Here is a 171,860-nt window from a genome sequence, read left to right on the forward strand (position 1 = left end):
TTAAGTCTACTAGCTCAATACTAATAAAAGAAATGAAAGAAGGTGTACTCTATTCGGAAAATCAATATTTAGGACGTGACCGTGTTTGGATAAGCGTGCGTTTGGTACTTGTGCTATTCTGCTTTACGGCATTTTATCTAAACTTGGATCATTTGATCTCCAGTCAATTGTTTTTCATTGTCGGAGTTGGGATTATTATTACATCTATTGTGATGATGTATATGGTCTTGTTTCGCATTGAGGTATTTCAGGATCATATCTTGATCAGCGGTCTTTGGTCGACGCGAGTTGTGAAAATTGATCTGGCCTCCATTTCGAAGGTTGAAAAGGCTCCTTATAGTACATTCTTTTTTAATAATCCTGTTTATAATCTACATACCAAAGGAAAGATTAAGTTTTTTGCGGGTGGAAAAAATGCTGTATATCTAACAGATAAAGATGGATTAACTTATGTGTTGGGAACCCAACGGCATGAAGAGCTGTTCCGCACGATCATGGAGACAAAAGGGAAATTGGGAAAGTCTTAAAATTTGTTAATATTTCTTATCTGACAATTTAAAGACAACAGTTTATGGAGTTATTGGTTAAATTTGAGAAAATAGCAACGAATTAACTATGGCATTTTTAAAATTTATACTTATTACAGTCGCTGTTTACTTTGTAGTAAGATTCTTATTCAAATTATTTTTACCGTTTGCGATGCGTAAAGCAGCTGAAAAGTTGATGAAAAAAGCGCAGGAACAGGGGGGAGCATATAGCGGTCAGGGACAAGGTGGTACTTTCTATTACGAATTTACTGGTCAAGGGCAGCAAGAAAATAAAAGATCTCAACCTGAGGGTAAAATTCAGGTTGACTATATTCCACCGAAGGAAACTCCAGAGCGTAAGGGGACACAAACAGCTGGTGAGTTTGTCGATTTTGAGGAAATAAAATAATTTTTAGCGATCCAAATAGCGTATATTTGTTGCTATGTGGCTCAAGCAACTTTCTGTTCTAAATTTCAAGAATTACTCAGAATCTTCTTTGGAATTTCTCCCTGAAGTAAATGCTTTTACAGGGAATAATGGTGTTGGTAAAACCAATCTATTGGATGCGATCCACTACTTATCACTTTGTAAGAGCTATTTTAATCCTATTGATTCGCAACATATCAAATCCGGTAATGATTGGTTTATGGTGCAGGGAGAATTTGATAAGGAATCGAATAGTGATGTTATTTCCTGCAGCCTAAAAAAGAATCAAAAAAAGCAGTTTAAAAAAAATAAAAAAGATTATCCGCGATTGGCTGATCATATCGGGCTTTTCCCTTTGGTCATGATATCGCCCAATGATAGTGTAATCGTTACAGATGGCAGCGAAGAACGCCGAAAGTTTGTGGATAATGTGATTTCACAAACTGACAATAAATACCTCGATACCTTAATTATCTACAATAAGTTTCTGACCCAAAGAAATAGCGTGCTGAAGCAAGCCCGTCAGACCAATATCTTGGATCTAGGCTTAATCGAAATTCTTAACTTTCAACTGGAGGAAGTCGGCAATATTATCTTTGAAAAGAGAAGATCATTTATGGCAGAGTTCCAACCAGAATTTGATCGACACTATCAATTCCTGACCGAAGATGCCGAATCTGTCCAACTACAGTATGAATCTCCTTTAATGTTAGATTCTTTCTTAAATATTTTGGAGAAGAACCTTGAGCGTGATCGTATTCTAGAACGCACTAGTCAGGGAATTCATAAGGATGATCTGATATTTACTATTCATGGTGGAATGCCGCTGAAAAAGTTTGGTTCACAGGGCCAACAAAAATCATTTCTCATTGCTTTAAAACTTGCTCAATATTCTTATCTACAAGATAAAAAGGGATTCAAACCTTTACTGCTCCTGGATGATATTTTTGATAAGCTCGACGATCGTCGTACCCATAAATTAATGCAGATGGTCTCAGAGGATGATTTTGGGCAAATTTTTCTAACGGATACAGATTCGAAAAGAATTCAACGAATCTTTGACGAAATCAACCGCCCTGTTCGTATATTTGGTATCGAAGGAGGACAAGTGAATGTATAAGAAGCAACCAACGAAAAAGAGCCTAGAATTTATTCGGTCAAGTGATGATATGACCATTAAGCAGGGGGTAGAACGCCTCCTTGAAGCTTACAAGCTGCGTCGAAAATTTGATGAGACTTCAATCGCCTCGGTATGGCCTCAGTTGATTGGTAAAGCAATTGCCAACCGTACGCAACAGCTTTATGTGCGAGACAAAAAGTTATTTGTGCGTGTGGAGTCTGCTGTCATTAAAAACGAACTGGCATTAATGCGTCGGCAAATCCTCGGAAGGGTAAACGAGTATGTAGGACACGTCATAATAGAAGAAGTCGTGATCTTATAGTTTGCTTTCGTAGGTATGTTTAATCAATTGTTTGAAAACCTATTTCCTCTTTCCAAAGCCGCTCAGGAAAAATTGTTCGCAAGTTTTGAACAAATTGAACTCAAAAGAGGAGATTATCTGATCAAAGAAGGGGACTATTCTTCCAATTTATTTGTTATCGAATCCGGATTGATTCGACAATTCGCATGGAGTAAAAAAGGAGAATTTACACAGTGGATCGGTACTGCCAATCATTTCGTTACAGATCTCTCTTCTTTTATTTTTGATACCCCTTCTAAATGGAATTTTCAATGCATCACTGACTGTCATTTGTACCGTTTGTCAAAATCAGATTACCAAAGGATGGAATCTGAGGTTATTGAATGGAATAAATTTGAAAAGGCATTTTTAGCAAAATGTTTCGGTGCGATGGAGCAACGAATTTCTGATTTTATTTGTTTGACGGCAGAAGAGCGTTATCAACAGTATTTTGGGCAACATAAATCCCTATTCCATCAAGTACCACTTCAATATATTGCCTCAGTCTTGGGTATGAGCCCCGAAACACTTAGTCGTATCCGCGCAAAAATGAGTTCTTGACAAAAGTCAAGCGCTGTCTCCATTTCTTATCCTAGTTTTGTTTTATCTCCAATAGTAAATGAGGGGTCGATACTTTGAATTGGGCTAAGGCTTCTGTGTAATAAGGTATTCAATCTGAAAATGCTTTGTGCAAACTTGTTTTCTGGAGCAATCGTCGGCCCAATGAATCCATCATGGGGTATAGCAACCGATAAGGGCTATTTGGGTAAGCATGTGGGCTTCACTTTGCAGGGATATAAATAATATTGAAACAATGAAAAAAATTGAGACAAGTATCATAATTAAAGCGACAATTGAGCAAGTATGGCAAGTATTGACAGATTTCAAAACTTATCCAGAGTGGAGTCCAACGATTAAAAGCTTTGAAAAGGAACCTGTATTGGGACAACGCTGTTCAGTCATGTTGGTACAACCTGATGGTTTTAAAATAAAGATGAACCCACGCTTTTTACGTATTGACTCTAACCGCGAGCTACGTTGGAAAGGTAAACTATTTGTTCCGGGAATCTTTGATGGTGAGCATTATTTTATATTGAAACAGATGGAGGAGGGGCAGATTCGACTCATTCAGGGTGAGCTGTTTTCTGGTTTATTAATCCCATTCTGCGGAAAGTTATTGTTGACAACGAGGCAAGGATTTGAACTTTTTAACGCGGCATTGAAGCTACGTGTGGAGTCTAGTTGTTAACTTTCAACATTATTATGTGAATTTGGATCTGTTATACACATCGTATTTCGATGCCGAAGAGTGTTTAAGCTTGTTATAAACATTTTTGTGTTGATAACCCCTTAGTTTTACACATTTTTCGGTATTTTCTAGATTTGCTTATTTAGCTTATTCACATTTAGTTGTTGATAAGTGCATGGTTATACACATTTTGGATCAATAGCTATAGGTGCGTGTTCCACTTATTAACATTTTGAGTGTTAATAAGTGGTTGTTTTTGTGGATAAGTGGGTATTGAAGTATCGGAAGTAGATCTTATGCACAAAATACCAACAATCTAATCTAGGCTGATCTTTGTTGGTTTGTTAAGATGTTTGTTGAAATGTTAAATAGTCCTGCGCTATTTGGAGAATACTAAATACTATAAGTATTGTTCCAAATCACCTTTTCCTTCACGAATGACATCAAAAGTTCCCTCCGTCAGGTCTACTACTGTTGAAGCGACATTGTCCCCATAACCTCCGTCAATAACGGCATCCACGAGATCTTGGTATTTCTCATAGATCAATTCGGGATCCGTAGAGTATTCGATAATTTCGTCTTCATCGTGGATGGAAGTAGTCACAATCGGATTGCCTAATTGTTTAACAATTTCCCGAACGATGTTATTGTCTGGTACACGAATACCCACAGTCTTCTTCTTCGAGCTTAATAATTTGGGAACTTTGGTGGTAGCGTTAAAGATAAATGTAAAAGGGCCGGGTAATGCCTTCTTAAGGACACGGAAGACGGCGGTGTCGAAAGATTTGGTATATTGTGAAATATCAGTTAGGTCGTAACAGATAAAAGAGAGATTGGCTTTATCAGGTTTTAAGCCTCTGATCTCACAAACACGTTCAATTGCCTTTTGTTGTGTAATATCACAGCCTATACCGTAAACGGTATCTGTAGGGTAAATGATTACACCGCCACGTCTAAGGATGTCAACGGCCTGCGCGATGGCTTTTGGATTGGGATTGTCGTTATATATTTTGATGAGCATATCTAGTCTGGTAAATATTTATAATGGCGTAGGGTGATTTTAGTTTTTAATCTGCTCCCTTTCCGAACAAGAAGCGGATGATGTCAACGCTTCAAAACTATTCTTCCGATACGTATATATTAAAAGAACAACAGCCAAAATATTTTGTTTTGGCTGTTGTTCTTTATATTAAAATTCTGCGTTTTTCGGTGTGCGAGGGAATGGTATTACGTCGCGGATATTTGTCATTCCGGTTGTGAATAATACCAAGCGCTCAAAGCCTACACCAAATCCTGAATGTGGCACTGAACCAAAGCGGCGTGTATCCAAGAACCATTCCATTTCTTCTGCTGGTATACCTACCTCGGCCATACGCGCTAATAGACGGTCAAGATTTTCCTCACGTTGCGAACCGCCGACCATTTCACCTATACCTGGGAAAAGAATATCCATGGCACGAACAGTATTGCGACCCTGAGCATCAGGCTCATTCTGCTTCATGTAGAAAGATTTGATCTCTCTCGGGTAATCAGTTAGGATAACAGGTTTCTTGAAGTGTTTTTCCACTAAATAGCGTTCATGTTCAGATTGAAGGTCAGCTCCCCAGTCATCAATTAGATACTTGAATTGTTTCTTTTGGTTTGGCTTACTACGTTTTAGTATTTCAACAGCGTCAGTATAAGTTACACGTTCGAAATCATTTTCTAAGACAAAGTTCAGTTTTTCAACCAAATTTAATTCAGATCGTTCTGTTGCTGGTTTTGATTTCTCTTCTTCTAACAAACGGCTTTTCAAAAATTCGATTTCCTCAGGACAAGTTTCCAGAGCGTATTTAATCACGTATTTCAGCAAAGCTTCGGCTAAATCCATATTGTCTTCCAATTCATAGAAAGCCATTTCTGGTTCAATCATCCAGAATTCAGCCAAGTGACGCGTTGTATTCGAATTTTCAGCTCTAAAGGTTGGCCCAAAAGTATAGATGTTCCCAAAAGCCATTGCTCCGAGTTCACCTTCCAATTGACCAGATACGGTAAGATTTGTCGATTTTCCGAAGAAATCTTCCTTGAAATCAATTTCGCCATTTTCTTTACGCGGCGGGTTGTTCAAATCTAAGGTAGTCACCTGAAACATTTCACCGGCACCTTCTGCATCAGAGCCTGTGATAATCGGTGTGTGCATGTACACAAAATCATTTTCTTGGAAAAATTTATGTACCGCGAAAGCTAAGGCATTACGAACTTTGAATACCGCATTGAATGTGCCTGTACGAAAACGTAAGTGAGCAATTTCACGTAGAAATTCTAAGCTGTGTTTTTTCGGTTGTAAAGGGTATTTTTCAGGATCTGAATCTCCTATAATGCTTACTTCAGTAGCTTTAACTTCTACTTTTTGTCCTTTACCCAGCGATTCTATCAATAGACCTTTTACACGAACTGCAGCTCCGGTAGTGATACGCTTTAGGATATCTTCAGGTGTATTTTCAAAATCGACTACTGCTTGAATATTATTGATTGACGAACCGTCATTAATTGCTATAAATTGATTGTTACGGAAAGTTCTTACCCAACCTTTAACAACGACCTCTTTGCCGAATTCTGTGGCATTCAATAGTTCCTTTATTCTTGTGTGTTCCATCTTAATTTTTGGAGAATGACTTGTAAAAGATGCTTTGTTAAAAAAGCAATACAAAAATAAGCTATTCTGTTGGTTTATTGGGTATAAATGTTGATTTAATTCGCTGAATGAAGGATCAATAAGCTTCTAAACCTAATTCTTTCCGACCACTATTTGCGTCAAACTCAGCAAAAAATAGCTGCCTTGGGGGCAAAAAAAAGCGGAACAACTCAGTTGTTCCGCTTTTAAGCTTTATGATGATTGAAGGAATTAACCTTTCAATACTTTAGTTACTAGTTCAGCAGCTTCTTTCAATAAGATTGCAGAATAAACTTGTAAGCCTGATTCATCGATTAATTTTTTCGCTTCTTCGGCATTTGTACCTTGAAGACGTACGATGATAGGAACAGGAATATTACCAATTTCACTGTAAGCATCAATGACACCTTGCGCTACACGGTCACAACGAACGATACCACCGAAGATGTTGATCAAGATTGCTTTTACATTAGGGTCTTTCAAAATGATATTGAAACCAGCTTTTACAGTTTCAGCATTTGCAGTACCACCAACATCTAAGAAGTTTGCAGGTTCACCACCAGCTAATTTGATGATATCCATTGTTGCCATTGCAAGACCAGCACCATTTACCATACAACCTACGTTACCGTCAAGTTTAACATAGTTAAGGTTTGATTCACCAGCTTCAACTTCCGTTGGATCTTCTTCTGTTACATCGCGCATAGCTGCGTAATCAGGGTGACGGTACAATGCGTTCTCGTCAAGATTTACTTTGGCATCAACTGCTAAGATCTTGTCATCAGAAGTTTTTAATACCGGATTGATCTCGAACATAGAAGAGTCAGTAGAATCGTATGCTTTATAAAGTGCAGCAACGAATTTTACCATTTCTTTGTGTGCAGCACCAGAAAGACCTAGATTAAAAGCAATTTTACGCGCTTGGAATCCTTGTAAGCCTACTTTTGGATCGATTTCTTCTTTGAAAATCAAGTGCGGTGTTTTTTCTGCAACTTCTTCGATGTCCATACCACCTTCTGTAGAGTACATAACAATGTTACGTCCTGTAGCGCGGTCTAATAATACAGACATGTAGAATTCTTTTGTTTCGCTTTCACCTGGATAGTAAACGTCTTGAGCGACCAAAACTTTGTTTACTTTTTTACCTTCAGGTCCAGTTTGAGGCGTTACTAATTGCATACCAATGATGTCAGTTGCTTTTTGTTTGACTTCATCTAAGTTCTTAGCTAACTTGACACCACCACCTTTACCACGGCCACCAGCGTGAATTTGAGCTTTGACAACAACCCAGTCGGAATTGTAGTCTTCTTTCATCTTTTTAGCCGCTTCCACAGCTTGCTCTGGAGTATCTGCTACGATACCTTCCTGTACGCGCACACCAAAGCTCTTTAGTATTTGTTTTCCTTGATATTCGTGAATGTTCATTTGCAAAAATATTTGGCGTAAAAATATGTTTTTTTGAGGGATAAGACAAGGGATAAATTGCTCTTTTATCTATTTTTTGACATTTGTGAAAAATAAAATGGCTGAAATAGAGAAATAACTGCTTATTTATTCAAAGGTGTGATATCGTAAATTTATTTATCTTTGCCCTATGATGTTACAAGCCAAAGGAATTCACAAAGCTTATGGGGCATTGCCCATCTTGAAAGGCGTCGATATAGCCGTGGAAAAAGGTGAAATTGTAAGTATTGTCGGGGCCTCAGGGGCAGGTAAAAGTACACTTTTGCATATCATCGGAACGTTGGACAAACCTGACCAAGGTTCAATTTTTATTGATGGTGTCGATATCCATAAGCTGAGTGCCAAAAAGCTGAGTGCATTTCGTAATGAGCATATTGGTTTCGTTTTTCAGTTTCATCACTTATTGCCTGAATTTACTGCATTGGAGAATGTGTGTATTCCTGCATTTATCCGCGGACAGGGACGATCCGAAGCCGAAGCGAAAGCGAAAGAACTATTGGAGCTACTTGGGGTTTCACATCGTATTGATCATAAGCCTGCTGAGATGTCTGGAGGTGAACAACAACGTGTGTCTGTGGCTAGGGCTCTGATGAATGATCCTTCAATCATTTTAGCTGACGAACCTTCTGGGAACTTGGATTCCGAAAATGCAGCAGCCTTACATCAGTTGTTTTTTGATCTTAGAAATAAATTCCAGCAAACATTTATCATCGTAACCCATAATGAAGAATTGGCCCGTATATCGGATCGAACAATTCATATGCGTGACGGATTGGTTGTATAACCTATTTCATAGGAAAGCCATTGTGCTTATAGATCAGGGTATAGGAAAGATTTATTGGACGAATCTTTGAGGGCTTAATTGCCGATGAATAACATTTTATTTGATGAAGAAAATATTGATAACTTTCGGAACTAGACCTCTGGCAATGCGTATTGCTAGAAAACTTTCGGCTAGTTTTGAAGTTTTGTATGCAAGTTCGGAAGAGATTCCGGAATTACTTTTAAAATCTGGGAATTATGCAGCCATTCCAAAGGGTTTGCTACCAACTTTTGCGCATGAGGTGCTAAAACTAAGTTTAGATCAACAGGTTGATTATGTGTTACCTTTAGGTGGTTTCGAACTGGAACCATTGGCCGAAGCCAAAGTTTTATTTGATGAATATCAGATTTCAGTTCTTGTTCCAGATAAGGATATCCTTGAAACATTTTCCATCATTGAGAACCCACCGGCTGATCTTCCTTATGTTTTGCTTTCAAAGGGCAATAATTTATTGGGCGAGGAGATATACGAAAATACATTGGATGGACTTTTGGTCACTTCGGATTCTGCTGAAGAGTTCGCATTAGTCTGTGTGTCGAGGTAATATGATCCGATTCTCTATTCGTTATCTGTTGGGCATAATCTGTTTAACTTTTTTAATTTAAAGATCTATTAGTGATGATGTTTCCAGAAGAAAAAAAAGTATATGTCTTTGAATTGGATGATGTTCTTTTTCCTAAAAAAGACTACTTACTCCAAGTTTATTATCTCTTTGCCAACTTTATAGAATTCACAGAGACCTTTCCTCCGCAGGGTGATTTGGTCAACTTTATGAAAAACCATTTGGAAAATCAAGGGGAGGAATTCCTATTTGAACATGCACAAGCGACATTTGGATTTGATATGAAGTATAAGGAGCACTTTGAACGATTACATGTAAATGCTGTATTACCACTTAAATTGCACCTTTTTGACCATATTGCTGCGTTATTTTCGCAATTGAGTGCGGAAGGTAAGAAAATATGTGTTTTGACAAAAGGGAACCCACTGGAGCAATTGAACAAGGTGAAATTTGTAGACTGGGGTGAGTTTAGCAATCGGATAAAAATTTATTTTCAGGACGAGCTTGCTTTCCGGCAGATAGACCCTGCTCAATTTTTAGCAGAGGAGTTTGCGGTGGATATCACTGCGATTCAATTTGTGGACTAAGTTTGCATTGATTATCTTTGTACTATCTACCAACAATGTTTTGACTATAGAATATACCGAATAAACATTGTTGAAAAAAAATTATGATTAGGGATATAAAAGCCCTATTTTTATATAAAGCCCTTGGATTTATGAATAAAGTGAACAAGCCTGCCACGATTAAGGAAATTGCCAAGAAGCTGAAAATCAGTCCTTCCACGGTGTCAAGAGCATTGAATGATCATCCAAGTATTGGATTGGTAACGACAATGCGTGTAAAAAAAATGGCCGAAGAATTGAACTACGAACCCAATCAGACTGCTATTTTTTTTAAACAGCGTAAAACATTTACCATAGCTGTGATTTTACCCAGTCTTTCAGAACCATTTTTTTCGTTTGCAATAAGCGAAATTGAAAATGTTGCTTCGGCACAACGGTACACTGTTTTAATGGGACAGTCGTTGGATGATCCTGATCGGGAAGAACAGATTCTAAAAACATTTAAAAACCATCGGGTAGATGGTATCTTGATGTCTATCGGGAAGAAGACGACCAATTTGGAGTTTATAGAAAAATTGGAGTCATCTGGAATCCCTGTTGTCTTTTTTGATTGTGTCCCTAGTTTGCCAAATATCAATAAAGTTCAAAGCGATCTATCCACAGGAATGAATGAGGCTGTTGATGCTTTTGTTGCCCGTGGTCATAAAGTCATTGCTTTGGTCAATGGACCAAAGACTTTGCCTGCAAGTGAGGATAGAAAAGTAGCCTATTTATCTGCAATGAAGCGAAATGGGATGGATATCTTGGAAAAAAATATTATTGAAACGGACCTGAGTACGGAAGGAAATGAAAAAGCAATGGATAGTATATTTGCGATGTCCGAAAGACCTTCAGCGATTATTTCTTTCAATGACTTTGTTACACTGGATTTGATGAAGGCAGCGCGCAACAAAGGACTGGTTTTAAATCAAGATATATTCTTTATTAGCTATGCTAATTATCCTCTTTGGCAATACATGGAAAACCCACCAATGGGCCGTATTGAACAGTTTCCAGGTATGCAAGCGCGTAAGGCAGCCGAAATTCTATTTGAACGAATCGAGAATTCAGATGTAGCAGACCAACAAATTGTATTTAAGTCGAGGTTGGTAATGTAATTTTCAACCAAAAGAGTAACATAAAAAAAAGGGGAAGATCGTTCGATCTTCCCCTTTTTTTTATGTTTATATGTGACTATAAATGGATCACTTCACCATACGCATCGGCGCATGCTTCCATGATAGCTTCACTCATTGTTGGGTGCGGATGGATTGTTTTGATCATTTCATGTCCTGTTGTTTCCAATTTACGGGCAACAACAACCTCAGCGATCATTTCAGTAACATTAGCTCCAATAAGGTGTGCACCTAGGAATTCACCATATTTTGCATCGAAGATAACTTTTACGAAACCGTCTTTTGCTCCAGCTGCTGAAGCTTTTCCTGAAGCAGAGAATGGGAATTTACCTACTTTAACTTCATATCCAGCTTCTTTAGCTGCTTTTTCAGTATAACCAACAGAAGCTATCTCTGGAGAACAATAAGTACATCCAGGGATGTTGTTGTAATCAATAGGTTCTACATGAAGACCTTTGATTTTTTCAACACAAGTAATACCTTCTGCCGAAGCAACGTGCGCTAAAGCTTGACCCTTAACGATATCACCGATAGCGTATACACCTTCAATATTTGTTTTGTAGAAATCGTCTACGACAACACGGCCACGATCAGTTTTTACACCAACCTCTTCCAAGCCTATGTTTTCGATATTAGGAGCAATACCTACCGCAGATAATACAACTTCTGCTTCGATTACTTCAATACCTTTTTCAGTTTTAATAGAAACCTTGCTCAATTCTCCAGATGTGTCAACAGATTGAACTTCTGATTTAGTAAGGATATTAATACCTTGTTTCTTTAAGCTTTTTTCTAGTTGTTTTGAGATTTCTTCATCTTCAACTGGAACGATTCTATCCATAAACTCAACGATAGTCACTTTTGTTCCAATTGCATTATAGAAGTAAGCAAATTCAACACCGATAGCACCAGAACCGACAACAACTAAAGATTTTGGTTGTTTAGGTAATGTCATTGCTTGGCGGTAGCCAACAATCTTTTTGCCATCTTGTGGTAAGTTAGGTAATTCACGTGAACGTGCACCTGTCGCCAAAATGGTGTGTTTTGCTGCATATTCTTTGGTAGAACCGTCTGCACCTTTCACATCGATCTTACCACCTTTTTTAATTTTTGCAGTTCCATTGATGACATCAATTTTATTCTTTTTCATCAAGAACTGAATACCTTTACTCATTCCTTCAGCTACGCCGCGGCTTCTTTTGACGATAGCTTCGAAATCAGCCTCACCACCTTGAACATTGATGCCGTATTCTGCGGCATGGTTTAAATATTCAAATACTTGAGCACTTTTCAATAATGCTTTTGTAGGGATACAGCCCCAGTTTAGACAAATTCCGCCTAATGATTCGCGTTCAATTATCGCTGTTTTGAACCCTAACTGAGCGGCTCTAATGGCAGCAACATACCCGCCTGGACCACTACCGATTACAATGATGTCGTAATTCATATAAATAAATATTCTGTAGTTGAGTGTTATAGCTTCAAATACCAAGGTATTGAACCTTATATTCATTCAAAAGTACGTATTTTTTCTGATGAATATGAACTATTTATTGTAAAATTGGCGGTTTTTGATAAAACAATGTCATTGTATAATGGATAATGTCACGTCTTGGTAAAAGGGCAAAAAATAATGGGTCAACTGTATTTAGAGTCTTATTTTTGAAGTTCACAATACACAGTTTATCATTATGTTAAGAATATTTAGACAGATTGCGTTGTGGGAGGCTATTTCCACGATTTGCTTGTTTTTCATTGCAATGCCACTGAAATATTTTGCTGGAATACCAGAGGCTGTTAAGATCGCAGGATCCATTCATGGCTTTTTTGTCGTTATATTCGTTGTGATGCTCATCATGTCTACTGTCGAATATAAATGGCCTATTTTAAAAGCTATAAAGTACTTTTTGGCTTCTTTGGTTCCAATCCTTGGATTTTGGGTGGAGTTGGATCTAAAGAAGGAAATCGATGGTAAAAGACAGAAATCCTAATACTGAGATATTCGCATAGAGATCCCAATAGTGTAAGCCCAAGGCTTACAAAGTTAAGAATGCCACATCGTACCTGATAATTTGCTATCGCAAATTTCCAAATAGAGCTTTATAAAAAATACATAGTTATACCATAGGAGCAGGGGAGATGTTTAGTCATCTCGCCCTGTTTTCTCGATCCCCATATAAGCATAGGTTATACTATCTTTTCCATGTGGGGTGGGATTTCCATCCTCGTCCAAATTAACGAACACCAATTTGTCGATTGATAGGATTGTTTTCTTTGAGATTTTATTTCTGACTTCGCAGCGCATTGTCAATGATGTCGTTCCGAAATTGATCGCTTCAATACCTAATTCTAAAATATCCCCCTGCTTGGCGGAATTTACAAAGTTTATTTCGGATATAAACTTTGTAACCACTTTTGGATTCCCTAATTGTACTATGGCGTAAATAACCGCCTCTTCATCGATCCAACGTAAAAGTGTCCCGCCGAACAATGTTCCATTGGGGTTAAGGTCTTCGGGTTTGACCCATTTTCTTGTATAAAAATTCATCTGATATAGGTATTTATGACAAAGGGGAAAAGTTTCCTTTTCCCCTTAGGTTTATTCTGTTTAACGCTTACGCGTGAATAGCTCTATTTGCAGTTGCAGCTAATGCAGCTTCTTTAATAGCTTCAGTATAGGTTGGGTGAGCATGACAGATACGCGCGATATCTTCTGCAGAAGCACGATATTCCATCGCTACTGTAGCCTCGCCGATCATGTCAGCTGCGCGCGGTCCAATCATATGTACGCCTAATACCTCGTCTGTTGTTGCGTCAGCCAGGACTTTTACGAAACCATCTGTATCACCGGATGCTTTTGCACGGCCGGAAGCTTTGAAAGAGAAAGATCCAGCTTTATATTTCACGCCAGCCTCTTTAAGTTGCTCTTCAGTTTTTCCAACTGAAGCTACTTCCGGCCATGTGTACACTACACCTGGGATCAAGTTGTAGTCGATGTGTGGTTTTTGTCCAGCAATATATTCCGCGACATATACACCCTCATCTTCCGCTTTGTGCGCCAACATCGCACCAGTGATAACATCGCCAATTGCGAATACACCCTGAACAGAAGTTTCTAAGTGTGCGTTTACAGGGATCTTCTTGCCTCTTTCTTCTAATGTAATGCCAATATTCTCTAAGCCTAAACCTTCAGAATAAGCTGTACGTCCAACTGCAACGATACAGTAGTCACCATCCAATGTGATTTCTTGTCCCTTTGGATCCTCAGCTGTTACTTTTACAGTTTTACCTTTTGCTGCAGCACCTGTTACTTTATGACCTAGGTAGAACTCCATACCCAATGATTTTTTCAAAACACGTTGTAATTCTTTTCCTAAACCACCATCCATTGTGCCTATGATAGATTTCGCAAATTCAACTACAGAGACTTTTGAGCCTAAACGAGCATATACTGAGCCTAATTCTAGGCCGATTACACCACCGCCAATGACAATAAGGTGTTTTGGGATCTCTTTTAAGTTAAGGGCTTCAGTAGAAGTGATAATTCTTTTTTTGTCAACTGGCAAGAATGGTAACGAGGTTGGTTTTGATCCTGTTGCTATGATGACATTTTTGGCAGTAATTTGTTCTGTAGAACCATCTGCTTTTGTTATTTTAATGGTGTTTTTATCCACAAACGAACCTACACCTTGGAAACTGTCAATCTTGTTTTTCTTAAATAAGAAAGTGATACCGGCAGTATTTTGCGCAATGACATCGTCTTTACGAGCAATCATCTTTGCCATATCTACCTTAAGATCTTTTAAACTGATGCCGAATGCATCAAAATTATGGGCAGCATTGTGGTAATGCTCCGAAGAATCTAAAAGCGCTTTAGAAGGAATACATCCAACGTTAAGACAAGTACCACCAAATGTGCTATATTTTTCAATAACAGCTGTTTTTAATCCTAATTGGGCACAACGGATAGCTCCTACATATCCGCCTGGACCACTTCCGATTACAATTACGTCGTATTGCATTGATTACGTTTTAATTTTTAGTAGTACAAATTTAATGATTATTAATGGGATAGGAAATCAAAACTTACGATTTGTAAGTGAATAGACTTACTTTACATTTTTTTGATAAAAGAAGTGTGGCTTATACCCTTTAAAATAATCTAAGTTTGAAAATTTGCAAGGAGGAAAAATGTATATAGAGACGAAGCTTCCAGAAGTAAAGTAGGCTGATGTATCAATATTGAAGGGGGCGTATGAAGAGCAACGGAGGAATATAGGCAATAATGGATATAGAAAGAGTACTTTAGAGGTTTTTTTCTGTCTTAGAGCACAGGATAGTTTACAAAAAGGATATCCAAATTTGAATATCCTTTTTTGCTTTTATTTTATTATTCTGCAACGATTTTTCCTTGCATTACACCGTAATGACCGGGGAAACTACAGATGAAAGAATATACCCCTTTTTCAAGTGTAAATGTAATTTTATCTGTTTCACCAGGACCCAATAATTTTGTATGGGAAACGATAGAGGATAATGCTGATTTTGGAATATATTCATCAGCAACCGCTGCTGCAGCTTCAGCACCGAAAGTTGGAAGATCTACACCTGGTTTAAGGATGACAACATTATGTCCCATAGATTCTTTAGGCATGGTACCCGCATTTTTGAAGGATAATTCTACTGGCTCACCAGCTTTAACACGGAATAAGTCCTTGTCAAATTTCATCTGATCGTTACCTTCTAAAGATAGGCTGTTGGAAATAGCCACGTTTTCAATTCCAGGTACTGTTTCTGTCGCTTGGTTTTCTGTTGAAGTTGTCGATTCGGTACTAGCTGATTTGCCAGACTTCTCACTGTTTCCGCCACAAGATGCAATTGACAAAGCAACTGCAACTGCTGGTATCATAAAAAGTTTTTTCATTATTACGTTTTGTTAATTCTTTAAAATTAATGATTTCATTGGTAAATAGAAACAATCATTTCAATTTTGACAATAAAGCATCAATTGTTTTATATAATTTAATAGGATCAAATGGTTTCCCAACGACCTCATTTGCACCTGCATCCATAGCTTCTTGTTGTTCGGCCTTTAAAACCGAAGCCGAAATGGATATGATGGGCATATTCGCAATTGTTGGATTAGGATGGCGACGTATTTCTTTAATTGCTTCGAAACCACTCATAAGGGGCATATGTGCGTCCATAAATACCAAATCTATTTTTTTTCTGTTTATTTCCTCTAATGCAAGCTGTCCATTTGTTGCCAGTGTAATCTCGCAGTTCCAACTTTTTAGAATATTCGCTAACATAAAGCTGTTTAATTCGTTGTCTTCAGCAATAAGGATCATCGGTGAATTGAACTTCGGTAACTCTGTATAAAGCACTTGTGTTTCTTTTTCTAGGGGTTTATCTTCTATTTTGTCAAAGGCACATTCAAAAGAAAATATGCTTCCTTTACCATATTCACTCGATGCGAATACTTTTCCATTGAGAAGGGCAGCTATACGTTTTACAATTGCCAAGCCCAAGCCAGTACCGCCAAATTTTTTGGTGATACTGGCTTCCCCTTGCTCAAAAGCAATGAATATTTTTTCCAAAGCTTCTTCGGCGATGCCAATCCCTGTGTCGATGACTTGAAACTGTAAACCAATTTGCTGATCACTTTCCGTTAGAAGTTGAATTTTTAAAATGACCGAGCCCGTGGAGGTAAATTTGAAACTATTGGAGATAAAGTTTGTTAGAATCTGTTTTAAACGAAGTGGATCAGTTAAAAAATAACTATTTATCCGGTCGTCCACATCTATATAAAAATTTAACCCCTTGTAATTTGCCTTATCAATAAATAGATTATTCAAATCATCCGTAATATCATGTACCGAAGTGGATTCCATGTTAAGTTTCATCATACCAGAATCGACCTTGGACAAGTCTAATATGTCATTGATAATTGTTAGCAGGTTCTGAGATGCTGAATCGAGTTTATTGATCCAGTTTTCTTGTTCGAGACTAAGCTGTGAGTTTTTTAACATTTGGGTAATCCCCATAATACCATTGATAGGTGTACGGATTTCATGGCTCATATTAGCCAAGAAAGTTTCCTTTGATTTTCTTGCTAATTCAGCTTCTTCTTTCGCTTTAAGAATCGCTTGTTTCGATTCTTCTAAAGCAATATTTTTCTCTTTAATTTCCTGTTGTATCAACAGTTGCTGAACAAAGGATTTGACTTTTGCTATGGTAGCTTCAGGATTAAGAGGTTTATATAGGTAGTCTACAGCTCCACTGTTAAGTCCTTGAATTAGGTACTTATCCTCTTTCGAAATAGCCGTTACCATGATCGGAATAATGTGATTCGTTTTTGGGTTTTTCTTCAAAAAAGTAACAAATTCGAACCCATTGATTTCGGGCATCTGTACATCAACTAAGGCAAGATCTATTTCCTCTTTCCAACAGATTTTTAAGGCTTCGTTGGGATCCGTACTACTAATTATATTTACATATTCGATATCCTCCAACAACGCTGTGAGACTGATAATATTTTCAATTTTATCATCGACGATCAATATATTAATCTTCTTCATTATATCAAATCTAAATACAACTTAGGTTAATTGCATGATGTAATCTTTTATTTCGGCTATTGTTAAGATCTTATCTTGCGCATTTAATTCTATGGCCGCCTGTGGCATAATTGGAACCTCAGCATCCAGAGGATCTTGTACAAAAGTGCAGCCACCATATTTTTTAATCATCAACAACCCTTCCGCACCGTCCTGATTAGCTCCAGAAAATAAAATAGCGGTACAGTTTTCTTTATAGACTTCGGCTGCAGATTCGAAGGTCACATCAATTGATGGCCTTGAATATTGAACGGGTTCAGAGATATCTAAAGAAAAGCTATAATCAGGCTCGATGAGCAAATGATAACCCGCCGGAGCAAAATAGATTGTTCCATCAGCTATGGTTTCTTTATCATCTGCTGTTTTTATTTTCTGCAATAACGCTTTTGATAATGTATCTTCAATGCTCGATGCATATTTAGGGTTTCTGTGCACAATAACGATGACCGGAATTTGAATAGGGCGTTCCAATGCTTTTAAGATGTTTAAAATAACGCTAAACCCGCCTGCGGATCCCGCTAATAAAAGAATTTTCCGTTCCATCTTGATCTAACCTATTTTTTGATAAATGTTGTGCTTTTTGTTTACAACCTTAAATTTTGCCGCATTTTTGTAGTTAATCAGAGATTCTTTTGAACCCAGACATAAAAAACCAAGGTGACAGAGTGAATTATAAAATAAATCCAACACCTTTTCCTGGAGGTTTGTGTCGAAATAAATCAACACATTGCGGCATGTGATCAACTGAAATTCATTAAATACCCGATCGGAAACCAAACTGTGTTGGGAAAAAAGAACATTCTTCTTGAGGCTATTATTTATCGTGGCGGCATTGTACATCGCAGTATAATACTCGGATAAAGAACTTTTGGGATCCGTTTTAATGAAATTCTCAGAGTAGTCTTTCACCTTTGCTAAAGAATAAATGCCTCTTTTGGCCTTTTCCAATACTTTTGTGTTGATATCCGTTCCATAGATAAACGAACGCTGATAGAGCCCGGCTTCTTTTAGTAGAATTGCCAATGAGTAAACTTCTTCCCCTGTGGAACAACCTGCGCTCCACAACTTGATATGAGGATAAGTGGCCAGATAAGGGAATACATCATTTTTTAACGCTTTGTAAAATTCCGGATCTCTAAACATTTCAGTCACATTGACCGTAATTTCCTGTAAAAGATAAGTACTGAAGCCTGGTTGGTTAATTAATTTGGATTTTAATTCGACCAGATCTAGTTTATTGAGCTCCATAATTCTGGTGACACGACGCTTTAAGGATGACCTTGTATATCCAGAAACATCGTAGCCGTGAAGGTTTTTGACAACGTCAATAATTTCCTCCAACTCTTCAAAAGTGATCATTGCTGCTATTTTATTGCTTAACTCAACCATACACGCATTAAGGATATCAATTTATCCACATCAACTGGTTTGCTAATATAATCGTTTGCTCCTACTGCGATTGTCTTTTCCCGGTCACCTTTCATAGCTTTTGCTGTAACAGCGATAATGGGAAGATTCGAGAACTTCTTATTCTCCCTTATTTTTTCGATAGCTTCATAGCCGTCCATAACGGGCATCATAATGTCCATTAAAACAAGATCGATATGCTCATTGCGTGCTAAGATATCCAATGCTTCTTGACCATTATTTGCGATCTCTATGTTCATGTCATAGCTCTCGAACGCGGTACTTAAAGCAAATATATTTCGCATATCATCATCTGCCAGCAATACTGTCTTGGAAGCTAAATTGTTCTCCACAAGTACAGATGAACTATTGTTAAATGAATGATATTCCGTTTTGCTACTTCGGATTTTATTTAAGAATAAATTGACCTCGTCAATTAATCTATTGTTGGATTTGGCTGATTTTAATACCATGGCCTGACTATGGTGCAAAATTTCTGATGTTTGTTCAGGACTTAACTCCATTGCGGTGTTAATAATAATCGGCAGATCCTTAAATTCACTATTCGACTTGATCTCATTGAGCAGTTCAATACCAGATTTATCGGGTAAATTTAGATCCATAATGATGCAATCGAAGATTTTTTCCTGAATCAATAGATCGAGCGCCTGTTGTGCATCGAATGCCTGAAATATTTGAATATTTTGTTCTTCAAGAGATTGTTTAATAAAATCACTTTGAATTTCTTGATCCTCTACCAATAGAATTTTCTTAATAGGATGGCTTGTTGAAGCTTTGATCTTCAGGAAAGTTTCGGCGAGAGATTCTTCAGATACAGGTTTGGACATAAACCCGATAGCGCCAGCAGATATAGGTTCATCATGGAGAAATGTTCCTGCGGACATCATGTGTACAGGGATATCTTTGGTCGAAGTCGCTTTTTTAAGATTACGTAGCACCTCCCAACCATCCATTTTTGGCAACATAATATCTAATATGATTGCTGCGGGCATTAAGTTTCGTGCTTTATTGAGCCCATCCTGTCCATCGTAGCTAATATAGACATCGTAACCATTTTGCACTGCATAATCTTTGAGGATATCTGCAAAGATGAAATCGTCTTCGATAATTAACAGTTTATTGTTTTTACTACTACTGTCAATTGGTTGGTCTTTTCCGATCGTTATATCTTCTAATTGAGGATATGCAATTGTCGTATTTGTTTCAATGACGGGTAATTCGGAGATTTTTCCATCTTGAGCGTCTGCTTCCAATGGCAAACTAAAAATAAATACACTTCCTTCGTCAACTTTACTGTTTAGTGTGATTCTTCCCTTTAATAGACTCGCTATTTCACGGCATATGGACAAGCCAAGTCCTGTACCACCATATTTGCGGCTTGTGGAACCGTCTTCCTGCTTAAAGGCGTCGAATATAAGTTCTTGTTTTTCTGGAGCGATCCCAATGCCATTATCTTGGACTGTAAAATATATGTTTCCATCCTCGACATTTATCTTGAGTGATACGGTACCATTTTCACCAGTAAATTTAAATGCATTGGACAATAAATTTTTTAAAACCTGTTGTATGCGATGCTCGTCACCAATAAATTCCTGCGGTGTATCTCCATCAATTTCGATATTGAATTTGATGATCTTTGATTCAGCGGTATCATGAAAAAAGTCTTTAATATAATTGACCAGATAATTCGTGTTGATATGCTCTTTTTGAACTTCGACTTTTCCAGATTCTATTTTTGCTAAATCCAACAACTCGTTGATCAAGTGAAGGAGGTCCGAACCTGCACTATGAATGACGGAGGCATATTTTATCTGATCGTCATTCAGGTTTTCCTTTTTGTTATCCTGCAACAATTTGGCAAGTATAAGAATACTGTTAAGTGGAGTCCTTAATTCATGACTCATATTTGCCATGAACTCAGACTTATACTTGCTTGATAATTCAACTTCTTCTATTTTCTGGGCGATTGCCTGTCTTGCTTTCTCCAGATCTTCATTTTGAGCAAAGAGTAATTTTGCCTTCTCATCTAATTCATTGTTCGTCTGGATGAGCTCTTCCTGCTGTACCCTTAGCTCTTCTTCGGAGGCTTCTAGTAAATGGGTTTTATGGATTAATTCTTCGTTAGTCGTCCTTAATTCTTCTTGTTGTGCCTCCAGTTCCTCGGTTTGCTGTTGAAGTTCTTCATAGAGATCGGCGAGTTTGCCATGCGTCTGCGCAACTTTAAGAATAATAGCGATGTTACCTTTTACTTTATCCAAGAAATTGAATCGCAATTGTTCCTCTTTTTCATTTACCAGTGGGCAACAGATTTCCATCAACCCAACACAATGATTTTCATAAGTAAATGGAATAATGTAAATTTCAGTCTCGATCCTATTGGATAAAGAAGTCTCTAAAACGAGATGAGCGTGATCAATATCCTTGATTTTGACAACAACATGTTTGTTAGCTACTTCGCCTAAAATACCATCATTTTCCTTAATGCTCTTTTTTACCTGCTGTGTGGAAGCAATCCCTATTTTATGGCATAATTGATACTCCTGATAAGTATCATCAAAAACATAAACCGTACCTCCCAATGCTTTCGTCATATCCGTAATAGCATTTAGGCTGATCTCTGCTATTTTTTTATCACTATAATCACCACGCAGCTGTTCATCAATATGATTGATCGCATTTAAAATCCAGTTATCATTATTGGTCTGATCTTGCAGGAGTTGAAGACGCTTATTTGATTCTTGTTGACTGTTGACTGTTGACCTTAACACTTTTGAAATCGAGAAAATTTTGGCCAGAATATAGAAAAATCCGCTTAAACCGATCGCAATGAAGAGATAAGTAATGTTTTGTGCGAGCTGAAGATCGTTCCTGGACTTTTCCAGTCGATTTGCTCTTTGATCGAGCAGGTCCCTGGATAATATATCGATCTGATTGAAAATAGTTGTTTTCTGCTCGTGAATGTATGGTGCTGAAGTGTCATTGTTAGTTTTGGCATAGGCGATATCTTTATCAAAATCGTAGAAAAGTACAATTTCATTGCGCAAAGTTTCGATCACATGTGGTGAAACCTCATACAGTTCGTCCACTTTACTAATAGCTCTCAATAACTCATCTGTTTGTTTTCGTTCGACTTGGTAAGGAACAAACAGCGCAGGATCTCTTTTTGCGAAATAATGGTGTTTAATGTCATTGACATCATCTATGTTTGATCTAATTTCATTAATTATATTAAATCTATTTTCGGCTATTCGAACAATATCGCGTTCATTATCAAGGATGTGATGCAAAGAAATAAAAAAATATAGGGCGGAAATAAAAATAAGCGAAAAAGAAATTATCACTCCTATGGTAATTTGCTTTCTATAATTTTTTTGATCCATGTGAGAATGAGTTTAATGAATTTTTGGTCGCCCAACTATCGTTCATTTTTCTGTAGGTAGTTTTCCTGATATTACCTGGGGAAAAAAAGATATATGTAAAATAACAAAAAAACTTGCTATTCCTAAAATAGTCACAAATACGAATAGATACAATATTGTAAATAATGGAAGAAAAAGTCCTAATAAAACAAAACCCTGATGATGGGCACCAGGGTTTGTTACTAACCAATTATAAACCTAAATTATGAAAAGACTTTTTAAGGGCGACCAAACTAAATTAGTTGCCGTGTTTTTTGCTTTGAAAAACTAAGTTGATTGTTTTTTTAATCTTATGCAGCTTTTAACAGAATTATCCATTTCAATAGCGCTGTTAGTGTTTTCATAGCGAGATAACCTTTAATTATCTTCTACAAAGATACGGCAAATATCAGGTTCAATCCAAATGTTTTTTATAATAAGTTGCTAATACAACTATGTTGTGACAAATAAATGATATTTTGGCTTATTTGAATAATTTGCTGACAGAAATCCAATAAATAAGACCATATAAGTGTAATCGTATATTTAATTGAAATGCCTTATTTTTACAAAAATATATTTCGATGGTACTGACTGAATTTAAAACGATAAAAGGATTTGTATTGGATGTGGATGGCGTATTGACAGATGGAACTGTACAAGTCAACGAGAGGGGAGTGCAGCTGCGAACTTTTAATATCAAAGATGGATATGCGATGCAATTGGCTATAAAAAAAGGCTATCCGATCTTTGTCATTACTGGTGGGGCTTCAAAAGGGGTGGAACTGCGTCTTCAAGGGTTGGGAGTTAAAGAAATTCACTCCCGTGTCGCAGATAAACTTTCGCTATTGAAAGCATTGGCTAATGCGTATAATCTTGGACTTGATCAATTGATGTATATCGGGGATGATATTCCTGATTTTAGTTGCATGCGATCTGTTGGTTTGGCTGTGTCGCCGGCAGATGCTGTGGAGGAAATTAAGAAGATATCGCATTACATTTCTGGTTTTAATGGTGGAAAAGGAGTCGTAAGGGAACTGATCGAAAAAGTACTTAAAGTACAAGGGAATTGGTGGGAGGATGAAACGATAAAAAGCATTTAATGATGTTGGAAAATTTAAAGAATAAAACGGTTATCTTGGGTTCTCAATCGCCTAGACGGAAACAGTTATTATCAGGATTAGGAATCGAGTTTGAGGTAGAGGTTCGGGAGACTGAAGAGTATGTTGATCCGAGTCTTTCTGCTATTGAGGCAGTTCGACAGATCGCAATGCAAAAAGTGAAAGCTTTTGCGGATAAATCGGACTGTTTGGTTATCTGTGCCGATACCGTTGTTGTTTCGACAGCTGGTGAGATTTTGGGAAAACCAAAGACTGAGACTGAAGCCATGCAGACTTTAGAAAATTTATCCGGAAAGAAGCATTTGGTCATCACTGCTGTCGCTACACAGTGGCAAGGTATAGTACATTCCTTTGTGGAAACGACAACAGTCTATTTCCATGTCTTGGATCGGGATGAGATAGATTATTATGTTACTAATTTTTCGCCACTTGATAAAGCGGGGTCTTATGGTATTCAGGAATGGATTGGTTTAATTGGCATAGAGAAGATAGAAGGTGAGTATAATAATGTGGTGGGGCTACCAACAGCACGGTTATACCAGGAACTGAAAAAGTTAATATAAAAAAGCGGCAAAGCCGCTTTTTTATATTAAATCAGTATTATTTTATGAAATAACGTATCCCTGTATAAAACATCCGTCCTGTTAAAGGGCCCCATAACATGGAGGTATCGAAGTAATTTCCGAAGGGTTGATCCGCTGCAAGGATCGGTGTTTTCTGGAAATAGTTTGAAAGATTTTCCCCGCCTAAATAAACAGTGAAGTTTTTATCCTTTCCAAATGTTTTGCTGATCTGCGCATTCATCGTAGCATATGTTTTTGATTCGGTTGGCATCTGGTATTCAACTGGGTTGTCTATGGTTGAAGGTATACGTTTTGGTCCAACAACATTCAACGTATAATCTAAGCTCCATCCGGAATGATGATTATAGGCTAAATTGACAAAACCACGGTGTTTAGCTAACAAGGGTTTAGTTTTTCTTCCACTCTGAAAGTCGGTTTGTACATCCAATAGACGGTAAGCCAATCTCGTTTCAAAATGTGGGGCAGGCATAAACCGAAATTCTGTCTGCAAACTGTTTGAAAATGATTTTCCTGTTAAGTTGTAAAAACTGATTTCTCTCGGATTCTCGTAGTCGACCACGACCTGATTGGAAAAGCTGTTATGGAAAAATTCAACCGAGGCAGAAGCTTCTCTTCCAAATATGCGCATGTTTTGATCCACCGCAATTCCTGTGTTCCAGGAAACTTCTGGTTGTAAGCCATAGGCTTTATTATAAATATCCTGGGACTGAATGATCAGTCTTCTACTACTAGCCAAAACGGCTGTATTCTCCGCAAAGATATTTGCTGTACGCTGACCTCTTCCTGAGCTTGCACGGAATGTAGTTCCAGTAATAGGAGCATAGCGTAAATTTAAACGTGGTGTGGTAAACCATCCATACAATGAGTTGTAATCTTGACGTAGACCCACTACTGCATCAAATTTTTCGGATGGACTAAAGGTGTATTCTGCAAATGCACCTGAAACGACTTCTTTACGTTTGAAATTTTGATCTGTTAAATACCATTCATCGTAGTTATCGTAATTGATAGAGGCACCAACACGATATTTATGGGCTACAGTACCTATGATATCCTGGAACAATAGGTTTGCGTAACCATTCTGTTGCTCAGAATTATAGTTTTTTAACCCGAAATAGCTTTTTTGATTGTAGTTGGAGCCGGCTAATTGTAAACCAATACTGCGGTGTTTGTTTTCTGGAAATACATAACCGATTTTAGCAAAACCTTCAACACGTTCGATGTCAAAACCAAGACCATAACGATTGGTCGTTCCTTTATCTGTTTTTTTGTTAAAATCTATCTGTCCCCCAGTACGATCATCATTTAAATACTTCACGCCAAATTGTACCATTAAACCTTTGCCATTCTCATAGAGCCATCTGTTTACACCAGAGAAGAGATTACCAACGGGCACATCCCTAAATCCATTGTGGCTAAAATTCATGGATTTATTGTACATAAAGTTGTCGTGCAATAACACTGATGTTGACCAATGTTGACCTAATTTTTGCGAAAGATTCAAATTCACATCGGTACGTCCCATGTTATTGGCGTAAGCATTAAAAAACAGCCTTTCGGAGTTTTGAGGTTTTTTCAGTTCAACGTTGATCTGACCAGCCATACTTTCGTATCCATTAGCTACCGAACCAACTCCTTTGGCAATTTGAATGGATTCGATCCAAGTACCAGCAATGGAATTTAGTCCTAGCGGTGACGCCAGACCGCGCGGTCCCGGTAAGTTCTCTACCGTCAATTGGGTATATATACCACTTAGACCCAGCATCTGAATTTGTTTACTACCAGTTACAGCATCAGCGCTGATCACATCCACTGAGGCGTTGGTCTCAAAGCTTTCACTTAAATCACAGCAGGCCGCTTTAAATAGTTCTTTCCCGGTTAGGACCTCCAATCTTGCAGGTGTCATACGATCAATATAAGTGGATTTACGCGTTCCTTTGACTTCGACCTCCATTAGCACATTACCTTTGGCTGTAATCATGACAACCTCATGTAAGTCTTTAATTGTAATCGTATCGGATTTCATGCCAACGTAACTAACAACAAGTTTGTCAAAACCTTCTTTGTGTTCTAACTTAAATACACCATTCTCATTACTTCGGGTATTTCTGCTTGGCAAATTTGCCCAATGTAAATTAGCTCCAACAATTGGTTTTAGATCTCCTTTTTCATTTTCTTCGACAACAACACCTGTCACGGTATGTGGATGATCATGATGTCCAGCTTCGGTAGGTACTACCTTTTTTTCAGGAACCTGTCCATTTTCCAATCTGGGATACATACAACATTCATGAAGCTTTGCATAGGATTCGTTACTTGCAACTAGATTGTCTACATCGTGTCCGACTTGGGCAATATTCTTTTTGATTGTTTCCAGTTCAACTTTTTGTGCATTGTATTTAAGATGTAGCAAATTATCACTCGCGTTCCATACAGCGCTTTCGACACCTTGTAATTTTGCGGCAGTCTCGATCCTTTTTTTACACATCGCACAGTTACCGGCTACTGTAAGTGTTCTTGTGCTGTCGCTTTGTGCTTGTACAATTGCGAAGGAAAATAACAATAATAGGGTTGTAGTATATATTTGTTTTAAAATTTGATTCATAGTTTTTTGATAATGTACGGCCTAAAAAAACGTGCATAGCATGTAAGGTCGAAGGTAATATCTTCGACGTTTATTTTGATTAAAAATCAAAAAAATTAGGAAATCAAATTCTGAAACTCTGATTTAGAATAAATACAGAAGGACTGTATCTCTTTAGGAAGGTGTTCTGATTTGTACTTAATTTGGATGAACTATCCTCATCTGTGGAAAATTGGTAATAATTATGTATCCAGTGAAGCGTGATAATCGCCGGATAGAAATTATTGAAATTGAGTGTCTGAGATAATCTGTTGAAATCATCTACTTTTTGGGCAGCGATGGTTACGTCTTTACAACTACCCTCCTGATGACAGTGGTTTTGATGTTTTTTTTCTGACTTGGCACACATCGGACAATGAGCCGTTTGATTTTGGCTTAATGATACACTTTGTGCTTCTCCTTGACAAAAATGGAAATGTAGAGTTGCACCACTTGCGGCGAGCAAATAAAAAAATAAGCCGATAAACAATGCAATTTTCCTCATTTCAACAAAAGTAGAGAAAATTTGTATTTTTTTTTTGTAATATTTTGGATAAATGTTATAACTTGTAGATGAGAAATGAAAAACCAAAAATTACCGTTATGATGTGTCTATTATTTATTAACTCCATCAGTTTATATTTATTAGCTGTTTTTTTGATCGTTGGTGCAGTTTTACTTTATAAAGGATTTTACCACGTTATTCGTCGCATACAGGAATAATATTGAAAGAAGGGGCATAGCCCCATCTTAATTTTTTGTTATCGGCTTAATAGTGGATCACTTTTTCCGCTTTTGCCAGTTTCTATACGGCCCGCATATTGCTCTTGGAATGTATTGCAATCGTTGCAGCTGATACGGAAATCATACCAAAAACTTTGTTTGGAAAGATCAAACTTAATAGTCGTTGACTCACCGCTTTTAAGCTGGACTTCTTTTTTGCCCTGTCCATAACTGATGTCTTCAAGTAAAAGCTGATGATTTTTACTGTCTTGATTTATACAAGTGAACAACAGACGACCCGTAAATGATTTTTCATCTCTGCTCTTTTCATAAGTACAACGGATTTTGATATTTGGATGTTTAGCGTCGCCTTTAAACATACGATAAAATCCATTTGGTCCATATACATCAAGTTGAAATAATCCATTTTCAAACGCATGGATGGCCCAATTGTCTGACAAACTGCCTCCTGGGGATACGGCATAGTTACGGGAAGTTCCAATCTCACCCTTATAAGGAGTACTATGATATACTGTAAACGGTGAACCCGCAGCGCGGTCTCCAAATATCTTGTTTGAAGCTTCAAATGTCAGTTGATACCTTCCATCAGATAGATATTCTCCATGTGTATAAAGCTCATAGGGGAGAGTGCATGAGTCGCGAAGCCCTTCTTCTTGTTTTGGAAAATAAGGTGAGTGGGTAGTATCCTGCTCAATCTGCTTAATCTCATTTGCAGTTAATGCCTTGAATCCCATCGGAAGACCTTTAAATTTTGCCTGGTGAATCTCTTTGATAAATGGCTGACGTTCTAATACCAATGGCTTTTTGATTACCTCTCCATTATAAGGTCTAAAAGCAGAACTGAGATCTCCGCAGACCGCACGTCGCCAGCTGCTCACATTGGTTTCCTTTGCTTCTTTGTTTACTTTGTGGCTAATGAATTTCTCTAAAAATTGCAAGCTTGAGGTATGGTCGAATACCTGTGAGTTTACCCATCCACCCCTTGTCCAAGGGGAAGCAATGATTAGAGGGACACGATAGCCCAAGCCGATGTTGCTTTCTCTTCCACTTTCGGGGTAATACTGTTCGTCGCGACATACAAATTCCAATTTTGGGTCAATATCTGAGGATACTTTACCACTATCTGCTTCATAAGGATTAGGAGCTGTAAAAGGAGCAAAGTGATCAAAATAACCGTCATTTTCATCATAAGTAAGGATAAAGATTGTCTTTTTCCAGACTTCCGGATTTTGTGTTAGGATATCCATAATTTCACTCACATACCAGGCCCCAAACCAAGGAGAGTCTGGATGATCCGAGAAAAGTTGAGGTGGAGCAAGCCAGGAAACCGTTGGTAGTTTACCTGCTTCGACATCTTTTCTAAATTGGTATAATACATCACCTTTTGGGATTTGCAGTTCCCGTTGACGCTCGCCTTCCTGATAATGCATCGTTTCGAGCTCCATGTAATCGGGCTGTGCACTGTTATTCACAAATGCACGACGATGAATATCTTTCGTTCGTTCATCAAGTTTTTCAAAGTTTTCCGCCGTGTATTGTTGTAGCTCTTCCAAGACATGTTGATGTTCCTTATGTAACTTTTCAAGCGCATCTTTGGTCGTTGTGGTGGCTATTTTTTGTTCAAGTTCTTCTTTTTTGCGTGCAAGCAGCTCTCTATAGCGAGGACTATATTTGACTTGATATTGTGGGAAATATTCCATGGGGTTACATCCAAAATTCGCTAACCAGCTATTGGCTTCTCCACTGTATCCAGCACTGCTTGACGAGATTTCATTTTGGTATATTTTCCAGTCTACACCAAGTGCTGAAAGACGTTCTGGGAAAGTCTTCCAGTTTGCTTTACCACTAAATTCTGAATCACCATTCCATACCAATGCCTTTCCGTTTAAGTTTTCCCGAATATTAGCTGTCCAAAAATAAAGTCTATTGGGATTCGTACCTGTTATACTCGAACAGAAATGTTGATCGCAGATCGTGAAAGAATCTGCCAGCGAATAGTAGAATGGAATGTCTTCTCGTGTATAATGTCCCATGGTCAGTGGAAGGTCTGCGAACTCTTTAAAACCAGAGTGTTTAACATCCAGCCATTTGTCCATCTTTCCCTTGTTTCGGGCATCGGTTTGATCCGTCCAATTATGAGGTAAACATCCCATCCACGTAATTTTTGAATCTTTAATATCCAATCGGAAAGGAGCGTATGTCTCACCTGTCTTCTGCGTCTGTAACCACACTTTGTTTCTGTTTGGCTGGCGGATCGCCCTTGGATCATTGAAACCCCGTACTCCTCGTAGTGTACCAAACGCATGATCAAAGGATCTATTTTCCTGCATCAGTAGAACCACATGTTCAGCATCATAAAAGGTGCTCCCCAAAGCGGGGTTGATGGCCATTGCTTTTGCAATAGCAGAAGGAATAACCTGTGAAAGTGAGGCTCCTCCGGCAAGCATTGCTGCTTTTTTTAGAAAATCTCTTCTTGTGTCCATGTTTTTATTTTATTAACCACATTGTGTGGTTAGTATTCACACCATAACAATCAATCTTTATCCTTATATTTTGTAATTCCATATATTGAAATTAAAACCCATAATGCATTTGAGGCTATATTTGGATAATCTACATAGTAAAGAGAACTGATGATTAATCCGCTGCCACCAAACAAATTTAATCCTTGATATAAAAATGAATCGAATTTCAAATGCTTTAAATTTAATAATAGGAAACTCAATGAACAAGATAAAAAGCCGATCCACCCAATTATTGAAATAATAATCTCCATAAGTTCTTTTTTTTAATAAAAATATTCTTGTAGTTTCATTAGATCATATTTGTTATCTATTTCAAACCAGTCATTTTCAGCGATCGTAGAAATCTGTATTTGAAACTTATTTAAAAAGTGAACAATGAGATAGTCCCAATACATTTGTTTAACAGAATTGTATTTAATAAATTGATGAATATACTCGTAAATTTTGATGCTATCATCTTTTTTCCAAAATGATACACCACTCATAATATATCTTTTTTTATCATCGAGCTTATCGTTATGCTCTCTTGGTAATATAATTTTTCGTAAGTATAAATTTCTGTCAAAGTCCAGAACCCATTCGTTTCTCCAGTTCTCCTTCAAGCCTGAAAAATACGTAGAATAAAAAGGTGTATCTTTTGGAATAAAATTTCTGTTCATAAAAACGTCGCCTTCTAATATATAGGTATCTTCCAAGAATCCACTTGCGGATGCTAATGAATACAAATTATTAGTTAAAGCGTAATCTGGATTATAGATAAGTTTCACAGCATGCTTTTCATGTAAATATTGAAATTTGTGACTTTGATAGCCCGTTACGATATAAATATCATCGATACCTCTTTCTTTAAGATATCGAATTTGTGTTTCAATAATAGTTGTATCTTTAATCCTTAATAAGGGCTTCGGTGTGATGACGGTTAGTTCTTCTAATCGGGAACCTAATCCAGCGGCCAATATAATCGCGTTCATAAGATAGAGGAAATTTTTTTTATGTTATTAATAGCTCTATTGTAGCGTTTAAGTGCGTATTTGTTGAGATTTTGTTTTGCATTTATCTTAATAATTGACCAAGTATACCATAATAAATCCTGTTGAATTTTATATGCTAATGTTTTCAATGCTAGATTATCTATTGCCATATCAGTGTAATATAAATTGAAAAAGAACTCTTCTTCATAAGGGGATAATTCATATTCAAGAGAAAATGCAGATAAGTCCCAGTGTGAATAATTAGTTCCAGCATATTCCCAGTCAATTAGGTAAGCTTTCTTATATTGTGGTTGAAATATAAAGTTTTCTGGTGTGGGATCATTGTGACAAGGTAATAAAGCATCTTCAAAACAGCCAACATCTTGAGATATGTCAAGTGCCCATTTAATAATTCCTTTGAAATTATCAGCAAGTTTTATATTTGATCCTTTGCAGATATCTATGTATTGTGTTATTTTTTCAGAAAATAAAAAATTTTTCGAAAAGGTGATTTTTGCGTTGTGAAGTCGCTTTAAAGTCCTTGCTACTTCATTTAGAATAGTTAGTCTATTTGAGGTGTATAATGAACAGGACTGTTCAATGAATTTTGTGACTTGGATGCCTGTTTTTTCATCAAAATACAGGACATCTGCATTTATGTCTAAATTTGCTATTGTCTCTATGATCACCTTTTCTTCTATTCTATCAATCATAAAAGCTGTTCCATCTCCAGGAATCCGGACAACAATATCATACTCTCCATTCGTCTTACAATAAAAGTTTTTATTTGTCATTCCCGATTCTATTTTTGTAATTTGAAGGAACTTAGTTTTTGAGAAAATATTTTTGGCTAGAATTTCTCTTAAAGTTTCGTTCGTATTTGAATCTGTGTTTGAAATATATTTCATAAAACGTATAAATACATAACTCTAGTTTGCCTGAAGAAGTCTTCCATTGTTATTGGTGTTGATGTCTGCTGTTATTGGGAATAAATTGTTTTGTTCTGTTTTATGGCACCACCTATAGACTTCAATTCTCGATCTCCAATTTTTGTATTGATGATCGAGATATGTTAAGGTATCATTAGGTATATAAACTTTTTCGTTAACAAACATCATTGGTTTTAGTGGAAAAACTACTTTTATTTGTTCTGTTTTATAGATGAAATCTAGATCATTTCCGTTAGTTTTATACAGCCATAAATCCACGAAGGGAAATGAGTAGTTGTAGCCAGGTATTAGAGGGAAATTTCGATTCCAGATTTTATAACATTCGATCTCTCCACACCAAAAATGCTGGGATACTTCATATATGCCATCGTTTCTAATCTTGTTTAGTAAACTTGGTAAGTCTTCAACATCAATTGAAATATCGATGTCATCATCCCATCCCATAAATCCGCCATGTCTGATACAGCCAAGCAGGGAACCATCTGATAAAAATAGATCTAGATTTAATTCTTCCTTAAGCTTAAATAGATATTTAATTATCTTAAGAGCCTCTTCTTTTTCATGATTTTCCCACAAATTGATAGATAGGATATAATTAAGTTTTCTGTAATTTATGTCTTCTAAATATTTATGATAGGAGTCTGTAAGAAAAAGAGACTTATGTTCTTCGTATACTACATCTAATTCTTCCTTATCTATTAAGGTCATTAGTAGATTATCTACAGGATAAATCATAGGGTTTGAACATTCTAATAATTTAATAACCCCTTTTTTTGTCAAAAAATATGCACTTATATCGAGTTTGATTCCGTTAAAATAGGTGTCATCTAATACGTCAGGTCTGATTACAGCATCATAAGGTATAAAAACATCCCATTGTGGAGATGAGTTATCGAACATTTCAAGAAGATTTTCATAGGAGCCAACATATTCAATAATATTTTCAACAATCAAACATATTTCGTTTTCGCTTTTCACGAAATTTACCCAAGCAGTATAGTGAAATCGATACTGACTCATTTCTAATTCACTAATTGGAATTTTGAATTGCTCCTGAAAGGTACCTTGATCGCATAAAATTTCTATTAAATCGGTATCAGTTATTTCGATGATTGATATATCAATAAAATCTTTAAAAAATTTGCACGTGTTTTTACTTTTTATATATATGTTGCCGTTTGTCATAATTTGAATAATTTTTATAAATACTGTATTTAAAAGTGCTGTTAATTGATTATAGTGAACACCTTTTAATATCAATTCTGAAAAATCTGATTATTATTCAACTATCCGCCATGTACAACGTATTACTAGAAAATCAGGATTTTTACATTGATCCGATTTGAGAAATATCTTTAAAAGATATTAAATCTCTATTAGAAACTAATAGAGAATCAAAGGCACTCTATCGATTTTTTATATTACGCATAATAATTTTGATTTTATATTCGCTTAAGTAATTGATTAAGGAAAATCTATGTACATCTTAATTGTTTTTCTGGAGTTGGCTTGGTAATATAAGCGTTTGAGGGTGCATTTTCAACAGAACGGATTTTTTCTATCTTAGGAGCTTTTAAAGTCTTCTTACTTAAATAGACAGCATTTTAATTTTTGTATTACGATTTCTCTTACCCATGAGTAAGAGAGGAATTATCCAAAATTCTTTACATTCTTTTTATTTGTGGATGTAGATTTTGAATCAAAAAATATAATTTCTATTCGGTATGCTTATATATCAATATCATTTAAAGAAGCACCTACTTCCCTTTATTAATGTGAAGCAGGTGCTTAAAATTTTTTGCTATATCACATAAAAAAATTGAAACAATGGTTCTTTTTAAGAACATCCATAAAATGGCCATCCATTATAACCGCAGGTTCCTGGTTTACAGTCTGTTGTTACGCAGGCGTCTCCCGGTCCTCTTCCGTCTACACCGCATGCCCGAACGCAGCCACTTCCACTTGCTCCGCCAATAATTTGTTTCAATTCCTCTTGAGAAAGAACTTCCTCGGGCTTAATTGATTTAAAACTGATTTTTTTCATGATTTTATATTTAAGTTTACAATGATCACATACTCCAGATCATTTTTGGAGGATCTTTTTCAGGTAGTCTTCTGCTTGGGGCTCTACCTAGTTTCTTTTAAAATATGTTTCAGTTCACCAATTTGATAAGAATCCGGAAGTTCATAACCATCGATAAAAAAGGTAGGGGTAGCTCTTATCTTCATTTGGTTGCACCAATTTTTCATTGCTTCTATTTTTTCTCCCTGTTGTGTTAATTCTTCTTTTATAGGATATTCATTAGCGAAGACAGTGTAATCTTTTGTTTCAGCTCTATACCAATAGTCCAAGGCTTTTTTTACAACCTCCATCCCATCTCTTTCCTGTATCGCTAATAGATGTTGTACAGGGGGGGTCTTTATGTCTGTCTTTTCTCCTGAGGCTGTGAAGATGACACGTACCTTTAGATTTGAATTAAGATGGATGAGTTCCTCTAGTTCTGGATGTGCATTCGCGCAAGGGCCGCAATATGGGTTGCATACTTTTATAATTTCATGTTTGGCATTCGAATTCCCTATTAGAATGCCCATACCATCGGTTGAATATATAACTTTCGTTTCTTTCTTAAGCAATGTATTAAAAATATAGGGGTTATAACGTAGACGCTTCCATTTTTTTTCATAGTTCTTGGCCTCTTTGGCAGATTTCAATAGTGGGATTAAGTGAAATGTCGAAATAAGAACTGATACTCCAATAAATAGTAAATTGATCAACGGAGATAACGAGACGATATTAAAGCCATATTGATAAAAATATGTTACTGCAAGTGTTCCTGATAGGAATAATACAACCTGAACAGCTAAGCATAATGGACACCACTGCTTTACAATTTTCCATTGGTAATAAATAGAATAAAAGGAGTATGGAAAAGCTAAAATTGCTGATAGAAACCAATAGGGCATAAACAAGATGTTGGATGGACCAAACAGCAGTTGTGATAATATAATGGTGGTAAAATAGCTAAATCCTAAAATAGACCAACTTAATCCGAGAACAGATGCACCTTTTGAATTGAGAACCGCAATACAATTGCGTTTTCCTCCACCTCCGCAAACTTCCTTTAGGAATGGATTATGAGCATCTACTTCATGCCATACAAGTAATACGCCTAGTAGCCATCCAGTGGTAATAATTGCCATAAAAATAGTACCTAGTCCATTGAGAGGATAAGATGTGTTTATTAAACCATATGTAATAGTAAAGATCCAAAAAATTGTAAAAAGCAATATAGGTAAATATTGTGATAGTTTCTTTTTGTGTGATTTTTGTTTATTTTCGAAATAATTTATTTCGTTTTTTGCACATTCTCCATTCAATAATAATATAACGCCTTTATCCATTTCCTCAAAATCACTTTTAGAGATCACATTTTCAATATTTTTAATCGGATCAAGGTAACGAATTCCTCTTTCGTCTACAGCAGTTACAACAGTAAAACACCAATGCGACCATTCCGCTTGCTGGATAGGGCAAATGAAAGGCACCTCTAAATCTTTATAATCATATTCTCCCTTTCGTATAGCGGCGCTGTCAATACCATATTCTTTTAAACAATCCATCACAGTAAGTATTGAAGGGAATTCTATATGCTCAAAAATGAGTTGATTTAGATTGGTAGGCGTATTTTTAACATTATAAAGATTTAATACATATTGGCATATTTCAACAAGACTATCTTTTGGATATCCGGTATTTAGAAGTTTTCGTAGCATTTATCTTTCAAATTTTAAGTTTATATCATTTTTTATCTTGGTTTTTTTATAAACTTTCTATCTCTAGAAGAAAGCGAAATATTTATATTATTTGATTAGTTTCTACTAATATACAATAGAAAAATGAAAATTCTTTAAAATTTAAAATATTTTTTTTTCGGACTATTAGATATATAATCCCACCCTAACTAGCTATATTCAAAACTAAATAATTCTAATAGGTTAAGCTTTTGTAGATAAGGCCTAAATTCGTTATATTCACAATATGGGGTGTGGGATAGTCTTTTGTGTTAATCTTCTTATCATAGTTTGTTTCGCATTTTGCTGATTCCCATAGCTACAGCATATTTAATATGCCACGAAGTTGGTCAATCTGAAAATTGGATCGGACAACCTTGTTTTCCTTTGTATTAACGATAACATAGCGTGGAAATGAATATATACCCAATTCCTTTCGAAGGTTAGGGTAATCCCTGTCCTCAAAGATGTAATTTTCATATGTATATATATGTTTTTCCAAATATTGCTTCCATGTTGCAAATTTGTCATTAACAGCTATGCCTACAAATTTAAATTTTCCATTATTCTTATACTCATTAACGATTCGCTGTAGCTCAGGGTGCTGAGCTATACAGGGGCCACACCATGTACCCCAAAAATCAATAACTAGGTAGTCGGTACTGTTGTAAAGCTCCCTGATATATTTTTTTTCTCCACGCGAATTTGTTACGGTAAAATTGGAGACAGGTACATTTTCTTTTGGTTTATATAATGTAACCATACTCTGATATTTTTTTAAGACTCGTTCGCTGTCAAAATATGGTGAGTTTTCTTTCCTCAGTAGCTGAATAAGCTGATAAATCGAATCTTTATTTTGGAATACAGTACTAGAATTATAAAAAGAAAAACTAGGGTTTTCTAAGAGATGTGTTAGATACTCTTCACTGAGCTTATTTGCCGAATATTTTGTAAGAATTTTTAGGAATTCGCTCATTCTATTGTTATCGCCCTTAATCTGTTCCTCCATAGCTGGAATATGGGTTAAATCGAGAGTTTTTGCTATGGTTTCCAATTCAGTAAATTGTTTGTTCAAATCGCTTCCATATACTTTTAATTGATGTGTATTTATATTTATATCCATAGTTAGATCACTAGAATCAATAATAAAAGAATAAAAAAAGTTTGGTGGGAAAATCTGGTGTCTACGGAAAAAACTAGAGAAGTCCTCTCGGTTTGTGAACGCGCTGTCTGACAGGGCTAGTTGTGCAAAATTGAAACGACCTTTTTCAAGAATTTTATTTATTACAAACTCGCCAGTTCCATTTTTAACTTCCGCTTTGAAGATATCATCATTAATCAATACATAACTATATGCTGGTAAGGTATCAGCATGGGCTTTAAATCTTAACCGAATGTTTTGGCCATAATTATTGCAGATTGCCAAAAAGGTGAAAATGAAAACGAATAAGAGCTTGTTCATAATTGCTTGTTTAAATTGAAGTTAAAGAGAAAATATGAAAAATAGTGAGAATAAATATTATTTTTTGTTTAAATGTAACTATTCAAGTTCTTTTTAAGAATTTGCAATAGTAAGGAAAGCATTAAGTATACCTTGTTGATTTTTATCCGCTTTATAAGCTACATGTCTATTGATTTTGTGAATAAAGATCCTTTAGTTTTTTATGGTTTATGTAAGTTATATTTTGCAGGACGTATTTTAGCCGATGAAATGGATTTATCTTGTGTTTTTTACAGATAGCGAAGAATGAATATATCATTGCTACTCGCTGTGCTGCCTCATGGCTACCCGCAAAAAGATAGTTTTTATGATCCAGCGTGAGAGGACGAATGGCAATTTCCCATAAATATTTGTCAATAAGCAGATTACCATCATATGAATGGATCTGTATGTTTTCTCTGGCGAAGATCTGCTTCAGGCGATATAACGGAAGATAATCCATATACTTACCTGTCAGGATCATGGCCAGCAACCCTGCCGAAATACGAAAATCTCACCACTGGTAGCCCGACGTTTCATCCCCAAACCTATCAGTCCTCAGAGCCCGTCAAATGATTTCTTCATGTCGCAGAGCTGTCATAAAGATAAAAACAGTGCGATGAACCAAGTGCAAACATCGTTACAGACGCATAAGAGGCGATAGAAGCGCAAGATCTTTTTGATTTTTATACACACGCCGTTGGGATAAATAATCTGAACATCGTTCCTTCTTGACTGAAGGAAATAAAGCTACCACACGCAATGTCATTTTCTTTACTTCGCGAAAACCAATAATAAAACTTGCTTCGTTGATCCCATTTTCCGCGCTGCTGACAGTCAGCTCTCATAGACAGAATACAAGTTGTTCATAACAATAAAGCTAAACACTAATGGAATATAAATCAATATGTACTTGGTAGGTTGGAAACATGCAATATTATGTTGGGAATTTTAGATAGAAGAGCACTTTTTCTGTAATATCCAAATATTGGGAAACTGTTTTGAGCGGTAAATTTGGGAACTAATGAAAAAATAATATAATTTCTTGTAATAATATTTAATGATTTTCACTACTTTAGAATGATGATGAAGATTAATTGATAATTATGTTAAGTTTATCTAGCATTTCAGTGAAATTTTTATAAGTAGTAAAAAAGTTGCGACTGATGGGGATTAGCTAGTTATAATAATTTTGAAAATATTTGATGCAATAATTAATTGATTTCTGTTTGGATAGGATCTAATAAATTCATAGATGGTTCTGTTTGATGATAATTTTTGAGAATATGCAGATGATATTTATAAGTAAATAGTTAGCCTTAGTGTAAATTATTGAAAAAAAAACAATTTAAAATCTAATAAAACAGAAGAACTTCTCTTTAAACAAGAGCTCATACAGACTATTTTGAGGGCTCGAGGAGAGCAAGGCTGGAGTAATATGTACGGATCTATATAGTGTGAACACGGATTGGGTATCAACTTATCTTTTTGCCGAATTGCGATTACAATTAAAATGGAGGCGTATTATCGCTAGATTTGAACTTCTTATTTTGGAGGTTTACCGATTGGGAATTAATAGATCTCAGTAAGCGAGATTTTTCCTTAGAAAGCTCTAGCTTATTGAGGGGATTGGAATAAAATTTATATCTTATTCTAAGATTGTGTTATACCAAATGAAACTTCTGTAGGGAATTGGTTGAAGAAATATATTCCGTTAAAAATAAAATTTTTATTAAGCATTAGTGAAATGAAAGATATTCCGGTATTTGCTATTAATCTAAATAAACGGTTGGATAGAAAAAATCATATAATAAATCAGTTCGATAGTAGAGAGGAGTTTGAATTAAAGATAATAACTGCTATCGAACATGATATTGGCGCTATTGGGCTTTGGAAGACTATGCGAAAGATTGTTCTACAAGCAAAAATAAGTCAACAAAAATATATAATAATATGCGAGGACGATCATACTTTTACTGTTAGTTATGTTAAAAATGTGTTGTTTGAGGCAATTAAAAAGGGAGAAGGTTTATGTGCAGATCTTTTGCTGGGTGGAATTAGTCATTTTGATGATGCTGTTGAATTTGATAAGGGGATTTTCTGGATTAATGGGTTTACGGGCACCCAATTTTTTGTTATGTTTCAGCGATTTTACGATATATTTCTCAATTTGAGGTTAAACTCTCATGATAATATAGACTTATCAATGAGTTCTGTTAGTACCAATATATATTGCATGTATCCGTTTATTTCTGTGCAAAGAGAATTTGGATATTCTGATATCACAAAAAAAAATGAGAAATTAGGAGTTGTAGATGAATACTTTATTAAATCAGAGAGACGCCTAAAGACCTTATCATTTTTGAAGGAACTTTTTAAATGAATTTATACGATGAAAGATAATGGAAATGAAATCATTGTGCCAACTTATATTATCAATTTGAAAAAAAGGAAAGATCGTTTGGCCCACATAAAATCTCAATTTAAACATAGAGAGGAATTTGAAATTAATATTGTTGAAGCTTCGGAGCATACGATTGGCGCCCTCGGTTTATGGCAAAGTATATGTAAAGTAATAAGACTAGCCATTGAAAAAGATGAAGATGTTATTATATTGTGTGAAGATGACCATGAGTTTACTGAAGATTATAACAGAGAAAACTTCATTGAATCTATTTACGAAGCGTATCGTTTGAAAGCAAATCTACTTTTGGGTGGTATTAATGGTGGATTTACTAACATATTACCACTACCTTCGGGATTGTTTTGGTTGGACAATTTTTGGGGTACTCATTTTGTAGTTGTATTTAAGACGTTTTTTGAAACTATATTAAATGAACCATTTTTAGATACTGATGTTGCCGATATAAAGCTTGCTGAGATGACCAGTAATAAATTTGTTATGTATCCAATGATTTCAATACAAAAAGGTTTCGGTTATTCAGATATATCGAAATCAAACCATACAAACGAACATCTTCAATACCTTAACTCTACTAATGCATTGCGATTGAAAAAGATTTATACCGCTTATAAAAATTCATTGTTGTTACAGATGTAAAATAAGTATTGATAGTTAAACAAAAAATGAATATGTTAGTGGGGTAGTTCTAATATCCCCTACTTCTTTTAGCAGTTAGCGAATTATTCTAAGCTTAGAATAAACTCCGTGGGCTTTTGATTGTTTTTTACCAAGGAAATGTACCTGTTATAAGTTTAATCCATACTAAAGAATATCATTGGAAAAGAAATCACCGGAAAATAAATAAATCTATAATCTCTGCGTTAATAGAGGTGTTTTTTTTAATGTGATTCTATTATAAATTTTAAATATTAGAAGATAACTTATAAAAGCTATACTAAAAAAGCTGTTGCATATGCTGCTCCAAAAAACTAGACATAAATTTAAGGTATGAAATAAATAGATGAGCTTTCCCCATTTTTGGAACTATTCGAAAGTAGAAAAATCGACTTTTTTGAGCTGTTTTTCGATAAATATTTCAGGTATTAGATCTTCTAAATAGCTATGGGGCCTAAAGTGGTTATATTCTACCCGCTAGTTCTCTATTTTTTGTTTGGCATCCTTCAACGAGAGGAACCAATTTGTATTTAAGCATTCACGGCGAAAACTTCCATTGAACGATTCAATATACGCATTATCAGTTGGTTTTCCCGGTCTCGAGAAAGTAAGTTCCACTTTTTGCTCATAAGCCCACCGATCCATTTCCTTAGATATAAACTCTGAACCATTATCAACCTGAATCTTCTTGGCCTTAACACCGCTGAATAACCTTAACTGTTCTAAAGCGTCGATAACCTGATATCCGTTGATACCTTTTCCCACATACATTGCCATACATTGACGACTATAATTATCCACTATAGTTAAGCATCGGATTTTTTTGTCAAAAAGGGAATCCGAAACGAGGTCCATACTCCAGCAATCGTGTAATTTAGAAAATGTAGGTCTTTCGGACAGATGTGAGGCAGCTCTGGAACGATTGGGAGGTTTACTACTTAAGTTTAATCCTTCTTCTTTATAAATGCGATAAACCCTTTTATGATTATCCAACCATCCTTCACGTCGTAAATGCACATAAAAGGTTTTTATTTTTTGAAATAATTAAAAACCTAGTAGCGAAGAAACTTATGATAGATAAAACAATCGCTTCAAAATAGTTCGAGTCACTTGGTGATAGATCAGGATATACTATTTCTCCTTTCTGAGTTATGTCAAAAGAAATTCTTATGAATAGTTTATTAAAAGAGAGAAAGTATCTTTTCTTATAACAATATTTTTATGATTACTGTTATTGCATGATCCATGCAGAGTGGCAAAAAAGCAAGTTTTATGGAGATTCTAGGATAATAAGCTCATTCATATCGTACATAATCCAATAACGTTCTAGTAAACACTTATTGAAGGTCTATTTTTAAGGGACTGGTGAGTTGGTCTATTGAATGGTTTTTATAATCAAAAATATTATCGTCAATAGCCAATATAACGGCTATTGACGATAATATTTTTGATTACGTTTTGACACAAAACAGAAGCGTCGGATGACTATGAGTACTTAAATCATATGCGCATTTACCTATATTGCCGTCGCTTTGTTTACAAGGGGCTGATTCTTGCTTTCCTGTGCAAGCAAATTGATCACCACTGCCATAATCCCCACCAGTAATTTTTTTCAGATCCTCTCTTGAGAGAATCTCTTCTGCTTTAATAGATTTTAAATTTATTTTTTTCATTTTTAAATTTATAATGTTTAATTGCTCTTGAACATTGTTTGATAATCAAATATAATAATAAATCGATAGAGACGGAAATAGATAAACGTGAGTTCATCACTTGTGTAGAACCCACATTAGCACTTTGTTGTATTACCCTTTTATTGATTTTATAAAATCAGGAATTTTATCCATATAATCTTTTTCTCCAAGCCTTTTTACAAACGCGCTACCAATAATTGCTCCTGCAGTATATTGACTTGCTTTTTGAAAAGCGTCTTTGTTTGAAATTCCGAATCCAACGATCAGTGGGTTTTGCAGCTGAAGATCATGTATCCGTTTGAAATAAGCATTGGTATCTTCGCCCACATCTAGCGTTTTGCCAGTTGTGGCATTGGAGGATAATAAATAGATAAAACTATTGGATAGACTATCTATTTTTCGGATTCTTTCAGTTGAAGTCTGTGGTGTTACTATAAAGATATTCGCAATGCCGTTTTTCTCAAAAGTTTCCCTATAGAGATCCTCGTATTCATACATCGGTAGGTCGGGAATAATGACGCCATTCACACCGACATTTTTGCATTCTTCACAGAATTTCTCTACGCCAAATTGGATTACGGGATTAACATAGCCCATTAGAAAGACCGGGATCTGTACATGTTGGCGTAGTTCACGTAACTGTTCAAATAATTTTTTGACAGTCATTCCATTGGCTAGGGCAACTTCCGAACTGTGTTGGATAACAGGTCCGTCTGCAACAGGATCAGAGTAAGGAAAACCTATTTCCAAAAAGTCGGCACCCGCTTCTTCCAATTTCTTGGCTATACGGACTGTACTGTCCAGTTCGGGATATCCTGCTGTAAAATATATAGATAGAAGGGGATTACCTTCCTTTTTTTCGATCGTATTCATGCTTTAAAAATCAAAGTATTTCATATAGTTATCAAGATCCTTATCGCCGCGCCCTGATAAACAAACAACAACGGTTTCATCACCCTTGAAGGGGATTTTTTCCAAATAGGCGAGTGCATGTGAGCTTTCGATTGCGGGGATAATACCCTCCAGTCGAGTGAGCTCCAGTCCCGCACGCATTGCCTCATCATCTGTGATACTAACATATTTTCCTCTTCCGGATTTAAATAGCCAAGCATGTTGCGGTCCGATGCCAGGGTAATCAAGTCCTGCAGAGATAGAGTAAGGTTCTATTACCTGACCGTCTTCAGTTTGCATTAATATGGATCGACTTCCGTGCAGAACACCTTCTTTCCCCAAAGCTGTTGTAGCTGCTGATTCACCTGAATCAACACCATGTCCCGCAGCTTCTACAGCATATAACTGTACAGATTCATCATCCAGAAAATGGTAGAACATACCAGCGGCATTGGAGCCGCCACCTACGCAGGCTAAAACGATGTCTGGATTCTCTTTACCGGTTTTTGTTAATAACTGCTTTTTGGTCTCTTCGGAGATAATGGATTGGAAGCGGGCGACCATGTCGGGGTACGGGTGTGGGCCCACAACAGATCCAATAATGTAATGTGTATCGACCGGATTATTGATCCAATCACGCAAAGCTTCATTGGTCGCATCTTTAAGCGTTTTTGAACCAGATGTTGCAGGAATAACTTCCGCACCCATCATTTTCATTCGCGCAACATTAGGTGCCTGTCTTTGGATGTCAATTTCTCCCATATAAACGGCACATTGTATCCCTTTTAATGCACACACGGTAGCTGTAGCTACACCATGTTGTCCAGCACCCGTTTCTGCGATGATCCTTTTCTTTCCTAGACGCTCAGCTAAAAGGATCTGACCGATGGTGTTATTGATTTTATGTGCGCCGGTATGGTTAAGATCCTCACGTTTGAGATAGATCGTTGTACCATATTTTTCAGACAGTCGCTTCGCATGATACAAAGGGGAGGGACGCCCTACGTAGTCACTGAGTAGTTGATTGAATTCCTCCTGAAAACTTTTCTCTTCGATTATCTTGAGATATTCTTCACGTAGCTCTTTTACATTGGGATAGAGCATTTCGGGAATATAGGCACCACCAAATGGACCGTAATACCCTTTTTCATTGACTTGATATATACTCATTTTTTAATACTATTTATGCAATGGGCCAAAAGATCGATATCTTTTAACCCTGGTTCTACTTCAAATTTTGAATTGAGATCCAAGGCATATAACCTGGGATCATTTGCTTTTAAAGCGTCTTTGACATTGTCCGCATCTAATCCGCCACTGAGGAAATATGGGCATTCGAGCTTGTATTGATGCAATAAAGACCAGTCGAATTGTATACCTGTACCACCATAGGAGTTACTTTTGGTGTCAAATAAAAAATAATCAATTGCCCCAATATAAGCGTCCAATACTGTCCAATCGAAATGTTGGTCTATACCAAAAGCTTTGATCACAGTTACAGCCGTATATTGCTTAAGTTCCTCACAAAATTGAGGGCTTTCATCTCCATGTAATTGAACTGCATTTAAATTGAATTCCTCTATTTTATCATTAATTTCCGTTAGGCTTGCGTTCACAAAAACACCAACTTTTGTGATACATTTAAGCCCTTTTATATATTCCTGGTTGGCATTGCCAACAAATCGTTTGGATTTTTCATAAAATATAAAACCGATATAATCAATAGCAAGAGCAGTCACTGCAACGATATTGTCGGGGTATTTCATGCCACAAACTTTTATCTTGACTGACATTTTACTGGTTTGTTATTTTTTTGAAACTTTTGACCGCTTTTCCCGCCATGAGTGACTCTTCTGCTTCATAGAAACAGTCACCAAAAGATTTTTCGGGATGAAATGTTTTTATGGCAAATGCCGCATTTGTCAACACTACATTGTTCTGTACATCTGTGCCCTCATTATTCAAGATAGATAAAAACGTCTGTGCTGCTTCAGCAACGCTTTCTCCACCAGCAAGTTCCTGGGGAAGAACAGGGCTAAAGCCTAGTTCCTCCATATTATAATAATTTTCACCCTGATTATTGATGACCTTGAAATCTCCTGTCATCGATATTTCATCATAGCCATCCAAAGCATGGATGATGGAGTACTGTTTGTTTGTATTTTGATATAGATAACCATACAGACGTGCGAGCTCTAAGCTAAATACACCTACAGATTGAAATTTCGGGTTGGCCGGATTTGTTAATGGCCCCAACATGTTAAAGAATGTCTTTACACCTAGGGCACGACGTATTGGCGCAACTGTTTTCATAGCCGGGTGAAACAAGGGTGCGTGTAGGAAGCATATGTTGGCTTCGTCAAGCTGACGTTGTAATTCACCTTTGTCATTTGTAAATTGATAACCCAAATACTCCATTACATTCGAGGACCCGCAGCTCGATGATACACCTATATTGCCATGTTTGGCAACTTGATAGCCCGCACCGGCTGTAACAAAAGAAGCAATTGTAGAGATATTGAACGTGTTTTTGCCATCACCGCCCGTACCGCATAGATCGATCAGATCGTAGTCATCAAAATCCAATTTGAGACATAGGTCGTACATCGCATCTCGAAATCCACCAAGTTCTTCCACCCGAATACTACGCATGCCGTAAGCTGTCATAAAAGCAGCGATTTGATGACTGTCATATTTACCTTTGGCAATGTTGGTCAAAATCTCATAAGCTTCTTGCCGCGAAAAAGACTTGTATTCAAATAAATGGGCTAAAATTTCTTTCATAATTATTTTTAAATAAAAAAGGGCTTACCTTATTCAGGCAAGCCCATCATATCTTGATGTATATCAAATAATGCAATAGGAGTTTGCCACAACGTTATTCGTCATGCCACCACCAAGCTTTATTTAATACAGTTATTATCATTTCTGTTTTTGTTAATACAAATATGGTTGATAGAATTTTAAAATGCAAGTGTTTTTATTGAAAAATTTTTAAGAAAGCTCCTTACGCTTAAAATTGCTTTCAAACCGACCATCGTAGAAGCCGAGAATAAGATGGTTGGATTGTACTCATTTATTCCGAGAATGGAAGATTGCCCATCAGATTTGCTTGAATCCCATAGAAGGTATAAGTAATTGTACCGACAAACAATAAAGCTGATAAAAGACTAATAGAATACAAAATGTGCTTTATTGTTCCCTTTAGAAACCAAAGTAAAGGAGGCAATTTTTTTGTCCCGAATAACGGTAGCAAAAACAAAACGATTGAGATGCCTAACGAAATAGACCTGTTTTGGATCTATTCCTTCAAGGTCAATATCGAAGGTCTCTTTCCGACCGGCCTGTATAAAGTTAATATACTCTAATTTGCTGATGTCCTTGCTCTGCACATTGATTCGCATCTCATCTATGCTAGCTAGAAGATATTCCTGTTGGTCTTCATCTAGATTTTTCCCAGTTAATATATCCTGGCTTAAAATGACGTCTGTTGCGAGATTGGTATCATTGAGACGATGTACAAATTGCTTTAAAACAGTAACATTTTCGGAAGTAACCGGTTTTTCCTGTGCGAATGCGGAAATATATAGTATACAGCTTACAAACGTTAGCAACAATACTTTTACTTTTATCTTCATAAGCTTAAGACTGAACTTCATAGCAATGGATTAATTTACCGAAATAAAAAACGCCTTTAACTAAAGGCGTTTTTTATTTTCTAGTATTCATCTTCATTGAAGAAGAAATCATCTTTTGTTGGATAATCGGGCCAAATTTCTTCAATATTTTCATATGGCTCACCGTCATCCTCAAGAGATTGTAAGTTTTCAATCACCTCAACTGGTGCACCCGAACGAATAGCGTAATCGATTAATTCATCTTTTGTTGCTGGCCATGGTGCATCTTCTAGATGCGAAGCTAATTCTAATGTCCAATACATATAAAAACAATTTAAGTTCTCTATTTTCGCAAAACTATCATTTAATTTAACTTAAACAAGTAAATCAACTGTTATTTTTGTGTCAATAATATAAGTGTTTGATTTATAATGAAATAATATTTTTAAATATTCTCAAAGTCACTCCCTTTTTCATTCAATGCACTTAGTCGTGGTGATACGGATTTGATATCAGCATTGGGATAATCGTTTTCAATTAGTCCATCGCGCATGCGTACAATGCGATGAGCATGTAACGCAATATCCTCTTCGTGTGTGACCAAGATAATGGTGTTTCCCCTGGAGTGGATCTCTTCGAGCAAGCCCATGATTTCAATGGATGTCTTTGTGTCAAGATTCCCCGTAGGCTCATCGGCTAATATGATGGAAGGATCATTGATCAGTGCTCTTGCAACAGCCACCCGCTGACGTTGTCCACCTGAGAGCTCATTGGGCCTGTGATCCATACGATGTCCCAGTCCAACACTTTCCAGTGCGCCAGTAGCTTTCTCTTCACGTGTAGCCTTATTGTATCCAGCATAGATCAAAGGAAGTGCTACATTCTCCAGTGCGGTGCTTTTAGGGAGCAGATTGAACGTTTGAAAAACAAACCCTATCTCCTTGTTTCTTACTTCAGCGAGCTCATCTTCGGACATGTCACTTACATTGATACCATTGAGGATGTATTCACCTCTACTGGGGGTGTCCAAGCAACCTAGAATATTCATCAATGTAGATTTCCCTGACCCTGAGGGGCCCATAAGTGCTACAAATTCACCTTTATTAATATTGAGGGTAACCGAACTGAGCGCATGAATTGTTTCTGAGCCTATTTGGTATTCCCGCGCAATATCTTTGATTTCGATTAATATCTTTCCTGACATATTTTTTGGACGTTCTCTGGTTGATGAAAATACGATTTATTCTTCATAATCCAATAGGAATGCATTTTGTCATATACAATTTTCTCTAAGTCGGTTGCATTGTTATCGTCAAAGTCTTTTGTCTCAATAGGTGAAAAAACATGTACTTTAACAATTCCTGGATGAGACCCTCTTTTTGCGCCGTCATCAAAGAAAATGTCCCATGCATTCTCAATGATAATAGGCACTACAGGCACATCATTTTGGACAGCAATACGAAAAGCACCAGACTTAAATGCATGTATTTGAGGTGGAAATCCATCATCGATCTTTCCTTCCGGAAAAATAACGACACTTCGGCCATTCTGAACAAGCTCGTTAGCCCGTTGAAATGCTTTAAATGATGATACTTTGCTCCTTCGTGTGACAGGAATATCTATGGTTTTGAAAAATATACGGGTAACGGGATTTTTAAGAAGAGAAGCCTTCCCAATAAATGAAAACGGGACAGGACATAGATAGGTCAGTGCTGTGATATCGAGCACTGAAGTATGATTGGGGCATAGCACCATCGGTCTGTTCCAGTCTATTTTTGATTCGTAAGTTACTTTAAAGAATACACCCGCCAATGCCGATCCTCCAATTGACACCCAACGCCTCATACGTGCAATCCGCGCATAGTTCTTTTCTGGATGCTGGGCCAAAAAATAGATATAGGGGAATAATACGATGAAAACAAGTAGTACGCTAATAAAATACCAATAACGATGGATTTTTTTGAGCAATAGAACCATACAATTCAACTAATTTTGACCTAAAGTAAAAAAAGAAAATGGATAATTAATTATCCATTTTCTTTTTTTAGTCTATTGTAAAGCCATACTTCTTGTAAATCTGCTTGGCTGTAGGGGAGTCCATAAATTTCAGAAAATCATCTGCCGCCTGTGCGTGTGGTGCATTTTTTAGTTTTGTCGCCACATAGGTTGCTGTGGTATTTTGACTGTCCGGAATTGTGATACCTTCCACCGGATGGCCAATAAGTTTTTGATAAACAACCTCAGATGTCCAGACCGGTGCCACATCTGCTTGGCTATAAAGGATACGCATCGGGCTTTCACGATGATGTATTTTTGTTAAATACGTGCTTCCATCCTTTACTTTATCTTCCATAATCTTCTTGACAAGTTGTTCACCCCCTGCTTTTTTATACGATGCTTTGATTTGTTCTCCTATGCCTTCCCATTGTGGATTGGGCATGCTAATACGCACATTGGAGTTACCCAGATCATTTAAAGTTTTGATATTAGCAGGGTTTCCCTGCGGGATCATCAAACATATATTGTTGTAACAATAGGTCTGGGTATGACTGAAATAGTCGGCCATTTCATTAATTGCGCGTTTACTTGCCGTGTAAATATCCGGTTTGTGCGTAATGCGTAGGTTACCGATGGTGATGGAGCCCCCTTTTATCTGCTTTGCCAGAATTCCGGGAGGCAATGTTTCTACAAAAATACGTTCGTACTGAGGATATTCCTTTTTGAAAGATGTTAATAGATCATCGACGACCATAAATTGATTGCCAGCAAAGAAAACTGTTAGCTGCGGATTTTCAATATCGCCATATAGATCGGGGATATTATCGATCCCAGGAACCGTGAAATTAAGTGCTGATTCCGGGGGATTATTCCATGGAGGATCAAAGCGATGTTCTTGCGCCTTAGTTTTTGTCGATACGAGCAAGGCCATAGCGAGGGTGAAGGGGATTAGCTTTTTCATCATACTATGGTTTAACAATAACCCAGCCTTCATTAGCCCGCAAGATTAACTCACCATTCCCACTAGGAACGTACCCGATAAAATCGAATAATTCTTCCTTTGCAATATGTTTTTCTTCCAATGTGTTTAAACACTGGGCGACAATAACTCCTTTTTCTACGAGGTTCTGCAGTGGTTTTTCATACTGACTATTCTTTTTTAAATAAGCTTCTGTTCCGCCTGAAAAAGCAACCAGTTCAATTTGAAGATGCCCCTTTAATCGAGGATCTTTCAAAACGTTATTGATATTTCGGATGGCTTTCTCAATTGTTTTTGGATCATTGCTATCCAATTGATAGATCGCCTTATACATTTTTTTCTTTGCAACAGCACCCGTATATTGATGGTTGTTGAGTAATAATTTATTGCTTTGTGCTTTAGCTTGAATCGTTGTCATCGCTAAGAGGATGCAAGCAATTGTCAGTTGTTTTTTCATCATATTAAAAATTATAGGGTCCGTGTTTATGTTGTTCTAAACTAATATTATCTGCGTATGGGGGATAGGGACTATCCTTTGGTTTTTTTGCCAAATTTGGATAATCGAGCTCCTTGTTTGCTTTTTTAGGTCGGTCAAAAGAATTGATATAGGCAGCGACATCATAAGCTTCATCGTCGCTAAGTTGAGGTGCGTCGTAACTTGCTCCTAGGGGCATATTTGCTTTGATAAAGCGTGTTGCGGTAAGCAATCGTGCCATACCAGCTCCATCGTTATAGCTGTCTTTTCCCCAAAGTGGCGGATATAAATATCCCTTGCCAGTAGGTTGTGCGATGCCTTGTCCATCTTTTCCATGACAGCTCATGCATTTGCCCTCAAATACCAGCTGACCGTGTTTTAAATCTGCGGCACGGTTTGGAATGTCCATTTTGACAAAACCCTGTCCAGCTAATCTTCCTTTATTGACAGTATTGATACTGATATTTTTTATATAGGTAACAATAGCACGCATTTCTTTACTGTTTTCTGGAATAGCACGACCGTTCATACTTCTTTCAAAACAGCCATTAATGCGTTCCTCCAGAGATTCTACTTTGTTTTCCCGTCCAATGTAAACTGGGAAAACATTTGTGAGACCAATATAAGGAGCCGCGAATGCCTTGGTCCCACCGTTGAGATGACAACTACTGCAAGCCAATTTATTTCCGATTTTTATGTCACCGTCGTAAAAGTAGTCGTAAGTGTTTTTGATCAGTTTCTCACCATAACTAGCCATTTCCCCTTCCGGATTGTCTTTGAAAGAAACAGCTTTGAATTGTGATACATGTGTGATCAATGAATCATTAGCGAGAGCAAGTGAATCCATTGACCTGTCATTATATGCATGTTTAAGCGGAAACACACACAACGTTGTACAGGTAATAAACAGTGCGACAATGATCCAACTGAGCGCTTTTAGGTAATTTGTTAGTTTTTTGTGTTCCATGCCTCTAATTCGTTTGTACAAATCTACCAGCCTATCGACAAGGATTAAAACGATGTTTCTTTATGAGACATAACCAAATGTTATATCTTGAAATTTTGTCTCAGACAGAACTGCAGGAATTGGTTGGGAGTACCGGCAAGGCCACCATATAGATGTGTGAAATAGAAATAACGTTCGATAGACAAATGAGGAATATCGACGATGGTCAATTGGTTATTTAATACCTCCCGCTGAACGGTATGAATAGAAAGAAAGGCAAAACTATGACGGCGGGCCAGATATCCTTTGATACTTTCTGTTGATGGGAGTATCATTTCGATCTGGATTTCAGCAAGACTGATCCGTTGTTCTTTTAATGCATTCTCAATAATGGTACGGGTACCCGAACCCTGTTCGCGAAGAACAAGGGGTAAACGTGTTATATCTGAGAGAATGGGATTTTTTAATTGTTTTAATAGCGGGTTTTCGCTATTGGTGACTAATACGAGCTCATCTTTCATGAAAGGGATATACTTTAATGCCCTATTGTCGGTTGATCCCTCTGTGATTCCGAGGTCTAACGTTTTGTCAATAAGCTGTTCTTCGATGCTTCGACTATTGGATTGAAAAGATTGGATACGGTTGTTTGGATATTGGGAGAGAAAATCTGCCAGTAACGTTGGAAGTACATATTGAGAGATTGTCGTACTGGCCCCTAATACAAGATTCCCTTTACGTCCTGTTTGTAGTTCTTGTATCTCCTGTCCTGCCTGATTGTAGAGATTGATAATCTGTTGGGCATATTTATAGAGAATTTGCCCCGATTCAGTCAGGTCAAGGTTATTCCCTTTCCGCTCAAAAAGAGGGACGCCGAGTTTTTTTTCCAGTTCCTGAATGTTTTTGCTGACTGCAGGTTGTGAGATGAAAAGTGCCGAAGCTGTCTTGGTGAAATTAAGATGCTGAGCTGCAGTATAAAAAACGATGAGACGAAAATCAAAATCCATAAAACGATAAAGGGTTATTTCTAAAATTTAAAAATAACCCTTTATCTAATGAAAAACTAAATTATTTGCTTAGTTCTGCGTAATATTTATGAAATAAAGGAATTGTAGAGATACCCATTAGATAATTCTCGATTCCATATTTCTCATTTGGTGAATGCAGGTTATCACTGTCAAGACCAAATCCAAGAAGCACCGTTTTTAGCCCTAGGACGTCTTCAAATAAAGCAACAATTGGAATAGATCCACCACCACGGGTAGGGATTGGTTTTACGCCAAATGTTTCATGCAATGCTTTTTCAGCAGCTTTATAGGCAACACTGTCTGTTGGAGTGACCACTGGTTCACCACCGTGATGCGGTTTTACCTCTACTTTAACGTAATCTGGTGCAATACCCTCAAAATGTTTTTTGAATAGTTCCGTAATGCGTTCAGAATTTTGGTTTGGAACAAGGCGCATCGAGATTTTTGCATTTGCTTTGGAAGGTAACACAGTTTTTGCACCTTCACCGATATATCCACCCCAGATACCATTGACCTCCAAAGTAGGACGGATTCCTGTGCGCTCTAAAGTTGTATACCCCTTCTCTCCCCAGATATTCTGAATACCCAAATCTGATTTGTATTCTTCGATATCAAATGGAGCTTCATTCAATGCTTTGCGTTCTTCAGCCGTTAATTCAACGACATCGTCGTAAAATCCAGGGATTGCAATATGGTTGTTTTCATCATGCAGAGAAGCAATGAGTTTTGCGAGAATTGTAGCTGGGTTCGCAACGGCACCACCATATACACCAGAATGTAAATCACGATTTGGTCCAGTGACTTCAACTTCGACATAAGAAAGTCCACGGAGACCTGTCTCCAAAGAAGGTTGCGCCATGCTGATCATAGACGTATCCGAAATCACGATTACATCCGCTTTAAGTCTTTCGGTATTTTCTTTTACAAATGTACCTAGGTTAACAGAACCAACTTCCTCTTCACCTTCGATCATAAATTTGATGTTACATGCCAAAGCATTGTTTTGCATCATATATTCGAAAGCTTTCACATGCATATAAAACTGTCCCTTGTCATCTGCCGAACCACGAGCATATATTTTGCCATCGCGGATAGTCGGTTCAAAAGGAGGGGTATCCCACAACTCATATGGATCTGCTGGCTGTACATCGTAGTGACCGTAAGTCAGTACAGTTGGCAATGAAGGATCAATAATTTTTTCGCCATAAACGATTGGATTACCAGCAGTGGCACAGACTTCTACGTTGTCGGCACCTGCTTCACGCAACTTTTGAGCAACAAATTCAGCAGTCTTCTGTACGTCGTCCTTAAATTTAGGATCGGCACTGACGGAAGGTAAACGCAATAAATCAAACAACTCATCTAAAAAACGTTGCTTGTTTGCTTCTACATATTCTTTAATGTTTTGCATATTGTTTGTATTTGAAACAAATCTACACAAATAGACACATTTAACTCAATTTGTTGTAACCTTTTCGGAAGAGATAGTGACTAATGTTAAAACTGAATCAAATCATTATGGAAAAACAGACAATGGCAGCAGTTATGGCTGTAGGATTATTCACCTGTATCACACTTTGTGTTTATTTTGTCATGCGTTATCGCAGTACCGCAATCAATATCCCGGGAGAGGAAAGAAGAAGACAGCCTGCTGACTGGCAAAAACCGGGAATTCTGGTATTAGGAATAGGTATTGGGTTGTTTATCGTGGGCGTAATACAAAACTATGTGAGTGCCGGTTTGCCTGATTCACTCGCAGTCGCAATCTTAATTATAGCCGCCGGTGTTGCAATGATTGTAGCGAATAAACTGGATAAAAAACGCGATATTTAGCCATTCAATGGATGAAATCTATATTAGAAAAGTACTGTCCGGTGATGTAGAATCATACCGGTATTTTATAAAAACGTATCAGGATATGGCTTTTTCTGTTGCACTTTCCATTGTCAAGCAGGAACATCTGGCTGAGGATGTTGTTCAAGATGCTTTTATTAAATGCTATCAGTCCTTATCCTCATTTAAAGGTAAATCAAAATTTAGCACCTGGTTTTATCGTATTGTTGTTCATATTGCTTTTAATAGCATACGGTATAAGAAATTGACGCTGATTGACTTTGATCTTACAGACCATGACCAGGCTTATGATGAGTCTATACTTGATGAAATTATCGGCAATGAGCGAAGAGAAATGATTAATGATGCCCTTGCTATTTTGTCTCCCAAAGAATCTGTCGCCTTACGTCTATTCTACCTGGAGGAACAATCAATGGAAGAAATCCAGGAAATAATGGGCTGGACACTCGCTAATACGAAAGTCATTCTGCATCGGGCACGAAAAAATATGCAACAGGTATTGAATCAATTGATTAAAAAATCTGAATATCATGGATAACGAACACAAGAAAATAAAACAGGTCATGCAAATGAGTAAAGTAAGCATGCCCTTTGATGACTTCGAACAACGTATTATGGGCCAGATTGCAGATTTAGAAAATGCAAAATCTAAAGCTCTTTCAGATAGAAAATATGCCATTATATTTTTTCTTTTGGGATCAATCTGTGGTATTTTACTGAATAACTATTGGATGAATCGACTAGAGGCGATGGAAATGATGGCCACATACCGGAATTATATAATGATACTCTCCCAAATTGTTTTTGTGGTATTAATCTGCTCTTTCTGTCATCAATTATGGAAATTGATCAAGATACAACGCGATAAGAGCTATCAATAATTCCGAATCTTTTATGGAATTTATCTGATCGCTATATCCTGATTATATAGCCTTTTTATTTCGTCTCAATTAGCCGTAGACCGTTTAAATACTTTTTGAGAAATAAAATTAAATTTACTGTAACAAAACATTGGTTTTATATACTAATGTTATATTGATATACTATCCAACAATTTTATGAAAAGAGTTTTGCAAATTCTCTTATTTTTCGTTTTCGGTGTTCATGGAATAGCGCTAGGGCAGTCCAAAATTGCCGGAAAAATAAGTGATGTAAAAGAACAGATTAAACTATCTGATGCAACAGTCATGTTGCTAACCGCTAAAGATTCCATATTGACAGGTTTTACGAGATCGGATGAAAATGGACTTTTTTCTTTATCAAAGCCAGATACAGGATCCTATCTATTAATCGTAAGTTATCCCAAATACGGCGATTATTATACAGAGATTTCTAAAGACAGGGATTATTCCAAGTTAGCTGTTGGACTGACCAAAACGGCCACTTTATTGGAGGAAGTTATTGTTACTGGTCGAATTCCCATTACTATAAAAGGGGATACCACAGAGTATGACGCTGGTAGTTTTAAAGTAGAGAAAAATGCGAAGGTTGAAGATTTGTTGAAAGTCTTGCCGGGTATTACTGTCGATGCATCCGGAAAAATTACCGCACAAGGTAAAACTGTCAAGAAGGTACTTGTGGATGGCGAGGAGTTTTTTGGTGATGATCCGACATTGGTGACCCGCAATATTCGATCGGATATGGTTGATAAGGTACAGGTGTATGAAAAAAAATCCGAGCAGGCAGAACGAACAGGTGTAGATGACGGTCAACGCGAACAGACTATTAATGTCAAACTTAAAGATGGTTCCAAAAATGGCATGTTCGGAAAAGCCTTGCTGGGTGGCGGTACCAGTGACTATTATATGGGGCAGTTGATGTTAAACAAATTCAAAGGATCTCAAAAGATCTCCGTTTATGGTCTTTTTGGAAATAATGGGACAACTAGTATGAATTGGCAGGATGCACAGAAATATGGTGGTGATTCGGGTGTTTCATATGGGGATGACGGATCCATGTCCTGGACCAATTTTACGGATCCTTTTTCCGGACAAGGTGTTATCGGAATACCACGTGCGATCAATTCGGGTGTCAATTTTTCGGATAAATTCAATAAGGATAAACATAATGTCAATATCAACTATAAATACGGAAGATTAAGCAGTGATGGAGATGATGAGACAATCAGTACTGGCCTGATCAATAATAAATCGACTAAATCTGTAGATACAGAGAATGATCAGCATCGCGCCAATTTAAAATATGATCTGAATTTTGATTCATTAAATACGTTGACCATCCGGGGCGGAGCTTCCCGCAAAAATCTTTGGTCGGATAACAAACGTGAAGGCTATCAGTTTACACAGAATATGGATACAACTGTAGCTGAAAAAACTCATGAGACCATCAAGAACACTATCAACGAGTTGAATTTTAGTACTTATTTTACACATAAATTTAAGAAAAAGGGACGTTCATTTACATTTGATGGTCAATTCAGACGAAGTGAGATGATAGGAGATGGTTATCTATTCTCAACTGTTGAAAATAGTTTGACTAAGAAGGATACCGAAGGTTATACACCAGTAGACTCTACAGATCAACGCAAAGAACGCAATAATGAAAATGACGTGTTAGGCGCTTCGCTGTCGTATACAGAGCCGTTGTCAAAAGTTTGGAATCTTGTTGTCGGAACGGGCATAGAAAGTAGTAACAACTCCTCCCGTGTTGAGTCATTCAATAAAGATGCTGAAGGGAAATATAATGACCTGGACACTCGTTTCAGTAACAATTACGATTTTGATAGACGGAGCAGCAGGTATAAATTAGCCATCGTGCATACGACGGACAAGTTTAAGTTTACCGTTGCCAATAATTTTAATAACGATAAACTGGAGCAATATAACAACAATAGTAAGCAAGGCTTGTCCAGAAGTTATTTTACGTATAATCCCAATGTAAGTGCGGGATATTCTTTTACAAAAACCAAGGGGTTATGGTTGAATTACACAGGAAAGAATCAGCTGCCTTCCATGACTCAGATTCAGCCTATTCTGGATAACTCGGATCAGATCAACCGTTACTTGGGAAATGAAAATTTAAAACCTTCTTTTAGAAACTCTTTAAATATCAATTATAACTCCTTTCGTATTCTGACTGGAAGCTATGTCTATGCGGGCGGGAATATCACTTTGGATAAAAATCCAATCACGCAAAATATAGATACTGTAAAAGGACTCAATATATATACCTGGAATAATGTAAAGGGTAAAACAAATACCTCTGTGAACATTTGGTCTGGCTATCATTTTAAATTGAGCAAAAAATTAGGCTTGTCCAATTCGCCACAGTTCTATCTGAATATGAGCGACAATTATAATCTATTCAATCAGCAATTAAACAAAGTCAATACAACGAATTTTAATTTTACATACAATTTTAAAAGAGATACAAAGACTGGATTGAATTTCGATTTGAACTTTAGTCCGCAATATCGGTTAATGAAATCCAGCTTGGAACGTAACACAAATAGTAACGGCTTTGTATTTGGATCGAATGGTAGTGTAGAATATTTTATTGGCAAAACCTTTAAAGTATATACAAACTATAGCTATACCTACGAAGCAGCGACCAAGGCTTTTGATCAAAAATTTGAACAATTTTTGTTACACCCTGGGGTAAGTAAAAAATTCTTGAAGAATGAATCGCTCATGTTGGATTTTATGATCAATGATGTGCTTGACCAAAATAAAGGTTTCAGTCGTTCGGCATCAACATCAATTTTTACACAACGTCGATATGATACGATCCGTAGATACTATATACTCAAGCTATCCTGGGACTTCACAAAAATGTTTCTATAAATTTAAGTTAATAACCATGTTAAAATATATCTTTTTTCTCTTTTTGTGTTGTACAATGTTAAGCGTTAAGGCACAATACACGCTATTCGGAAGGTCTGGGAGTATTTCCTATGATAAAACCATGTACATGAAGAATATTGTGGGTAAGAAATTCTTGGCCAAGGCTGATGATAAGTCAAAAATATTTTTTGAACAGGTATTGCCCAAGTTACCCGAAAATGTAGTGTTGAAAAAGACATTAAAATTTAATGCCAATGAAACCCTGTTTGAACCTGTCAAAGATGATAATCTGGATCAGATGGTCAAGCAATACATTATGATGTTTGCATTGGACTTTGAAGCGATTACCCAGTCCAATTTGACGACCCGCTCTTTTCTAAGGTATAATGATATCGTTGGTGAAAAGATTATTGTGGAGGATACCATGAAACGTATCAAATGGAAAGTTACTGATGAATATCGTGAAATTGCAGGTTACAGTTGCCGGAGAGCCAATGGTCTTACAGCTGATTCGATTTATGTGATCGGGTATTATTGTAATGAGATTCCGATCAGTGGTGGACCTGAGTCTATCAACGGGCTTCCCGGGATGATCCTTGGATTGGTGGTGCCCAGCCAGCATGTTTCCTATTTTGCCACTAAAGTCGAATTAAGCAATGATGTGATCATGGATAAAAAGAGATTCGAAAAAAGCAAAGTGAAACGGATGACCAGAAAGACAATGACGGAGCAGATTTCGGGCGTATTGTCACAGCACATGAATAAGGAAACGGTTCAATTTATTATGGAGCTAGGCAATTTGTAGGAAGATCAGCTTATTCAATAAACGATGTGATTTGATGACACTAGTTGTTCTGATCAACAAAGGGCTATCCATGGATAGCCCTTTGTTGATCGTGGCAAAAGAAAACCAATGTTAATAATGATGATCTTATGTAAAATTTTGTTGATATCATCTGACTTATATTGACTTGCCTATAGTTTGTTGGTGATTTTTTCATTACATGGTTATTTTTTTTTATGATGGAGTAAAAAATATCCAGTAAAATAGTAGTTTTGCCTGTTATTGCAATTTGTCACTAAATACCATTTAATAAATTTTATGAAAAGAGTGTGTTTATCACTTTTACTTTTTCTACTTTGCTTATGCGGAATAGTTCAGGCGCAATCCAAAATCGAGGGAAAAATTAACGACGCAAAAGACAAGCTTAAACTTCATAATGCGACGATTATGTTGTTAACTGCCAAAGATTCGATTCTGACAGACTTCACCCGATCCGATGAAGATGGAAGGTTCTCTTTACTACAACCGGATACTGGCCAATATGTGCTTATCGTAACCTATCCAAAATATGGCGAATATTATGCCGATATCTTACCAAAGAGAGATTATACAAACTTGTCGATCGGGCTTACAAATAGCGCTACTTTATTGCAGGAGGTAATCGTAACGGGCCGGATTCCGATAACAATAAAGGGAGACACAACAGAATACGATGCCCGGAGTTTCAAGGTAGAAAAGAATGCGAAGGTTGAGGATCTTTTGAAAGTTTTGCCGGGGATCACTGTAGATGCCTCTGGAAAGATTACCGCACAGGGGAAAACAGTTGAAAAGATGCTTGTTGATGGGGAGGAGTTTTTTGGTGACGATCCAAAATTGGTGAGCCGAAATATCCGGTCTGATATGGTGGATAAGATTCAGGTTTATGAGAAAAAATCCGATAAAGCAGAAAAAACAGGTATTGATGATGGCGTACGTACGCAGACAATCAATGTTAAGTTAAAAGAGGAAGCCAAGCGTGGTATTTTTGGTAAGGTAGATGCTGGAGGAGGAAACAATAAATTTTACCTTGGTCAGGGGTTTTTGAATTATTTCAATCAATCTTTTCGGGTTTCAACTTATTTGATCGCAAGTAATACAGGCAAAACAGGATTGAATGGTCAGGAAGCTTCAAGTATAGGCGGTGATGGTGACGGTTCTGGAAATTTTGAGGGCGAAGGAATTCCAAAGTCTCTCAATATGGGTTTCTTATACTCCGATAAAACCGCAAATAAGAAACATTCCTGGCGGATTGACTATAAATATAGCCAGTCAAATGTAGATCTGGATAGAAGTATATTTACCAGAAATGCAGCAAGAGATACCATTCTGATTAGCAATAACAATACCGCTGCTTCCAGTGATAATAAAAGACATAATGTTGGACTGAAATATGAATTTAAAATAGATTCTTTATCCGATTTGACTGTATGGGCAGGCGCCAATAGGAGACGGGATATCAGCTCTTCAAGGACTATTTCAAATACAGTTAACCAATTTGATCAGATGGTTAATGGAAATACCCGAGATCTTCACAATGATACCAAGTCAGAGGAGTATAATGCTTCAGCACTTTATGTGAAACGATTTAAGAAAAAGGGTCGTTCATTAACAATCAATTATTTCACCTCAGGAAGTAAGCAGGATGGTGAGCAAAAACTATATTCAAGCTTAGTTTATTATAGAAATGGAGATTCTGTGGGAAATACAACCTTGGATCAGAAAAAGGTCATTAATAACAATACATTTACAACTGGTGGTGAGCTGTCTTATTCTGAACCGTTATCAAAAAAGGTCATACTAGCTTTTGAATACGGTATTAATTTTAACCGTAATAGTAATTCGGTAGAATCCCTGAACAAAAATCTGAACACAGGAGAGTATGACGATAAGGATGATGTGTATAGTAATGACTTTTTGTACAAAACAACGAAGAACACCTATAATCTTTCGATCAACTATAAGCCGATGGAAAAATTCGTTGTTAACATTGCCAACAGGTTTGAAAATAGTGACTTGTCACAATTGAACAGAGCGGACGACGCACATTTGTCCAGATCTTTCTTTGTTTATAATCCCATTTTGGATTTAAATTATGAGATTAAAAAAAATAGATCTATTTCCGTGATCTATAGAGGAACAAATGGATTACCTTCGCTCAATCAGATTCAGCCACTACGGTCAAATCTTGATCCATTGAACGAATATTTAGGAAACGAAAATTTAAAGCCATCTTATACGAATGAATTGAATTTAAACTTTAGATCTTTCTCAATTCTTACAGGTGAGTTTTACGGTATCTACATCAATGCTTCCCGAACGAATAATGCTTTGGTACAAAACACCACAATAGACTCTGTCGGCAAAACCACCTTTATCTGGGATAACTTGAATAATAATGCCAACAATCAGATTAGCATAAGACCAATGTATTATGGGATTTTATGGAAAAAGTACCAATTGAGACACGGTGGGGGGCCTACTATTTCTATCGGTAATAATTATAATTACGTGAATAATGTTTTAGCCAATGCAAAGTTTCAGACCTATTCATTGAGTTATGGACTTCAAAAGTCCTCCACAAAAGGTTTGGATTTTGGAATTGAGGTTTCACCGGGATATGTCATCCAGGATAATTCGATTGGTATGATGGAAGATAGTAAAGGTTTTACATTTTCTTCTAATGGAGAATTTAAATACTTCCTGCCAGCCAAATTTGTATTAAGAACAGATTTTAATTACAGATATCAGGCACCAACAGCAGTATATAGCAAGAAATTCGAGCGTTTGGTGTTGAGCCCTGGCTTGTCAAAAAAGTTTATGAAAGACGAGAAGTTGGAGCTGACATTCATGATCAATGACGTATTGAACCAAAATGTTGGCTTTGAGCGAAATCAAAATGGATCACTTCTGACTGAGCGTCGATTTAATACGATTGGTAGGTATTATATGGTAAAACTGAGCTGGGAAATCAACAAGATGCTAGTCAAATCAAAATAAAATGAGAACGATCAGAAATATAATAACCCTATTTTTAATACTATGTTTGGGAAAGGCGGCTGAGGGTCAATATGCTTATTTTCCAGATCAGGGAACGATTACTTTTGAGAAAACCGTATTTCTTAAAAATTTGATCAAGCGTTATGGAGCTTATGCTAAGGACGAAGAGAGTCGAAATGCATTTAAGGGAATGGCTGAACATGCGCCAGAAAATCAAGTCCTCAAGAAGACGTTGAAGTTTTCTACAAATGAGGTGCTTTATGAACATGTGCCTGAGGACTATCCTGAGGCCGCTCAGCAGCTGATGCGGATGGGAATTTTCGAGTCGGGAATTAGCAGTTATCAGCATTTGAAAACAAAGACGTTCAAATCTACTTTTGAATTGGGAGGAGAACGGATTGTAATAGCCGATTCTACTCTGAAGATTAAATGGAAAATTACAAACGAGTACAGGGAGATCGCAGGATATCAATGCCGCAGAGCTAATGGGCTTGTACTTGACTCAATCTATGCTGTCGCATTTTATACAGATCAGATTCCCGTATCTGGCGGGCCGTCTGCATTCAATGGTCTACCTGGGATGATTTTGGGGTTGGCTGTCCCAGAGCTTCACTATAATATGTTTGCCACCAAAGTAGAGCTGAGTCCTGTGGCGATTTCTTCTAACGAGTTTCTTAAGAAAAAAGACAAACCTTTGAATAGAAAGCAAGTTTACGACAAACTAAATGCAGTAGTAGGGGGATATCTTGGTGTGAAGGTCTATAACCTTGTGATGGGCTGTTACTACTTGTAACAAGTACAGGGTCGCATTAACGCATAAAAAAGGCCCTTCATTTGAAAGGCCTTTTTTATGTGAACTCAGGAAAGATTATTTTCCGTCGTTTTTCTTAGCAGTAACTTCGTTACGAATTTCTTGTGCTAAGGTTTTGATGTCTTGTAATCCTTTACGTACACGTGTACCAGCAGCAGAATTACCATTGTTGAAGAACTTGTCTGCATCAGCTTCGATAGAAGCTACTAACTCTTTTAATTTTACGTAGTTTTCCATTTTTTTATAATTATAATTTTAGTTTTTATGGTTTTTCCTAAACACTCCCTAAATATACAAAAACGAATCAAATTGAAAATAAATTTCGTTTTTTTTTATCGAAAAAGCTTAAAAAAAACTATTCAACAATCTTAAGTTCGTCAATAATGTTAGTTGCGCCAGCAAATTTATCGATGATAAATAATACATAACGGATGTCAACTGAAATTGTACGTTGTAGCTTATGGTCGAAGATCACATCACCAGCCATCGCCTCGATATTACCATCAAAAGCTAGGCCAATTAATTCGCCATTGCCATTTATCACCGGAGAACCAGAGTTTCCACCGGTTATATCGTTGTCACTTAGGAAGTTTACTGGTAAATATCCTTTTTTGTCAGCGTAACGACCATAGTCCTTATTTTTGTACAAATCCATCAAACGTTGTGGCAAATCGAACTCTTCATCACCTTTTTTGTATTTCGCAACAGTACCTTTTAGGGTTGTATAGAAGTTCTTATCAGCGTCGTTACGTGGGTCTTTTGGTAAGCCTTTGATAGCGCCATAAGAAAGACGCAATGTGCTGTTTGCATCTGGATAGAATTTACCTTTTGGATTGGAAGCCAATACACCAGCAACATATTTGCGGTAAGCTGCGTCGAACTTGTCATGCTCAGCTTTTGCGCTAGGATCTTCCTGACGGTATTTGCTGATCAATGCCGAAGATAACTTATACAATGGATCATTTGCCAAAATCTCAGCATTTGGGTTTTCTAAGTAATTGTTCAGGCGCTCAGCGGAAGCAAAAATGCTGTTTTTTACAGATTCTTTGATATAGGCTGTAAAATCATTATTGTTTTTAGTTGCCAATTCAGCAACGTAAGGAGCAATATTTCCGGCCTTTTTTGCATATAGATTCAGCTCGTCGATCAATACCTGTTCTTCTAGCGGCATATACATTTTTTCGTAGCCAGCATCAATCGCTGATTTCAAACGTGGAAGGATATCTTTTCTGCGTGCTTCATCAGCCGTAGCATAAACTTCTAAACCAGAGCCGATGGAGTAGGGTAACGTTGCGATCGCACTGGAACGGATCATACCCATCAGGTAATTATCGTGTTTCGCTTTCTCATTTGTTGCACTATAGAATGCATTGATTGTTTTGATCACATCACCGTATTCCGCTTTATTGGCCGCCCTATTAGCCCATTTGTCAAATTTAACCTCATCTTTTGCTTTAGATGCCGCCGTTTGATGTAAGGTCAATGCATCGATCATACCCTGACGATTTTTCCAGTAATTGGCTACTTGAGAATATTTCGAAGCATAGTTTAGTTTGACCGCTTGATCTTGATCCATGAATTTTTTCATGGCATCCATACCTGTTTTGGAAGCTTCAACCCAAGCAGGGTACGCAAATTTCACGTTTTGATTGATTCCTCCTGAAGGCATCCAACGATTGGTACGACCAGGATAACCAAGGATCATGGCAAAATCACCTTCCTGAACACCTTTTAAGCTAACAGGTAAGAAATGTTTTGGTTTCAAAGGAACATTATCCTGGGCATATTCCGCTGGATTTCCGTTTTTGTCTGCATAGACGCGGAAAATTGAAAAGTCACCAGTGTGACGAGGCCATTCCCAGTTGTCCGTGTCGCCACCGAATTTACCAATGCTATTTGGAGGAGTGCCCACTAGACGTACGTCATTATAATCTTGGTATACAAAATAATAATACTCATTTCCTTGGTAGAAAGATTTTACTTCAACAACATACTTGCCATTTTCGCTGTTTTCTTTTTGGATTTTTGCAATCTCAGCCGCTATGATTTTGTTGCGTTCATCTTCAGTCATTTTATTGGTAACCAAACCTAAGATACGTTTTGAAACATCATCCATACGTACAAAAAAGCGTACAGATAGCGATTTGGGTTTCAATTCCTCACTTTTCGATTTTGCCCAGAAACCATTTGTTAAGTGGTCGTTTTCTGGTGTGGACAATTCGGCAATTGCTCCGTATCCACAGTGGTGATTGGTGAATACCAAGCCCTGATCTGAGACAATTTCTGCTGTACAGCCACCAGCGAATTGCACGATAGCGTCTTTTAAGCTAGAGTTGTTAATGCTGTAGATCTCTTCGGCACTTAAACGAAGTCCTTTTTTTTGCATATCTGCCTCATTTAGACGCTTCAGATACATTAAAAACCACATTCCCTCATCGGCAAATGCAGCAAAGCTTGTTGTTATCAACAACAAACACATCCATAATTTTTTCATATCAACCTGATAAAAAGTTTGTTTATACCCTACAAAAATGCTTTAATTCTATTAAAAACCAAAATATTAGACTTTATATTGTGCTTTTTCCCAATTTTTATGTCAATTAAAAGTAAATGTGTGCCGGAATGTTTATTGAAGAAAGTCAAATGGACTCTTTTCCTTATCTTTGTCGGATGCAGCAATCATTTGAAAATTTTAAATTCAATAAACAGATCTTAAATGCGATCACAGAAGCGGGGTATGAACAACCGACTGAGATCCAAGAAAAGGCAATTACACCGATATTGGCGGGACAGGATGTGATGGGAATAGCCCAGACCGGAACCGGAAAGACAGCTGCATTTGTATTGCCTATGTTGATGAAATTGAAGTATGCACAGGGAAATGATGCGCGTGCCCTGATCTTGACACCAACCCGGGAGTTGGCGATGCAGATCGAGGAGAACATCAAATTATTTTCTACTTACCTCGATTTACGTTCTGTTGTATTGTATGGAGGATTGGGCCCAAAAACTCAAATAGAAACACTTGAAAAAGGAGTTGATATTATCGTTGCTACACCGGGTCGATTCCTTGATTTGTACTTAGAAGGACATATCGTTGTTAAATCACTCAAATTTTTAGTTTTGGACGAAGCGGACAAGATGATGGATATGGGATTTATCAGCAAAATCCACCGTGTATTGGAAATCGTTCCACGTAAACGCCAAAATTTATTGTTTTCAGCAACAATGAGTGAGCTTGTTCGTAAGATCGCTGGAGATTTTCTTGCTTTTCCTACTATTATAGAGGTGTCCGAACAAGCGACCCCAGCTAAAACGGTCAGTCAGGCATTATATCTTGTTCCTAATCAAAAAACGAAGCTGAATTTATTGCAGCATCTATTAAAAGATGATGAAGCTTTTAGCAGACTGATTGTTTTTTGTAAGACAAAACAAGTTGCAGATAACGTTTTTCATTTTCTGGAACGTAAATATGGCAAAGATGAAGTTCGTGTCATTCATGCCAATAAAGGACAGAATACCCGTATAAACTCGATCAACGCATTTAAGGAGGGAAATATCCGTATCCTTGTTGCAACGGATGTTGCAGCGCGGGGACTCGATGTTTCCAACGTGAGCCACGTAATCAATTTTGAAGTTCCTATTGTTATAGAAGACTATGTGCATCGTATTGGACGTACTGGTAGAGCCTTCAATGAAGGGGATGCAATCACTTTTTGCAATGAGGCCGAAAAATATTATGTTCGAAAAATTGAGAAACTGATTAAGCAGAGTATTCCGGTGCATCCAATTCCAGAGGAGGTATTTATTGAGAAAACACCTTTTCAGGAGAAACAGGATATAGCACGCGATATTGATAATCAAAAGAAAAAAGACAATCCAGATTATCAGGGAGCCTTCCATGAAAAGAAATATGTGATCAAACAAAAGGAAGTACGTGAAGCACAACGTGCCTCCGGCTTTAAGCCGAAAGCCAAGAGCAAAGGGAAGTCTGGTGGTAAGGCAACAGGGTCAAATCGTAATTTCAAGAAGCGATAGCCAAAAATGCGGTTTACTCCTTTAAATATTGCTAGTGCATGCTTGGTCGCTTGGTTTGTTATGGAAAATCCCAATGACGAAAAGGCACTATTTACATGGGGAGCATTTATAGCCGTGATGGTACTACTGACGGTAGTCGATATTTTGTTTCGAGTACTTATCAAAGAGAATAAAAAGATGTGGATGTTACAGTTGGCGTTTTTGGTGCTGGTATGCGTTGCCAGCCTGATCGTTAAAGTAACATTCAGTTGATATATTAAAAAGTGAAAATTAAAAAATGGAGATGGTGGATAAGCCGTAGGCTTGTTGAGGTAAAATCTCAATACTAAATACTCATATCTCAATACTCAATACTAAAATGAAAAAAGCGGAAATAAAATTACAAGTAGAGCTTGACGAAAACAATGTTCCTGAAAACATCATGTGGTCGTCCACAGATGGGAATAATGCAGAAGAATTACCTGCTAAAGCAATGTTTTTAGCACTATGGGATTCACATTATAAAAATTCAATGCGCATTGACCTTTGGACAAAAGACATGCCTTATGATGAAATGAAGCGTTTTTTTTACGAAACTTTACAAACCCTAGGGGATTCATTTATCCGTTCTTCAGGTGGAGATCCCATGGCTGAGAAGGTTATTGGTGACTTGCGTGATTACTGTGCGCATTTTGCGGATAAAATGGAAGTATTAATGCCGCAACAATAGTTTTTAACGCTTAACAAATATTTGAATATGCAATATTTCTTAGTAAAATCTGAACCATTTAAATATAGTTGGGAACAATTCAATAAAGATGGGCGGACGTTTTGGGATGGTGTACGCAATTACCAGGCTAGGAATAATATGAAAGCGATGAAAGAAGGGGACTTGGTTCTGTTCTATCATAGCAACGAAGGAAAGGATGTGGTTGGTGTCGCGAAAGTGGTGAAAGAGTTTTATCAGGACCCAACGACAGATGATGAACGTTGGGTTGTCGTAGATCTGGCTCCTGTTGAAACATTGAAGAAATCTGTCTCCCTGGAGACGATCAAAGCAGATGAACAGTTACAGGATATCGCTTTGGTAAGACAGGGCCGCCTATCGGTGATGCCACTTAAACCTGAGGAATTTGATCGAATCCTGGCCTTAGGTAACGAGGATTAGTTGATTTAGAAGAATGATAGACCAAGGTACTGTAGTGTTTGGCTAGTACAATAAATAAAAAGAGAGGACATGTTCATGTCCTCTCTTTTTATTTATTGTACTTACAGCCTATCTTATCAGTTCTTTTGGCTAAATAAACTGACCAATGCTTTTAGTTTTTTTGCATTTTCGGGTTTTAATTTCCCTGCCAGAATAAGACGAAGTTCTCGCCGTTGTAATGCATCCTCGTAAGCTTTGTGTTCTGACTCTGTCTCAGGGATCAATACGGGGACAGCTTTAGGGTTGTTGTCGGCGTCTACAGCAACAAAGGTATAATAAGCCTCATTGGTTTTTACACGTGTGCCCTCGGGCAGATTTGACGCGAAAATTTCCATGCGTACCTCTAGGGAGCTATTAAAGGCACGTGTCACTTGTGCTTGTATGGTGACCACTTCACCCAATTTGATCGAACGCTTAAAAGATACATTATCCACAGATACTGTAACGACCACATTGCTACAATGTTTTTGTGCGGCAATAGCTGAACAGATATCCATCCAGTATAATAAACGGCCGCCCATTAGATTTCCAAATGTGTTGGTATCGTTAGGCAGGACCAATTCGTTCATCTCCGTGTATGACTCTCTAGCAAATTTCTCTATCATATCATTTTTTGTCATTATCGTCCAAATTCTTTGAATTGGCTATCAATTATTTCCAAAGATTTCAAAAATGTTGTTGGTACATAGCCCAGTTCATTTTCGGATTTACTAAGATCAAAACCTGTCTGGCGCGGCCTGTTATCCGCTTGTCCAATACTCGCTGCGCTAATTTCTGAAATCAATGTTTTGTCCAGTTTCCAATAATCTGCGATTTTATAAACCGCCTCATTGATGGACATCAGCTCTGCTCCAGAGATATGAAATATTCCCTGAGCTTGTCGTTCAATAGCCAATTGACAAGCATGCGCTAAATCATCTACAAAGGTAGGCATTCTCCATTGGTCATTAACCACTTTTATAGCTTCTTTTTGGGAGAGCTTTGCCTTTGCCCAAAGGACTAGATTGGAACGATTCGGATCTCCGTTGATACCGTAGACCAAAATTGTACGTAAGATCGCATAATGACAGGAAGACTGTGCCAGTACTCGCTCAGAGGCATATTTGCTTTTACCATACTCACTTTGTGGGTTGGGTGCGTCCAGTTCATTATAGGCCGTGCCTTTTTTGCCATCAAAGACAAAATCAGTCGAGAGATGGATTAACTGTGTCTTATTTTTTTCGCAGTAACTTGCTAGTGTTTGTACCAGATCTACATTGATCAGCTGGCAGGCCGCTTTATCAGCCTCACATGCTTCCACACTGGTCATTGCAGCGGTGTGTATAATCGCATCAAAAATATGGTTGGATAAAAAATCCGCTAATAGGATCTGATCCAACAAGTCAACTTGATAGAAAATATATCCCGCTTGATTCGGGTTTCTATTCGGGCCTTTTGAAATGGCTGTAACCTCATAAAGATTATTTCCAGCAAGTAGGTCGACGACCTTCTGACCCAAAAAGCCATTGGATCCTGTGACAAGAATTTTTTTCATCCGTATACTTATTTTTTTATCTGTGTTTTAATCTCGTGGGTATCTAAAGTACCTTAATAAATCCGCTCTCGTTTGCCCTCGAGCCTAGGCCATATTTTGAAAAATCATCTACGGTTTATTTTATCCGTTTTAGTTGGTCCAGATAAAGTCCATTTTATTCGACTGTTTCATGATATTCTCGATCACCGATTTCTCTAAATCCAAAATAGATTTTAATGAATTGTAGTCGATCTTGTCTGCATCATCCGTGGGCATATGATAGTCGGGGTGTCCGCCAGTATGGAAGAATAATACTGGAATATTCTTTTTGTAGAATGAAGTCTGATCCGACCCGCCGTTACCATCTTTGCTTAAATTGAACTTGATAGGTGCTTGGACGTCTTTGAAAACAGTCGGCCATTGACTGCTTGTTCCATATCCAATGACGGCAAGACCATTGTCCGGATTGTAGCGGCCGATCATATCCATGTTAAGCATTGCCGTAATTTTTTCCAGCGGTAGAGTAGGGTGCTCGGTAAAATATTTGGAGCCAACCAATCCCAGTTCCTCGGCACCAAAGGCTATAAATAATAGATTGTAAGGTTCTTTTTCTTTATTGGTGCTAAAATAACGGGCGAGTTCCAATAAACCTGCAGTACCCGAAGCATTGTCGTCAGCACCATTGTGGATTTTACCAACACCTAGCGAGTCTTTTGAGCTACCTTGGCGACCTGTTCCCAAGTGATCGTAATGCGCACCTATCACAACTGTCAGCACTGCTCCATTATCGATAAAACCAATAATATTGTCAGCATTGCGAATACTGTCAGCTACCTTTACCTTCCATACCTTTGCTTTGAAAGATTGGCGATAGCCTTTTTCGCCCTTGGGTTGTAATTTATATTTTTTAAACTCCTTTTCGATATAGTCAGCTACTTTGAACGCTTCTTTACTACCTGTTCCGCGACCTTGCATTTTGTCATCCGCCAGGTAGTAGATATGTTTTTTTAGATTCGGGATTTCAATTTGTTGTGCTTGTGCCATTTTTGTCACAAAAAGTGCGCAGACGATTAGGAATAAGTTTATGTTTTTCATTTTTTGGTATTTAGTATGGAGACCGTCATAACCTATATGACCAGATTGCTTGATAATCGGATTACAATCCCCGTTTTTAACGTTTTAAAAGAAAAGCCTTGTGATTAACAAGGCTTTGTAAGATATTTCGTTAATCTTCAACGATTTCACTATGGATACTCGATTTCTCTTCTTTTTCCGTTTTGAAATACCGTTTTTGGAATAATAGTATCAGCACGACACCCACTGAAATAGCTGAGTCCGCAATGTTGAATACAGGTCGGAAGAATAGAAACTCTTCACCACCCCAAAAAGGTACCCAAGTAGGGAAAGTACCTTCAATTAAAGGAAAATAAAGCATGTCAACGACCTTTCCATGCAGGAAGGATGAATATCCTCCACCCGCCGGAAATAAAGATGCTTTTTCGTAAAAGGTACTGTCACTGAAGATTACACCATAGAATGCTGAATCAATGATATTTCCCAAAGCACCGGCAAGAATCAGGGCTACATTTAATATAAAGCCACGGTTGTATTTATTCTTGATCATGTAATGTAGACCATACCCGATACCGGCTACGGCCAGTATCCGAAACACGGTCAGGAACAATTTCCCGTAATCACCACCAAATTCCATTCCGTAGGCCATCCCATTGTTTTCAATAAAATGGATTTGGAAGAATTTACCTAATATGTGGTGACTTTGTCCAATTGTCATAGAGAGCTTGACCCATATTTTTGACAATTGGTCTATTAAAAGAATCGCGACAATTAGTGCGACTGGTTTCGTATACCCCTTCATTGTGCTATAAAAATGGTCTTTGCCCACGCAAAGACCATATATTTTTGCCTAAAATTAATATTGTTTGTTTTTCGCTTCGATGCTCAACGTCGTGTGCGGAACAGCTTTCAAGCGCTCTTTTTGGATCAGTTTTCCGGTTTCTCTACAGATACCATATGTTTTGTTCTCGATGCGCACCAACGCTGCTTCCAGGTTGTCGATAAACTTCTTTTGACGTGCAGCCAATTGGTTGGTTTGTTCCTTCTCCAAAGTTGCAGAGCCATCTTCTAAGGTCTTGTATGTACCCGCAGTATCGTCTGTACCATTCGCATTGCTGTTATTGAGCGTTGCGGTCAACGAGGAAAGCTCTTCTTTTGCTATTCTAAGCTTGTCCAAGATAATATCTTTGAATTCTTGTAATTCTGAATCGCTATAGCGTGTTTTCTCGTTGTTGTTTGCCATAATTTAATTTTTTTGGATTAATGCCTTAAGTTCTTTGCCATCGATCTCGATGGTCTCTCCTTCAGTTAATGAATCTTCAAATACCAATGAATCGGCTAGAATTTCGGTGCAAATATAAGATAAATTTTCTTTCGCTGCATTGACTACTTCTGAGGCTGCTGTTAACTTTACGTTAATTCTGTCAGTCACTTCAAGTCCTTTTTCCTTCCGTAAATTTTGTAGACGGTTGATCAATTCTCTTGATAAACCTTCCTTCTTCAATTCTTCGGTAATATGAACATCCAATGCTACGGTCAATTTGCCCAAATTTGCAACTTGCCATCCCTCCACATCCTCTGCTATTATCTCTACATCGCTCAATAGAATAGTATATGGTGTACCCGTTAAGGCCAATTCACCTGCTGATTCCAATGTACTGATTTGATCTATAGTCAACGATTGGATAGATGAAGAAACTAACTTCATATCCTTACCAACTTTCGCGCCAAGAGCTTTGAAGTTTGGTTTTATTTTTTTCTTGATTATACCAGTTGTATCCGTAATAAACTCAATATCTTTGATATTGGTTTCCGAAAGTATCAAATCTTTTACTTTTTCTACCTTCTCCTGAAAAGCACTGTCCAATACAGGAACGAGGATTTTGTTTAATGGCTGACGCACATTGATCGACGTTTTCTTACGTAGTGAAAGTGTCAACGACGAAATATCCTGCGCCAGGGCCATACGTTCTTCCAGATCTTTATCCACTAGTTTTTCGTCGTATACCGGAAAGTTGGCTAAGTGAACTGACTCCACTTGTTCCTTATTGGTCGCAGTATTCAAATCCAGGAATAGTCTATCCGAGAAGAATGGCGATATTGGTGACATTAATTTCGCAATGGTATCCAGACAAGTGTATAATGTCTGATATGCAGAAATCTTATCTTCGGTATATTCTCCTTTCCAGAAACGACGACGGCACAAACGAACGTACCAGTTACTCAAGTGTTCGTCCACAAAGTTTTGGATTGCACGTGCGGCTTTCGTCGGTTCGTAATCCGCCAGATATTCATCCACTTCTTTCGTTAGTGAATTTAGTAACGAGATAATCCAGCGGTCAATTTCAGGACGGTTTTCCAATGCAATATCTGGTTCCGCATAGGAGAACTTATCAATGTTGGCATAAAGTGCAAAAAATGCATAGGTATTGTATAGCGTACCGAAGAACTTACGGCGTACCTCATCCAATCCTTCCATGTTGAACTTTAAGTTGTCCCAAGGAGCAGCATTGCTGATCATATACCAACGAGTAGCATCAGCACTATATTGATCGATCGTCGAGAAAGGATCAACGCCATTGCCTAAGCGTTTGGACATCTTATTTCCGTTTTTATCCAATACCAATCCATTGGAAACAACGTTTTTGAAAGAGACCGATTTATACATCATCGTGGAGATCGCATGTAGCGTAAAGAACCATCCACGAGTCTGATCAACTCCTTCCGCAATGAAGTCTGCAGGGTATGCATGATTGAATCCCTCTTTAAATGGAAACTCTTCACCTTTTGCTAGTTTCTCATGATCCAATCCCCATTGTGCATAAGGCATTGCTCCCGAATCGAACCATACGTCAATTAAATCAGGCTCACGGAATAATTTTTGACCAGCGTCAGAAACAAGAACGATGTCGTCAACATATGGACGGTGTAAATCCAGTTTTTCTGTGTCAAATTTGTCTAGATAGGCTTGGTTTTTCGCTTTTTCATCTGCCGATAAAACATCTGAAGTCAGGGAAGCCTCTAACAAAGACTTTAATTCAGGTAGCGAACCGATACAAACCTCTTCATTCTCATCTTCTGAACGCCAGATCGGAAGTGGTGTTCCCCAGTAACGAGAACGGGAAAGGTTCCAATCAACGAGGTTTTCCAACCAGTTTCCAAAGCGTCCTGTTCCAGTTGCTTCAGGTTTCCAGTTGATTGTTTTGTTTAACGCTACCAAATCCTCCTTTACCGCAGTAGTACGGATAAACCAGCTATCCAATGGATAGTATAAAACCGGCTTGTCTGTACGCCAACAGTGTGGGTAGGTGTGCTCGTATTTTTTTACATCAAATGCTTTATTGTCCTCTTTTAGTTTGATCGAGATCAAGACGTCAGTAGGTTTGAAATCTTCTTTCGCACGCTCTTCTGCACTGTAGTATTCCTCTTTTACAAATCGTCCTGCAAAATCGGTGATTTCATTCACGAAACGACCTGTACGGTCTACCGTAGGAACATCTTTCCCATTTTCGTCTTTGACCAAAATACCCGGTACACCGTGTTCTTTTGCTACACGAAAGTCATCTGCACCATAGGTCGGCGCAGCATGCACGATACCTGTACCATCTTCAGTGGTCACAAAGTCACCAGGGATTACACGGAAAGCATTCTCTTGTAAATCTTCATTGGTGATATAAGGCAACAATTGTTCATAACGCAAGCCTACAAGCTCTTCGCCTACAAATTCTGTTGCAAGTTCCCAAGGGATAACTTTATCACCCAACTTGTAGTCTTGGAAAGAGGCATCTTGCCCCTCTGCTTTAAAATGCTTGCTGATCAGATCTTTTGCCAATACAACAGATACCGGTGCACCTGTATATTTATTGAAAGTTCTGATTTTGACATAGTTTATTTTTTTGCCAACAACCAGAGCTGTATTGGACGGTAAGGTCCAGGGCGTAGTTGTCCAGGCGATAAATGCAACATCTTCGGCTTCATCGTCCACTAATTTTTCAATCGCTGGATGGAGCTGGCTTTTGATCAATCTAAATTCAGCAACAATTGTTGTATCCTTCACATCTTTATACGTGCCTGGTTGATTAAGCTCATGTGAACTCAAACCTGTACCTGCAGCAGGTGAATAAGGTTGAATGGTGTAACCTTTATACAATAAGCCCTTTTTATAGAGCTCTTTTAACAAATACCATAACGTTTCGATGTATTCGTTTTTATACGTGATGTAAGGATGCTCAAGATCGACCCAATAACCCATCTTGTTGGTTAAGTCATTCCATACATCGGTATATTTCATTACTTCCTTGCGGCAAGCGTCATTATATTCTTCTACGGTAATCTTTTTGCCGATATCCTCTTTAGTTATACCAAGAGCTTTCTCGACAGCAAGTTCAATTGGAAGACCATGGGTATCCCAGCCTCCTTTTCGTTTTACCTGGTAGCCTTTCAATGTCTTGTAGCGACAGAAAATATCCTTAATCGTACGGGCCATCACGTGATGGATTCCAGGCATTCCATTTGCAGAAGGTGGCCCCTCAAAAAATGTATATGACTTGCTCTCAGGGCGATTATTGATACTTTTTTCGAATATTTTTTCCTGTTCCCAACGGGTCAAAATCTCTTTACCAATCTCCGGTAAATTTAACTGCTTATATTCTTTGTACATCAGACTGTTGTATGCTTCTTTTCTAAAGGTCGCTAATTTAGTGAATTATGATGGAAAAAGAAAGAGGGCTTTGTTGCTGTAGTATCATTATATGATGGGCAAAATATTTTTGAAAATCCCCGTCACTTTCAATGATCAACGATTACACGATCATGGTGGCGGATGAAGTCGATCTGAAAGTTAGGAGTTAGGGCGATCGTAGCAGGAATAAGTGGAATAAAGGGCGGTTGAATTTTCCGAAACAGCTGATCAGGTTTGCTGTTACGAAGGGCTAATACAAAAAAGGGATTGCTATCCGCAATCCCTTATTCATTCGAATATGTGTAAATTTCAACTTATGCTGAAAAACTACTTCCACAACCACAAGTACTGCTTGCATTTGGATTATTGAAAGTAAAACCTCTTGCGTCAAGTCCTGATTTGAAGTCAATTTCCATGCCTGCAAGGTATAAGCCATGTGCTTTGTTCATAAAAATGCGGATTCCTTCAATTTCGTACTCGCTGTCTCCATCTTTTTTCTGGTCAAAACCAAGGATATAACTCATACCTGAACAACCACCACCTTCTACACCGACACGTAAACCAAAATCTTCAGAAATTTCTTGCTGATCTTTTAATTTATTGAGTTCCTTGATTGCCCCTTGCGTTAAGGTAACAGGAGCAATTGCTGTATGTTCTGTGCTCATTTTAATAATGTTTTAGCCTATTCTTTAGCAAAAATACATATTTTTAATCGCAAATCGCCCGCCATAGATTTTTTGACATTTACAAAACATTCGATTTCTATTGGATTGGGTGACTCCAATTAGGAGTTAAACGGAGGCTCCGTTAATTAGCTAATTCGCATAAATAAGCCCATTTTTCTAAGAACATTTAATAAAATATGGCTTTTTGTCGATATTCTTTATGGAATATGCTATCTTTGAGGCATTAAAATAAAAACAAAATTTACTTTACAACATTTAAAAACAATGGAAAGAGATCAAGCCATTTTTAATTTAATAGCTGATGAGCTGAAACGCCAAGAAGAAGGTATTGAATTAATTGCTTCGGAAAACTTTGTTTCAAAACAAGTGATGGAAGCTGCTGGTTCAGTGTTGACAAATAAATATGCAGAAGGCCTCCCAGGAAAACGTTACTATGGAGGTTGTGAAGTTGTGGATGAAATTGAAACCATCGCAATTGATCGCGCAAAGCAATTATTTGGCGCAGAATGGGTAAATGTTCAACCTCACTCTGGAGCACAGGCAAATGCGGCTGTTTTTTTGGCGACAATCAAACCTGGAGACAAAATTTTAGGTCTTGATTTATCTCATGGTGGACACTTGACTCACGGATCACCGGCAAACCTTTCTGGTAAGATCTATCAACCATTATTTTACGGTGTAAAAGAAGATACAGGTCTGATTGACTACGAACAGTTGGAAGAAACGGCACTTCGTGAAAAACCAAAAATGATTATCTGCGGTGCGTCAGCTTATTCCCGTGACTGGGACTATGCCCGTATCCGTAAAGTTGCTGATGAAATCGGTGCGATTGTTTTGGCTGATATTTCTCATCCTGCAGGTTTGATCGCTCGTGGTTTATTGAATGATCCACTTCCTCATTGTCATATCGTTACAACTACAACACACAAGACCCTACGCGGTCCACGTGGTGGTATGATTATGGTTGGTAAGGATTTTGAAAACCCTTGGGGTATCAAAACGCCTAAAGGTGAAATTCGTACGATAACTCAGTTGTTGGATCTAGCTGTTTTCCCAGGCACGCAAGGTGGTCCTTTGGAACATACAATTGCTGCAAAAGCAATTGCTTACGGAGAGGCTTTATCAGACGAGTATATGGAGTATATCGTTCAGGTGAAGAAAAATGCAGCTGCATTGGCACAGTTCTTCGTTGAGCGAGATTATAAGATTATCTCTGGTGGTACAGATAACCATTTGATGTTGGTTGATCTACGTAACAAGGATATTTCTGGTAAAGAAGCTGAGGCCGTATTAGGTAAAGCAGGTATCACAACCAATAAAAATATGGTTCCTTTTGATACACGTTCTCCTTTTGTAACTTCAGGTGTACGTTTCGGTACTGCCGCAATCACTACTCGTGGTATCAAAGAAAATGATATTATTCAAATCGGAGAGTTAATTGATGAGGCATTGAAAAATGCATCCAATGATGCTGAATTGGATAAGATCCATGGTAAAGTGAAAGCCATGATGGCCGAATTCCCGTTGTATAAATAAGACAAGTCTTTATCATATAGAAAAGCAGAATCATCTTAGGGTGATTCCGCTTTTTTCGTTTTTGATCTTATACGACACCCACCGTGTACTTGCTCTGCCACATGCGAGCTAATGCATTTGTTTTTTAAGTTTTATGCTCCGTATCTGCTATGAAGTAAGGCCGTACTATCTTGCGGGCAACTGTATACCAACCTTTTAATTAAAAGGTATTTTATCCTAATATAATAGGGGATTAATAGGTACTTTATACGCTTTTATCCGAATGAAGTCCGGGCAAGGTCCGAATGAGGTCCCTATAAAGTCCCTGTTAGTTACGAATTTGGATCACAGTTAATCAACGCGCAAATTGAGTCAGGCTTGAGTATTTTGTCAGGAGCTTTTTTTGTTAAGGGGCGGAGTTTTTACCTTTCTAAATGTTAAAAAGTCTTAAATTGAAATGTAATAATTTGATTACTCAATAATTTTACGGTACTTTGAAATACTATTAATTGATTGTTTTACAATAAGAAAGGAACACTATACGCTAAACATTTACATTTTACAACAGAACTGATAATTTATTTGCGAACTGCTAAAAAAGTAAGTGACGTATGAGACTTTTGAAAAGTAAGAGTGATCAAGAATTGATCCAAATGTATGTCGGGGGCCAAGAGTCCGGCCTAGAGGCATTGTTGAATCGATATAAATCGAAAATTTATACCTCTATATATATGAAAGTAAAAGACGAATATCTTGCTGAAGATATTTTCCAGGAGACTTTCATTAAAATCATCAACACATTAAAATCAGGCAAGTACAATGAAGAGGGTAAATTCTTGCCTTGGGCTATCCGTATTGCCCACAATATGATCGTTGACTTTTTTAGAAAAGCCAAACGGGCTCCAAATATTGTTAATGCGGATGGTTTCGACATTTTTGAAGTATTGGAATTCAGTGATGAAAGCGCTGAATCTAAAATGCTGAAACAACAGGTCGATGTCGACTTAAAGAAAATGATCCAGAAACTGCCCGATGATCAGAAAGAGGTTTTAATTATGCGCCACTTCTGTGATATGAGTTTTAAGGATATTGCTGAGATAACAGAGGTGAGTATCAATACCGCCTTAGGAAGAATGCGCTATGCATTGAGTAATTTACGTAAAATGATAGAAGGCTCTGATTTGGTTTTTCAGATGGGATAATCGAATAAGTAGTATAATTAAGAAAATAACAAGCAAAGGGAGTGAGTTTTTCACTCCCTTTTTTATGCTACAATGTCATGTCGGCATCAGAAGAAATTGTTCTTTTTGTCAGTTATAAGCTTTTTATTATCTTAGAAGTTCATGCCTTTATCAATTTATAGGAATTGGAATGAGGTTTGATGATTATATAGAAACTATTAAAAAGAGAATAACGATAAAAATATAAAAAAGCTATGTACTTGATTTTATTTATTGGAATAATGGTGGTAAGCCTAATTGTCCAGACAAGATTTAAAAACAAATTTAAGAAGTATTCAGAGATGCCATTGGGGAATGGACTTTCTGGTGCTGAAATTGCGCAGAAAATGCTCAATGATAACGGTATATATGATGTGAAGGTATTGTCGATTCCTGATCGCCTGGGCGATCATTACAATCCATCGGATAAAACGGTCAACTTGAGTCCTGAAGTATATAGTGGTCGCAGTGTAGCGGCAGCAGCGGTAGCGGCCCATGAATGTGGTCACGCTGTCCAGCACGCGAAAGCATATAAATGGTTGGGTTTTCGTTCAGCGATGGTACCAATGGTCAATGCGGCCTCCAAACTGACTTCATGGGTATTAATGCTCGGGGTGATGTTATTTGCATTTTCCAAAGGTGGTAATCCATGGTTGTTAGCGGTAGGTGTAGGTGCCTTGGCGATCACAACAATATTCTCGTTCATCACGCTTCCGGTGGAATTTGATGCGTCAAACCGAGCCTTAGAATGGTTGAACCATGCCGGCGTTACTTATAATGGTGAGGAACATGAGGGTGCTAAAGATGCATTAAAATGGGCTGCTATGACTTATGTCGTTGCTGCTTTGAGTGCCTTGGTGACACTTTTATACTATGCTTCCATCTTATTTGGTGGGCGTAGGAGTGACTAATGAGTGGCTAGGTAACTCGAGTATACAAAGAAATGCGATTATTTTTAATAGTCGCATTTTTTATGGGGTGTTAATGAGGTTACTACAGACAATTTTTTTAACTTTGCTGTTTATATAGAATAAGATTCAGATTTTATGTTTTCAAATCTTCAAGATAAGCTAGATAGGGCCTTTAAGGTATTAAAAGGACAAGGCAGTATTACCGAAATCAACGTTGCTGAAACGATGAAAGAAATTCGCAAAGCATTGTTGGATGCCGACGTGAATTACAAGACTGCTAAAACTTTTACAGATGATGTTAGACAAAAAGCTTTAGGGCAGAATGTATTGACAAGTATTTCTCCGGGTCAGTTGTTGACTAAAATCATGAATGATGAGTTGACAGAATTGATGGGTGGGTCTGTCACAGAGTTGGAGATTGGTAAAAATCCTACGGTTATTTTGATCGCAGGTCTGAATGGTGCCGGTAAAACAACTTTTTCTGGTAAGCTGGCATTATTCCTGAAAGATAAAAAGAATAAAAAACCATTGTTGGTTGCAGGTGACGTTTATCGTCCAGCAGCGATTGATCAATTGGAAGTGCTGGCTGAACAAGTTGGTGTTCCTGTTTATGTTGATAGAGCGTCAACGGATCCGATTGCTATTGCGAAAGCAGGTGTTGAAGAGGCAAAACGCAATGGTCATAATGTTGTTATCATCGATACTGCTGGTCGTCTGGCCATAGATGAGCCTTTGATGGTGGAGATCACTGCTGTTAAGGAAGCGACAAAACCAGATGAGATCTTATTTGTTGTTGACTCGATGACTGGTCAGGATGCAGTCAATACAGCGAAGACATTCAACGATCGTCTTGATTTTACAGGTGTCGTATTGACCAAATTAGATGGTGATACACGCGGTGGTGCTGCTTTATCAATTAAATCTGTTGTCAATAAACCAATTAAGTTTATTGGTACCGGAGAGAAGATGGATGCATTGGATGTTTTCTATCCAGATCGTATGGCCTCCCGTATTTTGGGTATGGGTGACGTCGTATCTTTGGTGGAGCGTGCGCAACAACAGTTTGACGAAAAGCAAGCTGCGGAGCTTCAAAAGAAAATCCGTAAGAATAAATTTGATTTCAATGATTTCAAATCCCAGATCCAACAGATCAAAAAAATGGGTAATATGAAAGATTTGATGGGCATGATTCCTGGAGTAGGAAAAGCAATGAAGGATATTGAAGTCGATGATAATGCATTCAAACCTATTGAAGCAATCATTGATTCTATGACACCTTTTGAACGCGAAAACCCAGATGTAATAGATCAAAAACGTCGTTTGCGTATTGCGAAAGGTTCAGGAACGGATATCAACGAAGTAAACAAATTGTTGAAGCAATTTGGTGACATGCGTAAAGTAATGAAACAAATGTCTAATCCCGCAATGGCCGCTAAGCTGATGCGCAATATGCCTAAAATGCCTGGGAAAATGTAATTTTAATGTATTGTTATATTCGATGGGGCATTGTACGCATACAATGCCCCATTTTTTTAATAAATAATTTGTAATTTCAAGTTCCTAGCTAGAGTAAACGAAATAATTGTTAAATTTGTAATTATTATGGATGACCCCGCGCAATTATCGGAATACGGCAAAATCCTTATCATTCTTCTGATAGGGGCATTGTTAGTCTGTGCGACCATTTTTCTAGCACGTTTAATTTCTCCCAAAAAGAATAATCCCATTAAATCTGGTACTTACGAATGTGGCGAAGATCCTATCGGGTCCTCTTGGGTACAATTCAATCCTCGATTTTATGTCATCGCTTTAGTGTTTCTGCTTTTTGATGTTGAGCTCATCTTTATTTTTCCTTGGGCTACAGTATTTGGACAATCGGAATACATTGCCGCCGATGGTAGATGGGGATGGTTTACGATGATTGAGATGGCCATGTTTATCGGTATATTGATCTTGGGATTGGTTTTCGTCTGGAAAAAAGGTGATTTAGAATGGGTGAAACCCAATGTGTCTCTACCTAAGGTTCCTGTAAATATTCCTCAAAGTGCTTATTCAACATTGAACAATAGCAGCTATCAAGTGCGGAATTACAGGGAGCCGGCGGATGTGGTCGTGGCGAATACTGTTGCGCAAGAAGTGACAGCAGCTCCAAAGATTGCTTTTAAACCTCGATTTAAAAAAACCTGAGTAAGCATGAGTTTAGATAGTCAACTACAAAATAATGGTGTCGTTGTTGCCAAATTAGATGATCTGCTAAACTGGGCAAGACTTTCCTCGATGTGGCCAATGAGTTTTGGTATTGCCTGCTGTGCGATCGAAATGATGGGAGCTATGGCTTCAACTTACGACCTGGATCGGATGGGTGTTTTTCCTAGACCCTCACCGAGACAATCAGACGTTATTATTATTGCTGGTACAGTCACATTTAAAATGGCAGATCGTATAAAAAAACTATACGAACAGATGCCTGATCCTAAATATGTAATCTCAATGGGATCCTGTTCTAATTGTGGTGGACCTTATTGGCAGCATGGTTATCACGTAGTGAAGGGGGTGGATCGGATTATCCCGGTGGATGTGTATGTTCAGGGATGCCCACCACGTCCGGAAGCACTGATAGGTGCTTTTATTGAACTGCAAAAAAAGATAGATAAAGAAAGCTTATTGGGCGAACTGTTGTTCAAGGAAAAAGCTTAAAAGATAAATTTTATAAGATTTTAGAATCAATTATGGCAAAAGATTTTTATGGCGAACTGCAATTAGGCATTCTTGGTGGTGGTCAACTCGGAAGAATGTTAATCCAGGAAGCCATTAATTACAATGTAAACGTTCATGTACTGGATCCCGATAAGAATGCTCCTTGTCGTAAACTGTGCAATAAATTTGAATGTGGTTCATTGAGTGATTTTGAGACAGTATATAATTTTGGTAAAGACCTGGATTTAATTACTATCGAGATCGAAAAAGTAAATGTAGATGCATTGGAGAAACTGGAAGAGGAGGGGGTAATTGTTTATCCACAGTCGCGTATTATTCGCCTGATCCAGGACAAGGGATTACAGAAACAGTTTTTTAAACAAAATGATATCCCGACTTCTGCATTTCAATTGATATCAACTAAAGATAATTTAACAAATGCTTCGTTAAGTTTACCCTACATTCAAAAACTACGTAGGGATGGATATGATGGAAAAGGTGTCAAGAAGATCGTTACTGAAGCGGATATTCAGGATGCCTTTGAAGAGCCGAGTTTGATTGAAGAGTGGGTAGATTTTGAAAAGGAAATCGCTGTTATTGTTGCACGTAACGATAGAGGTGATATCTCCACTTTTCCAATGGTGGAAATGGAATTCAATCCTCAAGCTAATTTAGTGGAGTTTCTTATCGCACCATCATTATATGGGGTAGAGATCCAGCAACGTGCAGAAGCAATTGCGAAGAAAATCGCGGATGATCTGCAGATCGTCGGTTTACTTGCTGTGGAAATGTTCCTAACGAAAAATGGTGATATTCTGGTGAATGAACTGGCACCGCGCCCACATAATAGCGGTCATCAAACGATTGAGGGAAATTATGTTTCTCAATTTGCACAGCATCTAAGAGCGATATTCAATTTACCTTTGGGTGATACAAGATGCCGGACAAACGCTGTCATGATCAATCTACTGGGCGAGGATGGTTATGAGGGCTTAGCAAAATATGATGGAGTAGAAGAGGTGTTGGCGATGGAAGGAGTCTATTTACATCTGTATGGCAAGAAATATACAAAACCATTCCGCAAGATGGGGCATATCTGCATCATCAATGATGACCGTGATAAAGCCATCTCCAACGCAAGAAAAGTACAAGAAATATTAAAAGTTAAAGCTTAATAATACTATGTCAGTCAATAATAAGGCCCAGGTAGGCATTATCATGGGAAGTAAATCCGATCTTCCTGTTATGCAGGATGCCATCGATGTCCTGAAAGTCCTTGGAGTAGAATTTGAAGTAACAATCGTATCGGCACACCGTACGCCGCAACGTATGTTTGATTATGCTAAAAATGCCGCATTCCGTGGTTTGAAAGTAATTATTGCCGGAGCTGGTGGTGCTGCGCATTTACCTGGAATGGTGGCTTCAATCACGCATTTGCCTGTAATCGGTGTGCCTGTAAAATCATCTAATTCTATTGATGGGTGGGATTCGGTACTATCCATCTTGCAGATGCCGAATGGCATCCCTGTAGCAACAGTTGCGCTAAATGCTGCAAAAAATGCGGGTATATTGGCTGCTCAGATCCTAGGTACGCATGATGAGACAATAAGCAAAAATATTATTGATTTTAAAGAAGAATTAGCACGTAAAGTGATTGAAACTGCGGTCGAAGTAGAGGATACACAATTCTAATAAAATCTTATCAAATAAAAAAGGGGAGCAATGCTCCCCTTTTTTATTTGATAAGATTTGCCTGAACGTAATCGTAGCTTTTCTTAAGACTTTCCATCTTGTTAGGCATGTAGATGTCGTCTTGCTCTACGAAAGCGTATTTCAGACCCGATTTAACCTTTTCTTTGACAATTTCGGGGAACGGGATACTTCCGGTACCAACTTCGGTATATCTGATATCTTTAAAGATCTGTTCAACAGGTAATTTACCATCCTTAGGCCATTCGATTGGATTAGATTTTGTACGGTCCATATCCTTGACATGCCATAGTTTAAATCTATTGGGGAATTTTTCAAATATGGATATAGGGTTTTTCCCAGCTTTCTCGGCCCAGAAAAGATCAAGCTCAAAATCGACAAGATCAGGTTCCGTAAAAGCCAACATGACATCTTCACCTGTAGCATTGTTTCCTAAATCCCTAAATTCCCAAAAATGGTTGTGGTAAGCAACCTTTAGCCCCATCTTTTTTGCTTGTTCACCAGCCTTATTGAGCTGTTCAGCAGCATAGAGATAATCATCTTTTTTAAGTGCATTAATGTCGAACATCGGTGTCACTGGCGCAATCACATATTCCTGTCCGAGTTCTTTTGCCGCATCAAAGTACACCGCTAAATCTTCTTTATCGGTATGTGATTTACTGAGATATTTAGACATATCATAGTGACCTGAGTGCGTTTTTAGGCCATTGTCATCCAGAATCTTTTTTAGCTCTTTATAGGATAATTTCCAGAACTGCTTGGCCGTAGGATCTATGCCATAAAGCTCAACATGTTTGTAACCAATTTTTGCGACCTGCTCCAAAGAACCTTTCGGATCTTTATCCATCAAATCACGTATGGAATACAGCTGTACCCCTATATTCTGCAATGGATTGTCACTGACAGCACCCATTTTATTTTGACAAGATATCAAGTTGGGCATCAGATAAGCTGCCGAAAGACCTATTCCAGCTTGCTTTAAAAATTGACGGCGAGAATTGTTCATCATATAACTGATTATGTGTTAGTGTACAATGTACAATTATTTTGTTCAAAAATCAATAAAACATACCGGAATATTTTTGTGAAAGGATAATATTGAACTACCAGAAAATAGGAAAGAGCTTGCGTAAAAGTGAAAATAAACCCGCTGAAAATTGCATATTTGCCACGTGGAGGGGGGAAGGATACAAACAGCAATAAAAAAACGAGGATATCCAAGCTTTGAACATCCTCGTTTTGTGTGTTTAAGAATAAGAACTTAAACAGTCATGATATCTTTTTCTTTCAGTTCAGACAGATTATCAACTTTTACAATGTATGCATCAGTCAATTTTTGGACTTCCCCTTCAGCGGTTTTGATTTCGTCTTCTGAGGCACCATCATTTTTTAATTTTTTGATGGACTCATTGGTATCTTTGCGGATGTTACGGATACCTATACGGCCTCTTTCGGTCTCTTCTTTTACTTTTTTCACCAAGTCACGTCTTCTTTCTTCTGTCAAAGGCGGGATATTCAAACGGATCACAATACCATCATTCTGTGGGTTGACACCAAGATTAGCATCCGTAATTGCTTTTTCAATTGCGTTGATGAGCGATTTTTCCCAAGGTTGGATGACAATAGTCCGAGCATCAGTTGTATTGATGTTAGCTACTTGTGAAAGCGGAGTAGCACTACCATAATAATCGACTGAAATACCATCTAACATAGATGGAGAAGCTTTACCGGCGCGAATTTTTGTTAATTCTGACTCCGTGTGAGCAACTGCTTTGGACATCTTGTCTTTACAATCGTCCAATTCAATTGAAATTAGTTCGTTCATATAAGATTACGTTTTTTACAGATATTAATTATTTTACCACAGTTCCGACATGTTCACCATTGGCAAGTTTCAATAAATTGCCGGGTTTGTTCATGTCAAATACAATGATGGGTAATTTGTTTTCTTGACAAAGGGTAAAGGCAGTCATATCCATTACATTTAATCCTTTTTCATATACCTCCGTGAATGAGATTTCTTCGAATTTTGTTGCACTAGGATCTTTCTCCGGATCAGCAGTATAGATACCATCTACACGTGTTCCTTTTAGTACAGCATCGGCATTGATTTCAATCGCGCGCAAAGAAGCTGCTGTATCCGTCGTGAAATATGGGTTTCCGGTACCAGCTCCGAAAATAACAATACGACCTTTTTCCAAGTGGCGTACAGCTCTTCTGCGAATAAATGGTTCACAGATCTGTTCCATCTTGATAGCCGTTAGCAAACGTGTCTTTTTCCCTACTTTTTCAAGAGCATCTTGTAGTGCCATACTGTTGATTACAGTGGCAAGCATTCCCATATAGTCTGCTTGAACACGGTCCATCCCTGATTTTTCAGCACTCAAACCGCGGTAAATGTTACCACCACCGATAACAATTGCTATTTCTAAACCTTGATCGTGAATTTCTTTGATATCATTAGCGTATTGTGATACACGGTTAATATCGATACCATAGCTTTGGTCACCCATTAAGGATTCACCGCTAAGTTTTAATAAGATACGTTTGTATTTCATAATTGTTTTTTTGGAAATTTTCCAAAGGTCAAAGATAAAATTTTTTTTTCAACCCTTAAGGTCAAAAATGATATTTATTGCGCTTTTGTTGTTTGATCAATCACTTCGCGGTAATATTGTTCGTATAAAGGCATGATATTGGACAATTGGAATTTTTTTGCATGATTTAATGCTGCTTCTTTAAATTTCTCCAACCTGTCAGCATCTTCCAAAATATAGATTGCATTCTTGGCCATATCGTCCACATCGCCCACATTGCTCAGAAATCCCGTTACACCGTTTTCATTCAGTTCGGGCAATCCGCCTGTATTGGATGAAACAACCGGAACCTGGCAAGCCATTGCCTCTAAGGCCGCCAAACCAAAGCTCTCGGAGCTCGAAGGCATCAAGAAAAGGTCGGAAACGGACAAGATTTCTTCAACAGCATCCTGTTTACCCAAAAAACGAACATCCATACATACATCCAATTCTCTGGACAGTTCCTCCGCATTGCGTCGTTCAGGACCATCACCAACCATTAATAGTTTGGAAGGGATGACATCATGTACTTTCTTAAATATACGGATGACATCTTCCGTATTTTTTACTTTTCTAAAATTGGAGGTATGGACCAAGATCCGTTCATTGCCCGGAGCAATCGCTTTTTTGAAATGGGAGCGGTCCCTGTTGCTGAATCGATCGAGATCGATGAAGTTGGTAATCACTTTAATATCTCTGGAGATATCAAAATACCGGAGTGTTTCATCTTTTAGATTTTGTGAAACTGCGGTTACACCGTCTGACTGATTGATCGAGAAGGTGACGACAGGACTAAAGCTTTTATCTTTTCCAACCAGTGTAATATCTGTACCATGAAGTGTGGTCACTACAGGGATATTAATACCATAGGTCGTCAGTAATATTTGTTTTGCCATGAATGCAGCCGAAGCATGGGGAATGGCATAATGCACATGGATCAGATCCAGCTTCTCAAAACGTACGACATCAACCAGTTTACTGGCCAGCGCTGATTCGTAAGGTAAAAAGTCAAAAAGTGGATATTGAGATACTGCAACTTCGTGGTAATATAGGTTTTCCGAAAAGAAATCTAGGCGTGCAGGTTGTCGGTAGGTTATAAAATGGATCTCATGTCCATTGGCTGCTAAAGCCTTTCCTAATTCCGTTGCCACAACACCACTGCCACCAAACGTGGGATAACAAACAATGCCTATTTTCATCTTTATGAATTGATTTTTAAAGCAGATGAAGCAACCAGATTTAATCAGCCTTTATTGGATGGAATAAATCAAGATGGTTTCATCTCTAATTTTTGTGTTGCAAATTTCGACTATTTATGCCTAAAATAACAAAAACCAATTGCCATAGTTTTGTGAATTTTTTGATTACTTAAAAAGCATTATCTTTAAGTAGACATTTAAGCGGTATATGGACAATTTTACCAGTGATATCTCAGGGCAGCAATTCCCTTTGGAACAACGTATTTTGGGCGCCTCTATTCGACAACCCATTTTTAAATTAATACGGAAGGAATATCCAAATTTTGGGAAAGATAAATATATTTCCGCGACAGAGCTGACACGGTTTAAGGAAGCTTATATTACTGAATTTTTAAAAGACGAGTCGGGTCAACTCAGCCAGCTGGATCAACAAGTTATACAGAGCTTTAAGGACAACAAGGTCATTAGCGCTAACATGGATAACGATGGAGTAACAGCAGCCTCGGTAGGTGAACGTGTCGCAGACAAAGTAGCTGAATTTGGAGGAAGTTGGACGTTCATTATTTCTTTCGTTGTATTTTTGCTGATCTGGATCGCGGTCAACATGTATTGGTTAAATAATAAAGGTTTTGACCCTTATCCATTTATTTTGCTCAATCTTATTTTGTCCTGTGTGGCTGCACTGCAGGCCCCGGTGATTATGATGAGCCAAAATAGACAAGAGGCCAAGGATCGCGAGCGGGCGCGGAATGATTATATGGTTAATCTGAAGGCCGAGCTTGAAATCAGGGAACTGCATGAGAAAATTGATCACCTTATTATTAGAAAAGAGCAGGAACTCGTTGACGTGCAGCGTGACCAAGTAGAAAAATTGGGCTTCCTGTTGCAGAAAATGGAAAAAATAGAAGAAGCGTTTAAAAATAAATGAATATAACAGGATTAATAGGGGAGCTGACCTTTAAATTTTCAAGATCGGGAGGAGCAGGGGGACAACACGTCAATAAGGTATCCTCCAAAGTTACCCTACAATGGAATGTGGAGCAGTCTGCAATTTTTTCGGCAGAAGAAAAGGCTGTGGTGGCTGAGAAGCTTTCGAATCGTATTAATAAAGAGGGAATATTGCAATTGGAATCGGATACGGACCGCTCACAGGTACGAAACAAAGAAATAGCCATTGATCGTTTTCTTAACCTATTGAAAGATGCGCTAGTGCCCACCAAACCAAGAAAGAAAACCAAAATGCCTTATTCCAGTGTGCTGAAAAGATTAGATCGGAAGAAACAACAATCCCAATTGAAAGCTTCACGTAGACGAAGTTTTGAGGATTAATTTGTTATAAAAAAGTATTTGGTTAAATTTTATTTATCTGATATTCAATATATTAATTATATAACTAAAGAAATAGTTGTAAAACTATTTCTTTAGTTATATAATTGTATTGTAATCGATTACAACAGTACTGTTAATATTAAGGAGTTATGGAAGATTTTAAAGAATTGACTAAAGCAGAAGAACAGATCATGCAGGAGCTTTGGGAAATGGGACGTGGTTTTGTCAAAGATATCATTGACCGACTGCCTGAACCGAAGCCTGCTTATAATACAGTTTCAACGATAGTGCGTATTCTCGAAACCAAGGGTTTTGTGTCGCATGAATCTTTTGGTAAAAGCCATCAGTATTTACCGAAGATTTCAAAAGAGGAGTATAAAAAAGGAATCACTGGTAAGTTGTTGAATAATTATTTTGATAATTCTCCCAAAAGTATGCTTTCTTATTTTCTGGAAGAGAATAAATTGGATGTTAAAGAATTAAACGATATTCTTTCGATCATCCAACGGAATAAATAACAACAACCACCTCTTATAAACTTTTGATTATGATTTACTTATTGATTGTCAATGTTTCATTGATTATCAGCTTTGCGCTCTATAGGCTGATTTTTCGAAAACTTACCTTCTTTCAATGGAATCGCGTCTATTTGATCGGGATGATATTTTTCTCGCTCTTGGCACCAATCGGGATTTTTATTGAATTACCGAAAGCCGAGTTAATAGCGTATTCCATACCTATGGTGGATTTGAATGGATATATGGATATCGCCATCAGCAGCCCCAAGGAGCAGCCCATTTATTTGATAGACATCCTGGCCTATATGTATTGGCTAGGAGTTGCAATAGCTTGTATATTTCTGCTGTTTCGGGTGATACAGTTGGTTCGCGCATTACGTCATGAACATGATTATCTAAGTTTTTCATTTTTCAATAAAATCATCATTGGGGAGTCCATTAAAGACAGTAGTAGTATCGAGTCACATGAGCGTGTTCATGTCGGTCAGGGGCACTCTTATGATTTGCTTTTGATGGAGCTGTTGAAAATTTTCAACTGGTTTAATCCGATTTTATATTTCTTTCAAAAGGAGTTAAAGTTCCAGCATGAATGTATTGCCGACGAAATCTGTTCGACAGACAAGGTGGCCTATGCCGAAATGCTGGTCGCTCATGCCCTAAAGGTAGATCATCTGCCACTGGCGCACGAGTTTTCTAATCATTCGTTTTTAAAGAAAAGAATTATGATGTTATTTAAGAATAAGTCAGCGCGGAAAAAGCGTTTGTTATATGCCGCAGTATTACCGATGCTACTGGTTGTAGCAGGGTCTACACTGGTATTCAATACCACGCGTGCAAAGGATATCGTCTCCGATGTAGAAAGTTCGATCAATCAGGTGGAGGTCACAGGAGTAAAAGATCTGGCCACAGACAGTGAAAGGCTAATTGTGGGGAATCAAGTGTCTGAATCGAAAGGGACCGCTTCAACTATACCTGCGCAACTTGAATTCGGGGGCAAGGCTACATTAGGCAGTAGCAGTGGTGATTTGATCCAATTTGATAGAATAAACTTTGGTACTGACACAATCTATTCAAAGCCAGAAGTTATTCCCGAACCAGTTGGTGGAATGCGTAAATTTATGACTTGGGTTTCCAACAACTATGATTATCCGAAAGCCGCATTGGAAAATGCAGTGAATGGTATTATTGAAATTTCATTTGTCGTGGAGCGGGATGGAAGCTTAACGGATCTCAAAATCAAAAAAGAGTTGGGCTACGGTACCGGCGAAGCTGCATTGAAGTTAATGAGAAGTGCAGAGAAATGGAGTTCCGGAGTGCAAAATGGTAGAAAAGTTCGTGTTGCTTATACATTACCTATCCGTTTAAACTTGAGTCAGGGAGAAGATAAGCCAAACAAATCTGGTAAGGTATGGGCTGAACCAAAACTTGGTTATGAAGGGTTGAGAACTTGGTTTGCCAAAAATTTTAAAATGCCAAGAGCAATATCCAATAAAGATGCTGATCCAGTGATTGAGAGTTTTTTCATCATTAATTCCGACGGCAGCATAAAGTCTCTAATAGTTGGTTCTGATCTCGGTCAAGAATTTCGTGACCGGGCAAGTAAATTGCTGTCACAGACTAAGTGGGAACCCGGTTTAGAGAATGGTCGCCCCGTGGAATCAAAGGCAGCTTTTTATTTCAAATTTAAGTCAGACGGCGGCTATGTAAAAAATTATACCCGGGTGGATGTGACTTCTGCACCTGTGGGGGGAATGCTGGCCCTGCGAGATTATGTCATAAAGAATTATAATCCAAATTCGACAGGTGAAGACGGGAACGTCGTTGTGCAGTTTGTCGTCCAAAAAAATGGACAACTGAATAATTTTAAAGTAATTAGTACTCCTAGTACGAAGGCGGGTGATGAGCTTGTTCGATTGTTGCAATTTGGAACAAAGTGGAAACCTGGTATTCTTGACGGTAGTCCAATTAAAAATCAATATGAACTGACGTTAAGGGTAATGAAGAGGAATGCAGATCTTTATAATGTTTATCGTTGGGAGGGTGTAAAGGTGCAAAAGATTAAATCATAGGAGATCGATCGGATGTTTAGAAAGAAGAGAACGTTACTTGTGTTGATTGTCCTGTCTCTGTGTTTTGTGCTATTGTCCTGCAAATCTTATCAGGTCGTACCTAATGGTTATACAGTGGAAGGGGATGAATATTTCATCAATATTGATAAGGAACTCGCTGTTTTTCTAGGAGATGATATTTTAAATGAAGAAAACTGGAATACTAATACCGGACCGATCAATGTAAGCAAGGTCAAGGCTGAATACACAAAAGTACTCAAGCATCTAAATTACCTGGATACAGCTTATAAGGCCTTATTTACTGGAAGCCTGAAAGGGAGGTATAACTATGATATGCTTGCTGTGATGAACAATTATCCGAATGTTAAAGGTCAGAAAAGTCATTTACTAGACTTGACCACTTTCCAACGAGAGGAAAACAAGGAGGGACGTTATTTCTACAGCATAGGTGAATTTAAAGGGAAGAAGTTATTGCACTTTGTCATTCCGTTCAATGATCGGCTTTGGCAGGAAAAGATGGTCAGTATGATCTTTTTACTTCCGGTTGATTTCAATGATATAGCCTGGGCGAAGGATATTGTGCAATCCAATGTCGCAATGTACCGGGACCGCTATGTTTTTACGCCGAGTCGGACTGAGATACAATGCCCTGATGATGGAAGTCGTTCACATCTGGACTATAAGATTCCTGAAGAGAAGATTAATAAAACCGGATATATGCTGATGAAAGCATACGGAAAGGTTAAAGGGAAGCGCACATTGGTAGTCTATCGGCTAATGAAACCAAATGATTTTTTTGGATCCTTCGTCGTTTGTAAAGGAGACTATGAAATTCTTTATACAACGCTGCAAGATAAAATCGTCTGGCAGACCAAAATCAATACAGAGAAGGATGTGGTATTCTAATTATTCTATTTTATGAAGAAGTATTAAAGCCTTGGACTAATAATCCAGGGCTTTTAATTTATTTTTTAGCTGTAGAATTTCATGCTGAAGTTGCTCGACCTTATCCAATAGGTGATGGGCGACTTGAATTCCCTGTGGATTTACTTCCAGGTCATAATATAGATTTGAGAAACGCTCAAGTTTCTTGAGTTCATCTTCGTCGATGTATTGTTCTTCCTGCTGGATGACAATATGTATGAGTCCATATTCCTCCATGGTCTGTAGAAAAGTTGTTTCAACCTTTCTGGACTGGCAGAAGTCTATCACCTTTATGAGTGTCGTTTCCATAATATTATTGCTTTAAATCCTTCAATTGTTGAAACAGCGCTTTTTCCTCGTCAGAAAGATTGCTGGGCATTTTGATATTTAGGCTAACGTAGAGATCTCCAAATTCACCTTCTTTCCGATAAATAGGAAAACCTTTGCCCTTGAGCCGCATTTTTGCTCCATTTTGACTTTCAGGTTTTATCTTTAATTTGATCTTACCCCCAAAGGTATCAAGGGTAGCCTCTCCGCCTAGAATCGCTGTATAGAGATCTACATCCAGTGAAGTATACAAATCATTTCCTTGACGCTTGAAATTTGCATCTGGCGTAATATTGATTGTAATGTATAAATCTCCTTTTGGACCTCCATTGATCCCCTCACTACCGTATCCTTTTAATTTGATTTTCTGTCCATCCTCTACACCCGCATGGATTGTAATACGAATGCTTTTACCATTGATATTAAAGGTTTGTTGATGGGTTGTATAGGCCTGTTGGAGGCTTAAACTCAATTCGGCATTAAAGTCCTGCCCGCGAAAAGTACTTTGTCTACCACCGCCACGTCGGCTTCCAAACATCTGTTCGAAAAAATCCGAGAATTGGCCATCATCGAAATTTCCGGTATATTCCTGAGAACCGCCACTACCAGCAAATGGATTTCCTCCGGCACCAAAGGGATTGCCACCACCAGATTGGGATTGCCGGTATTGTTGCTGCGCTTTTTCATACTCCTCTCCATGCTGCCAATGTTCGCCATATTGGTCGTATTTTTTGCGTTTCTCGGGATCGGACAATACCTCATTTGCTTCATTAATCTCCTGGAATCGCTGTTTAGCCTCATTATCATTCGGGTTTACATCAGGATGGTATTTACGCGCTAATTTTCGATATGCTTTTTTGATATCATCGGCCGAAGCTGTTTTATCAATGCCAAGCACTTTATAGTAATCTACAAAAGCCATATGTATTTTGCTGTCTTGTAATAAATATAACAAATTTTTAAGCGCTTTGTTCTGCTTGTCAACCAAAAAAAAGAAGTCCCAGAGTTTGACATCTGGGACTTCTTTTTTGCGATAAAGCTGATCTGTTATTCTTTATTACTATCAATAATTAATCGTCCATCTCTATTGGCAATCTGCCAGGCCGTGAAAAAGACCAACTTCTCCCGTTTGACCATTAATGGGAAATCAATTCTGTCATAGGTGTCCGCCGGTGTATGATAGTCCGGATGGAGGCCCGAAAAATAGAAGATGGATGGTATGCCTTTCTTTGCAAAGTTATAATGGTCTGACCGGTAATACAGACGCATTGGATCCTTTGGATTATCATACATATAATCTATTTCCAGTTTGGTGTTTTTTTCATTTTCATCTTTATTGATCTGATAAAGTTCAGAACTCAGTTTGTCTGAACCGATCGCATGGATATAGTCATGATTCCCTTTTAGATGCTTATCATCTACACGGCCAATCATATCGATGTTGATACAGGCAACAGTATTTGCCAGTGGGAAAACTGGGTTTTCGGTATAGAATTTAGAACCTAGTAAGCCTTTTTCTTCAGCCGCATAGGTTATAAAAAGGATACTGCGTCTTGGGCCATTACCAGCGGCTTTTGCACGGGAAAAACTGCGGGCAAGTTCCAGCACGGCGGTTGTTCCGGAGGCGTTGTCATCAGCACCAAAGAAGATATTTCCTTTGGAATCTTTGCCATCGTGATCGTAATGTCCACCAATGACAACAATTTCATCTTTTTTGTCAGTTCCCTCCAGGTATCCCAGGATATTTGGGTCAGCTAAAGGTTTTGCATTTGTACCGAAGTCGGCCTTAAGATTGGTGTTAATCACAAAAGAATTAGCTTGTCCAGAACGGTTGATTTTGCCGACAACAGCGGCCAGATTTGTACGTGCAAGATTAAAGATATAATTCGCCGCATGATCCGTTATGTTGACGACTGGGATCATGGGTGACTTTTCGGGTGCAGGCTGATCTATAGCCAGGTTATAACGACCTTCTGTCGCGCGGTCTCCTGCCTCTTCAAGCAATTGGGATAGCTGGCTGTTGACAGCCAACACCAACTTTGGTTTCTTCTTGAGAATTTCCTTAATTTTCTTATTCCTGCTTGTCGACCAGTCAGATGGAGTCTTTTTCCCGGTGATCCATGAATTTCCCTTATCATCCGTAGGTTCACTTTCGTTCAATAACAGGACAACTTTATTGGTCAGGTCTAAGCCCGTGATATCGGAATACTTTGGATCATCAATTCCATAGCCAATGAATATTATTTCATTGCTTTCAAAGAGTTTCTCCTCGTTGTTTCCAATGACAAAAATATCCTTCCCATTTTGGAAAGGTCGGTCATTGATCGTAAATTGCTTGACCTTAAAACTATTATGAATAAGCTGTAGGGGCTGGAAATATGATCCATTGACGGGTGCTGAAAGTCCGTATTTTTTGAACTCATTTGCGATATAGTCCGCTGCCAACTGACCACCTTTCTGTCCTGTTCCTCTTCCTTCAAAGTCCACCGAAGCAAGCGTTCGTAGATGTTTTTGTGTCGATTCTACAGTGATTTCATTCGCATATTTGGTGCTGACATCCTGTGCCTGAGCACAACTCACCACAGAAAACGCTACCCAAATCAGGTTATGTATTTTCTTCATTTCGTATTTAGTATGTAGTATTGCGTATCGAGATCCTAATGCTGTAAGCTTGGTCGCTGCACTAAACGCAATACTTTGTTATCGTTTAAAATATTATGTATATCAGATAATCACAGGATAACAATTAACAACAGCCTATTATTATGTTCATAAAAATATGAAGTGATAACAATGCTAGCCTTGACCACCTTAGATCAGTACACAATATAACTAAAAAAGCGGATGAAAAGTATATATTACCCTTCATCCGCTTCTTAAAATATGTTAATTTATTAACAGCTGCAAGCTATTTTATTGACACGATTGGCATGACGTCCACCTTCAAATTCGGTTGTCATAAAAGTTGATACGATCTTTTTAGCGAGATCAAGATCGATAAAACGGGCTGGGACGCATACCACATTGGCATCATTATGTTGACGTGCCAATGCCGAAATTTCTTCCAACCAACAGATTGCGGCACGGATATTTTGATGTTTATTGGCTGTGATCGCAACACCGTTGGCACTGCCACAGATCAATACACCGGCATCAGCATCTTTGTTCTCTACCGCCGATGCGACCGGATGTGCGAAATCTGGGTAATCGACTGAATCTGGGGAGTTTGTTCCAAAGTCGGTTACTTCATAACCCAATTCATTTAAAAAGCTAACCAATGCTGTTTTGTATTCAAAACCTGCATGGTCACTTCCAATCGCAATTTTCTTTACGCTGCTCATTTCTATTGTTATTTTATTTTTCTTGTGCTAATTTTTTTCTTTTGACATCCGCGGAGACCATGATACTTATTTCATACAATAAGAACATCGGCGCAGCAACGGTCAACATGGTGATAATATCTGCAGAAGGTGTAATTACGGCTGCAATAAGCAAAATAATTACTGTTGCATAACGACGGCTGGCACGCATAAATTCAGGTGTCATAATACCTATTTTAGACAGAATAAATACCATGATCGGCAGCAGGAATACAATCCCACAGCCTAATGTCAATGTCGCAATAGTAGATAGGTAGTTGTCTATCGTAATCTGGTTGACGATTTCATCACTTAAGGATACATTCGCTAGAAAGTTGATGGATAATGGTACAACAATATAGTATCCGAAAAGGGCGCCTAAAACAAATAATACTGTAGCGTAAAATACAAACCCACGGGCAGAGCGTCTTTCTACATCTGTCAATGCCGGTTTTACAAACAACCAAATTTCGAATAGAAGATAAGGGAAACCCATCATTAAAGCCATTAACAAGCAGGAGTTGATCTGGAGCATAAATTGCCCCGCCAATTCCGTATTGATAATATTAAAAGGTATCTTCTTGACACAGAAATCAGCTAAATTGAATACCTCAGCGGCTTTACACATCATACGATAGGTCCAAAAATCCAGATTTTTTGGGCCCATGATAATATCTTTAAAGACAAAATCGTAGAATGTGAACGCGATACCTGCAAAGATACAGATTGCAATAGCTGAACGAACCAAATGCCATCTTAAGACCTCAAGATGGTCAAAGAAAGACATCTCGGCTTCTATATTCTTCCCCTTATTTTTGATAGCTTGTATTAGATCTTTCGAATTTGGTGTACTCATAAAAATTGTTTGGAAACAAAAATACCATTCTTATTGTAAAGAATGGTATTTTTTATGTATGTAAAGATAATTTTATTTAATCTTCTACAGGATATTCAGTTAGGTCAAATGTTTCCATGAACTTTGTTGTGAAATTGCCTGCCCTAAAGTTAGGGTCACGCATTAATCTCAGGTGCAAAGGAATGGTAGTTTTGATACCTTCAATTACAAATTCGCTCAATGCACGCTCCATGGTAGAGATCGCTTCTTCACGTGTTTGTGCTACAGTGATCAACTTAGCGATCATAGAGTCATAGTTTGGTGGAATGGTATAGCCTGAATATACATGTGTATCTACGCGCACACCATGACCTCCCGGAGAGTGAAAGTTAGTGATTTTTCCCGGTGAAGGGCGGAAATTGTTGAACGGATCTTCTGCGTTGATACGACATTCGATCGCGTGCATTTCCGGTTCATAATTTTTTCCGGAGATCGGAATACCAGCAGCAACCTTGATCTGTTCTTTGATCAGATCGAAGTTGATCACTTCTTCTGTTACAGGGTGCTCTACCTGAATACGTGTATTCATCTCCATAAAATAGAAGTTGCGGTGTTTGTCAACCAAAAACTCGATTGTACCAGCACCTTCATAGTTTACAGCTTTTGCACCTTTCACAGCAGCTTCACCCATTTCAGCTCTTAATTCAGGCGTCATAAATGGAGAAGGAGATTCTTCGATCAATTTTTGGTGACGACGTTGGATCGAGCAGTCACGTTCTGACAAGTGACATACTGTACCAAACTGATCACCTACAATCTGGAATTCAATGTGACGGGGTTCCTCAACATATTTTTCAAGGTAGATACCATCATTACCAAATGCTGCAGCAGATTCAACACGAGCAGAATCCCAAGCTGGTTCAAACTCTTCGTCTTTCCAGATGATGCGCATACCACGACCGCCACCACCGGCAGTAGCTTTGATAATAACAGGGTAACCTATTTCATTAGCTAATACGATACCTTCTTTTACGTTTGAGATCAAACCATCTGATCCCGGTACAGTAGGTACACCAGCCTTTTTCATGGTATCCTTTGCACGGGACTTATCGCCCATTTTTTCGATCTGCTCAGCGGTAGCACCAATAAATTTGATGCCATACTCTGCACAAATTGCCGAAAAACGTGCGTTCTCAGACAAGAATCCATATCCTGGGTGAATAGCATCTGCATTTGTCAATTCAGCCGCAGAAATAATATTCGGAATGTTTAAGTAAGAATCTTTACTCGGCGGAGGGCCAATACAAACCGCTTCATCAGCAAATCTTACGTGTAAGCTGTCTCGATCTGCGGTTGAATACACTGCAACACTTTTGATACCCATCTCACGGCAGGTACGGATGATGCGCAGGGCAATTTCTCCTCTATTTGCAATTAATATTTTTTTAAACATTGTCTTGAATTATGAAGTTTACAAAAATGTAGCCCTTTGGAGGCTACATAGTATTCATTTACGGTTGTAAATTACTTAGGCTCAACTAAGAATAATGGTTGGTCATACTCAACAGGTTGAGCATCCTCTACCAAAATCTTAACGATTTTACCAGAAACTTCAGATTCGATTTCGTTGAACAATTTCATCGCTTCAACAATACACAATACATTACCTGTATTGATATCATCACCAATATTAACGAAAGATGGTTTACCAGGCCCCGCTGAACGATAGAATGTACCGATCATTGGTGATTTGATTGTAATCAAGTTTGCGTCAGCGTTAGCAGCCGGTGCAGCAGGGTTAGCTACCGGAGCTGGAGCTGCTGCTTGAGCAACAGGAGCAGCGGCAACTGGTGCTATAGCTGGAACAGAGGCTGTTACGTACGTAGGCTCTTGATTTGTCTTTATTGTAATTTTAAAATCTTGCTCTTCAATCGAGACTTCATTCACACCTGATTTTGAAACGAATTTAATCAAGTCCTGAATTTGTTTGATATCCATACCCATAGTATTCTAGGTTTTGTTTGTTTCTTAAAAAATTCTAACTGTCAAAAGTAATAAATTATACCATAAAATGGACAATTAATACGCCCATTTTAAATAGATGGATCCCCAAGTGAAGCCTCCACCGAAAGCGGCAAGAATCAGGTTATCTCCTTTTTTCAATTGGGATTCCCATTCCCACAAGCATAGAGGGATTGTTCCACTGGTTGTATTTCCATATTTTTGGATGTTCACCATCACTTTTTCTTCCGGAAGACCTACACGTTCTGCTGTTGCATCGATGATACGTTTGTTGGCCTGATGTGGTACCAGCCAAGCAATGTCTTCTGAGGTCAAATTGTTTTTCACCATGACATCATGGGCAACATCAGCCATATTTGTCACTGCAAATTTGAATACTGTACGGCCTTCTTGGTAGGCATAATGTAATCCTGCGTCAACAGTAGCATGTGAAGCAGGGTTTAATGAACCACCACCTTTAATATTGAGGAATTGGCCACCAGAACCGTCTGTTTTCAAAATCGCATCCTGTATACCCAATCCTTCTTCATTTGGCTCCAATAACACACAACCACAACCATCTCCAAAAAGGATGCAGGTATTGCGGTCTTGATAATTGATTACCGATGACATTTTATCCGCACCGATGACAAGCACTTTTTTGTGTGTACCCGCTTTGATAAACTGTGTTCCGGTATTCAGTCCGAACAAGAAGCCCGAACAAGCAGCCTGTAGATCGAAGCCCCATGCATTTGTCGCACCGATTTTATCGGCCAAAATATTTGCTGTAGCGGGAAACAACATATCAGGTGTACTGGTACAAAAGATAATTAAATCGATATCTGTCGCCTCTATTCCTCTCTTTTTCAATAAACCCTGAACGGCAGGTACAGCAAGATCTGATGTAGCAAGCCCTTCACCCTTTAAGATGCGTCTTTCTTTGATTCCTGTTCGTGATACAATCCACTCGTCGTTGGTATCGACCATTGTTTCCAACTCTTTGTTGGTGAGGATGTAATCCGGAACGTAACCATTTACAGCCGTAATCGCGGCATGAATCTTTGACATAAATACTTAATTGAAAATAGATCTGATGCTGTCAATGAATTTAGACTCGATCATATCTCTTGAAAATAAAACCATATTTTTAATGGCCTCAGGTGTTGAAATACCATGACCAATAATGACAGGAGCGTTAACTCCTAAGATTGGACTACCGCCGTACTGCTCGTAGTTGAATCGGTCGAAGAAATCATCTTTAAAACCTTTTTTCAGGGTCACTACATAAAATGATTCTGCAAGTTTCAAGACCACATTGCCCGTAAATCCATCGCAGACGTATACGTCGGCATGGTCACTGAACAGGTCGCGGCCTTCAGCATTTCCGATAAAATTAATCTTGTCGTTGGCTTTAAGTAGGGGGTAGGTAGAGGTTGTCAGGATGTTTCCTTTTTCTTCTTCTTCTCCGATGTTCAATAATCCCACTTTAGGGTTGGATACATTGAATACATGCTCGGCAAAGAGGCTGCCCAACATTGCAAATTGGTTCAGCATCTCTGGTTTACAGTCTGCGTTTGCACCGACATCCAGTAAGATTCCGAATCCTGATTTCAATTTTGGAACAATTGATGCTATGGCTGGGCGTAATACGCCTGGGATAGCTTTCACGCTGAACATCGATCCCACGAGCATTGCTCCGGTGTTACCGGCGGATGCGAATGAGTCGATTTCCTTGTTTTTTAAATATTCAAATCCCTTCGCAATACTTGAGTTGGGTTTTTGAGTTATTGCTTTGGTTGGATGTTCACCCATCGCAATGACTTCTGGAGCTTCCACATATTCAAAGTCAGATGAATTTCCTCCGGCTTGATCGATTAATTGTTTAGTCTCTTCAGTTTTACCAAAAAGGACTATCTTTTGGTCTCCAGTAAGCTGTTTTTGTGCTTCAATCGCACCTGTTATCGTTGCTTTAGGAGCATAATCTCCTCCTAAAATATCTAAACCAATCTTCATCCGTTATTATTTAGTAAATCAATAATACGCAAAAAACATCCCAAAATAAAGCAAATTTCTAAAATATTGCTTGTTTGGGATGTTTTGGTGTTATGAAAGGTTTACCTTAGACAACAGCTGTATTTTCAATGATCAATTTACCGTTGTAGTACAAGTTTCCGTCTACTTTGTAAGCACGGTGAGGTAAATGAACTGCGCCAGTTTCTTTACATACTGTCAAGCTAGGAGCTTCAGCTTTATAATGTGTTCTTCTTTTGTCTCTTCTTGATTTAGAAGTTTTACGTTTTGGATGTGCCATCTCGTATTTTTGTTTTAGTTATTTTTAATATTTCTCAATGCTTCCCAACGTGGGTCGATAATTTCTTCTTCTTTTTGCTCCTCTGTATCCGGCTCGCTTGTAAATAAAGCTAACATCTCAGGATCGCATTGTATGCCTTCTCCCTGCTCTTCACATTTCACGATATAAGGAACAGCCAAATTGATGTATTCATACAATAATTCAGCTATATCCAACTCATGGTCGCTTTTTGATAAGATCAATACCTCTTCGGTATTGTCTGTCCAATCTTCATCTGTGAATTTGACCAATATCCGTTCTTGAATTGAAATTGGTGACATAAACTCTTTTAAGCAGGTATCACAAGTCAATTGAATCTCGCCTTGGATATCAAAATGCAAAATCAATAGGTTCTCCTGTTTTTGCAACTCAACTTCTGCTTTCAGATTGCCATCTTTTACAATCGAATGTTCGTAGCAGTCAAAGAACTTTTTATTAACGTCAAATTCAAAATTGTGCTTTCCAGCGTTGAGTCCCGAAAAGGGAATTCTGTATTGTTTTAGATGTTTCACAATCTTGCATTTGAGCCTGCAAAGGTATGTATAAAATCATTAGGATCGAAATATTTTTTTAAATATTCCAGTCGAATGCTTTATCTATACACAGAGCACGACTTATTCATAATAATTTTTACCTAACTCTATCTTTTCGCGTCCATTTGCCATGCGCCATTTATTGGTATCACGTAGCGAATAAGCACAGCCGCAATATTCCTGCATGTAGAATTTCTCTTTTTTGGAGACTTCTAACATCCTTGCCGAACCGCCTTTCTTGCGCCAGTTGAACGTCCAGTACTCTATACCTTCATGGCGGGAAGCTGCACGTAGCCCACAGTCGTTGATCTGCTCCATGTTTTTCCAACGGGAAATACCCAATGAACTAGAGATCACATCAAAGCCATTAGCTGCCGCATATTCCGCTGTTTTCTCAAAGCGCATATCAAAACACATGGTACAGCGGATTCCTCGCTCAGGCTCCTGTTCCATGCCTTTAGCCAGATCAAACCAATGGTCTACATCATAGTCTGCATCAATAAAAGGGATATTATGCTTCTCCGCAAATCGAATATTCTCGTCTTTGCGCAGATCATACTCTTTGCGTGGATGGATATTGGGATTGTAGAAATAAATCGTAAAATCGATATCCGAAGCAATTAATGCTTCCATGACCTCTCCGGCACAAGGTGCACAGCAGGAATGTAAAAGCAATTTCTTGCCCTCTCCTGGTAATGCCAACTTCTCCCGTACAAATTCCTTCTTTTCCATAATCGTATGTGATATCAAAAACAAAGGCAATTTTAATCAAAAAGTAGCGAAATGGCAAATATTTCCGTTTTAGAAATCATGATATCTGTCTAAAAGAATGAGATAAATTCATTGATATTCTGCATATATTAGTAGATTTGTATGTTTGACGCAATAAGCTATTTATAATAAAAAAATATGAAATTTTCATTTCAAACCTGTGTTATTGTATTATTTGCCAGTTTAATAGGTGTTGCTTCCTGTAAAAAACTGGATGATGAACCAGAAAATGGTCTGCCGACACTTATTTCAAGATTGTATATTTCTTTCTCTGACTATCGAACAAATAATTCGATCAAGAATCTATTTATTGTTGATCCTTCCGATACCAATACGCTGGACAATACCTTTCAATATCTTTCCCCAGCGAGAGGTGGTGGACCAGTGCTTTTTGATCCCAATGCAACATCAATTTTTCAAGCCGGTGAAGGGGGCGTTGCTCAGGATACCTTTATTCAACGGATTACTTTGGACGACGTTTATGGGAAACCCGGTGATGCAAGTGCACTTGGATTTACAGGCTTTAGGAATGTAAGAGGGTTAGCTTATTATACCTATGCCCAACAAAATGGTACTGGGGGATCGGCAGTGACCAACTTTCTACTTGCGGCGACAGGTGGGAATATGTTATATGCGATAAGCCGTCCGGAGGGAAAAGGCGGAGCAGGTGGTTCTAAGATTATCGACAAGCAGATCAGCTTAGGGGATATTGAACCAGTCTCATTGACGTTATTACAGGGAAATCCAGCTGATAAAAATGAAAAATGGGTACTCATTGGATTTAATGATGAAGCCAAGAATAGGATTGGTTTTGCTGTCTATAAAGGACTTAGACAGGAATTGATAGACCGAGCGCGCGATACGATCATCAATAAAGATAGATTTGAGCCCGCATTGACCGTCTATGTGGAGGGGAAAACAGACTTACGAGCAGTGTCTTATGCACCGAATAGAAAACTATTTGCGGTCACAGCAGGCAAGGAGGTATTGTTCTTTAGAAATCCTGATGTGTTGTTTAGCGAATCCGGGAATAAACCGATTGTTCCTGACTATGTGATTGCTGGTTCAAAGACCGGATTTGACAGACCACAGGGAATTGCGATCGACGACCGTGTAAAAAATGGTAAGTTCTTTTATGTCTCCGATTATAATTCGAAAAAAATCTTGCGTTTTAATTTGACGGATCAGGGAGGAGATATCGCGCCCGAGCTAACAAAAGCATATGGAACACTGACGCCAAATTATATCTTTTTGGACGCCCGAGAGGAAACCAACTTCTAAGCGATCGACTTTCTCAAGCAAGCAATTCGAACAGTTCTCTGATTTCCTGTTGCTTGCCTGAACTTTCATGTGCTTCATAAGCAGACAGGAGATTCCGCAAAGCGCGCTTCATGATAGTCACATTGTCGCAGGGAAATGTAAATTCCCGATCTGGACCTAGGTTTAACTGCTTCAGGAACGAATTAACATCACTTTTTTGCATGATCTGCCCCCGGTTAAATGCATTGATGTAAAACAAAACATGTTCATTTCCTTCTTCATCCGAATCCATATAAGCCAAGATAAAATGTTTGGGTAAGTTGATTCCATAGATCGGGATATCCAGCTTTTGCGCAATAATGCTATAGATACAGGATAAGGTCAACGGATTCCCCTGCTTCGTGTCCAGAACCTGACCGATATAGGAGTTTTGCGGATGGTGATAATCCTTTGTATTGCCTGATAGTCCAAAAGAACCAAATAGCACATGGTTCAGCAGGTTCACCTTCTCCAATGGACTCATATCGTATTGTAGTCCACGCCAGACCTCTGTTTTTAGATCTTCGATCTTCAACACGATTTTATGGTCTTCGTAGGAAGGATACTGATAGTTATTGAGAATGATAAGTCCTTCCAGCAGATTGAAGGAATTGCTCAGATTCCAGATCTGTAGCTCATTTTTGGTCTGGTCGAATTGAATTTCATGAATAATGTTTTCCAGCCGTCCCTGGACTCTTGGGTCAAAGCTCGACTCCCAGAATTTTTCCAAATAAGGAACAATTTCAGGACCTTGGCTTTTTAACTGATGCTCCACTTCCTGAATAATCTGTTGATCGGTATCGTCCAACAGGAATATTAACGATTTCAGCTCTCTCTCATTCATCATAACGAAGTTAAAAAAATGAATTGAGAAATGATACAAAAAAATCCCTACAGTATTCATGTACCAGGTAGGGATTATTCAGGTTAAATTGGTATACAATTATTTGAGCTGGCCATCCAGCATATTGACAATTCTTTTGCCATACTCCGCATTTTTTTCGGAGTGGGTAACTTGTATGATCGTGACACCGTCATCATTCAATTGTTTGAACAGTTCCATGATCTCTTCGCCTTGTTTGGAATTGAGGTTACCCGTAGGTTCATCTGCCAATAAGAGTTTCGGAGATCCCGCCAATGCGCGAGCGATACCAACGATCTGTTGTTGCCCTCCGGACAACTGAGCCGGAAATAGATCTTTCTTTCCCACAATACCAAAACGGTCAAGCATATCAGCGACAATGGCTTTACGCTCTTTGCTGGAAATGTCTTTATAGATCAGTGGTGTTTCTATATTTTCATATACCGTCAATTCATCCAGTAAATGGTAAGCCTGAAATACATATCCAATATGAGATTGGTAGAGTTGCGAACGTTTTTTTGCTTTCATCTCCAATACATTTTCATCCATAAAGATATATTCTCCTTCATCCGGTTCGTCCAGCATACCTATAATATTCAAAAGGGTGGATTTACCTGAGCCCGAAGGACCCATAATGGATATGAAATCACCTTCTGCTATATCTAAACTGACATCTTTGAGCACAAATGAACGTGTACCACCTACGTTATACCACTTGAATAAATGTTTTAATTGTATCATTTTCTAGTATTGAGATTTTAGTATTGAGATTTTGGTTGTACAAGCCTGTGCTTACCTGGTATCTCTTTTTTATTTGTCTTTTAATTTTTACTTATTCATCCCGCAGGCTATCTACCGGATTTGTTCTTGCAACTTTCAACGATTGGAAGCTAATGGAAATCAATATTAAGATAAATATGCAAAATATCGGGATCAAAAACGACCACCATTGTATATTGACATGGTATGCAAAATTGGAAAGCCATTTGTCCATGAGCAAATAAGCTAAAGGAAGGGCTATGCCGATACCGATCAGAAATAGCCTGAAAAACGGTTTATTTAATTGGACAAAGAGCAGCTGTGCCGAGGCACCAAGTACTTTCCGGATACTCATTTCTTTTTTGCGTAATGCGGCCTGATAAGCGGCCATACTGAATAGTCCCAACGCGGCGATAATAACCGAAAGGCTGGCGAAACTATTGAAGGCGATCCGTAGTTCCTGTTGTTTCTTGTGCTGTAAAGCATATTGCTGATCCATAAAAGAATAGTCTAAAGGGAGATCTTTTGCAGATGTATTTTTTGTCCATTCTTTCCTGACAGCATCAATTGCCTGATCGACCATTCCAGATCTTGTTTTCACCATAAGCGTCGTCTGAATACGCATGCTCCCACACTCGTTTTTAAATGAATAGAGGGTAGGTTGAACGGCATTTTCAAAGCCATAGGCCTTGCTGTCTTTGACAAGGCCGACGATTTCGAAATTTGCGTCACAGCCACTGATTTTCGCGCCAATGGGATTTGAAAGTCCCAAACTTTTAGCAGCTGATTCATTGATGACCGCATAGTTGGAAAGGGAGTCATGGAGCAACTGATCCATTGACAGATTGATATTCCCCTGTAGATTAGGGATATTTAATGTTTTGAAATAGCCCGGATCGATACCGACATGAGCAAAGGAAATATTCTTTTGTGCATAGGAGAACTCCATTTTGGGAGGTTGTTCCCCTTCTCCCGGGATATTTGTTGCGGAAGCCACCGCCTCAATGCTTGGATCATTTTCTAATCGCCGTTTCAATTGATCGTAAGTGTTTTTGTTATAATACATGCCCACTCCTTTGAAATTGACCACTTGCGCTGGCTCAAACCCTTTATCTGTATGCTGCATGTATTGAAGCTGGGCCCTAATGACCAGCATACCTGAAATAAACAGAATCGCCATGCTGATCTGAAAGGTTAGTAAAGCATTTCGGAATGTTCCTTTTTTAAGTATTGAGGATAATCCTCCTTTGAGAAGATTGACGGATTTGAAACCTGAAAGAACTATGGCAGGGTATATTGCCGAAAGGATTGTTGTTAATAGTACAGCGACACAGAGCTGGATAATAGTTTCAGAACTTAAAATATAACTTCTCAGATCATCATTGAACCATCTTTGTAATATGTTCCCGGTAAGTGCCAAGGTAATGAAACTCAATACTGCAGCACTGCTGGTCAGTATAAACACTTCCAATAACAATTGCCTTACGATAGCCCAACGCGAACTTCCCAATATCTTTTTGAGGGCAAGCTCTTTAAGACGTTGATCGGCTTGCGCCATAATCATATTGGCAAAATTGGCGGAGGCGAGCAGGAGGATCAACAGGGAAAGAATACCGATAATCCATGTCATGATATAGGGGGTGTTACTTCCGGTTTTTGGTCGCAGATGCAGGTTGGCCAATGGATCTAAGTAAATCTTGCCTTTGGCATAAGCAGAAGAACGTATTTTATCTTTTGGGGCGATTTCCTTGTGATAAATTGTGTTGATCTGATCGGTTAACTTAGCGATATCTGTACCCGGTCTGACCTGAATAAAAGTCTGGTATAAAAAAGGATTATTGTCAGCAAAGAGATCCTGTGGTTCACGGATAAAAAGAAGGTCGTAATCAATCATCGAGAGATCTTGCTTTTTGATGGTACCGTAAATCATCTCACGCATTCCCAGATCAAGGCTCATAGACGGAATGGAATGGGGGCTGTCAAATGTTAAATCCTCCTTTTTGAAAAGCTGTTGGGCAATAGGACTTTTGACCATGGTCGCATCCTTTTGATCTTTGTTTTTGTAGAGCGGTCCGTTGGCATTTTCTACCTGAAAGATCCGCGCGGCCGAAGAATCAATTAATGCTGCATTTTTGATAAGCACTGTCTTCTCCCCAAAGAGTGGGTAGCTACCATAGTTGTAGACTATTTTTCTACCAGCATATACAATATTCGGTAAATTCTGTTTTAGCAACGGAGCCAGGGAAGGCGAGGTTTCATCCGTAAAAGCACCTTCGGTTTCCAGACCAACCTGATAGATTTCCTTATAGTTTGGATTCCATTTATCAAAGCTTGTTTCCCGATTGATGTATTGATAGGAAAGGATAAAACCGGCAAAACCAAGTGTCAGTCCGATAATGTTCAAGAACGTGAAACCCTTATTTTTTAAGAGCTTACGCCAAGCCAGTTTGAAATCATTTTGTGCCATGCTATAAAAAATACAATCCCCTTGCCAGTGTTTTAATGCTTTTATTATGAGTTTGTTAGGTGGTTTTGCTACGTTTTTGATGTTCGATTTCGGACAGTTTTCGTTCGCAATCGAACATTCAAACCATTATTTCAGGGACTTGTGCGTAGTACAAGCTACTTGAATGATTTGGACTGATTACTTCTGCTTAGCCATTGGTTCATTGCCCTCCACGCAACAGGCAAGGCAATGACCAAGGCAACAAACACCAATTTTTAAGATCTTCTGACTTTATTCATCCCTTAGACTATCGACCGGATTGGTTCGAATAGCTTTCCATGTTTGATAACTAATGGTACCTAAGGCGATGAGGATAGCCCCCATACCCGCCAGAATAAAGTACATCCAGTTGATATCTATTTTATAGTTGAAGTCTCTGAGCCATTGGTTCATTGCCCACCACGCAACAGGTGAGGCAATGACCATGGCAACAAACACCAATTTTATAAAGTCTCCAGACAGCAGTTTCAGCAATCTGAGGGTACTGGCACCAAGCACCTTCCGTACACCGATTTCTTTTGTCCGCTGTTGTGTCACATAGGTGGCCAGTCCAAAGAGACCAAGGGCAGCCACAAAAATGGCGACGATTGCAAAACAGCTGAATATATTTTTCGTCCGTTCAACGTCTTGGTAAAGGGAAGCAAAGCCCTCATCCAAAAAGCTATAATTGATTTTTTGATTGGGTGAAAATTTATTCCATACCCTGTTAATTCCGTTCAGGGTCTCCTGTAAGTTTTCGGGCTTAACTTTAATAGAAAGGAGTGATGGATAACCCCGCAATACCATACATAAGCCAGCGAATCCTTTACCTTTCAGCGACTCAAAGATAAAATTGTCCACAACACCAACTACTGTCCAGGTATTGCCATTGGTTATTTTTGCCCCGAGGGGATTTTTTAATCCCAGATCATCCGCCAATTTTTGATTGATGATCGCAGCGGTACTGTCAGTAGCCATTGTGGGATCGAAATTTCTACCTTTCGTCAATTGCAATCCGAAGGTAGCAAGATAATCTTGGTCAATCTCCCAAAATTGCCCCTGTGTCGCCATATCGATCTCTCGTCTTCCCTCATTCCAAAAAGGATTGCCATTTCTTTTGGCACCATCAATGGGGACAGGGAGAAAATCACCTAGGGAAACTGAGCTGACATTTGGAATGGACTTTAATTCATCTTTAAGACTAGGGATCTGATTTCCCAATGTACCAACGCCACGCAGGACGATCACCTGTTCCTTTTTGAAGCCGAGGTCTTTTTCCAGGATATAGCGTATCTGTTGATTGGTCACCAGAGCGCTTACAATAAGGATGATGGAAGTTGCAAACTGAAAGATGACAAGACCATTTCTGAATAATGATGATTTGGCTCCGGTGGTCTTATTTTTCAATGCAGCGATCGGTTTAAATCGGGATAGATACAAGGCTGGGTAGATTCCGGCCAAGCTGCCGATGAACATTATCGCTACCAATAAAGATGGGAAAAAGTATAGGGATGTCCAGGGAATCGTTAAGGACTTATTGGCGAGATTGTTGAATATTGGCAACAAAAAACAACTCAGCAATAGACCAACGAACAAAGATAGTACGCTATAGCAAATCGCTTCGAGCAAGAATTGTCTGATCAATAATGCCCTTGTCGAACCGATTGTTTTCCGGATACCAATTTCTTTGGCCCGTGTAGCGGCATTGGCCGTGGACAGGTTGATAAAGTTGATACAGGCAATCAGAAGAATAAATAGTGCTACAGTGGCAAATGTCCAAACCATACGGATGTCACCTCTATTGAGTGTGCTGACTTTATCGTCATCAATATCGGCAGACATTAAATGGATGTCCAGTGCATTTTGTAAGTTGATTTTTACTTGCTCGAATACAGGATTGAGCTTACGGCCCGATTTTTTGTATTCGGGCAAATAGTGCTCTTTATAGTTTCTTAAGATCTCTTTTTCTGTTTGTTCAATGTTGACCTGGGGTTTTAATTTAATGTAGACCGTGTAATTATTGCTGAGCCATTGGTTTTGCTCGCCTGGGTAAAAAGGTTCACCAGCAAGCGAGATAAAGAAGCTATAACCGGCCAGCGTAGAATTTTGTGGGATGTCTTCGATGACACCAGTAATGGTATATAGTTTGGATCTGTTATTGTTCAGATAGATGGTCTGTCCGATAGGATCGGTTTTAAAATATTTTTCGGCTTTACTTTTCGTAATGACCAATGTGTTGGGTTGATCCAATGCGTGGGCAAGTCTTCCTGAAACCATAGGTGTCGGAAACATGTCAAGAATAGATTGATCAACATACACAAAGCCATCATCGTAAAAGCTTTGTGGATTGTCGTTCAGAGAGAGTTGGTTGCTGCCTGCGCCAAATAAAGGATTGGGAAGTATCCGGCCTGTTTGTTCTATGGAAGGAATTTCAGCTTTAAGCGTTGGAGCAACGGGTGCTGAAAGTGACACCCAGCGCTCTATTTTACCTTCGATCGGAAGTTGAACGACCAGACGATAAATTCGATCCATCGCTGGATAAAATTTGTTGTAACTCGTCTCTTGTTTGATGTAAAGTACGATGAGAATACAGATTGCGATACCAAAAGCAAATCCTCCGATCTTTATAAAAGAATAGAGTTTATTTTTTGCCATATTTCGCCAAGCGATTTTAAGACTATTTCCGATCATAACAATACTTTTTTAAGGTCTTATTGATGAGTAATCGACCGATCAATCTAGACATTATACTGAAATCAATTGTATTGCCATTTTGTTAAGTTGTTGGTTTGTAGGTTTTTGATTTTTTTATTGGATTTTATGTCTGTACGATATCGAACAGTTTCGCGTCCAAAACCGCACAGATTATTCCTGCGATGTGATATCCTTTCTTTTTTCAATATCCATCAACATCAGAAGATTGGTGCTAAGCAATAATCAAGGTTCCCAATATATTGCCCTTGGCTTTATCTTTTCGAATGGCTCAGTTTTTTAGATTTTTAAGGATGAAATTTATAAGAGGTACTGGTGAATTTGTATGAAATAAGACGAAGCAATAACACCTCGTAGTCTTATGCTCATAAGTGCATAAAACTACGAGATGCAGAACTTAATCCTCAATCTCTTTCAGTTGAAGATGTTCACATAACTCAGACATCATTTTAGCAGGATCGGTATCGATGGCCAAAGCGATTAAGTACATTTCATCCAAACGTAATTTGGATGTTTCGGTCATCGTTAATTCGTTAATCCTGGCTTTACTCAGTCCTGTTTTGCGCGCAATCTGAGACTTATTTACAGACTTCTTCGCTAAAAATTCGCCTAGTTTGGTCATTGTGTTATCTTAATATTTTATCGTTTTGTATAGATAAATATATATAATGTTATTTTTATTTATACAAATGTTTTTATTTTTGAAATATTTTCTATTCCTTTGTATTGAAAATCTATACTATTTAAGTGTGCCAATTATGAAAAAGGTGAAAAATCAATCAATAAAGATCTATAAGAGAAAATGCGAGGAAATAGAGATATTAATATATTATCGTATGCTGCTACAGCGTATCTCGCGGCACCTATCACCCAAAGAGGTTTCCTTTTTAATGGGTAAACCGTTGGATTTTATGACTAGCATTGAAACGTTTAAGATTAAATCAATTCTAGCTTATGATTCATTAGTTATGCATCGTGTATTGGAGATAAATAATTTAAGTGCTATGGTGCATTTGGGGCATAAGATATCATTTCAGGAAAATGCGTACGAATTGCATGTAACTACATTGGCGGATCGGGTTATTTATGAGCTATATAAGATTGATGTAGAACAGGATCAAAAAGTAATGGAATTTAAGTTAATAGACATCCGTCACGATATTGATCCTCATACAAATTCGACAATGAATGAGGTGAAAAAGATAAGGATTCTTTTAGATGAGCAAATTGATGCAGGATATTTTAAAGAGGAAAGACAACCGTCTGAAATCCACGCACTGTGTTGTGTTGAACTCAAACAATACATACAGCCTAAAAATCTGATGCTAGTTGTAGATGAATTGCTTCAAGGTAGCGAGGAGAGAAGGATTGTTCGTCATCAAACTGAATACGGATTCGGCTATGTTTTAGCTGCTCACGCAAAATCGACTGAAAATTGCTTCAAAGATCCTAAGCCGTAGGTACACCAATTATAAACTTTCATTCCCAATCGGTTAATAATAAATTGCACTTTTGACTTCTAACAACCTACGGCTTATTTTTTCTTATTCATCCCGTAAACTATTGACGGGATTGATACGGGCTGTCTGGAATATCCGGACAGCGATAATTGCTAAGGTCATCAAACCGATAAACATTCCGGTGAAAACAAATAGCGCGATCGGAACATCAATATGATAGTAGAAGTTTTCCAGCCATTTGTGTGTAAACCACCATGCTATTGGGAATGCTATTAGAATAGCGATCAGCAGAAGTATGATAAAGGATCTGGAAATCATATAGGTGATCGTATTTACCGAAGCACCAAGCACTTTACGGATACCAATTTCTTTTACTCTTCGTTCTAATGTATAGATGGCAATAGCCACAATCCCTAAGATTGCAATCAGCATACTGGAACCCGTAAAAAGTGCCAATTGCTGGTACTGTTTTTTCTCTTTGTTATATTGATGCTGTACCTGATCTTCCTGCCAGTTGATCTGCGCGATCCGGTTAGGGAAAAACTTGTTCCAGGTATTGTTTACCAAGGCTAAAGCTTCCTTTTTCTTCCCTTCTTCTACGCGGATAAGCATACAGCCGCCTTCCCATTCCTTTTGTGCTTTAATCGCAAAAGGACCGATCGGAAACTTTAAACTTGCTCCGTTAAACTCTTTAAATACGCCTACTGGCGTATTGTTTAGAGGCTCGTTGCTCTTATTGAGTTTTAAAGATAGCCGCTGGGCGGTCCCCTCGGAGACGAGCATATTTGTAAATACCCGCTGTCCGACCTGTACCGAATCCGTAAAGGGTCTATCCAGCGCATAGTCCGCGCTTAAAGGCCGACCATCAAGGAGCTTTATACCCATGGTTTTGATGTAATCATAATCCGCATAAACAAATACAACCGGGAGTTCTTTGTTCGGATTGCTGGGGTCTTTTACTGTTTTAAAATCCACACTACCACTAAAGGGAGTCCAGCCTGTGAGACTGACCGAGGAGATGTACGAATTTTTTAATAACTCCTGTTTGAAGGCCTGATCCTTTCCTTCCCAAGAGGTATAATTGATGGCCAAAAGATTTTTGGGCTCGTAACCAAGATCTTTGTTGTATAGATAATGCAATTGCGCCCGCATGGACATCATACAGATCGCTACGATAATGGCAATGGCAAACTGGACAACCACCAGTACTTTGGTAAATGCCATATTGAGCGGTAGTCTAAAGAAAGAAAGCTGCTTCCGAAGTTCCAGTGATGGCTGTGTTTTTGATAGTGATAGGGCCGTAGGTAAACTACAAAGCCAGCCCAGAACGATCCAAATGGATAGTAGTCCAACAAACATAAATAAGGAATGCTGGTAGCTCATGGTCAATGGATGTTCTAAATAGTGTTCAAATGCAGGACTGATAAGCACATAAACAAAAAATGCAATCAGAAAAGAGCCGACAAAGAGTATGGTACTCTCTAGGCCCATTTGCATGATCAGATTTTTTCGGCTTGCCCCCAACACTTTGCGGATACCGATCTGCTGTGTGCGTTTGAGTGCATGGGCAAAACTCAGGTTGATGTAGTTGATACTGACTAATACAAGGATCAAGATCGCTATTCCTGCCAACAGATAAATATCTTGCATGGGATTCTCCCATCCTGTAATACTTAGTAAGTGTATATCTTTGATAGGTTCAATAAAAAGATTGTGTCCTTTTAGCCAATCATCCAGTTTTTGTGCGTTGTACCACTTGTTTATTTTGGTTGAGAGGCTGTTAATATCAGATGTGCTTTTGAGCAATAGAATTTGGTTTTGTAGCGAACCGCTTTTTTCGGGATTGAATTCATTCACCTTAGGCATCAGCACGAGGGCTTCTGCCTGAAAGGAAGAATTATGGGGCATATCCTCGATAATGGCATTGACATAATAAGCTTCGGGTTCACCTTCTTGTGGTTTATTGTAGAATGTGCTACCGAGCACGTCTTTGCCGCCGAAGTATTTTTGTACCGCAGAGGCTGTCAATGTAATGTTTTTTGCTCCGGCAATGACTTGTTTCGGATTGCCTGCGATGATTTTTGTATCAAAAAGATTGAAAAAACCGCTGTCGATTTCCAGGGTACTGATTTCAGCTAGCTGCTTTGACAGCTTGTTGACTGTTAATTTTCGCGAGTCACTGTTGACCGTAGTATAACCAAGTACTTCTGGGAAATTAGCTTTTAATGTTGCCGAGATACCTTCAGGAGCTCCAGAAATATTGTTTGTGACACCTTCCTTCGTTTCTTTGGGCACTATTCGCATTCGATAGAGCGCATTGGAGTTGCTCCATTGTCTGTCGTAGGAAAGCTCATCAACGACAAGCGAACTGATTAACATAAATACCAGCAACGCAATGGTTAAACCAATGAGGTTTGATAGCGAATAGATACGATTGTGCATCAATGTCCGCCAGGCGGTTTTAAGATGGTTCTTTATCATACTGTTTAAATGGATTGGTTTCTTACATTATTCATCCCTTAATTTTTCAACCGGATTAAATCGGGTCGTCCGAAATACGATGAAGCCTACCAATAGACCAAGTACGCTCAGCAGTATGCCTAGTGGCAACAGGTAGGTAAATGCATTGATTTCTATCCGGATGATATAGTTCTGTAGCCAATGTTGCATCAGCATATAGCTAGATGGTACTGTAACCAAAACCGCTAACAAAAATATGCCATAGTATTCCTTCGAAAATAACAGCATCAAATGTGCTAATGAGGCACCTAGTACTTTGCGGATACCTACTTCCTTGTTACGGAGATGGATCGATAGGGAGATCAGACCGGTCAGCCCCAATACAACGATCAAAAGTGAAACAGCACTTGCAATCTGTGCTGCCCGGTGCAGTTGCAGTTCCGTCTCATATAAACCTTTGATGCGGTCATCCATAAATTGATACTTAAATGGTGCATCGGGCATTAATTCTTTCCATTTCTTTTCCAGCCCTTGTACCGCGCTGGACAGTTGGCCCGGTTTTAAACGGATACTCAGGTATCGGTATTGGAAATTTTCATGGATATCTGTCCAGACAATAGCTGGAGATGCCCGGTGAAGAGAATTTGCGACAAAGTTGTCGGTGACGCCCACAATGGTCATCTTAACATTTGGGTCGTTCAGCGCGATCTGTTGACCGATCGCATTTTCGCCATTACTGAAGCCAAAATCTTCCATGGCTTTCTTGTTGATCACAACGGATCTATTTGTGGTATTTGTCACCGCATTTTTGGGTAAAAAGCTACCCGCCAATAGGGGGATTTCATAGGTTTCCAGAAAATAACTGTCACTGTTAATTCGTTGGACCTGTACGTCCGTATCGTTGTTATTGCCAAAAGCCGGTTGCATATTGAAGCCTAATAACCCCGGTGTTTCATAGGAAAGGCTCACGGACTGAACCGCTGATTCCTGCAGCAGCTCATGCCGAATGGCCTCCATTTTCCGGATACCATTTTCGGACCAGTCCCTTGGTGCCTGTACCGTCAACAGATAATCTTTGTTGTATCCTAAATTGCTATTTATAAATAGATTGACCTGTTTGGAGATAATCAAGGTACAGACCAAGAGGAGCAGCGCAACAGCGAACTGAAAGAACAATAGCGCTTTTCGAACCAATTGCTTGTTACCCAATGCGGAGAACTGATTTTTGACCGAAGGAAGTATCTTGATATTGGACAACTTAATTGCCGGGTATAGTCCCGCAAGCATACCGATCACTACAGTCAATAAGGCCAATAAACCGAAAAAATAGCCCGGTAAATTGATTAGAGACGGTAGCTCGCGCATCAGTACATGTGCAAACAAAGAGCGTACTATGCTATAGATGGGTAGACTGATCAATGCTGCAATAGCTACGATAAGGATATATTCTGTCAGCAACTGCCTTACCAATTGTGGTCTGGAAGAACCCATAATCTTGCGCACACCGATTTCTTTCAACCGCGTAATATGCTGTGCAATACTAAAATTGATAAAGTTGATGATCGCCATGACCAGGATAAAAATGGCAATCCAGATTAGGGTCTGCATCATCTTGCGAACAGCACCTTGATTATCGTCTAGATAATAACTTTTCAAGGGTTTTAGGCTCGGGCTGTACTGGTTGGCGAATTCCTTATCGGTATTTTTGTGAACCAGCGTTTGAATTGCCGCATCCAGTTGTTGCGTCGTCACCCCAGTTTTCAATTCGAGATAACCTGCGATGTAAGGATTATTCCAGTTATCCACAGATCTGCCGAAATATTCTTCGTTGGCAATGGGCAGAAAAATATCGGAATGCATATCCTTTGTCAGATCCATGACCGCATTTTGTACAGCAGTTTTTATCACGGCAGTAATTTCAAAATCATATTTTTCGCCTTTGAAATTTTTAATCTGCAAGGTTTTTCCCAGCACATTTATGTTTCCAAAATATTTTAACGCTGCTTGGTCAGTGATCACCACAGAAAAGGGATTATTCAGCGCGGTCTTGGGATTGCCTGCTAAAAGTTCAAAACCAAACATGGTTAAAAGGCTTGGATCACCGAGGGCCATTCCTTCTTCGTGGATCGTAGCTCCATTTGCGATAATACCTGTCAGTCCATCGATACGATAATAGTTGGCCACCAAATTGGGGTATTCTTCATACAGGGCTTTGGGTAGCGCCCCGATTGTGGTCAAATTGATCCCAAATCCTTCTTTCTTATACTTGCTCTGTAATAGAAATTGCTGATCTATATTTTTGATTTTGCTATTTACCTGTAGAACATCCCATACATAGGCCCCGACCAGTAGTAAAAAAGTAATCCCAAGGGTCAATCCAACTAGGTTGATCAGGTTTTGAATTTTTTTCTTTCGAATATTCCGCCAGGCAATCTTGAAGTTTGTAAAAGTCATTGTCACTCGTATAAGGTTTATTCCCATCACCACAAACGGATCGCATGCAGGCTTTGGTTTTTGCCAATTTGTGTACGATAATACAAATCCTTAGCCAAGCCTGTAGTTTGTTGATTGTTAGTTTGTTAAAATGGCTTTCGTCGAGGGAACTGTCCGATTTCGGACAGTCATTGTACACCCGCGAACACCTCGGTCTGGTCGATTCCTCGAACGGATAGCAAATAACCAGACAGGTAAATCTGACCTAGCTTAAGCTATCCATAGGATTGCTTATCTCGTGTTTGATAGTTTCCTTTCTATTCGTCCCTTAAACTATCAACAGGATTGGCTGTAGCGGCTTTTAAAGTTTGTAGGGATACCACGGCAATCGTTAAAATAAGCCCAACGCAAAAAGCCAATACAAAGATCCACCAGTCCATACTGATCCGAAATGGGAAATTGTCCAGCCAGCGGTTCATAAGATAATAGGCCAGCGGTGTCGCAACTACAAAGGCGATGGTGATCCATTTGAAGAAATCTTGTGACAACAATACAATAATACCTGTTATCGAAGAACCTAACACTTTCCGGATTCCGATTTCTTTTGTTCGTTTCAGGATGCTGATGGAGAGCAATCCTAGAAAACCGAGCATACTGATGCTTATCGCGACGATAGCAGCGATCCAGATCAGTTTTTCCAGTAATGCTTCTTTCTTGTAGAGCTGAGCAATCTGCTGATCATAGAATTTGTATTGGAACACTTCATCGGGATACCAGTTTTTCCATTGTTGTTCCAGATCTTTCACGAGCAGCTGATGATCGGTGCCTTTTAGTTTAATCGCCACATTTTTTAACCGTGTTTCGTTATACCCAATTACTGTAGGGGAGATGGGTTCGTTCAGCGAATTGGTGCTAAAGTCTGCAACAACACCTACTATTGTTCCCGCTTGTTCTTCGTTCAACCCGCCGGCGTTTAAAGACTTGCCGATAATATCATTGGGATCTTTAAAGCCCAATGCGGCAGCCATATTCTTGTTGACCAGAAATTCTGGCTTCTGCGGATTGTCATTGAAATTTTTTCCTGCCAATAATTTGATGTTAAATGTGCTGATATAGGCAGAATCCCCGATAGCATATCGGGCAGGCCATTTCTCCCATTCCGTTCTGTTGTCAAACTGGATGGTTCCGCCCCAGACCTTTTCAGATGAAGGTGGATTATCGCTAAAAGTATAGGATTGAATATCGGTTCTATTGTTGATGAAATGAGCGATTTTCGCTTTTGATTGGATCATTTTTTTTGTGAACGGAAGCAGGATAACTTGCTCTCTGCTGAATCCAATATCTGTGTTTTTGAGGTGATTTACCTGTAAGACAATAACGAAAGTGGCAATCAGCAGCGTCATGGCGATCACATTCTGAAACACAATAAGCGTTTTGCGGCTAAAACTCCAGGGGCCTAGGGTCAGCTTTTTCAGTGCCTGCTGGATGTTCATCCGGTTGACGAAAATCAGTGGATAGATGGAAGTTAATAGACTGGTTAAAATCCAGATAACACCAATGATCGCTATAAATGACAGGGGATGGATAATCTGTATGGGTTCATTCGGAAAAAGAGCCTGATTTGCCCAATTTGAAAAGATCAGCAATAAAACTAAGGCAAAGATAACAGCAGCAGCGGTCAGGATCAGGGTTTCGATCAGAAACTGAATATATAGCTGTCTTTTGGAACTACCCAATACCTTTCTCACGCCCATTTCTACACTGTGGTTCATTTGTCTGGCAAAGGTGATGTTGCTGTAATTGACCAAAGCCATGATACTGACCCCGATTGCAATTGCGACTAGGATATTAAGAAGTGTACGTTGTGTTCCCTTTCCGTAATTTGTGTCAAAATGGTAACTTGTCAATGGCAGGAGTTTATAATTGAATGTCTGTAGTACATCTTTGTGCCAATACTTGGCAACAAGCGTACGAATGGCCTGTTCAACGGTACTTTTATCGGCTGCATTTTTTAAGGTGACAAGAATATTATTACTAGAGTTGATAAAGCCCCAATTGTTAAAGAATCCATCATCTTGAGGGATCTGCCATAAAGTAGCGACAGAACTTTGTGAAAAATAGACTTCTGAGCGGAAGTCTGAATTTTTGTTGCTGTCATCGATGATACCCACAACTTTTACGGGGAATTTACTGTCGACCAAGATCGTTTTGCCTAAGGGGTTATCGTTATTAAAATAAGTTTTGGCAATTGTTTTGGTCAACGCGACAGTGTTAGGCTGATCCAGATCTTTTGGGGATCCCTCCAGCCAGGGGAAATTTAAGGTGTTGAAATATTCTGATGAAACAAAAGCGGCTTTGCCCTCTGTTTTATACAGTTGATCCGCAATCCGTAGCATCAAGTCTTTATTATCCATATACAATGCTGTTCGCTCCACTTGTGGAATTTCACGTGAAATAGCGTTGTACATGGCATAGGATCCGCCTTTGCTATGCTCTACCTGCTCTAGTTTGAGATCCTGTACGACTAGAAAGGTGCGATCTTTATCGGTATGAAACTGATCAAAACTATATTGGAAGCTGTTATAGCTATAGATAAATAAGCTACATGCAATTGCCAAGCCTAAACCAGCAATTGTTAAAAAGGTATAATAGCTATGTTTCAATAGTTGCCGTAGCGCTGATCTGAAATATGTTTTAATCATAATTTTATTGTGTTGCGTTTACAATATCATTTTTTTTGTCGTCTTGGCGGTTATTCCTCCCGCAGGCTATTGACGGGATTTGCTACAGCTGCCTTGATGGCTTGTGAACTCACTGTCAGCAGTGCGATCAGTACAGCAAGTAGCCCTGCAAGGGCAAACATCCACCATTGTATTTCAATGCGGTAAGCAAAATTTTCCAGCCATTTGTGCATCGCCCACCAGGCTATCGGTGAAGAAATTACAATAGCGATTAGGACAAGTTTGATAAATTCTGCCGAAAGCATCCCTGTAATACCCGGAACAGAAGCGCCGATGACCTTACGGATACCGATTTCTTTCCGGCGCTGGTTTGCCGTAAAAATAGCTAATCCAAATAAACCTAGACAAGCGACAAAAATCGTCAGTCCGGCGAATATGCTCAACAATTTTCCGGTTTTGACTTCGGCCTGATAGGTTTGGGCATAGCGCTCATCGAGGAAAGAATAATTGAATGGAATATCGGAAGGGAAGGCGTCGTATTCTGCTTTCAACTTTTGAATCAGTGCTTCAGTATCTTTTGTCTCTGTTTTGACAATCAGACTCCCAGCCTGATCGCCCAATACCATGACCAGGGGCGAGATGGGTTCGTGTAGTGATTTAAAATGAAAATCTTTGACAACACCTACGACACGATAGGTTTTATTATCCTTATTGGTCAATGTACGGCCAAGGCTTTTTCCTTTCCAACCTAGATCTTTTGCTGCGGTTTCATTCACGATAATGGATAAGGTATCGTTACCAAAAGCCTTTGAAAAATTTCGGCCCTCATGAAGCTGCATACCCATTGCAGCAATATATTCCTCGTCTACATCATAACGTAGTGTTTTGACCCATTTTTCGGTGTTTCCGTCCGGATAGACAAAAAAGTTATTGTTGTTGGTTTCTCCAGCGGGTAGGTAAGATGAGCGGGAAATATGCTTGATGCGACTGTCTTCAGATAATAGCTTGACGTACGTTTTTTCGTTTTCGCCCAAGGGCCAGCTCTGGAGCACAATGACATTCTCTTTTTCATAGCCTAATTTGATGTTCCGCATATAATCGAGCTGCCGGACAACAACTACAGTACAGAAAATGAGCCCCACGGAAATAATAAACTGAAAGACCACAAGGCTGCTCCTGAGATTGAACCGTTTTGTAGATCGCAACAAACGTCCTTTTAATACAACCAAAGGGTTGAATGCTGATAGATATAAGGCAGAATACGTGCTCGAAAATAGGCCTACCAGTAAGCCGAATGCGAGTAGGAGCGGGATTATTTTGGCAAAATCGAGCTGATGGATTGCAATAGATTTACCCGATAATTGATTAAATAGGGGAAGAGCCAGTAAAACAATCCCGACGGCCAGAAACAAAGCCAGATAGGTCAGCAGAATGCCTTCAGATAGGAACTGACGGATCAGACTTTGCTTGTCGGCGCCGAGTACTTTCCGTACACCCACTTCCCTACTTCTCCGGAAACCACTTGCCGTTGATAGGTTCATAAAATTGATCGTCGCGATCAATAACATAAACAGCGCTATAGCACTAAAAATATAGATATACCGGATATCACCGGATGGACTTAGATCGTAGCTAAAATTGGAATGCAGATGGATATCGGTTAGGGGCTGTAAATAGAGACCTATTGTATTGCCTGATTTTTTATAATCCTCATAGCTCATTCCGAATCCAGCCATAAACTGAGCGCCAACATGTTTGTCAAATAAGGTCGTTAGGTTTTTCTCTAGACTTTTTAATGAGGTATTTTCTGCGAGCAGCGCATAAGTATAATACTCGGATGTCATCCAGGAGTTTGAACGGGAGTCTTCCAGTGCCGCCATTGAGGTGAAAATATCAAAATGGAAGTGGGAGTTTCTGGGAATATCCTTCATTACCCCAGTAATTTTTAGGATATTTTGATCACCTTTTATGGTGAGATCCCGACCTACAACATCTGTTGTTCCAAAATATTTACGTGCCATGGATTCAGATATTACCGCGGTATAGGGCATCTTCACGGCGGTATTCGCATCACCTTTGATAAGAGGCAAGGTGAATATTTTAAAGAAGGAGGCATCCACATAGGCCATCTGTTCATCACGAAAAACCTTATCGCCAACCGTAAATAAGGGTGCTCCACCTTGTCGCAAACGTGCTGTTTCCTGTACTTCGGCTAATTCAGCCTTCATTGTGGCTGCCACAGGTGGCATGACATGCGCCTCATTCATCGTTCCCCCTTGTACCGTACCCCGAAAGACGACACGTACAATACGATTTGCATTTGTATTGAATCGATCAAAACTGAACTCATCCGCGACATATAGGCTTATCAGTAAGCAGATCGCAATCCCCAAGGCTAACCCAGTGATATTGATGATCGAGGTGGAAGAATTTCTTCTTAGATTCCGCCACGCTATTTTTAGATTGTTCTTTATCATAATGGGATCGTATTGGTTGGTAGTATTTATGTTATTCGTCCCGTAAACTATCAACAGGATTGACTAACGCTGCCCGGATTGTTTGAATATTTACAGTAATCATACTGACAAATAAAAGTGAGAGTCCGGCGGTAATAAAGAACCACCATTGCACTTCTATTTTATAGGCATAGTCTTCGAGCCATTTATGAGAAAAATACCAAGCTATTGGGCTGGCAACTAAAACGGAAAGAACGATCAAGGTCAAATAATCTTTCGAAAAAAGATGTGAAATATCCGTCACCGAAGCTCCCAGAACTTTGCGGATACCTATTTCTTTGGTGCGTTGTTCTAGGCTTTGCATGATTAAGCCAGTGATACCAAGTGTGGAAATCAATAATGTCAATGCGCTGAATAGGACAAATAATTGTACTTGCTTGTTTTCCTTCTCATACTGTTTAGCTATTAAATCGTCCACCCAGTTAAATGAAATTAGTTTATCTGGATAGGTTTTTTGGAGAATTTTCAAGGCCGATTGGATGGTTTGCTGTTCCTGTCCTTCCTTGACTTTCATCAGGATATTGCCGCGGTCAAATTCTTTGGCCAGGATGACTGTTGGTACCCTGTTTTTGTGAAAGGACTCGCTGTGGAAGTCTTTGACAATTCCCACAGGAATAATTTGCAGATCTTTATACAATACATTGAGTTTGTCTATCCCGAGTTGCTCTGCTGTACTTTCGGTAATAAGGGCATTGTTGATATTGTCTTCATCTTTGGATTCGTCAGTTTCGACATGCGCATAGTCTTCGGGAGTCAGCAGTCTTCCCTTGATCAATTGTATTCCCAATGTCTTGGGCAAATTTGAATCCCCACCGATAAAACTCACTTGGATATTTTTTTCTGGGTTATTTTTGTCGGCAATCGTTTTTGCCATATAACCAGATCCTTGACTTGGAGTCCAGGCGGCGATGCTGACAGCTTCAATTCCTGAAAGTTGACTGATCTCCTCTCTCACAGCGGTACTATGTATTCCCATATTAAAATAAGTCGCATTGAGGATATTCTTTACTTGTATTCCCAAAGGCGAAGACTGAATATAGGTTAGCTGTGATTTAATGGTGATCAGTCCGATGAGAACGACAATGGAAATGCTAAATTGGATTGAAATAAGTATCTTTTTGATCAATATTTCTCCTTTAGGAACCTTTGACAGTTTGTTTTTGAGGGCATCTGAACTTTTGATCCGAGAGATTAACCATGCGGGATATAACCCAACCAAAAGTCCCAGCAGGACAGCTATTAGCAAAAAGCATGGGAGTAACATTGATTGGATGGATCTCGCATGAGCGAGATCATATCCTAGAAAATTTTCAAGTTGAGGTAGACAGGCTTTAAAGAGTATCACACTAATTAAAGCTGAGGTAAAAAAGATCAATACCGTTTCCAATAATAAGCGCCAGATTATTTGGTTCCTGCTGGCTCCAAGTACTTTATGTATATTCAGGTTTTTTAATTTCTTAATTGTTCTTACGGCATAAATATTTATGAAATTGATACAGGAGATGATCAATACCAAAATAGCAACACCGACAAATATTTTAGTTGTTTTTGAGTTGCCACTGATTTTGTTATTTCTCAACGGTTCCATGTAGATGTCGTGAATGGGCTGTAGACGAAAAGATGTCGTGTTTTTGACCCCTGGGTTGAGAAAACCCTTATACCAGCTGTTTATTTTTTTCTCGAAGTCTGGTATTGATGTTCCGGATTTCAACTGCAAAAACTGTTGTCTGTAATAACCTGAACCATCCCTTTGCAGTTCCATTGCCAGTTTAGGTAATAGCACAATGGCGGAAGTCCGTAGGGTGGAATTGTAGGGGAACTTTTCCATAACCCCTGTGATTACATAATCGTATGTTTTATTGGAATATGGGTCGGCACTTTGGATCACTTTTCCAATCACATTTTCACCTTTAAAGTATTTTTCTTTGAATTCGCTGTCAACGAGCAGGTTTGTTTTTCCTTGAATGAGCTGACTAGGGCTTCCTTCAAGGATCTTGATGTTAAGCAGGTTCAGTATGTTTGGTTCTGCTTCCAATGCAGGTATAGCAATGGATTGTGTTGACTCTTTAGCCGTTTTTAGATAGATGTCTGTCGATTCTATATAGCTCTCATTCTGAACCTCCGGAAATAGTCGCCTTAGTTCAGAACTTAGATTCACAAAAGTTTGAGACATCTGCTGCTCTAGTCCTGCAGTTGAATCAAGGGTTACGATCCGAAAGAGACGATCTGCATTTTTCCAACTTTTGTCATAAGAATTTTCTTCAACAACGAGTGCAGACACTAGAAGACAAAGTGTTAAGCCGACGCTCAAACCGAATACATTTATCCAGACATATTGCTTATTTTTAATAATGCTTCGTAATGTAAGTTTAAATGTATTCATTGTTGCTTTATTGGTTTAAAATTTGAAAACTATTTATTACAGTTTACAACTTACTCATTCCTCAGACTATTCACCGGATTGCTAAGTGCGGCCTTAATGGCTTGATAACTTATGGTTGCCATACTGATTAATATTGCCATCAGTCCGGCAAAAGCAAAATAATACCATTGTATCTGGATGCGGTAGCTATAATCCTGCAACCATTTATCCATTACCCACCAAGCGATCGGTGAGGCTATCAGAATAGCAATAAGCACTAATTTAATAAAGTCTACGGACAGCAATGAAGTTACTTGTGTTACACTTGCTCCGAGAACTTTGCGGACCGCAATTTCTTTCATACGTGTCTCAGCCATGTATGCAATCAAAGCGAGCAGACCAAGACAGGAAATAAAGATGGTCAAACCAGCAAAGACCATGGCCAGTGTGCCTATGGCTTTTGTTTCTTTGAATTTTTCTTCGTAAGTCTTATCAATAAATTGGTACTCAAAGGGATAATCAGGATTGAACTTTTTAAAGATTGATTCAATTGTTTTCAGGTTGTCCGAGATGTTATTGTTCGTATTCAATCGGTAATGAATCGTTGTAAACCAGGCCTGCGGTCCTAATATTACCATTGGCTTATTATCGCCAAAAGGTGATCCAATGATAAAATCTTTGATTACTCCAACCACAGTCCATTTAGTACCATCACCATCGACAATGCTGTTTATGGGGTTTTTGAGATGCAGGCTTTTTACTGCAGATTCATTTAAAATCAAAGCGGTACTGTCCGTGGCAAATTTATAGATATCGATATCGCGACCTTGGATGAGCGTAAGACCAAGGTTTTTTACAGCATCAGCATCGGTACTAAAACGGTTGTAAGAAATTCGTTTGTCTTCTTCGGTCGGTGTGCCAGATGTGAATCCCCAACCATTGCTGTAAAAATCTGTTACCGGCGACATGTTCTTTGATACAGAAACAACCGCGTTGCTGGCCAATAATTCGTCTCGCAGAATTTTATAATTCTTTTCCAGATCGCCTTTTATGCTGCTGTAAAGCAGGCCATTTTCATTATAGCCACGGTCACGTTGTTTGGTATATTGGATCTGTTTTGCCACAATGACTGTGGCGATAATCAGTATTATAGCTAGGCTAAACTGGATAACCACTAAGATTGAGCGAATGCTGAGTCCCCTTGTCTTGAATACAAATTTTCCTTTCAAGGTTTTGATAGGCTGAAAAGAGGAAAGGAAAAAGGCTGGATAGGTACCTGCTAAAATCCCAGTAAATAACGCAAAGACGATTAAAAACAACCAAGTCTGTACATTTAATAAAGAAAGACTGAGCTGTTTTCCGACGAGCTCATTAAAGAATGGCAGCACAATGACAACGAGTATAGTTGCCAGAACTATCCCAATCATGCTGATGAGGATGCTTTCAATAAGGAACTGCGCCATTAGGCTTGTTTTATTTGCACCGATTACCTTGCGTACACCAACCTCTTTTGCCCGCCGTTCAGAACGTGCTGTACTCAGATTCATAAAATTGATGCTAGCAACCAATAGAATAAAAATGCCGATCCAGGCAAACAGCTTGGCGATGTCAATACGTCCTGATGTATAATTTCCTCCCTTACCACTATTGTAAAGGAAAGAATCTGGATAAGGAAAGGCAAAAATCTCACCTGTATTCCTAGGAGAGAGACGGCCCTCGGCCTTATTGCTTGTATTGATATGATCTCTCAGGTAAGTCCTGATTTTGTCGTTAAATGCTGTTAAAGAGGTGCTTTCTTTTAATAAAACATACGTGCTTATTGAGTTATTGCTCCAGTTGTCGTCTACGTAACCAATTGTTTTAGCATATTCAAAGGGAAGGAGGATGTCAAATTTGAAACTCGAATTGCTGGGAAGATCTTTGAGGACAGCCTGTACAGCGACTTGATTAACCGAATCTATTCTAACTGATTTTCCAATGGGATCCAGATCGCCAAACAGCGCCTTCGCATAACTTTCAGTGAGGACAAGTCCTTTTGGATTATCAAATCTAACATTCTGATCGCCTTTGATAAAAGGGAAGGAGAACATCTTGAAGAAGCCGGGATCTACAAAAACAGTATTTGCAATCAATTTTTTTTCTTTAAATGTCGTTAAAAATTGATACCCCTCATTGTACCTTGTAAACTCTTCAATATCCGGAAAATCGGCAGCCAAGGAAGGAGCTAATATTTTTGGAGTATAAGACCAAGCTGATTTATCTCCCCGAAATTCATCGCGATTGTTTAAGGAGTAAATACGGTTGCCCTTTTCATGGAAACGGTCCATGGTCAACATATTTTGCAACCAAAGCGCAATAAGTAATGCTCCTGCCATTCCGATTGCCAACCCTATGATATTGATCAAAGAGAAGGATTTACTTTTCATCAGGTTGCGCCATGCAATTTTGATATAGTTCCTTATCATGGTTTTCGTTTTGCGTCGTTCGTTTTGAAGCTTTGGTATCCCCAGATTTTATCTATTGGTTGTGCCGTTGCCTCTTTATAATCGTTAATTATTCGTCCCTTAATGTTTTTACCGGATTGTGATTTGCCGCTCTGATTGCTTGCGAACTTACCGTCACGAAGGCGACAACCAAGGCTGCTAAGCCTGCTAATGCAAAAATCCACCACTGTATTTCGATTCGATAAGAGAAATCCTGCAGCCATTTGTTCATTGCCCACCAAGCAATCGGTGAGGCCAGCAAAATGGAAATAATCACCAATTTGATAAAATCTTTGGAGAGCATGGCTGTAATGCCACTAACCGAAGCACCGAGTACCTTGCGGATGCCAATTTCTTTGGTTCTTAGTTCTGCAATATAGGACGCTAATCCAAATAAGCCTAAGCAAGATATAAAAATCGCCAACCCCGAAAAGATGAATGCCAGTCGAGCTGTCTGTTGCTGATCCTTAAATTTACCCGCAAATTTTTGGTCGACAAATTGATATTCGAAGGGATATGCCGGATTGAATTTTTTAATGATCTGTTCGATTTGTTTTAGCTGATTGCTCATTGAAGTTGTCGGGCTGGTACGGATCACCAGATTGAACAAGGACTTCTTGTTGGCATAAATAAACATAGGCTTTACGGGATTATAAGGAGAACCGCTGATGTAGTCGTTGATTACTCCAACGATGGTATAGGTATTGTCTCCCCATTTTAGAAAGCTTCCAATAGGATTTTCCAGTTTCATTTCTTTGATAGCGGCTTCGTTCAGCAATGCAGCAGCGCTATCGGTAGCTAATCTTGGATAATCGATATCACGACCGGCGGTGAGTTTTAATCCGAGAGTTTTGACAAGATCATTTTCTGCTCTTCCTAGATCAAAGCCCATTTTTTTCTCCTGTTCGGGTGTTGATCCAGTCCAGGAGAAACCCCCAAAAGCACTTCCAGCAAAGCTAGTGATTGATGATCCGGTACGTGTGACAGCAGTAGCTACTCTATTATTGAGCAGTTCGGATTTGATCGCTTCGTAATTTTTACCCATATCACCTTCCATCCCTATCTCTATCAATTGGGAAATGTTATAGCCAACATCACGCTGCCCCGCATATTCAATTTGCCTGCGGACGATAATCGTGGCAATAATAAGTATGATGGCAACACCGAATTGAAAAATGACCAATACTTCACGGAAATTCAAGGGGATCTTTTTTGATTGTCCGAATATCTTTAACGATTTTATTGGTTTGAAAGCCGATAGTACAAATGCAGGATATAGTCCCGCCAGAATGCCTGTTAGAAAAATAAACCCGATCAACGAAAACCAGATTGTTGGATCTGACAAAGCAAGTACCAACGGTTTATCAAATATCTTTTTGAATAGGGGAAGCGTCAGTACTGTCCATGTGATCGCAAGTGTCCCTGAGATTATCGCTAATAATAGGGATTCTGTCAGAAATTGTGCAATGAGGTTGAAACGCTGTGCCCCGACAACTTTTCGTATAGCGACCTCTTTTGCCCTTTTTTGGCTGCGCGCCGTACTGAGATTGATAAAATTGATACAGGCTATCAATAAAATTAATAAACCAATACCCGCAACAAGTTTAACCTGATCAATTTTTCCACCAACTGGAATACCCTGTTCAAATTTTGAATACAGGTGCATTTTGGATATTGGATATAAGAACAGAGACCCTTTTAACTCGTTGTTGGATTTTTTCTCAATTATGTTGACAAGCTTTTTATTAAAAGCGTCAATATTAGTTCCCGCCTTTAATTGTACGTAACTTGAGAATGTGATTGTATTCCAATTTGGTGAATATTTGCTAGCATCGGCTAAAGGGATCAGGTAGGTGAAATCAAAACTTGTATTATTTGGAAGATCCTGCATAACAGCAGAAACCTGATAAGGCTCCTTATTATCAAGTATGATGGTTTTATTCAATGGATCTATGTCACCAAATATGCTTTTAGCCAAGCTTTCTGTAAGAATAATATTTTTTGTTTCCTGTAAAGCTTGCTCACCATTTCCTTTAAGGAGTTTAAAATCAAACATCCGGATAAAATCTGGATCGACTTCATTTCCTTTGGATTTGATTTTTTTGTCATCAAAAGATATCAGTCTAGTGGTACTCCAATACATACGCGCAGCATGTTCGACTTCTGGATAGTCTTCCACAAGAGCACGTGCTGCTCGTCCAGAAGTAATCTCATTCATACCTACTTTTCCCTCATCATTCTGGCTTTTAATCCAGATCTTATATAAGTTCTCTTTATCGCTGTAAAAATTGTCAAACTGTAATTGATTTTGCACCCATATGCCGATAATCAATACAGCAGTCATGCCGATGGAAAGTCCAATGATATTAATAATAGAATAGCTCTTACTTTTCCAAAGATTCCGCCAGGCAATTTTTAGGTAGTTCTTAATCATCGTATTGAGTTTTGTAGCTTTTTCATAATTTTCTGTCTTGCAAAGTCGTTTATCCAAATAGATAGCTTTTTGCTGATCATGCACAATAGAAATAGCTAATTCAATTCGTTTGCCATAAGTGTAACTTGTTGATTATTAATTGATATTTTATTTTTGTAGCCCTGTTATATGTTCGGAAACGGACAGTCTGTTGTCCGTCGCCGAACATGTGGCTCTACTCGTTCCGTAATGTGATGACGGGGTTAGCCAATGCTGCTTTAATGGCTTGATAACTTACCGTTATTAGGGTGATGCCCAGTGCAGTTAATCCCGTAAAGACAAATACTGTCCAACTAATTGAAATACGATAAACATAATCGTCGAGCCATGTTTCCATTAACAGATAGGCCAGAGGAGCTGCTACGAGGAAACCGATCAATGTCAACCAGAGGTATTCGGTGCATAATAATTTCCATAAACCAACTTCTGATGCGCCAAGAACCTTACGAATACCAATTTCTTTTTCACGTTGCTCGGTTAGAAATGCAACCAATGCATATAGCCCAAGACAAGAAATCAGTATGGCAAGCCCCGTAAAAATACTGGTCAGGCTTTTGATCATTTCCATTTGTTCAAATTGCTTGGCATATTCTTTATCTGTGAAAGCATAATCAAAGATGAGATCTGGATCAAAACGATTGAATTGTTGAGCGATTGCTTTCATCGTCTGACTGATATCTTGCTGCTCATTCAGTCTGAGTGTTATTTTATTTTTTGGTAGAAAATCAAGAAAATAGGCAGTAGGTGTAATCGACTTGAATGGGGATTCGGATAAGGTGTTCTGTATAATACCAATAATCGTATAGTTGATTCCACTCCTAGAAAGCTGTTTGCTTGTCAGATCGGTAACTCCCATAAATTTGGCCGCTGCCTCATTGATGATTACTCCTGTGGAATCTGTCTTGAAATCTTTGGAGAAATTTCTTCCCTTCAAAAAATCCCATTGTACCGTTTTGGCAAAGTTTTCGTCGATGGTGAAAATTCCCATAATGGATCCTTCCTTTGTTTCATTTCCTTGCCAGTTAAAACCACCGCCAGTTAAAGTGAGCTTGTTTACAAAATTCGAAGTAAGTGATGCCTCCTGAATCAAACGTTGACTGATCAGTTCTTTTTTCAGGATCTCAAAGTTTTTGGAAATTAATTGACTACTACTAGTGATGTTGACTAAGTTTGAGCTTTTATAACCAATCGGACGATCCTTTGTATAGTGCAATTGTTTGATGACCAAATAGGTTGCGATCATCAGAAAGATAGAAATCGCAAATTGTACAATAACCATTCCCTTTCTGACATTGAATCCCTGTTTGCCGATGTTCATCTTTCCTTTTAGCGCAATAATTGGGTTAAAAGAAGATAGGAACAGCGCAGGATATAGCCCGGCTAGAATCCCGATAGAGAAAACACCCAAAAAGGAATATAAGTAGAATTGAATACGCGTAAATGGAACCTGCAATACGGTATTGGTGATGGTATTTATCCAAGGGAGAAGCAATGTGGCCAATAATATGGCGATCAAAAAGGCGAAACATACCGCTAGCGTCGATTCAACTAGAAAGCCAGCGATAAGTTGTCGGCGATTGACTCCAACAGATTTTAGAATACCAATTTCCTTTCCCCTTTTTAAGCTTCGGGCTGTACTGAGATTAATAAAATTTATACTGGCCAATAAGAGAATAAATATACTTATCCAGGCAAACATCCATACATACTGAATCTGCCCACCCACGTTCTTTCCATTTTTAAAAGAATCGTATAAATGCCATTTGGACATGGGGTGTAACAGGATCTCAGGTTTTATATCCGTCAGTTTTTTGTTGATGATATTCGTTAGTCTGTTTTCCAAAGCGGGAACAAAGGCAGCATTGTCGATCTTGGCGAAGGTGCTAAAATAGCAACTAGACCAGCTCTCCTCTATCCCTTGGTTTTTAGCGAGATAATCGACGAATGGCAACACATAATCCAAACCATAAAAGGTATTGTTCTCAGGAATATCTTTATACACACCCTGAATTGTATATTGTTCCCTCCCATTCAGCCGAAGAATTTTCCCGATGACATCGGTTTTATCGAACAGTCGTTTGGCGAGAGATTCGGACACAATGATGGTGGATGGACTGCTCGGTGTACTACTATTGCCTTGTACGGATTCGAGGGCAAATAGTTCGGCAAATTTTCCCATCGCATAAAACCCAGGTGCATTTAACTTTTTTTCGCCTACTTTGATGTTATTGCTTTCCATATTGGTGACCAAAGCTGCATCTGGCATCTCATTTTTGAAATCCGATGTTATCGTTTTGACCAGGGGAATGGGAGTGGAGCGATCAGTAGATTTCTCATCATTGAAAGTTCCCGTCATCATGACCTGATAAATATGTTGATAATTGCTGTAATGCTTATCAAATGAAAATTGTTTCAGTACCCATAAAGTACTTATCAGGGCGACAGTAAACCCAAGTGCTAAACCCAAAATATTGATTGCCGTATTTAAGGGGTTGCGTTTAAGATTGCGTAAAGCGGTTTTCAAAAATAATTTAATCATGGCGGTGTTTGATGGTTATGTTATTGTTTTTGGTGTACTGATTAATTGTCCAGTATATAAAGAGTTGATTTTTATGAGTACAAGCTATTCGTCTTTTAAACTCTTGATGGGGTTGGCAATAGCTGCTTTGATCGATTGGAAACTAACAGTAAGCAGGGCAATCATAATCGTTAGGAAGCCTGCACCTAAAAATATGGTTATGGGCACTGTTGTTCTAAAGGCAAATCCATCTAGCCAGTTCGAAGTGAAATATAACGCGACAGGAAGTGCGATAATATTAGCAATAATGATCAAAAGCAAAAATTCTTTATTCAGCATTTGCATAATATTGAAGACCGTTGCTCCGAGGACTTTTCTGATGCCAATTTCCTTGGTTTTCAGTTGTGCGGTATACGTGCATAGTCCAAGAAGTCCCAGACAGGAAATCAGTATCGCTATGATGGCAAAGAAATTAAACAATGTTCCTTGTTTTTGCTCGCTCATATATTGCTGTTGGTAGCTTTCGTTTAGGAAACTATAACTGATTGGCATATCGTCATAGTAGCTTTTCCAGATTTGTTGCAGCGCATGCAATGCCGATTCGGTTCCGGCAGGGTTTGTTTTTATATAAAGCTGCTGGCAATCTTTTGGACTAAATTGAAAGACCATGGGTTCGATCTTTTGACGTACACTTGCGTAATTAAAATCTTTGACCACACCAATAATGGTTCCCGGAACAGTTCGGATTCGTAAACGGGCACCAATTGGATTTTTCAATCCCATCTCACGGACGGCAGTTTCATTGATAAGAAAATGTGTAGAATCCGCAATCGAGCCAGTGAAATTTTTCCCCTGAGTCAGTTTTATTTTGAAAAAATCAAGTGCATATTGATCCGAATGCGTAATGCTGAACCAAAGATTTGAATTGCTGGGTTTTCCGTCCCAATCGTTATCTCCTGTCGATCCACCACCATATACCATATCCCTTCCAAGTCGAATGACATCACTTACACCTTTATTTTTCAGGAGATCACTTTTGACGGCATCAAAATGTTGCGCCATTTTTGGAGCCATGGAGACAGCTATAATGTTGTTCTTTTCGTAACCCAGGTTCTTGTTGCGTATATATTCCAATTGTCGACCGATGACGATCGTCATTATGATGAGCACAATCGATACCGTAAACTGTAATACGACTAATATCTTTCTAAAATTTGATTTCTTCATTCCGAATCTGCCCTTTAATACTTTGATTGGGTCAAAGTTTGAAAGTAATAATGCAGGATAAATGCTGGTCAATAGTAATGTGCCTATGAACATGATTAAAATATAGCTCCAGAGATCAATACTAGATAGCTGCAAAGAAATATGTTTGCCCGAGAAATTGTTAAAAAAGGGAAGAAAGATAAAAACAATACTGACTGCTAAAGTCGCAGCGATCGTGAAGAGCAGTGTTGTCTCCAGAATAAATTGGAAAAATAATTCCTTTCTTCCGGCTCCGATAATTTTACGGATACCGACTTCTTTGGATCTGGATAAGGAGCGCGCTGTGGAGAGGTTGATGTAATTGATACTAGCAATAACAAGAATCATCAATGCAACACCGATAAAGATATGGACTGTACCAATTCCTGCATCGCTACCATCCATCTGGTAAAGGTGCATTTTTGCCAATTCTTGCGTGACATAGGGAACGGGAGTATCTTCGGGTTTATTGCGTTCATGTATCTTTTGTAATTTCTGAGCCACCACAGCGGGGTTTGCATCAGGTCTCAACTGCAGGTAGGTTCCAAAGGAGAAGCTCGACCAATCTTCATCCATCGATGACAGATAGGTTTTATTGTCATAGGTGGTTTTGTTTTTGATGTAAGCCTGTTCATTAAACCGTGAAAGGGGGAGTAGCACCTTAAATTGAAAGGAGGAATTTTCGGGATAGTCAGCGATAACTCCGCTAACTATACATAGGTCTTCTATTCCTAATACCACAGTTTTACCGATTGGATTTTCATCACCAAAATACCGACGGGCGGTAGTCTCAGTAAGAACGACAGAATTGTTGTCGGGGAAAGGCTGCTTTTGGTTGCCCTGAATGAGCGGAAAATCAAAAACACTAAAATAACTGGGATCTACAAAAGCGAAATTCTTTTCTCTAAATCGTTTGTCTTTATACTTGATGGCGGCATCACCGATACTAAGGATACGTACAGCGTCCTGAACCTCGGGAATTTCTCTCTTGGCAAAACTCCCAACTGGGGCAATGATAGATCCAAATATTCGTTTTGAGATCCCTGTTCCACCCTCAATTCCAATTTTGTAGATCGAGCTTTGATTCTTATGAAAACGATCAAAGGACAATTCATCCTTTATCCATAGTAATAGGAAGATTCCCACAACTAATCCTGCGGTCAGCCCGAGGATATTGATAGCGCTATAGAATTTGTTGGAAAAAATACTGCGCCATGCGGTTTTGATGAAATTCTTTATCATTGTGATCTGTTTTAGATTCAAAATTAACTGTATGCCATTCTCGCCGCCATCAGTTGATCTATTCGTCCCTTAGACTATTTACCGGATTCAATAGCGCGGCTTTAAATGTTTGGAATCCTATGGTGATAAATGCCACCAGTGTGACCGAGACGATCGCAATCAGGTAAGCCCACCATGGCATCTCAATATGATACACAAAATCATTTAACCAATGGCTGAAGAGATAATAAGCGATCGGTCCGGCAATAAGAAAAGCAAGAAGGATCAGTTTGATATAATTTGATGATAATAAATGAATAATACCCGGAACGCTAGCTCCCAAAACTTTGCGGATACCGATTTCTTTGCTTCGGGCTTCGGTGGTATAGGCTGCTAATCCCAACAGACCTAGACAGGCAATAAAAAGAGTAAGAAATGAAAACATACTCATGACATTGGATGACCGAATTTCATTTTCATATTGGTCTTGCACGTGTTGATCTAAAAAGGAAATATCGAATGCAGCTTCCGGAGCAACAGTAGTATATATCTTTTTTATTTGTTCGATATATCCTTGAACATCTGTTGTTTTATAACGGATCAATAGGTTGCGTGGTGATTCCGAGGGATCATTCATGGTGTAATAGCTGTAACCCCCGATTTCAGATTTAAGGTTTGCATAATTAAAATCCTGGACCACACCGGTGATGATCGAGTTGTTCGGGCTCATTTCGGTGACGATATGTTTTCCAATCGCTTCCTGTGGGGATTTATACCCTAAGTATTTCAGTACTTTCTCGTTAATCAACATATAACAGGTGGAATCTGGACGTCCCCAAATGTCGGGTAAATCTGTTCCGGCAAGCAGTTTTAATCCAAGTGTATTTACTGTCTTTCCATAAGTGACACAACTTAGTGTTGGTAATCCCTGTTTATCTGTGCTGAATTTATAGATTGTTTTTCCGCTTTCATTGCTTCCAGGTACAGACTGTGCGAATGTGGTGGACAGCGTATGTGATAAGCTCTGGACCTGTTGATTGAGCGTGTTGAGTTTTTCCTGACTCCGGAAAGAACGGATAGGGATAGAGACCACATGTTCAGGTTGATAGCCGAGGTCTTTATTTCGGATATAATTCATCTGGGTGAGCATCACAGAGATGCCGATGATCAATATAATCGAAATGGTAAATTGGCATATCACCAATATTTGTCTGATCATAACTGTTTTCCCTTGTTTGTTATAACCTTTATTCATCAATGCGATCGATTTGATCTTTGATAAGAATAAGGCTGGGTAGCTACCTGCAATAAACGTAATCATAAACCAGGATAGCGCCAATATCCCCAGCATATCCCAGTTCAGAAGTTGCCTGATGGTAATATTTGTACTGCCGATGTAATTAAACATTGGGATCAAAATAATGGCCAGAACCACACCGATTGTCATCGCAAATAGGCTAATCGTTGCGGTTTCGACAAAAAAGCGGACAATGAGCTGGGCTCGAGTAGCTCCAAGTACCTTATTTACACCCACCTCTTTAGCATTCTTTTGTGACTTTGCCGTGGCCAGGTTCATGTAATTGATACAGGCAATGGCGATGACGAGAAAAGCAAGAACGGATAGTGTTCGGATGGTGTCAATGTTTCCTATGCGTTTGGTAACTCCCTCTCCAAGACTTGATGAGTAGAGATGCACCTTTAACAGTGGTTGCAGGAAAAATTGGGTATAATATCGGTGGTCTTTTTCAACATACTTGTCAATCAATTTTGTCGCTTCTTGAGCAACTATAACCGGATCGGTTCCTTTTTTTAGTAATATGTACGTTTCATAGCTGGCATTACTCCAATGGACATTTTGCCCCATCCAGGAATCCATAATATTCATGACCATATTACAGTCCAGGGTACTATTTGCAGGAAGATCCTTGAATACACCGGTGACCTGTACGGTATCTCTTTGGTTAATGGAAATGAGTTTTCCCAGTGCTTCACGCTTACCAAACAATTTCTCTCTTGTTGATTGGGAAAGTACAATACTTTTTTTGTTTAAAAACGCAGTATGAACATTCCCTTCTATAAACTGGAAATCAAATATGGAAAACAGGGTTGAATCGGCTAGATACAATTGCTTCTCATTGAAATTTTCAGCTCCGGAGCGGATAGAAGCTGTTGCACCATAACCATCTTTTACAAGTCGTACCATATTATCAACTTGCGCAATATCGGATTTCATTGCAGGACCCACAGCATTTGGCAGGTCAATCATTTTCTCCCGATTGTATTCTGCCGACAGCTGCATGTGCAAACGATAGATATTATCAGCTTTCGAATACATGGTATCAAAACTCAGTTCCTGACGGATAAAAGCAAATAGCAGCAGGGACACACAGATGCCAATAGCCAATCCGCTAATATTAAGGATGCTGAAAAATCGGTTGGCCCGAATACTCCGCCAGGCTGTTTTTATGTAGTTCTTGATCATGATTGTATCTATTTGTTTCGTGCTGATATATTAGGTTTGTTCTTGATTGTATACTATTTATTCATCTCTCAGGCTATCTACAGGATTGGATTTAGCGGCTTTAAACGTTTGGAAGCTAACAGTGACCAGGGCAATGAGAACAGCTGAAAATCCGGCAAAAGCAAACATCCACCATTTTGGTTCAATATGGTAGGCGAAATTATCCAACCATTTGTTCATTGCTATCCATGATAATGGTGTAGCGATACAGAGCGCGATGACTAATAATCTGATAAAGTCGGAAGAAAGCAACAGTACTAGATTGTATATGGAAGCGCCAAGAACTTTACGCACCCCGATTTCTTTGGTACGCTGTTGCGCCGTATAGGTCACCAATCCCAGCAAACCCAAACAAGCAATAAAAAGAGCGAGGCTTGAAAAGGCTGTAAAGAGTCTTCTGAAGTTATAATCGGCTTCGTATTGACGGTTAAAATTATCATCTAAGAAACTATATAGAAAGGGACGGTGAGGGGCGAGTTCGGCCCATAATTTGCCAATTCGTGCGATTGTTTGCTGATTGACATTTTGTAGATTCACGGTCAGATAACGGCTGCTACTTGGCTCAAGTCGTAGCGCTAATGGCTCAATTTTGCGATGCAGGGACAGGTAATTGAAATCTTTTACAACTCCGATGACTGTACCTTCTTTGCCCCACTGTCTAAATTGCTTTCCGATGATATCCTGTGGGTTTGAATAGCCCCATAATTTGGCTGCCGATTCATTAATCACGAGTGAATGGGCGCTATCTGCAGGGAAATCGCGTGAGTAAGCTCTTCCCGCCACCATCTTGATGGCCATATTGGGGATAAAGTCTATATCTACTTCATATAGTGATGGAGAGAAAATGGTCATTTTGCCATCGGTAGAGATAATCTCTGTTCCGGCATTTGGAAAAAATGCTCCGGGAACGGTGCGTGAAGCCGTTACCGACTGTACATCTTTATCTTTTGCGAGTGTATTTTTGATTGCCTCTAAGTTATTGTTGACTTTTTCATCGAAATTATAGTCGATAATTAGACGTTGTGCTTTTTGAAATCCAAGGTCTTGCTGCTGCAGTTGATTCAATTGTGAGAATACAATCACAGTACCTGCGATGAGTGCAATGGAAAGACAGAATTGGAAAACGACGAGAGCCCGACGTAACAATGTCCCACCTTTACTGCTGCTAAACGTTCCCTTCAGAACTTTAATCGGTTTAAAATTTGCCAGGATCAATGCGGGGTAGCTGGCGGCTAATATCCCGGTTATAAGTGTTACCAAAAAGAAAATCGTCCATGTCGTGCTGTTAAGGAGGGTTGAATAACCAAACTGTTTACCGGAAAAAGCTTCCATAAAAGGGAGAAAGGCAATGACCAGAGCGATAGCCAATATACCACCGGTAAATACGAGTACCAGCGACTCGGACATAAACTGTAGAATCAGATTGCTTTTATTGGCGCCAATGGCTTTTCGGACACCGACTTCCTTGGCACGCTCCATGGATCTGGACGTAGCAAGATTCATAAAGTTAACACAGGCAATCAGTAGAATAAAACCGCCGATAATAGCGAAAATGTACAAATTTTGAAAGCTACCCGTTGTTCCCGGTTGGCGATCCGCAGTGGAGTGCATATATGCCTGAAGCATGGGCTCGAGATGGAAACTGTATTTTGAATTGGCATTTTCATGTACTGGGATGTGCCGTTTGAGAAAGTCAGGTATCTTCTGATCGAATTTTGTGGGATCAAAGTCTTTTGATGTCAAAAAGTAGGTGTAAAAATCGACATAGTCCCAACCTTCTTTTTCAAATACATCTGGTCGTCCTTTCCGAAAGGTACTCATGGATAGTAAAGCATCGAAGGTAAAATGTGAGTTGGCCGGTATATCTGCCATCACGGCTGTTACGGTATACAGGCCGGCATCTGCACGGCCAGCAGCTAATCCTCCTTCAATGGTTTTGCCGATAGGGTTCTGGTCACCGAAATACTTTTTAGCTGTGCTTTCTGTCAATACTACAGAATATGCATTTTTTAATGCTGTATGTGGATTACCGGCCAAAATTTTCCAGCTGAATACATCGAATGCTGTAGAATCCATGAAAAATACATTTTCTTCCTGAAATCTATTTTCTCCTTGTTTGAATAGGATGGACGTTTGCCCGGAGAACTGAACGATCTTCTCAATTTCTGGGAAGTCGGCTTTCAGGGCTTCTCCGATCGGGGCATTTCCCCAGATCTGATGTTGTTCTGTACTACCGACTTCTTTATAATCATGTACAACGCGGAAAATACGGTCTTTGTTGACATGATATTTATCATAGGAAAGTTCATTCTGTACATAAATAACAATTAATAAACAGCAAGCCAAGCCAATGGCGAGGCCTACAATATTTATGGTGGCATAACCTCTATTCTTTAGAATATTACGCCAGGCTATTTTAATATAATTTTGTATCATGGTTGCTGTTTTTTATGAAAGTTTATCGGGGTTATCCTTTCTATCTTTTTCCGAGATATTATAACCTCCCGACATATCATTATTTCATTTATTCGTCTTTTAATCATTTATCGTGATAAATAATGCTCTCAGTTCTAATTGAGATGATGTATGTAGAGAGCGCAATGGGCTCACTATTGAGACCCATTACTTTCTCTGATCACTATTGAGCTTCTTTTATTCATCTCTTAAACTATCTACTGGATTTGCACGTGCGGCCCGCAATGATTGAAAACTTAATGTCAAAAATGCTATCCCTATCGTGAGTACCGCGGGTATAAAAAATAACCACCATTGTATCTCAATTTTAAATGTAATATCCTGCAACCATTCGTGTATGGCCCACCAGGCAATTGGTGTTGATACCAAAATTGAAACAATGATCAGTTTGATGTAATCTTTAGAAAGTAGACCAATGATACCCGTAACGGTACTTCCCAATACTTTGCGGATTCCAATTTCTTTAGTGCGTTGTACAGTTGTTATCGTGACTAAGCCAACGAGACCAAGGCAGCTTAGCAATAAGGTGATTGCTGTTGCCAGATTAATAATCTTGGACAATCGCATATCCGTTTCGTAAAGAGATTTGATCTCTTGGTCATAAAAGCGATAGCTGAATTTGGCATGTGGATAAATGCTTTTCCATTCCTTTTCGAGGTTTGCCAAGGCAGTCGACCATTTTTTTGGATCATTGTCTAAACGGACATTGATGTGTCCAAGTGGGCCTCTATTGGTTGAAACCTCCATCACAATAGGATTAAACTGTTGGTGAAGATCTTTGCTGTGGAAATTGGCTATAACACCTACAATTTTTACATTTTTGTCTCTGGAGATAACAGATTGTCCGATTGCTTCGTCAACATTTTTATATCCCAGTTCGGTCATTGCTTTTTCGTTGATTATAATCCCCGAACTCGTATCGGACATCATTAATTTGCGGCCAGCAAGAAGTTTTATATCATATAGATCAATGTAATCCTGATCAACATACTTGTATTGCATGATTCTATTTTTGATTTCCTCTTCGCCATATTTACGGATTCTATTTCCCCAATAACTATCATCCATAGGGAAATGTCCCAAGGAGACACGGGCGATTTCCGGATATTTGGATAAGGCCTGCTTAAATACAAATGGGTCTGTTGTCGCTTTATCAGCAGCCCGATTGGGAATTGATACTGTCACAATAGCTTCTTTAGTAAATCCCAGATCGCTCTTGAGCATATGTTTGATCTGAATGGTGATCACGAAAGTGCCAATAAGGAAAACTTGAGCGATAATAAACTGAAAAATAATCAATCCTTTGCGTAGGTATACGCCTTTGTTTGAGTTATTGGATAAACTCTTTATTTTTATGACTTCGATCAATTTTACTTTGTTGATCAATATCGATGGATATATTCCAGCGAAGCATGTGATTAAGACAAGTAACCCAATGATGAATAACAACAAATTGAACTGATCGTTGTACATGTTGATGTCCGAAGGGGTAAAATCGCTGAACAGTATTTCCATCATTTTTGTAAAAGGCCAGGAAAGCAAGAGGGCGAATAGTGCGACCAAAAAAGTCTCTGTTAAAAAGCTTCGGGTCAAATAGACTTCCCGTTCCCCCAGTGTTTTCCGTATACCGATGGATCGTGCGCGCATAGGCACCATCGCTGTACTTAGATTAATATAATTGATCGCAGCTAATACAAGTAGAAAGACAGCTATTCCGATAAGTCCATAAAGTACTTTGATGTTGCTGTGATTTTGTATAGTTGGGTTAAAATGTAGCTCAGATAATGGTGAAAAACGGGCAGTTTGCTTATAGTTCTCCTTTTTATATTCTTCGCCATTCATCTGCACTAATTTTTGATCGATGGTATTCGCGAGATTTTTAAGATGATCGGCAGATTTGACTTTGACGAATAGCTGATAATAGTTCATCAGCATCATCCAATTGTTTAGGTTCGGATCCTGATCGGGTATTTTGATAAATTCCTTACCAATAAAAGTACTTGGATAACTTAAGTCTTCTACAATGCCAGATACAGTAAACTGTGTCGTATCATAAGAAATGGTCTTGCCTATAATATCCTGACTTTGCAGTTTTGGGAAATAGGCTTTCGCACGCGATTCGGTAAGAACGACTTCATTTTGGAGTTTGAAAAGCTGATGCGGACTTCCAGCAAGCCATTTGTAGGGGACCATTTTAAAATAGTCGGCAGTCGTTGCAAAAATCTTTTCCTGTCCGGCAAACTCTGTGGGCGTTTCACTTTTGGAAGCTGGTGTTACGATTTCAAAATAACGATTATAATAAGGTACAACCAATTCGACATCTTGCGAGTTCTCTTTCAGGTAATAAGGAAGGGGAAATGGTACTGCATCAAAATCTCCGTTTTCTTTTTCACTTTGTGTATGCGAGAATACTTTGTATATCTGCTCTTTGTCTGGATGTTGTCGGTCAAAACTAAATTCATAATTGACAATACGAAAGATAAACCAACAAGCGCTTATACCTATGGCAAGTCCCAATACATTCAGAAAAGTAAAAAGACGATGTCGCCAGAGTTGTCTAAAAATCAATTTCATATTACTCATTACAATTCAGTTTTATTGGGTTTATTTTTTTTAATGTCTCTTTATTCATCTCTTAAACTATCTACTGGATTTGCACGGGCAGCACTGACGGATTGATAGCTCATGGCTAAAAATGCTACGCCAATAGTTACTATCGCTGGAATAATAAACATCCACCAGCTGAGCTCTATTTTAAAAGCAAAGTCGGTTAGCCATTTATCAATCGCCAACCAGGCAATCGGTGTAGCAATTAGGATCGAGATAACAATTAGTTTGATATAATCTTTTGAGAGCAGTAGCACAATTCCACTGACCGTGCTTCCCAATATTTTTCGGATACCGATCTCTTTTGTCCGCTGATGCGTGGTTAATGTCACTAAACCGATCAATCCCAAGCAGCTTAATAAAATGGTAATTGACGTTGACAAATTGATTATTTTATAAAAGCGATAGTCTTTCTCATAGAGTTCTTTGATTCGCTCATCATAAAATTGGTAGGTAAATGGTGCATTTGGATATACGTTTTCCCATTCAGTCTTTATGGATGCAATCGCCTGTTGCCATTTTTTAGGATCTCCATTTAATTTGATATTAATATTCTGCAGCGTGCCCTTGTTGGTTGATATTTGCATCGCAATGGGCTCTAATGGGGCGTGGAGATTAAAGTTGTGGAAATCCGCCAGTACGCCAACAATTGTCGTTGGATGATCGTTTACAGATACGGTTTTTCCAACGGCTTCAGTAGGTGATTTAAATCCAAACTTACTAATGGCCTTTTGATTGACCAGTATTCCTGAAGTTGTATCCGAAAGCTTGAGTGCCCGGCCGGCCAGTAGTTTCATTCTAAATACATCCAGGTAATTTTCTTCGATATATTTAAAAGGCATATTGACCAAGATCTGACCGGTATCGCTCTGCATCATGATATTATTTCCCCATTGGTCGTTATTCATTGGGAGGTGACCTAGTGAAACCTGCTCTATTTCAGTATATTTTTGGAGAAGTTCTTTCAACAGAAATGGACTTTTACCTGAATCTTCTGCTTTTCTATAGGGCAGTTTGAGTGTAATAACAGCATCATCCTGAAAACCAACATCGCTGTTTAAAGCATGTTGTAGCTGTAAACCCATGATCACTGTCAGGACGACAAAAGCCTGAGCGATGACAAATTGAAAGATAATGAGAATTTTTCTGAGCGAAATACCACCAAACGAAATTTTGTCTGTTGCATGGATTTTGATGGCCTCTACGACATGTATTTTATTGATGAGATAAGCTGGATATAGGCTGGAAATTAACGTCAATAGGATAATAAGTCCCAATAGAAAGATAAAGACGGGTAGACTATCTGAATAGGTGTTTATATTTTCCGGAAGATATGTACTAAATGTAAGTTCAAATATCTTGACCAATGGCCAAGAGAATAACAGCCCAAATAGACAGGTAAAAAAGGTTTCTTTGATAAAAGACAGTGTCAGGTGTCGGGGTTGTTCTCCCAATGTTTTCCGAATACCAATTTCTCGGGATCGGGCAGGAACACGGGCAGTAGTTAGGTTGATATAATTGATACTTGCCAGTATAAGGAGAAATACGGCTATACCTATGAGTCCGAACAACATCTGCTTGTCACTTCCGTTCAAGACGAATTTATTGAAATGCAAGTCCATAAGCGGTGCTAATTCATAACCAGGAGTTATATTGTACTGTTTAAATTCTTCGCCAGCCATCTCCTGAAACTTTTTGGTTGCTAGCGCAATTACTTGCGAAGGCTGTCCATTTTCAGTTAATTTAACATACACATGGAAATTTGAACTTGAATTCTCCCAATTGTCTGCTTCCTGAGGATTGGGAGTTACACGGATAAATTCTTTGTCGACAAAACTGCTCGGATAGTCTAAGTCTGCAACAACCCCGGTTACCGTAAGAAGCTGATCATCGTATTGTATTGTTTTGCCAAGAAGGGATTTTAAATCTGCATCGGGGAAGTATTGTTTTGCGCGGGAGGCCGTCAGGATAACTTCATTGTTGTTTTTGAGTGCGATATTCGGATTACCAACGATCCATTTGTAGGGAACAAGCTTAAAATAGTCCGTAGTGGCTGCAACAATTTTGTCCTGCGCATTGAATTCCAATGTTTCATTGTTGGAACGCTTTACCTTAATGCTTTCAAATGATCGGTTAGCGATAGGTGCAACCAATTCCAATCCGGTCAGATCTTTCTTTAAATTGGTACCGAGATAAGTACCAAGAGGGTAGGGAGTCCCATCAAAGCGATGGATATTTTCACCTTCCTTAAATGCCGAGTAAAGTTTATAAATCCGTTCCTTGTCGGTATGATTCTGGTTAAAACTGAATTCGTAATTGACAATTCGAAATACAATCCAGCTTGCGCTGATCCCGATCGCTAGACCTATGATATTAAGGAAGGTAAACAGACGGTTACGTCCCCATTGTCTCAAAATTAATTTTAAACCTTTCATCGTTTTATACTTTAAGCTCGTTTAACAGCTCTTGGTCCTTTATAGGTAAGCGCTTTAGATTTTTAAGAATATTTCTTGTTCTTAATAAGGTCTGCTAGCTTTGCTAGGATCCTAATGATGTCGTTTCCATAATGACCTGACCATCCAGCATACGGATGACACGATCCGAAAATTTGGCGTCATGTTCACTGTGGGTTACCATGACGATGGTTGTGCCAGCTTCGTTCAGTTCGGTTAAGAGCTGCATCACTTCGTTACCATTGTTTGAGTCCAGATTACCGGTAGGCTCATCGGCAAGAATTAATTTGGGATTATTGACGACTGCACGGGCAACGGCTACACGTTGTTGCTGTCCTCCGGAAAGCTGTTGCGGAAAGTGATTGCGGCGGTGCATGATCTGTACCTTCTCCAGTACTTCTTCGACACGTTTCTTACGTTCGGCTGCAGGAACATTGGTATAGACAAGAGGAAGTTCCACGTTTTCAAATACCGTCAGTTCATCAATCAGATTAAAACTCTGGAATACGAAACCGATATTGTGCTTACGCAGATCTGAACGGCCGCGTTCCTTAAATTTGGCCACTTCGATCTCGTTGAATAAATAGCTCCCTTCATCCAGATCATCCAATAGTCCGATTATATTCAGTAAAGTTGATTTGCCACAACCAGAAGGACCCATCACGGCAACAAATTCACCTTCTTTTACGTGAATATTCAAATTGTTCAGTGCGACAGTCTCTACTTCTTCCGTGCGGTAATACTTTTGAAGATTGGTTATTTTAATCATATTTTTTGCGCTCATGGTTTTATGTTTTGGGCCCTCGGCAATCGCTATAGGCGGTTATTATTCTGTTTAATTATATTCTTGTAAATTGTTTATTTTTCTGTTTATTCGTCTCTGAGTGTCTTGGTCGGATTGGCTATCGCTGCTTTAAAAGCTTGTGAGCTAATCGTTAATAAGGCTATTATTATTGCAGATAGACCACTCAATACAAAGACTGTCCAAGAAATAGCAATATGATGTGCATAATCTGCGAGCCATTTGTTCATGAAAATCCAGGCAATCGGGAATGCAATGATACAGGAGATACCAATAAGGATAATAAATTCGCGATTGAGCATCTGAATAAGACCAGAAACGGAGGCACCGAGGACTTTACGTATACTGATCTCTTTGGCACGTTGTTCTGTCGCAAAGGCGGCTAAACCAAATAGGCCTAAGCATGAAATAATAATGGATATAATCGCAAATACGCTGGATAGCTGTTGTATAAAAAGTTCAGCCTGAAATTTGCTATTGAAGGTTTCATCCAAAAATTTGTAATCGAATGGAAATCCGGGATTATTTTTTACAATAATCTTTTCAATTTGCTGAATAGCTTGTGGGAGGTCAATCCCTGCTTTTGTCCGGATATTCAATAGGCCGTTCTCTCTGACCAGGGGAATAAATAACATCGGATCTGGATCGGCATATACGTTGTTATAAACAAAGTTTTTGACGACTCCGGCAATCGTGTAATTTTCTTCGCCGTAATTAAGGATACTACCCACTACATGACCATCTTTGCGGATTAATTTAGCAAGGGTTTCATTAATAAGAACCGAAGTGCTATCACCTAGTAAGTTGGAGTGGAAGTTTCTTCCATCAAACATTTTAAGATCTAATGCTGGTACTAAGCCTTCATCTGCACGCAACATTCCGATCAGAATACTCGTGTTGGGATCTTTTCCTTCCCAATTGAAACCAGAGGTATTATTGTAAATGTTGAGAATACTCACATCACTGACGCCAACCTGCTCCACCAGCCCGGTTGCGATGAGCTGGTTTTTGATCAGGGGAAGATGTTTGGCCATGTCCCCTTGTAATGCAGTGGTCAATACTTGGCTCTTGTCAAAACCCAGGTCTTTATTTTTGTTATGTTGTATTTGCTGATAAATGATAATCGTACAAATGATCAGTACAACTGATGTGGTATACTGTAGCACAACCAATCCCTTGCGGATAAGACTTCCGGTGCCAGCTTTCTGCTTTGCTCCTTTGATCGTCGATAGTGGTTTAAAAGCAGAAAGAAAGAATGCGGGATAGCTTCCTGCAAATAGTCCGCATATTAAAGTAATTGTGATAACAAAAGCAAGATGCATCGGTTTTAATAAATCGACCTGAAGGTCTTGGCCAATCATGGTATTAAATGGACGAATACAAATATAGACCAATAAAATAGCAACTAATGAGGAAATAGAGGCTAGGACCAATGATTCTGCAAGAAATTGTCCGATCAACGATTGACGACTTGCACCAACAACTTTGCGCATACCGACTTCTTTTGATCTTTTTTCGGATCTGGCGGTAGCGAGATTCATAAAATTGATACAGGCAATCAGCAAAACGATCCAAGCAATAATGGTGAACAGACGAATATTTTTTAAGCTTCCTTCTTTCTCATTTCCACTGTTATCAAAACGGTTATGCGTAATCCATCTTTCCATTGGATAGAGGAAGTTTTGTGAAAAAGTAACCTCACCATTGGTTCTGTTTTTGACGTAGTTCATTAGCTGTTTGTTGATTTGATCAACATTTGAATTGCCTTCAACCTGAATCAAAGTCTGGATACCATTATTGTCCCATCTGGTCAGCCAGTCTTGGGTAGCCTCAAATTTTTTGAAGGGAATTAACCATTGAAATTCATAACTACTATTTTTAGGGAGGTCTTTTGTAATGGCTGAAACGATGTAAAGGTCCTTGTTATTGGTTTTCACTGTTTTGCCTAGAGCTGGTTGGTTACCAAATAATTTTTTCGCACCAGATTCTGATAAAATGATGTTATCTACTTTGTCAAACGCAGTCTTAGGATCTCCCTCCATAAATTCAAGGGAAAGCACATCCGCAACGGTCGCATCAGCATATAGCCCATTTTGAAATAAATTGTTATCACCAACAGAGAATAACATTGGGCTATTCCATGTCATACGTACTGCATGTTTAATGCCCGGAATCTCTTTCGCTATATTTTGTGCCAGGGGACCGGGGGTTGATTCGAACACAAAGGTTGCGCCATCATAGGTCTGTTTTGACTTGACGATGTAGATATCCTTTTTGTTGGGGAAGTTATCGTTATAACTTAACTGATTTTCTACCCATAAAAAGATCAACGATGCCGCTGCAATGCCAATCGCTAACCCAAAAATATTGAGAAAGCTATAACCTTTGGTTTTCCAAAGGTTTCGAAAGGCTGTTTTTATAAAGTTCTTTATCATCGTGGTATTGTGTAATTGGTTTTGCTTATTCGGATTTTGCTTAAATAAGCCAGAGGTACCCCGCTGGCTTTATTTTGTCAATTTAAACTTACCTTTTAATACTTAATTCCTGTACTTTATCATATGTTTCGTAGCTTGATACGACTACCTTGTCTCCTGGTTGTAACCCTTTGATTACTTCATAGTATTCTGGATTCTGTCTGCCCAGTTGGATGTCAACACGATAGGCTGTATTTCCGTTTTTATCGAGTTTGAAGATCCAGTTGCCACCGGTCTGTTGATAGAAACCGCCTTTAGCTAATAACAATGCTTTTGTTTCATCACTTAGGGCGAGACGTATCTGCAAAGTCTGTCCACGGCGGATTCCTTTGGGTACTTCATTGATAAATTCCATATCGACTTGAAAGCGGCCATTGGTTACCTGTGTGTATACCTTTTTAATGCGAAGCTTGTAGGTTTTGTCACCAATGGAAAATTCGCCCTGAAGATCTGGGAAAATACGGTTGATATAATGCTCGTCAATATCAGCACGTATTTTAAATCCAGTCAATACATCGATCTGTCCCAAGCGTTCGCCCGCATTTTTGTTCTGTCCAATTTCGGCATCAAAAGCGGTTAACTGACCATCTACAGGTGACCGCACAATGAGGTCACCGATTTTCCGTTTCATTAATTCCAATGCACTTTGTGTACGTTGGTAAGTCTGTTTGTCCTGATTGGTTTTCTGAGCGTTGGATATTTCGTCTTGTTTTAGGATCTGTTTCGTTAGATTGACCCGTTCCTTTTGGTAATTATATTCATTTTTTGATTTTTCAAATTCCTGTGATCCAATGGCCTTTTCGTTAAGCAATTTCTGATTTAAACGATAGATCCGCTCCGCCTCTCTAAAAGCCTGTTCGACATCTGCCATCTGGTTACGGTTGTTAATAGATGCTTGTTGTGCATTGGTCTGTGCGATTTGCGACTGTGTCAAAAGGTTCAGTACCTGAGTTTCCTGTTGAACTAATGTGAGCTCCTGATCTGTATTGGATAGACGCATAATCGGATCACCTTTTTTTAAGACAGTACCATCTTCAACAAATTTTTCCTCCACACGACCACCTACAGATGCATCGAGATAGATGCTGCTGATCGGAAGCACTGTACCATTGATTGGAATGAATTCCTGAAAGCTACCATTTTTTATTTCGACAATAGAGATACGGTCAGCTTCTACGTTTAACTTGCTTTTTCCTGAGGTAAAGTAAAAGCTCGCCCCGATTAAACCAACTATGCCCGCAATCCCCGCAATGGTCATGATACGTTTGCTATTCCACTTCTTCTTTTCTAAAGGTCTGTCCATAATTTAATATCAATTTGCTATGTAACTATGAAAGCTGTGCCAATAATTTAACGTATTGATTTTTAGTTGTTTATTTTACGTATACCACTGTTCGGTGTTCGATAGCGGACACTTCATGTACGATGGCGTACAGCCTTGGTCTAATCTATGTTTTTTGCCGTTTATTTTTATTGTGTTTTAATAGGATTGTGTGGGTGTTCAATATCGGACAGTTAATTGTACGAACTTGGACATTGATCGTTCGTGGTTTTGTGTATATTGTTGATAATCAGAAATTTTATTGTTTGGCATGGGGATGGTCTGCTTGGAAAACAAAAAGTGGATATGAAGAGAATCTATATATATAGTACATTGTGTTTTTTGCTGACTTATATGAAAGTTGACGCACAGCAGACTGAACAAGGAACAGGTGAGAAGGATGTTGTAAAAGTAGAAACCGCCGTTAACGGAGATAAGCAGGAATCAAAACGCAGCTTGGCCGAATGTATCCAATTGGCGATAAAAGCCAATCCTACATTATTACAAAATGAATTAGCTGTTAGGCGTGCGGAGGTGAATCTTTCGCAAGCCAAATCGAATCGATTGCCTGATTTAAATGGACGTTTAGGCCATAGCCTTACTTCAGGACGTTCGGTTGATAATGCGACAAATCAGTATATTACTAGAAATAACTCATCTGGAAATTTTGGGTTGGATGCTAGTGTACCCGTTTTTAATGGATTTCGCATATTGAATGATATTCGGATGCGGGCGGATGCGAAAACGGCTGGAAAGCTTGAATTTGATTCGCAGGTCAACGCGTTGAAACTGGATGTTATTACGGCTTATATTCAAGTGTTAACAGCACAAGATGTGTTGAAGCAATCGGAGATGCAGACAGAGGTCACACGTGAACAGGTACGTCGTGCAGAATCTATGCAAAAGGAAGGAGCAATTAATCCCGGTGATTATTTTGATCTGAAAGGACAACTTGCTAACGATATCAATATGATCGAAAGCAATAAACAGAGACATTATACGAACCGTGTAAAGTTGGCCGGGTTTTTAAATGTAGACGAGGCACAATTGGGCGATTTACAAGCATTGGAATTAAAAGCTGATGCACAAGAATTGGAGGCTACAGCACTTTATAAATTGGCAACGGAGAGCCTACCAGATATTCCTGCACTGGAATGGAGGATTAAGGCTGCCGAAAAGAATATCAAAATAGCACAATCATCTTATTGGCCTTCTTTATCTTTAAACGGTGGGTTGAGCTCGAATTATTCCAAAAATGTAACGACAGGAGGTTATTGGTATCAGATGAAAAATAATCTTGGAAAGGCTGTATCATTAAATCTTTCAATCCCTGTTTTTAACAGATTTAAGGTTAAGAATGATGTTAAACTGGCTAAATTGGATTTGGAATCGAGTAAACTTCAACGCGAGATTGCGCTGAATAATTTAAGGGCCGAAACTGCGAATGCGGTTTTTAACCTGCAAAATGCCAGCAATACGATCACGCAATTGCAGGAGCAAAATACAAATTATGCTGAATCATTTCGTATCGCTAAGGTTGTCTTTGAATTGGGAAATAGTAATTCAGTCATATTTTTAACTGCAAAGACAAAATATGATAATAGCCAGATCCAATTGGTTGTCAAGCAGTATGAGTGGTTGCTACAAAAATATATCAATGATTATTACGCAGGCTCGTTAAATTTATAGTTATCTTAGTGTCTGAATGAAGCCAGGGAATATGAAAAAAGCATCTATTTTAGTAGTCGACGATGACCAAGATTTACTTACAGCAGCAAGGATCTTGCTAAAACCTAAAGTCAGCCATGTTCAGGTCGAATCTAATCCAGAGAACCTGATTGTGCATTTGGAGAAAATGCCTTATGACCTTGTGCTTCTGGATATGAATTTCAAAAGCACAATTAATACCGGAAATGAGGGGTTATATTGGTTGTCGCGGATTAAGGAAAAATTTCCGCAGGTTCATGTGATTATGATCACTGCCTATGGTGCGGTGGATCTGGCTGTAAAATCGCTGAAACAGGGTGCCGCTGATTTCGTGGTCAAGCCTTGGGAAAACGAGCATCTGTTGGCAACAATTGAAAGTACACTTGCTGAATCAAAAAATAAAGAGAAGAAAAATAAGAGTTCGCTGTTACGCTCCAGTAATAGCCCGGATCTGATCGGTAGCTCGGTGGTCATGGACGAACTGCAATATAAGCTTGAGAAAATAGCACCAACGGATGCCAATATCTTGATCTTGGGTGAAAATGGTACCGGTAAGGATTTGATTGCACAGGCTATTCAACGGCGCTCGTTGCGATCGGATCAGGTCTATGTGAAAGTAGACGTAGGTGCATTGACGGAGACTTTGTTTGAAAGTGAACTTTTCGGCTATAAAAAAGGGGCATTCACAGATGCACGGGAAGACCGTCAGGGACGTTTTGAAGCGGCAAACGGAGGAACGTTGTTTCTGGACGAAATCGGAAATATCTCCTTACAGCAACAGGCCAAACTATTGACTGTACTGCAAAATCGACAAGTTACACCGCTGGGCTCTTACCAACCGATACCTGTGGATATACGCCTAATCTCCGCAACAAATGTATCCCTTAAACACTTGGCTGACGAAAGCCGTTTTCGGAAGGATCTGATTTATCGGATCAATACCGTGGAAATTCAGGTTCCTCCTTTACGGGATAGGGGAGAAGATATTAGACTATTGGCGGCACATTTTCTGGATATCTATGCGAAGAAGTACAATAAACGGATAGAAGGATTTGAACCGGATGCCATAAAAAAGCTCTTTGCTTACCACTTTCCCGGAAATGTGCGTGAGTTGCAATACAGTATCGAACGGGCTGTTATCATGGCCGATCAAGTAAGTATTGCTGGAAATGATCTGTTTTTCTCTCCTATTGAGCAGCAAGCAGAACAGGTCGTTGTTGAATCCGTTCCTAGCAGTCAAAATCTGGAAGAGTTGGAGCGAAAAGCCATTAAGTCGGCCATCGAACGTTATAATGGAAATATAAGTAAGGCAGCAAAGGAACTGGGGCTTACCCGTGCGGCACTCTATAGGCGTTTGGAGAAATACGATATCTAGTCTATGAGACATGGAAAGATTTTAAATGTAATTAAGATTATTTTGCTGTTGGTAGCTGCGGTTGTGGGTGCCTACCTCTTAATGAAGCGTGAGTATGTACAAGCGTCTTTGATCTTTTGTATTATGCTCTATCTTGGCTTTAATCTATATGCCCAGTATAATTTTTTGGAGAGACAACTTGTGGAATTTGCTGAGGCAGTTAAATATCGCGATTTCACACGACGTTTTTTGGTGAAAAACCCAAAATCGGTTGAGGGACAGCTTTTTCTCGCTTTTAATCAAATTAACGAAACGTATAAGGAAATTAACATTAAACAGGAGATACAGCATCAGTACCTTGATCGTGTTATCAATATGCTTAACTCGGCTATTATCTTTTATGAAATGGATACGGGAAAAGTAATGTGGGTGAATGATGCCTTCAAACAGCTTTTTCATCTACCACACCTGGGGAATATTGCCGGCTTAAAAAAGAAAAATCCTGACCTTTATGAAAAGACCATGTTACTCGATAATGGGCGGCAACAAATGGAGTCTATTCAATCAAGTAAAGGAAAAATAAAATTGTTAATTCAGAGTTCTAGTTTTGAAACACAAGATGCTATATTTCGCATTGTCGTTTATCAAAATATCAACGAGGCTATTGACGAGACGGAGACAAAGGCCTGGCATAAATTATTGCGTGTACTGACACATGAGATCATGAATTCTATCGCGCCGATCAGTTCGTTGGCTGAAACACTCAACGGCCGTTTGGATCATTTCAGGGGACATGAGGACATTGATGATTTAAAAACTGGTATATCTACCATCAAACGTCGAAGCGAGGGGCTTTTACATTTTGCAAAAAGCTACCGCATGATCAACAAAGTGGATCAACCACGGGTGGCTCCGATTCAGGTTTCCCAATTATTTGAACATATCTATCAGTTGCTCGAGCCAACGTTAATTCAGAAAAATATTGATGTTGATATCATCTTAAAGAATACCCGGTTGGTACTGTATGCTGATGTCAACTTGATTGAGCAAGTTATTATCAATCTGATGCTAAATGCCATTGATGCAGTAAAGACCAGGGAGGAAGCTTATATCAGCTTGTCTGCACTGGAAATTGACGGAAGTGTGCAGATTCGTATCGAAGATAATGGTTCGGGGATTCCCGCTGATCTCCAGGAACAGATATTTACACCTTTTTTTACAACAAAGAAAACGGGAACAGGGGTTGGTCTGACCCTGAGCAAGCAAATTATGTTGCTGCATAAGGGTACGATCTTTCTCAATAGTATTGAGGGGGAGGGGAGTGCTTTTATACTCCAATTTTAGCGTATCATCTCAGTTACACTATATTTTTTACAGCCTTTCTCTGTATCCCGAATAGGGTTAAAATGACTTGTTCATGTCTTTGCGCTTGAATGTTCCATGTGAAATAATTAGTAAAAGCGGTATTGTGGTGTGTAAAACTAAGGTCAACTATTCTGGATTCTGAGTGAAATGATTTTATAGGATTGTAGTTGATGAAATACTACTACAGAGTGAGAATTTAATTGTATATCAGGGTAAATTTTTCGATGTTTGCAGCAAAATGAATTACCACCTGAAGTATTGGCGCCATTATTTCATCTCCCATAGCCGGCATGGGACACATTCTCCCTTTGTTTATAAATTGGTCGATGAAGTAATTTATCAGAAAGATGATCCTGATACGATCTTAAACTTGCCCCACGACATCAGGGCCGGGGGAAAGGCGGAGGAAAAAAAATATATACTAGTCGATCGTCTACTAAAGGCTTTTGCTTATGACCAGTTTGTGATTTTGACGGAAAAGCCCCTGGCAAGTTATGAGACACTATTTAAAGATAGGGTCGGGAGTTATTCTTTTCGGAAGATCTATTATGTAGATCAGATGAATCTTGACCTGAATTTGCTTACTTCTATCAATGAAAGGGATATGCTGATAGTGAACGAACCGCATTTGTCAACAGAACGTGAAGACTATTGGAATAAGCTAAAGGATGACGGTCGCGCAGTTGTCACCATAGATTTGTATCGAATTGGTTTGGTCTTTTTTAGAGCCGGACAACGTAAAGAAAATTTTCTGATCAGGTTTTAGCATTTTCGCTGTCCTTCATAAAGTCTTTAATGAATGTTTAATTAGGATATTGAAAGCCATCAACTTCGTGTTAATACTGGAGCGTGAGCAGGCTTTCAGTATGATGAATCCACTCGAAAAGGTGGACTTGACATGGATTCAAGGCGGGCAGTAAGAACCTTCATGCGTTCATAGCTATCGCTGCCCGTGAACGCATGAAGTCTTTATTTAAAAAGCCTCACTTAAGGATAGATAGAATCCTGACTGACGTTTCTCTCCAGCTCTTTGTTCACCATAAGAATAATCAAATCGAATACTACTATTATGCTCTAAACTAAAGAAGTAGCGCAATCCGCCGCCATAACTTGGCACATACCTACTGCTATTTTCTTTTGAAAAGGTTGATCCAATTCCCGAAAAACCGACAATGCCAAAACGAGGATGAAAACGATAACGTAATTCGGCTTGCGAAGCGAGGTAGTTTTTGTCACGATAACGGCCGAGGTAATATCCGCGCATCATCATATCACCACCAAGTTCACGGTAATTATAGAAAGGAATTGTTTTTCCGAATGTCGAACGAAAGATCCCCTGAAGGGCCAATGTGACTTTTTGATGTAATGGAATAAATCCGCGAAAGTCTAAATCTAGATTTGTTCCATTAAAGTCTTCTCTGGTCCATAATTTAGGTGCATAGGCCAGTCGTAATTTGGCATAATAACCACGTGTACTATAAGAAACATTGTCTCGGTTGTCAAATAACTGAGATACGCCGAGTAGCAATTGTTGCCCACCCTCTTTTCCAATGAGATTAGATTGGTTAAATATATGGTCGCTACTATCGCTACGGATCGAAAAATTATCGTACTGTATATTGATTCCGGAATACAGATTGTGGCCGATTTTTTTCTCCGCTTCCAATTTTACGCGAAATAACTTTTGGTCGACGCGTTCTTCATCGGCCTTCCATGTATCCATACCAATGCCATAATAATTAAATGGCCAGTTGCGGTAACGGATTTCACTGACAAAATGGTAGTCGTTATTTTTAGTCCAAAGATCAGTTTGAAATTTAAAATTTGACTGATGTTTGGATGTAAAGGTTCCCATCAATGTCATCGTGGAGGTGCGGATATAGGGGTCTGACCTGTCCAGGTAAAAATTATACGAGCTGGCTAATCCATATTCTACTCCTGTTTCTTGTGCATAGCCAACAGCGGGTAAAACCATAAAACTGCCTGAACGGGTCGAGTCCTTTTCGGCAGAAAGGAATTTTTTACTCAATTTTTGAATAATATTTTGAGCTTTCAAATCGCCTGTTCCGGCTATAAACAAGGCACAGAGCGCTGTATACCGGGTAAGTTTTGAAAGTGATTGCGGTAAAATTTGCATGCCCAAAGATAGTACATTAGGCAAATAACCAAAATAGGTAAATAAACAATTAAAAATTATTGTGCTGCATATCAGTATAATTGACAAAAAGTGTTGTTTTTTTTTGATAAATATTTTTGTAAAGTGAGTTTTGTGTCTATCTTTGCATCAGCAAACAAGGGAACAACGGTTCTTAACAACGAAGTTTGCTTAGTTCTTTAAATGAAAAAAAAGTAAAAAATAAACTTGCAATAATCAAAAGTAAATTCGATATTTGCACTCGCTGAAAAGATAAATATATCTGATTAGCGTTGATAGAACGTAAGTTATTTAAAAAATATTAGAAGCCTCTTTAGCTCAGCTGGTAGAGCAACTGACTTGTAATCAGTAGGTCATTGGTTCGATTCCGATAAGAGGCTCTAAATGTAACGAAAGTTACAGGTCTGGAGGGGTTCCAGAGCGGTCAAATGGGACGGACTGTAAATCCGTTGCTTCGGCTTCGAAGGTTCGAATCCTTCTCCCTCCACACTTTTTTTTAATTGGAGTTTAGATTTACTCTAGTTTCTAATTATTAAGCGGAAGTAGCTCAGTTGGTAGAGCGATAGCCTTCCAAGCTATAGGTCGCGAGTTCGAACCTCGTCTTCCGCTCAAATTTTTCAAGTATTAAATTTAGTCTCTATCTTCTTTGATAATAATGTATCTAAAGGTGGGGGCATTAATACGTAAATAAGGTTTTTTAGTAAGCCGAAGTAGCTCAGGGGTAGAGCACTTCCTTGGTAAGGAAGAGGTCGTGGGTTCAAATCCCATCTTTGGCTCGTACTTGTGTAAAAGTTAAGCAAGAGTATATAACAAATAGAAATAATTTATAATTACTAATTCGCATAAACATGGCAAAAGAGAAATTTGACCGTAGTAAACCACACTTAAACATTGGTACTATCGGTCACGTTGACCACGGTAAAACTACAACTACAGCTGCTATCACTAAAGTGTTGGCTGATAAAGGTTTGTCAGAAGCTCGTTCATTTGATTCAATTGACTCTGCTCCTGAAGAAAAAGAGCGTGGTATCACAATCAATACTGCACACGTAGAATATTCTACAGCTAACCGTCACTATGCACACGTTGACTGTCCAGGTCACGCTGACTACGTTAAGAACATGGTAACTGGTGCTGCTCAAATGGACGGTGCTATCATCGTAGTTGCTGCGACTGATGGTCCTATGCCTCAAACTCGTGAGCACATCTTGTTGGCTCGTCAGGTAGGTGTTCCTGCGTTAGTAGTATTCATGAACAAAACTGACTTAGTTGATGACTCTGAGTTGTTAGACTTAGTAGAAATGGAAGTTCGTGAGTTATTGTCATTCTACGAATTCCCAGGTGATGATATCCCTGTAATCAAAGGATCTGCTTTAGGTGCATTGAACGGTGAGCCTGAGTGGGTTGAGAAAATCATGGAATTAATGGATGCTGTTGATAACTACATTCCAATTCCTCCACGTTTAACTGAGTTACCTTTCTTGATGCCAGTAGAAGACGTATTCTCGATCACAGGTCGTGGTACAGTTGCTACAGGTCGTATCGAAAGAGGTGTAATCAACTCTGGTGATCCAGTTGAGATCTTAGGTATGGGTGCTGAGAACTTGAAATCTACAGTAACAGGTGTTGAGATGTTCCGTAAAATCTTAGATTACGGCGAGGCTGGTGATAACGTAGGTTTATTGTTACGTGGTATTGAGAAAACTGATATCAAACGTGGTATGGTTATTTGTAAACCAGGTTCAGTAACTCCTCACGATCATTTCAAAGCTGAGGTTTACGTATTGTCAAAAGCTGAAGGTGGTCGTCACACTCCATTCTTCAACAAATACCGTCCTCAATTCTATTTCCGTACAACTGACGTAACTGGAGAGATCTCTTTACCAGAAGGTACTGAAATGGTTATGCCAGGTGATAACGTTACAATCAGCGTGAAATTAATTTCTGCTATTGCAATGGAAAAAGGTCTACGTTTCGCTATCCGTGAGGGTGGTCGTACAGTAGGTGCTGGTCAGGTAACTGAAATCATCTAGTCTGTAAAGATCTAGAAAAATATAAAATAAGCTAATCGACTGAGGTTGATTAGCTTATTTTTTCGATAAACGATTTATCGGATTAGAATAAAAAAAAGTTAAAAAAGATTTGCAGAAAGTGGTTTAAAACACTATATTTGCATCACAAAATAAGAAATACACGGGCATAGTTTAAAGGTAGAACGAAGGTCTCCAAAACCTTTGGTCTGGGTTCGAGTCCTGGTGCCCGTGCTTATAAAAACAGATAAACTAAAATGGCAAAAGTACTTGATTTTTTTAAAGACTCTTATGTAGAGATCACTGAGAAAGTGACTTGGCCTACATGGTCTCAGTTGCAAAGTTCAGCTGTTATTGTGCTTGTTGCATCTCTTCTTATTGCATTGGTAGTCTTTGTAATGGATAAGGCTTCAAGTGTAGGGTTAGAGTTCTTGTACGGTATTGCTTCTTAATTTTCAATAGTATTTATTTATGGCAGATCAAGGTTTAAAATGGTACGTAGTTCGTGCTGTAAGTGGGAAAGAGAAGAAAGTAAAGCAATATATTGATGCCGAGGTTAGTCGTTTAGGTATTGAACACTTGATTCCTCAAGTGTTGATTCCAATGGAAAAATATTACTTGATGCGCGATGGTAAGAAGGTCGCTAAAGAACGTAACTACTACCCTGGATACGTTTTGTTAGAAGCGGCATTGGATGGAGAGTTGGAGCATATCATTAAGAATATCAATAGCGTAATTGGTTTCTTGGGAGATAAAGCTGGTAACGCTGTCCCTTTACGCCAAGCAGAAGTTAACCGTATCTTAGGTAAGGTTGATGAAATGGCTGAACAAGGTGAAACCATTAATGTTCCTTACTACGTTGGTGAAACTGTAAAAGTAAACGATGGTCCTTTTAACGGTTTTACAGGTGAAATTGAAGAGGTTCATGAAGACAAGAAGAAACTGATCGTCATGGTGAAGGTCTTCGGTCGTAAGACGCCACTTGAATTGAACTACATGCAAGTAGAAAAAGAGTAAGATTAGTAATTAACGATAGAGAAAAGCTTTCCATGAAAATTGGGAGGCTTTTTTTGCTTTTAGCCAAGAAGTGGGGCAGCGATTCTTTTTAAAGGCATCTTATTTGACTTTAAATAGTCCTACTGTCTTTTTTAAGCCAGCGATTGATATAAGATATAATAAGCTTAATAGGTTTTCTCCGGTAATGTCACTGGCTAATGAAGGTGGTAATAATTCGTAAACACTAATTCCAAAAGTAATCTGCTATTTTGTATAACTGATCTACTTTTATTTTAGTCTCATTCCGTTCTATTTTTGAATAAGCTGCCTGTGACATATCCAACACATAGGCAACTGCCTCTTGAGATATCCTTAGGCTCTCCCTCTTTTGTCAGATACGATCTTACCATGTCAAGCATGTTCTATAGTTTAGGGTTTGTGTTAATATCATATTGTAATTTTTGTTTTTGATGAGACGCGGACGAATAGGTTGTTCATATAAAATAAAAAGCCTTTGAGAGGTTTTGTAATTTTGGCTGGCTTTAGAAAAAAAACATAAATTCCTGAAAAATTAAAAGTTAGATACTTGCAGGATTCAAATCTTCTTATTAACTTTGCACCTCGGTTGGGGTGTTACGTCCTGATCGATGAATGTTACGTTATTTGCTTCCAACTTACTAACAGACATTTAACAAAATTAAATTCAAAACAAAATGGCAAAAGAAGTCAGTGCGTTAGTAAAATTACAAGTTAAGGGCGGAGCTGCGAATCCTTCACCTCCAGTAGGACCTGCATTAGGTGCTAAAGGTGTGAATATCATGGATTTCTGTAAGCAGTTTAACGCTCGTACGCAAGACAAACCAGGTCAAGTATTACCTGTTGTCATTACAGTTTACGCGGATAAGTCATTTGATTTTATCATCAAGACTCCACCGGTAGCAGTTCAGTTGAAAGACGCTGCTAAATTAAAAAGTGGATCTGGCGAGCCTAACCGTAAGAAGGTTGCGGCTATCACTTGGGAACAAGTTGAGACAATCGCTAAAGATAAAATGCCTGATTTAAATGCATTTACTGTAGAGGCTGCTATGAGAATGGTAGCTGGTACAGCACGTAGTATGGGTATTACTGTATCCGGTAATGCTCCTTGGAACAATTAATTAAGAAATCAATTTAAGAAAAGTGGCTAGATTAACAAAAAATCAAAAAGCGGCACTATCCAAAATTGAAGCTGGTAAAGCATACTCTTTAAAAGAAGCTTCGGCTTTAGTTAAAGAAATCTCATTGACCAAATTTGATGCTTCTGTGGATATCGACGTTCGTTTGGGCGTAGATCCTCGTAAAGCAAATCAAATGGTGCGTGGTATTGCAACATTACCTCACGGTACTGGTAAAACTGTTCGCGTTTTAGTTTTGTGTACTCCTGATAAGGAAGAAGAAGCTAAAGCAGCAGGTGCAGATTACGTAGGTTTAGATGATTACATCAGCAAAATTGAAGGTGGTTGGACTGACGTTGATATCATTATTACTATGCCTAGTGTTATGGCTAAAGTTGGTAAATTGGGTCGTATTTTAGGTCCAAGAAACTTGATGCCTAACCCTAAAACTGGTACAGTTACAACAGAAGTTGGTAAAGCTGTAACAGATGTAAAAGGTGGTAAGATCGATTTCAAAGTTGACAAAACCGGTATCATCCATACTTCTATTGGTAAAGCGTCGTTCGATGCAGATAAAATATATGATAACGCATTAGAGGTATTACAAACTCTAGCACGTTTGAAACCATCTGCAGCTAAAGGAACTTACTTTAAAAGTATTCACATTTCCTCAACTATGAGTCCTGGTATTCATATTGAGACTAAATCAGTAGCAGGTATTTAATCATGAGAAAAGAAGAAAAACAAGAAATTGTTCAAGCTTTGGCCGAACAGATTAAATCTTACGGTAACTTCTATATTGCCGATACTGCTGAGTTGTCAGTTGAAAAAGTGAATAACATTCGTCGTAAATGTTTTGAGCAAGGTATCGAAATTAAAGCTGTTAAAAACACTTTAATTAAGAAAGCATTGATCGAAGCTGGTGTTGAAGAAGAAGATATTTTTGGAACGCTTAAAGGTGCGTCTACAATGATGTTTTCTGAAGTCGCTAATGCACCTGCAAAATTGATCAAAGAATTGCGCAAAACAGGTGAGAAACCGTTGTTAAAGGCGGCTTTCATTGAGGCAACAGCATTCGTAGGAGATAATCAATTAACTGCATTAGTTAATCTTAAATCTAAAAACGAACTTATTGCTGACGTTATCGCGGCATTGCAGTCACCTGCGAAAAATGTTATTTCGGCTCTTCAATCAGGAGGAAATACTGTTGCAGGTTTAGTAAAAGCTTTAGAAGAAAGAGGTTAACGAATCCTCTAGAACAGAATTATTCGTTACAATTTAATTAACAATTTTTACAAAGTACATTCAAAAATTCAAAATAAAATGGCAGATTTAAAACAACTTGCTGAACAGTTAGTTAACTTAACAGTAAAAGAAGTTAAAGAATTAGCTGATATCTTAAAAGACGAGTATGGCATCGAGCCTGCTGCTGCTGCTGTTGCTGTAGCTGCTGCTCCAGCTGAAGGTGGTGCTGCTGCTGCAGAAGAGAAAACTTCATTTGACGTTATCTTGAAAGAAGCTGGTGGTCAAAAATTAGCTGTAGTTAAATTGGTTAAAGATTTAGCTGGATTAGGCTTGAAAGAAGCTAAAGATTTAGTTGACGGAGCACCTAAAGAATTGAAAGCTGGTGTATCTAAAGACGAAGCAGAAGCTTTGAAAAAACAATTAGAAGAAGCTGGTGCTGTTGTTGAGATTAAATAATCTCAACTAATTAGCCCGAAAAGGTTTAGACTCTGACGATTTTTCGTCAGAGTCTATTCCTATTTATATCAATACGCCACTATGCTGTGTATATGCTGGGCACAGTGGACATGTGGTTTACAGCATGCATGTAAGCGCAGTTTTTTTAAAACTAAAATTCATATTCCCTTGGCAAACAATAATATTCAACAAGAAAGAATAAACTTTGCAACAAGTAAGAAAGTATTGGAATATCCAGATTTCTTAGATGTGCAATTGGAATCTTTCAAGGAGTTTTTTCAATTAGAAACTACTTCTGACAACCGCCATCAGGAAGGGCTGTTCAAGGTATTCTCGGAAAACTTCCCTATTTCTGATTCAAGAAACATTTTTGTGCTAGAGTTTTTGGATTATTTCATTGATCCACCACGTTATGATATCCAAGAGTGTATCGAACGCGGCTTGACTTATAGCGTTCCTTTAAAGGCTAAGTTAAAGTTATCTTGTAATGATGAAGAACACGAAGATTTCGAAACTATTGTTCAGGATGTATATTTAGGGACTATCCCTTATATGACTCCTAAAGGTACTTTCGTGGTAAATGGTGCAGAGCGTGTCATCGTATCGCAATTACACCGTTCACCGGGCGTTTTCTTTGGTCAAAGTAGACACACAAATGGTACTAAACTTTATTCTGCAAGGGTAATTCCTTTCAAAGGGTCTTGGATCGAATTCGCTACAGACGTAAACAACGTCATGTACGCTTATATCGACCGTAAAAAGAAATTCCCAGTAACTACCTTATTGCGTGCGATCGGTTACGATTCAGATAAAGATATCCTAGAATTGTTTGACCTAGCTGATGAAGTAAAAGTTAGTAAATCTGGTCTTAAGAAATATGTTGGCCGTCGTCTTGCGGCTAGGGTATTAAAAAAATGGGTAGAAGATTTCGTGGATGAGGATACTGGTGAAGTAGTATCTATCGACCGTAACGAAATTATCCTTGAACGTGAAACTGTTCTAGAAGAAGATCACATTGATTTGATTATCGAAGCTGGCGTTAAGTCTATTATCTTAGCGAAAGACGATGAGTCAAATAATGCAGATTATTCTATTATATATAATACTTTACAAAAAGATACTTCCAATTCAGAAAAAGAGGCGGTAGAGCATATCTATCGTCAATTGCGTAACGCTGAACCACCAGATGAGGAAACTGCTCGTGGTATCATCGATCGTTTGTTCTTCTCTGATAAACGTTATGACTTAGGTGATGTAGGTCGTTACCGTATCAACCGTAAGTTGAAATTGGGTACACCGGATGAGACCAAGGTCTTGACGCGTGAAGATATCATTGCAATCGTGAAGTATTTGATCAACTTGATCAACTCCAAAGCTGAGGTGGATGATATTGACCACTTGTCAAATCGTCGTGTACGTACAGTTGGTGAGCAATTATATGCTCAATTTGGTGTAGGTCTATCTCGTATGGCGCGTACAATCCGTGAGCGTATGAACATCAGAGATAACGAGGTGTTTACACCAACGGATTTGATTAATGCACGTACTTTATCGTCAGTAATCAATTCGTTCTTCGGTACCAACCAGTTATCTCAGTTCATGGACCAAACTAACCCTCTTGCTGAAATTACGCACAAACGTCGTTTGTCAGCCTTAGGTCCAGGTGGTCTTTCTCGTGAGCGCGCAGGTTTCGAGGTTCGTGACGTTCACTATACACACTACGGTCGTCTTTGTACAATCGAAACACCAGAGGGACCAAACATCGGTTTGATTTCTTCTTTGGCTGTACATGCAAAAATCAACCATTTAGGTTTTATTGAAACTCCTTACCGTAAGGTAAAAGATGGTGTTGTTGTTGTAGACCAACCTGTGGTATACTTGTCAGCTGAGGATGAAGATGGTAAAACAATTGCGCAAGCAAATGCTTTGTATGATGACAAAGGTAATTTTGAAGATGCAAAAGTAAAAGCCAGATACGAAGGTGACTTTCCAATTATCGAGCCCGAAATGCTTGACTATATGGACGTTGCTCCAAACCAAATTACATCTATTGCGGCTTCATTGATTCCTTTCTTGGAGCACGATGATGCCAACCGTGCATTGATGGGATCCAACATGCAACGTCAGGCTGTGCCTGTATTGCGTCCGCAGGCTCCTATCGTAGGTACTGGTCTTGAAGGTCGTGTAGCGAAAGATTCACGTACATTGATCAATGCCGAAGGTCATGGTGTGGTTGAATATGTAGATGCTGATGAAATTAAAATCCGTTACGACAGAAACGATGATGATCGTTTAGTATCATTTGATGATGATGTCAGAACATATAAATTGATCAAATTCAAGAAAACTAACCAGAATACTTGTATGAACTTGAAGCCTATCATTAAGAAAGGTCAACGAGTTGAACCAGGACAGGTATTGTGTGAAGGTTATGCTACTGAAAATGGTGAATTAGCATTAGGTCGTAACTTAAAAGTAGCGTTCATGCCTTGGCAAGGATATAACTTTGAGGATGCGATCGTAATTTCTGAGCGTGTAGCAAAAGAAGACTGGTTTACTTCTCTTCACATTGAAGAATTCGAACTTGAAGTTCGTGATACAAAACGTGGTGAAGAAGAGTTAACAGCTGATATTCCTAACGTATCTGAAGAAGCGACAAAAGACTTAGATGAAAACGGTATTATCCGTATTGGTGCTGAAGTTGGTGGTGGTGATATCTTGATTGGTAAAATCACGCCTAAAGGTGAGTCTGACCCTTCTCCAGAGGAGAAATTATTACGGGCAATCTTTGGTGACAAAGCTGGTGACGTGAAAGATGCTTCATTGAAAACTCCACCTTCATTAAAAGGTGTTGTTATCGATACGAAGTTATTCTCTCGTGCGAAGAAAATGTCTAAAGAAGTTGAACGTAAAACTTTAGAGAAATTAGAGGTTGCTCACGATAGAGCTGTTAAATCATTGAAAGACCGTTTGGTAGAGAAATTATTCATTGTAGTGAATGGTAAAACAAGCCAAGGTGTATACAATGTATATAAAGAGTTGTTAGTTGCTAAAGGTGCTAAGTTTACCCAAAAAATCTTAGCTGAATTAGAATACAACAACATCAACCCAATGGGATGGACAACTGACGAAGATAAAAACGAGTTGATCAAAATGGCCCTTCATAATTACAATATTAAAATTAATGAAGAATTAGGTTCATTCAAACGTGATAAATTCGCAGTATCTGTTGGGGATGAGCTTCCATCTGGAATCGTGCAGATGGCGAAAGTTTACGTAGCTAAGAAACGTAAATTGAAAGTAGGGGATAAGATGGCAGGTCGTCACGGTAATAAAGGTATTGTTGCACGTATTGTACGTGATGAGGATATGCCATTCTTGGAAGATGGTACTCCGGTTGATATCGTGTTGAACCCATTAGGGGTACCTTCACGGATGAACTTGGGTCAGATCTATGAAACCGTATTAGGTTGGGCTGGTCAAAAATTGGGTATTAAATTTGCTACACCAATCTTTGACGGTGCTGAGATGGATCAAGTACAAGACTGGGTTGCGAAAGCTGGTTTGCCAAAATCCGGTCGTACATATTTGTACAATGGATTGACAGGTGACCGTTTCGATCAACCAACAACAGTAGGTGTAATCTACATGTTGAAATTAGGTCACATGGTTGATGATAAAATGCACGCACGTTCAATCGGTCCTTACTCATTGATCACACAACAACCTCTGGGTGGTAAAGCACAATTCGGTGGTCAGCGTTTTGGTGAGATGGAGGTTTGGGCACTGGAAGCATTCGGTGCATCTAACATCCTTCAAGAGATCTTGACCGTGAAATCGGATGACGTAGTGGGTCGTGCCAAAACTTACGAAGCAATCGTTAAGGGCAACAACCTTCCGACACCATCGGTGCCAGAATCGTTCAACGTATTGGTACACGAGTTGCGCGGATTGGGTCTAGATATCACATTGGATTAATTAAGCAATTAGGGCTTTGAAGGACCGCGGTTCTTCAAAGCTTCTCTATAAAGCTTTAACTTTTGAATAAGTATGTCTTACAAAAAAGATAATAAAATTAAAAGCAACTTCACTTCGATTACGATCAGCTTGGCTTCTCCAGAAACTATTTTGGAGCGTTCAAGTGGTGAAGTTACAAAACCAGAAACGATTAACTATCGTACCTACAAACCAGAACGTGATGGTTTATTCTGTGAGCGTATTTTTGGTCCTGTAAAGGATTACGAATGTCACTGTGGTAAATACAAACGTATCCGTTATAAAGGTATCGTGTGTGACCGTTGTGGTGTTGAGGTAACAGAGAAAAAAGTACGTCGTGAGCGTATGGGACACATCAACTTGGTGGTTCCTGTAGCACACATCTGGTACTTCCGTTCTCTTCCTAATAAAATCGGTTATTTGTTAGGACTTCCTACCAAGAAACTGGATATGATCATTTACTATGAACGTTATGTCGTTATCCAAGCTGGTATCAAGGAAGAAGATGGTATCAACTTTATGGACTTCTTGACTGAAGAAGAATATTTAGATATTTTAGATACCTTACCAAAAGAAAATCAATATTTAGACGACAACGATCCTCAGAAATTCGTTGCTAAGATGGGTGCTGAGGCTTTGGAAGATTTGTTGAAACGTATTGATTTGGATCAATTGTCTTACGATTTACGTCACCAAGCTGCTAACGAGACTTCTCAACAACGTAAAAATGAAGCGTTAAAACGTCTTCATGTTGTTGAAGCTTTCCGTAGCTCACGTGAAAACATCGAGAATCGTCCTGAATGGATGATCGTGAAGATTGTTCCTATCATTCCACCAGAATTACGCCCATTGGTGCCTTTGGATGGTGGTCGTTTTGCGACTTCGGATTTGAACGATTTATACCGTCGTGTTATTATCCGTAACAACCGTCTAAAACGTTTGATCGAGATCAAAGCACCAGAGGTAATCTTACGTAACGAAAAACGTATGCTTCAAGAGGCGGTGGACTCTTTGTTTGACAACTCACGTAAAGTGAATGCTGTTAAGACAGAAGGTAACCGTGCATTGAAGTCATTATCTGATATTTTAAAAGGTAAACAAGGTCGTTTCCGTCAAAACTTATTAGGTAAACGTGTGGATTATTCAGCTCGTTCGGTAATTGTTGTAGGCCCTCACTTGAAATTACACGAGTGTGGTCTTCCTAAAGATATGGCGGCTGAGCTTTACAAACCATTCATCATTCGTAAAATGATCGAGCGTGGTATTGTAAAAACAGTAAAATCCGCTAAGAAAATCGTAGATCGTAAAGATCCTGTTGTATGGGATATCCTTGAAAACGTATTGAAAGGTCACCCTGTATTACTTAACCGTGCGCCTACGCTTCACCGTTTGGGTATTCAAGCTTTCCAACCTACTTTGGTTGAGGGTAAAGCGATTCAGTTACACCCATTGGTTTGTACAGCGTTCAACGCCGATTTTGACGGTGACCAGATGGCAGTTCACTTACCTTTAGGTAATGCTGCAGTTTTGGAAGCCCAAATCTTGATGTTGGCAGCACATAATATCTTAAACCCTGCGAACGGTTCACCGATCACCGTGCCATCTCAAGACATGGTATTGGGTCTTTACTATATTACTAAAGGCCGTAAAACTGCTGGTGACCATATCGTAAGAGGTCAAGATATGACTTTCTATTCAGCTGAAGAGGTTATCATTGCTTTAAATGAGAAGCAAATTGACCTTCACGCTTGGATTAAAGTAAAAACAAAAATTAGACAAAAAGATGGTAGCATCGTTGATACCTTATTAGAGACAACTGTAGGTCGTGTGATCTTCAACCAAGTTGTTCCTGAGGAAATGGGATTTGTCAATGAATTGCTGACTAAAAAATCTTTGCGTAATATCATCGGTGAGATTGTGAAGACTACGGGTATGGCTCGTGCAGCACAATTCTTGGATGATATGAAAGAGTTAGGATATCAAACAGCCTTCAAAGGTGGTCTTTCTTTCAACTTGGAAGATTTGAACATTCCTGCTGCGAAAGCTGAGTTGATCCAACAAGCAACAAACGAAGTTGAGGAAGTAATGAGCAACTATAACATGGGTTTCATTACGAACAACGAACGTTATAACCAAATCATCGATATCTGGACACGTATCAACAACAGATTGACTGCGCACGTAATGGATATTCTTTCCAACGATAACCAAGGTTTCAACTCAGTTTATATGATGTTGGATTCTGGAGCCCGTGGTTCGAAAGAGCAGATTCGTCAGTTGTGTGGTATGCGTGGTTTGATGGCGAAACCTCAAAAATCCGGTACTTCAGGTGGTGAGATTATTGAGAACCCGATCTTGTCGAACTTTAAAGAAGGTTTGTCCGTATTAGAGTATTTTATCTCTACCCACGGTGCGCGTAAAGGTCTTGCCGATACAGCCTTGAAAACGGCTGATGCGGGTTACTTGACCCGTCGTTTACATGACGTCGCTCAGGATATGATCGTTGTTGAACAAGATTGTGGTGGTTTACGTGGTATTTACACAACAGCATTGAAAGATAATGATGATGTTGTTGAACCATTATTCGATCGTATCTTAGGTCGTACTCCATTACATGATGTATTCCATCCGGAGACAGAGGAGTTGATCGTTTCTGCAAATGAAGATATCACTGAGGAAATTGCTGAGGTTATCGAAAAAGCAGGTATTGAGGGTATCGAAATTCGTACTGTATTAACTTGTGAATCGAAACGTGGTGTGTGTGCTTGTTGTTATGGTCGTAACTTGGCATCTGGTAAACGTGTTCAATTGGGTGAAGCTGTCGGTGTTATCGCAGCACAATCAATCGGTGAGCCAGGTACACAGTTGACACTTCGTACGTTCCACGTGGGTGGTACGGCATCAAATATCGCCGCTGACTCAAGCATCATTTCTAAATACGATGGTAAAATCGAATTTGAAAATGTGCGTACCGTTTCGCAAACAAATGACAATGGTACACATCAGGTAGTCTTAGGACGTTCTGGTGAGGTTAAGATCATTGATGCACATAATAAGATTGTATTCCAACAAAATATCCCTTATGGTTCACAGTTGTTCGTTGAGGATGGCGGTACAGTAGCTAAAGGTGATAAATTGGTAGAGTGGGATCCATATAACGCAGTAATTATCTCTGAATTTGCTGGTAAAGTTGAGTTTGATGCAATCATCGAAGGTGTTACCTTCCGTGAGGAATCAGATGAACAAACTGGTCACAAAGAGAAAGTAATTATTGAAACTCGTGATAAAACGAAAAACCCATCCATCAAGATTCTTGATAAATCCGGAGAGGTTATCCGTACGTACAATATCCCAGTAGGTGCCCACGTTGCTGTTGCTAACGGTGTGACTGTTAAAGAAGGTGGTATCTTAGTTAAGATTCCTCGTTCTACTGGTAAAACACGAGATATCACAGGTGGTCTTCCACGTGTAACCGAGTTGTTCGAAGCACGTAACCCTTCTAACCCAGCTGTTGTAACAGAAATCGACGGTGTGGTAACATTAGGTGGTGTGAAACGTGGTAACCGTGAGATGTCGATTGAATCACGTGATGGTCAAATCAAGAAATACTTGGTACCACTTTCTAAACATATCCTTGTTCAGGATAATGACTTTGTGAAAGCAGGTATGCCATTATCGGATGGTTCGATCTCTCCAGCGGATATCTTATCTATTAAAGGACCTTCAGCGGTACAACATTACATCGTGAATGGTATCCAAGAGGTATACCGTCTCCAAGGTGTGAAGATCAACGATAAACACTTTGAAACGATTGTTCACCAGATGATGCAAAAAGTTAACATTGAGGATCCAGGAGATACACGTTTCTTAGAGAAAGAAGCAGTAAACAAATGGGACTTCATGGAAGAGAATGATTCCTTGTTCGACAAGAAAGTCGTTGTTGATGCCGGAGATTCCAATAGCTTACGTCCAGGACAGATCGTTTCTTTACGTAAGTTGAGAGAGGAAAACTCAAGCTTGAAACGTCGTGACTTAAAACTTGTAGAGGTGCGTGAAGCAATTCCAGCGACTTCAAGTCCATTGTTGCAAGGTATCACTAGAGCATCATTAGGTACCAAATCGTTTATCTCTGCTGCCTCTTTCCAAGAGACAACAAAAGTATTGAATGAAGCTGCTATCGCAGGTAAACGTGACAACTTGTTAGGTTTGAAAGAAAACGTAATCGTTGGTCACTTGATTCCTTCAGGTACAGGTATCCGTCAGTACAGCAACCTAATTGTCGGTTCTCGCGAAGAGTACGATCAATTGTTGGCTTCGAAAGAAGAAGATTAATCTATCATAGATTATTTTATATAGAGAGGTCCAGGCGTATGTCTGGACCTTTTTTGTTTCTATAGCGACTTTATATGGTATAAAAGAACGTAGTCAATAGTATTTAGTTGTCCTTTTAGCTGTGAAATTGTTTGTTAAGGGAGGGGGGCGAACTGAAATCTATAGCAAGCAGCTTGGCCGTTTAATTGGTTAATTTAACCTGATTGGACGGTTTACAGCATATCTGTCTTAAATGAATCGTTCAATGTTACAGTTAGTTAACCTTAATATTAAAAAATAATAAACAAAAGGCTTGGAAGTTTGTTAGTAATCTCCCTATCTTTGCACCACTCCGCAAGGGAGGGACGGTTACTTCGGAAGAGGTGATCATGAAAAAAAGAAGGGTTTAACGGAAGTTAGGCGCGGAAATCGGGAAAGAGAAAAAGAAAAAAAACTTCAAAAGTTTTTTGGAATTTCAAAAAAGATTTCTACCTTTGCAGTCCCAACGGAAACGGAGGGAAACAAAAAAAGATAAAGAGGAGCGCAATGCTCATCAGAATATAGCGGATACGGAAGTTGAAGCGAGATAAGTTCTTTAAGAAAACACAATCATGTAAGCGTGACGAGTAGATAAAACGAAAGTCATGAACAAATTCAAGAATTAGTTCAATTCGATCCAAGATCAGAGATATAAAAAAGAATTCTGATTATGTAAATAGTTGGAATCAAAAACTTCATTTTACAATGGAGAGTTTGATCCTGGCTCAGGATGAACGCTAGCGGCAGGCCTAATACATGCAAGTCGGACGGGATCCATTGGTAGCTTGCTATCAATGGTGAGAGTGGCGCACGGGTGCGTAACGCGTGAGCAACCTACCTCTATCAGGGGGATAGCCTCTCGAAAGAGAGATTAACACCGCATAATATAATGTACCGGCATCGGGATATTATTAAATATTTATAGGATAGAGATGGGCTCGCGTGACATTAGCTAGTTGGTAGGGTAACGGCTTACCAAGGCGACGATGTCTAGGGGCTCTGAGAGGAGAATCCCCCACACTGGTACTGAGACACGGACCAGACTCCTACGGGAGGCAGCAGTAAGGAATATTGGTCAATGGGCGGAAGCCTGAACCAGCCATGCCGCGTGCAGGATGACTGCCCTATGGGTTGTAAACTGCTTTTGTCCAGGAATAAACCTAGATACGTGTATCTAGCTGAATGTACTGGAAGAATAAGGATCGGCTAACTCCGTGCCAGCAGCCGCGGTAATACGGAGGATCCGAGCGTTATCCGGATTTATTGGGTTTAAAGGGTGCGTAGGCGGCCTATTAAGTCAGGGGTGAAATACGGTGGCTCAACCATCGCAGTGCCTTTGATACTGATGGGCTTGAATCCATTTGAAGTGGGCGGAATAAGACAAGTAGCGGTGAAATGCATAGATATGTCTTAGAACTCCGATTGCGAAGGCAGCTCACTAAGCTGGTATTGACGCTGATGCACGAAAGCGTGGGGATCGAACAGGATTAGATACCCTGGTAGTCCACGCCCTAAACGATGATAACTCGATGTTGGCGATAGACAGCCAGCGTCTTAGCGAAAGCGTTAAGTTATCCACCTGGGGAGTACGCCCGCAAGGGTGAAACTCAAAGGAATTGACGGGGGCCCGCACAAGCGGAGGAGCATGTGGTTTAATTCGATGATACGCGAGGAACCTTACCCGGGCTTGAAAGTTAGTGAAGAGACCAGAGACGGTCTCGTCCTTCGGGACACGAAACTAGGTGCTGCATGGCTGTCGTCAGCTCGTGCCGTGAGGTGTTGGGTTAAGTCCCGCAACGAGCGCAACCCCTATGTTTAGTTGCCAGCATGTAATGGTGGGGACTCTAAACAGACTGCCTGTGCAAACAGTGAGGAAGGTGGGGACGACGTCAAGTCATCATGGCCCTTACGTCCGGGGCTACACACGTGCTACAATGGATGGTACAGCGGGCAGCTACATAGCAATATGATGCTAATCTCTAAAAGCCATTCACAGTTCGGATTGGGGTCTGCAACTCGACCCCATGAAGTTGGATTCGCTAGTAATCGCGTATCAGCAATGACGCGGTGAATACGTTCCCGGGCCTTGTACACACCGCCCGTCAAGCCATGAAAGTTGGGGGTACCTAAAGCATGTGACCGCAAGGAGCGTGTTAGGGTAAAACCGATAATTGGGGCTAAGTCGTAACAAGGTAGCCGTACCGGAAGGTGCGGCTGGAATACCTCCTTTCTAGAGTATCGCGGATCGATGCTCGTCACGTACATATGATTGAA

The 171,860-nt window shown here is 38.8% G+C and carries 139 protein-coding genes, 5 tRNA genes and 1 rRNA gene; 60 read left to right on the forward strand and 85 right to left on the reverse strand.

Annotated features, from left to right (window positions below; all coding sequences use genetic code 11):
* Positions 1-32: 32 nt before the first annotated feature.
* From LC454_RS18160 to LC454_RS18185, 6 genes are all read left to right on the forward strand, one after another.
* Positions 33-527, forward strand: coding sequence for a hypothetical protein (locus LC454_RS18160; RefSeq protein WP_223583868.1), 495 nt, complete (start codon positions 33-35; stop codon positions 525-527).
* Positions 528-615: 88 nt separating this feature from the next.
* Positions 616-936 carry a DUF4834 family protein gene (locus LC454_RS18165; RefSeq protein WP_223583869.1) on the forward strand — a complete coding sequence of 107 codons (321 nt, stop codon included), beginning with the start codon at positions 616-618 and terminating at the stop codon, positions 934-936.
* Between the two features lie 34 nt (positions 937-970).
* Positions 971-2,074, forward strand: coding sequence for a DNA replication/repair protein RecF (gene recF / locus LC454_RS18170; RefSeq protein ID WP_223583870.1), 1,104 nt, complete (start codon positions 971-973; stop codon positions 2,072-2,074).
* Positions 2,067-2,396: a DUF721 domain-containing protein gene (locus LC454_RS18175; RefSeq protein ID WP_077437878.1), complete on the forward strand. Its 330-nt coding sequence runs from the start codon at positions 2,067-2,069 to the stop codon at positions 2,394-2,396. The genes recF and LC454_RS18175 overlap by 8 nt, the downstream gene beginning before the upstream one ends.
* Before the next feature lie 15 nt (positions 2,397-2,411).
* The gene (locus LC454_RS18180; protein WP_223583871.1) at positions 2,412-2,975 is read left to right on the forward strand and encodes a Crp/Fnr family transcriptional regulator; all 564 of its coding nucleotides are present in this window, start codon (positions 2,412-2,414) and stop codon (positions 2,973-2,975) included.
* A gap of 253 nt (positions 2,976-3,228) precedes the next feature.
* Positions 3,229-3,663, forward strand: a complete 435-nt coding sequence (locus tag LC454_RS18185) for an SRPBCC domain-containing protein (RefSeq protein WP_223583872.1) — start codon at positions 3,229-3,231, stop codon at positions 3,661-3,663.
* Positions 3,664-4,063: 400 nt separating this feature from the next.
* Here LC454_RS18185 and LC454_RS18190 read toward each other — a convergent pair whose 3' ends face one another.
* The 3 genes from LC454_RS18190 to sucC form a co-directional block, all read right to left on the reverse strand.
* Positions 4,064-4,684, reverse strand: coding sequence for an L-threonylcarbamoyladenylate synthase (locus LC454_RS18190; protein ID WP_223583873.1), 621 nt, complete (start codon positions 4,682-4,684; stop codon positions 4,064-4,066).
* A 168-nt stretch (positions 4,685-4,852) separates the two neighbouring features.
* Positions 4,853-6,298: an asparagine--tRNA ligase gene (gene asnS / locus LC454_RS18195; protein WP_223583874.1), complete on the reverse strand. Its 1,446-nt coding sequence runs from the start codon at positions 6,296-6,298 to the stop codon at positions 4,853-4,855.
* 249 nt (positions 6,299-6,547) lie between these two features.
* The gene (gene sucC, locus LC454_RS18200; RefSeq protein ID WP_120261531.1) at positions 6,548-7,741 is read right to left on the reverse strand and encodes an ADP-forming succinate--CoA ligase subunit beta; all 1,194 of its coding nucleotides are present in this window, start codon (positions 7,739-7,741) and stop codon (positions 6,548-6,550) included.
* 172 nt (positions 7,742-7,913) lie between these two features.
* On the opposite strand from sucC, the gene LC454_RS18205 reads away from it, so the two are divergent.
* The 4 genes from LC454_RS18205 (at position 7,914) to LC454_RS18220 (ending at position 10,888) form a co-directional block, all read left to right on the forward strand.
* Positions 7,914-8,564 (forward strand): ABC transporter ATP-binding protein, encoded by a 651-nt coding sequence (locus LC454_RS18205; RefSeq protein WP_223583980.1) that lies wholly within the window; start codon positions 7,914-7,916, stop codon positions 8,562-8,564.
* A gap of 103 nt (positions 8,565-8,667) precedes the next feature.
* Positions 8,668-9,147 carry a hypothetical protein gene (locus tag LC454_RS18210; RefSeq protein ID WP_223583875.1) on the forward strand — a complete coding sequence of 160 codons (480 nt, stop codon included), beginning with the start codon at positions 8,668-8,670 and terminating at the stop codon, positions 9,145-9,147.
* Between the two features lie 74 nt (positions 9,148-9,221).
* Entirely contained in the window at positions 9,222-9,752 is a 531-nt protein-coding gene (locus LC454_RS18215; protein WP_223583876.1) for an HAD family hydrolase, read from the forward strand.
* Between the two features lie 131 nt (positions 9,753-9,883).
* A complete protein-coding gene (locus LC454_RS18220) occupies positions 9,884-10,888 on the forward strand; it encodes a LacI family DNA-binding transcriptional regulator (RefSeq protein WP_120261646.1) in 1,005 nt (334 codons plus the stop codon).
* Between the two features lie 76 nt (positions 10,889-10,964).
* On the opposite strand, the gene lpdA (LC454_RS18225) is transcribed toward LC454_RS18220, so the two are convergent.
* Positions 10,965-12,353, reverse strand: coding sequence for a dihydrolipoyl dehydrogenase (lpdA, locus tag LC454_RS18225; RefSeq protein WP_223583877.1), 1,389 nt, complete (start codon positions 12,351-12,353; stop codon positions 10,965-10,967).
* A 244-nt stretch (positions 12,354-12,597) separates the two neighbouring features.
* Here lpdA (LC454_RS18225) and LC454_RS18230 point away from each other — a divergent pair, with 244 nt between their 5' ends.
* A complete protein-coding gene (locus LC454_RS18230; RefSeq protein WP_120261536.1) occupies positions 12,598-12,897 on the forward strand; it encodes a DUF3817 domain-containing protein in 300 nt (99 codons plus the stop codon).
* A 152-nt stretch (positions 12,898-13,049) separates the two neighbouring features.
* Here LC454_RS18230 and LC454_RS18235 read toward each other — a convergent pair whose 3' ends face one another.
* The 7 genes from LC454_RS18235 to LC454_RS18265 all read right to left on the reverse strand — a co-directional run bounded on the left by LC454_RS18235 (position 13,050) and on the right by LC454_RS18265 (position 22,334).
* Positions 13,050-13,454 (reverse strand): acyl-CoA thioesterase, encoded by a 405-nt coding sequence (locus tag LC454_RS18235; RefSeq protein WP_223583878.1) that lies wholly within the window; start codon positions 13,452-13,454, stop codon positions 13,050-13,052.
* Positions 13,455-13,521: 67 nt separating this feature from the next.
* A complete protein-coding gene (lpdA, locus tag LC454_RS18240) occupies positions 13,522-14,928 on the reverse strand; it encodes a dihydrolipoyl dehydrogenase (protein WP_223583879.1) in 1,407 nt (468 codons plus the stop codon).
* A gap of 368 nt (positions 14,929-15,296) precedes the next feature.
* Entirely contained in the window at positions 15,297-15,815 is a 519-nt protein-coding gene (locus LC454_RS18245; RefSeq protein ID WP_223583880.1) for a plastocyanin/azurin family copper-binding protein, read from the reverse strand.
* 70 nt (positions 15,816-15,885) lie between these two features.
* Positions 15,886-17,487, reverse strand: coding sequence for a response regulator (locus LC454_RS18250; RefSeq protein WP_223583881.1), 1,602 nt, complete (start codon positions 17,485-17,487; stop codon positions 15,886-15,888).
* A gap of 21 nt (positions 17,488-17,508) precedes the next feature.
* Positions 17,509-18,069, reverse strand: a complete 561-nt coding sequence (locus LC454_RS18255) for a chemotaxis protein CheB (RefSeq protein ID WP_223583882.1) — start codon at positions 18,067-18,069, stop codon at positions 17,509-17,511.
* 6 nt (positions 18,070-18,075) lie between these two features.
* On the reverse strand, positions 18,076-18,885 hold the full coding sequence (locus LC454_RS18260) for a CheR family methyltransferase (RefSeq protein WP_223583883.1): 810 nt from the start codon (positions 18,883-18,885) through the stop codon (positions 18,076-18,078).
* Between the two features lie 17 nt (positions 18,886-18,902).
* Complete coding sequence (locus tag LC454_RS18265; protein WP_223583884.1) at positions 18,903-22,334, reverse strand: response regulator; 3,432 nt, start codon at positions 22,332-22,334, stop codon at positions 18,903-18,905.
* A 602-nt stretch (positions 22,335-22,936) separates the two neighbouring features.
* Between LC454_RS18265 and LC454_RS18270 the strand changes: the two genes are divergently transcribed.
* Positions 22,937-23,455, forward strand: a complete 519-nt coding sequence (locus tag LC454_RS18270) for a KdsC family phosphatase (protein WP_223583885.1) — start codon at positions 22,937-22,939, stop codon at positions 23,453-23,455.
* Complete coding sequence (locus LC454_RS18275) at positions 23,455-24,036, forward strand: Maf family protein (RefSeq protein WP_223583886.1); 582 nt, start codon at positions 23,455-23,457, stop codon at positions 24,034-24,036. The genes LC454_RS18270 and LC454_RS18275 overlap by 1 nt, the downstream gene beginning before the upstream one ends.
* A gap of 37 nt (positions 24,037-24,073) precedes the next feature.
* Here LC454_RS18275 and LC454_RS18280 read toward each other — a convergent pair whose 3' ends face one another.
* From LC454_RS18280 to LC454_RS18330, 11 genes are all read right to left on the reverse strand, one after another.
* The gene (locus LC454_RS18280; RefSeq protein WP_223583887.1) at positions 24,074-26,662 is read right to left on the reverse strand and encodes a TonB-dependent receptor domain-containing protein; all 2,589 of its coding nucleotides are present in this window, start codon (positions 26,660-26,662) and stop codon (positions 24,074-24,076) included.
* 103 nt (positions 26,663-26,765) lie between these two features.
* Entirely contained in the window at positions 26,766-27,185 is a 420-nt protein-coding gene (locus LC454_RS18285) for an HYC_CC_PP family protein (protein ID WP_223583888.1), read from the reverse strand.
* 256 nt (positions 27,186-27,441) lie between these two features.
* Positions 27,442-29,907, reverse strand: coding sequence for a phosphocholine-specific phospholipase C (locus LC454_RS18290; RefSeq protein WP_223583889.1), 2,466 nt, complete (start codon positions 29,905-29,907; stop codon positions 27,442-27,444).
* 50 nt (positions 29,908-29,957) lie between these two features.
* Positions 29,958-30,200, reverse strand: coding sequence for a CBU_0592 family membrane protein (locus tag LC454_RS18295; RefSeq protein ID WP_223583890.1), 243 nt, complete (start codon positions 30,198-30,200; stop codon positions 29,958-29,960).
* A 12-nt stretch (positions 30,201-30,212) separates the two neighbouring features.
* Entirely contained in the window at positions 30,213-30,920 is a 708-nt protein-coding gene (locus LC454_RS18300) for a phosphocholine cytidylyltransferase family protein (protein ID WP_223583891.1), read from the reverse strand.
* A complete protein-coding gene (locus tag LC454_RS18305; protein WP_223583892.1) occupies positions 30,917-31,828 on the reverse strand; it encodes a choline kinase family protein in 912 nt (303 codons plus the stop codon). The genes LC454_RS18300 and LC454_RS18305 overlap by 4 nt, the downstream gene beginning before the upstream one ends.
* Before the next feature lie 21 nt (positions 31,829-31,849).
* A complete protein-coding gene (locus tag LC454_RS18310) occupies positions 31,850-33,055 on the reverse strand; it encodes a LicD family protein (protein WP_223583893.1) in 1,206 nt (401 codons plus the stop codon).
* A 652-nt stretch (positions 33,056-33,707) separates the two neighbouring features.
* Positions 33,708-33,914 carry a TIGR04149 family rSAM-modified RiPP gene (locus tag LC454_RS18315; protein ID WP_223583894.1) on the reverse strand — a complete coding sequence of 69 codons (207 nt, stop codon included), beginning with the start codon at positions 33,912-33,914 and terminating at the stop codon, positions 33,708-33,710.
* A gap of 83 nt (positions 33,915-33,997) precedes the next feature.
* A complete protein-coding gene (locus LC454_RS18320) occupies positions 33,998-35,644 on the reverse strand; it encodes a vitamin K epoxide reductase family protein (protein WP_223583895.1) in 1,647 nt (548 codons plus the stop codon).
* Positions 35,645-35,981: 337 nt separating this feature from the next.
* Positions 35,982-37,004 carry a TlpA family protein disulfide reductase gene (locus LC454_RS18325; RefSeq protein ID WP_223583896.1) on the reverse strand — a complete coding sequence of 341 codons (1,023 nt, stop codon included), beginning with the start codon at positions 37,002-37,004 and terminating at the stop codon, positions 35,982-35,984.
* A gap of 286 nt (positions 37,005-37,290) precedes the next feature.
* Positions 37,291-37,647, reverse strand: a complete 357-nt coding sequence (locus LC454_RS18330; RefSeq protein WP_410528665.1) for an IS66 family transposase — start codon at positions 37,645-37,647, stop codon at positions 37,291-37,293.
* Between the two features lie 1,242 nt (positions 37,648-38,889).
* Between LC454_RS18330 and LC454_RS18335 the strand changes: the two genes are divergently transcribed.
* Both LC454_RS18335 and LC454_RS18340 read left to right on the forward strand, forming a co-directional pair.
* Positions 38,890-39,525, forward strand: a complete 636-nt coding sequence (locus tag LC454_RS18335) for a hypothetical protein (RefSeq protein WP_223583898.1) — start codon at positions 38,890-38,892, stop codon at positions 39,523-39,525.
* A 9-nt stretch (positions 39,526-39,534) separates the two neighbouring features.
* Positions 39,535-40,203, forward strand: coding sequence for a glycosyl transferase (locus LC454_RS18340; protein WP_223583899.1), 669 nt, complete (start codon positions 39,535-39,537; stop codon positions 40,201-40,203).
* 495 nt (positions 40,204-40,698) lie between these two features.
* Here the strand turns inward: LC454_RS18340 and LC454_RS18345 are convergent, their stop codons facing one another.
* From LC454_RS18345 to LC454_RS18415, 15 genes are all read right to left on the reverse strand, one after another.
* Positions 40,699-41,238, reverse strand: a complete 540-nt coding sequence (locus LC454_RS18345) for a DDE-type integrase/transposase/recombinase (protein WP_223583900.1) — start codon at positions 41,236-41,238, stop codon at positions 40,699-40,701.
* A 434-nt stretch (positions 41,239-41,672) separates the two neighbouring features.
* Positions 41,673-41,894, reverse strand: coding sequence for a hypothetical protein (locus LC454_RS18350; RefSeq protein WP_223583901.1), 222 nt, complete (start codon positions 41,892-41,894; stop codon positions 41,673-41,675).
* A 132-nt stretch (positions 41,895-42,026) separates the two neighbouring features.
* The gene (gene trpA, locus LC454_RS18355) at positions 42,027-42,788 is read right to left on the reverse strand and encodes a tryptophan synthase subunit alpha (protein ID WP_223583902.1); all 762 of its coding nucleotides are present in this window, start codon (positions 42,786-42,788) and stop codon (positions 42,027-42,029) included.
* A gap of 3 nt (positions 42,789-42,791) precedes the next feature.
* On the reverse strand, positions 42,792-43,976 hold the full coding sequence (gene trpB / locus LC454_RS18360; RefSeq protein ID WP_223583903.1) for a tryptophan synthase subunit beta: 1,185 nt from the start codon (positions 43,974-43,976) through the stop codon (positions 42,792-42,794).
* Entirely contained in the window at positions 43,973-44,572 is a 600-nt protein-coding gene (locus LC454_RS18365; protein WP_262903101.1) for a phosphoribosylanthranilate isomerase, read from the reverse strand. Before LC454_RS18365 ends, trpB begins: the two co-directional genes overlap by 4 nt.
* Before the next feature lie 28 nt (positions 44,573-44,600).
* Positions 44,601-45,590, reverse strand: coding sequence for an anthranilate phosphoribosyltransferase (trpD, locus tag LC454_RS18370; protein WP_223583905.1), 990 nt, complete (start codon positions 45,588-45,590; stop codon positions 44,601-44,603).
* A gap of 386 nt (positions 45,591-45,976) precedes the next feature.
* The gene (locus LC454_RS18375; protein WP_223583906.1) at positions 45,977-46,444 is read right to left on the reverse strand and encodes a hypothetical protein; all 468 of its coding nucleotides are present in this window, start codon (positions 46,442-46,444) and stop codon (positions 45,977-45,979) included.
* A gap of 80 nt (positions 46,445-46,524) precedes the next feature.
* Complete coding sequence (locus tag LC454_RS18380) at positions 46,525-46,746, reverse strand: DUF2795 domain-containing protein (RefSeq protein ID WP_028072584.1); 222 nt, start codon at positions 46,744-46,746, stop codon at positions 46,525-46,527.
* 122 nt (positions 46,747-46,868) lie between these two features.
* A complete protein-coding gene (locus tag LC454_RS18385) occupies positions 46,869-47,627 on the reverse strand; it encodes an ABC transporter ATP-binding protein (RefSeq protein ID WP_223583907.1) in 759 nt (252 codons plus the stop codon).
* Positions 47,609-48,400 (reverse strand): lysophospholipid acyltransferase family protein, encoded by a 792-nt coding sequence (locus LC454_RS18390; RefSeq protein ID WP_223583908.1) that lies wholly within the window; start codon positions 48,398-48,400, stop codon positions 47,609-47,611. Before LC454_RS18390 ends, LC454_RS18385 begins: the two co-directional genes overlap by 19 nt.
* A 67-nt stretch (positions 48,401-48,467) precedes the next feature.
* Positions 48,468-49,385: a substrate-binding domain-containing protein gene (locus tag LC454_RS18395; protein ID WP_223583909.1), complete on the reverse strand. Its 918-nt coding sequence runs from the start codon at positions 49,383-49,385 to the stop codon at positions 48,468-48,470.
* Between the two features lies 1 nt (position 49,386).
* Positions 49,387-49,860: a DsrE family protein gene (locus tag LC454_RS18400; RefSeq protein ID WP_223583910.1), complete on the reverse strand. Its 474-nt coding sequence runs from the start codon at positions 49,858-49,860 to the stop codon at positions 49,387-49,389.
* Position 49,861: 1 nt separating this feature from the next.
* Complete coding sequence (locus tag LC454_RS18405) at positions 49,862-50,842, reverse strand: c-type cytochrome (RefSeq protein WP_223583911.1); 981 nt, start codon at positions 50,840-50,842, stop codon at positions 49,862-49,864.
* 80 nt (positions 50,843-50,922) lie between these two features.
* Entirely contained in the window at positions 50,923-51,825 is a 903-nt protein-coding gene (locus LC454_RS18410; protein WP_120261560.1) for a LysR family transcriptional regulator, read from the reverse strand.
* A 61-nt stretch (positions 51,826-51,886) separates the two neighbouring features.
* Positions 51,887-53,257: a dipeptidase gene (locus LC454_RS18415; protein ID WP_223583912.1), complete on the reverse strand. Its 1,371-nt coding sequence runs from the start codon at positions 53,255-53,257 to the stop codon at positions 51,887-51,889.
* A gap of 107 nt (positions 53,258-53,364) precedes the next feature.
* Here LC454_RS18415 and LC454_RS18420 point away from each other — a divergent pair, with 107 nt between their 5' ends.
* The 7 genes from LC454_RS18420 to LC454_RS18450 all read left to right on the forward strand — a co-directional run bounded on the left by LC454_RS18420 (position 53,365) and on the right by LC454_RS18450 (position 62,116).
* Positions 53,365-53,679: a hypothetical protein gene (locus LC454_RS18420; protein WP_223583913.1), complete on the forward strand. Its 315-nt coding sequence runs from the start codon at positions 53,365-53,367 to the stop codon at positions 53,677-53,679.
* 7 nt (positions 53,680-53,686) lie between these two features.
* Complete coding sequence (locus tag LC454_RS18425) at positions 53,687-54,238, forward strand: RNA polymerase sigma factor (protein ID WP_223583914.1); 552 nt, start codon at positions 53,687-53,689, stop codon at positions 54,236-54,238.
* Positions 54,231-54,581 carry a hypothetical protein gene (locus LC454_RS18430; protein ID WP_223583915.1) on the forward strand — a complete coding sequence of 117 codons (351 nt, stop codon included), beginning with the start codon at positions 54,231-54,233 and terminating at the stop codon, positions 54,579-54,581. The genes LC454_RS18425 and LC454_RS18430 overlap by 8 nt, the downstream gene beginning before the upstream one ends.
* A gap of 177 nt (positions 54,582-54,758) precedes the next feature.
* Positions 54,759-57,503 carry an outer membrane beta-barrel protein gene (locus tag LC454_RS18435; RefSeq protein ID WP_223583916.1) on the forward strand — a complete coding sequence of 915 codons (2,745 nt, stop codon included), beginning with the start codon at positions 54,759-54,761 and terminating at the stop codon, positions 57,501-57,503.
* Between the two features lie 16 nt (positions 57,504-57,519).
* Positions 57,520-58,308: a GLPGLI family protein gene (locus LC454_RS18440; RefSeq protein ID WP_223583917.1), complete on the forward strand. Its 789-nt coding sequence runs from the start codon at positions 57,520-57,522 to the stop codon at positions 58,306-58,308.
* Between the two features lie 297 nt (positions 58,309-58,605).
* Entirely contained in the window at positions 58,606-61,323 is a 2,718-nt protein-coding gene (locus LC454_RS18445) for an outer membrane beta-barrel protein (RefSeq protein ID WP_223583918.1), read from the forward strand.
* Between the two features lies 1 nt (position 61,324).
* Entirely contained in the window at positions 61,325-62,116 is a 792-nt protein-coding gene (locus LC454_RS18450) for a GLPGLI family protein (RefSeq protein WP_223583919.1), read from the forward strand.
* A 75-nt stretch (positions 62,117-62,191) separates the two neighbouring features.
* Here the strand turns inward: LC454_RS18450 and LC454_RS18455 are convergent, their stop codons facing one another.
* Together LC454_RS18455 and LC454_RS18460 are read right to left on the reverse strand one after the other, a co-directional pair.
* Positions 62,192-62,371, reverse strand: a complete 180-nt coding sequence (locus LC454_RS18455) for a hypothetical protein (RefSeq protein ID WP_045753606.1) — start codon at positions 62,369-62,371, stop codon at positions 62,192-62,194.
* 118 nt (positions 62,372-62,489) lie between these two features.
* Positions 62,490-64,628, reverse strand: coding sequence for a S46 family peptidase (locus tag LC454_RS18460; protein WP_223583920.1), 2,139 nt, complete (start codon positions 64,626-64,628; stop codon positions 62,490-62,492).
* A 176-nt stretch (positions 64,629-64,804) separates the two neighbouring features.
* Between LC454_RS18460 and LC454_RS18465 the strand changes: the two genes are divergently transcribed.
* From LC454_RS18465 to LC454_RS18480, 4 genes are all read left to right on the forward strand, one after another.
* Positions 64,805-66,172 carry a DEAD/DEAH box helicase gene (locus LC454_RS18465; RefSeq protein WP_223583981.1) on the forward strand — a complete coding sequence of 456 codons (1,368 nt, stop codon included), beginning with the start codon at positions 64,805-64,807 and terminating at the stop codon, positions 66,170-66,172.
* Between the two features lie 6 nt (positions 66,173-66,178).
* On the forward strand, positions 66,179-66,424 hold the full coding sequence (locus tag LC454_RS18470; RefSeq protein WP_223583921.1) for a hypothetical protein: 246 nt from the start codon (positions 66,179-66,181) through the stop codon (positions 66,422-66,424).
* 106 nt (positions 66,425-66,530) lie between these two features.
* On the forward strand, positions 66,531-66,881 hold the full coding sequence (gene gldC, locus LC454_RS18475) for a gliding motility protein GldC (protein WP_088160288.1): 351 nt from the start codon (positions 66,531-66,533) through the stop codon (positions 66,879-66,881).
* Positions 66,882-66,908: 27 nt separating this feature from the next.
* On the forward strand, positions 66,909-67,319 hold the full coding sequence (locus LC454_RS18480) for an EVE domain-containing protein (RefSeq protein WP_120261571.1): 411 nt from the start codon (positions 66,909-66,911) through the stop codon (positions 67,317-67,319).
* Positions 67,320-67,435: 116 nt separating this feature from the next.
* Here LC454_RS18480 and LC454_RS18485 read toward each other — a convergent pair whose 3' ends face one another.
* The 7 genes from LC454_RS18485 to LC454_RS18515 all read right to left on the reverse strand — a co-directional run bounded on the left by LC454_RS18485 (position 67,436) and on the right by LC454_RS18515 (position 75,291).
* The gene (locus tag LC454_RS18485; protein WP_120261652.1) at positions 67,436-67,963 is read right to left on the reverse strand and encodes an acyl-CoA thioesterase; all 528 of its coding nucleotides are present in this window, start codon (positions 67,961-67,963) and stop codon (positions 67,436-67,438) included.
* A 14-nt stretch (positions 67,964-67,977) separates the two neighbouring features.
* Complete coding sequence (locus LC454_RS18490; RefSeq protein ID WP_223583922.1) at positions 67,978-68,892, reverse strand: SDR family oxidoreductase; 915 nt, start codon at positions 68,890-68,892, stop codon at positions 67,978-67,980.
* A gap of 129 nt (positions 68,893-69,021) precedes the next feature.
* Complete coding sequence (locus tag LC454_RS18495; protein WP_223583923.1) at positions 69,022-69,966, reverse strand: M20/M25/M40 family metallo-hydrolase; 945 nt, start codon at positions 69,964-69,966, stop codon at positions 69,022-69,024.
* 130 nt (positions 69,967-70,096) lie between these two features.
* Complete coding sequence (locus LC454_RS18500) at positions 70,097-70,747, reverse strand: lipoprotein signal peptidase (RefSeq protein ID WP_223583924.1); 651 nt, start codon at positions 70,745-70,747, stop codon at positions 70,097-70,099.
* Between the two features lie 54 nt (positions 70,748-70,801).
* Positions 70,802-71,188 (reverse strand): TraR/DksA family transcriptional regulator, encoded by a 387-nt coding sequence (locus LC454_RS18505; RefSeq protein ID WP_046674049.1) that lies wholly within the window; start codon positions 71,186-71,188, stop codon positions 70,802-70,804.
* Between the two features lie 3 nt (positions 71,189-71,191).
* Positions 71,192-74,605 carry an isoleucine--tRNA ligase gene (gene ileS / locus LC454_RS18510; RefSeq protein ID WP_223583925.1) on the reverse strand — a complete coding sequence of 1,138 codons (3,414 nt, stop codon included), beginning with the start codon at positions 74,603-74,605 and terminating at the stop codon, positions 71,192-71,194.
* A gap of 335 nt (positions 74,606-74,940) precedes the next feature.
* Positions 74,941-75,291: a HesB/IscA family protein gene (locus tag LC454_RS18515; protein WP_223583926.1), complete on the reverse strand. Its 351-nt coding sequence runs from the start codon at positions 75,289-75,291 to the stop codon at positions 74,941-74,943.
* 285 nt (positions 75,292-75,576) lie between these two features.
* On the opposite strand from LC454_RS18515, the gene glyA reads away from it, so the two are divergent.
* The 8 genes from glyA (at position 75,577) to purE (ending at position 83,347) form a co-directional block, all read left to right on the forward strand.
* Complete coding sequence (gene glyA, locus LC454_RS18520) at positions 75,577-76,848, forward strand: serine hydroxymethyltransferase (protein WP_223583927.1); 1,272 nt, start codon at positions 75,577-75,579, stop codon at positions 76,846-76,848.
* A 632-nt stretch (positions 76,849-77,480) separates the two neighbouring features.
* Positions 77,481-78,029 (forward strand): RNA polymerase sigma factor, encoded by a 549-nt coding sequence (locus LC454_RS18525; RefSeq protein ID WP_408022393.1) that lies wholly within the window; start codon positions 77,481-77,483, stop codon positions 78,027-78,029.
* Between the two features lie 233 nt (positions 78,030-78,262).
* The gene (locus tag LC454_RS18530) at positions 78,263-78,958 is read left to right on the forward strand and encodes a zinc metallopeptidase (protein ID WP_223583928.1); all 696 of its coding nucleotides are present in this window, start codon (positions 78,263-78,265) and stop codon (positions 78,956-78,958) included.
* 135 nt (positions 78,959-79,093) lie between these two features.
* Positions 79,094-80,434: a signal recognition particle protein gene (gene ffh, locus LC454_RS18535; protein WP_120261578.1), complete on the forward strand. Its 1,341-nt coding sequence runs from the start codon at positions 79,094-79,096 to the stop codon at positions 80,432-80,434.
* 126 nt (positions 80,435-80,560) lie between these two features.
* On the forward strand, positions 80,561-81,145 hold the full coding sequence (locus LC454_RS18540; RefSeq protein WP_223583929.1) for an NADH-quinone oxidoreductase subunit A: 585 nt from the start codon (positions 80,561-80,563) through the stop codon (positions 81,143-81,145).
* Positions 81,146-81,151: 6 nt separating this feature from the next.
* Positions 81,152-81,655 (forward strand): NADH-quinone oxidoreductase subunit B, encoded by a 504-nt coding sequence (locus LC454_RS18545; protein WP_223583930.1) that lies wholly within the window; start codon positions 81,152-81,154, stop codon positions 81,653-81,655.
* A 32-nt stretch (positions 81,656-81,687) separates the two neighbouring features.
* The gene (locus LC454_RS18550; protein ID WP_223583931.1) at positions 81,688-82,830 is read left to right on the forward strand and encodes a 5-(carboxyamino)imidazole ribonucleotide synthase; all 1,143 of its coding nucleotides are present in this window, start codon (positions 81,688-81,690) and stop codon (positions 82,828-82,830) included.
* Between the two features lie 7 nt (positions 82,831-82,837).
* A complete protein-coding gene (gene purE, locus LC454_RS18555; RefSeq protein WP_223583932.1) occupies positions 82,838-83,347 on the forward strand; it encodes a 5-(carboxyamino)imidazole ribonucleotide mutase in 510 nt (169 codons plus the stop codon).
* A gap of 43 nt (positions 83,348-83,390) precedes the next feature.
* On the opposite strand, the gene LC454_RS18560 is transcribed toward purE, so the two are convergent.
* The 4 genes from LC454_RS18560 to bshA form a co-directional block, all read right to left on the reverse strand.
* Complete coding sequence (locus tag LC454_RS18560; protein WP_223583933.1) at positions 83,391-84,374, reverse strand: sugar phosphate isomerase/epimerase family protein; 984 nt, start codon at positions 84,372-84,374, stop codon at positions 83,391-83,393.
* A gap of 252 nt (positions 84,375-84,626) precedes the next feature.
* On the reverse strand, positions 84,627-85,190 hold the full coding sequence (gene frr, locus LC454_RS18565; protein ID WP_223583934.1) for a ribosome recycling factor: 564 nt from the start codon (positions 85,188-85,190) through the stop codon (positions 84,627-84,629).
* 28 nt (positions 85,191-85,218) lie between these two features.
* Positions 85,219-85,923 carry a UMP kinase gene (pyrH, locus tag LC454_RS18570; protein WP_075991132.1) on the reverse strand — a complete coding sequence of 235 codons (705 nt, stop codon included), beginning with the start codon at positions 85,921-85,923 and terminating at the stop codon, positions 85,219-85,221.
* 74 nt (positions 85,924-85,997) lie between these two features.
* Complete coding sequence (gene bshA, locus LC454_RS18575; RefSeq protein ID WP_223583935.1) at positions 85,998-87,140, reverse strand: N-acetyl-alpha-D-glucosaminyl L-malate synthase BshA; 1,143 nt, start codon at positions 87,138-87,140, stop codon at positions 85,998-86,000.
* 208 nt (positions 87,141-87,348) lie between these two features.
* Here bshA and LC454_RS18580 point away from each other — a divergent pair, with 208 nt between their 5' ends.
* From LC454_RS18580 to LC454_RS18600, 5 genes are all read left to right on the forward strand, one after another.
* Complete coding sequence (locus LC454_RS18580) at positions 87,349-88,068, forward strand: DUF1003 domain-containing protein (protein ID WP_223583936.1); 720 nt, start codon at positions 87,349-87,351, stop codon at positions 88,066-88,068.
* Positions 88,065-88,469: an alternative ribosome rescue aminoacyl-tRNA hydrolase ArfB gene (gene arfB / locus LC454_RS18585; RefSeq protein WP_223583937.1), complete on the forward strand. Its 405-nt coding sequence runs from the start codon at positions 88,065-88,067 to the stop codon at positions 88,467-88,469. The genes LC454_RS18580 and arfB overlap by 4 nt, the downstream gene beginning before the upstream one ends.
* 149 nt (positions 88,470-88,618) lie before the next feature.
* Complete coding sequence (locus LC454_RS18590; RefSeq protein ID WP_223583938.1) at positions 88,619-88,987, forward strand: BlaI/MecI/CopY family transcriptional regulator; 369 nt, start codon at positions 88,619-88,621, stop codon at positions 88,985-88,987.
* A 29-nt stretch (positions 88,988-89,016) separates the two neighbouring features.
* Complete coding sequence (locus LC454_RS18595; RefSeq protein ID WP_223583939.1) at positions 89,017-91,056, forward strand: energy transducer TonB; 2,040 nt, start codon at positions 89,017-89,019, stop codon at positions 91,054-91,056.
* A 12-nt stretch (positions 91,057-91,068) separates the two neighbouring features.
* Positions 91,069-91,962, forward strand: coding sequence for a hypothetical protein (locus LC454_RS18600; RefSeq protein ID WP_223583940.1), 894 nt, complete (start codon positions 91,069-91,071; stop codon positions 91,960-91,962).
* 36 nt (positions 91,963-91,998) lie between these two features.
* Here the strand turns inward: LC454_RS18600 and LC454_RS18605 are convergent, their stop codons facing one another.
* From LC454_RS18605 to LC454_RS18660, 12 genes are all read right to left on the reverse strand, one after another.
* The gene (locus LC454_RS18605; RefSeq protein ID WP_223583941.1) at positions 91,999-92,289 is read right to left on the reverse strand and encodes a chaperone modulator CbpM; all 291 of its coding nucleotides are present in this window, start codon (positions 92,287-92,289) and stop codon (positions 91,999-92,001) included.
* A 4-nt stretch (positions 92,290-92,293) separates the two neighbouring features.
* Positions 92,294-93,229 (reverse strand): DnaJ C-terminal domain-containing protein, encoded by a 936-nt coding sequence (locus tag LC454_RS18610; protein ID WP_223583942.1) that lies wholly within the window; start codon positions 93,227-93,229, stop codon positions 92,294-92,296.
* Positions 93,230-93,354: 125 nt separating this feature from the next.
* Positions 93,355-94,929, reverse strand: a complete 1,575-nt coding sequence (locus tag LC454_RS18615; protein ID WP_223583943.1) for a M28 family peptidase — start codon at positions 94,927-94,929, stop codon at positions 93,355-93,357.
* Between the two features lie 272 nt (positions 94,930-95,201).
* Positions 95,202-95,648, reverse strand: coding sequence for a ribose 5-phosphate isomerase B (gene rpiB, locus LC454_RS18620; RefSeq protein ID WP_223583944.1), 447 nt, complete (start codon positions 95,646-95,648; stop codon positions 95,202-95,204).
* A gap of 13 nt (positions 95,649-95,661) precedes the next feature.
* Positions 95,662-96,522, reverse strand: coding sequence for a twin-arginine translocase subunit TatC (gene tatC / locus LC454_RS18625; protein ID WP_223583945.1), 861 nt, complete (start codon positions 96,520-96,522; stop codon positions 95,662-95,664).
* 76 nt (positions 96,523-96,598) lie between these two features.
* Positions 96,599-97,954 (reverse strand): acetyl-CoA carboxylase biotin carboxylase subunit, encoded by a 1,356-nt coding sequence (accC, locus tag LC454_RS18630; RefSeq protein ID WP_223583946.1) that lies wholly within the window; start codon positions 97,952-97,954, stop codon positions 96,599-96,601.
* 71 nt (positions 97,955-98,025) lie between these two features.
* Positions 98,026-98,505 (reverse strand): acetyl-CoA carboxylase biotin carboxyl carrier protein, encoded by a 480-nt coding sequence (gene accB / locus LC454_RS18635; RefSeq protein ID WP_223583947.1) that lies wholly within the window; start codon positions 98,503-98,505, stop codon positions 98,026-98,028.
* Positions 98,506-98,580: 75 nt separating this feature from the next.
* On the reverse strand, positions 98,581-99,570 hold the full coding sequence (locus LC454_RS18640; protein ID WP_223583948.1) for a beta-ketoacyl-ACP synthase III: 990 nt from the start codon (positions 99,568-99,570) through the stop codon (positions 98,581-98,583).
* Between the two features lie 6 nt (positions 99,571-99,576).
* A complete protein-coding gene (gene plsX, locus LC454_RS18645) occupies positions 99,577-100,515 on the reverse strand; it encodes a phosphate acyltransferase PlsX (RefSeq protein WP_077437805.1) in 939 nt (312 codons plus the stop codon).
* Between the two features lie 106 nt (positions 100,516-100,621).
* Positions 100,622-100,813 (reverse strand): 50S ribosomal protein L32, encoded by a 192-nt coding sequence (gene rpmF / locus LC454_RS18650; RefSeq protein ID WP_077437804.1) that lies wholly within the window; start codon positions 100,811-100,813, stop codon positions 100,622-100,624.
* A gap of 14 nt (positions 100,814-100,827) precedes the next feature.
* Positions 100,828-101,364 (reverse strand): YceD family protein, encoded by a 537-nt coding sequence (locus LC454_RS18655; RefSeq protein ID WP_223583949.1) that lies wholly within the window; start codon positions 101,362-101,364, stop codon positions 100,828-100,830.
* Positions 101,365-101,466: 102 nt separating this feature from the next.
* Complete coding sequence (locus LC454_RS18660; RefSeq protein WP_223583950.1) at positions 101,467-102,117, reverse strand: epoxyqueuosine reductase QueH; 651 nt, start codon at positions 102,115-102,117, stop codon at positions 101,467-101,469.
* 177 nt (positions 102,118-102,294) lie between these two features.
* Between LC454_RS18660 and LC454_RS18665 the strand changes: the two genes are divergently transcribed.
* The gene (locus tag LC454_RS18665) at positions 102,295-103,437 is read left to right on the forward strand and encodes a hypothetical protein (RefSeq protein ID WP_223583951.1); all 1,143 of its coding nucleotides are present in this window, start codon (positions 102,295-102,297) and stop codon (positions 103,435-103,437) included.
* Between the two features lie 13 nt (positions 103,438-103,450).
* On the opposite strand, the gene LC454_RS18670 is transcribed toward LC454_RS18665, so the two are convergent.
* From LC454_RS18670 to LC454_RS18690, 5 genes are all read right to left on the reverse strand, one after another.
* A complete protein-coding gene (locus LC454_RS18670; protein ID WP_317196271.1) occupies positions 103,451-104,302 on the reverse strand; it encodes a transglutaminase-like domain-containing protein in 852 nt (283 codons plus the stop codon).
* Positions 104,303-104,398: 96 nt separating this feature from the next.
* A complete protein-coding gene (locus LC454_RS18675; protein WP_120261602.1) occupies positions 104,399-105,058 on the reverse strand; it encodes an ABC transporter ATP-binding protein in 660 nt (219 codons plus the stop codon).
* Between the two features lie 91 nt (positions 105,059-105,149).
* On the reverse strand, positions 105,150-107,543 hold the full coding sequence (locus LC454_RS18680) for an ABC transporter permease (protein WP_223583952.1): 2,394 nt from the start codon (positions 107,541-107,543) through the stop codon (positions 105,150-105,152).
* A 270-nt stretch (positions 107,544-107,813) separates the two neighbouring features.
* Positions 107,814-110,252, reverse strand: a complete 2,439-nt coding sequence (locus LC454_RS18685) for an ABC transporter permease (protein WP_223583953.1) — start codon at positions 110,250-110,252, stop codon at positions 107,814-107,816.
* A gap of 418 nt (positions 110,253-110,670) precedes the next feature.
* Positions 110,671-110,895, reverse strand: a complete 225-nt coding sequence (locus LC454_RS18690; RefSeq protein WP_223583954.1) for a helix-turn-helix domain-containing protein — start codon at positions 110,893-110,895, stop codon at positions 110,671-110,673.
* Positions 110,896-111,031: 136 nt separating this feature from the next.
* Here LC454_RS18690 and LC454_RS18695 point away from each other — a divergent pair, with 136 nt between their 5' ends.
* Positions 111,032-111,733, forward strand: coding sequence for a hypothetical protein (locus LC454_RS18695; protein WP_223583955.1), 702 nt, complete (start codon positions 111,032-111,034; stop codon positions 111,731-111,733).
* A gap of 84 nt (positions 111,734-111,817) precedes the next feature.
* Here LC454_RS18695 and LC454_RS18700 read toward each other — a convergent pair whose 3' ends face one another.
* The 16 genes from LC454_RS18700 to LC454_RS18775 all read right to left on the reverse strand — a co-directional run bounded on the left by LC454_RS18700 (position 111,818) and on the right by LC454_RS18775 (position 148,760).
* Entirely contained in the window at positions 111,818-114,214 is a 2,397-nt protein-coding gene (locus LC454_RS18700) for an ABC transporter permease (protein ID WP_223583956.1), read from the reverse strand.
* 27 nt (positions 114,215-114,241) lie between these two features.
* Complete coding sequence (locus tag LC454_RS18705) at positions 114,242-116,647, reverse strand: ABC transporter permease (RefSeq protein ID WP_223583957.1); 2,406 nt, start codon at positions 116,645-116,647, stop codon at positions 114,242-114,244.
* 296 nt (positions 116,648-116,943) lie between these two features.
* A complete protein-coding gene (locus LC454_RS18710) occupies positions 116,944-119,328 on the reverse strand; it encodes an ABC transporter permease (RefSeq protein ID WP_223583958.1) in 2,385 nt (794 codons plus the stop codon).
* Positions 119,329-119,378: 50 nt separating this feature from the next.
* Complete coding sequence (locus LC454_RS18715) at positions 119,379-121,784, reverse strand: ABC transporter permease (protein ID WP_223583959.1); 2,406 nt, start codon at positions 121,782-121,784, stop codon at positions 119,379-119,381.
* A gap of 31 nt (positions 121,785-121,815) precedes the next feature.
* Positions 121,816-124,206 carry an ABC transporter permease gene (locus LC454_RS18720; RefSeq protein WP_223583960.1) on the reverse strand — a complete coding sequence of 797 codons (2,391 nt, stop codon included), beginning with the start codon at positions 124,204-124,206 and terminating at the stop codon, positions 121,816-121,818.
* Between the two features lie 50 nt (positions 124,207-124,256).
* Positions 124,257-126,650 carry an ABC transporter permease gene (locus LC454_RS18725; RefSeq protein WP_223583961.1) on the reverse strand — a complete coding sequence of 798 codons (2,394 nt, stop codon included), beginning with the start codon at positions 126,648-126,650 and terminating at the stop codon, positions 124,257-124,259.
* Positions 126,651-126,738: 88 nt separating this feature from the next.
* Positions 126,739-129,102 (reverse strand): ABC transporter permease, encoded by a 2,364-nt coding sequence (locus LC454_RS18730; RefSeq protein ID WP_223583962.1) that lies wholly within the window; start codon positions 129,100-129,102, stop codon positions 126,739-126,741.
* Positions 129,103-129,316: 214 nt separating this feature from the next.
* Complete coding sequence (locus tag LC454_RS18735) at positions 129,317-131,680, reverse strand: ABC transporter permease (protein WP_223583963.1); 2,364 nt, start codon at positions 131,678-131,680, stop codon at positions 129,317-129,319.
* An 84-nt stretch (positions 131,681-131,764) separates the two neighbouring features.
* On the reverse strand, positions 131,765-134,146 hold the full coding sequence (locus tag LC454_RS18740; RefSeq protein ID WP_223583964.1) for an ABC transporter permease: 2,382 nt from the start codon (positions 134,144-134,146) through the stop codon (positions 131,765-131,767).
* Between the two features lie 58 nt (positions 134,147-134,204).
* Positions 134,205-136,607 carry an ABC transporter permease gene (locus LC454_RS18745; RefSeq protein WP_223583965.1) on the reverse strand — a complete coding sequence of 801 codons (2,403 nt, stop codon included), beginning with the start codon at positions 136,605-136,607 and terminating at the stop codon, positions 134,205-134,207.
* 57 nt (positions 136,608-136,664) lie between these two features.
* Positions 136,665-139,082: an ABC transporter permease gene (locus LC454_RS18750; RefSeq protein WP_223583966.1), complete on the reverse strand. Its 2,418-nt coding sequence runs from the start codon at positions 139,080-139,082 to the stop codon at positions 136,665-136,667.
* A 216-nt stretch (positions 139,083-139,298) separates the two neighbouring features.
* Entirely contained in the window at positions 139,299-141,704 is a 2,406-nt protein-coding gene (locus LC454_RS18755; RefSeq protein ID WP_223583967.1) for an ABC transporter permease, read from the reverse strand.
* Between the two features lie 41 nt (positions 141,705-141,745).
* Positions 141,746-144,163: an ABC transporter permease gene (locus LC454_RS18760; RefSeq protein WP_223583968.1), complete on the reverse strand. Its 2,418-nt coding sequence runs from the start codon at positions 144,161-144,163 to the stop codon at positions 141,746-141,748.
* A 103-nt stretch (positions 144,164-144,266) separates the two neighbouring features.
* Positions 144,267-144,950 carry an ABC transporter ATP-binding protein gene (locus tag LC454_RS18765; protein ID WP_104385115.1) on the reverse strand — a complete coding sequence of 228 codons (684 nt, stop codon included), beginning with the start codon at positions 144,948-144,950 and terminating at the stop codon, positions 144,267-144,269.
* A 101-nt stretch (positions 144,951-145,051) separates the two neighbouring features.
* Positions 145,052-147,418 carry an ABC transporter permease gene (locus tag LC454_RS18770; RefSeq protein ID WP_223583969.1) on the reverse strand — a complete coding sequence of 789 codons (2,367 nt, stop codon included), beginning with the start codon at positions 147,416-147,418 and terminating at the stop codon, positions 145,052-145,054.
* An 88-nt stretch (positions 147,419-147,506) separates the two neighbouring features.
* Complete coding sequence (locus LC454_RS18775) at positions 147,507-148,760, reverse strand: efflux RND transporter periplasmic adaptor subunit (RefSeq protein ID WP_223583970.1); 1,254 nt, start codon at positions 148,758-148,760, stop codon at positions 147,507-147,509.
* 324 nt (positions 148,761-149,084) lie between these two features.
* Here LC454_RS18775 and LC454_RS18780 point away from each other — a divergent pair, with 324 nt between their 5' ends.
* The 4 genes from LC454_RS18780 to LC454_RS18795 all read left to right on the forward strand — a co-directional run bounded on the left by LC454_RS18780 (position 149,085) and on the right by LC454_RS18795 (position 153,970).
* On the forward strand, positions 149,085-150,467 hold the full coding sequence (locus tag LC454_RS18780) for a TolC family protein (protein ID WP_223583971.1): 1,383 nt from the start codon (positions 149,085-149,087) through the stop codon (positions 150,465-150,467).
* Between the two features lie 31 nt (positions 150,468-150,498).
* Positions 150,499-151,860, forward strand: a complete 1,362-nt coding sequence (locus LC454_RS18785; protein WP_223583972.1) for a sigma-54-dependent transcriptional regulator — start codon at positions 150,499-150,501, stop codon at positions 151,858-151,860.
* Positions 151,861-151,863: 3 nt separating this feature from the next.
* A complete protein-coding gene (locus LC454_RS18790; protein ID WP_223583973.1) occupies positions 151,864-153,183 on the forward strand; it encodes a sensor histidine kinase in 1,320 nt (439 codons plus the stop codon).
* Positions 153,184-153,442: 259 nt separating this feature from the next.
* Positions 153,443-153,970: a hypothetical protein gene (locus LC454_RS18795; RefSeq protein ID WP_223583974.1), complete on the forward strand. Its 528-nt coding sequence runs from the start codon at positions 153,443-153,445 to the stop codon at positions 153,968-153,970.
* A gap of 207 nt (positions 153,971-154,177) precedes the next feature.
* Here LC454_RS18795 and LC454_RS18800 read toward each other — a convergent pair whose 3' ends face one another.
* Complete coding sequence (locus LC454_RS18800; protein WP_223583975.1) at positions 154,178-155,341, reverse strand: outer membrane protein assembly factor; 1,164 nt, start codon at positions 155,339-155,341, stop codon at positions 154,178-154,180.
* Positions 155,342-155,666: 325 nt separating this feature from the next.
* On the opposite strand from LC454_RS18800, the gene LC454_RS18805 reads away from it, so the two are divergent.
* The 8 genes from LC454_RS18805 (at position 155,667) to nusG (ending at position 158,406) form a co-directional block, all read left to right on the forward strand.
* Positions 155,667-155,739 (forward strand) — tRNA-Thr (locus tag LC454_RS18805).
* Positions 155,740-155,765: 26 nt separating this feature from the next.
* Positions 155,766-155,846, forward strand: a tRNA-Tyr gene (locus LC454_RS18810).
* 49 nt (positions 155,847-155,895) lie between these two features.
* Positions 155,896-155,968, forward strand: a tRNA-Gly gene (locus LC454_RS18815).
* A gap of 95 nt (positions 155,969-156,063) precedes the next feature.
* Positions 156,064-156,135 (forward strand) — tRNA-Thr (locus LC454_RS18820).
* Positions 156,136-156,207: 72 nt separating this feature from the next.
* Complete coding sequence (tuf, locus tag LC454_RS18825) at positions 156,208-157,392, forward strand: elongation factor Tu (RefSeq protein ID WP_120261630.1); 1,185 nt, start codon at positions 156,208-156,210, stop codon at positions 157,390-157,392.
* Between the two features lie 160 nt (positions 157,393-157,552).
* Positions 157,553-157,623: transfer RNA gene (locus LC454_RS18830), tRNA-Trp, on the forward strand.
* A gap of 23 nt (positions 157,624-157,646) precedes the next feature.
* Positions 157,647-157,841: a preprotein translocase subunit SecE gene (gene secE, locus LC454_RS18835; RefSeq protein WP_028072657.1), complete on the forward strand. Its 195-nt coding sequence runs from the start codon at positions 157,647-157,649 to the stop codon at positions 157,839-157,841.
* Between the two features lie 19 nt (positions 157,842-157,860).
* A complete protein-coding gene (gene nusG, locus LC454_RS18840; protein ID WP_046672242.1) occupies positions 157,861-158,406 on the forward strand; it encodes a transcription termination/antitermination protein NusG in 546 nt (181 codons plus the stop codon).
* A gap of 223 nt (positions 158,407-158,629) precedes the next feature.
* On the opposite strand, the gene LC454_RS18845 is transcribed toward nusG, so the two are convergent.
* Positions 158,630-158,722: a helix-turn-helix domain-containing protein gene (locus LC454_RS18845; protein ID WP_262903102.1), complete on the reverse strand. Its 93-nt coding sequence runs from the start codon at positions 158,720-158,722 to the stop codon at positions 158,630-158,632.
* A 376-nt stretch (positions 158,723-159,098) separates the two neighbouring features.
* Here LC454_RS18845 and rplK point away from each other — a divergent pair, with 376 nt between their 5' ends.
* From rplK to LC454_RS18880, 7 genes are all read left to right on the forward strand, one after another.
* Complete coding sequence (gene rplK, locus LC454_RS18850; protein WP_028072660.1) at positions 159,099-159,542, forward strand: 50S ribosomal protein L11; 444 nt, start codon at positions 159,099-159,101, stop codon at positions 159,540-159,542.
* 22 nt (positions 159,543-159,564) lie between these two features.
* The gene (gene rplA, locus LC454_RS18855; protein ID WP_046672240.1) at positions 159,565-160,263 is read left to right on the forward strand and encodes a 50S ribosomal protein L1; all 699 of its coding nucleotides are present in this window, start codon (positions 159,565-159,567) and stop codon (positions 160,261-160,263) included.
* Between the two features lie 2 nt (positions 160,264-160,265).
* Entirely contained in the window at positions 160,266-160,784 is a 519-nt protein-coding gene (gene rplJ / locus LC454_RS18860; RefSeq protein ID WP_223583976.1) for a 50S ribosomal protein L10, read from the forward strand.
* Between the two features lie 78 nt (positions 160,785-160,862).
* Positions 160,863-161,240 (forward strand): 50S ribosomal protein L7/L12, encoded by a 378-nt coding sequence (rplL, locus tag LC454_RS18865; protein ID WP_002992785.1) that lies wholly within the window; start codon positions 160,863-160,865, stop codon positions 161,238-161,240.
* Positions 161,241-161,408: 168 nt separating this feature from the next.
* Positions 161,409-165,218: a DNA-directed RNA polymerase subunit beta gene (rpoB, locus tag LC454_RS18870; RefSeq protein WP_223583977.1), complete on the forward strand. Its 3,810-nt coding sequence runs from the start codon at positions 161,409-161,411 to the stop codon at positions 165,216-165,218.
* A 72-nt stretch (positions 165,219-165,290) separates the two neighbouring features.
* A complete protein-coding gene (gene rpoC, locus LC454_RS18875; protein ID WP_223583978.1) occupies positions 165,291-169,568 on the forward strand; it encodes a DNA-directed RNA polymerase subunit beta' in 4,278 nt (1,425 codons plus the stop codon).
* A gap of 720 nt (positions 169,569-170,288) precedes the next feature.
* Positions 170,289-171,816, forward strand: a 16S ribosomal RNA gene (locus tag LC454_RS18880).
* Positions 171,817-171,860: the final 44 nt, after the last annotated feature.

Source organism: Sphingobacterium sp. GVS05A (genome assembly GCF_019969845.1).
GTDB lineage: Bacteria > Bacteroidota > Bacteroidia > Sphingobacteriales > Sphingobacteriaceae > Sphingobacterium.

What these genes read in the sequence shown, in the direction of transcription:
- LC454_RS18160 (WP_223583868.1), top strand. Translation starts at nt 33, where the DNA reads ATGAAAGAAGGTGTACTCTATTCGGAAAATCAATATTTAGGACGTGAC.
- LC454_RS18165 (WP_223583869.1), top strand. Translation starts at nt 616, where the DNA reads ATGGCATTTTTAAAATTTATACTTATTACAGTCGCTGTTTACTTTGTA.
- recF (WP_223583870.1), top strand. Translation starts at nt 971, where the DNA reads ATGTGGCTCAAGCAACTTTCTGTTCTAAATTTCAAGAATTACTCAGAA.
- LC454_RS18175 (WP_077437878.1), top strand. Translation starts at nt 2,067, where the DNA reads ATGTATAAGAAGCAACCAACGAAAAAGAGCCTAGAATTTATTCGGTCA.
- LC454_RS18180 (WP_223583871.1), top strand. Translation starts at nt 2,412, where the DNA reads ATGTTTAATCAATTGTTTGAAAACCTATTTCCTCTTTCCAAAGCCGCT.
- LC454_RS18185 (WP_223583872.1), top strand. Translation starts at nt 3,229, where the DNA reads ATGAAAAAAATTGAGACAAGTATCATAATTAAAGCGACAATTGAGCAA.
- LC454_RS18190 (WP_223583873.1), bottom strand. Translation starts at nt 4,684, where the DNA reads ATGCTCATCAAAATATATAACGACAATCCCAATCCAAAAGCCATCGCG.
- asnS (WP_223583874.1), bottom strand. Translation starts at nt 6,298, where the DNA reads ATGGAACACACAAGAATAAAGGAACTATTGAATGCCACAGAATTCGGC.
- sucC (WP_120261531.1), bottom strand. Translation starts at nt 7,741, where the DNA reads ATGAACATTCACGAATATCAAGGAAAACAAATACTAAAGAGCTTTGGT.
- LC454_RS18205 (WP_223583980.1), top strand. Translation starts at nt 7,914, where the DNA reads ATGTTACAAGCCAAAGGAATTCACAAAGCTTATGGGGCATTGCCCATC.
- LC454_RS18210 (WP_223583875.1), top strand. Translation starts at nt 8,668, where the DNA reads ATGAAGAAAATATTGATAACTTTCGGAACTAGACCTCTGGCAATGCGT.
- LC454_RS18215 (WP_223583876.1), top strand. Translation starts at nt 9,222, where the DNA reads ATGATGTTTCCAGAAGAAAAAAAAGTATATGTCTTTGAATTGGATGAT.
- LC454_RS18220 (WP_120261646.1), top strand. Translation starts at nt 9,884, where the DNA reads ATGAATAAAGTGAACAAGCCTGCCACGATTAAGGAAATTGCCAAGAAG.
- lpdA (WP_223583877.1), bottom strand. Translation starts at nt 12,353, where the DNA reads ATGAATTACGACATCATTGTAATCGGTAGTGGTCCAGGCGGGTATGTT.
- LC454_RS18230 (WP_120261536.1), top strand. Translation starts at nt 12,598, where the DNA reads ATGTTAAGAATATTTAGACAGATTGCGTTGTGGGAGGCTATTTCCACG.
- LC454_RS18235 (WP_223583878.1), bottom strand. Translation starts at nt 13,454, where the DNA reads ATGAATTTTTATACAAGAAAATGGGTCAAACCCGAAGACCTTAACCCC.
- lpdA (WP_223583879.1), bottom strand. Translation starts at nt 14,928, where the DNA reads ATGCAATACGACGTAATTGTAATCGGAAGTGGTCCAGGCGGATATGTA.
- LC454_RS18245 (WP_223583880.1), bottom strand. Translation starts at nt 15,815, where the DNA reads ATGATACCAGCAGTTGCAGTTGCTTTGTCAATTGCATCTTGTGGCGGA.
- LC454_RS18250 (WP_223583881.1), bottom strand. Translation starts at nt 17,487, where the DNA reads ATGAAGAAGATTAATATATTGATCGTCGATGATAAAATTGAAAATATT.
- LC454_RS18255 (WP_223583882.1), bottom strand. Translation starts at nt 18,069, where the DNA reads ATGGAACGGAAAATTCTTTTATTAGCGGGATCCGCAGGCGGGTTTAGC.
- LC454_RS18260 (WP_223583883.1), bottom strand. Translation starts at nt 18,885, where the DNA reads ATGATCACTTTTGAAGAGTTGGAGGAAATTATTGACGTTGTCAAAAAC.
- LC454_RS18265 (WP_223583884.1), bottom strand. Translation starts at nt 22,334, where the DNA reads ATGGATCAAAAAAATTATAGAAAGCAAATTACCATAGGAGTGATAATT.
- LC454_RS18270 (WP_223583885.1), top strand. Translation starts at nt 22,937, where the DNA reads ATGGTACTGACTGAATTTAAAACGATAAAAGGATTTGTATTGGATGTG.
- LC454_RS18275 (WP_223583886.1), top strand. Translation starts at nt 23,455, where the DNA reads ATGATGTTGGAAAATTTAAAGAATAAAACGGTTATCTTGGGTTCTCAA.
- LC454_RS18280 (WP_223583887.1), bottom strand. Translation starts at nt 26,662, where the DNA reads ATGAATCAAATTTTAAAACAAATATATACTACAACCCTATTATTGTTA.
- LC454_RS18285 (WP_223583888.1), bottom strand. Translation starts at nt 27,185, where the DNA reads ATGAGGAAAATTGCATTGTTTATCGGCTTATTTTTTTATTTGCTCGCC.
- LC454_RS18290 (WP_223583889.1), bottom strand. Translation starts at nt 29,907, where the DNA reads ATGGACACAAGAAGAGATTTTCTAAAAAAAGCAGCAATGCTTGCCGGA.
- LC454_RS18295 (WP_223583890.1), bottom strand. Translation starts at nt 30,200, where the DNA reads ATGGAGATTATTATTTCAATAATTGGGTGGATCGGCTTTTTATCTTGT.
- LC454_RS18300 (WP_223583891.1), bottom strand. Translation starts at nt 30,920, where the DNA reads ATGAACGCGATTATATTGGCCGCTGGATTAGGTTCCCGATTAGAAGAA.
- LC454_RS18305 (WP_223583892.1), bottom strand. Translation starts at nt 31,828, where the DNA reads ATGAAATATATTTCAAACACAGATTCAAATACGAACGAAACTTTAAGA.
- LC454_RS18310 (WP_223583893.1), bottom strand. Translation starts at nt 33,055, where the DNA reads ATGACAAACGGCAACATATATATAAAAAGTAAAAACACGTGCAAATTT.
- LC454_RS18315 (WP_223583894.1), bottom strand. Translation starts at nt 33,914, where the DNA reads ATGAAAAAAATCAGTTTTAAATCAATTAAGCCCGAGGAAGTTCTTTCT.
- LC454_RS18320 (WP_223583895.1), bottom strand. Translation starts at nt 35,644, where the DNA reads ATGCTACGAAAACTTCTAAATACCGGATATCCAAAAGATAGTCTTGTT.
- LC454_RS18335 (WP_223583898.1), top strand. Translation starts at nt 38,890, where the DNA reads ATGAAAGATATTCCGGTATTTGCTATTAATCTAAATAAACGGTTGGAT.
- LC454_RS18340 (WP_223583899.1), top strand. Translation starts at nt 39,535, where the DNA reads ATGAAAGATAATGGAAATGAAATCATTGTGCCAACTTATATTATCAAT.
- LC454_RS18350 (WP_223583901.1), bottom strand. Translation starts at nt 41,894, where the DNA reads ATGAAAAAAATAAATTTAAAATCTATTAAAGCAGAAGAGATTCTCTCA.
- trpA (WP_223583902.1), bottom strand. Translation starts at nt 42,788, where the DNA reads ATGAATACGATCGAAAAAAAGGAAGGTAATCCCCTTCTATCTATATAT.
- trpB (WP_223583903.1), bottom strand. Translation starts at nt 43,976, where the DNA reads ATGAGTATATATCAAGTCAATGAAAAAGGGTATTACGGTCCATTTGGT.
- LC454_RS18365 (WP_262903101.1), bottom strand. Translation starts at nt 44,572, where the DNA reads ATGAAATACCCCGACAATATCGTTGCAGTGACTGCTCTTGCTATTGAT.
- trpD (WP_223583905.1), bottom strand. Translation starts at nt 45,590, where the DNA reads ATGAAAGAAATTTTAGCCCATTTATTTGAATACAAGTCTTTTTCGCGG.
- LC454_RS18375 (WP_223583906.1), bottom strand. Translation starts at nt 46,444, where the DNA reads ATGAAGATAAAAGTAAAAGTATTGTTGCTAACGTTTGTAAGCTGTATA.
- LC454_RS18380 (WP_028072584.1), bottom strand. Translation starts at nt 46,746, where the DNA reads ATGTATTGGACATTAGAATTAGCTTCGCATCTAGAAGATGCACCATGG.
- LC454_RS18385 (WP_223583907.1), bottom strand. Translation starts at nt 47,627, where the DNA reads ATGTCAGGAAAGATATTAATCGAAATCAAAGATATTGCGCGGGAATAC.
- LC454_RS18390 (WP_223583908.1), bottom strand. Translation starts at nt 48,400, where the DNA reads ATGGTTCTATTGCTCAAAAAAATCCATCGTTATTGGTATTTTATTAGC.
- LC454_RS18395 (WP_223583909.1), bottom strand. Translation starts at nt 49,385, where the DNA reads ATGATGAAAAAGCTAATCCCCTTCACCCTCGCTATGGCCTTGCTCGTA.
- LC454_RS18400 (WP_223583910.1), bottom strand. Translation starts at nt 49,860, where the DNA reads ATGATGAAAAAACAACTGACAATTGCTTGCATCCTCTTAGCGATGACA.
- LC454_RS18405 (WP_223583911.1), bottom strand. Translation starts at nt 50,842, where the DNA reads ATGGAACACAAAAAACTAACAAATTACCTAAAAGCGCTCAGTTGGATC.
- LC454_RS18410 (WP_120261560.1), bottom strand. Translation starts at nt 51,825, where the DNA reads ATGGATTTTGATTTTCGTCTCATCGTTTTTTATACTGCAGCTCAGCAT.
- LC454_RS18415 (WP_223583912.1), bottom strand. Translation starts at nt 53,257, where the DNA reads ATGCAAAACATTAAAGAATATGTAGAAGCAAACAAGCAACGTTTTTTA.
- LC454_RS18420 (WP_223583913.1), top strand. Translation starts at nt 53,365, where the DNA reads ATGGAAAAACAGACAATGGCAGCAGTTATGGCTGTAGGATTATTCACC.
- LC454_RS18425 (WP_223583914.1), top strand. Translation starts at nt 53,687, where the DNA reads ATGGATGAAATCTATATTAGAAAAGTACTGTCCGGTGATGTAGAATCA.
- LC454_RS18430 (WP_223583915.1), top strand. Translation starts at nt 54,231, where the DNA reads ATGGATAACGAACACAAGAAAATAAAACAGGTCATGCAAATGAGTAAA.
- LC454_RS18435 (WP_223583916.1), top strand. Translation starts at nt 54,759, where the DNA reads ATGAAAAGAGTTTTGCAAATTCTCTTATTTTTCGTTTTCGGTGTTCAT.
- LC454_RS18440 (WP_223583917.1), top strand. Translation starts at nt 57,520, where the DNA reads ATGTTAAAATATATCTTTTTTCTCTTTTTGTGTTGTACAATGTTAAGC.
- LC454_RS18445 (WP_223583918.1), top strand. Translation starts at nt 58,606, where the DNA reads ATGAAAAGAGTGTGTTTATCACTTTTACTTTTTCTACTTTGCTTATGC.
- LC454_RS18450 (WP_223583919.1), top strand. Translation starts at nt 61,325, where the DNA reads ATGAGAACGATCAGAAATATAATAACCCTATTTTTAATACTATGTTTG.
- LC454_RS18455 (WP_045753606.1), bottom strand. Translation starts at nt 62,371, where the DNA reads ATGGAAAACTACGTAAAATTAAAAGAGTTAGTAGCTTCTATCGAAGCT.
- LC454_RS18460 (WP_223583920.1), bottom strand. Translation starts at nt 64,628, where the DNA reads ATGAAAAAATTATGGATGTGTTTGTTGTTGATAACAACAAGCTTTGCT.
- LC454_RS18465 (WP_223583981.1), top strand. Translation starts at nt 64,805, where the DNA reads ATGCAGCAATCATTTGAAAATTTTAAATTCAATAAACAGATCTTAAAT.
- LC454_RS18470 (WP_223583921.1), top strand. Translation starts at nt 66,179, where the DNA reads ATGCGGTTTACTCCTTTAAATATTGCTAGTGCATGCTTGGTCGCTTGG.
- gldC (WP_088160288.1), top strand. Translation starts at nt 66,531, where the DNA reads ATGAAAAAAGCGGAAATAAAATTACAAGTAGAGCTTGACGAAAACAAT.
- LC454_RS18480 (WP_120261571.1), top strand. Translation starts at nt 66,909, where the DNA reads ATGCAATATTTCTTAGTAAAATCTGAACCATTTAAATATAGTTGGGAA.
- LC454_RS18485 (WP_120261652.1), bottom strand. Translation starts at nt 67,963, where the DNA reads ATGATAGAGAAATTTGCTAGAGAGTCATACACGGAGATGAACGAATTG.
- LC454_RS18490 (WP_223583922.1), bottom strand. Translation starts at nt 68,892, where the DNA reads ATGAAAAAAATTCTTGTCACAGGATCCAATGGCTTTTTGGGTCAGAAG.
- LC454_RS18495 (WP_223583923.1), bottom strand. Translation starts at nt 69,966, where the DNA reads ATGAAAAACATAAACTTATTCCTAATCGTCTGCGCACTTTTTGTGACA.
- LC454_RS18500 (WP_223583924.1), bottom strand. Translation starts at nt 70,747, where the DNA reads ATGAAGGGGTATACGAAACCAGTCGCACTAATTGTCGCGATTCTTTTA.
- LC454_RS18505 (WP_046674049.1), bottom strand. Translation starts at nt 71,188, where the DNA reads ATGGCAAACAACAACGAGAAAACACGCTATAGCGATTCAGAATTACAA.
- ileS (WP_223583925.1), bottom strand. Translation starts at nt 74,605, where the DNA reads ATGTACAAAGAATATAAGCAGTTAAATTTACCGGAGATTGGTAAAGAG.
- LC454_RS18515 (WP_223583926.1), bottom strand. Translation starts at nt 75,291, where the DNA reads ATGAGCACAGAACATACAGCAATTGCTCCTGTTACCTTAACGCAAGGG.
- glyA (WP_223583927.1), top strand. Translation starts at nt 75,577, where the DNA reads ATGGAAAGAGATCAAGCCATTTTTAATTTAATAGCTGATGAGCTGAAA.
- LC454_RS18525 (WP_408022393.1), top strand. Translation starts at nt 77,481, where the DNA reads ATGTATGTCGGGGGCCAAGAGTCCGGCCTAGAGGCATTGTTGAATCGA.
- LC454_RS18530 (WP_223583928.1), top strand. Translation starts at nt 78,263, where the DNA reads ATGTACTTGATTTTATTTATTGGAATAATGGTGGTAAGCCTAATTGTC.
- ffh (WP_120261578.1), top strand. Translation starts at nt 79,094, where the DNA reads ATGTTTTCAAATCTTCAAGATAAGCTAGATAGGGCCTTTAAGGTATTA.
- LC454_RS18540 (WP_223583929.1), top strand. Translation starts at nt 80,561, where the DNA reads ATGGATGACCCCGCGCAATTATCGGAATACGGCAAAATCCTTATCATT.
- LC454_RS18545 (WP_223583930.1), top strand. Translation starts at nt 81,152, where the DNA reads ATGAGTTTAGATAGTCAACTACAAAATAATGGTGTCGTTGTTGCCAAA.
- LC454_RS18550 (WP_223583931.1), top strand. Translation starts at nt 81,688, where the DNA reads ATGGCAAAAGATTTTTATGGCGAACTGCAATTAGGCATTCTTGGTGGT.
- purE (WP_223583932.1), top strand. Translation starts at nt 82,838, where the DNA reads ATGTCAGTCAATAATAAGGCCCAGGTAGGCATTATCATGGGAAGTAAA.
- LC454_RS18560 (WP_223583933.1), bottom strand. Translation starts at nt 84,374, where the DNA reads ATGATGAACAATTCTCGCCGTCAATTTTTAAAGCAAGCTGGAATAGGT.
- frr (WP_223583934.1), bottom strand. Translation starts at nt 85,190, where the DNA reads ATGAACGAACTAATTTCAATTGAATTGGACGATTGTAAAGACAAGATG.
- pyrH (WP_075991132.1), bottom strand. Translation starts at nt 85,923, where the DNA reads ATGAAATACAAACGTATCTTATTAAAACTTAGCGGTGAATCCTTAATG.
- bshA (WP_223583935.1), bottom strand. Translation starts at nt 87,140, where the DNA reads ATGAAAATAGGCATTGTTTGTTATCCCACGTTTGGTGGCAGTGGTGTT.
- LC454_RS18580 (WP_223583936.1), top strand. Translation starts at nt 87,349, where the DNA reads ATGGACAATTTTACCAGTGATATCTCAGGGCAGCAATTCCCTTTGGAA.
- arfB (WP_223583937.1), top strand. Translation starts at nt 88,065, where the DNA reads ATGAATATAACAGGATTAATAGGGGAGCTGACCTTTAAATTTTCAAGA.
- LC454_RS18590 (WP_223583938.1), top strand. Translation starts at nt 88,619, where the DNA reads ATGGAAGATTTTAAAGAATTGACTAAAGCAGAAGAACAGATCATGCAG.
- LC454_RS18595 (WP_223583939.1), top strand. Translation starts at nt 89,017, where the DNA reads ATGATTTACTTATTGATTGTCAATGTTTCATTGATTATCAGCTTTGCG.
- LC454_RS18600 (WP_223583940.1), top strand. Translation starts at nt 91,069, where the DNA reads ATGTTTAGAAAGAAGAGAACGTTACTTGTGTTGATTGTCCTGTCTCTG.
- LC454_RS18605 (WP_223583941.1), bottom strand. Translation starts at nt 92,289, where the DNA reads ATGGAAACGACACTCATAAAGGTGATAGACTTCTGCCAGTCCAGAAAG.
- LC454_RS18610 (WP_223583942.1), bottom strand. Translation starts at nt 93,229, where the DNA reads ATGGCTTTTGTAGATTACTATAAAGTGCTTGGCATTGATAAAACAGCT.
- LC454_RS18615 (WP_223583943.1), bottom strand. Translation starts at nt 94,929, where the DNA reads ATGAAGAAAATACATAACCTGATTTGGGTAGCGTTTTCTGTGGTGAGT.
- rpiB (WP_223583944.1), bottom strand. Translation starts at nt 95,648, where the DNA reads ATGAGCAGCGTAAAGAAAATTGCGATTGGAAGTGACCATGCAGGTTTT.
- tatC (WP_223583945.1), bottom strand. Translation starts at nt 96,522, where the DNA reads ATGAGTACACCAAATTCGAAAGATCTAATACAAGCTATCAAAAATAAG.
- accC (WP_223583946.1), bottom strand. Translation starts at nt 97,954, where the DNA reads ATGTTTAAAAAAATATTAATTGCAAATAGAGGAGAAATTGCCCTGCGC.
- accB (WP_223583947.1), bottom strand. Translation starts at nt 98,505, where the DNA reads ATGGGTATGGATATCAAACAAATTCAGGACTTGATTAAATTCGTTTCA.
- LC454_RS18640 (WP_223583948.1), bottom strand. Translation starts at nt 99,570, where the DNA reads ATGTCAAAGATTCATGCCGCGATTACGGCTGTAAATGGTTACGTTCCG.
- plsX (WP_077437805.1), bottom strand. Translation starts at nt 100,515, where the DNA reads ATGAAGATTGGTTTAGATATTTTAGGAGGAGATTATGCTCCTAAAGCA.
- rpmF (WP_077437804.1), bottom strand. Translation starts at nt 100,813, where the DNA reads ATGGCACATCCAAAACGTAAAACTTCTAAATCAAGAAGAGACAAAAGA.
- LC454_RS18660 (WP_223583950.1), bottom strand. Translation starts at nt 102,117, where the DNA reads ATGGAAAAGAAGGAATTTGTACGGGAGAAGTTGGCATTACCAGGAGAG.
- LC454_RS18665 (WP_223583951.1), top strand. Translation starts at nt 102,295, where the DNA reads ATGAAATTTTCATTTCAAACCTGTGTTATTGTATTATTTGCCAGTTTA.
- LC454_RS18670 (WP_317196271.1), bottom strand. Translation starts at nt 104,302, where the DNA reads ATGATGAATGAGAGAGAGCTGAAATCGTTAATATTCCTGTTGGACGAT.
- LC454_RS18675 (WP_120261602.1), bottom strand. Translation starts at nt 105,058, where the DNA reads ATGATACAATTAAAACATTTATTCAAGTGGTATAACGTAGGTGGTACA.
- LC454_RS18680 (WP_223583952.1), bottom strand. Translation starts at nt 107,543, where the DNA reads ATGGCACAAAATGATTTCAAACTGGCTTGGCGTAAGCTCTTAAAAAAT.
- LC454_RS18685 (WP_223583953.1), bottom strand. Translation starts at nt 110,252, where the DNA reads ATGATCGGAAATAGTCTTAAAATCGCTTGGCGAAATATGGCAAAAAAT.
- LC454_RS18690 (WP_223583954.1), bottom strand. Translation starts at nt 110,895, where the DNA reads ATGACCAAACTAGGCGAATTTTTAGCGAAGAAGTCTGTAAATAAGTCT.
- LC454_RS18695 (WP_223583955.1), top strand. Translation starts at nt 111,032, where the DNA reads ATGAAAAAGGTGAAAAATCAATCAATAAAGATCTATAAGAGAAAATGC.
- LC454_RS18700 (WP_223583956.1), bottom strand. Translation starts at nt 114,214, where the DNA reads ATGATAAAGAACCATCTTAAAACCGCCTGGCGGACATTGATGCACAAT.
- LC454_RS18705 (WP_223583957.1), bottom strand. Translation starts at nt 116,647, where the DNA reads ATGACTTTTACAAACTTCAAGATTGCCTGGCGGAATATTCGAAAGAAA.
- LC454_RS18710 (WP_223583958.1), bottom strand. Translation starts at nt 119,328, where the DNA reads ATGATTAAAACATATTTCAGATCAGCGCTACGGCAACTATTGAAACAT.
- LC454_RS18715 (WP_223583959.1), bottom strand. Translation starts at nt 121,784, where the DNA reads ATGATAAAGAACAATCTAAAAATAGCGTGGCGGAATCTAAGAAGAAAT.
- LC454_RS18720 (WP_223583960.1), bottom strand. Translation starts at nt 124,206, where the DNA reads ATGAATACATTTAAACTTACATTACGAAGCATTATTAAAAATAAGCAA.
- LC454_RS18725 (WP_223583961.1), bottom strand. Translation starts at nt 126,650, where the DNA reads ATGATAAGGAACTATATCAAAATTGCATGGCGCAACCTGATGAAAAGT.
- LC454_RS18730 (WP_223583962.1), bottom strand. Translation starts at nt 129,102, where the DNA reads ATGATTAAGAACTACCTAAAAATTGCCTGGCGGAATCTTTGGAAAAGT.
- LC454_RS18735 (WP_223583963.1), bottom strand. Translation starts at nt 131,680, where the DNA reads ATGATTAAATTATTTTTGAAAACCGCTTTACGCAATCTTAAACGCAAC.
- LC454_RS18740 (WP_223583964.1), bottom strand. Translation starts at nt 134,146, where the DNA reads ATGATAAAGAATTTCATCAAAACCGCATGGCGCAGTATTTTTTCCAAC.
- LC454_RS18745 (WP_223583965.1), bottom strand. Translation starts at nt 136,607, where the DNA reads ATGATCAAGAACTACATAAAAACAGCCTGGCGGAGTATTCGGGCCAAC.
- LC454_RS18750 (WP_223583966.1), bottom strand. Translation starts at nt 139,082, where the DNA reads ATGATACAAAATTATATTAAAATAGCCTGGCGTAATATTCTAAAGAAT.
- LC454_RS18755 (WP_223583967.1), bottom strand. Translation starts at nt 141,704, where the DNA reads ATGAGTAATATGAAATTGATTTTTAGACAACTCTGGCGACATCGTCTT.
- LC454_RS18760 (WP_223583968.1), bottom strand. Translation starts at nt 144,163, where the DNA reads ATGAAAGGTTTAAAATTAATTTTGAGACAATGGGGACGTAACCGTCTG.
- LC454_RS18765 (WP_104385115.1), bottom strand. Translation starts at nt 144,950, where the DNA reads ATGATTAAAATAACCAATCTTCAAAAGTATTACCGCACGGAAGAAGTA.
- LC454_RS18770 (WP_223583969.1), bottom strand. Translation starts at nt 147,418, where the DNA reads ATGATAAAGAACTTTATAAAAACAGCCTTTCGAAACCTTTGGAAAACC.
- LC454_RS18775 (WP_223583970.1), bottom strand. Translation starts at nt 148,760, where the DNA reads ATGGACAGACCTTTAGAAAAGAAGAAGTGGAATAGCAAACGTATCATG.
- LC454_RS18780 (WP_223583971.1), top strand. Translation starts at nt 149,085, where the DNA reads ATGAAGAGAATCTATATATATAGTACATTGTGTTTTTTGCTGACTTAT.
- LC454_RS18785 (WP_223583972.1), top strand. Translation starts at nt 150,499, where the DNA reads ATGAAAAAAGCATCTATTTTAGTAGTCGACGATGACCAAGATTTACTT.
- LC454_RS18790 (WP_223583973.1), top strand. Translation starts at nt 151,864, where the DNA reads ATGAGACATGGAAAGATTTTAAATGTAATTAAGATTATTTTGCTGTTG.
- LC454_RS18795 (WP_223583974.1), top strand. Translation starts at nt 153,443, where the DNA reads ATGAATTACCACCTGAAGTATTGGCGCCATTATTTCATCTCCCATAGC.
- LC454_RS18800 (WP_223583975.1), bottom strand. Translation starts at nt 155,341, where the DNA reads ATGCAAATTTTACCGCAATCACTTTCAAAACTTACCCGGTATACAGCG.
- tuf (WP_120261630.1), top strand. Translation starts at nt 156,208, where the DNA reads ATGGCAAAAGAGAAATTTGACCGTAGTAAACCACACTTAAACATTGGT.
- secE (WP_028072657.1), top strand. Translation starts at nt 157,647, where the DNA reads ATGGCAAAAGTACTTGATTTTTTTAAAGACTCTTATGTAGAGATCACT.
- nusG (WP_046672242.1), top strand. Translation starts at nt 157,861, where the DNA reads ATGGCAGATCAAGGTTTAAAATGGTACGTAGTTCGTGCTGTAAGTGGG.
- LC454_RS18845 (WP_262903102.1), bottom strand. Translation starts at nt 158,722, where the DNA reads ATGTCACAGGCAGCTTATTCAAAAATAGAACGGAATGAGACTAAAATA.
- rplK (WP_028072660.1), top strand. Translation starts at nt 159,099, where the DNA reads ATGGCAAAAGAAGTCAGTGCGTTAGTAAAATTACAAGTTAAGGGCGGA.
- rplJ (WP_223583976.1), top strand. Translation starts at nt 160,266, where the DNA reads ATGAGAAAAGAAGAAAAACAAGAAATTGTTCAAGCTTTGGCCGAACAG.
- rplL (WP_002992785.1), top strand. Translation starts at nt 160,863, where the DNA reads ATGGCAGATTTAAAACAACTTGCTGAACAGTTAGTTAACTTAACAGTA.
- rpoC (WP_223583978.1), top strand. Translation starts at nt 165,291, where the DNA reads ATGTCTTACAAAAAAGATAATAAAATTAAAAGCAACTTCACTTCGATT.